Here is a 225,973-nt window from a genome sequence, read left to right on the forward strand (position 1 = left end):
CGATGATCCTCTGATTGCCGCAACCGCATGGGGACGGTTCCGCCGCATCATGTTGTGGATGGCGGTCGGCGGCGTGCTGTGCGTCGGCGTTGCGCTTGTCTGCTTGCGGATATGGGCTGGACCGATGCCTTTCCACATGATCCTTGCCACCATCATCGGGGTCTGGTTGACCTTCATGCTGGGGACCGGATTGATGGCGCTCGTGTTCCTGTCGAGCGGGACAGGACATGACGATCAGGTCATGGACCCGCTGAAGGACGAGGTATCGATCGATGACTGAAAAAAGGGGCGAACTGGTTCTGCGGGTGGTTCCCGGCATCACCCAGATCAATACCAACGGCCATATTTTTGGTGGGTGGATATTAAGCCAGATGGATATCGCGGGCGGCATCGTGGCGGGCCGACTGGCCGAAGGAGCGGTGGCGACCGTCGCGATCGATGGGATGAAATTCATATCGCCCATGCTGCTGGGCGATATTGTGACGGTCTATGCGCATGAGGAACGCCGCGGGCGGACCTCGATGGGCATTCGTGTCGATGTGGTGGCAACGCGCGGGGCGGATCAGCAGCAGATCGACCTTACCAGCGGCCTCTTCACCTTCGTCGCACTGGACGACCAGCATCGGCCCCGGGTTTTGCCCCCGCGCTGAATTGCCATTGGTCAAATATGAAAAGAGGGAGCGGCGCTAACGCCACTCCCTTTATTTCTGTTCTGCCGCCTGTCTCAAGCAGCAGCTTAGATCATTCCGCCGCTTCGGCAGCCGGGCGCGCACGGCGAGTGCGCTTGCGCGGCGCTTCCTCTGCGGCTGGCTCGCTGTCATTGTCGGCACGCGCGATCGATGGCGGCAGGACGGAAAGATCCAGCCCTTCGCTGCCCTCAGACTTCGCTGTATCGGCCTTGCGGGGGCGGCCCCGGCGGGCGCGGGGCGCTTCAGGCGCTGCCGCAGCTTCCGCTTCGGGCTGAGGCTCGGGCGAACGTTCCGCCACAGGCGCGGGGGCTTCCGGCGCTTCCATTTCCTGTCGCTCGGCTGCTTCGTAGGCAGGGCGGTCCCGGCGAGGCCGATCCCGACGATTCCGGTCGCGATTGTCCTGCTGGTCGCGCGGCTGATCCCGGCGACGATCGCCTTCATAGCCACGCTCGTAATGCTGCTGCTGCTGCGGCTCACCACGATTATCGTCGCCCGCATATTCCGGAGCGTCGAAATCATCGCCTTCATAATCGCCATTGTCTTCCGGACGGCGGTAGCGCTGCTGCTGCTCCTCCTGCCGGGCGCGATTGTCGGCCAGCACGCGGAAATAATGATCGGCAAACTGCAGATAATATTCCGCATTCACCCGGTCGCCCGCCATCTGGGCGTCACGAGCCATGTTCTTGTATTTTTCCAGAAGCTGCACCGCGTTGCCGCGTGCGCGGTTGTCAATCCGGTTGCCGTTGTCGCCACCGCCACGGTTACCGCCGCTGGGACGTCCATTATTGTTGTTCCGGCCGCGATTCCGGCGACCGGCCTGCCTGTTGTTGATCAAGACCTGGTCCTTGCGTTCACTTTGCCATCATTCACTGAAATCATCGGTCAGTCGCTATCCTAAAGCACGGCCTGCTTATCAGGCCGGGTAGGGCTCCGCCGGACAGGGGCTGCGCGACAGCCCTTGCCCTTACGCTGCCAGAGGCGCCTGCGCAGCAGCGCCGTCGTGACTTTGAAGGAGCGGGAAAACGGCCTTTTCTCGGCTAAGCCCCACAGAGCAGATCCTCAGGATAATGCCGTCCCTGCTCCTCATGTAGTGTCTTTGGCGGGATAAACCAAGCGAATTTCACTTGCGCCGGAGCAATTCCGGCGCGTTTGGTTCGTGGACTGATCAGCACGAGGATCAAGAGCGCTCAAAGCTGTGGAGAACGAGTAACGACCAGGCAACGGTCATGTCCCGCCATGTCCTTGCGCGGGGCCACGCCAAGCCCCTGTTGCTGAAGCAGGGCGGACACACTTTCTCTCTGATCATGACCGATCTCGATCGCTGCCATGCCGCCTTCGGTCAGCAGCCGGGCGATCATGGGCGCGATACGTCGATAGTCGTCCAGACCATCGACACCGGAGAAGAGGGCGCTTGCAGGTTCATGCAACCCATCGCCCGCAAGGTCGGCATCGCTTTCAATATAGGGCGGGTTAGCCAGAATGAGGTCGAACCGTTCAGCTATCCCCTCAGCCCAGTCCCCCAGTTGAAAGGATGCGCGCCCGGCAAGCCCGAGATGTTCGGCATTGGCCCGGGCAACGGCGAGCGCGGCGGCGGAGCTGTCCACACCGATGCCCGTCGCCTGCGGCCAATGATCCAAGGCCGCGAGCAGCAGCGCGCCCGATCCGGTGCCAAGGTCCAGGACTCGTACCGGTGCGCGCCCTTGGAAATGGTCAATCGCGGCCTCGATCAGCGTTTCGGTGTCCGGACGCGGGATCAGGACATCGGGCGTCACCCGCAGGCTGATCGTCCAGAAGTCACGCACGCCGGTGATGTAGGCGATGGGTTCGCCTTCGACCCGCCGGTCAACCAGCGCGCCAAAGCCGGAAGGCATCGTGAGATCTTGCTGGCGAAGCAACAACTCGTTGCGGCTGATGCCCAGCGCGTGGGCGAGAAGCAGTTCCGCGTCGAGACGCGCTGTACCGCTGACATTCTGGAGCCGGGCAGTCGCATTGCGGAGCGCCTGGGCGATGCTCACCCGATGCCATCCAGCTGCGCGAGGCGCGCGGCCTCATCCTCGGCGATCAGCGCGTCGATGATTTCGGCAAGTCCCGCGCCTTCCAATATTTCCGGCAGGCGGTGCAGGGTCAGGTTGATGCGATGATCGGTGACTCGGCCCTGCGGGAAATTATAGGTGCGGATGCGCTCCGATCGGTCGCCCGATCCCACCATCGCCTTGCGTGCGCCAGCCTGCTCGCTCTGCGTGCGCTCCCGTTCCGCCTCATAAAGGCGCGCGCGGAGCACCTGCATCGCCTTGGCCTTATTCTTGTGCTGAGACCGTTCGTCCTGCTGCGTCACCACGATGCCGCTGGGCAAATGGGTGATGCGCACGGCGCTGTCGGTCGTGTTCACATGCTGGCCGCCCGCGCCGGATGCCCGGTAGATGTCGATCTTGAGGTCGCCGTCGGCGATTTGCACATCCACCTCCTCCGGCTCGGGCAGCACCGCGACGGTCGCGGCCGAGGTATGGATGCGCCCGCCGCTTTCGGTAGCGGGGACCCGCTGGACGCGGTGAACGCCGCTTTCGAACTTGAGCTTGGCAAATACGCCGATGCCCGTGATGCTGGCGACGACTTCCTTGAAGCCGCCAACTTCAGACGCGTTGGCCGAGATCAGTTCCATCTTCCAGCCCTGCGCGTCGGCATAGCGTTGATACATGCGGAAGAGGTCGCCCGCGAAGAGCGCGGCTTCATCACCGCCCGTCCCTGCGCGGATTTCCAGCATGGCCGGGCGCGCGTCGGCAGCATCTTTGGGTAGCAGCTGAAGCGCCAGGGCGCGTTCGGCGTCCGGCAGCTGCCCTTTGATCAGCTGCATCTCCTCCTGCGCCATTTCGCGCATGGCGGCATCAGCGTCGGCGTCCACCCCGCCCGCCATATATTCGAGCGCCTGCAATTCCTGCCGGAGCCGTCGCACCTCATGCGCGGCCCGAGCCACCGGCTCGATCTCCGCATATTCCTTGGACAGCCGCACGAACTCCTCGGGCGCGAGGTCCGCGCGCGTCATCGACGCCTGCACCTCATCCCGGCGCGCCTCGATCTGCGCGATACGTTCGGCGGAGATTTGCATTAAGCCAGCAAATCTTTGAGCAGAACTGTTGCATGCAGAACAAGGCCATCAGCGAAGTCGATGGCGAATCTATTGGCGATTACGTCCTGCAACGTCGCGAGATTTAGCCCTATGACATGCTCATCATTTCCACGCGCCAGTTGGACCGATCCAATGCCTTCTGGAGCTGACACGGGAAGCCGCGTCTTTAAAATCCAATCGGGTTTCATATTCCGCGCTTTCCCGTACCTTTTTTTCAGGGAGCCGCTAGAAATGATCTCTGTACGAATGCCACTGCGGCGAAGAACTGTGCCGACTTTCAGCGCAAAGTGTTCTGAACCGAAATCTTCCACAACAACGACCACTTCGGGCCTTTCAATCTCCGGCATGTTCACCAACATCGCCAGCCGTTCGATCCCTGCCGCCCAGCCGACCGCCGGGGTCGAGGGACCGCCGAGATTCTCGATCAGCCCGTCATAGCGCCCGCCGCCCAGCACCGTGCCCTGCGCGCCGAGCCGGTCGGTGATGAACTCGAACGCGGTGTGACGATAATAGTCCAGACCCCGCACCAGCCGCGCATTGCGCTCCCACGCCACACCCGCCGCATCAAGGCCCGCCGTCACCTTGTCGAAGAAGCTGCGCGCTTCGTCGGTCAGATAGGCGTCGATATCCGGCGCGCTGTCCGCCACGGGGCGGTCGCGCGGGTCCTTGCTGTCGAGGATACGGAGCGGATTGCGGTTCAGCCGGTCGAGGCTGTCCTCGGACAGCTGATCGCGGTGCGCTTCGAAATGCGCGACCAGCGCCGCCCGCCAGGCATCACGGCTTTGCGCGTCGCCCAGCGTGTTGAGGTTCAGCGTCACGCCTTCCGATATGCCAAGCTCGCGCAGCAATTGATCGGCGAAGACAAGCAATTCGATATCCGCGCCCGGCTCCCCCGCGCCGATGATCTCGGCATCGAGCTGGTGAAACTGGCGGAAGCGGCCCTTTTGCGGGCGCTCGTACCGGAACAGCGGCCCATGGGTCGCCACCTTCAGCGGCGCATATTGCTGCCAGCCTTCGGTAACATAGGCGCGGGCGATACCTGCGGTGAATTCGGGACGCAGGGTGATGCTGTCGCCCCCGCGATCGTCGAACGTGTACATTTCCTTGGAAACGACATCGGTGCTTTCGCCCAGCGACCGGGCGAACACCGCCGTTGCTTCGAAGACCGGCACTTCAACGCGATGAAAGCCATAGAGCCTGCGGACCCGGTCAAAGGTCGCGGCCACATGGGCGAAACGTTCCTGGAACGCTTCCGCCGTACCCCCCAGCATGTCTTGCGTGCCGCGCACCGGGCGCGGCGTTTCAATTTTCGCCATGGGGATGCGCCTTTAGCGGTAAAGAAGGCGCAAGGAAACGCGCTTTTTTTGTCAGATAATTTCGTCGCTGTTCTTCGCGGTGGACGTGTAGATTTTGGTTCGTCATGCTGAGTTCATGAGGCAATTCCTGCCACGTCTTTCTCGGAGACAGCCATGATCCGCAGCCTTGCTGCCGCTTTCCTGCTTTCCACAGCCATCATCACCCCCCTCGCCGCTCAGGATGCCGTAAGGTCAAGGCCCGCCGCCCTGCCGGTGAATGACGCCAGCCCCGCGCCGCGCGACATCCCTTACCCCGGCGGCACCATCCGGCTGGAGGTGGACGCGACCGACACGACTCAGCGAATCCTGCGGGTGAAGGAGCATATCCCCGTCGCATCGAGCGGTCCCATGACCCTGCTGGTACCCGAGTGGCTGCCGGGCAATCATGCGCCGCGTGGGCAGATTGAGAAGATCAGTGGCATGACCTTCACCGCCGATGGCAAGCCGGTGGACTGGAAACGCGATCCGCTCAACGTCTATGGTTTCGTCATCGACGTTCCGGCGGGCGCGCGCGAAATCCTTGCCTCCTTTCAGTTCCTGTCGGCGACCCAGTCCAATCAGGGACGCGTGGTCGTCACGCCCAAGATGCTGAATATTCAGTGGGAGTCGGTCTCGCTCTACCCCGCAGGCTATTATACCCGGCAGATTCCGGTTCAGGCGACGGTGACCTATCCCGATGGCTGGCAGGCGGCGACCGCGCTGCGCGGGCGGAAAACCGGATCGACCGTCGCTTATGAGACGATCGATTATGAAGCGTTGCAGGATTCGCCGGTGTTCTCCGGGCGTTACTTTAAGCCGGTGGACCTGGGCCATAACGTCACGCTGAATATCGTCGCCGACGATGCCGACGAGCTGGAGGCCAAGCCCGACCAAATCGCCAAGCACAAGAAGCTGGTCGATGAAGCGGGCGCCCTGTTCGGCACCTATCATTTCGACCATTATGACTTTCTGTTCGCCATCACCGACGAAATGGGCGGCATCGGGCTGGAGCATCACCGGTCGTCGGAAAATCAGGTGGAGCCGGGCTATTTCAAGAAGTGGGGGGATGGCGAGGCCCTGCTGGACCGTAACCTTCTGCCCCATGAATTCACCCATAGCTGGGACGGAAAGTTCCGCCGCCCGGACCTGCTCTGGACGCCGGACTTCAACGTGCCGATGCAGGACAATCTGCTGTGGGTCTATGAAGGGCAGACGCAATTCTGGGGCTATGTCCTGGGCGCGCGGTCGGGGTTGTTCACGAAACAGGAGACGCTGGACGCCTACGCCCACATCGCCGCCAAGCTGGACACCACGCGCGGCCGGGAATGGCGGCCGATGGAGGATACGACCCACGACCCGATCATCTCGGCTCGCCGACCCAAGGGATGGACAAGCTGGCAGCGGTCGGAGGACTATTATAATGAAGGGCTGATGATCTGGCTGGAAGCGGACGCGATCATCCGCAAGCAGACGCGCGGTGCAAAGGGCCTCGATGATTTCGCCAAGGCCTTCTTCGGCATCAACCCCGGTGATTGGGGCCAGGTCGTCTATAATCGCGACGATGTCATAAAGACGCTCAACGGGGTTGCGCCCTACGACTGGGCCGGTTTCTTCGCCCGATATGTGGACGGCACGACGCGCGAGACGCCCAAGGGCGGCTTTGCCATGGGCGGCTACAAGCTGGTCTATGGCGACACGCCCAACGCCTTCACCAAGGCCGCCGAGGGCAAGAATATCGACCAAAGCTTCGGCATCGGCCTGATCGTGAAAGGCGATGGCGAAATCTCCAACGTCGTCTGGGACAGCGCGGCCTTCAAGGCGGGACTGGCGGTTGGCACGAAGATCGTCGCGATCAATGGCGATGAATATTCAGGAGAGGTGTTCAAGGCCGCGCTGAAGGCCGCCAAGCCGATGCAGATCATCGTCAAGCAGGACAGATATTACCGCACTTTGACGCTCGCTTATTCCGGCGGCCTGCGCTATCCGCGCCTCGAAAAATCAGGAGAGGGTGAAGGCAGCCTCGATCGGCTGCTCAAACCAAGGACATAATCACCCGCAACGCCAATTTGCATCAAAAGGCTTAGTCCCATGAATATCGAACTGATCCCGGTCGGCGACGATCCGCCCAACAGCCTGAACGTCATCATCGAAGTGCCGATTGGCGGCGAGCCTGTGAAATATGAATTCGACAAGGCGTCGGGCGCGCTGTTCGTCGATCGCATCCTGCATACCCCGATGCGTTATCCAGCCAACTATGGCTTCGTTCCGCACACCCTGTCGCCCGATGGCGATCCGCTGGACGCACTGGTGATCGCCCGCTCGCCCTTCGTGCCGGGATCGGTCGTGCGCGCTCGTCCGATCGCCGTGCTTAATCTGGAAGATGAAGCGGGTGGCGACGAAAAGCTGGTCTGCGTTCCCGACAACAAGACCTTCCCCTATTATAGCGACGTCGATGAAAAGGACGACCTGCCCGGCATCGTGATGGAGCAGATCGAACATTTCTTCACCCACTATAAGGATCTGGAAAAGCAGAAGTGGGTGCGCATCGGCACATGGGGCGGCGCGGAAGACGCCCGCCGCATCACGCTGGAAGCGATCGAGCGCTATCAGGCTGACAAGAAGGCCGCGTAAGCGCCTTCGCTTGAATGAGGGGCCGCGCGGGATATGTCCTGCGCGGCCCTTTTTTTGTTCATCCCTCAACAGCAAAGCCGTCATCCCAGCGAAAGCTGGCATGTAGATTCACGTTTGAAGTGCAACATTTGAGTTGAAGTGGGAGAATGCCTCGGCGGGAGTAAGGAAGTCGAGGCATTTTCTTGGGGTGTGGTTGTAGCGATCTGCGGCGTGTCGGATGAGGGCGTGATCGATGGCGTCGAGGTTGGTTTTGCGGGGCAGAGTGCGCCGCAAGCGTCCGATGGCATTTTCGACGCCGCCTTTTTGCCAGGTGACCGGACATCGCAGAAGTAAGGTCTGGATGCCGGTCTGCTTTGCGAGTTGATGATGTAGGGCGAACTCTGGCCCGTTGTCGAAGGCGATGGTCCGCCGCATGGGGCGCGGTAGTGTATCGAGGATGTCGGCGAGATGATTGGCGGTTCGCCTGGCCTTTCGATCCTGTGGTCTGTGGATGATGATGAAGCGGGAAGCGCGTTCATGAGCGACCAGGATGGAGTGGCCATATTGGGCGAAGAGCATGAAATCGGCTTCCCAATGACCGGGGCTGTGCCGGTCATCAGCCTCAAGGGGCCGTTCGCTCAAGGGGCGACGATGCTTGATGATGTCGATCATGCTGCCGCCGAAACGGACATGGCGACCGCGCCTGTGCTTGGCGCGAGGCAGCAGGCGATGCCAATAATCCTTCTGCGCCGAGCGGTGGTAGATGAAGCGGTAGATTGACTCATGGCTGATGAGGGTGCGACCATGCTCGCGCGTCAGTCGGCCGACGATCTGTTCGGGGGACCATCCCATCGCAAGGCGGGTCCTCACCAGATCGCGCAGGTCCGGTTGGCGTTCCAGCTTGAAGCGGCAGTCCCAGCGCCGCCGCCGCTCGGCAAGATGCTGGGCGCGAACAGGCTCGTAGCCACCAGGCCAGGCCTTTGTCCTGACGCTGTTGCGCCGCAGCTCGCGGCTGATCGTGGACGCCGCGCGCCCCAGATGCACCGCTATGGCTCTTCGAGATATACCGCCTGCATGCAGCCGGTAAATCTCGATCCGCTCCTCAAGGCTGAGCTGGCCGTAATCGTCTCCCATCGCAACACCATCCTAGCAGGTGTTGCACTTGTTCCGTGAACTTAGGGGATCTCAGGAGCGCGCGCGCGAGCAAGCCCGAAATCCCAGCTTCCGCTGGGATGACGTTTCGAGCAGAGGGAGTCTGCCCCCCCCCTAAATCAGCCTATCCGCCTCTAGCGCCGCCGCCAGCGAATCACGCCCGCGCGGCAGACGGGCGTGCAGCCGTGCATCCGCTTCCGCCAGCCGCTCCACCCCTACAGTCAGCTGCTCCTCAGGCAACGTAAAGGGCAGGCGCAGGAAGCGCTCGAACGCGCCGCTCACGCCAAAACGCGGACCCGGCGCAACCCGCACACCATGACTTTCGGCGATCGCGGCCAAGGCAGTCGCTTCGGCGCGCGGCAATTCGGCCCAGAGCGACAGACCTCCCGCAGGCGATTCGACACGCCAGTGCGGCAGATGCCTGTCGATCTCGCCGATCAGATGGTCCCGACGGGAACGCAGCAGGTCTCCGCGCGGACCAAGACCTTCATCGCTGTCGATCAACTGCGCGACGGCAAGCTGCTCCACCACCGGACTGGCCATATCCATTGTCGTGCGCAACCGTCCAAGCGCCGCGATCGTCTGCGGATCGGCGCGAATCCATCCGACACGCAATCCACCCCAGAAGATCTTGCTTGCCGATCCCAGGGTGATGACCTGACGCCCTGACGGATCATGAATCGCCACCGGTGGCGGGGCGGGAAAGTCGAGACCCATCGCCACCATGGTTTCATCAATAATCAATGGCGTGTGCGTACGCGTGGCCGCTGCGACCAAGGCGCGCCGCGTCGCCGGGTCCATGCTGCGCCCGGTCGGATTGTGAAAATCCGCGATGACATAGGCAAAGCGCGGACTTGTCTGGCGGAACGCCGCCTCCATGGCGTCAATGTCCCACCCTTGCGCGGGAAGCCCCACAGGCACGGGCACGACATGCGCGCGCTGCAACGCCTGAATGACATTATGATAGGTCGGATGGTCTATCACGGCCCGGTCGCCTGGCCCCGTCAGCCATTGCAGCAACAAGGCAAAGCCCTGCTGTGCGCCGTTGGTGACGATGATCTGGTCGGGGCTGGTGGGGCAGCCGCGCCGTTCGAACTGCGCGGCGATCGCGCGGCGCAGCGGCGGCAGGCCGAGCGGATCATAGCCAAGATCTCCCAGAAAGGCCGGCAGGGCTTCAACCGCCGCCTGGCAGGCGCGCCCCACCCCCGGCGCGGCAGGCAGTGCGGCATGAGTCCAGTTGAGGATATTCCCGCCAGTGGGCAGGTCCAATTCAGGCGGTTCGGGATGTATCCGACCGGGCGGCAGGCGTGTGACGCTGCCCGAACCCTGACGGCTTTCCAGATAGCCCTCATCGCGCAACCGGTCGAACGCAGCCGCGATCGTCGTGCGGCTGAGACCCAGCGCGGCGGCCAGTTCCCGTTCGCCCGGCAGGCGCACGTTCAGCCCAACCCGCCCGTCCAGCACCAACATGCGCAGTGCATCGGCCAGTTGGCGATAGGCGGGTTCGGCGCTCTCCGCGACCCGCCAAGCGCCCAGCAATCGAAGCAGCGAGGGTGGACGAAGAGCAGAATTGGACATGGAAGCGACTCTTTCTGATCACAAACACAATTCCACTTAGAAAACACAGGCTATTTTGTAAAAGGCCAATATATCTTCAGCGTCTCAACCGGCCACCAACCGGATCGACGCGCTCGACACCCAGCCGTTAAGGCACGGCCCGGCATAGGCTTGCTTCCGGTCAACTGGCTCAGACAGGCCGCAGTCGGTCGGTGGCTGCGGCACGACGACCACACCAAGCCACTTCTGGTCCAGACTGCGGGTGCATACCAGCGCTCTCGCTCCTTCCGCCAGACGTCCGACCTCCTGCGCCTCGGCAAAAGGCGCGGCACGGATAGCCAGACCCTGAGCGGCGACGCGAACCGCCTGCCCCATCGCGGCACAGGCATCCAGTCGCGGGCCATCCTCGCCAATGGTGACAGGGCGCGTAATTTTCGCTTCCAGCCGGGTTTCGGGCATGTCGTCGCGCGATGCTCCAGCGATGGAGCTGTTGGGCAACTGCTCCAGCACGTCGCTGCTGTCGGAACAGGCGCCAAGCATCAGAAACAGGGGGATGATAGCGCGCATGCGCCCCTGATAGACCGGCCCATCCTCAAGCGGAAGCAGGCATGTTTCGCTTTAGTTTCTTTGGGGCTTTCCCTATATGCTCGGGCATGAGCGAGGAAAGTCAAAACACCCCCAACGCCAACGCCTATGGCGCCGACAGCATCAAGGTCCTGAAAGGCCTGGACGCCGTGCGCAAACGGCCCGGCATGTATATCGGCGACACCGATGATGGTTCGGGTCTGCACCATATGGTGTTCGAGGTCAGCGACAATGCGATCGATGAGGCGCTGGCCGGACATTGCGATCGCATCCTGATCACGCTCAATCCCGATGGGTCAGTCAGTGTCGAGGACAATGGCCGCGGTATCCCTACCGATATCCACAAGGAAGAAGGCGTCTCTGCGGCGGAGGTCATCATGACCCAGCTGCACGCGGGCGGCAAGTTCGAGAACACATCGGACGACAATGCCTACAAAGTGTCGGGCGGCCTGCACGGCGTGGGCGTGTCTGTCGTCAACGCGCTCAGCGAATATCTGGACCTCAACATCTGGCGGGACGGCAAGGAGCATTATATGCGCTTTGCCTATGGCGATGCCGTCGCACCACTCAAGGTCATTGGGGACGCTCCCGCAGGTAAGAAGGGCACGAAGGTCACCTTCCTTCCCTCGACCGAAAAGGCCTCCGGCGACGGCGGCACCTTCAAGAACCATACCGAGTTCGACTTTGAAAAGCTGGAGCATCGCTACCGCGAACTGGCCTTCCTGAACTCCGGCGTACGGCTGTTTCTGGCCGATGCCCGGCATGAGGAGAAGAAGGAAGTCGAACTGTTCTATGAGGGCGGCATCGCGGCCTTCGTCAAATATCTTGATCGCAACAAGACGCCGCTGATGCCCGATCCGATCGCGATTTCGGGCAGTCGCGACGATGTGACCATCGACGTCGCGCTGGAGTGGAACGATTCTTATTATGAGAATGTGCTCTGCTTCACGAACAACATTCCGCAGCGCGACGGCGGCACGCACCTCGCCGCCTTCCGCGCGGCGCTGACCCGAACCCTTAATAATTATGCCGACAAGTCAGGCATGTTGAAGAAGGAAAAGGTGTCCCTGACCGGCGAGGACATGCGCGAAGGCCTGACCGCTATTGTGTCGGTCAAACTGCCTGATCCCAAATTCTCTTCACAGACCAAGGACAAGCTGGTTTCGTCCGAAGTCCGCCAGCCGCTGGAAAGCCTGATGGCCGACAAGATGGCGGAATGGCTGGAGGAAAATCCGGGCCATGGCAAGATGATCATCCAGAAGGTGATCGACGCCGCAGCCGCCCGTGAAGCCGCGAAGAAGGCGCGCGAACTGACCCGGCGCAAAGGCGTGATGGACATCGCCTCCCTGCCCGGCAAGCTCGCCGACTGTCAGGAACGCGACCCCGCCAAGTCGGAACTTTTCCTGGTCGAAGGCGACTCGGCAGGCGGTTCAGCCAAGCAGGGCCGCAACCGGCACAATCAGGCGATCCTGCCGCTCAAGGGCAAGATCCTGAACGTCGAGCGCGCACGCTTCGACCGGATGCTGTCATCGAAGGAAGTCGGCACGCTCATCCAGGCGATGGGCACCGGCATCCGCGACGATTTCAACCTCGAAAAGCTGCGCTACCACAAGATCGTCATCATGACCGACGCCGACGTCGATGGCGCGCATATCCGCACGCTGCTGCTGACCTTCTTCTACCGGCAAATGCCGCAGATCATCGAGGCGGGGCATCTCTATATTGCCCAGCCGCCGCTCTACAAGGCGACGCGGGGCCGGTCCGAGGTCTACCTCAAGAATGAAGCCGCGCTGGAGCAATATCTGGTCGACAATGGCGTCGATTCCATGGCGCTGGAAACGACCGGCGGCATGCGTTCGGGCGAAGACCTGCGCTCGCTGATCGAGCATGGCCGACGGATGCGCGCAGTGATGCGCTATGTGCCGCGCCGCTACAATCCGGCCATCATCGAGGCGCTGGCCATCAACGGCGCGCTTGACCCGGAACTGGGCCATGACGCGCAGGCGGAACGGCTGACGGCGACCGTCAAGTGGATGGACGCGCAGGATGACGAGGGCCGCTGGAGCGGCCGCATTGCCGAAGAGGGCGGCTTCCATTTCGAGCGGCTCTGGCGGGGCGTAACCGATCACCACATGATCGAACATGGCTTCATCGGTTCCGCCGAAGCGCGCAAGCTGCACTCCATCGCTGCCGAGGAAGCCGACAGCTATCGGACCACCAGCCGCCTGGTCACCGCAAAGGCTGCGGCCGCTGCCGAAGAGGCGGGGGAAGACGATCTGCCCGTGATATCCAAGGGCGCGGTCGTCGTCACCCGGCCCAGCGAATTGCTGGAAGCGGTGCTGACGGCAGGTCGCAAGGGCCTCGCCATTCAGCGTTACAAAGGTCTTGGCGAGATGAATGCCGAGCAGCTGTGGGAAACCACGCTGGACCCGGACAACCGCTCGATGCTGCGGGTCGAGGTTGAGCAGGCGGACGTCGCCGACGAGATCTTCACCCGTCTGATGGGCGATGTCGTCGAACCACGGCGCGAGTTCATTCAGGACAATGCGCTAAACGTCGCCAATCTGGACGTCTGATCCTGGTAGATTGAAGCGGCTCTCACAGCCGCTTCAACTTATCAGCCGGACAGCGGTCAACGACCATTTGGCCGCTCCACCCGGGGGGGCGCACGTGTTCGTGATCGTCGCGTTTCCGCTGAAGGACAGGCGTAGCGCGACCATCTGGAAGCAGGTGAGCGACATGCCCGATGTGCCGTTGAACGTCAGCGTATCGTTCGGGAAATAGAAGGCGCCACTGAGCGTCGAATTGGAATTGCCGTTGACCTTGCAACACTGATTGCTCGCCGCGGCCCTGCTGTCCCGATAGATGGTGATGCCGCTATAGGTGCCGCTGGTGGATTGAGAAAGATCGACCTCCGCCCCACCGTTGATGTCCATCGTCGCGAAACTGTTCGCGTTGTTGGGCGTGGTGCTGGTCAGCACGAAAGTACAGCCCATGCAGGTAAGATGGCCCTGAGCGCCAACTTGCAGGCCCGCATTATTCGCCCCATTGGCCAGGTAGTAGACGCCCGGCTTCAGCGTCAGGGTGCCTTGAACATTGATCGTTCCATAGCAACCCGGTGCATAAGGACTTCCGCTGCTGCTATCGACCGTCGCCCCCGAAGAGACATTGATTTCATTCCAATTGCTGCCGTTCTTGCACTTCCCATTGGAAACGTCGTTGGTGCTAGGATCCAAGCTCATATCGGCGAAGGGATCGGTCAGCGCTGCATGATTGGGCATGAGCGTGGTGCCAGCGGCGTAGGCGGTGGACGACGGGATGCCGCCCATCGCGACGATCGGCGAAACCTTCACGGTCGGCTGGCCGTTCACGTCGACCGCACTGTTGCTGATCGAGTTAGTGCCCGCACCACATCCCAGATCGAGTGTCGAGTTGCCTGCAAAGGTGATCCCGGTGTTGTTGCCACTCTCCTTGGCAAGGAAACAAACCTTGCCATCGGAGACGACCGCCGCCCGGGCCTCAGCGGCCACGGTGGACGTGGACATGCCAAACAGGGCCATCAAGGCCGTGGGCTGAGTGCTGGCCAAACGGACATACATTGCCGAGGTGTAAGTGGTGCCACCACTGGTAGTATAAGCCCCCGGCGTGATCGTAGACGTGGCTCCGGGGACAAGAGCATTCTGTGTCAGCGCCTTGTTCGCCTGAGCCGTGGCCGCGCTATTGCCCTGGCTCTGGTAAAGCGAATAGGCGCCTGCCATCGCCGCGGAGTCAGCCTCCCGCTGCAATTCCCGCTTCACATGCGAAAGCTGCATGGTGTGGACGCCAAGCCCCGCCGCGCCGATCATGACGGGAAGCGCCAGCGCCGTCAGCATGAGCGCATTGCCCCGCGCGTCGGACCAAAGCGTGCGAAGACGGGACAAGCAATTGAGCAATGGCATCGTCAGCTCCTCGGCTCTAGAGCATTTTCGAAGCAGATGGCATCATCTGCTGGCTCGGAAAATGCGGAAACAAAAGACAAATGGAGCAAGATCCGATTCAGTCTGATCGGATCATGCTCTAGCTCGTGACATAGGCTCTGCGCGTTTCGGACAGCGCGATCGTCTTGCTTCCAAGCAGGAAGTTGATGGTTACATTGTAGCCCATCGTTATGGTGACATAGTTGGGCTTCGAACTGGTCGTGAACGTGACGGTCGGCGCAACGATATTGGCCGAGTTCATCCCGAACTGCTTCGACGCTATTCTTGCCTGTATGTCGGCCTCACTCGGCTTGGGCCACGTCGTTGCATAACGCGCCGCATCCTCTACGGTGCTCCTGAGCCCCGCCTGCGCATAGAAAAGTATCCCCAGCGCCGGGATCCCGATCAGCATGCCCAGCAGGACAGGCGCTACCAGCGCGAATTCGAGCACACCGGCGCCACGGCAATCGCACGCAAGCTGATGGAGAAGGCGAAAAAACCGTGTCATTGGATTCTCAGAACCCCCGTCGCGGATATCGGCACGACGCCATTCGAGTTGGCCAGCATCTTCGCCAGCGACCCCAGCGCAAAGGATGGCGTGAAGGTCGTTGAAATCTGAATCTGCGTGTAGCGAGCGGTTTCGCCGGAAGCGCAGGGATTGGCATTGGTGGTCCAGGTTGTCGCCGTGCCCCCGCACTCAAGTGTCTGGGTGACTGTCACGGCACTGGTCGGCACATTCGCCTGCGCTGCCGCCTGCGCCTGAATGTCGGTTGCGACAACGTCCGTGCCGCCCATCCATGACATCTCCAGACCGCGATTGACGGCTTGTTGGATTTTCATCTTGGCCGCGCCGTAACGGGCCGCATCGACCGTGCCCATGAGGATGATCGCCAGGAATGGCGCAACCAGCGCCGTTTCAACAAGGGCGATGCCTGATGTGTCGACCCTGAATCTGGTCAAAAACGCCCGGAGGGACGCCCGATCGGCCGCAGACATGGGACAACACGGCGAATCAGCGCTCGCCTCGCTGCACGACAATCGGCCAAACATAGAAGGACGCATCGAAAATCCCCTTCGCTCGGGGATTTTCTACTCAACACATGCTGTTCATTTGCCTAAACAACATGGTCAATCATCTGCTAAGATGCTGTTTATACTTCGGTATATATCCGACGCTATATTAATTAACGGTAAAGAGGCGAGGGAAATATGAAGGCATGGCTGTTCGTTGCAGGCGCCCTTCTGCTCACGGGTTGCGGCCGGAAGGAAGACATGGGTGAACATCGGGCGAAAGACACGCCAGTCGCGGAGACGCCCATTTTGAATCAGCAGGCGAATCATGACGAACCAGCAAATGTCGCTGACTCGCCAGCCCCGCAACCTCCCCCGGAAAGAGTAAGCACCGCACCGCTCAGCAACGAAACGCGCTATCGCGCTCTGGGGACCGAACCCTTTTGGGCGGTAACGGTCAAAGGTTCGGTTGCCACGCTGGAGCGCCCGGACAAGGCTCCCGTTCATGTCTCCGTCAACCGGACAGATGACGGCCGGGCCGTGCGGTATCTGGCGGACGGATTTTCGATGACCGTGACGGACGGACCATGCAACGACGGCATGAGCGACGCACATTGGGCCGATCGCGTCGCGCTGTCTTTTGGCGAAGGGACGTTGAAGGGCTGCGGCGGAGTGCGCGAAGACTTTTAGGGCGTAAACTCATAAATTTCGCGTTCGAGGTTTGAGGCAAAAAGGCCCAGCACGAGGAGAGATGGTGCAGGAATATGTCGATATTTCAAGCCCTCTCGACGCGGTGATGGGCCTTTTTGGTCAAATCCGCAGGACGCGAAATTTATGAGTTTACGCCCTAATCCGTCCGCATCGCCTCTGCCACCAGCGCTTCGGCCTCCATCAGCAGGGCATCTTCGGCCGCCGCCTGCGCGACCTGTTCGCGGCCGATCAGGATCAGCACCGGCACCGCCAGCGGGCTTACCCTGTCCAGATCAATATGCAGCATCGTTTCCGAAGCGCGATCGATCAGGTCGCCCAGCCGCCCGACATCGGTCATGCGCGCGCGGGCATCGGCCCAGGCCGCCTTCAGCAGCAGATGATCCGGCTGATATTTGCGCAGCACGTCATAGATGAGGTCGGTCGAGAAAGTGACCTGTCGCCCGGTCTTTCGCTTGCCGGGATGCTGACGCTCGATCAGTCCAGCTATGACCGCAACGTCCCGGAAGGCGCGCTTCAACAAGCTCGATTGTTCGACCCACTCGACAAATTCATGATCCAGAATGTCGGCGGAAAACAGGCTCTGCGGGTCCGTCACAGGTTTGAGCCCATAGACGGCGAGCGCATAATCGTTGGACACGAAACCCAGCGGCATCAAACCCTGGGCATCCATGCGGCGGGTGAGCAGCATGCCAAGCGATTGATGCGCATTCCACCCCTCAAAACTGTAGCAGATCAGATAATACCGCCCCTCATGCGGGAAGGTCTCGATCAGCAGCTGCCCCGGCTCCGGCAGGGCTGAGCGATATTTCTGCACCTCCAGCCACTCCCGAACATCGTCGGGGAAGCGGTGCCATTCTTCCGGTTCGGCCAGGAAGTGCCGCACCCGGTCGGCTAGGCGGGTGGACATTGCCATCCGCGTGCCACCCCAGGCGGGGACCCGCGCCTGCTTCGACGTCGCGCGCACGACCAGGTCGGTGACGTCCATCCGCACCACCTCCAGCGCCAGGCCTGAAAAGAAGAAGCTGTCGCCGGGCCGCAGCGTCGCGGCGAAACCCTCCTCCACCGTCCCGAGCTTGCGGCCGTTGGCAAACCGAACATCCAGCACCGGCTGATCAACGATGATCCCGGCGTTCATGCGATGCTGCTGGATGAATCGGGGATGGGACACACGCCATATCCCGTCCGCATCACGGGTCAGCCGCTTGAACCGATCATAGGCGCGCAGGGCATAGCCGCCCCCCTCGATGAAGTGCAGGACGTTGGCAAAGCCCTCGTCGGTGAGCGCACTATAGGGCGTGGCCGATCGGATTTCCTCCAGCAACTCCTGTTCCGCAAACGGCGCGGCGCAGGCGAGCGCCATCACATGCTGCGCCAGAACGTCGAGGCTGCCGGTGCGAAAGTCGTCGGCGTCCCGCTCCCCTGCCTCCACCGCGTCGAGCGCGGCGCGCGCCTCAAGATATTCAAAACGATTGCCGGGAATGATGATGGCTTCGCTCGGCTGGTCCAGCCGGTGGTTGGCGCGGCCGATGCGCTGGAGCAGGCGGGACGATCCCTTGGGCGCGCCCATCTGGATCACGCAATCGACATTGCCCCAATCGACGCCCAGGTCGAGGCTCGCGGTCGCGACGAGCGCGCGCAGCCTGCCGTCGGCCATCGCATTTTCCACCTTGCGCCTGGCCTCCACCGACAGGCTGCCATGATGAATGCCGATCGGCAGGTTCGCCTCGTTCGCGGTCCAAAGCTCCTGGAAGATGAGTTCCGCAAGTCCACGCGTGTTGCAGAAGACCAGCGTCGTCTGCCGCCGCTCGATTTCGGCCATGACCTGCTTTGCGGCATATTTACCGGAATGGCCCGACCAGGGGATGCGCCCTTCCGGAATCAGGATCGCGACCTCGGGATCAGCGCCCTGCTCCCCCATGACCGGCGTCACGCTGTTGATGTCACCGTCAGGCGCTAGCCAAGCCCGATACGCATCGACATCGGCCACGGTCGCGGACAGCGCGACGCGGCGCAATTCGGGATTGATCCTCTGCAAACGCGCCAGAGACAGGCTGAGCAGATCGCCGCGCTTCTGGGTGGCGAAGGCATGAACCTCATCGATGATCACCGTCCTCAACTTCGCGAACATCAGGAAACTGTCGGGATAGCTGAGCAGCAGCGATAGCGATTCAGGCGTGGTCAGCAGTATCTGAGGCGGCCGAGCTCGCTGCCGCGCCTTGCGATCCGAAGGCGTGTCGCCGGTGCGCGTCTCGACCCGGATCGGCAAGTCCATCTCCTCGATCGGGGTGAGCAGATTGCGCCGCACATCGACTGCCAGCGCCTTCAGCGGCGACACATAGAGGGTATGGAGACCCTCGGCCGGTTCTTCGATCAGGTCGGAAAGCGTCGGCAGGAATCCCGCCAATGTCTTCCCCGCGCCCGTCGGCGCGACGAGCAGGGCATGATCCCCCGCTCTTGCGGCTGCCAGCATGTCGATCTGATGGCTGCGCGGCGACCACCCGCGCGCGGTGAACCATTGCTCCAGCGGTTCGGGAAGGCGTTGGTTCATATCAATAGATGTAGGAACGCGCGCGGCCCCTGTCACGATCCCGGCGCGATGTCATGGCGATAACATAATTGCCGGAATGGCTGGTCTCTTTCCCTTCGAAAGGCGTTACACTTCTGGCATCATAAGAGGCGGCAAAAGCCGCAAACGCAGGAGAAACAGCGATGACCGGCGAGACAGAGGCCGACCTTTCCGGGGCTGAGCCCACGCGCAAGCGCCGCCGTGCCAAGCCAGCCATCATGGAAATCGGCGGACGCAAGCTGAAGCCCGCGACGCTGATGATGGGCCATGGCTACGACCCGATGCTATCGGAAGGATCGCTGAAGCCGCCCATCTTCCTGACATCGACCTTCGCATTCGAAAGCGCCGCCGCAGGCAAACGGCACTTCGAAGGCGTCACCGGGATCAGACCCGGCGGCGCGGAAGGTTTGGTCTACTCCCGCTTCAACGGCCCCAATCAGGAAATCGCCGAAGACCGACTGGCCGTGTGGGAGGAGGCAGAGGATGCGCTGCTTTTTTCCAGCGGCATGTCCGCAATCGCGACCACGCTCCTCGCCCTCGTCCAGCCCGGCGATGTCATCGTCCATTCAGCGCCGCTTTATGCAGCAACCGAATCGCTGATCGGCCGCATTCTCGGCAAGTTCGGCGTGCAATGGCTCGATTTCCCCGCCGGTTCGACGGAGGAGGAAATCAGCGCCGTCATCGAACAGGCAAAGTCGCTCGGCCGCGTCGCCCTCATCTATCTGGAGAGCCCGGCCAACCCCACCAACGTGCTCGTGGATGTGGAGGCGGTCGTGGCCCGCCGTGACCATCTCTTCGCCGGAGAGGCGCATTTGCCCCCGGTCGCGATCGATAACACCTTCCTCGGCCCACTCTGGCATCACCCACTGGCCCATGGCGCGGACCTCGTCATCTACAGCCTCACCAAATATGCGGGCGGCCATAGCGACCTTGTCGCGGGCGGGGTTCTGGGGCCAAAGGACCTCATCAACACCATCCGGCTGATGCGCAATACGATCGGCACGATCCTCGACCCGCACAGTGCCTGGATGCTCCTGCGCAGTCTCGAAACGCTGGAGTTGCGGATGAGCCGGGCTGGCGAAAATGCGGCGAAGGTCTGCACCTGGCTGAAAGACCAGCCGCAAGTTGAGAAGGTCGTCTACCTTGGCTTCCCCGAAACGGAACGTCAGGCCGACATCTACAACCGCCACTGCACAGGCGCTGGATCGACCTTCTCGCTCTATCTAAAAGGTGGCGAGGCTGAGGCTTTCGCCTTCCTCGATGCGCTGAAGATCGCCAAGCTGGCCGTCAGCCTTGGCGGCACGGAGACGCTCGCCAGCCACCCGGCGGCTATGACGCACCTGTCCGTGCCCGCCGATCGCAAGAAGGCTCTGGCGATCACCGACAATATGGTGCGCATCTCGATCGGCTGCGAGGATGCCGACGACCTGATCGCAGACTTCGCACAGGCGCTGCAGGCCGTGGGATGAGCGGCAGTCGCCCTGTCGTCCTGGTGGGACAGCCACTGCTGACGCCGTTGCTGAAAATCCTTTCCCCCTTCTATGACGCGCGGCCGCTGTGGGAAGATGAAGGTGCCCAGCGGCGAGCCGATGCCAAGGCCATAGTCTGGGCTGGCGAATTTCCGCTTTCCGTTGCTTTGCTCGAGGCCATGCCACAGCTCGGCCTCATCGCCTGCTTCACCGTCGGCTATGACGGCATCGATCTGGAGGAAGCAGAGAGGCGTGGCATAGCGGTCACGCATGGCGCTGATGCCAATGCGGAGGACGTCGCTGACCATGCCATCGGCCTGATGCTAGCGCATCGCCGCGCGATCGTCGAAGGCGACCGACGACTGCGCGTGGGCCTTTGGACAGCCGAGTCAGACAGGCTTACCCGTTCCATGAATCAGGCCCGGCTCGGCATCGTCGGCATGGGCCATATCGGGCAGGCCGTCACCCGGCGGGCGGAAGCGATGCGGATGCAGATCGGCTGGTGGGGTCCGCGAGAGAAGCCCGGCTTGCCCTGGCCGCGATCCGAAAGCCTGAAGGCTCTGGCACAGGACAGCGACATATTGCTGGTCGCCGCCCGCGCCGACAACAGCAATCGCGGGATGATCAGTGCTGACGTCATGGATGCACTCGGCCCGGACGGCCTGCTCGTTAATGTCGGGCGCGGGCAACTGGTGGATGAGGAGGCTTTGAGGTCGGCTTTGCGTCAGGGAAGACTGGGCGGGGCCGCGCTGGACGTGTTTCAGCAGGAACCTACCCCCGCTGACCTCTGGAAGGATGTCCCCAACTGCGTCCTGACGCCACATATCGGCGGCGCCACGCAGGAAGCAGTCGCGCGCATGGCCGCGATGGTGTTGGCGAATCTGGAAGCCTTCTTTGCCGGAAAAGCTCTATCCAACCCGGTTCGCTTTCACTGAGCCTGTGCGTGGAGCATGATCCGAGCCAGCAGAGGATGCCATCTGCTTCGAAAATGCTCTAGACCCAGTCCACCCGCGTCCACCCGCGTTTCGCAGCCAGCCTGGCGAGCGGCTTATGCGGATTGGAGGCGAAAGGCATGTCGGCGAATTCCAGCATCGGCGCATCGGACACATGGTCGGAATAGGCGCGGATCTGCGCATGGTCGCGGTCAATCGCTTCCGCCGCCATCCATGCCTTGATCATCCTCAGCTTGCCGGTGTCGTAGCAATTCTCGCCCGCAATCTTGGCGCGCACATAGCGCAGGTCCTGGCTCAGATGGTCGGTCGCGATCACCGCGTCGAACCCCAGCCGGCGGGCGATCGGCTCCACATAAAGGCGGTAGGATGCGGTGGCGAGCACCAGCCGGTATCCATCAGCCCTGTCCCGTGCGATCTGGTCGAGAGCGCCCGCGCGGACATTGGTCGCGACGACTTTGGCCGCATAGCTTTCGACATGCGGCATAAGCCTGGCGCGCTCGACATTGAAACCGATCATCAGCGCCTGATTCAGCTCCTTCAGCCGCTGCCGACTGATGAGCCTCATCACATAGGCGAGCATCAACAGGATGACGCAGGGCAGCAGCACCAGCCGCCATGGCGCCAGACCTTTGGATACATGTATCAGGAAGCCAGTATAGGTGCCCGAAAAGGTCACCGTGCGGTCCATATCGTATATTGCCAGACGGTGCGTCATGCCGTTTCCGAAACTTTTGCGCCTTGCTATCGTTCTACCGTGCGGATGGGCCGTTTCGGCTTGCCGTGCAACCGATAATGGACCACTAAACCGCCTTGATGAACAAAGCCGCCGATCTTGCCGAAGAAACGCGCGATGGCGGTGCTGTCATTCGACTTCTCGGGCATTTTTCCATTGCCTGCCTGGGCGATCTGCCCGCCCGCCTCGACGCGGTGGCGGGGCCGGTCGCTGCCATCGACCTGTCCGGCATCGACCATATGGACACGATCGGCGCCTGGACCGTCCACCGTACCGCGAAAAGGCTGAGTTGCGAGCTTACCGGCAGCAATGAAGATGCGCGACGCCTGATCGAGGCCGTGGGCAAGCTGGACGAGCCGGTCAACATCAGGCCCGACTATGTTCCCCCGTTGCAGCGCGTGGTCGGCCAGATCGGCGAAGCGGTGGTCAACTCCTTCACCACGCTTCTCGGCCTCCTCGGCTTTTTCGGCGCGACCTTGGTGGCGAGCTGGAACGTTATCCGGCATCCCAGCAAATTCCGCGTCAACGCCGTCGTGCAGCGGTTCGAGGTTGTCGGCGTCTCCGCGCTCGGCATCATCGGCCTCATGAGCTTCCTGATCGGGATCGTCATCGCCCAACAGGGATCGGTGCAGTTGCGCCAGTTCGGCATGGAGATGTTGACGATCAACCTCGTCGGCCGCCTGACCTTCCGCGAACTGGGTGTGCTGATGACCGCAATCATGGTCGCGGGCCGATCCGGCTCGGCCTTCGCGGCGCAGCTCGGCACCATGAAGCTGACCGAAGAAGTGGACGCGATGCGCACCATCGGCGTGTCGCCCATGGAGGCACTGGTGCTGCCCCGGACGCTGGCGGTTGTCATCATGATGCCGCTGCTCGGCTTCTATTCCTCCATCGTCGCGGTGATCGGCGGCGGGTTCCTGTGCGCCGTCTCGCTCGACATCCCGCCGATCACCTTCATCCAACGGTTGCGAGAGGTGGTGCCGATCACAGACCTTTGGGTTGGCCTGCTGAAGGCCCCTGTCTTCGGTATCATCATCGCGCTGTCCGGCTGCTTCCAGGGAATGCAGGTGAAGGGTAATGCGGAGGAAGTCGGGCTGCGAACCACCGCTGCCGTTGTCCAGGCGATTTTCCTGGTGATCGTGATCGACGCCTTTTTCGCGGTCTTCTTCACTTGGCTAGGGTGGAACTGATGGCCGAGGAGGAAGAAGCCGCCGCCGAAGAGGCGCGCGTCGACAAGGCTGTTGAAAAAAGCGATGTCGCCATTTCCGTCCGGGGACTGAAAAACAGCTTCGGCGATCAGGTCGTGCATGAAAATCTCGACCTCGACGTGCGCAAGGGCGAGATATTGGGCGTCGTCGGCGGCTCGGGCACCGGCAAGTCGGTACTGATGCGCTCGATCATCGGCCTTCAAACACCCGATGAGGGCGAAATCCACGTCTTCGGCGAATCAATGATCGGCCGCCTGGACGACGAGGCCCTGGCCATTCGCAAGCGCTGGGGCGTTCTGTTTCAGGGCGGCGCCCTCTTCTCCACCCTTACCGTGGCCGAAAATGTCGAGGTGCCGATCCGCGAATATTATCCCAATATCGGGCCGCAACTGCGCGACGAGATTGCCGCCTACAAGATCCGGCTGACGGGCCTCCCCGCCGAAGCTGGTCCCAAATATCCCGCCGAGCTTTCTGGCGGCATGAAGAAGCGGGCGGGCCTCGCCCGCGCGCTGGCGCTCGACCCCGATCTGCTGTTTCTTGACGAACCGACTGCCGGGCTCGATCCCATCGGCGCAGCGGCTTTCGATGATCAGACGCGCAAGCTTCAACGGACACTTGGCCTCACCGTCTTCCTCATTACCCATGACCTCGACACGCTCTATTCCATCTGCGACCGCGTGGCGGTGCTGGCGGACAGAAAGGTCATCGCGGTCGGCACGATTGATGAGCTATTGGCGACCGATCACCCCTGGATTCAGGAATATTTCAACGGTCCTCGCGGCCGCGCCGCAACGGCGGCCGTGACCCGCGAACGGGAAAAGACGGCGGCACAGCCATCGGACGGAAGGCGATAATATAATGGAAACCCGCTCCAACCATGTGCTGGTGGGCACGGTCACATTGCTGCTGCTAGCGGCGATCATGGTCGCCGCCTTCTGGTTCTCGCGCCTCTCCGAAGGCGACAACATGGAATATGACATCTTCTTCAAACAGTCGGTGAATGGCCTCGCCAAAGGATCGAGCGTCAATTACTCCGGCGTTCCCTCCGGACAGGTCGAAAAGATCGAGCTGTGGAAACGCGACCCCAGCTTCGTAAAGGTGCGCATTTCGGTGAAGGAAGGCACACCCGTTCTTCAAGGCACCACCGCCACCATCGCAGGCGTGGGCTTTACCGGCGTCAGCGAGATCGTGCTGGACGGCGCCGTAAAGGGCGCACCGCCCATCGGCTGCCCCGAGGAAAATCCCCTGTCCGCCTGCCCCGACGGTATCCCGGTCATTCCGACCAAGCCAGGGGCGCTTGGCGAACTGTTGAACAACGCGCCGCAACTGCTGGAGCGTCTCTCGACCCTGACCGAGCGTCTGACCGAACTGTTGAACGACAAGAACCAGCAATCGATCGCGGGCATCCTCGCCAATGTCGAGCGCGTGTCGGGCGCCCTCGCCGATCGCAGCCCGGAGATTGCAGCCACGCTCGCCGAAGCGCGCATCGCGGTCCAGCGCACGGGCATAGCGGCGGAACAGATCGGCAAGCTTGCCGCCACCACGGACTCGATGCTGACCGACGAAGGCAAGCCGCTGATGGCCGACTTGCGCAAGAGCGTGCAGTCCGCGACCCGCAGCATCGAAACGCTCGACAAGACGATTGCCGAAGCGCAGCCGGGCGTGCGCGCGTTCAGCAACCAGACCATGCCGGAAGTCAATCAGCTGGTGCGCGACCTGCGCGAAATGTCGCGCGCCTTCCGCGGCGTTGCCGAAAAACTCGATCAACAGGGCGCGGGGTCGATCGTTGGATCGCCCAAACTGCCCGATTACAAGCGATGAGAGGGACCGCGATGACGTTCCACAAGAAACCTGCCGCCCTTCCCCTCATGTTGGCGCTCGCCGCGGCACTGTCAGGCTGCGTTTCCTTCGGCGGGAAGCCGCCCGAACGGCTGCTGTCACTCGACGCGGCCCAGAAGGTCGCTCCCGGTACGCTCCGCAGCGCCACCGCAGGGACCACCCTCACGGTCGCCGATCCCGAAGCGCCCAAGCTCCTCGACACGGTGCGCGTGCCGGTGCGCACGTCGCCCACATCGCTCGCCTATGTCACCAAGGTGCAGTGGGCCGACACGCCGCGTCATCTGTTTCAGAAGCTGTTGTCCGAAACCATCGCCGCCAGCAGCAACCGTATCGTGCTCGATCCCGGTCAATATTCCGCCGATGCGGGCCAGCGCCTGATGGGTGACTTGGTTGATTTCGGCCTGGATGAAGCAAGCAACAGCGCCGTGGTCACCTATGACGCTATCCTTGCCGGACCCGGCGGCACCGCGATCGCGCGCCAGCGGTTCACGGCAAGCGCCCCCATAGGCGGCAAGATCGATGCGACGACCATCGGCGCTCCGCTCAACAGCGCCGCGAACAAGGTCGCTGCCGACGTCGCGGCATGGGTGGCGGCCAGCGGGCGCTGAGGGACAGCACGCCATGCCGAACCTGTATCGGCATGGCGAATGCCGCCTTAATCCAGGCTTTTGCTCGCCTGCTCGGTAACGTCCTTCGACAGGCCCGGCTGACCCAAAATCCTCTGTAACTCGCTGCGCATCAGGCCAGCCCTTCCCTCATCGAAGCGCCGCCACCGCCCCAGTGGCGGAACCAGCCGCGCGGCGGTCTGCGGATTGAGCTTGTCGAGCGCGATGATGCAGTCGGCAACAAGCCGATAGCCCTTCCCCGACCTATGATGGAAAGCCCATTGGTTTCCGGCGAAGGCGCCAAAAAGGGAGCGGACCCGGTTTGGATTGGCCAGCGTGAAATCGGGGTGCCGCCCCAGTTCCTCCACCAGATCGACGGTATCAGGGTGGGAAGCAAAAGCCTGCGTCTGGAACCACTTGTCCAGCGTCAGTGGATCATCCCTGTAGCGGTTATAGAAGATGTCGAGCGCCGCCTCCCGCTCGTCACTGCGACCGTTGGCAAGGGTCGCAAGAGCCGATTGCCGCTCCGTCATGTTATCGGCTTCGTCAAATTGGGAAAAGGCCAACGCCGCCCCGTCCGCCGCGCCTGAAGCCGCCAGATAGACCAGGGCGCCGTTACGCAGCTTGCGCGCGCCCTTCGCGGCAGGAGAAAGCGAAAAGCCGTTCGCCCTATTTCGCGCGTGCACGTCGCGCCAGAGGGGCTCCAACTCGCGGCCGACCCGGCGTTGCAACGCATCGCGAGCCTCATGGATGGCATCCGGATCGACCTGCGCCATCTGATCGCCTAGATAGGCTTCGCTCGGCAGGCGAATGGCTTCCGCGATAAACGCCCCATCAAGATGCGGGTCAGTCACGGTATCCCGGATCGCCGTGATGATTGCGGCTGCGTCCAACGCCTGCCCGGCCACATGGCCGACCAAGGCATTCACCATCAACTGCTGCATCGCTTCATAGCGAGCGAAGGGATCATCATCATGCGCGGACAGGAAAGCCAGATCGGCTTGACTCCTGTCTGTTTCAACGATCACCGGCGCCGAAAAGCCACGATTGATCGACAGAATCGGCGCAGCTGCAAAGCCCTTGAAGGTGAAGCGCTGCTGCTTCTGTGTCAGCATTAACAGCGTCTCGCCCGCACTTCCGCCACTGCCGCGATCGAACAAGGCTGTACGAAGCGGCAGGGCGAACGGAAGCTTTTCCGGCTGGCCCGGTGTCGGCGGCGTGTTCTGCTCCAGCAACAGCTCAGCGATCTGGGTGACGGGATCATGCGTCAGGCTCGCCCGGACATGCGGCGTTCCGGCCTGCTCATACCAGCGGCGGAACTGGGTAAGGTCCACCCCGCCGCCCTCTTCCATCGCCCGGACGAAATCCTCGCAAGTCGCCGCCTCGCCATCATGCCGCTCGAAATAAAGGTCGGTCGCGGCGCGGAAGCGGTCCGGCCCCAGCATCAGCGCGATCATCCTGATCAGTTCAGCGCCCTTATTGTAGATGGTCGCCGTATAGAAGTTGCTGATTTCCATGTAGGATTCCGGCCTGACCGGATGGGCAAGCGGACCTGCATCTTCTTGAAATTGCGCCGCGCGCAGCACCCGCACATCCTCAATGCGCTTGACCGCCTCGCTACCCATATCCGCCGAGAAGTTCTGATCGCGAAAGACGGTGAACCCTTCCTTCAACGAGAGCTGGAACCAGTCCCGGCAAGTGACGCGATTTCCAGACCAATTGTGGAAATATTCATGCGCCACCACGCCTTCGACGCCGTCATAGTCGGCATCCGTCGCGGTCTCGGGATCGGCCAGAATGTAGCGCGAATTGAATATGTTAAGGCCCTTATTCTCCATCGCCCCGAAGTTGAAGTCCGCCACGGCGACGATATTGAAGACGTCCAGGTCATATTCGCGGCCATAGACGCGCTCATCCCACGCCATGCTGTTCTTCAACGCCTGCATGGCATGGCCCGTGCGCGGCAGATCGGCCTCCTTCACCCAGATGCCCAGCTTCACCTCGCGCCCGCTGATCGTCTCGAAGCTGTCGCTGTTGCAGGCAAGGTCACCCGCGACCAGCGCGAAGAGATAGCAGGGCTTGGGGTACGGATCGGTCCATCGTGCCCAATGCCGCCCGCCGGAAAGTTCCCCCTGCTCGACCGGATCGCCATTGGAAAGCAGGATTGGATAGCATCCCTTGTCCGCTTCCATACGGACGGAATAGCGTGACAGGATGTCCGGCCGATCCGGAAAGAAGGTGATCCGACGAAACCCTTCCGCTTCGCATTGGGTGCAAAGCAACCCGCCGCTGGCATAAAGGCCCATCAGCTTGCTGTTATGCTCAGGAGCAAGCTCCACCAGCGTTTCCACCTGATGAACACCGCCCGTAAGCGGGATAATCAACGCGCCGCCATCCATTTTCCACTCGTCCGAGCCGAGGGCGCGGCCGTCCACCTTCACCTCGACGGGCGTCAGTTCATCTCCGTCCAGCCTCAGCGCGTGATCATGCGCGCCATTGCGGCTGACGCTCAGCCTTGCCCTTACCGTCGTGCGTGCGGGGTCCAAAAGGAAGTCCAGCTCAATCTCGGGGATGAGCCAGTCGGGCGGCCTATAGTCCTGACGTCGAACGACAATGGGCGCGGAAGCGTTTGCGGATTGAATGTCAGCCATTGCGGCAATCTAGAGCATTTTCCAGGCAGGTGGTATCACCCGCTGGCCCGGAAAATGCGGAAAACAAGAGTTAAATCGACCATTTTCAAGGCAGGGCGGCGTCGTCCACTGGATTAGACAGCGCCGCAATAAAATAGAGCATGATCCCATGCAGTTTTATGAAATCTTGCTTCGGGAAGGGCTCCAGTCATGGCGGGGGCGCGGCGGATCATGCCGCGCTTACCTTTCAGATACGCTCGCCGGACAGGCGCTGACACAGCATGTCAAGCTGATCGAGCGTCGAATAGCGCAACGACAGCGTGCCGCCCGCACCCTCCCCATGTCCAATATCGACTTTGACGCCCAGAATATCCGCAAGATGCTGTTCGAGCGCTGCAATATCGGGGTCTTTGCTGACCATCCCCGACGGAGTCCGGCCTCGGGGCGCCGCCCCTTCCCCCTTTTTCGAGCGGCGCACCAGGTCTTCGGTATCGCGCACCGACAGGCCCTTGGCTTCAATGGTCTTCGCCAGCGTCTCACAATCCGGCGCGCCGATCAGCGCTCGGGCGTGGCCCATGGACAGCTTCTGCTCAACGACCTGTTGCTGCACAGAGGCCGGAAGATCGAGCAGCCGGATAAGATTGGCGATGTGGCTGCGCGATTTCCCAACGATCCGCCCCAGCGCTTCCTGGCTGTGATTGAAGTCCGCGATCAACTTGCGATAGGCTTCCGCTTCTTCGATCGGGTTCAGGTCTTCGCGCTGGATATTCTCAACCAGCGCGATTTCCAGCGTTTCGGCTTCGTCAAAATCGCGGACGATCGCCGGAATACGGTGCAATTGCGCGCGCTGCGCCGCCCGCCAGCGTCGCTCCCCCGCAACGATTTGAAAGCCGCCGCCATGAGGGCGCACGATGATGGGCTGAATCACGCCGCGCTTGCCAATGCTGTCCGCCAGCTCGGCCAAGGCACCTTCGTCAAAATGACGGCGCGGTTGCTCCGGATGCGGCTGAATCAGCGCGACTTCGATGCTCTGGATAGCCTTGGTTGAAGCGGAAACCGCCTGTGGTGCGACCGGCTCTTCTCTCGTTACGTCGCCCAGTAAAGCCGAAAGGCCCCGTCCCAGTCCATGAGGACGCTTGATGACCTTAAGCTTTTCATCATTCTCGTTGCTCAAGCTGCAACCTCCTGTGGGGGCAGACGCGAAATCAGTTCACGGGCGAGGCGCATATAGGCCTCCGAACCAGAACAGCGGAAGTCGTAGATGAGGGCCGGAACTCCATGGCTTGGTGCTTCCGAAAGCCGGACATTCCGCGGAATAACCGTTGAGAACACCAAATCGCCCAGACATGCCCGCACATCATCCGCGACTTGATCGGTAAGGCGATTACGCCGGTCATACATGGTGAGCGCCACTCCCATGATCGAAAGACCGGGATTGAAACGGCCGCGAATGCGCTCGACCGTCTGCAACAGCTGAGACAGGCCTTCCAACGCGAAGAATTCACATTGAAGCGGAACGAGCAGCGATTGGGCAGCGACCATCGCATTGATGGTCAGAAGGCCGAGCGAAGGTGGACAATCGATGAGGCAGATATCCCACCTACCCGCCTGCGCTTCACTCAGCACCCGCTCCAGGCGATGGGTCCGTTCCTCATATTCGATCAGCTCGATCTCGGCCCCCGACAAATCCTGCGTCGCCGCGATGATGTCGAGCTTAGGCACCCGGGTCGGCAGGATCGCATCTTCGATCCCGCAATTCCCGACGAGCAGATCGTAGCTTGACCAGGTGCGATCGGACTGATGAACCCCCAACCCTGTGGAAGCATTCCCCTGGGGATCGAGGTCGATCAACAACACTCTCAGGCCAGTAGCGGCAAGCCCGGTTGCCAAGTTGATCGCCGTTGTGGTCTTCCCCACCCCACCCTTTTGATTCGCAATGGCGATACGGATCATTTGCGACCTTTCTTGCCCCTCGGCGCTACCGACTGCGCTATAATGATTGCGCTTTCCGGGTCGATGATGCTGCGTTCCACGTGAAACACACCTTGCCACGAGGATCGCGCCGCCTCCAGTTCATTCTGCGCATTACGCCCCTTTGGCAACACCCAAAGGGTTCGTTTATCAGACAAGTGGAGCGCCGATGGGAAGAGGCGCTCCAATGGCGCATAGGCGCGCGCACTGATTACCGCCGCTACCTCTGAGGACGCACCTTCCACCCGTCCGCCGTGAACTTGGGCATTTTTGATGCCGATCCTGTCGATCACCTCATTCAGGAAATCTATTCTCTTACGCCGCGATTCTATCATCCGCACAGGTCGGTCGCTCAAGATGGCGATCACGATAGCGGGCAAACCTGCTCCCGATCCAAGGTCGATCCAAAGACCATCACTCGCACTATTGGCCAAGGTGAGAAGCTGAGCCGAGTCCGCAATATGCCTCGCCCAGACATGATCACGCGTGGACTCTGCAATCAAATTCTGCTGATCCATCTCGGACAGCAGCATTTCAACATAGCTGTCCAGCTTCTCCCATGTTCCACGTGAAACGGGGAAATGCTGCTCCAGCCATAGCTTCGCTTCATCCTCCGTCATGCGGCTTGACGCCGAACATGTACCAGCAACGCCGCCAAGGCTGCCGGAGTGATGCCCCGAATGCGGCCCGCAGCCGCCAGCGTATCGGGGCGAGCCTTATCAAGCCTTTCGATCATCTCGCTCGACAGTCCACCAATTGTCCCAAAATCAAAGTCAGCCGGGATCGACACCCGCTCGTCGCGGCGCAAGGCATCAATCTCTGTCGCCTGGCGTTCGAGATAAGGGGCGTAATGAGCGTCCTCCAGAATTTCGTCCCGCAGACTCTCGTCGACTGATGTGAGCAACGGCGCCAGAGCGAACAGCAATTCCCGCTGGAACTCCGGAAACCGCGCCCATTCAAACAGGGTTCGCCGCGAGCCATCCTGTCGAACATTCGCACCGGCGCGTGCAAGCTGGGTGGCGCTCAGCTGCTGCCCTAGTTCCTTATCCACGCTGGCGCGCTGCGAAGCCCGCCGATCATAATGAGCCAGCCGCTTCTCGCCCAATATAGCATGCACCCGGCCAACCTCTTCCAGCCTGCTTCCAGCATTGTCCGCCCGAAGCCGCAACCGATACTCCGCCCGCGCCGTCAGCATGCGGTACGGCTCAGTCACGCCTTGCAGCACCAGGTCATCGACCATGACACCGATATAGCTGCTCGCCCGATCGAGGATCATCGGCGCATCCCCCTTGGCACGCGCAGCCGCATTCACACCGGCAACCAGCCCTTGCGCCGCCGCCTCCTCATATCCCGTGGTGCCATTTATCTGACCCGCGCAAAATAGGCCCGGGACGTCTCGCATCTCCAGACTGTGGTCCAACGCGCGCGGATCGATGTGGTCATATTCCACTGCATAGCCGGGCACTACGATCTCAGCACGTTCCAGCCCCGCCATCGACCTGACCATCTGCTCCTGCACATCGGCAGGCAGGGACGTGCTGATCCCATTGGGATAAACCAGAGGGCTTCCCAACCCTTCCGGCTCCAGAAATATCTGATGCCCGTCACGATCACCGAAGCGGATCACCTTGTCCTCGATCGAAGGGCAGTATCGAGGACCGCGTCCCTCGATCGCTCCGCTGAACAACGGCGAGCGCCCCAGCCCTCCACGGATGATCGCGTGGGTCGCCTCATTGGTACGCGTGATCGCGCAGCTCAATTGCGGAAGCTGCCGCGCAACGGAGAGAGCAGACATGGTCCAATCACCACCGTCAGACGGCTGCTCCTCCAGCCCCGCCCAATTTATCGATCGCCCATCCAGCCTCGGCGGGGTTCCGGTCTTCAGCCGCGCGATTGGCAGGCCCAAACCACGAAGCTGGACACCCAGTACCGTTGCCGCCTGTTCCCCGGTTCGCCCACCTGTTAAGATTTCCTCGCCTCGGAACAATTTACCGCCCAGAAACGTGCCCGTTGCCAACACGATGGCTGGCGCGGACAAGCGGCGTCCGTCTGCCAGTTCCAGCCCTTCTACCGCGCCATTCTTCAGCAGCAGCGCCGCAGCCTCCCCCTCGATGATTTCGATCCCGCGCTGCGCGTCGATCATGCGGTGAATGGCGGCCCGATAATAGGATCGATCGGCCTGCACGCGAGGCCCCTGAACGGCCGCACCTTTGCTGCTGTTCAACATCCGATAATGTATCGCAGCAGCGTCCGCGGCACGCGCTATCAAGCCATCCAGCGCATCAACCTCGCGCACTAGATGCCCCTTGCCCAACCCGCCGATCGCCGGGTTGCATGACATTGCTCCCACCGTTGCCTTTTCGAAAGTGAGCAGCGCGACCCGCGTACCCTTGCGAGCAGCCGCTGCCGCTGCCTCACATCCGGCATGGCCGCCGCCAACCACGATCACGTCAAAAGCTGTCTGCATGTCGGCGCCCTTATCAGAATTGGGGCCTCGCGGTCAAAACTGTTCCACGTGGAACAGAGCTCATTTGCCGATGCAGAATCCTGCAAAGAGCCGGTCGAGCATATGCTCGGTACTTGCCCGCCCCGTCAGCGCATCGATCGCCGCACGTGCATTCCGAAGTTCTTCCGCGACAATGAGAAGGTCTGACTGGGGCAAAGCATTTTCCAAATGGGCGAGCAGCAGCGCAACGCCCTCCCGCTGCCTTTCATGCAATGCATAATCGCTCACTCCCGGCAGCAATGCAGCAGCTCGCTCCAGGAGCAAAGCGATGAGCGTCTCCATCCCCTCGCCTGTGACCGCCGATATGGGCAACCCTCTAGTCACCGCGTGCCGGTCACATTGGGCACCGACAATTATCGCGTCGGTGCGTGCCGCTTCATCCGGATCGCCAAGCCACAAAATGATGTCAGCACTGTTCATCGCCGCGCGAGCCCGGTCCATCCCGATCGCCTCGATGACGTCCGATGTCGCCTCTCTCAGACCGGCGGTATCGGTGAACAGGAAAGCAGTCCCGCCAAGCGCTGCGGGCACTTCGATGCGGTCGCGCGTCGTACCCGCGACATCAGACACGATCGCCGCCTCCCGCCCCACCAGCGCATTCAAAAGCGTGGACTTCCCCGCATTGGGTGGCCCGGCCAGCACCACCCGAATGCCATCCCGCAAACGCTCCGCAGAAGGCGCCTTCAGTGCAGACCCCACCTCCCCGATGAGCGTAGCTATGCCGGAGTCGATGCGTTCCTCGGCCCCATGCTCAGGCACATCATCCTCATCGGAAAAGTCGAGCGCTGCCTCCGCCATGGCCGAAAGGTCGAGCAAGCTCCTTTGCCACTGTTCCAGCCGACGAGAAAAATGCCCCTCGGACATGAGCAGAGCCGCGCGCCGTTGCTGCTGGGTTTCGGCGGCGAGAAGATCGGCCAGCCCCTCGACCTCGTTGAGATCCATCCGCCCATTCATGAAAGCCCGGCGCGTAAACTCTCCCGGCTGGGCCTGCCGCACGCCTTCAAAAGACCTGAGCGCATCCTCCAGCCCCGCAACCACGGCCCGTCCGCCATGGCAATGCAGCTCCGCCAGATCTTCGCCGGTCGCAGTGCCGGGGCCAGGAAACCATAGGATGAGCGCACGATCGAGGGGCACCCCGTTGCGGGGGTCCTTCAATAACGCCAGCCGCGCCCGCCGGGGTTCGGGAAGATGCCCCGCAAGGCCCTGCAAGGCGGCGGCGGCAGCAGGGCCACTTATCCGAATGACCCCAATCCCTGCCGGTGGCGCACCACTCGACAGGGCGAAAATCGTTTCTGCCATTAAGGGTTCAAGACTTATCGCCATTCTTCCCGGCAACGCCAGAAAGGCCGATGTCCATCATCTGCCGGAACAGGCGCATGCCCGCATCTCCCAAGGGAGAGAAGCTTTTGAACATCGTTTCCATCTGTTCGGCGCTCGCGATGCCATCAAAGCTGTCCAGCATCGTTTTCACATATTTGTCGTGAATCGGCGTCACATCAGGCAGGCCCAGAAAGGCCCGCGCCTCGGTTGGGGTGCAATCTACGTCGACGGTTACTTTCATCCTGCGCACCTTCAATTGCCAGCGATCGTCGTCATGCCGCAACATGGCCCCTGAACGCAAATAATTTGGCCATAGTAGCGTTGGCGGTTCTTCAAAAGCCGCTTATCCTCAAACACAATGCAGCGAACGAAAGGACATCTGCCATGGGATCATTTACGCCGATTTCGACCCTTGAGGGCGATGCGCAATTCGACACCTATGTCGCTCGGCCGGAAGGAACCCCGCGCGGGGCGATTATCGTCATTCAAGAAATCTTCGGCGTGAATGAAGGCATTCGCCGCAAATGCGACAATTGGGCCAACCAGGGATATCTGGCGGTTTCTCCTGACCTGTTCTGGCGTGACACGCCTCATGTCGAACTGGATGCGGATGTTCCAGAACAATTTCAGACGGCAATTGGCCACATGCAAAAGCTGGATCAGGACCTCGCCATCTATGACATTGAATCGGCGATCAAATTCGCTCGGGCGGAACTGGGCGGCACCGGCAAGGTCGGCGTGGTCGGCTATTGCCTTGGCGGGCGGCTGACCTTCATGGCCGCCTGCCGGACGGATGGCGACGCCTTTGTGGGCTATTATGGCGTGGGCATCGACAATCTTCTGGGCAAGCAGCATGCGATCGGTAAGCCCGTCCTGCTGCACATCCCCACCGCTGACGGCTTCGTGCCGCCGGAAGTCCAGAAGACGATGCATGACGGCCTGAAGGACAATCGCCACGTGACCCTTCATGATTATAAGGGGCTGGATCATGGCTTTGCCGCTGAAATGGGCGCGCGCCGGGTCGAGGATGCCGCTCAACTGGCCGATCAGCGCACAGCCGATTTTTTCGCCACGCATCTCTGACCGACGCACTACCCATGACACAAGCCTGGCGCATGATTGTCCGCGCGACTGGTGGTCCGGAGGTGATCGAGCGGGAGTATTTCGATCCCGCACCTCCGGCCGAGGGTGAGGTGCTGATCGTTCAGGATGCAATCGGCCTGAATTTCATCGACACCTATCATCGCTCGGGCCTCTACGAAGCCCCGCTCCCCCTCACACTCGGCGCCGAAGGAGCGGGCTATGTCGCTGCCTTGGGACCGGGTGTCAGTGGGCTGGCGATCGGCGATAAGGTTGGCTCGGCGGGCGGCCTGGGCGCTTATGCCACCCATCGCACGGTTGCCGCCGAGCGCGTCATAAGGATCCCAGACAAGATCGGCACGGATGAAGCTGCCGCCATGATGCTGAAGGGCATGACGGCCTGCTTCCTGGCGGAGGATATATTGCCCCTGCGGCCCGGTCAGGTCGCTCTGGTCCATGCGGCCGCCGGTGGCGTAGGTTCCGTGCTGGTGCCCTGGCTTCGGGACAAGGGCGTCGTGGTCATCGCTCATAGCGGATCGGCGGAAAAGGCCGCAACCGTGTCGGCCGACCACAGCCTGCACTGCCCGTTGCCGGACCTCGCCGACCGGGTGCGCGCGCTCACCGACGGACAGGGTGTAGACGTCGCCTATGATGGCGTGGGGAAGGACAGCTGGAGCGCGTCGCTTGGCTCACTCAAACGGCGCGGCATGATGGTGAGCTATGGCAATGCGTCTGGCCCAGTACCGCCGGTCAGCCTGTTAGACCTCAGTCGTGCGGGGTCCCTCTATGTGACCCGCCCCACCCTGTTCGACTATATAGTGACGCAGGAGGAACTGAAGCATGTCAGTGACCGCCTGTTCGATCGCATGCTGAGGGGCGTCGTTCGCGCCCATATCGGCCAGCGTGTCGCCCTTTCGGATGCTGCGGACGCCCACCGCGCGCTGGAAGGGCGACAGACCGTCGGCAGCACCATCCTGGTGCCCTAGAGCATCGTGCGCAAAAGTGGGAACCGGTTTTGCGCTTAAAAGGATGCGATAACAAAAACTAGATCGCGCGACCTGCGTCCGATTAACGCAGCGCGCTCTAGGCCCGCTGAAGAAGTCTGAAAACGGGTCGAGCAGGTGACGGGCATCAAGCCCGCCCCTGCTCGCCTCAATCACACAAAAAGGGTCAGGATGCCGACCTGATGATCGACAACGCCCTCATAGATCATCTTGACGGCGACATAGATGATGACGGCCAGACCCAGATAAGCGATCCACCGGAAACGCTCGATATATTTGGCAATGATGTTCGCCGCGATACCCATCAGGGCAACCGACAGGATAAGCCCGATGATCAGGATGCCAGGGTGATCACGCGCCGCGCCCGCGACGGCCAGCACATTGTCCAGGCTCATCGACACGTCGGCAACGGCGACAGCCCAAGCCGCAGCCGCGAAGCTCTTGGCGGGACGCAGCCCCGATATATCATCGTCGCTGGGATCGTCCGGCGTGTCCGCACCCCGCTTCGGGTGCAGTTCGCGCCACATCTTCCAGCTGACCCACAGCAGCAGCAGGCCACCGGCCAGGATCAGGCCGACGATCTGCATCAACTGCGTCACGACCAGCGCAAAGCCGATACGCAGCACCAAGGCGGCGATGATGCCGATCATGATGACGCGCTGGCGCTGCTGCACCGGCAGCCCCGCTGCCAGTGCGCCGACGACGATCGCATTGTCGCCCGCGAGCAGGATATCGATCATCAGCACCTGGCCAAAGGCCGCCAGAGCAGCCGGAGAACCGATATTGCTGAAATCGTTGACGATGTGCCCCCAAATGTCTGCGGGCGATCCCAAACCCTGCGCGGCGGCAGCGGCAGTCGTAAAAAGGTCGATCATAACGGCCTGATATAACCCCGCTTACTGGTTCATCGAATCGAAGAAATCTTCGTTGGTCTTGGAATCCTTCATCTTGTCGAGCAGGAACTCCATCGCATCGACCGTACCCATCTGCATCAGGATACGGCGCAGCACCCACATCTTGGAAAGCTTGGCCTTGTCGACCAGCAGTTCTTCCTTGCGGGTGCCCGACTTGCCGACGTCCAACGCCGGGAAGATGCGCTTGTCCGCGACCTTGCGGTCCAGCACGATTTCCGAGTTGCCGGTGCCCTTGAACTCTTCGAAGATGACTTCGTCCATGCGGCTGCCGGTGTCGATCAGCGCGGTGGCGATGATGGAGAGCGAACCGCCCTCTTCGATGTTACGCGCCGCACCGAAGAAGCGCTTGGGACGCTGGAGTGCATTGGCGTCAACGCCGCCCGTCAGCACCTTGCCCGACGAAGGCACGACAGTGTTGTAGGCACGACCGAGGCGGGTGATCGAATCGAGCAGGATCACCACGTCCTTCTTGTGTTCCACGAGGCGCTTGGCCTTTTCGATCACCATTTCGGCGACCTGCACGTGGCGCTGCGCGGGTTCATCGAAGGTTGAGGATACAACCTCGCCCTTCACGCTGCGCTGCATGTCGGTCACTTCTTCCGGGCGCTCGTCGATCAGAAGGACGATCAGGAAAACTTCGGGATGATTGTCGGTGATCGCCTTGGCGATGTTCTGGAGCAGCACAGTCTTACCGGTGCGCGGCGGCGCGACGATCAGTGCGCGCTGCCCCTTGCCCTGTGGCGAGACGATGTCGATGACGCGGGCCGACTTGTCCTTGACCGTGGGGTCCAGTGTATCGAGCACCAGCTTCTGGGTCGGATAAAGCGGCGTCAGGTTGTCGAAGTTGACGCGATGCCGGACGACATCCGGGTCATCGAAATTGACGGAGATTAGCTTGGTCAGCGCAAAATAGCGCTCGCCATCCTTGGGCGCGCGAATTTCGCCTTCCACCGTATCACCGGTGCGCAGGCCGAACTTGCGGACCTGATTGGGCGACACATAGATGTCGTCGGGACCGGCAAGGAAGTTCGCTTCGGGTGAGCGGAGGAAGCCAAAGCCATCGGCCAGCACTTCGATCGTGCCCTCACCCATGATCTGCTCGCCATTTTCCGCCTCAGCCTTGAGGATCGCGAACATCAGGTCCTGTTTGCGCAGGGTCGATGCGCCTTCGACGCCCAGTTCTTCCGCCGTGGTGACCAGATCGGCGGGTGATTTCTTCTTGAGGTCTTTAAGGTGCATTCGACTTGAGTCCGATGACGAGAGATGAAGATTGGAAATACGAAAAAGGAGAGTCGCCCGGTATGGAAAACACGGGACTCCGGCGCTGGACGGCCGGGATAGACCGTCCGCGTTTAGCGATCAGCCCCCCCCAAAGTCAAGGTGTCGCTTGGCTCTGCCTTGCTGGAAATGCTGGCTCCCGCCGCCTTCATCGGCAAATGGTGCAGCAGTTGCGGCAATGGACCGGCCTTGGCGATCCATGCTATGACTTGGCGCTCTAGCTGAAGAGGCGAAGGGCATGAGACGGCCTTATCTCGTCCCTGCAATGGCCATGCTGATGATCTGCCCGCCAGCCGCGGGTCAGTCGGTAACTGCGGCCGATCCGCCCGCCGTGGTCCGCACCCTCTCGACCAGCGACGACCGCGTCTCCATCCCCATCCACATCGATGGGCGCGGCCCCTGGAACTTCATTGTCGATACCGGATCGCAGCGCACGGTCATCTCCCGTGACCTTGCCGACCGGCTCGCCCTGCCCGCCCGCCGCCACGTCACTATCGTCAGCATGGCGGGTCGCCAGGAAACGCGCACCGTCGCCGTTCCGCGGCTCGGCTATGGCACGGAAACGGTCGATGACATCGAAGCGCCCGTGCTCGAGGGTGACCATCTCGGCGCGGCGGGGCTGCTCGGACTCGACAGCCTGCATGCCAAGCGCCTCCTCCTGAATTTCCGCACCGGCCGAATGGAAATAGGCGCCAGCCGTCCCTCATGGCGTGACCCCAACGCCATCATCGTCGAGGCACGGCGGCGCAAGGGGCAACTGATCCTGCTGCATTCCGACGCCAATGGGTTGAAGGTCAACATCATCCTCGACACCGGCACCCATCTGAGCGTCGGCAATCTCGCCCTGCGCGACAAGCTGATCCGCAAGAAACGCGCCCCGGCGATGAGCGAGATCAGCCTGATGAGCGTGACCGGCGAAACCCTGACGGGTCAGCTTGGACGCATAGGCAGAATCCGCATGGGACCCATCGCCTTGACCGACCTGCCAGTCATGTTCGCCGATGCCCAGCCATTCAGCGAACTTGGGCTGCAAGACAAGCCGACCCTGCTGCTTGGCATTCAGGCTCTCAGAATGTTTGATCGCGTTGCCATCGACTTCGGCCGGGGCAAGGTCGATTTCCTGATGCCGGATGCCAGCGCGTTTGATCCACGGCGCTTTGCCGCAGCGGCCCGTCAGGCCGGTTAGCGCGGCGCAGTCCGCTGCCTGTCGCGGCCGAGAACCTGATCAATCCATTGCTGGTCCAGCTTTGGCGGCGCCGTGCGGGCAGGAGGCGCCTGATCGACCGACTGATCGTCCTGCTGGGGCTCTTGATCCTGCTGCTGTTGCTGCTGCGAGTCCTGACCGATCGGCAATCCATTTTCATCGACCATCATGCCCCCGCCCGTTCCATTGTCAGGCTGGCCATAATAGGCCTCATCATCGGGCTCCAACTGCCATTCGGGTAGCGTCACCTGCGTCTCGAACTGCTCGACCGGGCGACGGGATACCGCCACCTTCATATAGTCCGCGAAAGCATGAGCAGGCGCGCGGCCACCCTGTAGCACGCCGACGGCGCGCGCATCATCGCGGCCCATCCAGACGCCCGTGGTGATGCCGCTGGAAAAGCCCAGGAACCAGCCATCCTTGTTGCTGCTGGTCGTGCCGGTCTTGCCCGCCACCGGTCGGCCGATCTGCGCCGCCTTGCCGGTGCCGGTGCTGACCGCCGTCTGCATCAGGTCGGTCATGCCCGCCGCCACCCAGGGCGCAACCAGCACGCGGCTGGTATCGTCCTGATGCTGATAGAGCAGCCGCCCGTCGGCCGTCGTCACCTTCGTGATGCCATAGGGCGTCACCGCAACGCCCTTGCGCGCGATCGAGGCGAAGGCGCGCGTCATGTCGATCAGCCGCACGTCCGACGTACCCAGCACCATGGACGGATGGGTATTGATAGGCGTCGTCACGCCAAAGCGCCGCGCCATGTCCGCCACGGTTGGAAAGCCCACCTCGACCCCCAACTGCGCCGCGACCGTGTTGATGGAATAGGCAAAGGCAGTGCGAACATCGATGTCGCCCGAAAAACGCCCGGAACTGTTGCGCGGGCTCCAGCCATTGATCGTCACCGGCTTGTCCGTGACGCCCGTGTCAGGCGTATATCCCGCCTCCAGCGCCGCCATATAGACGAAGATCTTCCAGGCCGAACCCGGCTGCCGCGTGGCCGTCGTCGCGCGATTATAGTTGGACGTCACATAGTCCAGACCCCCAACCATCGCCCGCACCGCCCCGTCGCGGTCGAGCGAGACCAGCGCACCCTGCGCGCCAGACGGCACGTTGGCCTGGATCGCCGCCGTCGCCGCCTTCTGCATCCCAAGATCAATGGTGGTATAGACCTCCAGCGGCTCATTGGGCTCATCCACCAGCAGATCGAGCTGCGGCAGCGCCCAGTCGGTGAAATAGCGCACGCTGTTTTGCGGCGGCTCGGGCGCCATCTTGACGTCATTCAGATCGACGCTCGCCCGCTCCGCCGCGCTGATCGCGCCATTTTCCTGCATCAGTTCCAGCACGACGCCCGCGCGGCCGATCGCCGCTTCGGCATCTGCTGTGGGCGAATAGCTGGACGGCGCCTTCACCAGGCCAGCGACGATGGCGGCTTCGGGTAGGCTCAGCCCGGTAGCGGGATGGCCGAAGAATTTCCGGCTGGCGGCATCGATGCCATAGGCGCCGCCGCCGAAATATACCTTGTTGAGGTACAGCTCCAATATCTGCCGCTTGGAAAATTTCCGTTCCAGCGCCAGCGCCAGAACCATTTCCCGCACCTTGCGGCCCCAGCTATAGCTGTTGTTGAGGAAGATGTTCCGCGTGACCTGCTGGGTAATGGTCGACGCGCCCTGCCAGCGGCGGCCCTTGCCCCGGTTCTCCAGCGCCACCCAGGTCGCGCGCGCCATGCCGATCGGATCGACGCCGGGATGCAGGTAAAAACGCTTGTCCTCGGTGGAGACCATCGCATCCACCATGACCGTGGGGATCTGGTCATAGGCCAGCCATCGGCCAAAGCTCGGCCCCAGCGACACGATGACGCTGCCGTCGGCGGCATGCACGCGGATCATCTGCCCATTGGGCGATGATTTCAGCGATTCATAACTGGGCAGCGACTGGTAGGCGATCACCACCGCCACGACGATCGCGAACAATGCGCCAAGCGTTGCGACCAGCCCGAACTTGATGCCCCGCATCAGCCACCGCTTCACGCCCCCGGGCGTATCCTTGCTCTTGCCTGATCGTGCCATCTATGTCGCCCGGATACGCGCTAAGGGATCGGGCCGCCAGCGCAAATCAGGCGCGAACGACCCTGTGAGCTTGGTTCTCAAGAGAAGCGACGCTTTACCCGCGATGAATGATTATTCAACCTCGTCCCGCGGCTTGAAATCCAGCGATGCACTGTTCATGCAATAGCGCAGGCCGTTGACGCCAGGACCATCGGGGAAGACATGGCCCAGATGCCCTTCACACTTGGCGCAGCGCACTTCGGTGCGCATCATGCCGTGGCTGCTATCGCGAATCTCCTCCACCGCGTCGATATCGACCGGCGTAGTGAAGCTCGGCCAGCCTGAGCCGCTGTCATATTTCTCTTCCGCGTCGAACAACTCTGCGCCGCAACCGGCGCAATAATAGACGCCATCGGCCTTGTTGCCATTATATTTGCCGGTAAAGGCCCGCTCGGTCCCGGCTTCCCGCAGGACATGAAATTGTTCGGGGGAAAGGCGCTCGCGCCATTCGGCGTCGGTCAGATTGAGCTTGTCCATGGCCGCAATATGGCGACAGCACTGCAAGTGATCAAGGCAAACCAGCCACCTTGAGAACAAAACATGTAACCACAACATCTAGACCCATATTGGCCAGAAAAACATCAATAGATTGAATCATATTGACTCAACGGCTGGCCTAATTCACTTTTTGGCAGGACACCGGATTCGCAAAAAGGCCGCCGAGGGCTGGCACCCTCGACGGCCTGTAAATCCGGTTCCGCGATCGTTCGGCTGAACTGCGGAAACAGGGTCTAACGACAGAGGGACAATGAGTCCCTTCAGTCCCTATGTCAAGTTCAGCCATCAACTCGCCAATAGGGAGCGAGACTATGGCCACTTACAAATATGGAAGTTACCTGACTCAGGTGAATCATGACGCATTTGACACGGAATATGGACCGGGAAAATCGGTGCCATGGTCCGGCATATATCGCTGCATGGGATGCAGTTCAGAAATAGCGGCTAACAAAGCCGATCCTTTTCCGCCGCAAAACGATCATCAGCACTCGGCTGGGCAGGGTTCGATCCGCTGGAAGCTCATTGTGTACGCTGATCGTAAATCGTGAAGTGAGCGGGCGGACGCGATAATGCTGCGATCCGCCCCTACCTCTCCCGCGCCGCCTGCCGCGCAATGGCGAGCAGTTCATGGCGCACCATCAGGTCGCCAAGGCCCCTCCCCGACCGGCTCGCCCGCTCTGCCTGCGCCAGCCGCTGGATGACGCGCGCGATACCATGCGCATCCCACAGCCGCACCTGCCGGGTGACGACGCCCTTTTCCTTCCAGAACACCTGCTTGCCCGCCGCTTCGACGGCTGCCTCCAACCGACCGCTGTCATCGAAGGACGAACGGATATTGGCGAGCAGCATCGCACGCGTCAGTAGCGGCCGCAGCACCGCCGCCATCGCCGTCCCAGTCTCGGCCAGACGCCCCAGTTCCCGATGCATGGCGCGCAGGTCGCCCCCCAGCACGGCATTGACCAGCGGCGCCGCGTCCGAATCGGGATTGTCGGCGGACAGGGCGTCCAGCGCTTCCGCCGTCGCCTCGGCTGGCCGATCCGGCGCGGCGTCGAGATATAGGATCAACTTCTCGATCTCCCCGCCCATCAATGCGCGGTCGCCATTGGCCAGGTCTACGATCCGCTTCGCCAGCTCGGCGGGCAGGCGTAGTCCCCCGTCCCGCGCGATCGCGACGGCAATCTGCTCTGCCTCCCGCGCATCCGGTTGATAGGAGGCGAACGCCATGGCATGCGGACTGTCGAGCGCCAGTTTCAACAGCTTGGACGTAGCCTTCAGCGCCCCTGCGGTAGCGATCACCGGGTTGCCTGCCGCCAGCGCTTCGAACAACGCCGTCACCGCGGGCAGCGATTCCTCGCCCATGCCGTTGACGCGTATCCAGCGCCGGTCACCGAACATGGAAAAAGACGCCGCCTCGTCCGCCAGTCGGGCGGGATCGTCCCGCAAAGTCGGCCCGTCCAGATCGACGCGCTCCGCCTCCGGCCCCATCGCCCGCTCAAGCCGCTTGCCCAGCGCCGCGCTGCCCGCCTCATCGGGCCCGTAGAGCAGGAAGAAACGGATATCGGCCGGGGGTGCGTCCAGCGCCTTTTCAATCTGGCCACGATTGGCCTTCAACGCTGCTGGTCCCTCGCCGCGAACAGCGCGAGCCGGGAGACGATCTGGTCCGCAATCGTCTGCGACAGCCGTTCCAGCGCGGTATCTTCCGCCGCGATGGTCGCATATTCGCTGGAGGTCACGTCGATGCCCGCGTCCGATCCCGCCGTATCGTCGATCACCTGTGCGCCGGTGGCCGCATCGATCAGCTGATAGCGCGCCCGCAACGTCCGCCGTTCGCGTGTAATCGCCTGGTCGGCGCGCAAGCCAAAGCCGCTGATCTGGTCGTCCAGCTTCACCACCAGCTTATAGCTCGGCCCCGCGCCGCTCATCGCGGACAGGCGATCGTTGAGCGCATTGCGCACCAGCCAGCCGCCCTTGCCCTCGATCGGCGCAATCTCGACATTGCCCAGCTTCTGCGCGACCGCGCCATGACTGCCCCCACTATAGACGGGACGCAGGCCACAAGCGGAGAGGATGACGGTGGCAGCAAGCAGGGGCAAAATGCGCATCATGAGACACTCTCTATCCGTTCGGGCTGAGCCTGTCGAAGCCCTGTTCTTCTTTTGAAGAAAAGAAGAGCCCTCCGACAAGCTCAGGGCGAACGGTTCGTTGTTAAATGACCAGGTTGACCAGCCTGTCGGGCACCACGATCACCTTCTTCGGGGTCGCACCGTCCAGCGTCCGCGCCACATTGGGCGCTGCCAGGGCGAGCCGTTCCAGCTCTTCCTTGCTCGTCCCCTTGGGAACCGTGATGGTGTCCCGCAGCTTGCCCATGACCTGGCAGGCAATCGTCACCTCATCCTCGACCAGCAGCGCCGGATCGACTTGCGGCCAGGCTGCCTCGGCGATCAAGCCTTCCTCACCCATGTCGGCCCAGGCTTCCTCCGCCAGATGGGGAGTCATCGGCGCGACCAGCAGAGCCAGCGCCCGGATCGCCGCGCTGCGGCTCGCCGAAGGCTTCGCCTTCTCCACCGCATTGGTCAGTTCGTAGATCTTCGCCACCGCCTTGTTGAAGGACAGCGCCTCGATATCCTTGGCGATGCCGTCGATCGTCTGGTGCAGCTTGCGGTCCAGCGCCTTGTCTTCACCCTCGGCCGCCTTGTCCGCCTCTCCAAACAGCCTCCAAAGCCGGTTGATAAAGCGCCAGCTGCCCTCAATGCCGCTTTCGGTCCAGGGCAAGTCGCGCTCCGGCGGGCTGTCGGACAGCATGAACCAGCGCACCGCGTCCGCGCCATATTGAGCGATGATGTCATCGGGATCGACGACATTCTTCTTGGATTTGGACATCTTTTCGACGCGGCCGAGAATGGCTTCACGGCCGGTAGCAATTTCGAAGACCCTATCGCCTTGTTTTTCCACCTCGGAGGGCGCGAGCCACGATCCAATTTCTGTCATTTCTGTTTTGGGATCGTACTGATGATCTGGCCAAAAGGCCTTAAACTCGTCCTCAGTCATCTGCCTGACGACATTCGGTAGCTTGTATGTCTCATGCGTCACCATGCCCTGCGTGAACAGGCCAGTGAACGGCTCGGCAAAGCCCAACTGCCCCATATACTGGAGCGCCCGCGTCCAGAACCGAGCATAGAGCAGATGCAGGATCGCATGCTCCACGCCGCCAATATATTGGCCGACCGGCAGCCACTTCTCGACCGTCTCACGGTCGAACGGCTTGTCCTTGGGCTGGCTGGCGAAACGTATGAAATACCAGCTGGAGTCCGCGAAAGTATCCAGCGTGTCCGTCTCGCGCCGCGCCGCCTTGCCGCATTTGGGGCAATCGACATGCTTCCATGTCGGGTGCCGATCGAGCGGATTGCCGGGAATGTCGAAGCTGACATCTTCGGGCAGCACCACCGGCAGCTGATCCTTGGGCACGCCCACGACCCCGCAATCCTCGCAATGGATGACCGGGATCGGCGTCCCCCAGTAGCGCTGGCGCGACACGCCCCAGTCGCGCAGGCGGAACACGGTCGTGCCGGTCCCCCAGCCGCCCTCCTCTGCACGGCGGATGATTTCGGCCTTGGCGTCCTCTACGCTCATGCCATTGAGGAAATCGGAATTCACCAGGCGGCCCGGCCCGGCATAGGCCTCCTCGCCAATGCCCTTGTCCTCATCACCCTCGGCCGCGACCACGCGCTCGACGGGCAGCATATATTTGCGCGCGAAATCCAGGTCACGCTGGTCATGCCCCGGCACTGCCATGACCGCGCCCGTGCCATATTCCATCAACACGAAGTTCGCGACGAACAACGGCAGTTTACGGCCGGTAAAGGGATGGATCACCGATCGCCCGGTGTCATACCCCTTCTTCTCCTGCGTCTCTATCTCCGCAGCGGCAGTGCCGCTATGACGGCATTCCTCAGCGAACGCAGCCAGACCCGCATCCTTCGCCTCCAGCGCCAAAGCGATCGGATGGTCCGCCGCAATCGCCGCAAAGCTGGCACCGAAGATGGTGTCGGGCCGGGTCGAAAAGACCTCCAGTTCCCCGATGCCGTCCACAGCCTCGTCCAGCTTGAATTGGAACTGCAGACCGACCGACTTGCCGATCCAATTTTCCTGCATCAGCCGGACCTTTTCGGGCCACTGATCGAGCGTCTTCAGACCGCTGAGCAAATCGTCGGCAAACTGCGTGATCTTCAGGAACCATTGGCTCAGCTTGCGCTTCTCAACCAGCGCGCCCGAACGCCAGCCCTTGCCGTCGATCACCTGCTCATTGGCCAGCACGGTCATATCGACCGGGTCCCAATTGACCGCGCTTTCCTTCCGATAAACCAGCCCCGCTTCCAGCATGTCGAGGAACAGGGCCTGTTCCTGCCCATAATAATCTGGCTCGCAGGTGGCGAGTTCACGGCTCCAGTCCAGCGCAAAGCCCAGTTTCTTCAGCTGCGCCCGCATCGTCGCGATGTTGGATCTGGTCCAGTCGCCCGGATGCACCTTCTTTTCCATGGCGGCATTTTCCGCCGGCATGCCGAACGCGTCCCAGCCCATCGGATGCAGCACCTCATGCCCCGTCATCCGCCGGAAGCGCGCGAGAACGTCGCCCATCGAATAGTTGCGGACATGGCCGATATGGATGCGCCCGGACGGATAGGGGAACATTTCCAGCACGTAGGAACGTGGGCGGTCGCTCGTGTCCGACGCCTTGAACGTCTGCTTCTCGTCCCATACGGCCTGCCAGCGGGCATCGGCCTCAAGTGGGTTGAAGCGCCTTTGCATCTGTATCACGTCCTCAAAATGCATGCGGGCTGAGCTCTTCCAAGCCCAGCCCCCGGTTGTTCAAGAAATTGGAAGAAAAGGAAGAGCTTATCCCGCGATCGCCATGCGGCGCAGGTCGCGCGCTTTGGTCAGGATGATCTCTTCCAGCTTCTGGACAGTGGCCGCCTGAACCGGCGCATCGACCCACTGGCCGCCCTGATTGACCTGACGGCTGGCGGCCACGCGCAGCGCATCGGCGCGCAGGTCCTGGTCCAGGATCGATACGGTCAGCTTCATGCGCTCATTGGGCGTATTGGGATTGGCGTACCAGTCCGTGACGATCACGCCGCCGTTCGAATCCGTCTGCACCATCGGCATGAAGGACAGCGTGTCCAGCGTCGCACGCCACAGATAACTGTTGACGCCGATCGTCGTCACCTTGGACGCGGCCAGATCGGCCTTGGGACGTTCCTTGGCCCCGCCACCGCAGGCGGCAAGCGGCAAAAGTGCGGCCAGCAGCAGACCGGCGGAAACAGAAGCGGGTAGGCGGCGGACCATCAGGGCATGTCCCATATTGAAGAAAAACGCCCCGCTTCTATAGAGAAGCCGTCGCAATGGGCAAGGGGGCCGTGGCAGCAGTTGAAACGCTTGGCCGCCAGCCGCGTTATTGGACTCTGTGTGTTCCGTGCAACAGCGCGGACAAAAAGGTCATGACGTACTACCCATCGCGGCCCGACGGGTGTACAAGTTTTGAAAATAAGTCGGTGGGGAAGAGATTCGCGTTATGCGCATGAATAGGGGATATTTGGCATTGGCAAGCGCGGCAGTTGCCGTCGCTGGCTTTATGCTGTCTCCCGCTATTGGCGCCGCAACCGATCTTGTCCGGCTTCGCGCCGATGTTCCAGTGTCGCTCGGCGCTCTGGGCAGCATTTCCTCCTTCACGCCCACGACCAAGGATCCGCGTCTGGCTGCTGCCTATGCCCGGATCGCTGCTTCGGCGGGGCGTCAGAATTTCCGCTTCACGCCCACCAGCGGCTCGCTCAGCGGGCAGCGTTCGGTGACGGTGATGGTCCGTGCCGCCGATCTCAACGATCGCGTCACCGTCAGCCGCACGATCGACCCGGTCGGCATCGCGCCCGTCGCCTTCAGCCTGAACAATGCGCATAACTGGCGCAAGTTCGCCCTGCCCGAGGCCGTCGGCCGCAAGGAACTGGATCCGGTTTCGATCGAAGAGATGGCTGGCGCAAAGAATTTCTCGCTGGATCAGGGCAGCAAGAACCGCTTCAGCACCAAGGTGATGATCGAAAGCCGCCGCGATCCGGCCGCTGCGGTCAAGAGCCCCAATGCGGACAAGGATTATTCACTGGATGTCGCCAGCTCCTATTCGCTGACGCGCAACCTGAACGTCACCGCCGGCCTGCGCTACAACAACAGCGTGATCGGCCGCCTGACCCCGATGACCGACGATCGCCAGGATAACCAGGCCGTCTATCTGGGTACGGTGTTCAAGTTCTGATCTTGGTGAGCTGAGACCCGGCTTCAGTAATGTTGGTGTACGGGATCAGGCCATTCGGCCGCACGGCTGTAATTGCTTTCCATCTATAGCTAACGCCACTCCCTCGTCATCTCAGCGGACGCTGGGATCTCGTGAGGCCGGGTCGAACGCTTGACAGAAGCGCAGCGCTCACGACGGATCGCAGCTGACGACCATATGTCGCCATGGAACTTAGCCAATCGTTCACCCAAAGCAGTCGTTGTCTCGCCGTCGGCTGACAAGTAGGCTCGCTCAATGACGTACGATCTAAGCCCAAGGTTGCGAACGGTCAGCGGCAAATTTTTCCGGTCTGTTCTCGCCAATCGGGTAGATGACGTCCTTACGCCCCCCAGGCCCGAGAGCGCAGGACGCTACCATCGTCCGGGCCAAGCCGTGCTCTACATGAGTCCGCAACTGGAATGGGCAATGATCGCGGTTTCGGGCTACATCCGAGAAGATGGTCGGCCCCGCGTCGTAGTCCCATTGATCGTAGGCGAGGCTCATGTGCTAGATCAGCACGATGAACATGCGTGTCGCCTCCTCGGCATTGATCGCGATTTATCGAATGCGCAGTGGCGACAGGCCTTGGAGGCCGGACAGGAGCCTCCATCGTGGCGTAACGCGGATAAAGCGCGTGCGGCAGGCGCAGATGGCATAATTGATCGTTCGCGCATGATCTCGGGCGGATGGCACGTGAACCTATTTCGCTGGAATGAGCTTGGCGGCCCATCGGTGTCAGTGACCGGAGAGCCAATTTCCATTCACCTATCAGGCGACGGGCCGAAATGGGGCTTGTAGACGGCGGCGAGCGACCAAATCTTTAAAATCCTCCCTGCGCGCAGCGTGGGGAGGAGGACCAGCTATGACCGCTTCCGCGCCCAGATTAGCCACTAACACCCCACCACCGGTCCCCCCGTCAGACCATCAATCGCCGCCCACCCCGAAGCACCCAACCCATGCAACATCCGCCGATGCCCCGCGTGGACGCCCCCCAAGGCAACCACCGGCACCCTCGCCCTATGCGCCAACGCCGCGAATCCCACCCGTCCCAGCACTCTTCCCCCCGGATGCGACCGCGTGGCAAAGAGTGGCGACACGAAGATAAGGTCCGCCCCCGCACGCTCGGCCCCTCGCAACTCCCGAGCATCATGAACGGCCATGCTGCGCAACAAAGGCCGTGCAACCCGCCCGACCCCTCGCCCATGCCAGCCATCAGCACCCCAGGCCGCCGCCTCCCGCGCCGATCCCGCCATCAACAGCATGAGCCGCCGTCGCCGTGCGATCTCCGCCACCCGTTCAAATAGCGCCCGCCGTTCACGCGACCCCGTGCGATAGTGCCGGAACAGGATTCCCCCCCGACCCTTCGGCAACCGCGCGGCACTTGCCAGCAGCACTGCGGACGGAACGCGCTCGTCCGTGACCAACCAGATGGAGGGCATATTTTTAGCGTAGCGGGCTCTCATCGCCCTCGCCTATAGCAGCCCCCATGACGACCGACAGCATCGATGCCGCGAACCGGCTGAACGCCGTGCGCGAAACCATGGGCCGCGCCGCCCGCCTCACTGACCGTACCGCTGATGACATCACTCTCATCGCTGTATCCAAAACACAGGACGCCGTCGCCATCCAGCCGCTGATCGCCGCCGGGCAGCGCGTCTTTGGCGAGAACCGGGTTCAGGAAGCGCAAACCAAATGGCCTGCCCTCCGCGAGCAAACGCCGGACATCACCCTGCACCTCGTCGGCCAGCTTCAATCCAACAAGGCCGCCGACGCCGTCGCCCTGTTCGATGTCATCCATTCGCTTGATCGCCCTTCCCTGCTGACCGCGCTCGCCAAGGCGATGGACGCAGCGGGCAAGCAAGTCCCCTGCTTTATTCAGGTCAATATCGGCGCGGAAGACCAGAAAGGCGGCTGCCCGATCGCGGAAACCCCGTCCCTGATCCGCGCCGCACGCGACGCCGACATCCCCTTGGCAGGCCTGATGTGCGTGCCGCCCGCCGACGTTGAGCCCGCGCCCTACTTCGCGTTATTGGCAAAGATAGCCCGCGATGAAGGCCTAGATCAGCTTTCCATGGGCATGTCGGGCGACTTCGAAACCGCCATCATGCTGGGCGCGACCCACATTCGCGTGGGCACGGCCTTGTTCGGCGAAAGACCCTCTCCCGCCCGCCCTGTTCCGGCGAGCGGGAGAGGTATGATCAGAAACTCCCGCGAAGCGTGATGCCATAGGTGCGGGGTTCGGCCAGATAGGCCGAGATCAGCTGGTTTGCCATCGGCGCGCCCAGCGCGAACTGGCCGGTCGTCGACGTGGACGGGCTGCTCGATTGCAGCGGACTGCTGAAGGCCACCTGGGTATAATCCTGGTTGAAGATATTCTGACCCCAGAATTCCACCGCCCAGCGCTGCTGCGGCCCGCGGATGCCGACACGCGCGTTGAACACCGCATAACCATCCTGAACCTTCTCCGGGAACAGGTCGGACCCGCTGTTGAAATCGCTGCTCATGCGGCCATCCACGTAGAAAAGCGCCGACAGCCCGCTGGACCCGATTGCAGGCGTCCAGGAAGCGCTGACCGTCGTCACCAGTTGGGGCGCCTGCGAGTTGATCTGACCCGGCAGCAGAATCAGGCCTGACCGGCCATCGGCTCCGTGATCCAATGGCACACTGCCGTCAGCGCTACCGACCAACCGGTTGGCGAACTTCGCCCGCGCATAAGTCAGCCCCCCCGCAAAGCGGACATTCCGCACGGGCGAGGCGGTCAGCTCCAACTCCACGCCCTGGCTGATCAGACCGGGACCCACATCATCACTGGCGCAAGTCCGCGCCACCGTCAGCGCGCTGTCGCACCCATTTATATTCTGGACGACAAAGCTTGTGCCATTGAACGTGTTCAGCTGGAAATTCTTGAACTCCTGCCGGAATGCAGCAATGTTTGCGCTCCATTTAGGCTGGCTGTATTTCAAGCCGATCTCAAAGGCATCGACCTTCTCGGCGGCAAAGCGAAGGCTGGTCACGTCTGATGGCTGACGCGGTGAAAAGACCGCGGGAACCGGGTTGAGGCCCGTCGATCCCAGCTGGAAGCGGTCCAGATTATAACCTCCCGCCTTATAGCCCTTCGAATAGCTACCATAGACCAACAACTCATCCACCGGTTTCCATGACAGCACCGCCGTCCCGGAAAACTCCCCATTGCTGATCTTGTCGTTCAGGTTCAGCGCGTTGAGCCCCGTCGAACCGTTGCCCAGGCAACCCAGCGTCAGGATGCCGCCCGCCAAATTCGCGCCGTTTGATCCAAGGGGAACTCCCGGTATCTGCCCCGTCGCCACCTCATAAAGGTCGGGACCGGCCGAACGTGCCTGCAATGCTGAACAGACTGCATTATCGTTATCGAAATCAGCAGAAAATCGCTTGCTCTCATGCGTGTAGCGAAGGCCCAGAGTCAGATCGAGTTGTTTGGTGAGGTGAACAATATTGTGGGTGAAAAGAGCCCAATTCTGGCTTTTCTGATGATAACGTGAACTGACGTCACCGACCTCACCGATATTGTACAACGCATCCAGCGCTGGATTGAGAAGCGGAGCAAGCGCCCCGAACGAACCCGCCGCGGCGGCGCGACCGGTCGGCGTCAGACAACGCTGTTGGGACGGGTCGATGAAGGGAGCCAGCGCGCTCGGGGTCGCGCCAGCTCCCAGCAGCAACCGGCACGTGGCGAATGCACCATAGTCCGCGCCAAACCGGATATTATCCTCCAGCGTCAGCTTTTCATGCGCGTAATAGCCGCCGACCAGCCAGTCGAGCACCTCGCCAAAGGCGGAACCCTGCGCGCGCAATTCCTGCGTGAAGGTGCGGAACTGGCGATAGGTATTGGGATCGCGATAGAGCAGATCGGCGCCGCTATAGTCGTAATCACCATAATCCTGGCTCTTATAATCGCGGTAGGCAGTGATGCTGGTCAGCTTCGCACCACCTAGGTCGTAATTCACTTCACCCGAAACACCCCAATCCTTGACCTTGCTTACATAGTTGCGGCCCTCGGTGATGGTAAGGTTGCGATCATAGGGATCGGCAGGGAAGACGCTTCCCAGCGCCGACAGGATCGTCGCGATACGGTTGGTCGGGTTGGTCGTGTAACCGCCGCCCGGTAAGGGCACACGCTCGCGCGTTTCGATATAAGCCGCGCCGCAGCAGCTTTCGTCACGATTGGTGTAATCGCCGATCAACCGGATCGACAGCGCGTCATTGGGCTCGAACAGCGCCTGTCCGCGCACGAAATAGCGATCGCGATCGTTGGTTTCGCCGACCTTGTTGCCGCTCGTGTCCACCAGGTCGTAAAAGCCGTCCCGCTTCGACCACACGCCATCCAGGCTCAACGCCAGCTGGTCGCTCACCGGGCCGGTGATACGCCCCGCTAGCCGCCAATAATCATAATTGCCGTAAGTGACCTCGGCCTTGCCACCCAGTTTGAATTCGGGTGCCTTGCTGATGACGTTGATCATACCCGCCGAAGCGTTGCGCCCAAACAGCGTCCCCTGCGGCCCGCGCAGCACTTCGACGCGCTCGATCTCACCCAGTTCATTAAGCCCCGCACCTGTGCGAGAGCGGTAGACGCCATCGATGAACAGCGCGACCGAGCTTTCAAGGCCCGGATTGTCACCCACCGTGCCGATGCCCCGGATTCGGGCGGACGCATTGGCTTCCGACCCGGTCGATGACACGAGCAGCGATGGCGCCAGCTGATTAAGCGCGCGGATATCGCTCGCGCCGCTATTCTGCATCGCCTGGGCGGTGACGGCCGACACGGCGATCGGCACGTCCGACAAAGGGCTGGCGCGGCGCGTCGCGGTAACGATGATGACGCCGCCATCCTCTTCGGCGGCGCCCTGGGGAGGCGCTTCCTGCGCCCCAGCATGAGAAACCGATCCAGCCAGCGCGATCATGCCAGCGGACAACAGCCATAGATTCTTCTTGTTCATGGGACCCTTCCTCTCCTGCAGCGCATGGTTTTCCCATGTCGACTTTAGGAGTGCGATTATGCGGACACAGCAGGTCAAAGGCAAGACAAGCGAGCCTTTCCAACCCTTTGTATCCGGGCGTTGATCTTATTACAGACCCCTGTGGTATAGCAGCAACAGCTTAACACTACGTTTCCGTAGCGTTGCTAGCCTAGCGGAAAGCGCAACATCCTGTTCGCGACCGGCACCATCGCCATCGCGCCCGGCCCAACCGCGCGGCGGATTTCACCATGGCTTGCATCCAGTCCCCCGGTCAGCGCGCCCAGCGCTGGCAGGATCAGCTTTGACGATGATCCCACGAAACAACGCCGCGACACGCGCCGCCCGCGCAGGGAAAGGCGCAATTTCGGATGAAAATGCCCCGAAATCTCGGGACGCGGGTCAACCGGATCAGCCTCATGACGCAGCCAGACGCCATCGACCTCAGCTTCCGCCATGCGCCGTCCGCCCGGCGTCGCATCCATGCCCGCATCATGATTCCCGGTGATCCACAGCCAGTCGAGCCGCGCCGTCAGCGCCTCCAGCCGATCACGCACACGCGCTGGCAGCCTCGCAGCGCCGTCCGCATCATGGAAGCTGTCACCTAATGACCAGACGGCACGCGCCCCCGTCCGCGCCACCAGCGCCTCGATCACGTCCAGCGTCGCCTGGCTGTCATGGGGCGGCAGGAACTGACCAAAACGGCTGAACCAGCTCGCTTTCTCGAAATGCAGGTCCGCCACCAGCAACGCCGATCGCGCGGGCCAGAAGAGCGCCGCTTCAGGCAGTGCCAGAAACTCGTGACCCGCGAACGAAAAGGGAACCATGCCCCGCCTATGCGCGCTCGCGCCCGGCCTTTCAAGAGGGGCCTGAAGCGGCTATGGGCGCGGCATGGCTCCGCCCTTCACCATCGCCGCGCTCTATCGCTTCGCCACCTTTCCCGATCCGGAAGGACTGGCGGCGGAATTGCGGACGCTGTGCGCGCAGCTCGGGACCTGCGGCACGCTGATCCTCGCGCGGGAAGGGATCAACGGCACGGTCGCGGGCAGCGAAGAGGGGATCGGCGCGCTCATATCCCATATCCGCACGCTGCCCGGCTGCGCGGACCTCGACGTCAAATATGCGTCCACCGATGAACAGCCCTTCGCCCGCATGAAGGTAAAGGTGAAGGCAGAGATCGTCACGCTGGGCGCGGGCGATCTTGACCCCGCATCGCAGGCGGGGCGCTATCTCGATCCGGCGGAATGGAATGATCTGATTGCCGATCCCGCCACGATCGTCATCGACACCCGCAACGCCTATGAAATCGCGGTCGGCAGCTTCGAGCGCGCGATCGATCCCGGCACCCGCTCCTTCCGCGACTTCCCGGCCTGGTTCGACAACTTCGTGGAGCAGCTGCGCGATCAGGGGCAAACCCCTCGCATCGCCATGTTCTGCACCGGCGGCATCCGATGTGAAAAATCGACCGCTCTAGTGCGTTCCCGCGGATTTGAGGATGTTTATCATCTGCGCGGCGGCATCCTGCGCTATCTGGAGGAAATGCCGGAGGAACAGAGCCGTTGGCAGGGCGACTGCTACGTGTTCGACGAGCGGGTCTCGGTCGGCCACGGCCTCGCCCCCGGCCAGCATGTCATCTGCCGCGACTGTGGCCTCGCTCATCAACAGGACGCCGCGCATGATTGCCCGGCCGATGATCAGCCCGCCGCAGCCTAACTCACATAGCGGTGCAGCCCCGCGCCATGTTGCCTGAGCCAGGCACGCGCTGGCTTGGGGTCCTCACCCAATATCCGCGCATGGGCCGCATGGAAGGCCGGACTATGATCCATGTGCAGCAAATGAGCGAGCTCATGCGCCACCGTCGCCCGCCTGACATGCGGCGGGCACAGGATCAGGCGCCAGCTGTAGCGGATCGCCCCACTCGACGCGCAACTCGCCCAACGACTCCGCGGGTCGCCAATGCCGACCGATGCAACGATCAGCCCATGATCGCGCGCCATCGCGTGGCTCTCCATTTCCAGCACCGCCCGCGCCCGCGTCTTCAGCCAGCGCAGCACACGCGGACCAACCGACTCGCGCATCCCGCCCAGCAGCAGGCGATCACCCTCCACCCGGACGGTGCGGGACGCGTCAGCGACCCAACAGACACGCACATCCCGCCCCTCCAGCGGAAACAGCGCGCCATCGTCCAGCATGACCAGCGCAGGCCGCGCCGCCATCTGCGTCCGGACCCACCCCTCATGCCCCTGCGCCCAACCCAGCGCGCGGTTCAGATTGGCTCGCATCGGCAGCGACAGCCGCAACTCGCCACGCGCATGGTCCAGCGACAGCCGATAGGCCTTCGCCCTCGCCGAACGCCGGATGCGCACTGGAACGGCAATGCCGTCGATAACGATGCTGCTCTCAGATTTCCCGGTCGACAAGATGATTTTCCCAGTCGCCCGCGTCCGCCTCGGCAATCGTCCAGCCGCGCACGGACTCTTGCGCACGATGCACCGCCTCCCGATCGCCGCTGATCAGATAGTGCCAAGACGGCAGCGGCTTGCCCTCGCCGCGCAGCCGATAGGCGCAGGTCCGCGGAAGCCAGCTGATCGTCTTCACCTTCTGCGGCGTCAGGCGCACGCAATCGGGCACGAACCGCCGCCGTTCACTGTAATTGCTGCACTGTCCGCTATGCCGGTCGAGCAGGCGGCAGGCCACGTTGGTCGGATAGACGCGCCCCGTATCCTCATCCTCCGCCTTGTGCAGGCAGCATTTGCCGCAACCGTCGCACAGCGCTTCCCACTCCGCGCGGTCCAGCTTGTCGAGGGGCTTTTCCCAGAAGTTCAAACCGTCACTTGACCCATTTTTCCAGGAAGGCGCGCACATTGTCTCGCCCTCCCTCATCTTGGTCCGGGGTCCCCGGATCGTCCACCGGAACCAGAGCCACGGGCTGGCCGTCCGGCCCAAACAAATAGGGCGTGCGAGTGTGACTGACCAGATAGCCGCTGGCCCCTTGCGCCTTTTCCTTGCTGGCGATGACGACGAAATCCTTCGCCACCTTCGCGATCTCGTCAGGCGTGCCGGTCAGGCCGATCAACTTCGGGTGAAATGCCGCCACATAAGTCTTCAGAACCGCAGGCGTGTCACGCTCCGGATCGACGCTGATGAAGATCGGCTGCACCTTCGCCGCCCGCGCCGCATCCGCCTTCTCGAACTGCGAAAAGCCCTGCATGATATGTTGCAAATCCAGCGGACAGACGTCGGGGCAATAGCTGTAGCCGAAATAGACCAGCCGGTACTTGCCCTTGAAATCGTCCCACCGCACCTTCTTCCCGTCCTGGTCGGTCAGGGTAAACGGCGCCCCAATCCGCGCTCCGGCGAGATCGCCGCGCGTCCCTTCCATCTCGCTTGATGCATTGCCGCCAGCGCCCATATTGCAGGCGGCCAGCAGGACGGTGAGTGGCAGGACGAAGGAACGGATCGCTTTGTTCATGGCGCCGCCAGCCATGCCCTGCTATGGGCGCTATTGCAAATGCCAACGGGGCTTAAGGACGATGATGAAGGCTTTTACGGCTTGGATGGGCGCAGGCCGCGCGGCTGCTCTGGCACTCGCGCTGCTGTCGCCGATTGCGGCTCAGGCGCAATTTTCGGACAGCTATAATTTCCTGAAGGCGGTCAAGGACGCCGACGGGCAGAAGGTGACCGACCTCATCCAGAAGCCCGGATCGACCGTCATCAACAGCCGCGACGTCACCAGCGGCGAAACCGCACTGCACCTCGTCATCGCCCGTCGCGACAATACATGGCTGTCCTTCCTGCTGGCCAAGGGCGCCAATCCCAATCTTGCCGACAACCGGGGCAATACACCGCTCATGAACGCGGTGCAGGCCCGCTTCGAAGACGGGGTGCGCACCCTGCTGGCTGGCGGCGCGCAGATCGACAAGACGAATGGCAGCGGCGAAACCCCGCTGATCCGCGCGGTGCAGATACGGGACATCGGACTCGTCCGCCTGCTCGTCGCGCAGGGGGCGAATGCTGACAAGCGTGACACGATCGCAGGCATGTCCGCGCGCGACTATGCGGAACGGGACGCGCGCACCTCCGGAATTGTCGAGGTGTTGGCGGCATCGAAGCCAAAGGCCGCACCTTCGGGGCCGGTGCAGGGTCCGACTTTTTAGAGCTGGTCACAGGCTCACCCTTCGGAACCGCGCAGGTTAGCTACCGTTCGCCGCGAGCCTGTCGAGCCGAAGGCCGGCGAAGCCAACGGCTTCACTTCTTTTTAGAAAGCAAGGGCTTCGACAAGCTCAGCTCAAACGGCATTTTTAACGATTTCGGCAAGATAGATCTGGACGCCATACGCCTTGTCTCACGCCCTCCGCCTTCCCATCTCCTCTCTATCATCCCAAGCCCGGAGAGGCAGGTTATGGAGCGCAAGAACGACATCGAGAAAGCCTGGGAGCAGGCGCTCGGCAATATCTTCCAGCCCTATACGCATGCGCCGCATGAAACGAAAAAGGCGCTGGATTCATTCCATACCGGACTGAACAACAGCAGCTACGACATCCGCCGCCACATGGCGCGGACAGCAGCGCGGCAGGGATCGACGGCGCTCCACCGATTCCTGGCCGATGAATATTGGGGTACGCGCTCCAGCTGACGCCTATGGTGGATGACCTTGCGTCACCATCCCAGTTCAGCGGCATGATCGGGATCGGCCAGCGCGGTCAGCCGCCGCGCCGCCCGCCGTGCAAAGCGCAGCGTCTCCGCTTTCCGCCGTGCCGCCGCCAGCGGTTCCACCGGCGCAGGCCGCAGCAATTCGGCATCATATTGATCGGCAACGATCAGGCCGGTGCGCGCGGGCCATAACGCCTCGCTGTCAAACAGCGACAGGTCAAAACCCGAAGGCACCGCCCAGAAGAAGCGATCACAATAGTCCAGATAATCCGGCCATTTCATGTCACCCAGCAAGTCGGCGCGGCTGCATTTGATCTCGACGATGGTGATCCGCCCTGCACTATCCAACGCCATGATGTCGGCACGGCGGCCATTGGGCAACGGCACCTCCAATATCCCGCTCATGTCATGGCGGAAAAACAGCCGCAGCGTGCCGCGCGCGACGGCCAGCGCCGTGCCATCGGTCAGCGGGGAGCAGCCCCCTTGGGGAACTGGCATGGAAGAAACCGGACTCATCGCGCCATATTAGAACAAGAAGGGAACAAAAGAAAAGGCCGATTCAGTTTCCTGAACCGGCCCGCTGTCCTTGTGATGTGCGACCCGAGGATCAGCGATAGAAAATATGATTGTCGATCGAGGCCAGCTGGCGCTTGCCCCAGCTCGGCGACACGCGACGAGCATGGAAGAACAGCGCGCCTTCGGCCTTGCTGTTCCAGCTGTCCTGCATCGCGATCTGCGCGATCGCGACAGCCTCGCGCCAGCTTTCGCTCGCCATCGGGATGGTCGGCATGCCACGGCCACGCACGAAGCTGAACTGGCCCGGCTGATAGACGACGCCACACATGCTGCTGGCGAAACGGCCCGACTTCACGCGATTGATGATGACGCGGGCAACGGCCAGCTGGCCTTCCAGGCTCTCGCCCTTCGATTCGAAATAGACCGCGCCAGCCAGGCACTTCATGTCGCCTTCGACGGCTTCGGCTGCGCCCTGTGCATCGACCAGAGCGGACAGATTGTCGGCGCGGACGTCGGGCGTTTCAGAAAGATTGGCCAGCGACTGGGCGACTTCGCGCGGCGCGGCGAAAATAACAGCGGGCTTGGAAGCCGCCGGAGCCGCATTCAGCTCTGGATTTCCCGGAAGGGAGACGACCGATGGAGCGACTTCGCTAGCGCTCGACATGTCGGCCGCAGTAACCGCTACGGTCGCGGTCAATGCAAATGCCGCGGCAGTCGCGGCCTTCAAACGAAAACTCATTATAACTCAGAAACATGCGGTTCTTGGCCAGAGACGTCGGGAAAAACCCCATCACATAATCGACGTCAGGCCGCCCCCCGTCTGCGTGTTTACCTCGCCCGCCCCCCACGGGCGAATTTGGCAACCTGCGCGTTAAGCGTTGGGTGGGGCCAGTGCCTTTCCATCTGTTCAGAGTCAACGATCAACAGATCGTTTCAGCGGCGAACCGTTCCGCATCCGCGATATCGAGTTCCACGACCCACAGATCGGGGTCTGATCTCCGACGCCTCGCTATATATTGATTGAGGGAATCGCTTCCCTCCTCCGGCGCGGGTCCGCAACGCTCCAACCTATATCCACCGGCAAAGTCGGAAACCCGCTCGAACAGGCCCATAGCCTGCCCTCTTTCGGCGGTTTCGATAAGGATTGCGCCGCTGATCTCATCGCCCTTCACCAGTACCGTGGCGAATCCGCCGACCCCGGCCGCGCGCCTTACCAGCACGCCGACCAGCATCGCGCTGGTCAGCCGGTCAGCCTGCATAGCCCGGCAGCGACGACAGCGGAAATTGCGACCGCATGAAGGTGCCCGTTCCCCGGCCTACCTCTTCGCCGTCCATGTCGATCAGGCTCGCTTCGGCGACGAACACCCGCCGCTTGCCGCTGATCCACCGCCCTTCGGCACGGATGCGGCCCGGCCCGATCGGGCGGGTGAACAACAGGTTGAAGGCGGTCGTCAGCAGGAATCGATCGCTGACAAGGCTGTTCGCCGCATAAAAGGCGGCATCATCCATCATCTTGAAATAGACAGTCCCGTGGACGGCGCCCGCCGCGTGAAACTGTTCTTCATCAACATCGAACTCGATGATTGAGCGGCCTGCTTCGGGAATCGTCAGCTCCGACCGGAACATCCGGTTGATCGGCGCGGAACGGTAGAGTTTCTCCAGCGCGCGGAAATGCGCCGCCTCGCCGCTCGGCGCGCCGTCCATTTCAGGCGGCGTCACGCGCTTCGCCACCGGCCAGCAGCGCGTGCAGCGCCTCGGCCGACTTCGCTCCGCGCAGCCGGGCGACATGCCCCTCATCACGCAGATAGCGCGACACGCGGGCCAGCGTCTTCAGATGTTCCGCGCCGCTATCGACCGGCGACAGCAGGGCGAAGGCGATGTCGACGGGCGCTTCATCGACCGCGTCGAAGGCAAGCGGGGGATTGAGCAGGACGACAACGCCCCTCACCCGGTCCAGACCGGGAATCTTTGCATGCGGGATGGCGACTCCGCCGCCGAAGCCGGTCGATCCCAGTCGCTCGCGCTCAAACAGCGCTTCCGATACAGCGTTCGCGTCCAGACCATAGGCGGACGCAGCCAGTAGCGCGATTTTCTGGAACAGCGGCTTCTTGCCATTCGCCGAAATGTCTGTTGCAAGTGCATGCGGCGCGACGATGTCGTTGAAATGAACCATGACCAACCTGGAACAACCGGCATGCGCGCTGCCCCTTAAAAACCGCGCTTGTCCGGGGATATAAAGCCCGGCCCCATAGGCTGCCTGCCGCTCTGGGTCAATGGCAGCCCGGGGCCGGACCCCAGTGTCAGGCACCTGTCAGGCGCGCGCTTCCAACCGCGGTTCCACCCATCCGATCGTCCCGTCATGGCGGCGATAGACCATGTTATAGGCGGCCGTTCCGGCATTCAGGAACAGCAGCGCATTGGTGTTGCGCAGGTCCAGCATCATCACGGCGTCAGACACGCTGGCTTCAGGAATATCGACCCGCGTCTCCGCCACGATCAACGGCGCGTCGGCCGGTTCCTCCTCCTCCGGCGACGAAGCAAAGATGGTATAACCCGCGCCATCCATGCCGTTCAGCTCATATCCATTGGCCCGCTGAGCCTCTGCCGCAATGGCTTGGGGGTGGCGGTCCTTCAGGCGGCGCATGTACCGCCGCAGCTGCCGTTCGATCTTTTCCGCGGCCTGGTCGAACGCCGGATGCGCTTCCTGCGCTTCACCGGACCCTTTCAGGATAAGGCCGGTCATCACATGGCAGACGATATCGCAATGGAAGGCGCCGTGCGGCGCGGGCCGGAACGTGACATGAGCGGAAATCGTGCGCGAAAAATATTTCTCGGCCATGGCCTCCAGCCGGGTCGCAACATGCTCCTTGAGAGCGTCGCCCGTATCGACCTGATGCCCGGAAACACGAATATCCATATGCCTTCTCCTTGTTCTTGCCGGGCTGCAGGAGGCAGTCCGGGTGGGCGAAGCGTGAAGGGCAGTATGTCAGCCAGCCTTCAAGCCTCCTCCAGCCAGAGCGGCTTTTCCAGCGTCGCGACAAACGCTGCATGCCTCTCCAGCTCCATCGCGCTGGCCATGAAAACCCGCGCGGGACGAACAGGGCGAACCGCGATACCGCTCGCAAGTTCCACCCGAATGGCGTCTTTATCCTCCTCCTGTGCAAGACCGAGGCCGATCTGACGGCCTCCCTTCAGCTCGATATACAGTTGCGCCAGAAGTTCGGCGTCCAGCAAAGCACCATGCTTGATGCGATGGCTGCGATCGATGCCATAGCGTGTGCAGAGCGCATCCAGGCTGTGCTTCGCCCCCGGATGCATCTGCCGCGCGATCGCAACCGTATCGATCATCCGGTGCATGCCGACTTCCGGCAGGCCGCACAGTTTCAGCTCATGGTTGAGGAAGCCAAAGTCGAACCGCGCATTGTGCGCCACCAGAGGGCTGTCCTCCAGAAACGCCAGCAGGTCCTCGACTCCATGAGCGAAGAGCGGCTTGTCCTTCAGGAATATATCCGACAGCCCATGAATCGCCTCGGCGGCGGCGGGCATCGCCCGCTGGGGATTATAATAAGCATGGAAGGTGCGGCCGGAAGGCACCCGGTTCACGAGTTCGATGCAACCGATTTCCACGAGCCGGTCGCCCGATACAGGGTCAAATCCAGTCGTTTCGGTGTCGAAAATAATCTCGCGCATGGACCTCTTCACACCGACTCTGCCGGGTTTTTCCTTATCGACCTGTCTTTGATCCAAGGCAAGCCGCCAAGCGCCTCACCTGTGCCTGTGTGGCGGCAAATGTGGTGCCTGTATGGATGATATAGTCCGCCCGCCGCCGTTTTTCAGCATCAGGCGTCTGCAAGTGCAGGATTCGGCGAAATTTGGCCGCCGTCATGCCCTTGCGCGCCAGCACGCGCTTGCGCTGCTTCCATGCGGGCGCCGTCACCACAATGACGCCGGCCAGCGTCCGCTCCATATGACCTTCGAACAGCAAGGGGATATCCAGTACGACAAAGGCGCGCGACCGGTGACGGCGCAGAAAAGCCATCCGCTCTTCCTTGACCGCCGGATGGACGATCGCCTCCAGCGCCTTGAGTTCCTGCGGATGCCCAAACACCGCCGCGCCAAGCTTTCCGCGATCCACGCCCGCAGGCCCCGTCGTTCCGGGAAAGCGCGCCTCGATGGCGGGCAGCAACCTGCCGCCAGGTCCCTGCAACCGATGCACCTCGGCATCCGCATCGAACAGTGGCACGCCTTCTTGGCCCAACATGGCGGCCACGGCCGACTTCCCCATGCCGATAGATCCGGTCAGCCCATAGATCTTCATGGCCTTCAGGCCGCCAGCAGCAACGCGCGCAATTCATCATCCCGGTCGCGCGGCGCCTGCGCGTCAAAGAAAATATCGAACGCCAGCGCCGCCTGCCCGATCAGCATCTCCAGCCCGTCCAGCGCCTTCAACCCACGCGCTCTGGCGGCCTTCAGCAGCGGAGTCTCCAAAGGCGCATAGACGATGTCATAGACCGTCGCGCCACTGGCCAGCGGCGACAGATCAAGATCAAGCGCCGGCTGCCCCACCATGCCGAGCGAACTGGTATTGACCAGCAGATCGGCCGCCAGAAGCGGATCACCCATGCCGATCACCCGCCCCTTCACCTTCGCCCGGTCCAGCAACGCTTGCCCCTTGGCCGCATCGCGCACCATGACGGTGATGTCCTCCACCCCCAGACTCGTCAGCGCGAACAGGATCGCCCGCGCCGCACCGCCCGCGCCGACCAGTACGGCGCTTGTCCCCGTCCACTTGTCGCGCAACAGCGGCTGGAGAAATCCCCCCGCATCGGTATTGGTGCCGATCAACGGCCCGCCGGTCTCGCTGGCGATTGTGTTCATCGCCCCGATCCGTTCCCGTACGCCACCCGGATCATCGGTATAATCCATCACCGCGATCTTGTGCGGAATGGTGACATTGCATCCCAGCCAGTCGGGATCGGCCCGCCGCTCCAGAAAATAGGCGGAAAGCCCCTCCGCCGTCACATGCGTCTTGCGATATTCCGCCTCGATCCCCAGGCAATCGAGCCAGAAATTGTGAATGAGCGGCGATTTGCTGTGCGCGATCGGATCGCCGATCACTTCGGCATAGGGGAGCTTGTCGGTCATGCTGGCAAAACGCCCCGGACGCGGAGAAAGTCAAGCAGCGGCAGCAGCGGCAATCCCTGAATCGTAAACTGGCTGCCTTCAACCTTGCTGAACAGTTGCACGCCCGGCCCTTCGATCCGGTAATTGCCGACGCACCAGCGGCAATGCTCCCATTCCTCGTCCAGATACTTAGCTATGAAACTATCCGACAACGTCCGCACCGTCATCCGCACCCGCTCGACATGCCGCCAGATCGGCTCGCCGTTCAGCGCGATCACCGCCGCGCTGTGCAAATGATGCACCCGCCCCGACAACGACCGCAAGATTTGCTCGGCATCGGCGCGGTCCACCGCCTTGTCGATCATACTGCCGTCATCCAGGCTCAACGTCTGGTCGCAACCCAATATCAACCCGCCGGGCACCCGGCGCGACACCCGCAACGCCTTCAATTCCGCCAGCGCATCGGCCAAAGCGCGCGCATCCAGCCCGTCGCCCCGCAGCGCTTCCTTCGCCGCCTCTTCATCGACACCGGGCGACAGGGCTTCGAACGGGACCCCCGCCGCCTGCAACAGCGCCCTGCGGCTCGCGCTTTGCGACGCCAGCACGATCATAGGTCACTCCCCTCCCCCAATACGCGGTCGTTGAACAGATTGATGATCGCGGCGGCCGCTTCCTCGATCGATCGCCGCGTCATGTCGATCACCGGCCAGCCATTGTCGGCGAACATCCGCCGGGCAAAGGCCAATTCCTCCTGCACCTTATCCAGATCGACATAGCTCGTCTCCGGCGCCTGATTCAGAGACAGCAGCCGGTTACGACGTATCTGCACCAGCCGCTCGGGACTGACGGTCAGCCCAACGACCATCGGATGCTTCAACCCATATAGGCTGCGCGGCGGCGGCGACTGCACCACCAGGGGGATGTTCGCCGTCTTGTACCCGCGATTGGCCAGATAGATGGAGGTCGGCGTCTTGGACGCGCGCGACACGCCCGCCAATACGATATCGGCCTCCTCCCAATTTTCATGCCCCACGCCATCATCATGGGCGATGGTGAACTGGATCGCCTCGATCCGCGCAAAATAGGCTTCGTCTAGGATATGCTTGCGCCCCGGCCGGTTGCGCGTTTCCTGCCCCAATATGTTGGACAGCGCGTCCGTCACGCTGTCCAGCGCCGCGACATGGGGCAGGCCGAGCGCCCGGCAACGCGTCTCCAGCCGCCGACGCAGCTGATGATTGGACAAAGTGAACAGCACCAACCCCGGATTGGCGGAAATCTCCTCCATGATCCGGTCAAGATGGACATCCGACCGCACCATCGGCCAGAAATGGCGCACCGCTTCCACATTTTCGAACGCGCCGATCGCGGCCTTGGCGATATTTTCCAGCGTCTCGCCGGTGGAGTCAGACAGCAAATGCAGATGGATACGCGACATGACGCATATCTCTGTGGGGAGCCTGTGGATAAAGCAAGGGATAGGTTGCGGGCAAAATTACCCCTTTTGGGTAGTGCCCATAGCCCGGAATCTTATCCACATGCCCCCAACAGGCCGTCATTTTCATCCACAGCCTGTGGATAGCGTGGATGACCCGCACTGACTCGGTCCCGAATCCGTAGGCCTGGAGAGTCAAGCTGTTGGCAAATCCGGGCGCTGCGCATAAACCCCGCTACCAACTGACCTACTATCTCCATCATCCTTTTAAGAATCTAAATAAGAGAGTTTATGACGGGACCAGATATCGGCCTTTCCGCCGGGCCTTCCAAGCCGCTGCTTTCCGTCCTGCAGGGGGAATGCCTTAGCCCACCGCCCATGTGGTTGATGCGCCAGGCGGGCCGCTACCTACCTGAATATCGGGCCTTGCGGGCTGAAAAGGGCGGATTCCTCGAACTCGTCTATGACAGCCCCGCCGCCGCCGAAGTCACGCTTCAGCCGCTGCGCCGCTTCGGCTTTGACGGCGCGATCCTCTTTTCCGACATTCTGATCGTGCCCTATGCGATGGGCCAGGACCTTTGGTTCGAGACGGGGGAGGGGCCACGCCTCGCCCCGATCCTCAGCGAAACGGACCTGTCGGCGCTCAAGCCTGATCTCAGCCGCTACGAGGCCGTCTATGAGACCGTTCGGCAGGTGAAGGCAGCGCTCGACCCGTCCGTCACTTTCCTGGGCTTTGCAGGCAGTCCCTGGACCATTTCCACCTATATGGTGGCCGGGCAGGGCAGCAAGGATCAGGGCGCGGCTCGTCGTCTTGCCTATCAGGACCCTGAACGCTTCGGCGCGATCATCGACGCAATCATTGAGTCTACCGTCATCTATCTTTCGGGCCAGATCGAGGCAGGGGTAGAGGCGGTGCAACTGTTCGACAGCTGGGCAGGCAGCCTCGCGCCGCTTCAGTTCGAACGCTGGGTGATCGAACCCAACCGGCGCATCGTGGAAAAGCTCAAAAGCCTTCATCCCGATATCCCCGTCATCGGATTTCCCAAGGGCGCGGGCGCCAAACTCGCCGATTATGCGGCGGGCACGGGCGTCGATGCGATCGGCGTGGATGAAACCATCGATCCGCACTGGGCCAACCGCGTCCTGCCGCAGGGCTTGCCGGTACAGGGCAATCTCGATCCGCTCGCGCTGATCGCCGGGGGCAGGGCGGTCGAACAATCGGTCGACAATATCCGCGCCGCTTTCGCAGGTCGTCCGCATATCCTGAACCTCGGCCATGGCATTCTTCCCGACACGTCTATCGCCCATGTCGAAGCGTTGATCGCCTATGTCCGGCAAGGAAAGCAGAGCTGATGCCTTATCTCGGTGCCGCTTATCTGTGGGTGAAGGCTGCCCATGTCATCTTCGTCATCTTCCTGATGGCGGGGTTGTTCATGATGCCGCGCTTTTTCGTCTATCACCACCAATGTGCCGTGGGATCGGATGAGGACCGCAAATGGATCGATCGCGAGCGGCGCCTGCTCAAGATCATCCTCAACCCCTCGCTGATCCTCGTCTGGGTCTTTGGCCTCATGCTGATGGTCGAAATCGGCGCCTGGCATTTCGGCTGGTTCCACCTGAAACTGCTCTTCGTCCTCGGCCTCTCCGCCTATCATGGTTGGATCGCAGGCTATGCGAAGAAGCTAGCCCGGGGTGAGCGCCCCTTGCCGGAGGGAAAGCTCCGTCTCATCAACGAAGTCCCGGGCATTGCCGCCGCGGTGATCGTCGTCGCGGTGATCGTCAAACCCTTCTGAAGAAAGCCGTCACCCAAAAAAGTCCGTCATCCCAGCGAAGGCTGGGATCTCGTGAGGCCGGATCGCACATCAAGAAGGTTCCAGATTCCGCCTAAATGGCGGCGGTCTGCTGACCTGAACCAGCCGCGCCTGCCACCACCCCTAACTTAATTCGCATGTCGATCGACATATTGCGGCAATCAAAGCCGCCGCTAATTTCCTCGCCAAATAATAAGGGGAGAAGGGTCGTGAGCAGCTTTGTCCTGCGCGCATTGCGTGCATTCAGTCACCGTCGCCATGTTCGTCAGCGTCTTGAACAGATCAGGCGTGAAAATGCAGGCTCAGGCGCCAGGAGGTTCGATCTGATTATGTAGTCAGGGCAAGTTCAGGCCGGATCAACCGCGATATTGTCGATCAGCCGCGTCCGCCCCAATTTCGCCGCGCCCAGCAACCGGGCCGGACGATCGAGCATATTCATCGGCTCCAGCGTCACCGCATCGCACAGCGTCACATAATCAATGGGGTCAAAGCCATGCGCGGCCAGCATTGTGATCGCCTTGGCAATCGCAGCCTCCACGCTCGCGCCCTTTTCCATCTGCCGCGCCGCTTCACCCAGCGCGCGGGGCAGAGCGAGCGCATCCTTGCGCTCATCCTCGGTCAGATAGGCGTTGCGCGATGACAAAGCGAGGCCATCCTCGGCCCGCTGCGTCGGTACGCCGATGATCTCGACCCGCATATCAAGGTCGCGCACCATCTGCCGGATCGTCGCGAGCTGCTGATAATCCTTCTCGCCGAACAACGCGACATCGGGCTGCACCTGGTTGAACAGCTTGGTAACGACCGTCGCCACCCCATCGAAATGCCCCGGCCGCGCCGCGCCATCTAGGCCCTCGGTCACGCCCGAAACCGAGATGTTGGTGGCATAACCCGCCGGATACATGACCTCGGCCGTCGGCGCCCACAGTGCATCGACTCCCGCCGCCTGGCACATCTGCGCATCGTTGGCCTCCCGCCGAGGATAGGCATCAAGATCTTCATTGGCGCCAAACTGTCGCGGATTGACGAAGATCGACACCACGACATGCCCGGCATGCCGCCGCGCTTCCTCGACCAGCGCCATATGCCCCTCATGCAGCGCGCCCATCGTCGGCACCAGCGCGACAGGTCGCCCATCGCTTTTCATCGCATCGATGGCGGATCGCAGGGAAGGAAGGTCACGCAGGGTTTGCACGGGACGAGGGGCTCCGATATGGCGGGGTCACGGGGACTATCCTGCTAAAGACACAGGCCCACAATAGGGTCAAGAATCGCTGCGGCAATAAACGGGGTTATCATGGGTCCGAACACCCAAACGCATCATATCGTCTTCGCCAATGAAAAGGGCGGGACCGGCAAATCAACCACCGCCGTGCACACCGCGATCGCCTTGACCGCGCTCGGTTACAAGGTCGGCATGATCGACCTCGATCCGCGCCAGCGTACCGTCACGCGCTACATGGAAAATCGCGCGGAGACGGCGCGCCGCCGCAACATCGACCTGCCCGCGCCTGACTTCGCGGTACTGAAGGGCGACACGATTGAAGCGCTGGAGGAAGAATCCGCCGCCGTGGCCGAGGGTAAGGATTTCCTGGTCGTCGACACCCCCGGCCGCGATGACCTTTTCGCCCGCCACATGGCCGCCCGCGCCAACACGCTGGTGACGCCGATGAACGACAGCTTCGTCGATTTCGACCTCATCGGCCAGGTGGACGCCGAAACCTTCAAGGTCCGCCGCCTGTCCTTCTATTCCGAACTCATCTTCGAAGCGCGCAAGACCCGCGCAAAGGCCGATGGCGTGTCGATCGACTGGGTCGTCCTGCGCAACCGCGTTCAGCATCATGACGCCCGCAACAAGAAGCGCGTCGGCGATGCCCTCATGGAACTGTCCCGCCGCGTCGGCTTCCGGGTGATTCCGGGCCTGTCCGAACGCGTCATCTTCCGCGAGCTTTTCCCCTCGGGCCTCACCCTGCTCGACAAGGGTCATCTGGGCGACCTTGGCGTCAGCCACATCGCCGCGCGCCAGGAACTGCGTGAGATGGTGTCCGGCCTCGCCCTCCCCGCCCGTGAGGAAAATTCGCCGGTCGATCTTCTCGGCGCGGCCTGATGGGCCTTTTCGCCTTTCTTCTTCTCGGGCTGGCCGCCTGGCTCATCTGGACGGGACGACTACAGCGCATGAGTATGAAGGATGGCATGGTGCTGGGCGGAGCGCTGGTAGGTGCCGTCATGGCGGCCAAGGGCAAACCCCTGGCCGGAGCGCCCCTGCTCCTCGGTGCGGCGCTCTTCTTCCTGTCCCAATCGCAGCAGAAGAAAAGGCGATCCGCCGCTCCCAAAACAACCCCCGAAGCCCCCAGCATAGCAAGAGCGCGCGCCCTGCTCGGCGTACCCGAAGATGCCGATGAGACCATGATCCGCTCAGCCCACCGGCGACTCATCGCCTCGGTCCATCCCGATCGCGGCGGCACCGAAGCGCTGGCGGCGGAAATCAACGCAGCCCGCGACCTGCTACTCGCCGAGCCCGAGAAAAAAGAGACCGCACGCCGCCGCTAAGGCTGTAGAACAGAGCCCATGTCCCACCGCTTCCACCCCTCGCTGCTGCGCGAATATGACATGCGCGGCATCGTCAGAAAAACCCTGGGAGAGGAAGACGCCTACGCGCTGGGCCGCAGTTTCGGCACGATCGTCAGGCGCAAAGGCGGATCATCGATCGCGGTCGGCTATGATGGCCGCCTCAGCTCACCGATGCTGGAATCGGCCGTGGTCGATGGCCTTGCCGACAGCGGCATCAACGCGCTGCGCATCGGCATCGGCCCCACGCCAATGCTCTATTATGCCGAAGCGACGTTCGATGTTGATGGCGGCATCCAGATAACCGGCAGCCATAATCCCGCCGATCACAATGGCTTCAAGCTGGTACTTGCGCATGAAGCCTTTTTTGGCGCCGACATCGCCGGTCTGGGCGCCATCGCCACTGCGGGCGATTGGGAACAGGGCAGGGGCAGCCGCTCCACCATCGACATCATGGACCGCTATGTCGCCCGCCTGATGGAAGGGTTCGACGGCGGCGGGCTGCGCATCGGCTGGGACGCGGGCAATGGCGCCGCAGGCCCCGTCGTGGACAAGCTCGTCCAGCTGCTCCCGGGTGAGCATCACACGCTTTTCACCGAAATAGACGGCAATTTTCCCCATCATCACCCCGACCCGACAATCGAGGCAAATCTGCATGACCTGCGCGCCCTTGTCCTTGCCAACAACCTCCATTTCGGACTGGCTTTCGACGGGGACGGTGACCGGATCGGCGTGATCGACGGGCAGGGGCGCACCATCTGGGGCGATCAGCTGCTTTCCCTGTTCGTGGAACCGGTGCTGATCGACAGGCCCGGCGCCACCATCGTCGCCGATGTGAAATCCAGCCAGGCCCTGTTCGATCGCGTGACGGCACTGGGCGGCACGCCGCTGATGTGGAAAACCGGCCACAGCCTCATCAAATCGAAGATGAAGGAAATCGGCAGCCCATTAGGCGGCGAAATGACCGGCCATATCTTCTTCGCCGATGATTATTACGGCTTTGACGATGGGCTTTACGCCGCCGTGCGCCTGATCCGGCTGGTGAGCCGCCTCGGCAAGAGCGTGACCGCCCTTTATGAAGCGCTGCCGCCGTTGGTAAACACGCCTGAATTGCGGTTTCCGGTCGATGAAGACCAAAAATTCGCGATCGTCGCGGAGATAGTTTCGCACTTGCGGGCAGAAGGTGCGAACGTCAACGCGATCGATGGCGCCCGGGTCACGACCGAAGATGGCTGGTGGCTATTGCGCGCATCCAATACGCAAGCGGAGTTGGTGGCCAGAATCGAATCGACGAATCAGCAGGGGCTCGATCGCCTGCGGGCCGATCTTTTCCGCCACTTGTCCGAAGCGGTGCCCAATTTCGACGCTTGAGCCACAGCGCCACAGCTGATCCTTCCCAAATCTTCACCGAACGCCGTCCTCATTTCCGCTACGGAAATCTCCCAATTGTTGACAGTTGCAATAAACGCAACCGTATACTTGTCTTTCGCAGTTGCGAAAGGAAGCGCCGCCCCGCAAAAGGAACGGGCCTTTCAGGCATCCTCTCCTAAAACTTTCCAAGCCGTCCTTCGGGGCGGCTTTTTTTTCGCCGGGCGCACATGCTGCCCGAACCGGAAATTAACCATATTGCTGCCATATCGCGGGATGATATTGCGTGCCTTGACGCCGCAACGGGATTTCAAAGGGGAATTGCATGTTTTCAAGCCGCCGCATTGCCACCAGCTTCTTGTCTGTTGGCCTTCTGGCACTTCCCCTGCCCGCGCTCGCCGGCGGCTTCTATCTTCAGGAACAATCGCCCAAGGAAACGGGCAGGGCGCTTTCGGGTGCCGGTGCGGCGGCAGATGACCCGTCGGCCATCTATTTCAATCCTGCCGCGATCACCGAACTTCCCGGCGTGCAATTGTCCGCTGGCGCCGTGGCGCTTTTCGCGACCGCTCAGCAATCGAACCAGGGCAGCAATCGCACCGTACCGGGCTTTCCGGGCGTCACTGTGCCGATCACCGGCAATTCGGGCGGCAATCCGTTCGACAAGGTCATTCCCGTGCCCAGCTTCTATGTCACGGGTCAGGTCACCGACCGGCTGTGGCTCGGCGCGGGCGTCAATGCGCCCTTCGGCCTGAAGCTGGATTATGACCCAGGCTTCTTTGGCCGCTATGAATCGCTCCACACCGACCTTAAGGCTTATAATGTTCAGGCGTCTGCCGCGTATAAGCTCGACGATCATTTCTCCATCGGCGGCGGCGTGGACGTCCAATATGTGAAGGTCACGTTGACCAACGCCCTGCCGCAACTGTCGCCCCTGATCACGACCGATGGCCTTGTCCGGGTGACGGGCAAGGATTGGACGCTGGGCTGGAATGCGGGCCTCTTCTATACCGATGGCGACACGAATGTCGGCATCTCCTATCGCTCCGGCATGGGCCATCATCTGACCGGCACGCAGACGATTTCGGGCCTCCAAAGCCTGCTTGCGCCGCAAAATGGCAGCAGCGACGCCACCGCGCCGCTCGAACTGCCCGACATCGTGACCGTCGGCTTCATGCATCGGCTGACGCCCAGCCTGCGCGCCATGATCAGTGCGCGCTGGTATAACTGGTCGGTCTTCAAATCGATCGCGATCACGGCGGCTGGCCGCACCTCGGTCAAGGAACTGGATTACAAGGATAGCTACAGCGTCAGCCTGGGCGGCGAATATGACGTCAGCCCCGCGCTCACCCTGCGGGCGGGCACGATGTTCGATCGCTCGCCCACCAATCCTCAACATCTGACGACGCGGGTGCCCGACGGCGATCGCGCCTGGCTGTCGGCCGGGGCGACCTACAATGTCTCGCCCTCCATCGGCCTAAACCTCAGCTACGCGCATAATTTCGTGGAAAAGGCGAATATCATCCGCCCCGAAACCTATTATGCCGGGACGCCTGCGGCGACCACCGTCACCACCCTGTCTCGGACCAGCGGCAATGCGGACCAGATCGCCGCATCGGTGACGGCGCGCTTCTAACTTGGCTCGTGAATCACTATAGGGGCTCCATCAGCACGGAGCCCCCAGTTCATGTCCGACCATAATCCCGGCCTGCGTCCCTGGCGCGACATCGCCCGTCGCCCATGCCGACAGATCATGGTGGGCAATGTGCCCGTCGGCGGCGGCGCGCCCGTCACCGTGCAGACGATGACCAACACGCCGACCTTTGATGTCAAGGCGACGATCGACCAGATTCGCCGTTGCGAGGAAGTGGGCGTGGACATCATCCGCGTGTCCTGCCCTGACGAGGAATCGACCGCCGCATTGAAGCAGATCGTCCGCGCCGCCCGCGTGCCGATCGTCGCCGACATCCATTTCCACTATAAGCGCGCACTCGAAGCCGCCGATGCGGGCGCCGCTTGCCTGCGCATCAATCCCGGCAACATCGGCTCGGAAGCGCGCGTCAAGGAAGTGGTCGATGCGGCCAAATCCAATGGCTGTGCCATCCGCATCGGCGTCAATGCAGGCTCCCTTGAAAAGGACCTGCTCGAAAAATATGGCGAACCCTGCCCCGAAGCGCTGGTCGAAAGCGCCCTTGATCATATCAAGCTGCTACAGGATCAGGACTTCCACGAATATAAGGTCGCGGTGAAGGCCAGCGACGTCTTCCTTGCCGTCGCCGCCTATATGCAGCTGGCCGAAGCCGTCGATTGCCCGCTCCACCTTGGCATCACCGAAGCGGGCGGCCTGATCGGCGGCACGGTCAAAAGCGCGATCGGCATCGGCAACCTGCTCTGGGCCGGGGTCGGTGACACTATCCGCGTCTCCCTCTCCGCCGAACCGGAAGAGGAAGTGCGCGTCGGCTATGAGATCCTCAAATCCCTCGGCATCCGCACGCGTGGGGTAAAGGTCATCTCCTGTCCCAGCTGCGCGCGGCAAGGCTTCGACGTCATCCGTACCGTGCAGGCACTGGAGGAACGGCTCCAGCATATCCACACGCCCTTGTCGCTCTCGGTCTTGGGCTGCGTGGTCAACGGCCCCGGCGAAGCACGCGAAACCGACATCGGCCTCACCGGCGGCGGCGCGGGCAAGCATATGGTCTATCTCTCCGGCCTTACTGACCACACGATCCAGGACGAAGGCATGGTCGACCATATCGTGCAACTGGTCGAAGCCAAGGCGGCGGAGATCGAAGCGGCCAAGCTCGAAGCGGAAACGACGGACGCAGGCCGGGCCGAAGCGGCGGAGTAGGGCATCCAATGAGCCGTGCTCCTGCGAATGCAGGAGCCTAGTCCCACGGTCTGAACTACAGCGCGCTGCGTTTATCGGACGCAGGTCGCGCGCTCTAATTTTTTGTTATCGCATCGTTTTAAGCGCAAAACCGGTTCCCACTTTTGCGCACGATGCTCTAGGCTCCTGCCTTCGCAGGAGCACTGTGATCCAATCATCCGGGTAAAAGCCTGCAAGATGCCTCAACCCCGCTCCCTCGCCATCCCCTTCGCGGTCTGCTGCGCCGCCGTCCTGCTCTTCGCCATCATGGACGCGGCGATGAAGGGGTTGAGCCTCTCCATCGGCCTCTTCAACGCCCTCTTCTGGCGCGCCCTCGCGGGAACGCTGCTCGGCCTTGCGATCATGCTGCCGGGCCGCCATCGCTGGCCGGGCAGGGCGGCTCTGCGCCTGCATGTCCTGCGCGGCTGTGTCGTGACCCTGATGGGCAGCCTTTTCTTCTTCGCGCTGATGCGCATGCCGCTCGCCGAAGCCATAGCCCTGTCCTTCATCGCGCCGCTCATCGCCCTTTATCTTGCCGCGCTGCTGCTGGGCGAACGGATCGGCAAGTGCGCTATCAGCGCCTCGCTCCTCGGACTCGTCGGCGTCGCGGTGATCCTGTCGGGCCGAATGCAGGACAGCTATAATTGGGACGCCCTGCTTGGCGCCGCCGCCGTGCTGATTTCGGCGGTCCTCTTCGCCTGGAACCTCATCATCCAGCGCCAGCAGGCGCAGCTTGCCTCTCCCGTCGAGGTTGCCTTCTTCCAGCACTGCGTCATGCTCATCCTCTTTGGCCTGTGCGCGGCCGCCGCATGGGCAGCGCCGACCCTGGTGCCGCTGCGCCTCGGTCTCCCCAGACCCGAATCCGCGCTTCTGATCGTCGCCTGCGCGGCCTTCGCCTTCACCTCGCTCGCCGCCTTCGCCTGGGCCTATGCGCGGGCGGAGGCGCAGCATCTAATCCCGGTCGAATATACCGCCTTCATCTGGGCAGCGATCATCGGCTGGCTCGCCTTCGGGGAACGGCTGACCCTCACCACCCTCGCGGGCGCGGCGCTGATCGTCGCCGGATGCCTCGTCGCCATGCGCGCATCTCCGCCAGCGCAAATGCATGAAGGAATCACATGATTCGTGTTTCGGCGGGAATCGCGTTTTTCTCGCCATTTCATTCATGACTTTCCCACGACCAGCCGAAACGCCGGACTCTTGACGCGGACTCCCCGCTCGGCGCATTGTGCCGGAACGGAACATTTGGGGGACATTCAAAAGCCATGGCTGTCAGCCGCGGAGCCAAGCGCACGCCGGAATGGCGCGAAATGCTGAAACGCAGCCTCATCCGCAGCGGCGCGCTGATCAGCGCGATCGCGCTGATGCTGGCGACCCTGTTCCTGGCGCTCGCGCTGCTCAGCTTCCGGCTTAGCGACCCATCCATGATGACGGTCGCCGACAATCAGGTTCAGAACATCATGGGCTGGCCCGGCGCCTGGATCTCCGCCTTCCTCTTCACCCTGCTCGGCGTTCCTGTGGCGCTCGTCCTGCCGCTGCTTGCGATCACCGCCCGCCGCCTTTGGGGTGATCAGGACATGACCGGCTGGAAAGGGCAGTTCGGCAAATGCTTTCTCGGCATTATCCTCATCGGCATCGCGCTGGCGATGTTCCAACCTGACTCGCTCATCGATCTCCCTTCGGGCTGGGGCGGGCTCATCGGCCTCGCGACCGCCAACGGCGTACGCAGCCTGACGTCCGCCGCGCCAGCTGCCCAAGGCTGGATCACCGGCATTCTCGTGGTGCTGATGCTGCTGGCCGGATTCTTCACCTGGTATCGCAGCCTTGCGCTGGAAAAGCCGATACTGGCGCTACGCCGTCCCACTCTGCCGCGTCTCAGCCTTCCCAAACCGGCTCTCGCTTTCGCGGGTGGCGGGAGCGCCTCTGCCGATGCGGACGAAGATGAGGATGATATCGGGAATCGCGTCATCGCTCCCCGCCGCGCGGTGTCGAATGAGCCGAAGCCGCCGATCACCATCCAGACTCCGAAACCCGCGCCCGCCCAGCGGCAAATGGCGCCAGTGTCGCAGGATGACCTGTTCGGCCACAGCTCGCTGCCCTCGCCCGACCTGCTCAATCCGATCCCGGCCAGCCAGGCGCAGAAGATCGACAAGGCCGCGCTCGAACGCAATGCCCGCCTGCTCGAATCCGTGCTCGACGACTTCCATGTGAAGGGTAACATCGTCGAAGTGCGCCCCGGCCCGGTCGTGACGATGTACGAACTGGAGCCCGCGCCCGGCATCAAGGCGAGCCGCGTCATCGCGCTCGCTGACGATATTGCCCGTAACATGTCGGCGCTGTCCGCCCGCGTCGCGACCATTCCCGGTCGGACGGTCATCGGCATCGAGCTTCCCAACGCCAACCGCGAGGGCGTGTCGTTCCGCGAACTGATCACCTCCGAACAGTTCGGCCAAGAAGCGACGCTGCCAATCATCCTGGGCAAGAATATCTCCGGCGAACCGATCATCGCCGATTTGGCCCCCATGCCGCATCTGCTGATCGCGGGCACCACCGGCTCGGGTAAGTCGGTTGGCCTTAACGCCATGATCCTGTCGCTGCTCTACCGCATGACGCCCGATCAGCTGCGCCTCATCATGATCGACCCCAAGATGCTGGAACTGTCGACCTATGATGACATCCCGCATCTGCTGTCCCCGGTCGTCACCGAGCCTGCGAAGGCGATCCGCGCCCTCAAATGGGCGGTGGAGCAGATGGAGGACCGCTATCGCATGATGGCTTCCATCTCCGTCCGGAACCTCGCCAATTATAATGAGAAGGTTCGGGCAGCGAAAGCCAAGGGCAAGCCGCTCGGCCGCCGGGTGCAGACGGGCTATGACCCGGAAACCGGCAAGCCGATTTATGAGGAAGAACAGCTCGACTTCCAGCCGCTGCCCCAGATCGTGGTGGTGGTCGACGAACTCGCCGACCTCATGATGACGGCAGGCAAGGAAGTCGAATTTCTGATCCAGCGCCTGGCGCAAAAGGCCCGCGCGGCGGGTATCCACCTGATCCTCGCGACCCAGCGTCCCTCCGTTGATGTGATAACCGGCGTCATCAAGGCGAACCTTCCGACCCGGATCAGCTTCTTCGTCACTTCGAAGATCGACAGCCGAACGATCCTTGGCGAACAAGGCGCCGAACAGCTGCTGGGCAAGGGCGACATGCTCTATATGCATGGCGGCAAGGGACTGATGCGCGTCCATGGCCCCTTCGTGTCCGACGACGAGGTGCGCGTGGTCGCCGACCATTGGCGCGCGCAAGGGCAGCCGGACTATATCTCGGCCGTGACCGAAGAACCGGAAGAAGGCAGCTTCGCGCTAGACGGCGTGGATCTGGGCGATGACAGCCCCGACGCGCAGCTGTTCCGCAAGGCATGTCAGCTGGTGTTTGAAAATCAGAAGGCTTCGACCAGCTGGCTGCAGCGTCAGCTCCGCGTCGGCTATAATTCGGCAGCGCGCCTCATTGAGCGGATGGAAGAAGAAGGGCTGGTCGGCCCTCCGAACCATGTCGGCCGACGTGAGGTATTGCGCGATGAAAATGGCAATCCGCTATGACGGTTGCGTCAAACGCAATCGAGCCGGACCTCTATGCATTTGCGAAAAGGATCAGCGCCGTTCAATAAGAGCGGACCTTTCAGGCATCCTCTCCTAAAACTTTTCGGCTGGTCTTCGGACCAGCCTTTTTTTTGTTTGTTGGACGAGCTACGCCACGGCTGCAAAGCGGCCCATGCAGGGCTCGGAGATCAGGAACGCATCAGTTCACGATGGGTTCAACGCCTGATCGCTACTTCTTGACCTCTCAACAAAGCGGAGAAGAATGCATGAAGCGCTTGTTTGCGCCACTCGCCCTGGTCCTGGCCGCCGCACCGTTGTTCGTTCCAGCCGCGCCCGTTGCCGCGGAGCAGTCGCCGGGCGGCATGGACCGGGTAAATGCCTATATTCGCGGCGTTACCACGATGACCGCCGATTTCGTGCAGACCGACCGGGCCGGTCAAACCCTGACGGGCAAACTTACGATCAAGCAGCCCGGCAAGGTGCGGTTCCAGTATCAAAAGGGTGTACCGCTGCTGATCGTGGGCGACGGCAAGGCCCTGACCATGATCGACTATGAAGTCCGTCAGGTACAGCGCTGGCCCATCGGCAGCTCGCCTTTGGGCGCCTTGCTCGATCCAAAAAAGGACCTGTCCCGCTTTGGCAAGTTGATCCAGACCGGGGATCCGAAGGTGATTAGCGTTCAGGCGCGCGATCCCAAGCGGCCCGAATTCGGCACTATCACGATGATCTTTGAACGGGATTCCGCCGGGCCGGCAGGTCTTCAGCTTTACGGATGGGTAGCGCTCGATTCTCAGAATAACCGCACTAGCGTGCGCTTGTCGAACCAGCGTTATGGCGTCCCGGTTGCGAATTCCGCCTTTCGTTGGACAGACCCGCGCCCTAAGGGTCGCGTAGCCGGGGGATGAAGCGGGCCTGGCATGAGATGGATGGCGGACTGCGGAATCCTGTTCATCTTCGGCTCATATCCGGGACCCTAATAAGAACTCCACGGCGCGAGACGAAGTCCGGGATTTCCCCCCTGTTACTCGGAACGCAGCTCCCGCCGCAAAGCGCTTCAAGGGCGCGATCGAGACCCCCGTTCCATGCCCCCGGAGCGGGGGTCTTACTTTGCCAGTGGCAGGTCGGTGCAGAGCCAAGCTTGCGAAGCCGTTCGCAGGCCCTTAGGGGATCAGCATGCCGAAAACACTGAGCATCGCATCCTGGAACATCAACAGCGTCCGCGCCCGGATCGACATCGTCGAACGTTTCCTGACCGAAGAAGCACCTGATCTTCTTTGCCTTCAGGAAACGAAGGTGGTGAATGACATATTCCCCACCGACATGTTCAGGCGTCTGGGCTATGTTCATCAGGTGCTGAATGGCCAGCGCATGCATCATGGCGTGGCGATCATGAGTAAAGTGCCCATTCATGAGGATGACCGGCTCGATTGGCAGGCCAATGGCGAAGCGCGTCATGTCGGCGTCCGCCTGGACAATGGCGTGCGGATAGAAAATGTCTATGTCCCTGCCGGAGGCGATATTCCCGACCGGACGGTCAATCCGAAGTTCGGTCAGAAGCTCGATTTCATTGAGCGCATGATCCAATGGTCGTCTCAGCTTGAGGACCAGCCGACAATCCTCACTGGCGATTTCAACATTGCGCCCATGGAATGCGATGTGTGGAGCCATAAGCAGCTGCTCAATGTCGTCAGCCATACGGCGATCGAATGCGAACTGCTGGCCCGGTTGCAGGAATCGAACAATTGGATCGATATCGGCCGCCAATTCTTTCCGGCTCCGGAGCGGCTTTATACCTGGTGGAGCTATCGCGCGCGGGATTGGGCGGAATCGGATCGTGGGCGGCGGCTGGATCATATGTGGATGACGCAGGATGTAGCGGCAAAGGCGATCGGGCATCGTGTTGTCGAACCGGCGCGCAGCTGGACCAAGCCATCGGATCATGTCCCGATCATCACGGAGTTCGCCTTCTGATGGACTGTCTGCCATGAACGGGCGCGCCGCCGCGCGCGCGATTGACGCTCTGCGCCGTGGTTGGGCGGTTACCGTTCGTGCGACCGACGGCGCCATACGCGTCATGGCGGTCGAGGGCGCGGATGCGGTGACGCTGAAGACTTTCGATCCTGCGGGTAAAGCCGACATACTGATCGCCGCTGCCCGGGGTGAGACATTGAAGCTCGCCAACCAACTGGCAGCGGCTGATCCCGACATGCCCGTGCTGATCGCCCGCGCGCCGTGGATCGATGGCGATGTTGCTACCGCGATCGCTGACCCGGTACTCGACCTCTCATCACCTTTGAAGGGACCGTTTGCGGCCAAACGCCTTGCCGCGCCGCTGGCGGCTAAGGCGACGCTCAAGCTCGCCCGGCTGGCGGGTATCCTGCCTGCCTTCTTTTTGGGACTGGAAGGAGAGACGGAGGCCGAAGTCAGTGCCGATGACATCGACGCTTATGATGACGCCGCTCATCTTGCCATAGCGACGCGCGCGCGGCTGCCGGTGTCAGCCTGCGAGACCGCCGAGATCATTGCCTTTCGCAGTCCGGACGAGCCACGAGAGCATGTCGCCCTGATCGTCGGGACGCGGGACTCCTCGCCGCCGGTCATCAGGTTGCACAGCGAATGCCTGACCGGGGATGTGCTGGGCAGCCTTAAATGCGATTGCGGGCCTCAATTGCATGAGGCGCTGCATCGGATCGCCGATTCCCGCTGGGGCGTGTTGCTTTATCTTCGGCAGGAAGGCCGGGGTATTGGGCTTATCAACAAATTGCGGGCCTATGCCTTGCAGGATCAGGGTTTCGATACCGTCGATGCCAATGTCCGCTTGGGTTTCGCCATCGACGCGCGTGATTTTTCGGTCGCGGCGCGTATGCTGAAGCTGCTGGGCATTGAAGAGGTGCGTCTGCTCACCAACAATCCCAAGAAGGTGGAGGGGCTGGAAGGCGCGGGTATCAAGGTGGCAGAACGCCTGCCCATCATTTTGCCCGCCAACCCGCACAATGAGCAGTATCTGGCGACCAAACGCGATCGTACCGGGCATCAACTGTGACCCTCATCCGTGTGGACAGCGCCGCCGGGCGGTTGCGGTTCGGCACACTGGACATCCCATGCACGCTCGGCCGTGGCGGCGTGTGCGCGGCGACCGATAAGCGGGAGGGGGACGGCTGCACGCCGCTAGGCGCCTGGCCGCTGCGGGGCGTTCTGCTGCGGCCCGGAAAAGCGGAACCTAGCGCGATCCGGCTCCCATGGCGCTGGGTGAGAGAGGGTGATGGCTGGTCCGACGATCCTGCCGACCCCGCCTACAACCGGCCGGTGCATCTTCCATGCCGCTTTTCGGCGGAATCGCTCCTGCGCGGCGATGATGCCTATGATGTGATCGTCGTGCTGGGACATAATGATGCGCCGCCGGTGCCGGGGCAGGGCAGTGCGATCTTTCTTCACCTGTCCGAAGGTCGTCCTACGGCGGGCTGTATTGCTATCGACCGTGGCGACATGTTGAAACTGCTGCCGCTGCTGGCTCCCGGCGACGTTGTGGAGATAGTTTAGGTTCAGGCCTGCTCCAGAGCCTCGCCAACCTCACCGCCAGCCGATTCGAGCAACCGCCGCTCCAATGTCTGGATACGTGCCTTGCTCTCAATCTTGCCGCCCAAAAGGTCGGTCACATAAAATGTATCGACCGCGCGTTCGCCATAGGTGGCGACATGGGCGCTATGCACAGTGACCTTCGACTGGAACAATGCGTTGGCAAGGCTAAAGAGCAGGGCCGGGCGATCGCGTGCATTGACCTCGATCACCGTGAACCGATTGGAAGCCTTGTTGTCGATCAGCACATTGGGTTCGATCCGGAACGCTTCGGCGCGGGTGCGGGGCAGGGGGCGCGCTTCCAGCTTCGTGATCATGCGATGGCGATTCGCCAGCGAATCCTCGATCGCATTGCGGATACGGGTCAGCTGTTCCGGGCTGTGGAACGCGCCGCCCAACGGGTCCTGCACAAGGAAGTTGTCGATGGCGACGCCGTCGCGCGTGGTATGGATGCGCGCGTCGATGATATTGCCGCCCGCCAGATGGATCGCTCCGGCGATCCGGTAGAACAGGCCCGGATGGTCAGCAGCATAGACGGTGACCAGCGTGGCGCCGCGCTGCGGATAATATTGCGCGGCAATCGATAAGGGCGAATCGCCCGACGCCAGGATATGCTGCGCATTATGGATCAGGATGTCCTCAGGCTCGGCGATCCAGTAGGATTCGGGCAGGCGCTTGCTGAGCTTCTGGAAGTCGGCCTTCGACATGCCAAGCCCCTGGCGCAGGGATTCCTGTTTGGCGGTGACGCGCTCACCGCGACCCTTTTGCTTGTGGCCAAGCCGCAGCACTTCCTCGGCAGCCTCATAAAGGTCGCCCAGCAGTTGTCGCTTCCAGCTGTTCCACACGCCGGGACCCACGGCGCGGATGTCCACGACGGTAAGGCAAAGCAGCAGGCGAAGGCGCTCGGGACTCTGCACCACCTCGACGAAATCGAGGATCGTCTTGTAGTCGGCCAGATCACGCTTGAACGCCGTGGCCGACATCAGCAGGTGATGGCGCACCAGCCAGGCGACGGTTTCCGTTTCGGCCGGCGTCAGGCCAAGGCGCGGGCAGAGATGGTCGGCTACCTCGGCGCCAAGCACGCTATGGTCGCCGCCACGGCCCTTCGCGATGTCGTGCAGCAGAGCCGCGACATAGAGCACACGGCGCGACAGCAATTTGCCCATGATCTCGGTGGACAGCGGATGGTCTTCCACCAGATCGCCCTTCTCCACGCGGGCCAGAAGCCCGACTGCGCGGATGGTATGCTCGTCCACCGTATAATGGTGATACATATCGAACTGCATCTGCGCCACGACGCGGCGGAAATCGGGAATGAACCGGCCGAACACCGTCGATTCATTCATCCAGCGCAGCACCGTTTCCGGATCACGGGGCGATGTCAGCACATCCATGAATGCGGCGTTGGCGCGAGCGTCGCGGCGGATTTTTGCCGTGATCAGACCCGCGTCCCGGCTGGCGGCGCGCATGGCGCTTGGATGGATGCCCAATTCATGGCGATCGGCCACCGCGAATATTTCGAGTAACCGCACCGGGTCCTGTTGGAAAAAGTCGTCGCTTGGCAGCGCGAGCCGACCGCGGTCCAGCACGAACCCGTCCAGTTTCTTGGGACGACGGAATATGGATGGAATATAGCGGCGCCCTTTCGCCGCCATCTGGTCGTCCAGATGCGCAAGGAACACGGCGGTCAGGTCGCCCACGATTTTTGCGTTCAGGAAATAATAGCGCATGAAGCGCTCCACGCCGGAGCGGCCCTGCCGCCCCGTAAAGTGCATCCGCGTGGCAGTCTCCAGCTGCAGATCGAACGTCAGGCGATCTTCCGCCCGCCCTGTGATCATGTGCAGATGGCATCGGACGGCCCAAAGAAAATCCTCTGCCTTCTGGAATTGCCGCAGTTCCAGATCAGTCAGCAAGCCCACATCGACCAGTTCGGCGACGGACTTCACCCGATTCACATATTTGCCGATCCAGAACAGCGTGTGGAGGTCGCGCAGCCCTCCTTTGCCTTCCTTGACATTGGGTTCAACGACATACCGGCTATCGCCCATGCGCTTGTGCCGATCGTCCCGCTCCTCCAGCTTTTCGGTGACGAAAGCGCGCGCCGTCCCCTGCATCACCTCAGCATCGAACCGCTTGGCGGTGTCCTCGTACAGCGCTCGGTCGCCCCAGACATAACGCGCTTCGAGCAGTGCCGTGCGCACGGTCAAATCCGCTTTGGCCATGCGCATGGTTTCATCGATCGACCGGCTCGAATGCCCGACCTTTAGGCCCAAGTCCCAGAGCGAATAGAGCATGGATTCGATGACCTGCTCGGTCCACCCGGTGGGCTTCCATGGCGTGATGAAAGCGATATCGACGTCGCTATGCGGCGCCATCTCGCCACGGCCATAGCCGCCGACGGCCATCAGGGTGATGCGCTCGCCCGTGCTGCGATTGCTGGCAGGATAAAGATGATGCGTCGTCGCATCGTAGAGCAGGCGCAGAATCTGGTCGATCAGGAACGCAAAGGCGGTAACGGCCTCGCGTCCGCGCGTGGGCTTTGCCTCCAACCGCTTCGCGACATCGACGCGTCCGGCATCCAGCGCAGTCTTCAGTTCGCGAACCACCAACCCCCGCAGTTTCGCTGGGTCGCCCCTATGCTCCTGTGCCAGCGCGTTGATGCTGTCGGAAATCTCGCGCCGGTCGATGATGGAACGGCGAGAGCCAAGGGAGGGGAACTGCATGACCATAGGCTCAATCTAGTGTCAGCTGCTGGCGGCGGCCAGTTGTTTCAAGCGATAAAGCTGCTCCAGCGCCTCACGGGGAGAAAGAGCATCGGCATCGATGATGTCGAGCGCGGCGCGCAGGGCATCGACCGCTTCCTCCTCCTGCGCTGCGGCGGCGGCAAAGAGGGGAAGGTCATCCAGGCCCGCTGCGATGCCGCCAGTCTTTGCCCGGCCAGCCTCCAGTCGGGTCAGCACATCCTTGGCACGCTTCAGAACGGCGGGCGGCAGCCCGGCAAGCCGCGCGACGGCGAGGCCATAGCTGCGGTCTGCTGGCCCCTCCGCCACCTCATGAAGCAGGATAAGATCGCCTTTCCACTCGCGGGCACGCACATGATGTAGCGATAGCGACGAGAGAGTCTCCGCCAACCGTGTCAGTTCATGATAGTGCGTCGCGAACAGGCACCGGCAGCGGTTGACCTCATGCACCGCTTCGACGACTGCCCAGGCGAGGGCCAGCCCGTCATAGGTGGATGTGCCGCGCCCGACTTCATCCAGGATGACGAAACTGCGTTCGGTTGCTTGCGAAAGGATTGCGGCGGTTTCCACCATTTCGACCATGAAGGTCGATCGCCCGCGTGCGAGATTGTCCGATGCCCCCACGCGACTGAACAACCGATCGACCAATGTCAGCGTCGCCGATTGAGCAGGGACATAGCTGCCCGCCTGCGCAAGAATCACGATCAGCGCATTCTGCCGCAGGAAGGTGGATTTGCCGCCCATATTTGGGCCGGTGACCAGCCAGAGCCGGTCCTCGGCACCCAGACAGCAATCGTTGGCGACGAAAGGCTGTCCTTCTTTCCGCAGCGCGTCCTCGACAACAGGATGTCGGCCGCCCATAATCTCAAGGCATGGTTCGCCGCCCTCCTGAGGTAGGAAATGCGGGCGCTGCCAGCCCCCTTCGGCCGCGCGTTCCGCCAGCGCTGCTGCAACATCCAGCCGGGCCAGCGCATCAGCGGCCAGCGCGATCTCTGCCTTGCGAGCCAAGGCGGCTTCGACAAGATCCTCCAGATGCGCGGCCTCGGCCACCAGCGCATGGGCACCCGCCTGCGCGACCCGTCCGGCCTGTTCATGTAGATCGACCGAATTGAATCGCACCACGCCCGCCAGCGTTTGGCGGTGCGTGAAGCCGCTGTCCGGCTGCATCAACGGATCGGCGGCGCGTGCGGGCACTTCGACATGATAGCCAAGCACGCCATTGTGCCGGATCTTCAGCGATGCGATGCCGGTGCGCTCGCGATAGCTTGCCTCCAGAGCAGCGATCGCCCGCCGTCCGTCGCCTGCCATCCGCCGCAGCTCGTCCAGAGCCGGATCGTAACCGTCGGCAATATATCCGCCATTGGCCGTCTCGGTCGGCGGACTGGGGACCAGCGCCCGCGAAAGGCTGTCCACCAACGCTCCGTGGCCATCGAGGGCTGGCAGCAGTTGCTGGAGCAGCGGCGGTTGATCCGGCAACCGTCCCAGCCTTTCGCGCAGCATGCGTGCTTCATTAAGCCCGTCGCGCAGCTGTCCCAGATCGCGCGGACTGCCCCGGCCCACGGCGATACGCCCAAGCGCTCGCCCGACGTCGGGCAATGCCCTTAACGCAGCACGCAACTGGTCGCGCAACAGCGGGTCGTCATGGAGGAGTTGCACCAGACCCAGCCGCGCCTCGATCAGCCCTTGATCCATCAACGGCGCCGACAGGTCCTGCGCCAGCAGTCGGGCGCCCGCGCCAGTGACCGTCCGATCCACCGCCCCCAACAGGCTCCCCGCGCGCGCGCCGCTCATCGTGGCGCTGATCTCCAGGCTCTCCCGGGTAGCCGCGTCGATCGCCACATGGGCGCCACTCGCCTTGCGGACGGGGGGCGCCAGAAAGGGCAGGGTGCCCTTACCGGCATGATCGAGATAGGAGACCAGTCCGCCCATCGCGGCCAGCTCCGCCCGGCTGAATTGGCCGAACCCGTCGAGGGTAGCTACGCCGAACAGCCGCTTGAGCGCTGACTCCGCCCGGTTGCTGGAAAATGCCGCACGATCGAACGGATGCGCCTCGGGCAGATCGAGGGCGAGGCCATCGGGCACGACGATCTCGCTCGGCCGCAGCCGCGCCAGTTCGGCGGGCAGGTCGCTGGTCCGCAGCGTCAGCGTTTCGAACCGTCCGGTGGAAATGTCGGCCGCAGCTATCCCGATCTCAGCTGCGCCATCGCCGCCCGTCTGGGCCAGCGCCACCAGCATGTTGTCGCGCCTGGAATCGAGCAGCGTCTCCTCGGTCAGCGTGCCCGCCGTGACGTAGCGCACGATGGCGCGGGCCACGAGCGCCTTGCTGCCGCGCGCCTTGGCCTCTGCGGGCGTTTCGGTCTGTTCGGCGATGGCGACCCGGTGTCCGGCCTTGATCAGCCTGGCCAGATAATTTTCGGCGCTGTGCACGGGCACGCCGCACATGGGGATTGGCGCGCCGCCATGTTCGCCCCGGCTGGTGAGCGCGATGTCCAGCGTCGCTGCCGCGGCCTTTGCGTCGTCGAAGAACAGTTCGAAGAAGTCGCCCATGCGGTAGAATAGCAGGCAATCCTGCGCCTCAGCCTTCAACGCCAGATATTGCGCCATCATCGGCGTCGGCTGGGTTGCGGCGTTTTCCTTGGGGCTGTGCATGACCGTCAGGCGATAGCCGCAAGCGGCAGTTCAGGAAAGGGCGTGAAAAAACGTGCCGGTCGCGCTTGCCGACAGGTCGGGCTTGCCGCTAGGGCCTGTTCACTAGGTAAAGAGGGGCGGATGCGTCATGGCTGATAAGTCGAGTGTGGAATTTTCCGAGCGCGAGGCGCTGTTCTTCCATTCGACTGGCAGGCCGGGCAAGATCGAAATCATCGCGTCCAAGCCAATGGCGACGCAGCGCGACCTCAGCCTTGCCTATTCTCCCGGCGTCGCCGTCCCGGTGCGCGCCATCGCCGCCGATCCGCAGACCGCCTATGACTATACGGCCAAGGGCAATCTGGTCGCGGTCATTTCCAACGGTACGGCGATCCTTGGCCTTGGCAATCTGGGCGCGCTCGCGTCCAAGCCGGTGATGGAAGGCAAGGCCGTGCTCTTCAAGCGCTTCGCCGACGTGGACTCGATCGATATCGAGCTCAAGACCGAGGACGTCGACAAGTTCATTGATGCGGTGGAGCTGATGGAGCCGAGCTTTGGCGGCATCAACCTTGAAGATATCAAGGCGCCGGAATGCTTCATCATCGAACAGACGCTGAAAGAGCGGATGAACATCCCGGTCTTTCACGATGACCAGCATGGTACGGCCATCATCGCCGCCGCTGGCGTCATCAATGCGGCGATGCTGACCGGGCGCGACCTTAAGGACATGAAGGTCGTGGTGAATGGCGCAGGCGCGGCCTCCATTTCCTGCACCGAACTGATCAAGGCGATCGGCGTCTCGCACGAAAATGTCATCATGTGCGACAGCAAGGGCGTCATCTATCAGGGCCGCACCGAGGGCATGAACCAGTGGAAGTCGGCGCATGCGGTGAAGACCAACGCCCGCACGCTAGGCGAAGCGATCAAGGGCGCTGACGTGTTCCTCGGCTTGTCGGTTGCCGGAGCGGTATCGCAGGACATGGTGAAGGCGATGGCGGAAAAGCCGATCATCTTCGCCATGGCCAATCCCGACCCGGAAATCGCGCCTCCCGAAGTTCTGGAAGTTCGCCCGGACGCAATTGTCGCCACCGGCCGGTCGGATTATCCGAACCAGGTCAACAATGTGCTTGGCTTCCCGTTCATTTTCCGGGGCGCCCTGGACGTGCGCGCAACGGGCATCAACGAACCGATGAAGGTGGCGGCGGCACATGCGATCGCCGAACTGGCGCGCGAACAGGTGCCGGAGGAAGTTGCCAAGGCTTACGGCCGTTCACACAGCTTCGGCCCCGATTATATCATCCCGGCGCCCTTTGACCCGCGTCTGATGGAGGTTGTTCCGGTAGCGGTCGCGCAGGCGGCTATGGAAAGCGGAGTCGCGCAAAAACCGATTGCCGACATGGCGGCCTATCGCCAGTCGCTCAAAGGCCGGTTGAACCCGACGACTTCGGTCCTCACCATGGCCTATGAGGTCGCCAAGGCCAATCCCAAGCGCGTTGTGTTCGCCGAAGCGGAAGAGGAAGTGGTGCTGCGCGCCGCCATCCAGTTCCGTGACCTTGGCTATGGCATCCCCGTCCTCGTCGGCCGGAACGAGGTCTATGACAAGCTGAAGGCGCTGGGCGTCCGCGATCCTGAAAGTTTTGAACTGCACAACAGCGTCAATTCGCCTCTGGTGCCCGAGATGGTGGATACGCTCTACAGCCGGTTGCAGCGGCGCGGTCATCTGCGGCGCGACTGCGAACGCATGGTCAACCGCGATCGGAACATCTTCGGTACACTGCTCGTCAGCATGGGCCATGCCGATGCGATGATCACAGGCGTGACGCGGCCCTTCGCCCAGACCCTGCGCGAGGTGAAGCGCGTCATGGACCCGGTGGTGGGGCGCACAGCCTTCGGCATCCATATCATGGTGTCTAAGGACAAGACGGTGTTCCTGGCCGACACCACGGTCAATGAGCGGCCATCGGCCAACGAACTGGCCGACATCGCCGAGGGCACCGTGGCGGTCGCACGGCGCATGGGTCATGACCCGCGCGTCGCCTTCCTGTCCTATTCCAACTTCGGCAACCCGCCGGGCGGCCATCTGGAAAATGTCCGCGATGCGCTGAAGGTTCTCGATGGCCGGGACGTTGATTTCGAATATGAAGGCGAAATGACCGCGGATGCGGCGCTTAATCCCGCCGTCATGAAAAATTATCCCTTCAGTCGCCTGTCCGGCCCGGCCAACATACTCGTCATGCCCGGCTTGCAGTCAGCCAACATCTCGGCGAAATTGTTGCGCGAACTGGGCGGCACGACGATGATCGGCCCGATGCTCGTGGGCATGGAGAAGTCCGTGCAGATCGCGACCATGGCATCCAACGCGTCCGAACTGCTGACGCTGGCGGTACTGGCTTCGGCAGGGGTGGCTCTCTAAGGGCGGTCAGGGCTTGCCCCGCCGCCAGAGCGCGAGTTCTTCCGGGCGATCGATATCGAGTTCCAGTCCGGGCCGTTGCACGCTGCGAAAAGGCAGGCCGAGCCGGCCTGTTTCGGCCTCATGCGCGGCAAAACTGCCCTCTCCATAATGGAAGCGGAACTCGGCCGCGCCCGGGAGGGGGAGTGACAGAGCGTTGGTGCCCGTGCCCGCATGATCGGGCGCGACTGCGATGCCATCCCTCGGCAGGTTCAGCAGTGCCGTCACATCGTCAGGCTCGATCAAAGGAAGATCAGCCGACAATATCAACAGCCGATCGACCCCTTCCCCGATCGCTGCGTCCCGTGCGCTAGTCAGGGCTACGTTCAGGCCTTGCCCCGGATCGTTGAGCAGTGGAATATCCTCTGCCAGACCATGGCGCGACGGCCCCAGCAATAAAACCTGCTCCCGCCCTGTAACCGCTTGAGCAGCAGAAACGGTTCGGCGCAGCATCGTCGCCACCAGCCTTCGCCTCTCATTCTCGCCAAGCACAGGGGATAGCCGTGTCTTGCACAATTGCGGCGCCTTGACCGGGATGACGATCCAGCAGCGCACAGCTCAGCTGGCGATCCGGTCCGCCAGCGTCAGAGCGGCACGTGCAACCCTTTCCCGGTCCTCCAGCGTCTTCATCAGCGTGTCGCAAACGTCATGCGGGATCGAAATGTCAGAGGCGTCGTCGCGTTCATCGACCAGCAGCCCGTCGATCACATCCGCATAATGCGCGGCGATGCTTTTATTGGTCACGGTCAGGCCCAGCTCCTGCATCAGCTTGGCGGTGGGTCCCTTGACCGCCTGGCCCCCGACGATCGGCGACACCGCAACAACCGGCGCGCGAGCGGAGACCAATGCTTCCCGGATGCCAGGCACTGCCAGGATCGGATCGATGCTCAGCCAGGGATTGGACGGTGCTATCACAATGGCCTGTGTGTCAGGGGCGGTGATCGCCTCGATCACGCCTGCCGCCGGTTTAGCGCGCTCTGCCCCTTCGAAACGAATGGCCCGCACTTCTGGCGCGCAGCGGCGTTCGACGAAATAGCGCTGGAACGGCATGTCGCCTTCGCTGGTGTTGAGATGCGTCGCAACCGGGTCATCGCTCATCGGCAGGATGGTAAGGTCCAGCCCCCATGCAGCAGCGAAGCGGGCCGTAATCGCGCTCAGCGTCTCTCCGCGCGCCAGCAGATGAGATCGCAGCACATGCAGAGCCAGATCGCCATCGCCCAGCAGGAACCAATCTTCGCCGCCCAAGGATTTGAGGGCGTCCATGAAGCTCCAGCTCTCGCCTTCCCGGCCCCAGCCCTGGGCCGCATTGGCCTTACCGGACAGGGTGTAGAGAAGGGTGTCGATGTCAGGAGAGATGGCGAGCCCGAAGTGCCGGAAGTCGTCGCCCGTGTTCACAACGGCTGTAATCTGTTCCGGCGGGCAAATGCGCATGAGCCCTAGCACCAGCTTGGCACCGCCCACGCCGCCAGTCAGCGTCACGATACGGCTCATCGAAACAGATCCTCCTCCAGCGGCCGGACAAGCGTAGTCGCAGGCGCATCACCCATGGGCAAGCGCAATCCCCGCATAAGCACGGCTGGAATGCTTTCAGCCCCTTCTCCCGTGACCAATGCGGCGGCGGTCGCAATCTGGTCCGCCAAGGCGATCTGCGTCACTTCCAGGCGGCGGCCATCCCTGTCCCTGTCTCCCCTTCGATCGATCAGCGCAGGCAAGCGTGCCGCGCCTATGGCAACGCCGACCACCCCGTAGCGCCATGGCCGCCCAAAGCTGTCGGATATCACCACCCCAGGCGCGATCCCGCCGTCGGTAAGGGCATGGCTGATCGCGGCAGCTGAGCGATCAGGATCGAGGGGCAACAGCAACGCCCGTTCCGGGCCGCCCGGGCCGATATTTGACCGGTCTATGCCGCTATTGGCCATGACATGGCCCAGCCTGTGACGAGTGATCAATATATGGGGCACGGCACGGACGACGGCGACGCTTTCCCGCAGCACAAGTTCGACAAGGCGCGGGTCCTTTTTGGTGATTGTCGCCAGTTCCAGAGCCTCCGGCGTCGGCTCGACCTGGGCAAGATCGACCATGCGACCTTCCGCCTTGGACAATATCTTCTGCGTGACGACCAGTACGTCGCCGTCCAGCAACGGCAATAGCCCTGCCACTTTCAGAGTGTCTTGCAGCAGGACGGCCAAATCGTCACCGGCACAAATTTCAGCCATGCCGGTCAGCGGGTGAATTGAAATCATAAGGCGATGTAGCGCGCGACTGGTCCAGTGGGTAGCCGCTCTGTCGTCATAATCAGGGCGGCGTTACTGCTCCTTAACATGGATGAGATAGGGCCTTGGCATGACTGCCCTACTGATCACCGTGGACACAGAATTATCGTCACTGCTTCACGAGCGGGGAATGAACCTGGAGGATAATATCCGCCTGTCCATCTGGGCAGAGTCTCAGGGGCAAGCCTATGGCATCGGCTGGCAGATGGCGGAGCTGGAAAGACATGGCCTCAAAGGGGTGTTCTTCGTCGATCCGATGCCCGCGCTGGTTTATGGAACCGAGTTTTTGAAGCCCATCGTCAGCTCGATCGTGGACCGGGGGCACGAGGTGCAACTGCACGTTCACAGCGAATGGCTTCGCTGGGCGCGCCACTCCCCTGTCCAAGGGAGGCTGGGCCGCAATATCGGTGACTTTTCGATGGATGATCAGATCACCCTGCTGCGTTTGGGCAGGCAATGGCTGGAGAAGGCGGGTGCGCCTGCGCCCATGGCCTTTCGAGCAGGCAATTTCGGCGCCAATGACGATACACTGCGCGCCCTCGCTCATGTCGGCATGACGTGGGACAGCAGCGTAAACCCCGCCTACCATCGCTATAGCTGCCGCATCAGCGGTGCGCGCGATCAGGTCGCTCCCACGAGCAGCTTCGATGTCTGTGAGCTTCCCGTTTCGGGCATCACCGACCGACCCGGCAGCTTTCGCCCTGCGCAAATCTGCGCGATGTCGGCGAAAGAGATGCGCACCGGGCTGCGCCACGCGGCGCGCGAGCGGCATGCCGCGTTCGTCGTCGTCACGCACAGTTTCGAAATGCTGACCCGCGACCGCCAACGTCCCAATCATGCCGTGATGCGCCGGTTCACCGCTCTCTGCCAGGAGGCCGCGAAGCTGACGGGCCTTCGTATTTGCGGCTTCCATGACCTGCTGCCCAGCGTGGCGACAGAAGCGAACTCCTCGCATAGCCGCGTCCCGCCCGACCGTCTTCGCACCACGAGCCGGATGGTTCAGCAGCTATGGGCCAGCTGGCGCTATGAACGCCGCTTCATCCCGGCCTGATCCCGGCCGCGATTAATCAAATTTATGGATAATGTGGCGGACGCAAAGTCTGCCGTAAGGGCCATGAAACGGCCGACAGGGGCTATAGGCTGATCGCGATCCAGAAAAGCGGCGCATATCGTTATATGCAATCGGCGTGTTCAGTTTCGCAGTGCCCACCAGATGATGCGGACGAACATTGGCCAGCAGCGGCAACTGAACTGTCGTTGAAATCCATGGCTTTCGGACGTGATGACCTTGCGCGGACCTTTGCTGGTCCGTGCCTTCGCAAGTGGCTTTGCAATGACCGGGCCGGAGGGCAGTGCCGTTGTCGGCTGCTCGAGAGGAGGTTCAAGCCGCATGACGCTTTATCCCATCCAACTGGGCATAGGCGCTGAAAAGTCGATCGAAATGGTCATCCATCGTGGTGATGCCCGCCGCGTTCTGCATGGCGCGCTGTCGATAGGCCGCCGGGTTGTCATCGAGAAATTTCAAGATCACCTGCGCCAGGTCGGCTGACTGCCCCGCGCGATAGGACAAGCCCGCTCCAGGCACGGCCTGATCTGCCGCTCCGCCGCGGTCTGGCACGATGATCGGAAGCCCGCTGGCGCGCGCTTCGGCGGCGACCATGCAGAATGTCTCCGCCTCGCACCCATGGACCAGCGCATCGGCGCTCGCCAGCATTTCGGCCAGCGAAGACCGGTTGCCCATGGGCGCGATCAGACAGATGTGAGGATTGTTGGCCGCAGCCGCGCGGACGTTACGCTGTCCGCGCCCATCGCCCACGATCACCAGCCCAATGGATTGCCGGTATCCCGCCGATGTCACGGCCTCGATGACTTGCGGCCATCGCTTTTCAGGGGCGTGCCTGCCGACGCCGATCAGCAACGTGGCGTCAGCGTCCAGTTCGCAGCGGGCAAGGAGACGGGCGCGCAACCTTTCATTCCGCAGTGACGGAGCAAACAAGCCTGGTTCAACGCCCATAGCAATGGTTTGAACCCGCGACAGCCCACCGTCTCGCAGTCGGGCGGACAGGCCCTCGCTTGCGCTGATGATCATGTCATATGCCTGATCGAGCCGACGCAAGTGGCGCCAATACCAGTCGAAGCCGCGATCGATAGTCTTCTGCTGCGCCACGGGTCCGAACCAGCGATAGGCGTAAGCTGACAAGGGGTCAGCATGCATGATGAGGATGCGCGGCGCGCTGCTTTGCCACCGTCCGACCATGGCCGCGCTCGACCAGGGCGAGGAGACTTCGACAAGACCCGGCGCAAGATGCGTGAGCATGGCGTGTAACGCGGCCTCGTTGTCGAAATAATGATAGCGCCGATCCAGCGGAAACCGGCGAGCCGCCAGCGTCACGATATGTCCTCCGCCGACCGCTACGCTCTCATTGCTTGGACCGGGAGCCAATATAATGATCTCATGCCCCGCAGCAGCCCCCGCGCGCAGCTTGCGCTCGACATAGGTTTTGACCCCGCCACCCTGCGGCGCGTAAAAGGCGCAGACATCGACAATACGCATGGCTATCGCTCCAGCGGGCCGAAGGAAAATATCCCCTTCCAGTAATTCAGTCTGATCGGCAGGCGGGCCGGACGGTCGCCCACATGCGCGCTGGCGGCGGCCGCAGGCGGTTTGGACAGACCAAGCCTGGGATTGCCCGGAAAGCCGACGCCATCGGCCGACATGGAAAAACGGTGGTTTGAGTTGCGATCGTGCATCAGGCTGAGCGCGTAAGTGCCGGGACCCGGCGTCCGGATACACATCGATACCGGTCCGGATGGCGGTATCCCGATCTCGACGCGCGCGAACGCCTTTCCTGCCGCGATGAGCACATTGTCATCGGCCAGGAAGTCCTTGTCGTCGGAAGGGTAGAGCTCCAGCTTCAGCAGGCCCTTGCGGTCCTTCAAACCCTCTACATCCACCAGGAAGGCTGATCCATTTTCGCCGGGACGACATTGGCCCGCGGCCTTGCCCAGTTCCGGTGAGGAGTGGAGGGCCACCGCCGCCAGCATCGCTGGTATCAGCATCACGACCGCCCTTCCTTCAACAGTTCGGCAGTTCCCAACACCATGCCGACGAGAAGATGCGCGGCCAGAATGAGCGTCGCCATCAACGCCATGGCCGAAGCGATTTCATTGCCCGCCCCGACGAAAAAGGCTGCAATGCCGGCGAAAACGATATCCTTGTTTGGCAGGAAAGGCAGGCGCGAAACCAGTTGGCGCAAGGTCCCCAGCAATATCCACCAGCCGAGCGCGACGGCGGGAAGCAGCATATGCCACATTGCAGCCGCAAGCAGGGTTGTGGCGACGATCCGCAACAGATGGATGAAGGCGACCCGCCACAATTCCTGTCGGGGCAGGGTAAAAAGGCGGTTGCGCGCGATCATGACGGCCAAGGACGACCCGAGCATGAACAGGATCGAGCCGATTATGTCCCACCGCCGCGCACCTGTGTCGATCGCGTTGAACAGCGGAATGGCGAACAGAACCATCACCAGCGTCACGGCGTTGCCCACCAGCGCGGACAGGATGGTGACATCCTTGATGGCGCCAAAGGGGGCAGCGGTAATCCGCGCATTGCGGCGCGCCCAGGCGTAGAAATAGACTTCGCCCAGATAACCCAGCAGAATTTCGTTGCTGACCAGTTTGCGCATCAGCGCGCCAAAACCTTCCAGCGGAATTTTCCAGAGCCGTCGGAAGATGATCCATTCTGAGAGCGGACCTGCCGTGTAATAGAACAGGAAGGTCAGCCAAAAAATCGGCCTGACGGGCAGCAACGCCCAGAGCGCGGCCCGATCAAGCCCCCTGAACTGGTCGAGGGCGACGATCAGGATAAGGATGGAGACGAGCGGTCCCGCCCAGCGTGTCCAGTTGCGGCTTGATCTGATCAGCGGTTCAGGATCGATGATCGATCCGGGAAGATGATGCCTTTCTTCGGCATCCAGGGACGTGGGAACGATCATGCCCGAAGCGCTCAAGCCGGTCATATGCTGCTCTTTGTCGTTGGCTTACCTGCACGACGGCACCTGTCACTCGGCACCTCAGTCGAGGCCGCGAATATTTTCAGTGCCCCGCGCGTCCTTCCCACAGAGCGGTCAGGACGAGCAGATAATCGCCCGCGGCATCCTCGATGGTGAAGCGCGATGCCTGAGTGAGGCTGGTTGCGGCATCCTGTCGCATGTCGGCTGCACTGCCGATGGCGTGGCCCAGCGCTGGACAATCGCCGACCGGCACGATTTTCGCCAGCCGCCCGTCCATCATCATTGCCGAAATGCTCCGGCTGGATCGGGTTGTAATTATCGGCAAGCTCGCTGCCAGGGCTTCAAGCAGCACGGCCGGGACGCCTTCATAGTCCGATGACAACAGAAACACATCGAAGTGGACAAGCCGACTGGCGGGATCAGCCACATGGCCGCCCAGCGTGGCGCGCCCAGCAAGGCCCAGTCGATCGATCAATCGTGCCAGCTTTGAGCGTTCCGGTCCTTCGCCATATATGATGAGCGTATCAGCCGGGCCAGCGGCGGCGGCAAAGGCGCGCAGCATGAGGGCGAAATTTTTCTGCGGTGCCAGACGTCCCACCGACACGAACCTGACACCAGCCTCTCCGTTCATGCGGTTGCTTCGCGCATTCCTGAGGCGTTCGATCTGCCCGCGGGAGAGCGCGGGGTCCGGAATGATTGCAATGCGATGCGGTGCGATGCCCATCGCCGCGCCGATCTCCTGCGCCATCGGCTGTTCCATGCCGACGAAATGATCGATGAAGCGTCCCTGTACCCACAGCCAGCCGCGATATAGCAGGCGAACCGGCGGTATCATGTCGCGACGATCCAGGTCGTTACTGATCTTGGCCAGGATCGGCGGGCAGCGACGACCCAGGATCAGCTTCATCGCAACCGCTACAATGGCGTAGCTGTTGCCCGCGCAAAAAAGGATGTCCGGCGCGCTGCGACGGACGAAGGCTGGTAGCGTCGCGATCATCCATAATGTTTCGAACCAACAGGTGCCGAATGCTGGTTGGGAAGGCGAGTCATAGTACAGGCCGTCGCTCAGTTCGGCCCACATCGCTCCGCTGGAGCGTCCCATGAACAGCGGGGCGTCGACGCCTTCAAGCCTCCATTGCCGCACGAGGCGCAACGCGACGCGCTCGACACCGCCTGGCTCAAAGCTGTGCAGGAATGTCAGGATGCGAATGCGCGACAACATGATCGTTCAATAATTCTTCATATCCCATAGGCGTCCGCATCGCGCACAACCGACGCAGCACATTGTCGATGCTGGTGAGCAGCGCGGGCACGCGCACGTCGCCCGGATGCACCGCGACGCGGATTGCCGGGGTGAAATGGAGGATGTGGGGCAGCAACCTAGCTATGACCAGCGAGGAAGCGATGCGGCTCCTGCTGCGGCTGGCCCAGGTGATGACGGGTCCGCGCACGATGGTCCTGCCAGAGCGTGGACTCCACACCTTCATATGGTCCTCTGCCAGGGCAAAGCCGGATGCCACGAGGGCTGCCTTGGCGCCTTTGCCATACAGCCAGGCCGGAGCGACGAAGCCCGCGACGGGACGTCCAGTAATGTCTTCGATCAGGGCTTGGCCCGCACGCATAAGGGCAGCGGCCGTTTCTGGCTCCAATCCCAGAAACTCGCCTTCGCCCGCCGTCATATGGCGGGCTTTGAAGGCGGCGAGCCTCCCCCTGTGCATGGAAGAATCGCTGTGAAACCAGCCATGCACGAACATGCTGATCCCCATATCCGACCAGCAACGCACACGGTCTGCAAAGGGCGACCCGGCAATGATTGGGTGTTGGCCCCAATGATTTGGCACGACCAGCATGGCTAGATGCTGTGGTGAGACAAACCGCGTCACCCAGTCGAGCAGAATGTCGATTTCGGCCTCGAACCCTGGACCGACATCATGAATGGACACCAGCAATCGCCGCATATTTTTGACTGTTCCGCTGGGCGCGCTTTTCGGCCCGGTCGTACGACGGCGCTGGAACGCAATTGCCGCAGTTGTGCTATAAAAAAAGCGGTATCATACCGCGATCAGGCTGCCTTCTGCACGGCATCAACCGACATGATGAATGACTGACAGGCCATGAGGCATAGGGCCACGCTGATCCTGTTGGCTTATCGCGATATATTGGCTGCCACAGTCACAGATGCCGCGCGATTGAAGCCGTAATCATTCTCGGTCTGAGCGGGGTGAACTGCGGCGCTTCGCGAATGGAGAAGGGGTTGCCGAATGCGAAGCTATCACCCTTCACATCAAAAATATTGTCGATCCGCAGGCCGATCGTCCAGAAAGATCGCGACAGGTCGGCATAGGTCGACAGCGTTGCATAACGCCCCATTTCCCTGTCCAGATCGCTATCGAAGGTCAAGCGCGCGCTGCCGATATAGTTGGCCTGTAGCACGGCCTGTCCTTGCCAGCCGCCTAACGTCACATGCTGGTTGATAGCTAGTCGGCCAGTCAGGTCGGGCGTCACCGGAAGACGGGTGTCGTCCAGTTTGAGACCGTCTGCGGCATGGGTAAGACGCGCGCTTTGAAAACTTCCGCCTGCCGACACACCAAAGCCGCGACCAAGTGACCAGTCGATCGTGCCTTCGATCCCGATGATGTCGCCCCGCCCCGCATTGCGCGTGGAAATCAGGCCGTTGGGCAACAGGAAGTCCGATTGGATATCGCTCCAGCGCGTGAAATAGCTGCTGGCGCTGAGAGAGAGTCGGCCGTTTTCGGACGACTGTCGAAATCCGAGGTCAACCGTATCAAGTTCATCCGCGCTAAATCGGCCGCCATTAGATTGTCCCACAGATGCAAGACCGCCAGGCCGCATGGCGCGCGCATATCGCAGATATAGCACGCCCCTTTCCGCGAATGGTCGTGACAGCGTCAGGCTGGGTGACAATATCGTCTTGGCTATGCTTTGCGATCTTGTCCTTGCCATTTCGGTTGTCTCATCCTCCGCTGTCGAATGAAACAGCCTCGCCCCGACGGTTGCGTCGAGGCCCGGCAGGACCGAGAATCTATTTTCGCCAAACAGGGCATATTCGGTCACGATTCGGTCGAGCGACTGGACAGTCGTCGGTGAAAGCGGTTGCGATACCGCCGCGATCGTCGAATGCACTCCGGTCGTGGCACGCAGATAGGACAGGCCAATGAGCCAGGAACCGCCGTTCGAAGGCGTCAGCCGCAGTTCCTGGTTGAACAGAGTGTAGGCGCGCCGTTCCGTGAAGCGCGCGGCTTCCAGGATGGCGAACTGTGCGGCGGCGTCCGTCGCATCGATGACATAGTTGAATCGATGATCGACATAGCTGGTCGCGGAACGGAGTTTGACGCTTCCCAGTTCGCCTTCGACACTGGCATGAAACAGCTTGAAATCATTATAGCTAGGTTCGGCAAACAAGGTCGATCGGCTCAGCGTCTTGCGATCCGCGACGACGTATTGGCTATCGCGTGCATCAAGATCCTGCATCGCAACGCCGACGTCCACCGTCCAGCGGTTCGTCGGCCGCCAGCGTACACCAAGACGCCAGCCACTGGTTTTGACCGCATTGCTGTCCTTGCGTCCGGCGCCGCTGTCGATCCATCCCGCATCGACAAATCTGTAGCCCACGCCCCGCACGGCCAAGGTGCCCTTGACGATCGGAATATTGACGATCGCTTCGCCCCCCGTTCCCGTGCCACCATGAGTGACGCTCTGGCCCGAAAGGCGGATGGCGCCGCCGACGCGGTCCAATTCCGGCGGGCGCGTGACGATATGATAAATGCCGCCGAGCGCTCCTGACCCATAAAGCGGCCCCTGCGGCCCTTTGAGGATTTCGACCCGATCTATGTCGATCAGGCGAAGGTCGGGATCGGGGGCATCGAACGTCACGCGCGCATCATCGACCTGAACTGCCACGGTTGACTGGCTTTGCCCGTTGAATGGACTGTCCGCCACGTTGCGGATGAACTGCCGATTGCGACCCGGCCCCAGGTTCGTCATCGACAGCCCTTCCATGTTCAGGCTGATGTCCCGACTGGTCGGCGACCCGGACCCTGCGGCAAGGCTATCAAGTGACACCACGGAGACCGATAGCGGTAGGGTGGCAAGGGGTTGGAGACGCTTCTGTGCGGTGACGACGATATCAGGCCAGGGAAGATCTGTTGAGGGCAAGGCTGGAGCGAGGCTGCGCAAGGGCGGTGGGGTGGCTACAGCCTGCCGCTCAATTCGATACAGGGCAGGTCCTAATCTAACCGCACGATAACCGCTGCCCTTCAGCAGCCGACCCAGAGCGGTTTCAACGGACATCGTGCCCTTCACCGGCCCACTGAAAACATGCGGCATATCGCCCGGCAAACCGATCGAAATACCCGCGATCGCGGATATGCGCGACAATGAGACGCTCAATGGCTCCGATGGAATATCCAGGCGATAAAGGCGTTCTTTCGCGTCCGCTGGTGCGGGATGAAAACCTGCATCAGCGATTAGCAGGAGCGCGAAGGCGAAAACCGCTACCTTGCTTCTGTACATCCACTTCCAGAAGGGTGGTGAGGTCGGTGAGGAGTTTAGATCCGTCGCCAATGACCAATGTGCCAGAAAAATGACGTTGCTCCAGCGAAGGATCGAGCGAGACGGGCTTGCCCGTGTAACGTACGATATCGCCAACCACCAACGCAAGCGGGGTGTCGGTATAGGATAATCGACCCGAACGCCAACTCGCCACATCATCCTTCGGCGCAGGCGACAATGTGACGGCGGCCGCATTTCCCGTCAGCTGTTGACCGGCGGCAACCTTGATGGGCTGCTCCCTGCTGGCCGAAGCCACCGTTACCGACCCTTCTGCCACCGCCACCCGAAGGGCATGACTGGCGATATTCACGGAAAAACGAGTGCCGATATCGGCGATCTGATAATCCCCGGCCGACACCGCGAGTGTGCGGCCCGGATCATGCTTCACATCGAAATAGGCCTCGCCACTCGCCAGTTCGATCCGATTTGCATCCCTGCCCCGCACTACGATGCGGCTGGCAGGCGACAGTGTGACGCTGACGCCATCGGCCAGTGTGACGATACGGCTGCTGCCGCTATTGGCGCTATACTGCTCAACCGGCTCTGATGTCCGGTAAAGGGGAAACGCGATGATCAGGGCCACGGCTGCTGCCAGGCCTCCCGCCAGATACGGCAGGCGCCAGCCGCGGCGCACGGGCCGAACATCGACCGGGATTTGCGCTGCCAGCAACTTTGCGATCTCAGGCCGGTGGTCGTTGATTGCGGCGGACAAAAGAACGACCGAATCGAATGCCTCGCGATGACACGGATCGGCTTCCAGCCAAGCGACATAGCCGCCCCAGTCGGCATCGTCGCTTTCCAGCGCCGCCTGCCAGGCCAACGCCTCTTCCAGCGTCGCTTCATCGATGTCCGACCGCGCCGTCATGGCGAGAGCCCTTCCAATATCCTGATAGTCCCTAGACGTCGCAAATCTGTCATACCTCAGTTCATCAGGGCGCGGCGCAGATATTTCATCGCCACCGCCATATGCTTTTCCACGCCGCTCTTGCTGATACCAAGCCGGATGGCGACCTCCCCGTGATTGAGGCCTTGCAGCTTGTGCAGTTCGAAAGCCCGGCGAGCGCCCTCCGGCAGCGTAGCCAACGCAGAGACGAGCGCCGCGACCTCCTCCCGATCCAACATCGTTTCTTCCGGGGTGCGGCGTTGGTCGGCTGGTTCGGCCCCACCGGTCACGAAGCCCGTTTCCTCGTCTGACCATCGGCGGTCGCGTGCCATGCGCCGCTGACGCTCGCGCAAACGGTCGACGATCAGATTCTGGGCCATACGGAACAAATAGGCGCGACCGTTAACAACGGGTCCCGATGGCTGGGTCCGCGCACGAATCCATAGTTCCTGAAGAAGGTCTTCCGCTTCGGCCGAGTCACCGGTACGGGCGGTTAGAAACCGCAGCAGTTCGGTGCGATGGATACCATAGGCCGATTGGAGCTCATTCTTGTGATCGGCACTCATCGATCCTGTTTGTCGGATATCCATCGGCTCCGAAAGCAGAATCTTGGCGCCGCACGACGCCAGCGCGGTGGGCGCACGTTAGTGCCGACCAGAGGCGCAGGCGAAATATCGGGCATCACTCCCGCCGAGGGATCAATCATTGCCGCGCATGACGACGCACAATCTCCTGATCGTTCCCCAGTTATCCTCTCCATAATTGGATTTACCATTAATCCCCTTGAAACGTCGGCGTCAAAGAACTTCCGTTGCGGCAGATATCACGCGAAATTTAAGTGACACGCGCCACAGAGCCAGCGCGGTGGCGATCACGACGGAATTCATCATAAGCAAGCTGGCGAATATGTGTGCTGCCAGGAATGATAAGTCGCTGATCAGGCCGCTGGGCTCAGGCACAACCAAGCTGCCGGTAATATGGAGGACAACTATCAGTATTGCGACGGCCTTTGTACGCTGCGATGGCGACGGCCGATTTTTGGCCGACTCCTAATGACGCGACCTCCTCCAAAAGCAGCGCTGCGATCGAAACAGACGCCGCTGCGATCGAATACTCGCGCGAAGACGCTGCGACCTGTCATGTCTGGTGGGGCTGTGGAGCGCTTAGCATGCCGCCGGGAATTAGCCGTGATTATTGGCCTAGCATTCAGGCCTGTGGATCGATGTTGGCGGAGACGGAGGGATTCGAACCCTCGGTGCCGAATTCTCAGCACGACGGTTTAGCAAACCGTTGGTTTCAGCCACTCACCCACGTCTCCAAACATGGCCTGAACACCCGCTTGAAGCGGGATAGCGGCTAGGCGAGGAGCGCTATAACGGCCGCTTTCGCGCAAGGCAACGGGTGTGTGCCAGGAAATTCTTACAAACTTGTCCGCAGGATTCGTTCCAGCCCGGAATCGACTCGGGTCGCCGTTCGTTCATTGTCGTTTCAGCTTGCTTTCCGATAATCTGATAGTTGGTCGAAGAGCGGAAAATTCGGGGAGTAGCGGGCATGATCGGGATTTTAAGGCGTGCGACGGCTCGCAATGTGCGGCGGGGTGCGTTGGCATTCGCCGCCGCTGGCATGGCGTTCAGTCCAATTGTTGCGACGGCGCAGGTGCGCACGGTCGATCCCAACACCGCGATCGACGCGGACCTAGCGCCCGTTCCGCCCGCGAACAGCACCCCGACCGACCCCGGCATCGACCGCAGCGTGCCGCCTCCCAGCAACACGGCGCCGGATTATGCCCCGCCTGCGGCGAACAGCACCGCAACGGGCGCGCCGGTGACGTCCAACTCGCCCCCCGCCGCCTTGAGCCCGAGCGAATCCTATCAGGAAGATGACCTGATCGGAGCGGCCGAGGGCGTCTTTGGCAAGGGGGCCGAGGGTCTTGCCGGCATGATCGAGAAGATCCTGAAGGATCAGGGCCGTCCCAACGCCTATATTGCCGGTCGGGAAGCATCCGGCGCCTTTGTCGTTGGCCTGCGCTATGGGTCCGGTACGCTCAATCACAAGGTGGAAGGCAAGCGGGAGGTCTATTGGACCGGGCCGTCGATCGGCTTCGACGTGGGCGGTAACGCGGCCAACACCTTCGTCTTGGTCTATAATCTCTATGACACGCAGGACCTTTACCACCGTTTCCCCGCTGCCGAAGGCACAGCCTATCTCGTTGGTGGCTTCACGGCCAGCTACCTGCGTTGGGGAAGCGTCGTGCTGATCCCGATCCGCCTGGGCGTGGGTTATCGGCTGGGCATCAATGCTGGCTACATGAAGTTCACGGAAAAGCGGAACTGGCTGCCCTTCTGATCCGGTTCAAAGGACAAAGCTGAGCTGCTGGCCTCCCTCGACCGGCTCTTCGGCGTCGAGATTATGCACCCCAAGACCGAGCAGCCGAGCCCCCATGGGTAGGGGCAGCTGGGCGAGCAGCAGGGCGCGCGCTGTTGTCGCCAGCAGATCGGGCGACCGAACCGTGGCGCCCATGCTTTTTGATCGTGTGATGATCCGGAAATCGGCGAATTTGATTTTCAGGACGATGGTGCGACCATAGGCGCCACTCTTCTCGATCCTTCCCCAGAGGCTTTGCGAGATCCGGTCTATTTCGGCGACCAGCGCATCCTGTGTTATCAGGTCGTCGAAAAATGTGTCCTCGACACTGACGGATTTCCTTTCCTGCCGTTCATGGACCGGCCGGTGGTCCTCCCCGCGCGCGGCACGATAATAGAAGGGAGCCGCGCTGCCGAAATGCTGCTGAAGGAAAGGCAGGTCCCGTCCGCGAAGGTCGGCGCCGGTTTCAATCCCTAACGCCTGCATCCGCCGCGCCGTCACCGGCCCTACGCCATGGATGCGCCGAACAGGCATCTCCGCCATGAAGCCTGCTCCTTCGCCGGGCCGCACGACGCAAATGCCGTCCGGCTTGTTCTGATCCGAAGCGAGTTTGGCGATCAGCTTGTTGTAGGAAACGCCCGCCGAGGCGGTGAGACCCGTTTCTTCGTGGATCATGCGCCGGATTTGCTGGGCGATGACCGTTGCGGAGGCCAGGCCCGGCTTGTTCACCGTGACGTCCAGATAAGCCTCATCAAGCGAAAGCGGCTGAATAATGTCGGTGAAGCGGGCGAAAATCTCCCGCACATGAGCCGAAACGGCGCGATACACTTCGAACCGGGGCTTCACGAACAGAAGGTCCGGACAGAGCCGCCGCGCCCGCGCGCCGGGCATGGCCGATTTCACGCCAAATGTGCGAGCCTCATAGCTGGCGGTGGCCACGACCCCTCGCGGGCCGCCGCCGCCCACGGCGATCGGCTTGCCCCGCAACGCCGGGTCGTCGCGCTGTTCGACCGACGCATAAAAGGCATCCATGTCGATATGGATGATCTTGCGCGGCCCGGAATCCATGGCAGAGGTTTATGCCACAGCAGGAACGAAAGCAAAACGCGGAAGGCGTCGTCAGGTCAGGACTTCTTGTCCTTCAAGGACTGGAGGACAGCAAAAGGACTGGCTTGTTCTTCCAACAGGACGCCTGCTTCCCGCAGATAGGAGTCCGCGTCGGCAGAACGGGGATAGGGCGTCATGGCCAAGGCCATGGTTTCGGCGACCGCTTCCCCCATGTCGATCGTCTGCCCATCAAAGCCGATGACGTCGCAATCGTCCGAATCGATCTCCAGTTCCTCGTCATCGCCTTCATCGTCGCGCTCCGCGACGAAGCGCAGCAGGAATTCGCTGTCGATCTTCTCGGGCACGGCGACACCGGTAGCGACGCAGGGCTGGGCCAGTTCAGCCCGCACGCGCCCGCGTGCCTCGATGCCGCTATCATTTTCGCTCAGCGTATAATCGGCATCAAGGCGGCTGAGCGAAAGCAGATGGAACCGCCTCGCCAACGCTTCCCGCTCGCTGGCGTTGGCGGTGATCGTCACTCCTTGCGCATGCCGCGCGATCTGATCAGCGCGCACCGGGCGAGAAAATTCGGGGGCCGGGTTGCTCATCCAAGATCTCCGGTCAGCAAAGCGCCGAGCGACAATCCGGAAAGCCGAACCCAGCGCGATCGCAAGCGAGATTCGACATGATTGATCGCATCATCCCCCGGCGTCGCGCCACGATACAGGTTGCGCTCCAGCGCTTCCCGCAGTTCCGCCTCGCCCAGCAATGCTGCCTTATAGGCTGACAGCCTGCCGCCCAGCGCGCTCACCATCCGGCCGATATGCTTGCCCACCACGACGTCGCCCACGCCTTCCTGACGCAGCTGGCCGTCCATGTCATCTACGAACAATTCCGTCAGCCACACGCTTTCCTGCGCAGCGCCGATCGCTTCCATCCGCATCAGCACCTGGGCGAGGATGGCGACGATCATGTCGAACCGGCCGTCCATGGTGTCGGGGACCTGGCCTTCCATATACCAATGCGGCTGACGTCCTTCATGGACGATGGCCTGATAGAGCGGCTGCATCGCGTCCTTGGGATCGGTTCGCGCGAACAGGCGCTGGAATAGGTTTGGCATGTCGAAGCAGTTTCCTGGCTGAGCTGAGCGGAGGCCCCCTTGCCGGGGGTCGCGCATTTCCATATTGATCGGCAGGCCGCGCGATGCAATGGCGGCTTTGGTTTTCGCGTTTTCCCGGGGCCTGTCCCGGCAGGAGAAGTTCATGCGTCAGTTCAGCCGACATCTGTTGCTCGCCGTCGGCCTTGGCGCGCTGGTCCTTGGTACATCCGCTTGCACCCGCATCCGGACACATCAGGGCTATCAGGTGGATAAGCTGCTGGTCGATTCGATCCAGCCGGGTATCGACAACCGTGCCTCCGTTGAAGGAACGCTGGGCCGACCCAGCTTCACCGCGCAATTCGGGGATCAGGACTGGTATTATGTGTCGCGCGACATGCGGGCGCTTGCCTTCTCCAATCCCAAGCCGGTGGCTCAGACGGTGTTGCATGTCCGTTTCGACCCGGCGGGCAATGTGACTGCAGTGGATCGCATGGGGCTTGAGCAGGTCGCCAAGATATCGCCCGCGGGCGACAAGACGCCGACTCTTGGCCGCCATCGCAGTCTGTTCGACGAGATTTTCGGGAACATCGGCGCGGTGGGCGCCGGTGGCATGGGCGGCGGAGGCGGCGGTAGCAATACCGGCGGTGGCGGTCCTAACGGTTCCTAAGGACAGGATAGCAAGGCTGGCCGGGGTCAACGCTCCCTTTTCGCAGCAGTCTTATTACCGGATTCCCCCTGGCGGCTGTGGCAAGAAAGCATCGCCTTCGCGAGTCTCGAGCAGGCTTGCGTGCCAGTATCGGTGACATCAAAAAATTCCGGCGATCCAAGTCATTGGACTTGTTTGGAAACATGGTTAATTTTTCGCGTTAACAAATAGAGACTCGCAACGGCGACGGCTCAGGAATATGCTTGACCAGTGCCGTCGGCAGTAAGACTAAAGTAGTATATCTCGCGCTGCACGTTTGGCATACTACATAAGGTTAAAGTCAGAATATAACGCATTAACAGTTCGTTAGCGAATTCTGGCACTAACCCTAAATTTCCGCGAGCAGTTCAGGACTCTTGTCGCGCAAATATGCTAGTCATAACTCGTTGAAACGAAAAGAAAGGGTCGCACTGCAGGCATTTGGAAACTGGTCTTTCACGCTTCGTTTGGGGCCTGCTAACGAAGGTGGAAGGGATCATGAGGGGAATACCCAATGGCTTACCCAGTCAATGTGCGTCTGTTGTGCGGTAATGCAATTGTTAGAGAAGGGCTGAGCCGGATTCTCACTGAACGAGATTTCCGGGTTAACCAATATCCCAATATTGCCGCTGCACTCCAGAAGGCGGAGGTGCCGGAAGAAGATACCGGGCCGTCGCTGCTTCTGGTCGATAATGGAACCGAAGAACTTGATGCGGACAGCGTTGCCGTCCTTCAACGGCGATTTCCCTGTTCCTATCTGGTGGTTCTGTCCGACCGGTTCGATTTCCAGACGATGCTGAAGGCCTTCCGGCTTGGTGCAATGGGCTATATCATCAAGGAAATCAGCTGCGACCGCCTGGTCGCGACGCTGCACCTGGTGGCGATGGGCGAACGGGTGCTCCCGCCGCAACTCGCCGATGAATTGCAGTCGCGGCCGACACTCACGGACGCGCTGGAGGTTGAACGGCCAGTCGATGCTGCCAGCCTGTCGGATCGCGAGCTGGAAATCCTGCGCTGGCTGATCATGGGATGCCCCAACAAGGTGATCTCCAAGAGAATGGATATCAGCGAGGCGACGGTGAAGGTCCATGTGAAGGCGGTGCTGCGCAAGCTGCGCGTCAAGAACCGCACGCAGGCTGCGATCTGGGCAGCCAATCATGGAATGCGTGGACGGGTGCCGGAGGTAGAGCCGGTAGTGCCAGTGGAGGTGACGATCCCTCATCCCGCGCAGCTGCCGCAGCTTGAATTGGCTGCCATGCCGCTCAGCCGTGCCTGAACTTGACCGTGGCCTGAAAAAGGGCTGCGGTCACCCCCTCATAAATTCTGACTGATGCTCCTGCGCGCAAACGCAGGAGTCTTCAGTAGCCGGGGCGGGGCTTCGGCCTGTTGAACAATAGCAAAAGCTGCTATGCTGACCCCGTCCAAGACTCAAGGCGGGAGAGGTCCCATGGCCACGCGCTGGACCATCAAGGGCAAGGAATTTGTCCACTGCAATTGCGCCTATGGTTGTCCCTGCCAATTCAATGCGTTGCCCACGCATGGACATTGTCAGGCCGTTGCCGCGATCGACATCGAACAGGGTCATCATGATGGCACCGACCTTTCGGGCTTGCGCATCGGCCTGATCGTCGCCTGGCCGGGGCCGATTCATGAAGGCAGGGGCGAAGCCGTTCCGATCGTCGATCAACGGGCAGACGCGACGCAGAGAGAAGCGTTGCTGCGCATCATGAGCGGGCTGGACACTGTACCCGGCGCCACCTTCTTCCAGGTTTTTGCCACGACCTACACCAGGGTGCACGATCCCGTATTCGCGCCCATCGACCTGCGGGTGGACATTGACGGCCGATCCGCCCGGCTGGCGGTTCCCGGCTGGATCGATGCGCGTGGCGAGCCGATCGTCAACCCGGTCACGGGAGACGCCCATCGTGCGCGCATCAACCTGCCGCAGGGCTTTGAATATGATGTGTGTGAGGTCGGTCGCGGCTGGGCGAAAACCCAGGGGCCGGTCGATGTGCAGCTCAGCGATTCCCACGCGCAGTTCGCCGAGCTTCACCTGACCGAGAGTGGCGTTGTCCATTAGGCCGGTGCCACCACCAGACGGCACGACATTTGTTGTCCATCAGCTATTGTCGCGAAACAGCCTGATCGTCGGAGCGGCGCTGCTGCTGCTGGTGATGATGGCCTGGATGTGGCTCTTTTCAACGCCGGACGCCTCCATGGCGAACATGGCGGGGGCAGGGATGGCGGACATCCCGATGGACGGGATGCCCATGGCCGTCCAGCCCTTGTCGCCCAGCTATTTTCTCGCCGCCTTCGCCATGTGGTCGATCATGATGGTCGCCATGATGCTTCCTTCCGCTGCGCCCATGATATTGCTACATGCGCGGATCGATCGCGCGACCAGTCACCATGCGCGTTTGCTGCACAGCCTTATGGTCATGGGCTCTTATCTGCTCATATGGACAAGTTTTTCAGCGATCGCGGCGGGCGCACAGGCCCTGCTGCTGCATGGTGGCTATTTGTCCGCTGCGACCTTGTCTCTGGGTGGCCGCATGGGCGCTGTCGGCCTGTTGCTGATGGCGGCTCTCTATGAATTGACGCCTGCCAAGCATCGCTGCCTGGAAAACTGCCAGTCGCCGCTCATCTTCATTCATCGCTACTGGCGCCCCGGTGCAGGTGGCGCGTTCCAGATCGGCATGCGGCATGGACTTTATTGCCTGGGCTGCTGCTGGGCGCTGATGCTACTGCTGTTTGTGGGCGGCGTCATGAATCTCGCCTGGATAGCATTTTTCACATGCCTGGTCGCAGCCCAGAAGATGGCGCCGCCGCGTCGGCGGTTGGACCGGTGGACCGCTGCATTCCTGTTGCTCGCGGCATTGTTTGTCGCGCTTCGCTGACGCTGTGTGAGCCGCGCGGCAACGGGGGCCGTATCGGAGCAACCGCCGCATCGCGCGGCAGTTGCTCCGATGCCGGACCGTCAGCCGATGGTTTCTTCGAAGATAGCCATCGTGCGTTCGAACCGGGCGAACAGATCATCAAGCTCTTCGGCGGTGATGATCAGCGGCGGGCAGAAGACGATCGTATCGCCCAGCGCCCGCACGATAAGGCCCTGCGTCAGCCCGATTTCGACCAATCGCGCCCCGGCCTTTGCTGCGGGGTCGAAGCTGGTCCGGCTTTCAGGATCGGCATAAAGTTCGATGGCGCCGACCAGGCCGACCCCACGCACTTCGCCGACATATTTGCGGCCTTCATAGCTGCGCAGCGCCTTCCAGAATTGCGGCATCAACGACTGCACGTGGCCGACGACATTATCTTCTTCGTAGATTTTGAGCGTTTCCAGCGCGATGGCGCAGCTGACCGGATGGCCCGAATAGGTGAAGCCGTGGCCGAAGGTGCCGATGGTGCCGCTGTTCCGGGCGATCGGCGCATAGACCTTCTCATTCACCATTACGGCGGAGATCGGTGCATAGCCGGATGACAGCCCCTTTGCCGTGGTGAGGATATCGGGCTTCATGCCGAAAGTGGTCGAACCGAACATCTCCCCCGTCCGGCCATAGCCGCACACCACTTCGTCCGCGACGAGAAGCACGTCATATTTCGCCAGTACCTTCTGGACCTTTTCGAAATAGGTCGGCGGCGGCGTAAGCACCCCGCCCGCACCCATGACTGGTTCGGCGAAGAAGGCGGCGACCGTCTCCGGACCTTCTTCTAGGATAAGCTTTTCAAGATTGTCGGCGAGGCGGGTCGCGAAATCCTCTTCGCTTTCGCCCGGTTCGGCGTAGCGGAAGTAATGCGGGCAATCGGTATGCAGAATATTATGGATGGGCAGGTCGAAATCGCGATGATTGGTGACAAGCCCGCTCAGGCTGGCCGAGGCCACGGTAACGCCGTGATAGGCGTTGCGCCGGGCGATGATCTTCTTCTTCTCCGGCTTGCCGATGGCGTTATGATAATACCAGATCAGCTTCACAGCAGAGTCGTTTGCTTCAGATCCGCTGTTCGCAAAGAACACCTTCGACATCGGCACAGGCGCAATCGACAGCAGCTTGTTGGCCAGCGCGATCACGGCTGGATTGGAACGGCCGGTGAAGGTGTGATAATAGGGCAATCCACGCAGCGCTTCGCTGCCCGCCTGGGCCAGACGCTCATTGCTGAAGCCCAGCGAGGCGCACCACAGCGCTGATACAGCTTCAAGATAGCGGTTCCCCCGATCGTCTTCCACGAAGACGCCTTCGCCCTTGGTTATGACAAGGGGGCCGACCTCAGGATGGGTCGCCAAGTTCGTGAAGGAATGGAAGTGAGCTGCAATATCAGCTGCAGCATTTTCACTGGGATCGTACATTATCTTCGTGCTTCCGATCTTTTAGAAACTGACATTTCGGCCGTCTCCGAGATGGATATGCGCACGACGACCATTACGCGCAGAATGTGGGGATCGACTTACCCTCATCCATGCAGGGAAGTAGCGTGCCCGTCGGATGCATAGAAATTTTGTGGACACTTATCAACACATGATCATTGGACGGGGCAGTTTGTCTGCGATTCCCGTCGAGCGAAGGCGGCGAACAAGTCCCGATAGCGCGATTTTCCAGCTTTTCCCCGACCGGGATGCTGAATTGGGTCAATCCATCCATATATGCGATTCTCAGGCCCAATGATGGAGGGTAGTTGGAGCTGCCATGACCCGACGCGTGCCCTTCCAGGACTTTGCGCCGCCCATACGCCCCCAGTCACCTCTTCGGCGAGCGATCACGGCCGCCTACCGGCGGGAAGAACCCGCGTGCATCGCGCCGCTGCTGGAAGCCGCGACTCTTGAGCCATCGGATCGCGAAGCGATCAGGAAAGTCGCCCGCCTGCTCGTGACCACGCTCCGCGCCAACAACAGGGGCAACGGCGTGGAACGGCTGATACAGGAATATTCACTTTCCAGTGAAGAGGGCGTGGCGCTGATGTGCCTCGCCGAAGCATTACTGCGTATCCCCGATCAGACGACACGCGACGCATTGATCCGCGACAAGCTTTCTGATGGCGATTGGGGATCGCATCTGGGCGGCGGCAAATCACTGTTCGTCAACGCCGCGACATGGGGCCTGGTCGTGACGGGCAAGCTGGTCGGCAGCGTCGATGATGATGGGCTGGGCGCCGCGCTGGCCCGGCTGGTGGCGCGCGCGGGGGAGCCGGTGATCCGTCGCGGCGTCGATCTCGCCATGCGGATGACGGGCGAACAGTTCGTCACGGGCGAGACGATCGGGCAGGCGCTTAAGCGCGCTCGCAGGCTGGAAGCGAAGGGCTTCCGCTACAGCTACGACATGCTGGGTGAAGCAGCGACGACCGGGGCCGACGCCGACCGCTATTATGCCGATTATGAGCGTGCCATCCACGCGATCGGCAAGGCGGCGCTCGGACGCGGCGTGTATGAAGGCCCCGGCATCTCGATCAAGCTTTCGGCGCTGCATCCCCGCTATACCCGCGCTCAGGCGGATCGGGTGATGGGGGAATTGCTGCCCCGCGTCCGGCAACTGGCCCTGCTCGCCAAAAGCTATGATATCGGCCTCAACATTGATGCCGAGGAGATGGACCGGCTCGAACTCTCCCTCGACCTTCTCGAAAGCCTGGCGACAGACGCGGAACTGACCGGATGGGACGGTCTGGGTTTCGTCATTCAAGCCTATGGCAAGCGCTGCCCATTCGTCATCGACTGGATCATCGATCTTGCCCGGCGTGCAGGACGCCGCATGATGGTCCGTCTGGTAAAAGGCGCCTATTGGGACGCGGAGATCAAGCGTGCCCAGGTTGACGGCCTTGCCGATTTCCCGGTCTACACGCGTAAGGTGCATACCGATGTCGCCTATATCGCCTGCGCAAAAAAACTGCTTGCCGCGCCCGATGCGATCTTCCCGCAATTTGCGACCCATAATGCGCAGACCCTCGCGACCATTTACCGCATTGCCGGGCCTGATTTCAGCGTCGGCCAATATGAGTTTCAGTGCCTGCACGGCATGGGAGAGCCGCTGTACGAACAGGTCGTGGGGAAGGAAAATCTCGACCGCCCGTGCCGCATTTATGCGCCAGTTGGCACGCATGAGACGCTGCTCGCCTATCTGGTCCGCCGCTTGCTTGAGAATGGCGCCAACTCTTCCTTCGTCCATCGTATCGCGGACCCGGCGGTTTCGGTCGAGGATCTGATCGCTGATCCGGCCGAGGTCGTCCGCGCCATGCCCCATCCCGGCGCGAAGCATGACAAGATCGTCCTGCCTGCCGATCTGTATCCCGACCGCCGCAATTCAACGGGCTTCGACCTTAGCGATGAAAACGCGCTCGCCGCTCTGTCGCAGGCCCTTCGCTATAGCGCCGCGATCGAGTGGAGGGCGGCCCCGACCTTCGGTTCAGGGGAGGCGCGCGCCATACGCAATCCAGCCGATCATCGGGACAGGGTCGGCACGGTGGTGGAACTGGCGGCCGTGGATGCCGCTGACCTCGTGTCCCGTGCCTCGACATCCGATTGGGGCGACAGGCCAGTGGAGGAGCGCGCAGCCATTCTGGAACGCGCCGCCGACGCGATGCAGGCGCGCATGCCGTTCCTGCTCGGCCTGTTGATCCGCGAAGCCGGAAAATCTCTTGCCAACGCGATCGCGGAGGTTCGCGAGGCGGTCGATTTCCTTCGCTATTATGCTGCGCAGGCACGGGTCAATATCGGCGCCGGGCAGGATCCTCTGGGGCCGATCCTGTGCATCAGCCCGTGGAACTTTCCCCTCGCTATCTTCACCGGTCAGGTTGCTGCCGCTCTGGTTGCAGGCAATCCGGTGCTGGCAAAACCCGCAGTTCAAACGCCACTGATCGCGGCGGAGGCCGTGCGCTTGCTGCATGAGGCGGGCGTGCCCCGGCATGCTCTGCAACTGGCGCCGGGCGATGGCGCGTTGGGCAGCGCTCTGGTAGCGGCGCCGGAAACCGCAGGCGTCATGTTCACGGGATCGACCGCCGTTGCGCGACTGATCCAGGGCCAGCTTGCCAATAGGCTTTCACCCGCAGGCCACCCTATCCCGTTTATCGCCGAAACGGGCGGGCAGAACGCGATGATCGTCGACTCGTCTGCTCTGGCCGAACAGGTGGTGGCGGACGTGCTGGTCTCCGCATTCGACAGTGCTGGTCAGCGCTGTTCCGCGCTGCGCATACTCTGCCTACAAGAAGAGGTGGCGGATCGCATTCTGCTGATGCTCAAGGGCGCGTTGCGGGAAACGCGCGTTGGCAGCACCGATGCGCTGAGGACGGACATCGGGCCTGTGATCACGCAGGCAGCAAAGATGGCGATCGATCAGCACATCGCCAGAATGCGCGAGCACGGAAAACGGGTTGATCAACTCGCCCTGCCTGCCGAGGCGGCGCACGGCACCTTCGTTGCGCCAACGATTATCGAGATCGACGATATAGCCGAGTTGGAGCGGGAGGTTTTCGGCCCGGTTCTGCATGTTGTGCGTTTCCGCCGGGAACGGTTGGGCGCGCTGATCGATTCGATCAACGCCACTGGCTATGGGCTGACCTTCGGCCTTCACACCCGGCTCGATGAGACCATCTCTTATGTCACATCGCGGGTGAGAGCGGGCAATCTCTATGTGAACCGCAACATCATCGGCGCGGTTGTCGGCGTCCAGCCGTTCGGGGGCTGTGGGCTTTCTGGAACGGGACCTAAGGCTGGCGGGCCGCTTTATCTTAACCGGCTGGTGACGCGGCCATTCGCATGTGGATGGAAGTCGCGGTATCCGGCTTCACCCATCCATGACTTCGCGGATTGGCTGGAAACAAAGGGCGAAATCGGCAGCGCGGCGAAAGCGCGCAACTACGCCGACGCCTCTGCTTTGGGAGCGGAACGCGCGCTCGCCGGACCAGTCGGGGAACGCAATCTTTATAGCCTGCATCCCCGTGGTCAGGTGCTGATGAAGCCGCAGAGCCGGGATGGCTTGTTCGAACAGATGGCCGTCATCCTTGCGACCGGGAACCGGGGCGTGGTTGCGGAAGCGCTTCCCGACGATTTGCCCCCAAATGTCGCCGCTGCATTTGCGGCCCTGCCTGACGGGCCTTATGCAGTGGCCCTGGTGGAAGGAGACGGGTCAGTGGTGGCCCGAGCCGTGGCGGAAGTCGCGGCGATGCCGGGGCCTATCATTTCCGTTCATGCAGCCGAGCCGGACCAGCTCCTTGCCTATCATTGCGATTGGTTGCTTGAAGAAGTGTCGATCTCCATCAATACGACCGCTGCCGGAGGTAATGCCAGCCTGATGATGATCGGATAAGCGCCAGCGCCAACGCTTCCATAGCCGCTCCCTTCACGGATTGCGCTACAGCAGCTTGAGCCGGATGTTGCGGAATTCGACCTTCATCGGCGGACCTACGTGCGCCTGCATCCCGATCTCGCCCTTGCGCTGACGATCCGCCGATTCATCGATCGCCGCTGCCATCAATTGGCCGTTCAACAAATGATAGATTGCCGGACCCTTGGCGATGATATGGGCTTCGTTCCATTCAGCTTTGATCGCTGCTTTCATAGGGCCGGGCTCACCAATGGAACCGATTATTTGCGACGGCGGTGACGTTGTTCGCGTAAACTGACCACGGCGGGCGATAAAGCCGCGCCCCCTCTCCTCATAGACCATGGCCGTGAAGAGATTCCGGCCGTCGATATCAAACTGTAGTCCTGACATGGCGAATCGGTTGGTGGGCGTGATCTCGTCTTTGACAACAGTGCTGCGGTAGTTGACGCCGCTGTTGCCTTCAGGGGTGATCCGATACTCCGCCTTCAATTCGAAATCCTCGGGCTTCCCGCCTTCCCAGATCAGGAAAGTGTTGCTCCGAAGCAGTGTGTCCGGCGTCACCTCGCCAACTATGGTTCCATTTTCTACGCGCCAATAGCGTGGATCACCGCGCCAGCCCGCCAGGGTGTGACCGTCAAACAAGGATTTGAACCCCGGCCCGTCGCCGTCAACGGGCCGGGGCATCAGGGGCATGGCTTTTGGCGCGGGTTCCTCTGGCCGTTGCGCCGCCACGGCCAAGCGAGGGAACAACGTCAACGTGGTCGCTGCGGCGATGAATGTCCGACGTCCGGTCCTCTGATCCATGCTGCTCTCCAATGTCGACACGCTGGTTCGACGGTTATCAGCATGGTCGCGAAAAGTCCTGCTCGGTCAAGCCGGGTGCCGCCCGTACCGCCGGAAGGATCATCAAAAGCGATATATTGCTGGAGACGGTAATTGGATTTCGCGGGACAGCGTCCGGCGATTTTTTGTCGAAAGCGCTGTAAATCAGTCGCTCGCTTGGCGCGCTCAGCGTCCAAAAATGGTGCCCAGAAGAGGAGCGTAGCAGGGCTGGCTGTCGAGATCGGCGGGATGGCTCAGATTTTGTCCTGCCTTTTCAATATCGAGCGATGTTGACGATGTGAGTTCCAGAAGAGCTTGATCGCTGAGCGCCTAAGCGATTGATTTCGCAGTCAAATCATAAACTTGCGAAGTCGCCGAGGGCAACATTAGCATGCTTTCAGTTCATGGAAAAGGCTGGACGGTAATGGACGACGATTTCGCATGAACCCGTCCGCTATGCGGGTCTCGCGGACAAGGTCGATTTCCATAGCTGGGCACTGCTCAAGGGCGTTGCCATGGCCACCTTGCTAGGCGTGGGTTCGGAACTGTCCATCAAGGGCGAGAGCGACCTCGTCCAGGCTATGCCGCCATCTATGCGGCGGCCTATGCCCGCGACCGATCCTTCGGGCTATGCAAAAGTTCTTGGCGCTCGCACTAGGTTACATACCCATAAACGGGATTTCCAACGGGCGTGATTTCTGATTCAGTTTCCCGATGAAGGGAGACTGGCTTTGGCGCGTTTTGATCTGACGGATTTCGAGTGGTCGGTGATCGAGCCGCTGCTTCCGACCAAGGTTCGCGGAGTGGCGCGGGTCGATGATCGGCGGGTACTGAACGGGATATTCTGGCGGTTGCGCACGGGTGCGCCCTGGGCGGACATTCCGGCACGCTATGGTCCGCACACGACCTGCGTGAACCGCTTCAACCGCTGGCGCAAGGCAGGTCATTGGGCGCGCATATTGCAAGCGGTGTCAGCAGCTTACGAAGGGGATATCCAGATGATCGACTCCTCGTCGATCCGTGTCCACCAGCACGCTGCCAACGCCCAAAAAAAGATGGCCGATCCCGTTGCATGGGTCGCTCGCGCGGCGGCCTGACCACCAAAATCCATGCACTGGTCGATGCGCTTGGCCTCCCCATCGGGCTAAAGCTGACCGAAGGACAGGCCCATGACGGACGATCGGCCGACGATATGCTTGATGGTCTTGGCAAAGGCTGCGTCCTGCTGGCCGACCGTGCCTACGATAGCGACGCCATGCGCAATGCCTTGGCGGCGCGCGGTGCATGGGCCTGCGTCAAGCCAATGCCAAACCGAAAACGCATCCCGGCTTTCAGCCCGTTCCTCTATCGCTACCGCAATCTCGTCGAACGCTTCTTCAACAAACTCAAGCATTTCCGAGCCATCGCCACCCGATACGACAAGCGAGACGATAATTTCCTCGCCTCCGTCCAACTCGCCTCAATCAGGATTTGGTTGCGGCATAATGAGTCGGTGGCCTAAAGCCAGAGAGGCGGGAGATTACTCCTTGGGCCATGGACAGATGCGCGATGCGCATTTGGACCAGGGATTCGTCGGCCAGTGGCAGGGACGAGCTCACATATCCTCCTTTGGTCAGATGTAGTGTCGGAAAGGAAGAGGCGGTGGGTCCAGCTCTGGCGGGATCGCCGTAAGAACTCTCCCAACTCGATCGGCAAAGCGTAACGTCACCGGAATACCGTCACCGTAGATGGCAGTGCTCCCGCCCGGACTGGCACTGACACCGCCGAGGCGGAGAGGATGGCGCGCCTCGCAGAGCTCAAGGCGGCGCGCCAGTCGGGGCTCATGGCCCAGACGAAGCCCGGCGATCCCGCGCCATCGGCAACCGAAGCCACTCCGGCAGGCCAACAGTTCGTCCCGACAGCTGCGCCGGCCTCGCAGGATCGCAAAACGGCATTCGCCGAGCGGACCGACCCGGGCGGCGATGCCAATCCGCACGCCCTGATGGCACCGGCCTCTCCCTACATGCTGTCCGCGGGAAGCGTCATCGCGGCCAGCCTCATCACGGGTATCAATTCGGACCTGCCAGGCCTGGTCACTGCCCAGGTCACACAGAACGTGTTCGATAGCGCAACCGGTCGTTTCCTGCTGGTGCCGCAAGGGACCCGGCTGGTCGGCAAGTATGACAGCGTCGTCGCCTTCCGGCAGCGCCGCGCGCTGGTAATCTGGCAAAGGATCATCCTGCCCGACGGTAGCTCGCTGCGCCTCGACAATATGGCTGCGAAGAGCCCATCGCTGAACTGATTCCGGCGATGTTGACAGCCTTCCTCGAGAGCGACCGGGCCTTTGTCCGGACTCGCGAGGCAGCGCAGCGGGGGCGGGCATGATCGACCACATGGCCGAGCAGGCATTGCAGCCATTGACGGTCCGGGTCGCCACCGCCGTGCGCATCACGGGCCTTAGTCGCTCGCGGATCTACGAGCTGATCCAGTCCGGGGACCTCGAGACCATCAAGGTCGGGCGGGCGACGCTGATCCAGTTCCGGAGCCTGAGGAACCTGACCCAGACCTAGTCGACGGCCCAGATGGCCGCATCAAGCAAGGTGTGGCGGCAATCGCTCGCTATTCCGCACTATCCACCGGAAGCGGGGCCCAGTCCTCGAACCGGGCGGCCAGGTCATCCGGAGGGACGGTGCGGCCCTTGTCATCGACAAAGGCGACGTGGATTTCCGAACCGTCGGACTGGTGCACCAGTCTCATGGGCGGTGTCCGGCCTTGGCCGACCCAGCGATCGGACCACTCGCGCATTGCCAGGAACGGGAGGCGCAGCGCCTCGCCCATCTCTGTAAGGCAGTATTCCTTCCGGGGGCGGCTGCCGTCTGCCTTGTAGTCCTGCTGGGCCATCAGCCCCGAAGCGACGAGGCGCTTGAGCCGGTCGGCCAGGACAGTCCGCGGAATTCCGATCTCGGTGTGGAAATCGTCATATCGCCTCACCCCGAACAGGGCGCTGCGCAGGATCAGCAGGGACCAGCGATCCCCCAGGAAATCGAAGCTCGCCGCCAGCGTGCAATGGCTGATGTGGATCGGGGACTGTCGACGAAACGGAGGTGTGGCCATGCGGCCCAGAATATCTGGGTTGCAAAAACAAATCCAGCTTCTATGCCTAGGTATCAAATATGGACTCAGTTCGATGTGAGGAGGCACCGTCGTGAGCGCAATGAACCTGGCCATTCTCTGGCCAACCGTGGCCCTGGCAGGCCTGATATTCGTCGTCTGGTCCATTCTCCTGAGGAAGCGCTTCGCCCATATCGCGGCCAACCGGCCCACGGCTGCTGACTTCGCCAATGCGGAAGCCGTCGGCCGTTACTTTCGTCCGGTCGAGCGGCCCGCGCAGAACCTCGCGAACCTGTTCGAGATGCCGGTGCTCTATTTCGCGCTGGTCCCGTTGCTTGTCCTGACGGGCAGCGCCACGCCTGCGCAGGTAGTGCTGGCGTGGATCTTCGTCGCGCTCCGGGTGGTGCATTCCGCCATCCACATTGGCCCCAATACGGTTCGGACCCGCGCCCGCGTCTATATCGCCTCGAGCATCGTGCTGTTCGCGATGTGGTTGGGCTTCGTCATCGATCTCTTGGCAATCACCGGAGTTGGCGCATGAGCTTTTCCAAGGGCGACGCCCAGCAGCCCCATGTCCTCATCATCCATGAAGTGGAGGACTACGAGAAGTGGAAGGCGGTGTTCGACGATGCAGCTGCGATCCGGCGCGAGGCCGGAGAGATCGCCTATCAACTGCTGGCCTACGACACGGATGCCCGCCAGGTCGTCCACTTCTCGCAATGGACTTCGCTCGATGCGGCTCGCGCCTTCTTCGAATCCCCACAGCTCGTCGAAATCCGGCGTATCGCTGGCGTTCGGGCGCCGGAGTTCCGCTACCTCAACCAGATCGAGGCGAGGACGCTTTGATGGTTGCATCTGCTTGTCCTGCAGGAGTGAAGCCCCGTGTCCGTCCCCGTTAGGCTGAATCGTATCACCGCTCCTGACGTCCTCGGCAGGAAGGCTGGCGAGAAACTTGTCGTCCTCACCGCATACCATGCCCAGTCGGCCCGGATGGCTGATCCGCATTGCGACGTCCTGCTTGTCGGCGATTCCCTTGGCAATGTTCTCTATGGCTTCGACACGACCCTGCCGGTGACGCTCGACATGATGATTATGCACGGGCGGGCCGTGGTGGCTGCATCACGCCGGGCGCTGGTCGTGGTGGACATGCCCTTCGCATCGTATGAAGTCTCGAAAGAGCAGGCGTTCGCGTCGGCGGCACGCGTCATGCGGGAGACTGGCTGCGGAGCCGTCAAGCTCGAGGGCGGGGTCCATTTTGCCGAGACCATCGCCTTCCTCGTTGCCCGGGGCATACCGGTCATGGGGCATGTCGGCCTGACTCTACAGTCGATCCACACGATCGGATCGTTTAGATCCCAAGGAAAGGCCGAGGCCGCCGCCTTGGGAAGCTCCAATCAGCGGGGACCGATCGAGGCTAATGCCATCGCTGTCGCGGAGGCCGGTGCATTCTCGATGGTGATAGAAGCTGTGGTCGAGCCTTTGGCGCGCCATATCACCCAGACGGTCGCCATACCCACGATCGGCATCGGCGCGAGCCAGGTTTGCGATGGCAGGTTCTGGTCCTTGAGGACATGCTCGGGATGACGGAGCGTACGGCGCGCTTTGTTCGTCGGTTCGCGGATCTCGGATCAGAGGCCGATGCTGCGATCGGAGCCTTTGCCGATGCAGTCAGACAGGGAGCATTCCCCGCCCGCGAACATCTGTATGGGCTGCCCGCAGCATGACCGCTGGGTCGCGTGGGGCTGGGCGTTGTGATCAGATGTCGGGTTGACCGACATTTTGCCGACGCCGAGTTTGGTCTATCCTAGATGTATCAAATCTGAGTTTGTCGAAATCGGATTTGCACGCATTTTGAAAATTCACTATTTAGGCCGCTATGGCCGAACCAAATCGTAGTCGACTAAAATATGTCCTTGATCGGGTTCCTGCTGGCTTCCTGGTCGACTCGCAATGGTTGAGTGCCCATGACGTCACCAAGAGTTCCGCATCAAGCTACGATCGAGAAGGCTGGCTCGAGCGTGTCGCACGCGGCGTCTATCGCCGACCCTACCCGGGCAAACCACCGGGAAACGTTGTCGAATGGAAGATGGCGGTGCTCTCGGCCCAGTGGATCATGGATTATGATTTCCACGTCGGCGGCATGAGTGCGCTAAGCCTTGAAGGGCACAGCCACTATCTCGGCCTCGGCCGCAGCGCGGACGTCTATCTCTACGGCGACGTCCCGTCCTGGCTGTCTAGGCTAACTCTCGATACCCACGTGCTGATGCGGCGACGGCAGTTGTTCGGTTCGGAGTCTCTTGGAATCGAGAACAATGATTTCGACCCCGCGGCAGGCACTGGACCCAACCCCTGGGACTGGCCGTTGCGGCGCTCAACCCCAGAGCGCGCGGTGCTCGAAGCCTTGAACGAACTTCCCGACCAGGAGAGCTTCCACAACGTCGACATGCTTTTCCAGGGACTGGCGACGCTGCGCCCCGGTCGGCTGAGTGCCTTGCTGGGCGCCTGCAAGAGCATCAAGGTGAAGCGGCTGTTCTTCCTGTTTGCCGATCGCCATCGGCATCGGTGGCTGCCGCATATCGATCGTGCTGGGATCGATATGGGCAAGGGCCCGCGCATGCTGGTTGAAGGCGGTCGCTATGCGGCAGCCTATCAACTCGTCGTGCCAGAGGAGTTTGCGGCGCCCGAGCCAGCCAATGAGGTCGGCGATGGCGCGTGAACGCTATGCGGCCCAAGTCAGCCTTCTGGTGAGCGCAATCCCCATCGTGGCCGACGAGCCGGATTTCGCACTCAAGGGCGGCACGGCGATCAATCTCTTTTACCGGGATATGCCGCGGCTCTCAGTCGATATCGACCTGACCTACGTGCCGCTCCACGATCGCGAAACTGCCCTTGCCGACATCGATGTCGCCTTCGATCGCATTGTCGAGCGTGCACGGAAGAGTCTCCGCGGTGTCGATGCGCAACGGATCAGCGGCGGCGGCGATGGTGACACCCGGGTCCTCCTGCGTTCCGCCGATGCCGAAGTGAAGATCGAAGTCTCGCCCGTTCTTCGAGGCACCGTGAAGGCGCCGCACACCATGCGGGTCACGAATCCGGTGGAGGAGGCATTCGGCTTTGCAGAAATGTCGGTGCTTGCCTTCGAGGACATCTATGCCGGCAAGATCTGCGCGGCGCTTGATCGCCAGCATCCACGGGACCTCTACGACATCCATCTGCTCTACCAACACGAAGGCATCAACGACGACCTGTTCCGCACCTTCCTGGTCTATGCCGCCTGCTCGGGCCGTCCGATCCACGAACTGATCGATCCCAACGGCATCGATATCGACCGTGCCTTCGCGCAGGAATTCGACGGCATGACGATCGAGCATGTCCCGCTCGAAACGCTCCTCGCCGCCCGTGAGCGGCTGATCGAGGATATTCGGGCACGGACCAATGGCGCCGCCGCCGAATTTCTCCTTTCCCTCCACGATGCGCAGCCTGACTTCAGCCTAATTGGTTTACCGGAAGCAGCCGACCTCCCCGCAGTTCGATGGAAACTGATCAATCTCAGGAAGCTCATGGCGCAAAATCCTGAGAAGCATGCCGATCTGCGTGGCAGGTTGAATGCTGCAATCGGCAGATAATGCTGGCCTCGTAGGACTGGCAGCTATCGACCAGCTTAAGTCGTTCATGGTTGGCGTCTTAACGTCCACTTACGGCAGAACCTGCCATTCGCACGCTAACGTGGTCGGACAGCACTATGCCTTTTGCTCGCTCATCTGTCCGCCATGAAGGAGTGGTGGAACGAAGGCATGACCGTTATGCCTTACTAATGTCTTGGAACAGCGTCAGTCGCGCGACCGCTGATGCCAGGCCTTCTGACCTGACTTCGATCGTAGCGCTGGGTCCAGATCCGGTCGGCCGCAGGATCGCCAGCGCATGTCCATGCCAAGTCTTCGCCACAGGTTGCCGCAGGCTGGCGACACCGCGGGGGTTGGCGTTGCCGAACCCGGCCAATTCGACAGGTCCGCTCAGCGCAGCCTGAAGCACGCGCACTTCGTCGGGCAGGACCAACCCCTGCGCATCGACCACGCTGACCGTCACATAAGCCAGATCGTTCCGGCTGGCACGGATGCGTGGCCGATCGACGTCCAGCCGAAGCGCGGCGGCTGGCCCAGCGGTCTGTAGAACGCGCCGCCCAATGAGTTTCCTGCCTCGATAGGCGGACGCTATGAGCTTTCCGGGGGCATAGGGCAGCGTGAAACGAGCCTCCAGATTATCGGCATCGGTCAGCGACTGCTGCGCCACGATTCTCCCGTTCAGTGTCAGTTCGACCCGGTCGCCGCTGCTGAACACTCTGACGTCGATCGGCTTTCCGTCCTGCGCGGGCCATGTCCAGCTTTGGAGTTCATCGCCCCAACCCCATTTCGAATGAAACGGCGTCTTGCCCTCTGGCAAGGGACGAACCACGCTTATTTCGACCGGGCTAAGACCCCATAGAACGTCCCTCAGCAGGGATTGCGGCTTTTGCTGGCCGATAAGGTCGATGTCGCCGCAAAAGGCGTTAACCCAGGGATAGGCTGACTGGAAAGGGTCGGTTTCCTCCAGGGCGGACAAGCCAATGCCGGACTCGCCATAATAGTCCATCGCAGTCCAGACGAAGTCACCCAAGGCGTAAGGGGCGCGATTGACCGTGCGCCATATCGACGCCGCATCCTTCGGGAAGCTTTCGGTGCCCATGAAGATGCGCCGGGGATATTTGGGATGCTCCTTTTCATAGGCGGCATGATTGTAATTATACCCGGCGATGTCGAGGAACTGGGTAGCCGCCTGGTCGGGCGTTCCGTCGTTCCGCGTTGCAGCAGGGCCATTCCACCCGTTGATGCCAGCGGTTATTGGGCGGGTGGGGTCGATCTGGCGGATCTGATCGACTAGCTGGCGCGCGGTATCGACACCCAGCGGTCGATATTTCTCCGGTATCTCGTTCCCTATGCTCCAGATGATGACGCTGGGGTGATTGGCGTCGCGCTCGATGGCCGCGCTCAGGTCGCGCCGCCAATGGTCCTGAAAATAGATATGATAATCATCCGGGATCTTGGGAATATTCCAACTGTCGAAAGCTTCCTCGATCACGAACATGCCGAGGCGGTCGCATGCATCGAGGAAGCTCGTCGACGGAAAGTTGTGCGACGTCCTTACGGCATTGAACCCGCGCGCCTTGAGCAGTTCGATCTTGCGTTCTTCTGCCCTGTCGATGGCCACCGCGCCGATCAGGCCATTGTCATGATGGATGCAGCCACCGCGCAATTTGGTGGGCTTGCCATTGACCAGAAGCCCACGTTCGACGCTGATTTCGATATGGCGCACCCCAAAGGGAGTGACCATCCGGTCCACCACGCCGCCTGCGTCGTGAAGGGTGCATCCCGCTTCATATAGCGCCGGGCTGTCGGGAGACCATGTTGCGGGTTTGGCGATCTCCAGCGGCAGCATGGTTTCGGCCGATGCCGGTGCTTCGGCTCGCGCCACCACATGGCCATCCCCGTCTCGCAACGCCACCGCGACCGTCATTCCGGGCTTTATGCCTTCGACACGCGCCCGGACATGCACCAATGCGCGGGCGGGGCTCACTTCAGGCGTTGTCACCCGCACGCCCCAGCGGCTGAAGCGCGTGGCGCGCGTGACGTTCAGCCGGACGGCGCGATAGATGCCCGATCCAGAGTACCAGCGACTGTTGCTGCCCAAATTGGCCACCCGCACTGCCAGCACATTTTCCCCTGCCGAACGGATATAGGGCGTCAAATCCAGTACGATGGGTGAATAGCCATGAACGCCGGAGCCGATTTGCTCACCATTCAGCCAGAACTCCGATGTTCCATAAACACCGTCGAACACCAGTTCGACATGCGCATCTGCGGGCAGCCCGGCGAGAGAGAAACGCTTCCTGTACCAACCCACGCCACCGACCATATGGCCCGTATGCCGCCCACCCGCGCTGCGCGTGGACGCAATCAGCAGCGGTGGCGGCGCGCCTTCAAAGGGGCCAATCATGCCCGGCACGCTCTTGACCGGTGCCCATATGGGCGCCGTATCCACATCACGGATCACGGCATTTACGGAAGGCTCCTGCCTTTCCAGATCCTCGATGCTCCAGTCATGCGGCAGATCAAGCCGACGCCAGCGGGTATCGTTGAAGAGAGGCACCGAGGCATCGACCGCATCGCCCCGGAAGAAGGTCCATCCCGCGTCGAAGGATTGCCCCCGACGTCCCGCGGCCAACCGCTCCACTGCTGGCGAAGCCAAACCCACGCCCGCGACGCACAAAGCTGTTGACGCAGCCGCAAGTTGTAGCGTCGAGCGCCGGGAAATATGAAACTGGCTATACCGCACCTGATTGCTTCCCCCGTCTTTGGACCGCCTAAATTTATGCCATTATTTTCCAGGGGCGAGAAGCGTGCGCCTGGAAAAGGTAACGCTATACCGGAATCGTCGGCCTCGCTTTGCGATCCGGTTTGACATTTCGCGAAAACGGACCGGCACTTGAACAACGCCAGCGGCAGACGCATTGCCAGCGTGGAATCCCACGCGCCGCCGACGAGGTGCAGGAAAGCGCGGTGCCCTGACGGTCGGAACCGCCTGATATGATCGCGTCGTAAACGGCGGGCCTGAGATGCTGCCCGATCAACCATTGCCGAGCCATGCGTGGGGTCGCATGTGACGCTATTCAGCAACAGATCGCCGTTGCAACCATCTTGATATTTCAGTAACTCCGCCATAGTAAACTATTAGTTTAATAAAAGTGGGGAGGATTGATCTGATGAAACGCTGCGTTGTTTTTCTGTGCGGCTGCGCCAGCGCGCTCGGGGTCATGCCATTTTCATCCGCGATGGCTCAGAGTGGAAGCCAGCAGTCTGAGCCCGAAGAAATCATCGTTACCGCGCAGCGCCGCTCCGAATCGCTCAAGGACGTGCCGATGAGCGTCAATGTCGCAACGGGTACGCAAATTCAGAAGCTGAACATCTTCGACGTCAAGGACATCTCTCAGCTTGCGCCGGGCCTTGAACTGACCAACACCTTCGGTCGCAACAATACCGCTACCCTGCGCGGCATCACCTACGAACCCGATTCCGGCACGCTGCCGGCCGTCGACACCTATATCAATGACGTTCCCGTCGATGCGCAAACCGCGTTTACCGCGATCTATGATATCGACCAGATCGAAGTGCTGCGCGGACCGCAGGGTGCATTGCGTGGTCGCACGGCGCCCGCTGGCGCCATCACGATCCGCACGCGGCGCGCCGACCTCGACGCTGTCGAAGGCTATATGCAGGCCACCGGCACCGATCGGGCAGCCTATAATGTTCAGGGCGGCGTATCTTTACCGATCGTGCCGGGCCAACTCGCCATTCGCGTGGCGGCGCTGGTAGACGGGAACCGTGTCAACAATGTGCGGAACATCACCCGCGGCGACCGCTCCTATGCAACCACGGAGAGCGCTCGTGTCTCGCTCGCCTGGCGCCCTGCGGACAATCTGCGCGCGGACCTGAACTATCAGTATCTGACGTCGGACAGCCGCCAGTATCAGCAGGTCTCCGGCACCGGCAACCAGCCGACCTTGGCGTTCGGCGGCCTGGAGCGCAGCGGTCCGGCGGCATCGCCAAGGGATTATATCGGTGTTGCCGATGGAAACGCCCGGTTCCAGAACCGGACCCACATGATCAATCTCAACGCCAAATGGGACCTCGACAGAATCATGGTCGAGTTTAATGGCGCGCATCAATATACTAAACTGAATCAGTTGACGGATAGTGACAGCGCGAACGCCGTTCCCGGCCTTGCGCTCCCTCAGCAGGTGCAGATTCCTTATAATCAGAACACCGCAGAGTTGCGTGTCATGTCGCAGAATGACGGCTTTTGGAACTGGTCGATCGGCGGTTACTACAGCCATCTGAAAGGCGACATCTATGCCCAGCAATATTCGCCCACATTCTTCGTGAATGCGCCGGTCAACCTGGGCTTGTTCCAGCCGGTGTCCGTGCTCTCGCTGCTGCCGACCCAGCCGGGTCGTACCCTGGCGATCGCGGCATCGAGCCGCTTCGACTTCACCGACCGTCTGACTCTGGAAGTCGCCGCGCGCTATACGGACGACAAGTTCGGTCAATTTATTACCACCAATATTGCCCTGGTCCAGACGAGCAGCACCAATCCTGCTGATTATCCGATCGGTCCGATCCCGGTGATCGACCGCAAGGATCATGTCAAGCCGCTGACGGGCGGCGCGACGCTGCGCTACAAGATCAGCCCCGACTTGTCGGCCTATGCAGCCTATGGGCGGTCGTATCGCAGGCCGACAGCTTTGGTCGGCGCGCCTCAGGCGTTCACACCGGACCTGCTGGTGACCAGAGACGAACGATCGGACTCGGTCGAGGTCGGCCTCAAGGGATCGCTCTTCGACCGCCGATTGAACTTCGAACTGGCAGGCTTCTACCAGAAGTTCGATGGCTATATCGTTCGGTTGAACAACATCGCCTATGACAACGGCACTACGGTCAACGGGGTGGCCAATGGCATTCCCGATGGCATCGTGGATGGTGCCACGTCGATCAACTATAACGGCAAGGCGACGGTGAAGGGAATCGAAGCCACCCTTAGCGGTCGTCCCTCGGACAATTGGGACTTCTCGGTCAGCGCTTCCTATTCGCGAGCGCGCTTCGACAATGCCCGCCTGCCCTGCAATGACTTCAACGGCGACGGACGTCCTGATCCCGTGGCGACCACGCCCCAATCCATTACGGGCGGTGGCGTGGTGAGCTATTGCACGGTCAGTGGGCGGCTGGGAGATACGCCCGATTTCGGCCTTTCCGCCAACAGCGAACTGCGCTTTGGGACAGGCACGGTCCAGCCCTTCATCCGCGGGCTGTTCACCTATCGTCCGTCGTTGGCCTCAACCTTCTCCGCCTATAATTTCCAGAGCCGCGAAACGCTCAATCTCTTCGCGGGCGTGCGCGGACTGGACGCGCATTGGGAATTGACGGCCTTTGCGAAAAATCTGCTCAACCAGCAGCGGATCACCGCGATTTCGTCCACCATTGGACAAGTCGCGACGGCATCGGGTCTCGTCTATGATTCTGGCTATCGGACGATCGTCACGCAGTTCCCGCGAGAGTTCGGGCTGACCGCCTCCTACCGGTTCTGACCCATCCGGCGGCCGGCGCGCGGATACGGGCCGCCGTTCTTTTTCGAATGACTGGAAATTTGCATGAAACTTCGCGCACTGGCCATGACGCTTCTAGCCACGGGCAGCATCGTTGGATCGTCAGCGCCGGTCGATGCCCGGCCAGTGTCCGCCGTGCGACCGGACGCCGCCATGCCGGAGGCGGAGGTTGAAAGGCGCGTGGAAGCGCTGCTGGCACAAATGACCCCTGCCGAAAAAGCAGGGCAGCTTTTCATGTTCACCAGCTTCGCCCCGCCACCCGGCATCGATCCCGAAGTCGAAAAGGCGGTGACCGCCGGTCAGGTCGGCGGCTTTTTCCTGGCCAACGATCCCGAACGGGTCAATGCCTTGCAAAGGCTTGCTGTGGAGAAGAGCAGGCTCGGCATTCCGCTGCTTTTCGGCCTGGACGTGATACATGGGATGCGCACCATCTTCCCCGTGCCCATCGGTCTCGCTGCCAGTTGGGACATGCCTCTGGTCGAGCAGGTGCAGGCGCATATCGCAGCGGAGGCTCGTTCAGGCGGCATCGGCTGGATATTCGGTCCGAATGTCGATATCGCGCGTGACCCGCGCTGGGGCCGCATGGTCGAGGGACCAGGCGAAGACCCCTGGCTGGCCTCTGCGCTGGCAAGGGCGCAGGTGCGCGGTATGCAGGGTCCCTATCTCGGCGCGCCAGGGCATGTCATCAGTTCCCCGAAGCATTTTGCCGGCTATGGCGCGGCGATCGGCGGACGTGATTATGACGAGGTGGACCTGTCCGACAATCTGCTCTGGAACGTCTATCTGCCGCCTTTCAAGGCAGCGGTGGATGTCGGCGCTGGCGGGATCATGTCCGCCTATATGCCGCTCAATGGCGTGCCCGCCGCCGCCAACCGCTGGCTGCTGACCGAGGTGTTGCGCAAGCAATGGGGATTCAAGGGCTTCGTGGTCAGCGATGCTGTCTCGGTGACGAGTCTCGTGACGCAGGGTGTCGCTGCCGACAAGGCGACCGCCGCGTTGCGCGCCTTCGACGCTGGAATGACGATGGAGCTTGGCCTGCCAAATGGCGCGCTCGGTATGACAGGGCCTGCCGCGCCGGGCGGTTCGGCCTTCGCCAGCCTGCCCGCAGCCGTAGCCGACGGCAGGCTGGATTCAACAAGTCTGGACGACGCCGTTCGCAGGATATTGGCGGTAAAGGTCCGGCTGGGCCTTTTTGAAAAGCCTTATGCCGATCCTGCCGCGTTCGCCAAACAGAGCAGCGATCCGGCCGGGCGAATCCTGGCGGCAAAAGCCGCGGTAAAGTCCGCCGTGCTGCTGCGCAACGAAGGCAATATCCTGCCTCTCGATCCCGCGAAACTGACATCGCTCGCCGTGATCGGGCCTCTGGCGGATTCAGCCGTGGATACGGAAGGACCGTGGGTGTTCAAGCCCCGTGCCGAGGGCGTGACGATATTGGAAGGCTTGCGCGCCAAGCTGGGCAAGCGCGTCCGGATCGATTATGTCGAGGGCGCAAGAATGCCGCCGCGCCTGAACGCGCGGCTGATCGATCCACCGGCCAAAGCGGAAGCGCCCATCGATGAGAATGCCGAAATTGCGCGGGCTGTCGCTGCGGCGAACGCGTCGGATGCTGCTGTCATCGTGGTCGGTGAAAAGCTGGAGATGAGCGGTGAAAATGCGTCGCGCGCGACGCTGGACCTGCCCGGCCGCCAGCAAGATCTGGTGGACGCGGTGGTCGCCACCGGAAAACCCGTAATCCTGTTGCTGATGAGTGGCCGCCCGCTTGATCTCAAACAAAGCAAGGCGGCTGCCATCATGATGATCTGGTATCCCGGCACACAGGGCGGCACTGCCGTGGCGGACCTGCTGACCGGCGACGCCGCCCCCGGCGGCAAACTGCCGTTCAGCTGGCCGCGCAGCGTCGGTCAGGTGCCGGTGATCGCCAGCGCATTGCCGTCGCACGATCCCAGCGGCGCGGCCAAGCGCTACTGGGACGCTGTGGGCGGCGCATTATGGCCTTTGGGTTATGGCCTTGGCTACACGCAGTTCACCTATTCCGCACCCAGGGTCGATCTGACGTCCCTGCGACAGGGGCAGGCGATGAATATAGGCGCGACCGTACGCAACACTGGCGCACGTACAGGAGATGAGGTGGTTCAGCTTTACCTCCATCAACATGCAACCGTGTCCCGCCCCGTGCGTGAACTGAAGGGCTTTCAGCGCATCACGCTCAAACCGGGCGAAGCACGCGAAGTGAACTTCACCCTTACCCCTCAGGATCTGAGCTTCTGGAATCCGGAAACCAGGCAATGGACCGAAGGCGACGGATCGTTCGATATCTGGGTCGGCGGAGATTCTACCGCAGGTCAGGCGGGATCGTTCACAGTGGCGCCCCGCCCAATGCCGTGACCGGGCCGACGGTGGCGGGGGCGCGGTCGGCGATCTGATCGGTTACGCCATGCAGGAACAGCCCGACAACATCCTCGATCTCCAGGTGCATCTCCTGAATGGTGAGCGGCGCTGCTCCGACCATGATGCGTCGCTGCGTCTCCGTCAGCAGCATGGCAGTGAACAAGGTCGTCATGCGCGCTATTCGGTTCGACAAAACTCCAAAATGCGACAATATATTCTGAAGCGGCTGGGCGACGGCATCGAAAGCCTCGTCGTTGATGCGCATAATATCGGGAAACTGCCAGCCTTCACGCCCGAAAAGAGCGCCCAGCTTGAAGGATTGCTCGCGTGAGACACCTTTCAGAAGACTGAGCGCAAATTGTTGAAGATTTGTCCTGAAATCCTGGTCGGGATCAAGCGGCGCGATGTCCAGGCTGGGCATGTCGTCGGCAATAACAGCACTGAACAGCGCGGCCTTGTCCGCGTGCCACAAATACAGGGAACGTTTCGAAACCCCGGCGCGCCGTGCGACAGTGTCCATATGCGTAGCGCCATAGCCGTTCGCCAGAAACTCATGTCTGGCGGCGGCAATGACGGCAGCCATCTTTTCTAATGTTTCGTCGGCAGTCGGCCGGCCTCGACGCGAAGGCTTCACAGTCATATTTTTCCGATAAGTAACAAGCTTGTCCGCTCCCGCTCCATGATGAGGGCAGACTATGCGATTACGGGTCAGAATTAAACACCCTGCTGGAAGATGGCGGCACTGGTGCAAGGGATTTTCGGTTCCACATCGTTATACCGTTCTGCATATCTGCCAAAGCCCCATGCCTCATTGATGCGCCGTAACTGCAAACGCAAGACCAGTCCAAAGACCATAATTTCCAACTTAATTTCCGCCCGCACGAATTTTTATCGCGGTGGCATCCATCCGTTCGTCGATTAGCCTCCCAATCCACCCGACCGCTTCGGGCAAAAACCGTCGTCCAAGTAACAAGTCGTAGACGGCGGTTCTGTCCCACAATCAGCCGTGAGATGTAATGCTGGCCAAAGAACCCGCTGGCGGTCAACGACCGCCAGCTGGTGGGCGTGTGTGATCAGGATGCGCGTCGTGCCGCCGGGAAGCTGGGCCGGAGAATTTTGCCGCCATCGCGCAGTTCGTCGAGATAGTCCGACCAGCGCTGCATCATCTGCACACGCTCGTCCCAATATTCGCCGCGGGCGTAGGCCCGCCGAACCTGGTTGGTATCGACATGCGCGAGTTGCCGCTCGATCGCGTCGGGATTCCATTCGCCCATCTCATTGAGAAGGGTGGCGGCCATTGCCCGGAAGCCATGCGCCGTCATCTCGTTCGTGGTGTAGCCGAGCCGACGCAGACCTTGGTTCACAGCATTCTCGGACATCGCCTTTCTTGGCCTGCCCAGGCAGGGGAATAGATATCTCCACCAATGCGTGTGCTCGTGCAGTTCCTTCAGCATCGCGATCACCTGCCGCGACAGCGGCACGCGGTGGGGCCTGCGCATCTTCATCCGTTCGGCGGGGATAAACCAGATGGCTTCCTCGAAATCGATGTCGGACCATTCGGCCTGCCTGAGCTCGCCAGGGCGCAGTAGGACGTGCGGAGACAGGCGCATGGCCATTACCGTCACCTTGTGCCCGGTATATCCGTCGATGGCCCGCAGTAGGGCGCCCACTTCTGAGGGCTTGGTGATGGCGGCGAAGTGCTTGACCTTCGGCGCGGCGATTGCCCCTCGCAAATCGGCCGCGACATCCTTGTCGCATCGAACGGTCGCGACGCCATAGCGAAAGACCCGGCTCAGGACGCTGCGCATGCGCCGAGCGCTTTCATAAGCTCCTGTTGCCTCTACCTTGCGTAGGACGGCAAGCGCCTCATGGGGCGTGATTTGCGAGATGGGGATGGTTCCGATCACCGGATAGGCCTTGGCGAGCAGCCAGCGGATTTTGTCGACCGTCACCGGCGCGAGGCCATCCCGCTCGCACTTGACGAGCCATTCCTTGGCGACCGCCTCAAAGGTGTTGGCAGCAGCGTACTTGGCGGCGATCCTGGCGCGCTTTTTCTCCAGCGCTGGATCGATCCCTTCCGCGATCTTCCTTTTCGCCTCGTCACGCCGCACACGGGCGTCGGCCAAGCTCACCTGCGGCCATCCGCCAAGGTGGAGCGTCTTTTGCTTGTCGAGGAACCGATACTTGAAGCGCCAGAGCTTCGAGCCGTTGGGTTGGATCTGGAGATGGAGGCCTTGTGAATCGCTCAGGGTCCAAGCCTTCGCTCTCGGCTTGGCGGCATTGATCTGGATGTAGGTCAGCATAGTCGTTTTCCCAGCAAAGCCGGGTCGATCCGAGAGCACCAAAAAGAGCAACATTTTGTGGCTGCTGCTGGTGCTCTTAGCCGGATTTCGCCGGACGGTGTCTGGCGATTTTCGGTGAAGAAATGCTGTGAAACCAGCCGCTTACTGGACTTACCTGGACGTCGCCAGAGCCAGTAGTGGTGCCCAGAAGAGGACTCGAACCTCCACGACCTTGCGATCGCCAGCACCTGAAGCTGGTGCGTCTACCAATTCCGCCATCTGGGCACGGGGTAGGACGGCGCGATTAGCCGTTGGTCCTCACACTGTCAATTCCGCGACGGGCATTATTTTCTTCCTTTCTGGTTTTCTGCGCGTCAGCGTCTATTGCATCAGGCAGGACGCATTGATTGCCAGTGGAGACAGCCGATAGCCCCCTTCCAAGCCGCGCCGCTCGCGCTGTTCGCCCGTCCCGATGGGGTCCGGCTCGCCTACCGGCATCGGGCGGGTGCCGGGCCGACGATCGTCTTCCTGCCTGGCTACATGTCCGACATGGAAGGCGGCAAGGCGGTGGCGGTCGATGTCTGGGCGGCGGAGACGGGACGGCCCATGCTGCGGCTGGACTATGGTGGCAATGGCGCCAGTGAAGGCCGCTTTGAGGATGGCACGCTCGCCAGCTGGCGCGACGATGCGTTGCTGTTGATCGACGCGCTGACGGAAGGCCCGTTGCTGCTGGTGGGATCGTCCATGGGGGGCTGGATTGCCTTGCTGATCGCGCTGGCTCGCCCTGGCCGCGTTGCCGGGCTGGTCGGCATCGCGGCCGCGCCGGATTTCACCGAATGGGGTTTCAGCGATGAAGACAAGGCTCTGCTGGCCGAGCAAGGGCGACTGACGGAGCCCACTCCCTATGGCGATCAGCCGCTGGTGACGACACTGGCCTTCTGGCAGTCGGGCCAGGCTTCGCGTCTGCTGAATGGGCCGATCGCCATCGAATGTCCGGTGCGGCTTCTCCAGGGGCAGGAGGACAGGGACGTGCCTTGGCAGACAGCCCTGCGGCTGGCGCAGCGCCTGCATTCATATGACGTGCAGACGCTGCTGATTAAGGATGGCGATCACCGCCTGTCGCGCGACGGCGACATCGCGCTGCTGATCCGCATGATCGACAGTCTTTTGGACATTCTCTGATGACCTTTTTGCTTCCGCTGCTGCTTTTGACGCCGCAGGCCTATGATCCGGAAATCGAGGCGGTGATGAACCGGCCGAAGAAGGAGGAGGGCAGGGCGGTCGCACCTGCCCCTGCTGCTGCCGATGGGCGCATTCCTGTCCCCGAAAAATACGCTAAGCCGTTCCAGGCCTGCCTTGATGAAGCGCTTAAATCGTTAGACCAGGGTGTCGCCTTCGCGCAAAAATGGCGTTTGGAGGGCGGCAGCTTCTACGCGCGCCACTGCATGGGTTTCGCTTATGCGCGTGCGGAGCGGTGGGGGCCTGCAATCGTATCGTTCGAACAGGCCGCAGACGAGGCCGAGAGAACCGGCGAGATGGCGCAGAGCGCGCGCCTATGGGCGCAGGCGGGTAATGCGGCGCTGGCGGGCGGTGATGCTGCGAAGGCGCGCACCAGCTTCGATGCGGCACTGGCGCGCGGCCTGCCTGATGGCATGGAAAAGGGTGAGACCTATCTGGACCGCGCGCGCGCCCTGGTCACGCTCGGCGATGTCAAGGAAGCGCGCGATTCGCTTGATACGGCACTGCTTCAGGTGCCGAAGGATCCGCTCGCCTGGCTGCTTTCTGCAACCCTTGCCCGCCGATCGGGAGAGTTGAAGCTGGCGCAGGCGCATATCGCACGGGCGGTTCAGCTTTCTCCCGATGACGCGTCGGTGGCGTTGGAAGAGGGCAATATCGCTGTCCTGACCGACCATGCCGACATCGCCCGCTCGGCCTGGCAAAGGGCGGTCAAGCTGGCGCCACAATCACCCGCGGGCAAGGCGGCTACGGATAATCTCACCCGGCTGCCGCCCGCCTGAACCCGCCTATTTGAGGTAGAAGTCGACGGTCGTGACGACGCGGACCTTCTTGTAGGGCGTGTCGCTCGATCCGTCCGCCTCTCCATCGCGTGGATCGATGGAAAAATAGCCCTGGGTGGCGCTCTTGATGGCCCCGACGCTGGCGCCGCTGTCGCGTGCGAATTGCTCGGCTGCGGCGCGTGCATCGCGGGTCGCGGCGGCCACCATGGGCGGCTTGACGTCGTTGAGCTTTGTGAAGCTGTAACGCATCCCGGAACCTTCCTGCAGCGTGACGCCCCGGCGGACCAGGTCAAACTGCTGCGCTACGGCTCGCTGCGCGCGTGCGATGTCGGTGGTGCGCAACAACATGCGTTGAGTGATCGTAATCGTGTTGGCGCCATTATTGATATATTGATTCACGCCCGCGCCCGTGGGGGTCAGCGCCTCCGGCTTGAAGCCGAGGCTCGTGAAATAGGCTTTCAGCTCTCGTGTGTTGTTGTCGATCTCGGCGCGCACGGCGGGCAGGTCGAAACCGGTCGCGGCGTAGCTGATCGACCAGGTTGCAAGGTCGGCCGTGACATTGCGTTCCGCCAGGCCCCTCACTGTGACCGACCGGTCCGCAGCCTTCGCGCGCTTCAGCCCGTCACCCAGCAGATAGCCGCCGCTGACCAGCCCCAGCGCCAGCAACCCGGCACAGCCCAGCAGCACCTTGTCGCGATACTCGATTGCCATTCGCGTCTCCTCTTCCATCCACGCCTGCGCTGCCCTATCTTGGGATCATTCCTGCCACTGCCGAGATGAACCGTTGCTTGACAGCGACGAACGGAGCGACCGCTTGACCAAATATCTGCATACGATGATCCGCGTGACTGACGTTGACCGCACTGTCGCTTTCTTCAAGCTGTTGGGGCTGGAGGAGCAGAAACGCTTCGACAATGAAAATGGGCGCTACACGCTCGTTTTCCTGGCCGCGCCGGGGGATGAGGATGCTCAGGTGGAGCTGACCTACAATTGGCCACCGGAAGATGGCAGGCCAGCGGAAAGCTACGGCGAGGGTCGGAATTTCGGCCATCTCGCCTATCGCGTCGATAATATCTACGAGGTGTGCCAGCGACTGATGGATGCGGGCATCACCATCAACCGCCCCCCGCGCGACGGCCACATGGCCTTTGTCCGCACGCCCGACAATATTTCGATAGAGCTATTGCAGGACGGTCATCTCGATCCGGCCGAACCCTGGGCGTCCATGCCCAATACCGGCGTCTGGTAAGCCCATGCTGAGCGTTGTCCGCATACCGGTGCTGTCCGACAATTATGTCTGGCTGCTGCATGATGATGCCAGTGGCGAGACCGTGGTGATCGACCCGGCGGTGGCGGGCCCTGTGCTGGCAGAGGCGGCCAATCGGGGCTGGACCATCAGCCAGATCTGGAACACGCACTGGCATGGCGATCATGTGGGCGGCAACGCGGCGATCAAGGCGGCGACTGGCTGCCTGATCACCGGGCCGACCGCAGAGGCGGCCAAGATCGGCTCGCTTGACCGGCAAGTTGGGGAGGGCGATGAGGTCCGCATCGGCGACCATGCCGCCGCCGTGATGGAGGTGCCCGCCCACACGGCAGGTCACATCGCCTATCATCTGGCTGGCGATCACATCATTTTTGTGGGCGACACGTTGTTCGCCATGGGCTGCGGGCGGCTGTTCGAAGGGACGGCGGATCAGATGTTCGCCAACATGGCCCGGCTTGCGGCGTTGCCGGACGACACCATGGTTTATTGCGCCCATGAATATACACAGAGCAATGGCCGTTTCGCCCTGACGATAGAACCGGACAATGAAGCGCTCGCCGATCGCATGGCGCAGGTCGACGCCGCCCGCGCACGCGGCGAGGCCACCGTGCCCACCACCATAGGGCTGGAGCGCGCGACCAACATCTTCATGCGCGCGAACGACGCGGATGAGCTGGCTCGCCGCCGCACGGCCAAGGATACCGCCTGACGGTTCGGGCGTTACGCCAACGTCTCCTTTTATGGAGAGATGTGCAGGAGGATTGCCATGCGTGCATCCATATGTCTGATGCCACTGATGCTGGCAGCGTGCGCAGGCGGCAGCGAGCCCCCGCGCCTTACGGAGAAACAAGCGGCCCGGCTTGAGGCTGCATTGGAGGGCAAAGTCGCGGGCGAGCCAGTCAACTGCGTGAGCCGCTATCCGGGCTCCAGCCTCACCGCTGTCAGTGAAAGCGTGTTGCTGTACCGGGTGAGCGGCCGCCTCATCTATCGCAACGACCTGATCGGCAGTTGCACCGGGTTGGGCAGGGGCGATACGTTGATCATCAAGCCGACAGGCTCGCAATATTGTCGCGGCGACATTGCGCGGAGCGCCGATCTGGTCACCGGGTCGATCACCGGCGGTTGCGCGCTGGGGTCCTTCACGCCCTACCGCACCCCCGGCCGCTGACCGTCAGCCCTTGTAGAGCGCGTCCAGCCGCTCTTGATAGCGCGCCTTGATCACGTGGCGGCGGATCTTCATGGATGGCGTCATCTCGCCATTTTCGATGGTGAAGGGTTCGTCCGCCAGGATGATGCGCCGGACCCGCTCTGTCACGGACAGGTCTTCATTCACCCGATCGACCGCCGCCCTTAACGCTGCCTGATAGGCGGCGTTGGATGCGGCGTCGTCCGCGTCAAGGCCGTGCGCCCCCGCCCATTCGCGCGTCCACTCGGCGTCGGGCACCAGCAGCCCCACCAGATGCGGCCGCCGGTCGCCATAGACCATGGACTGGCCGATCTCAGGTTGTAGCGTCAGCATGCCTTCGACCTTTTGCGGCGACACATTGTCGCCCTTGTCATTGACGATCAGGTCCTTCTTGCGGTCGGTGATGCGGATGCGCCCCTTGCCATCGATCTCGCCAATGTCGCCGGTATGCAGCCAGCCGTCCTTCAGCGCCTTTTCGGTCTCGGCGGCATTACGCCAATAGCCCTGCATCACCAGTTCGCCGCGCACCAATATCTCGCCATCATCGGCGATCCTGACCTCCACCCCATCCAGCGGCGGCCCAACCGTGTCCATGGCGATGCCCGCGCGGGGTCGGTTGCAGCTGACCACCGGTCCCGCCTCGGTCTGGCCATAGCCCTGCAACAGCGTCAGCCCCATCGCATCGAAGAACAGGCCGACATCGGGATTGAGCGGCGCGCCGCCCGACACCAGCGCCTTCATCCGCCCGCCAAAGCGCTTGGCGATCTTCGGCTTCAGCGTCCGGTTCAGCAGCAGCTTCACCGGCAGGTCGGCGATCGATCCATCGCCCCTCTGCTCCTTCGCGGCGATCCGCAAAGCTTGCGTCAGCAGCCAAGCGGGGAATTTGCCCTGCTTCTCGATCGACTTGATGATCCGGGCGCGCAGCACCTCGAACAGGCGGGGCACGACGACCATGATCGTCGGCCGCGCTTCCTCTATGTTGCTGGCGAGCTTCTCCAGCCCTTCCGCATAATAGATCTGCCCCGCGAGCATGATCGGCAGGAACTGGCCGCCGCTATGTTCATAAGCGTGGCTGAGCGGCAGGAAAGACAGGAATACTTCATCTCCCCAGCCGAAATCCTCCGCCACCAGCCTGCCTGCGCCTTCGATATTGCACAAGATCGCGCCATGATGCTGCATGACGCCGCGTGGCGCACCACCCGTGCCGCTGGTGTAGATGATGCAGGCGAGGTCATTCCGCTTGGCGGTCTGTTCGGCGGCGCAGGCGTCGGGATCGGCGATGCGGGACGCGACCATGTCGGCCCACAGATGGCAGGACAGATCGCCCTGCGCGCCCCGGAGCGGTTCCATGCCGATGATGAAGCTCGCTTGCGATCGCAATACGGCGGGCATCAGCGTCTGGGCCAGCTTGGCCGTCGACACGATCACCGCGCGGGCGCCGCTGTCTGTCAGGATGTGCTGATGATCGCGCGTCGTATTGGTGGTGTAGGTCGGCACCGTCACGCATCCCGCCGCCATGATGGCAAGGTCGGCGATGCAAAATTCGGGGCGGTTCTCGCTTACCAGCATGACCGGGTCGCCTGGCTTCAGCCCTTGCGCCTTGAGCGCGGTGGCGAGCCCTGCCACCTGCAACGCCACCTCGGTCCAGCTGAGCGATTGCCACCCGCCAGCCGTCTTGCGCCACAGGAAGGGGAGGTCGCCCATTTCCTTTGCGCGGGCAAAGAACATGGTCACCAGATTGGGATACTGTTCGATCGCCCGCAAAGCAGCGCAACTCCTTGATTCAAGAGCGCGTCCGATGCGCGCATCCGCTCCTTGTCGACGCTATAGCCGCGCCTTGCCGTAGCGGTCACGCATTTTTCAGTCGAACAGCCCGTCCTGTAATCCGGCGGGCGGATTGAGTCCCAGATGCTTCCAGCCCGCCCCATTCAGGCAGCGGCCCCGCGCCGTGCGGGCGATAAGGCCAAGCTGGATCAGATAGGGTTCGATCACCTCTTCGATCGTATCGCGCGGCTCTGATAATCCGGCCGCTAGCGTCTCGACCCCGACCGGCCCCCCGCGATAGATGTCGGCGATCATCATCAAATAGCGCCGGTCCATCAGGTCCAAGCCCAGCTGGTCGACCTCCAACCGCCTCAGCGCCGCGTCCGCCGCCTTGGCGTCCACTGCTTCGACCCCCGCGACATTGGCAAAGTCGCGTACCCGCCGCAGCAACCGCCCGGCAATGCGGGGCGTCCCGCGCGATCGCCGGGCAATCTCGATCGCCCCATCAGAGGTGATGCCCAGGTCCAGCAACCGCGCCGCGCGCCGCACCACCAGCTCCAGTTCCTCGACCGTGTAGAATTGCAGCCGCACCGGAATGCCGAAGCGGTCACGCAGCGGCGTCGTCAGCAGTCCTTGCCGTGTTGTTGCGCCTACCAGGGTAAAGCGGGGCAGGTCTATCCGCACCGACCGCGCCGAAGGACCCTCGCCGATCATCAGGTCAAGCGCGCGGTCCTCCATTGCGGGATAGAGAACCTCCTCGACTGCGGGATTCAGCCGGTGGATCTCGTCCACGAACAGGACGTCGCCCTCATCCAGATTGGTGAGCAGCGCCGCCAGATCCCCGGATTTGGCGATCACAGGCCCTGACGTTGCGCGGAAGCCGACGCCCATTTCCTTGGCAACGATCTGCGCCAGCGTCGTCTTGCCGAGGCCCGGGGGGCCGAAAAACAGCACATGATCCAGCGCATCGCCACGCTGCTTTGCTGCCTCGATAAAGACCCGCAAATTGCCGCGCGCAGCCTCTTGCCCGATGAACTCGGTCAGGGATTTGGGCCGCAGGGCAGCATCCACATCCTCCGCCCGGCGCGTGGAGGCGATCAGCCGTTCCTCGCTCACTTGGCCGCCTTCCGCAGCGCCAGCCGCACCAGCGCGTCCAGGGTTGCGCTATCGCCCAGCTCTTCTTCCGCAGCGGCAACCGCGCTGCTCGCCTCGGCAGGCTTGAAGCCGAGATTCTGCAGGGCGGAAATCGCATCTGCTCCCAGCCCCCCGGCCATGACAGGCGCAATGCCCGCGCCCAACACGCCGCCAGCGCCCGGCGCCGCGCCGATCTTGTCCTTCAGTTCATTGACGATCCGCAGCGCCAGCTTCGGCCCTACGCCATTGGCGCGCGCGACCATTGCCTTGTCCCCGGTCGCCACCGCGCGATGCAGTTCGGCCGGTTCAAGCGCCGACAATATCGCCAGCGCCACCCGCGATCCCACGCCTTGCACGCCAATCAGCAAGCGGAACCAGTCGCGTTCTTCGCCGCGTGCAAAGCCGACCAGCCGGATCGAATCCTCCGACACCAGCATTTCGGTATGCACCGTCACCGCTTCGCCTACCGGTCCCAGCGCCGACAAGGTTCGCGAGGATGCGCCGACGAGATAGCCCACGCCCCCCACGTCGATGATCGCATGGTCGGTGCCCGTGCTATCCAGCCGCCCTTTGAGTTTCGCGATCATGCCCCGCACCCTTTGGTCATGATCTGTTCTTTACAGCCTCTCAAGGATAGCGCCAGTCAAAAGCGCGCCTGCCTTGGCACCAATTCCCGCGCCGGACGTAGTGCAGCCCGATGCCTAGTCTAACAGGAACCCATTGATGCCGACGCAAGCGCCTTTGCTTTCACCTCAGGACTTCGCCTGTCCCGCCATCCGCCTCTCCGGTCCCGTCGACCAGTCCATGTATCTGTACTTCAAGGGCGCGCTGGCGGCGGCGCCTTCCGAGGGGCTGGTGGTGACAGAAGTTTCGACACTTGGCGGGGACCCGGAAATCGCGCGGATGATGGGAGAGGATATCCGCTTTCATTCGGAACTCGGCGCCGCGCGGCGGCTGGTGTTTCTGGGGAAGACCGCCGTCTATTCGGCGGGCGCGACCTTCATGGGCTTTTTCGCCAAGGAAAACCGCTACCTCACGCGTGGCACGCGGGTGATGATCCATGAACGGCTCATCACCAAGGACATCCACCTTCAAGGCCCGCTGTCCACCTGCATCGCACCGCTAAGGGCCGCGTTGAACGAGATAGAGGCGTCCATCGCCATCCAGAATGAAGGCTTTTCCAACCTGATCCTGGGCTCCAGCATCTCGCTTGACGAAGTGCTGAAACGGGCACCGGAAAACTGGTATCTCGAAGCGAATGAAGCTGCGACGCTTGGTCTGGTGGTGGCGGTGCTCTGATCCGCTTGCCAGCTTCGTCATTTTGCGGCTTTCTGGGCGGATGAAGTCTTCCTCCACCCGCTCTCCAGTTTTTCCCTGGCGTTACGGCATGTTCCTGGTGCTGCTGGCGACCGCCCTGCCGTTCGGCTTGATGATGCCCTGGCATCAGGCGGTGATGGCAGGGTTCGACTGCGCCTCTCTCGCCTTCATCGCCGCAGCCGCGCCGCTTCTGAAAGCCGACCCCGATCGCATGCGCCGGACCGCGCAGGAAAATGATGCCAATCGCCGCCTGATGCTGCTCCTGACCGGCATTGTCTCGCTGGTGGTGCTGGTCGCGGTGGGAGCAGCCGTCAGCCAGCATGGCGGCCCCAACGCAGCGGCCGTCGCGCTGTTGCTGGTGACGCTGGCGCTTGCCTGGCTCTTTTCCAACCTCGTCTATGCGATGCATTATGCGCATCTCTTCTACCTGGCCGATCCGCGCGGGAAGGATCAGCAGGGCATCGACTTCCCGGGTACGAAGGAGCCCGGATACAGCGATTTTCTCTATTTCGCCTTCACGCTAGGCATGACCTTCCAGACGTCCGATGTCACGGTGACCGGCACATCCATGCGTCAGGTGGTCACCGCCCACTGCCTCGCGGCGTTCCTTTTCAACCTCGGCATTCTGGCCTTCACCATCAATGTGCTGGGTGGTGTCTGAGGCGGCTTCACGGCTTGCTTACCATTTCCCGGCATAAGCGGGGCATGTCTTCCGCTACCGATCCTTGTCCGCCCTCTGCCGTTAGCCATGGCGTAGGCTTCGCCGGACTGGCGGGGCTCGCACTTTGGGCAATGGTGGCGCGCCATTATGGGATGAACGGCCCCAATGCGGGTTTCGCGGCGGTGATCGCCTGCGGGCTGCCGATGATCTTGTGGTCGCTGCTGGTGGACAAGGTCCATCGCAACGCCTCGACCGGGATAGACTGGCAGACGCCGCCCCGGCCATGGCGCGCCGTTCTCGACATCAGCCTCGTCAAGATTGCTGGCCTCTGGGCGACATGGCTGGCGATCGCGATTTTCTACTGTCTCGCCCGCTGGTACTGGAGCGGGAATTATCATTATTCCATGAACCTGTTCATGGACGCGGCCCCTTGGCTTGTGTTGTTCTCCGTTCCCTATGTCGTCTGGCTGGACCGGCGACTGGTCGAACCCCGCGACGCCACCCATGCCTTCGGACAATGGGTCATTGGCGGAGCAGCGGGCGCGCACGACATGGCGCAGGTCGCCAATCATGCCCGTGCATGGGCGGTGAAGGGCTTTTTCCTTGCCTTCATGCTCTCCATCGTGCCGGGCAATTTTGCCAGCGTGGTGGACTGGCGGTTGGATCATGCCTTCTCCAATCCGGTGAACCTTGCCGCCTTCCTGATCGCGGTCATGTTCATGATCGATGTCTGCATGGCGACGGTCGGCTATTTGCTGACCTGCAAGCCGCTCGATTCCCACATACGTTCGGCCAATCCGTTGCTGACCGGTTGGGTGGCAGCGCTGATCTGCTACCCGCCCTTCGTGCTGATGGGATCAGGGGGACCGCTCGACTATCACGCAGGCGGTGCGGAATGGGACGTCTGGACGCAGGGGCATACAACCTTGCAATGGATAGTTGGCGGCTGGCTTGTCCTGCTAACCGCCATCTATGCCTGGGCGACGGTGGTGTTCGGCATCCGCTTTTCCAACCTCACCCATCGCGGCATCCTGACTCATGGGCCGTATCGCTGGACACGGCATCCCGCCTATCTGTCAAAGAACCTCTTCTGGTGGTTTTCGGCGCTGCCCTTTCTCACGATATCGGGCAGCCTCACCGACATGGTGCGCAACTGCGCGATGCTGGCGGCGACCAACGCCGTCTATTATTGGCGCGCCCGGACGGAAGAAGCCCACCTCTCGACTGATCCCGCCTATCGCGACTACAGCGAATGGATGGAGCGCAACGCGCCCGTCCCACGCTTCTTCGCCTGGGCAACGGGCCGTCGGCGCAAGGATCAACCGGCCCTGACGCCAGCGGAATAGGTTAGAAGCTTTCCTCAGCGTAGACGCGGGAAAGGTCGCCTGCCCATTCGCCATGATAGCGCGCGAGCAGATCTTCAGCATGCGTCCGCCCGGCCGCCACGATCTCGTCCAGCGGTGCCAGATAGCCCGTTTCATTGTTGCCAATATCGTTCAGCCGTGCCCGCGCCCTCAGCCCGCTGCGGCTGATATCCAGCACTTCCGCCGCGATGTCGCGCAGCTTGCGCCCGCCCGGCAATGGCGCATTCAGCGCCAGCTTCGGCGCGGCGTCGCGCAGCGTTTGGCGGTCCTCCATGGTCCAGTCCTTCACCAAATCCCAAGCGGCATCTAGCGCGCCCTGATCATAGAGCAGGCCAACCCAGAAAGCGGGGAGGGCGGTGATGCGATCCGCGCGTCCGCCATCGGCCCCGCGCATTTCAAGGAAGCTCTTCAATCGCACTTCCGGGAAGGCGGTCGAAAGATGATCTTCCCAATCCTTCTCGGTCGGCTTCTCGCCGGGCAGAATGGAAAGCTTGCCGTCCAGAAAGTCGCGGAAGCTGAGACCCGCCGCGTCGATATAGCGGCCGTCGCGATAGACGAAGTACATCGGCACATCGAGCGCATAGTCGGCGTACCGCTCATAGCCAAAGCCATCCTCGAACACGAAGGGCAGCATGCCCGTGCGGTGCGGGTCGGTGTCCGACCAGATATGGCTGCGATAGGACAGGAAGCCGTTGGGCTTGCCTTCGGTGAAGGGCGAATTGGCGAACAGCGCGGTTGCAAGAGGTTGCAGGGCCAGGCCGACGCGGAACTTCTGCACCATGTCCGCCTCGCTGCCATAGTCGAGGTTCGTCTGGATAGTGCAGGTTCGCAGCATCATGTCGAGGCCCATCGTGCCTACGCGCGGCATGTGCCGCAGCATGATATCGTAGCGCCCCTTGGGCATCACGGGCAATTCGTCGCGTGTCTTGTCCGGCCACATGCCCAGACTCAGGAAGCCGAGGCCGAGCATATCGCCGACATATTTGACCTGTTCCAGGTGCCGGTGCGTTTCCGCGCAAGTCTGGTGAAGATTTTCCAGCGGCGCCCCGGACAGTTCCAGCTGTCCCGCCGGTTCCAGGCTGACCGTTCCATCGGCTCCGGAGAGGGCGATGATGTTATCGCCCTCGAACACCGGGCTCCAGCCATAGCGGGTGAGGCCGATCAGCAGCGTGTGGATGCCGCCCTGCTCGCTGTAGGACGGCGCATGATGGTCGGCCCTCGAATAGACGAACTTCTCATGCTCGGTGCCGATGCGCCAGCGATCCTTGGGCTTGGCGCCCTTGGAAAAGGCCACGATCAGCTGGTCGCGGCTTTCGATGACGGGATCGATTCCCCCTGAGTCGGTTCTCGTGCTCATGCCCCGCCTTAGCCTGTCCCCCTTGCGCGTCAATCGACAGCGCGCGGGGGACAAATAGGTTGCGTCCATCGGGGCTGCAATCCCATTTCGGATTGCAACTGGAACAGCTATCCTATCGCCAGTCGCCGTTCAGCGTCATCCACGCCGACGTTGCGGCGATCGCCGCCGTTTCCGCCCGCAATATGCGTGGCCCCAAAGACACCGGCACCGCCTTCGTCACGGCCCGGATCGCCTCCCGCTCTGCCGGGTCAAAGCCGCCCTCCGGCCCGATCATGAATGCCGCCGCACCCTGATGCGCACGCAGCGTCTCGCTCAAAGGTTCACCACCGCTTTCATCGGCGAAAAACAGCCAGCGATCGTCCGGCCAGTCGCGCAACAGCGCGTCCAGTTTCACCATAGCGCCGAGGTCGGGCAGCGCGGTGCGGCCGCACTGTTCCGCCGCCTCGACCAGATGCGCGTGCAGTCGGTCCAGGTTGAGCTTGTCCACCACCGCCCGGCGGGTCAGCACCGGTTGCAGCTTCGCGACGCCCAGTTCGCAGGCTTTTTCCGCGATCAGGTCGATGCGGCCTTTCTTGATCGGCGCGCAACATAGCCAGAAATCCGGCACATCCTCCAAAGGCTTGGTCTGTTGGACACATTCCAGCACCAGGTCACGCTTGCGTATGTCCCGCACCCGCGCGGCCCACTCGCCCGACCTGCCGTCGAACAGCAGCACGATGTCGTCCGGCTTCACCCGCATGACGCTGATCAGATAATGGGCCGGATTGCCATCGACCGGCACGGCCACGCCGTCGCCTAACTGCGTTTCGACATGCAGGCGCGGCGCGCTCTGCGGCGGCCAGGCAGGGGTTGCGGTCATTTCGTCTCTTCCGTTCGCCCTGTTTGACTGAGCCACTTGTCTCAGCCAAATGTCGAAGGGCTTTCTTTGCTCTTTAGAGAAGAAAGGGGCTTCGACAAGCTCAGCCCGAACGGAGAAAAGGTGAGTCAGACCATAGTCCCCGATACCGAGGCCCGCGGCTTGCTCGCACGCTTGCCCGCGACGCCCCGCGCGCTCGCGTTGCTGGCCCGGCTCGATCGTCCGATCGGCTGGTGGCTGCTCTTCTGGCCCGGCGCCTGGGCCGTGGTCCTGGCAGGCGGGGCAGGGAAGCGCTGGCCGCTCATCCTCTGGCTCCTGCTCGGCAGCATCGCCATGCGCGGCGCGGGTTGCGTGTTCAACGACATCGTCGATCGCGATCTCGACCGGAAAGTCGCCCGCACCGCGGCCCGCCCGCTCGCGAGCGGGGCTCTCTCCGTGCGCACCGCCTGGGCCTGGCTCATCCTGCTTTGCCTCGTCGGCCTCATCGTCCTGCTGCAACTCCGCCCTTATGCGCAGATCGTCTCGCTGGGCAGTCTCGCGCTGGTCGCCGCCTACCCCTTCATGAAGCGGATCACCGGCTGGCCCCAACTCTGGCTCGGCCTCGTCTTCTCCTGGGCGGCGCTCGTCGGCTGGAGCGAGGTCATGGGCGCGCTCACCCCGGCCGGGTTGCTGCTCTATGCAGGCACAATCTTCTGGGTTGTTGGTTATGACACCATCTATGCATTGCAGGACCGGGAGGATGATGCGTTGATCGGTATCGGGTCGAGCGCCTTGTCGATGGGCCGCCATGTGCGCGGCGGCGTAATGCTCTGCTATCTGCTCGCCCTTTCCCTCTGGGCTGCCGCTCTTTGGCAGGTGCGGCCGCAATGGCTTGCTCTTGCCGCCTTGCTGCCGATGGCGGCTCATCTTTTCTGGCAGGTCGGGACGCTCAAGGAGGATGGCGCCGATCCGCTCACGAAGTTCCGCTCGAACCGGTTCGCCGGGCTTTTGATGTTCCTTGGCTGCCTCGTCGTGGGCAGCGCATGAGCATGCCACAAGAGGGTGAGGATTGCTGGCGCATCGCCCGCGCCGCCAAGGCCAGCGTCATCATCGACGCCGACTGTTATTTCCGCCACGCCCGTGCCGCCATGCTCAAGGCGAAGCGCCGGATCATGCTCATCGGTTGGGATTTCGACGCCGCCATCAGCCTGATCCGCGAGGATGAGGTCAAGGACGGAGCCCCGGTCATCATCGGCGACTTCATCAGCTGGCTCGTTGCGCAAAAACCAGACCTCGAAATCTTCCTTCTGCGCTGGGATGTCGGCGCGATGAAGTCGATGGTGCAGCCTGCCAACCTCTTCACCACCGTCAAATGGATGGCTCACAAACGCATACAGGTGAAGCTGGACAGCCATCACCCTCCAGCGGCCTCGCATCATCAGAAGATTGTGGTGATCGACGACTGTTTCGCCTTCTGCGGCGGCATCGACATGACCGGTGACCGATGGGACACACGCCATCATCGTGATGAGGACCCAGGCCGCCGCCATCCGGACGGTTCCGCCTATGGGCCATGGCATGACGCGACCACTGCCTTGCAGGGCGATGTCGCGATGGTGCTGGGTGACCATGCCCGCGCCCGATGGAAGGGGGCTGGCGGCGGCGATCTGGATCCGATCTTCGGCGAACATGATTGCTGGCCGGACGCGCTGCCGGTTCAGTTCGAAAATGTCGATATAGCCATTTCTCGCTCCGCGCCGGAAATGGATGACCAGCAGCCGTTGCGAGAGATTGAGCGACTCTATCTCAACCAGATCGCATCGGCAAAGCGGACCATCTACGCCGAAAGCCAGTATTTCGCCTCCCGCCGCATTGCGGAGGCAATCGCCGCGCGGCTGGGCGATCCCGGTGGGCCGGACATCGTCATCATCAATCCGGAACAGGCCGATGGCTGGCTCGAACAGCAGGCGATGGATACCGCCCGCGCGCGCCTGTTCGAAGCCCTGCGCGCCCGCGACACCCATGGCAAGCTGCGCATCTACCATCCTTTCACCATGCGCGGTGAGTCCATCTACGTCCATGCCAAGATCATGATCGTGGATGACCGAACCGTTCGCGTGGGCTCGTCCAACATGAACAACCGCTCGATGCGGCTCGATACCGAATGCGACGTGACGATCGACCTGGCCTTGCCCGCAAATGCCGGGCGGGAAGCGATGATCCTGGGCATCCGGGACGATCTGATCGCCGAACATCTGGACCTGCCGGTCGAACGGGTATCCGCCGTGATCGCCGAGCGCGGGTTGATCGCCGCGATCGAGCAACTGCGCGACAAGCCCGGCCGAACCCTGCGGCCCTATGTTACGCCCAATCTCAACGACGTGCAGGCCTGGCTGGCCGACAATGAAGTGCTGGACCCCGAAGGGCCTGAGGAGATGTTCGAGCCGGTTGCCGACCGCAGCCTGTTCCGCCGCATGCGCAAGAAGCGCTGAAGCGCCGCCACGTACCTATTCGGCCGCCAGCAACGCTTCCGCACCGCCGAGATTGACGGAAACCAAGCGGCTCACCCCGCGCTCCACCATGGTCACGCCGAACAGCCGGTGCATCCGCGCCATCGTCACCGCATTATGGCTGACGATCAGGTAACGCGTGTCCGTCTGCCCCACCATCACGTCCAGCAGATCGCAGAAACGCTCCACATTGGCATCGTCCAGCGGCGCATCGACCTCGTCCAGCACGCAGATCGGTGCCGGGTTGGTCAGGAACAGGCCAAAGATCAGCGCCACCGCCGTCAGCGCCTGCTCACCGCCGGAAAGCAACGTCAGCGCGGCGAGCTTTTTCCCCGGCGGCTGCGCCATGATCTCCAGCCCCGCCTCCAGCGGATCGTCGCTGTCGATCAACTCTAGATGCGCCTGCCCGCCGTTGAACAGCGTGGTGAACAGCCGCCGGAAATGCCCGTCCACCGCCTCGAACGCCGCGAGCAGCCGCTGCCGCCCTTCGCGATTGAGGCTGCCGATCGATCCGCGCAGCCGGTTGATCGCTTGGCTTAGCTCCTCGCTTTCGGCCCGGCTCGTTGCCTGGGTCGCTTCCAGCTCCTCCAACTCCTGCGCCGCCACCAGATTGACCGGCCCGATCCGCTCCCGCTCGGCGGAAAGGCGGTCATGTTCGCCCTGCTCACTCTGCGCGATCCGGATTTCCGCGCTGGCAAAGCCCAGCTTCTCGGGCAGCACGGGAGGCGGGCATTCAAAGCGTTCGCCCGACAGACGGTTGGTCTCGGCGCGCTTCTCGTCCGCCGCTTCGGCCCGTGCCGCAGCAGTCGCTCGCCGTTCGCGCGCCTGTGCCAGCACCTCGCCGGTCTGCGCAGCCTGTTCCTCGGCGATCCGCAGCGCGGCCTCAGCTTCGCTCTCCGCCCGCCGCGCCGCTTCGGCCGCTTCCGCGAGTCCGGCGCCCTGCTCGGACAGGGTGGCGATCGTCGCGGCCAGCATCTCGGGCTGATCCGCCAGTCCATCGCGCTCGGATGCAATCGCCTCGCCCCGTTCCACCATGGCCGCAATCCGCTTCGCCGCCTCGCCCGCCCGCGCGCGCCAGCCTTTGGCTTCCGCGTCAGCCGCCGCCATGCGTTCCCGGTCGCTTCCCAAAGCCCGATCGGCCAGCGCCTGATCCGCCTGCAACTGGCTGACCGCCATGCGCGCCTTCTCGCTCGCTTGGCTCAGCGATGCCACCAGCGTCCGCGTCCCAGTGCTATCGGGCACAGCCATGCGCGCCGCATCCGCCTTGTCATGCTCGGCCCCCGCCGTGCCCAGATCCGCGCGCGCCTCAGCCAACCGCTCCTCGATAGCCTCCCGCCGCCCGGAAAGCCGCTCCAGCGCCGTCGCCGCCTCATCCGCCGCGCGCAGCGCCGCGCGCAGCCGTTGGTCGGCCGCGCCAAGCTGCGTCCGCGCAGCCCCCAGCGCCTCGGCCGCCGCCCGTTCCCCGCTCGCGGCTTCATCCTGTGCCGCGCGTGCCGCCTCGACCTCTGCCTCCGCCGTCGGCCGCGCCGCCGCAATCGCCTCCAGCCGATTGAGCCGGATCAGCCGCTCGGCCGCCGCCGCCCCGCCTTCGGCCGCCACATAGCCGTCCCAGCGCCGCAGCTGCCCGTCCTTGGTCACCAGCCGCTGCCCGACCGTCAGCGCCTGCCCCTCATCCGTGTCGGCAACCGCCACCTGTGCCAGTCGCCGCGCCAGTTCCGAAGGCGCACGCACATGATCTGCCAGAGAGGCGCATCCGGCGGGCAGGGCCGGATCGCTCTCCAGCGCCGCCGCGCCCGCCCAGCGCCGCATGCCCTGCGCGCCGACCGGCGCTTCCAGGTCGTCCCCCAGCGCCGCCGCCAAAGCCCGCTCAAATCCTGGCGCGGCCTTCAACCGGTCCAGCGCCCGCTCGCGCCCGCTCCCGCTCTCGACCGCCCGCTTGAGCGCCGCGGTCTCGCTATCAAGTGCCGCCAGCCCCGCCCGTGCCGATGAGACCGCGGTTTCCGCCGCAGCCCGCGCCTCGGCAGCCGCCTGCCGCGCCGTTTCGGCCTGCCCGATCGCTGCCTCGGCGGCATCGCGGTCCAACCCGGCCTGCGCCTGTGCCGCCAGCGCCTCGCTTCGCTTCGCCTCCAGCGGTGCCGCATCGGGCAGGGCGCCCGCCTCCGCTTCCAGCCGCGCCGCCTCTCGTTCCGCCCGCTCCAACTGGCTCCGCGCCGCCGCCAGCGCTGCCTCGGCCACGCGCAGCTCGGCCTGCTCGCCAGCCTGCCGCGCCATCGCCTTGGCCAACTCCAGCTCGGCGTCGCGCGCCGCATCTTCCGCCCGCGCGATCCGCCCGGCAAAGTCCGGCCGCATCGCTTCGGTCTCGGCAATCCGGTTCTTCAGCGCAGAAATCTCGGCCGTAAGCCGCGCAATCGCCTCGGCCGCGTCATTGGCCAGCGTGCCTTCGCGCGCCCGGTCCTCCTCCAGCCGCTCGGCCTGCTGCGCCAGATCATGCAGCCGCCGCACCACGCCATCGCGTTCGGCCTTCAGCGCGGCGAGCCGGTGCCCGGTCTCATTCGCCTCATCCCGCGCCGCCTGCGCTGCCGCCCGCCGGGATGCCAGCGCGTCCACTGCCGCATTGGCATGCGCCGCCGCAGCTGCCTGCACCTCTTGCGCCACGCCAACCGCGCTGCCTGCCTCGACCGCTTCCTTGCGCGCCGCATCCGCACTGGCCGCCGCCTCACGCCAGCGGGCGAAAATCACGCGCCCTTCGGCCACCCTGATCTGTTCAGACAATCTGATGTAGCGCTCGGCCGCCTTGGCCTGCCGCCGCAGGCTGCTCGCCCGCGCCTCCATGTCGGTCAGGATCTCGTCCAGCCGCATCAGATTAGCCTCAGCCGCGCGCAGCTTCTGTTCGGCATCCTTGCGCCGGACATGCAGGCCAGAAATGCCCGCCGCTTCCTCCAGCATCGCGCGCCGTTCCTGTGGGCGGGCCGCGATAACGGCGGCGATCCGCCCCTGGCTCACCAGCGCCGGGCTGTGCGGCCCGGTGGCTGCATCGGCGAAGATCAGCGCGACGTCCTTCGCCCGCACATCGCGGCCGTTCGCGCGATAGGCGCTGCCCGCCCCGCGTTCGATCCGGCGGGTGACTTCCAACTCGCCATCCGCGCCCACCTCGACCGCGTTGAACAGCTCGCCCTGTTCCTGCACGGTCTGCAACGACACTTCGGCAAAGTCGCGTTGCGGCCGGGTAGACGTACCCGCGAAGATCACATCTTCCATGCCTGCGCCGCGCATGGATTTGGCGCTGGATTCGCCCATCACCCATCGGATCGCTTCCAGCAGGTTGGACTTGCCGCAGCCGTTCGGCCCGACAATCCCGGTCAGGCCGGGTTCGATGCGCAGCTCCGTCGGATCGACGAAACTTTTGAAACCGGAAAGCTTGAGGCGCTTTATCTGCATGGCCAGCCACCGGGCCAATTGCCGGGGCAGCGCCATGCCGCCCCGCCTTCAGCGGGCAAACTCATCGAAAATGTCCGCCCCCCTTGAGCCAATCAGATACCCGCTTCCTTGAGCTTGGGCTGCAAAGTCGCCCAGGTTGCGACATTGTCGATCTTCACATCATTCAGGATGAAGGTCGGCGTACCCTCGATCTTATATTGATTGTTCGCCGCCTCGACGCCCTTGGCCAGCTTTTCGGCGGCGGCGGTGTCGGCCAGGCACTGCTTGGCCTTATCCTCGGCAATCCCACGCTGCTTGGCGAAATCGATCAGCCCGACAGCGGCGGCCAGATTGCCGAAACGCTGCGCAGGCGGCGCGCTCATCAACGCCTGATATTTGGCGTCGCCCAGCGACTGCGCCTTTTCGAACATGGCATTCTGGTTGGCGAAGAACTGCTCGCTGAGCGGATAGAAGACGTCCTTGCCGCCGCAACGAGCGAGCAGCGACGTGGAAATATCGATCGGATCACGCACGAAGTTGCGGAACTCGAAACTCATCTTGCCGGTGTCGACGATCTTGCGGATCTCCTCTGAAGCCTCCGCCGAAAAATCGCGGCAATGGCTGCAGGTATAGGACCCATATTCGATCAGCTTAACCTTCGCCTGCGGGTTGCCCATGACGAACCCGCCTTCGGGGGTCTGAGTCACTGTGCCGGACCAGCTGGTTCCGGCAGGGGCAGCAACAGCAGCGACCGGTTCTGCGGACGCGTTGCTGGCCGCGTCCTTTTTCCCGCAGGCGGAAAGGGACAGCGAGAGGGCGATAAAGGCAAGTCCGGTAATGGCTTTCACGGTGTGCAGGCTCCGTTGCTCGGGCATCAGGATCAAGGGTTTAGTTTACTGTGCGGCGGCGGGCAATGCGTCGCGCAAGCTGGCCCAGCTCGATCCGTCCACGCGCGTCCCGTTGATGGTGAAGGCAGGCGTGCCGCCAATCTTCACCTTGTTCCACGCCTCGTCGGTCATCGCCAATATCTGCTTCATCCCCGCTGGATTGGCGATGCAGGCGTCAAGCTGCGCAGGCGTGAAGCCTCGCTTGCCCATCAATGTGTAAAGGCCCGTATTGCGCCCGATGTCGCGCAACAGGGCGATCTGCTCGGACGGCTTGGCCGCGCCCCGGTCATAGGCCTGCAACTGCTCCATCCAGGCATCCTGATTGGCGAACAGCGCCTCATGATTGCCAAAAAAGCGCTTCGGCCCGCCGCACCGTGCCAGCAGCGCGGCCGTCAGGTCATATTTGTCGCGCACCGCATTGCGCGCTTCCACGCTCACCTTGCCGCCCTTCACATAGTCGGCTTTCAGCGGCGCGCTCGCCTCGCCAATAAAATGAGCGCAATGCGAACAGGTATAGCTCACATATTCGACCAGCTTGGTCGGCGCGGCCGGGTTGCCCAGCACATGTCCCCCAATGGGCGACAGCGCGACCCGTGTCGTCCAGTTGACGGCGGGCGCGGCGATCAGCGTACGGGGTAGGGCGATCAATGTGAGGAGGCCAAGGATTAGCAAGCGCGATTTCGTCATGCGTTCTCCAATGAAGCGCCGCCCCTGTACGGCAATTGAACGGTTCAGCTGATCTTCGGCAAACCATTGGAATTGACAAGCCCCTGCGCGAGAGACTCCAGCACGGCCCGCAATTCCGGGTCGCCAATGTCACGCAGCGAATCGCCAAGCTCTACCGGCACCGGCCTTAAATTACGGGGCGGCGGGCGGCGTTCGGGCGTGGAACCGCGCACTTCGCCCTGCTTCATCGCGACCTTCGCCACGGCGGCATAGCCAAAGAAGCGGTTCACCCGATCGATGATGTCGGGGAGCACATGCTGGATCATCGGCGCATGGCCGCTCATCACCGTCAGTTGCAGCGTCCCGCCTGCTTTCTTGCCCACTGGAAAGCGGATCGATTCGGGCGCGGAAATCTCCGCATAATGCTGCCCCACAATCTCGGCCCAGCGCGTGACGATGCTCGACTGGACAAAGCCGAACTTGCGGAAAGCGGCAGCGCCGATCTGCGGCATCAGATCGGCAATCTGGCGCGGGCCGCCGACGCGGGGCCGCTCCGTCGCCGCTTGCGCGCGGCTTTTCAATTTGGGTGTCGCGGGCCGTTCCGTCATGCGCTGCTTAATGGCATAGGGCGACCATGGACGTCGAGCGGAACCTCATGAAAATCGCAGCAGATCTGCTCGGACATTATGACGTCCATGCCCGTCGCCTGCCCTGGCGTGCCCCACCGGGGGCCAATGCGGCCGACCCCTATCGCGTCTGGCTGTCGGAGGTCATGCTTCAGCAAACCACCGTCGCCGCCGTCGGCCCCTATTTCGCGAAGTTCACCGATCGCTGGCCGTCGGTAGAGGCACTTGCCGGGGCGGAGGATGTCGACGTCATGGCGGCGTGGGCGGGCCTTGGCTATTATGCCCGCGCCCGCAACCTGCTCGCTTGCGCCCGCGCCGTGGCGAACCAGCATGGTGGCATTTTCCCGGATAATGAGGAAGGACTGCGCGCTCTCCCCGGCGTTGGCGCCTATACCGCTGCTGCCGTCGCCTCCATCGCCTTCGGCCGCCGCGCCGTAGTGGTGGACGCCAATGTGGAGCGCGTTGTCGCCCGCCTGTTCGCCATCGACACGCCGTTGCCCGCCGCCCGTCCCGCCATCCGCGCCGCTGCGGACAGCATCACGCCCGATGCCCGCGCTGGCGATTTCGCGCAGGCGATGATGGATCTTGGCGCGACCATCTGCACATCTCGCAACCCCGCCTGCGGCATCTGCCCGTTGCGGCAGGATTGCGCCGCTTTTCGCACGGCCGATCCCGCCGCCTTCCCGGTCAAGGCCGCGAGGAAGGCGAAACCGCATCGCCTCGGCCATAGCTGGTGGATCGAGCGGGCGGACGGCCATGTCTGGTTGATCCGCCGCCCGGCCAAGGGCCTGCTCGGCGGCATGCGCGCTCTTCCTTCCTCACATTGGAGCGCGACGCCCGATGCCACCCCGCCGCTCGCCGCGACCTGGAAGGCGCTGCCGGAGCCGGTCGCCCATGTCTTCACCCATTTCTCGCTGGCCTTGACGGTTCACGTCGCCCATGTGGCAAAGGAAAGCATGCCGCCGGGTGAGGGCGAATGGTGGCCACTCCCTCGCATAGGGGAGGCGGGTCTACCCACCCTGTTCCGCCGCGCAGCTGAGGCAGCAATGAAGGCCAAGCAGCAATGAAGGAGAGCGAAACCCATGTCCCCTGACCAGCTTGGCTATGCTGGCGGCCGCCTCGATCGCGCCGATCATATCCGGATGAAGCCAGACCTTGTGACGCAGGCGCTTGCCTCGCCCGATGCCAGCTGTCTTGTCCTCGATGGCCTCGATCCGGTCACGCAGGACGGCCATCTGCTCATGGAGCCGCTGCCTGCCGATGCTAAGGTGGAGGAGTATCTGCTGCTCGGCATCGACGAAGCGCAGCGCCCGATCTTCGCCCGCCTTACCGAGGAAAGCGGCACGAACTTCGTCCCCAGCACCCGCAGCCGCGCCATCGTTACCGAAGTGTCCGCCGACGAAGTCGCGCTCTATGGCGCGGCGCGCAGCCTGGTCCACTGGCATGGCCGCCATCCCTTTTGCTCCGTCTGCGGATCGCGCACCTGTCCGGAAAAGGCGGGCTGGGCGCGCCGCTGCGGCTCTTGCGATGCCGAACATTTTCCCCGCGTCGATCCGGTCGTCATCATGCTCGCCGAACATGACGGCCGGGTGCTGGTCGGACGACAGCATAGCTGGCCGCAGGGCTTCTACTCCGCGCTCGCCGGTTTCGTGGAGCCGGGCGAAACCATCGAAGAAGCCGTGGCGCGGGAAATCAAGGAGGAGGCGGGCGTCGCCGTTCACTCCGTCCGCTACGTGATGAGCCAGCCCTGGCCCTTCCCTTCCTCGCTGATGATCGCCTGCATCGCGCAGGCTGACGACGATGCGCTGACGCTGGATGCAACAGAGATTCAGCATGCCCTCTGGTGCGACGCAGCCGAAGTGCGCGCGGCGCTGGCAGGGGATGCAGACGCGCCCTTCACGACGCCTCCGCCGATGGCCGTCGCCCACCATCTCCTCAAGCATTGGGCCGATGCGCAGGTTGCCCAGCCGGGTTCAAGCGCGTAAGGCCATGGCCTTACGCCTCACCCCCTCAGCAGGAACGCCCCGCACCCATGCTCAGCCTTGAAGAAGCCCAGTCCCGCGCGCAGGATCTGGTGACGGCGGCACGCAGGGCCGGGGCTGACGCGGCCGACGCCGTCTATGCCTGCAACGCCTCGACCACGGTCGCGGTGCGCCTTGGCGCGCTGGAGGATGTGGAGCGATCGGAAGGCGAGGAAATCGGCCTGCGTGTCTTTGTCGGCCAGCGCTCGGCCAGCATCGCCGCGTCCGACATGAATCCCGCGACCTTAAGCACGCTGGTCGATCGCTCCATCGCCATGGCGCGGGAGGCGCCGGAAGATCCCTATGCGGGCCTCGCGCCCGAAGAGCGGCTGCTACGCGGCGCTTTGCCTGCACTCGACCTCGCCGATCCGAGCGAGCCCGAACCCGCGAAACTGCGGGAGCGCGCCCTGGCTGTCGAGGAAGCCGCCCGCGCCGTCAGCGGCGTCACCAATAGCGAAGGTGGCGGCGCGTCCAACGGCCGCAGCCAGGTCGCGCTCGCCACCAGCCACGGCTTTGCCGGTGCCTATGCGGGCACCAGCCATTCGACTTGGGCCAGCGTCCTCGCAGGCACTGGGGCGGACATGCAGCGGGACCATGCCAGCCACAGCGTCCGCCATCTGGTTGATCTCGATGATGCCGCGACGATTGGCGCCCGCGCGGGGGAGCGCGCCGTTGCCCGCCTCAACCCTGCCAAACTCGAAAGCGGCGTCCTTCCCATCCTATTCGACCCGCGCATTGGCTCCAGCCTGTTCGGCCATCTGATCGGAGGCATCGTCGGCCCCGCCATCGCCCGCCGCTCCAGCTTCCTGCTCGATTCCCTTGGGGAGAAGCTGTTCGACAGCGCGATCACTATCATCGACGATCCGCTTCGTCCGCGCGGAATGCGCTCGCGCCCCTTCGACGGAGAGGGGCTGCCGGTCGCCCGCCGTGCCTTGATCGATGCGGGCGTGCTGACCGGCTGGCTGATGGAAAGCGCTTCCGCCCGCCAGCTTGGCCTCCAGCCCACCGGCCATGCCAGCCGGGGCGGCAGCGGCGCGCCTGGCGCAGGCGTGACCAATGTGCATATGGAACCGGGTGACGTCTCTCCCGCCGCCTTGATGGCGGACATAAAGCGTGGCCTCTATGTCACCGAACTGATCGGCATGGGCGTGAACGGCGTCACCGGCGATTATAGCCGCGGCGCCGCTGGCTTCCTGATCGAGGATGGCGTGATCACCCGCCCGGTATTTGAAATCACCATCGCCAGCCATTTGAAGGACATGTTCCGCGCCCTCGTCCCGGCGAACGACCTTGTATTCCGCTATGGCATGAACGTGCCCACCATCCGCATCGACGGGATGACCGTTGCCGGGGGCTGAGATCGATCTGCGCGCGCTCGTCGGCGCGGTATCGGACGCGGCCGACCGGGCGCTTACCCTCTGGGCGGGCGGCCAGACGCAGGTGCGCCAATGGGAAAAGGTCCCCGGCCACCCTGTCTGCGAGGCCGATCTCGAAATCGACGATATGCTGCGCCAGAGCCTCAGCATCATCGATCCCACGGCGGGCTGGCTGTCGGAAGAAACCGCCGACACCGTCCACCGCCTCGACCTTGCCCGCGTGTGGGTGGTCGATCCGATCGACGGCACCCGCGACTATCTGCGCGGTCGTCCGGGCTGGTCCGTGTCGGTCGCGCTGGTCGAACATGGCGCGGTAAGCATCGGCATTTTGGCCGCGCCTGCCCGCAACGAATTGTGGATCGCGCGGGCTGGCGAGGGCGCCACCCGCAACGGCCGCGTGCTTTCCGCAGGGTCCCGTATGATCCTGCCCGGCGCCCGCGTCCCCGCCGATCAACTCCCCCGCTACGACCGCGACCTCGTCACCGTTCACAAACCCAATAGCATCGCGCTGCGTATGGCGATGGTCGCCGCCGATGAGGCCGACCTTGTCGCCACCGTCCGCTGGGGCAATGAATGGGATGTCGCCGCCGCCGCCCTGATCGCGCAGGAAGCGGGGGCAACCGTCACCGACGCGCTCGGCGTCCCCCTGTCCTTCAACCGCCCGGATCCCACCGCCTTCGGCCTGCTATGCACAGCCCCCGGCATCCACGAAGCAGCGACGCAGCGCCTCGCCCCCCGCGCCCGCGAACTGCTGCGCGATCCGAGCATCGTCCGTTAAACTGCCTCCGTCCGGTCTCAGGGAGAACGGGTGTTGATAGGACCAGCTTAAAGCGGCGTTCCCGGATCGCAGCGTTTCACCACCCCTGCGGGCAACGTCTCACGCAGCCGCTGGCGCACAACCCGTGCCCAGATATGATAGCCCGCCGGGTTCATATGGACGCCATCGGGCCGGTAATTATCGCCCGTCCTGCCATTGGTCAGCAAGGGTGAGGTAATATCGACATAATAGGCTTGCTGCATCCTGGGCAGCAGCCGTTGGGCCGCTACATTATACAGTTGCTGCGCCGGGAAGTGAGTCCAGCGGCCAGGACTCGGCTTCATCGACAGCACCAGCACCGGCACATCGCCCATCATCTGGCGGCGCAGTTCCAGAAAGGCGGCCAGATTGCGCACCACTTTCCGCACTGGCACGTCGCGCGCAATGTCATTTTCGCCAGCGTAGAGGATGATAGCGGCGGGCCTTGCCTCGCCCCGTACATTGGCGAAGCGCGGTACGATTTCGCCAAAGCCCGTATCGTCAATGCCGCGATTATAGGCCACCCACGGCGCCATGTCCCGTTCCAGGCTGGTCCAGCGATGGATTGAGGAACTACCGATGAACCAGAGCGCGCAGCCTTCCGCCCGGGGTGGCGCGTCGGGCAGACCGGCGCTCGCATCGCGATAATGCTGAAAAACAGTCCAGCCACCGAAGATCAGGCAGAAGACGGCCACCGCCATCACCGCCTTTGCAGCCCGCGACTTTTCCAGCCGCTCAAGAGCGCCCATCCCCATCGAAAGTTATAGGTAGAGCATTTTTCGTCCATGAAAAGCAGGAAAACAATCGGTGTTAACTAAGCGGCAAGGCTCGTGACGGCATCGTTCCGATTGGGGCGTACGGGAAATAGCGTGACGAAGAATCCATCGATCGACCTGGCCAAGGGCGTGCTTATGTTGCTCGTCATGGCTGGTCACGCCATGGAACTGGTCGGCGCTCATGGCCTTTTTCTGTGGGTAGGGTCGGGCTTTCGTATGCCGTTGATGCTTGGCATTTCCGGCTATCTCCTGAATGTCGCCCGCATTCGCGGCGGTGGTTTTACCGAACTCCTATCCCGTTATGGACGGCGCATGCTGCTGCCCTGGCTTGTCGCGACCATTATCTATCTGATTTCCAGCCAATGGCTCATGTCATGGACCACGCCTTTCGACGTGCTGCTCCGTCCGCCTTTCCATCTTTGGTACGTCCCTGTTCTCTTCTTCCTCATCCTTATGACCTGGATGTTGCCCTTCTCGCCACTGATACTGCTCGCCCTTAGCGCGCCTTGCAGTCTGACCATCATGTATGCGTTCGGGCTGGGTCATGGTCCGATCTTCGACGGTCTCTTCGCGCCCGATAGCCGCTTTCTGCGCTACCCAGTCTATTTCTTCTTCGGGATGACGCTTGCGCAGACTGCTTTGCCGCGCCGTTTCCTGGCTCCCACCCTGCTGCTCTGCGGTCTGGGCCTCGCCTGGTGGTCCGGGCTTTATCGCAGCGGTTGGGAATTGGCCTATGTTCCCGCACGCCTGCTGATGTGCCTTGGTCTCATCGCGCTGCTGCCGCTCACGACGGCAGTCAGGCTTGAAGTGCTTCCTTTAAACGCGATTGGCCGCAACAGCCTCTTTTTCTACCTTTGGCACCCGCTGCTGATGGGATCGACGATCCTTACCGGTATCGGTCCCTTCGCAACGTTGGCGCTTTCCATCCTGCTGCTGGCGATCGGCAGCCGCTTTGCCGCGCGCAACAGGCTGACCGCGCTGTTGTTGGGAGCGAGCCCAGTGAAGCAGAGCACCTCACAAACTGCTCCCACACCGGCACTCGCAACGCCCTAAAGCTTGCCGTATTTCGCCTCGAACCCAGCAATATCGTCGGCGGCGAGATATTTCGCCTGATCAACCCACTGGTCGCGCACCGGCCGACCCTTGAAAGTACCGAGCTTCGTATCGATCGCCGCGATGTCGGCTTCGCTCCAATTGGCGATTTGCGCATAGCGGGTTACGCCAAGTTCGATCAGCAACTGGTTGAGCTTGGGGCCGACCCCCTTCAACCTCAGCAGATCGTCATGCGCATCCGATGCGGGCGCTACTGCCGGAGCAGCCGCAACTGGCGGCGCAGGCCCAATTACAGGCTGAGGCTCAGCCGCGATTGTGGTGGGTGCAACGGTCACCGGTTCCGAGGCGGCGCGCGCGACCGGAGAGTCTTGCCGTTCCACCACGGGGGCACGCTCGGCCGGGGCGTTGTCGATGGGCGTCTTGCGCCCCGCCAGCAGGAATACGACGCCGATCAGGACCAACAACCCGATCAACAGCCACAGGCCATAGTCCATGAAAAATTCCTGCATCACGCTCCCTCCCGTTTTTCAGGCTCTTATCTAAGGGCGCTGGCGCACAATGGGCAAGAGCCTGCGTCGGACGGTCTCAGCGCCCCTCACGCTCAACTTCTCGCCAGCCAATATCGCGGCGGCAAAATCCGGTCGGAAAGTCGATGGCGTCCACCGCGCGATAGGCCGCTGCCTGCGCCTCGCCCACGCTGCTGCCGCTGGCCGTGACGTTCAGCACCCGGCCGCCATTGGCGACCAGCACGCCATCCTTGTCCGCCGTTCCTGCGTGGAACACCCGCGCGCCGCCAGATTCCGCGGCTTCGATACCGCCGATCGCGCCGCCCTTTTCCGGCGTACCCGGATAGCCATTCGCCGCCATCACAACGGTCAACGCGGTGCGGTCAGCCAGCTTTACAGGCCCCTGCTCCGCCAGCCGTTCTTCCGCCACCGCCAGCAGCAGCTCGACTAGATCGCCGTCGAACCGCATCATCAGCACCTGGCATTCCGGGTCGCCGAAACGCGCATTATATTCGATTAGCTTTGGCCCCTCATCGGTCAGCATCAGTCCCGCATAAAGAACGCCGGAATAAGGCGTCCCCTCGGCAGCCAGCGTCTCGACGGTCGGTCGGATGATCTTCTCGATGACTTCCGCTTCCAGCTCGGACGTCAGCACCCGCGCGGGGCTATAAGCGCCCATGCCGCCGGTATTGGGTCCGGTATCGCCGTCACCCACCCGCTTATGGTCCTGCGCGGAGCCAAAGGGCAGGATGGCGCTCCCATCGGTGAGTGCGAAGAAGCTCGCCTCCTCGCCAGTCATAAACTCTTCCAAGACTACTTCCGCGCCTGCCGCGCCGAAAGCGCCGGAGAACATGTCCTCGATCGCTTCGACGGCCTCATCGCGCGTCTCCGCAATAATCACGCCCTTGCCAGCCGCCAGACCGTCTGCCTTGATCACCACCGGCAGGCCAAAGTCGCCAAGCGCCGCGATCGCGCCATCCTTGCTGTGGGTGCGCTCATAGGCCGCGGTCGGAATGTTCGCGCGCTTGCACAAATCCTTGGTGAAGCCCTTGGACCCTTCCAGTTGCGCCGCCTTCTTGCCCGGCCCGAACACCGGATAGCCTTTGACCCGCAGATTGTCGGCAAGCCCGTCGACCAGCGGCGCTTCCGGCCCGATCACCACCAGCCCGATCGAATGGCGCAGGCAGAAATCCACTACCGCGCGATGATCCGTGGCATCCAGGTCGACCAACGTCGCATGCTGGGCTATGCCGGGATTGCCGGGCGCTGCATAAAGGGTCGTGAGGCTGGGCGATTGCGCCAGCTTCCAGGCCAAAGCATGTTCGCGGCCACCGCTGCCCAACAGAAGGATGTTCATTTCGCCCATGTCCCCGGAATATGAAGCTGGTTTGGATGCATCGGGCCGCCTGTTAGCCGAGGAACGGGCGGGGGACAACGCGCCGCCGCTGTCGGTGAGCGAATTGTCGGCCATATTGAAGCGCACGGTCGAGGATCGCTTCGGCCATGTCCGCCTGCGCGGCGAGATTTCCGGGTTCAAGCGGGCCGCTTCGGGCCACCTCTATCTTTGCCTCAAGGATGACAATGCCGTCATCGACGGGGTGATGTGGAAGGGCGGGGCGCAGCGTCTGCCCTTCGCGCCGCAGGACGGGGTAGAGGTGATCGCCACCGGCAAGCTCACCACCTATCCCGGCCGCTCCAAATATCAGATCGTCATAGAACGGATGGAGCTTGCGGGCGAGGGCGCGCTGATGGCGCTGCTCGAAAAGCTCAAGGCAAAGCTGGCGGGCGAGGGCCTGTTCGACCGTGATCGCAAACGCCCGCTCCCCTTCATGCCGCGCACCATCGGCGTCGTCACCTCGCCGACCGGGGCCGTGATCCGCGACATCCTCCACCGCCTCGAGGATCGCTGCCCCACCAACGTCCTGCTCTGGCCGGTGCTGGTGCAGGGGCAGGGCGCCGCCGAACAGGTGGCCCGCGCGGTGCGCGGCTTTTCGGCCATGCAGGCCGGTGGCCCGCTGGCCCGTCCCGACCTCGTCATCGTCGCGCGCGGCGGCGGATCGATCGAGGATCTGTGGAGCTTCAACGAGGAAATCGTCGTTCGCGCCGTGGCGGAATCTTCGATCCCCATCATCTCCGCCGTGGGGCATGAAACCGACACCACCCTTTGCGACTATGCCGCCGACATGCGCGCGCCTACGCCGACCGCCGCTGCGGAAATGGCGGTGCCGGTGCGGGCGGACCTGATTGCGATGCTGACCGAACAGGGCTTGCGCATGAACCGTGCCGTGCGTCGCGGCGCCGCGCAGGCGCGGGAGCGGCTGGAGATGCAGGCGCGGCTCATGCCGTCGCCCGACATGCTGCTGGCCCCCCAGCGGCAGCGGCTCGACCAGTTGTCCGGCGATCTTGGCAACGGCCTGCGCCACCGGGTTGCCGATGCGCGCGCGCATCTGGGGCAAGCCGGCGGCGCCCTCCGTCCCGCGCTCCTGCACCAGCATCTGAGCCGCGCGAAGGAACGGCTCGACCGTCAGCGCCTGCGTCCCGATTATCTGACCCGTGTTTTTCACGATCGCGCCACCGCCTTCGACCGCCTGTCGCGCCTGTTCGTCTCGGTCAATCCCGACCTGCCGCTCAAGCGCGGCTTCGCCCGCGTCATGGCGGGGGACCGCCTCGTCAAGACGGTCGACGAAGCCCGTGCGGCAGGCACGGTGTCGCTCCATTTCGACGATGGCGCGGTCGCGGCGACGGTGGAAGGCGGGCCGCCATCGCCAGCCCTTGAGAAGGCGCCGTCGCAAGCTATATCCCCTACATCCCGCCCTTCCCGCAAATCGCAGGAAGGCGGAGAAATCCGCCAGCAGGACCTGTTCTCCTGATGGGCATGAATGTGAAAAAGGCCGCCTGATCCGATGCTGATGTCCAACCGCGATCGCCCGGCCCGCCTCCACTATATGGCCTACAGCTTCCGCGTCCTTCAGGCAGGCGACCATGTCGTTTGCGCCGTCACGGGCCAGCAGATTCCGCTCGACGACCTGCGTTATTGGAGCATCGCCCGGCAGGAACCCTATGCCAGCGCCGAAGCCTCGGCCCAGGCGGAGTTGAAGGCGCGCGGCCTGCGATGAAGTGCTGGGCAGCCGCGCTTCTGCTGATGACAGGCAGTGTGGGCGCGGCGAGTAACCCTGCTCCCGTCCCCGTCGCGAGCATCACCCTTCAAGGCACCGCGCAGCAGGGCGGCACGCTCACCGGCACTACGCCGCCCGCTACGGCGGAATTGCGCCTCGACAATCAACTCGTCCGCGTCGATCCCGATGGACGCTTTCTCATCGCCTTCGACCGTGACGCCGGGCCGCAAGCGCAGCTCGCCGCCCGCCTCTCCGACGGTCGCACGATCAACCAGATGATCAGCGTTGCCCCACGCGCCTGGCGGATCGAGCGTGTCAATACGCCGCTTCGCCCGGTGCGCGACAATGAAGCCTTCCTGGCCTTGCGCCGCCCGGAACTGGCGCAGATCACTGCCGCCCGCGCGCAGGAAACTGGCGCTCAAGGCTGGCGCCAGCGCTTTGTCTGGCCGCGTGTCGGCCGCATCTCCGGCTTGTTCGGATCGCAGCGCGTCTATCAGGGTGTGCCCGGCGCCTATCATGGCGGCATCGATATCGCCGGGGCGACCGGCGATCCCGTTCTGGCGCCTGCGGACGGCGTAGTGACGCTGGCGGCCGATCACCCGTTCACGCTGGAGGGCAATCTGCTGATGATCGACCACGGTCACGGCCTCAGCAGCGCTTTCCTCCATCTGTCGCGCATTGAAGTGCAGCTTGGCCAAGCCGTCCGCCAAGGTCAGCGCATCGGCGCGATCGGCGCCACCGGCCGCGCTACTGGCCCGCACCTTCACTGGGGCTTGCGCTGGAACGACGCGCGGATCGACCCGCTTCTGCTCACCGGACCAATGCCAGCAAACTGACTGAGATGCATTTGCGCAACTTAGTGTAACCCGCGGCAATGACAGAGCATCAAAGTTCCGCCTGCCATAAATGACGCCAAATAAAGTTGTTAAACGAACGTAAAACCGCACTTATCGCCTATGTGGCAAATTTACGACAGTGAAACAGCAAAGTGCGCTCCGCTCCCCAGCATTGCTTTACACGCATAAAACGACTGCGCAGACTACCCCGCAGTACGGATGAAGAGGGGTTTGCTGTCGGGCTCCAAGGCCCCCCTTCATGCGTCAAAAATCAGGGCGCAGGCTCGCTTGCGTCGCTCCAGAGCAAGGGACTGGATTGTGAAGAAAATCTCGAACAATGCGTGGCTGCGCAATAGCGCGGCGCTGCAGGCACTTGCATGCGCGGCGCGGGCTTTGCGGCGCTCGCCGCCCCTGCCTTTGCGCAGGACACTCCGGCTGGCACCGTGGCCGAAGAACCGCAGGCGACCATCGTTGTCACCGGCTCCATTTTGCGGCAGGACGTGAACAATACGCCTTCGCCGATCTCGGTCCTCACGTCCGAGTCGCTTGAACAGCGCGGCATCCAGACCACGCAGGAAGCGCTTCAGCGCATATCGTCCAACAATGGCGCGGCGCTCACCAACAGCTTCTCCGCCAATGGCGCCTTCGCGGCGGGTGCATCGGCCGTGTCGCTGCGTGGCCTCACTACCAGTTCAACCCTGGTCCTGTTCGATGGCCAGCGCGCGGCCTATTATCCGCTGGCGGATGACGCGACCCGCAACTTCGTCGATCTGAACACCATTCCGGACGATATTGTCGACCGCGTCGAAGTGCTGCGCGACGGTGCGTCGTCCACCTATGGCGCAGACGCCATCGCGGGCGTCATCAACGTCATCACCAAAAAGCAGTTCAAAGGCATCAGCGGCCGCATAGAAGGCGGCCTCACCGAACGCGGCGATGGCGAGAATTATCGCGCAACGCTGACCGTCGGCACCGGCGACCTTGGCCGCGACGGCTATAATATCTACGCCAGCGGCTTCTGGTATCGCCAGAACGCCCTCTATAATCGCGACCGCCCCTATCCCTATAATTCGCAGGACCAGTCCGGCATCTGCCGCGACGGCGTTTGCGGGCCGCAGGTCGGCCCTAATGGCGGCTCGATCAACCCATCCAGCACCGGCTATGTGGGCTGGGCTGACGCCACGGGAACGAGCGACCGTCGCTCCTTCGCGACCACCTTCTTCGTGGCTCCCACAGATTCGCTGAGCGCGCTCGATGATCCGCTCGGCCGTTATCAGATCCTCAACCCCGCCGCAGGCTGTATCGCGGGCGAGACGCCCTATACGCTGACCGCAGCTGAACTGGCGGATACGGATCAGAATGCCTTCGCGCCGAACACGGTTTGCCAAGGCGATCTGGTGCGCCAATATGGCGTCATCTCCCCTCGTATCGAGCGTTTCGGCGGCGCGCTGAAGGCAACAGTGGCCGTCACTGACGACATCGAAGCCTCCTTCACCGCCAATTATCTGCAGAGCAAGGTCAGTTACAGCGGCGAGCCCGCGACCATCCGCGCCAACGGCCCGGCTGGCATCAGCTTCCCGCGCTTCAGCACCTATAATAACGGCTTGCCGAATGCGCCCGGCTCCTTCGCTTTGGCGCTTCCGGTCTATGTCTGCCCGCTGGTCAACGGCCTGCCGCAGCCCAATTGCGATGTGACCAACGGCACGCTCAACCCCAATAACCCGTTCGCGGCGCAAGGGCTGCAGGCGCGCATCATGGGCCGCATCCCCAATCTCAACGAATATAATGAGACGCTTAGCCGCACCTATCGCGGCGCTTTCTCCATCGCCGGGCCGATCACCGACAACTGGAACTTCGCGGCGGACATCGTCGGCATGGTGACGGACCTCACCCGCACGTCGAAGGGCTATGTTTATATCCAGAACCTGCTGAACGTGGTCGCGGACGGCAGCTATAATTTTGTCAATCCGCTGTCGAACAGCCCGTCGGTTCTCGATTATCTGTCCCCGGACAATATCACCAAGTCCAAGTCCGAACTCTATGCCGCTCAGCTCAGCTTCAACGGCACGCTGTTCGAACTGCCTGCTGGCCCCGTCCAGCTCGGTTTCGGTGGCCAGATCCGTCTGGAATCGATCAACGCGCCGAGCGCCAATGACGACTTTGCAGGGCCGACACAGCGCTATTTCGTCCTGAACGCCTTCGGCACGAAGGGCGAGCGCGTCGTTCGGTCGGGTTTCTTCGAATTGAACGTCCCGGCGTTCGAAGGCTTCGAGGTCAACGGCTCAGGCCGCTACGACAGCTATAATAGTGGCCAGAGCGCCTTCTCGCCGAAGGTCGGGTTCCGCTACAAGCCGATCGACGCGCTGACGTTGCGCGGCACCTGGTCGCGCGGCTTCCGCATCCCCAGCTTTGCGGAATCCAATGCCTTGCCGACCACAGGCTTCGTCAACAACACGGCGTCGACCTTCCCGGAATCCTATCTCGCGCAATTTGGTTGCACGAAGGACACGTTCACAAGCTGTCCGACCTATCTCAGCTCCAGCAGCTACGGCCAGACTCAGTTGGCCAGCCCTGACCTGAAGCCTGAGAAGTCGACCAGCTGGACGGCGGGCGTCATCTTCGAACCGACCCGCAACATTCGCCTCAGCGTCGATTATTACAACATCAAGAAGAAGGGCGCGATCATCCCGGCTCCGTTCGGGCCGGCGCTGGCGGCCTATTATTCGGGCCAGGCGATTCCGGCGGGCTACAACATCATCCAGGATTCGCCCGATCCGCAACGTCCCGGTGTCCTGCCGCGCGTCGCCTATGTCCAGGCGCCGCTCATCAACGCCAACACGATCCGGTCTGAAGGTCTGGATTTCGCGGCAACTGGCCGGTTCAACTTTGGCGATGTCCGCTTCACCAGTTCGGTGGAGGCCACCTACATCATCAATCTGGACACTACCTTCGCAGACGGCAGCCGAGAAAGCTATGAAGGTACGATCGGAAATTACAGCCTGACGGCGGGTTCGGGCACGCCCGAATGGCACGGCAGCTGGACCAACACGCTGGAATGGAAAAAGTGGACGCTCTCGGCCACGGCTGAGTTCTTCGGCGGCTACAATCTGTCGGCTGAAGATGTTGAAGGTCCCGGCACGTCGGGCGACTGCGGAATGCTCTCTCCGCAGTTCGTGAAGTGCAACGTCGCTGATTATATCACCGTCGATCTCACCACCAGCTACAAGCTCAACGACAATTTCACGGTCTATCTGAACGTGTTGAATGTCTTTGACGACCTGCCGCCGATCGATCCGGTCACCTATGGCGCAAACAACTATAACCCCGTCCAGGGCGGCACCGGCATCTACGGTCGCGCCTATCGGCTGGGTGTGAAGGCCGACTTCTGATCTGAAGTCGTAACGTTAGGAAAAGGAAAGGGGCGCGTCCGAAAGGATGCGCCCCCTTTTTCGATATAAGCCTCTCCCCTGAAAGGGAGGCCGATGAACATCACCCCACATCCAACTGCAAAGCCCCATCGCCCTCATCCACACGCACCGTCGCGCCGTCCGGCACCTCGCCGCGCAGGATCAGATCCGCGAGCGGATCCTGCAAATACCGCTGCACCGCCCGCTTCAACGGCCGCGCGCCATAGACTGGGTCATAGCCTACCCGTCCCAGCCACGCCCGCGCGCCATCTGTCAGGTCCAGCTTCACCTTGCGGTCCTTCAGCAGCTTGCCGATCCGCGCCACCTGAATGTCAACGATCGGCGCCATGTGGCTCGCACCCAGCCGGTGGAACAGGATCACCTCATCCAGCCGATTCAGGAACTCCGGCCGGAAATGCCCCCGGACGATGTCCATCACCTGATCCTCGACCTTCTCCACCGGTTCGTCGTCGGCAAGGCTTGCGATGAACTGGCTGCCCAGGTTTGACGTCAGCACGATGATCGTATTGGTGAAGTCCACCGTCCGCCCCTGCCCATCGGTCAGGCGGCCGTCGTCCAGAACTTGCAACAGCACATTGAACACATCACTGTGCGCCTTCTCGACCTCATCGAACAGCACGACCTGATAGGGCCGCCGCCGCACTGCTTCGGTCAGCACGCCGCCTTCCTCATAACCGACATAGCCCGGAGGCGCGCCGATCAGCCTCGCAACGCTGTGCTTCTCCATGAACTCGCTCATGTCGATCCGCACCATCGCGCTGTCATCGTCGAACAGGAAGCCCGCGAGCGCCTTGGTTAGTTCCGTTTTGCCGACGCCCGTGGGTCCAAGGAACAGGAATGACCCAAGCGGTCGGTTCGGGTCCTGCAATCCAGCGCGGGAGCGCCGCACGGCGGTTGACACGGCCTTCACCGCGTCGGCCTGTCCGATCACCCGCTTGCCAAGCTCTTCCTCCATGGCGAGCAGCTTTTCACGCTCGCCTTCCATCATCTTGTCGACGGGGATGCCGGTCCAGCGCGACACGACCGAGGCAATGTCCTCCGGCGTCACTTCCTCGCGCAGCATCGCGCCTTCGGTCGCGCCTTCCGCCTCGGCGATCTTGCGCTCCAGATCGGGAATGCGCCCGTAAGCCAGCTCGCCCGCCTTGGCGAGGTCGCCCGCCCGTTGCGCCTGTTCCAGCTCGACCCGCGCGGCCTCCAGCTGTTCCTTCAGCTTGCTGTCGCCCGCAATCTTGTCCTTCTCGGCCTGCCAGCGCTGCGTCAGCGCCGCCGATTGCTCCTCAAGGTTCGCGAGGTCCTCCTCCAGCGCGTCCAGGCGATCCTTTGACGCCTTGTCGGTCTCCTTCTTCAGCGCCTCGCGTTCGATCTTCAACTGGATGATCCGCCGGTCGAGATTTTCAATCTCCTCGGGCTTGCTCTCCACCTCCATACGCAGGCGGCTTGCCGCCTCGTCCATCAGGTCGATGGCCTTGTCCGGCAGGAAGCGGTCGGTAATGTAGCGATTGGAAAGCATCGCCGCCGACACCAACGCGCCATCGGTGATCCGCACTCCATGATGCAGCTCATATTTCTCCTTGAGCCCCCGCAGGATGGAGATGGTGTCCTCCACCGTCGGTTCGCCTACGAAGACCGGCTGGAAGCGCCGCTGGAGCGCGGGGTCCTTCTCGACATATTTGCGATATTCGTCGAGCGTCGTCGCCCCGATGCAATGCAGTTCGCCGCGCGCCAGAGCAGGCTTCAACAGATTGCCCGCATCCATCGCGCCTTCCGACTTGCCCGCACCGATCAGCGTGTGCATCTCGTCGATGAACAGGACGACCTGCCCTTCCGCGCCCTTCACTTCGTCCAGAACGCCCTTCAGTCGCTCCTCGAACTCGCCACGATATTTCGCGCCGGCAATCAGCGATCCCATATCGAGCGCCATCAGCGTGCGGTCCTTGAGCGTATCGGGGACGTCGCCATTGGCAATGCGCAGCGCCAGGCCCTCGGCGATCGCGGTCTTGCCCACGCCCGGGTCGCCGATCAGCACGGGATTATTCTTGGTCCGCCGCGCCAGAATCTGGATCGTCCGCCGGATTTCCTCGTCCCGGCCGATCACCGGGTCCAGCTTGCCCTCGCGCGCCGCTTCGGTGAGGTCGCGGGCGAACTTCTTCAGCGCATCATAGCGATCCTCCGCGCCTGCCGTGTCGGCCGTGCGCCCGCCGCGCAGATCGTTGATCGCGCTATTCAGTGCCTCCGGCTTCAGTCCCGCCACCGCCAGAGCTTTGCCCGCCGCGCTCGTGGTTGCGAGCGTCAGGGCCAGCAGCAGCCGCTCCACCGTGACAAAGCTGTCCCCGGCCTTGGCCGCCACCTGTTCGGCACTGTCCAGCACCCGCACCGCGTCATTGTCGAGGCCCGGCGTCTGCTGCGCCCCGCTGCCCGATACCGCAGGCACCTTGGCCAGCGCCGCATCGGTTTCCCGCAGCGCGACAGCGGGATCGCCGCCCGCCGCCTTGATCAGGCCGGAAGCCATGCCCTGATTATCTTCCAGCAGCGCCTTCAGCAAATGCTCCGGACTGATCCGCTGATGGCTCATGCGGATCGCCACGGTCTGCGCCGATTGCAGGAAGCCTTTGGCGCGGTCAGTGAATTTTTCGAGGTTCATAGGAAGCCCTTCGTGAAACTAGCCACGATGTAATGTTGCATAAATGACACACAAGAGGCGCTACGCAATTATCCTTAGCATCGCTCGCCCACCCGGCGCAAACCTGCCCATATTAGAGGAAGATAAGCCTCCGATCCCGACGCGCCGTCCATCCAATGCATATTGCGCCGTCCCCATGCGCCGCTATGCTGCGGCCACCCATTGCCGCTTCCCCGGCCATGATCTCCAGCTTCGATGAGGGCGCCCATGATTTTTTCCTCCACCTCGCGTCGCCTGGCTCTGTCGCTTGGCCTGTCTTCATTAACCCTGTCGATCATCGCCTTTCCAGTCCCCGTCGCACGCGCTGCCCCAGCGATTCAGACGGCTCCAGCCCCCCTCTCCCGCCTCGTTTCCGCTGTCGATATTCCCTATGAGCAGTTCACGCTGAAAAACGGGCTGCGCGTCATCGTTCATACCGATCGCAAGGCTCCCGTGGTCGCCGTATCGGTCTGGTATCATGTGGGCTCGCGCTTCGAGCCTGCGGGCAAGACCGGCTTTGCTCATCTGTTCGAACATCTGATGTTCTATGGTTCGGAAAATGCCGATGGGCCTTTCTTCGGACGGCTGGAGGATATCGGCGCGACCGACTGGAACGGCACGACCTGGTTCGATCGCACCAATTATTTCGAAACGGTGCCGACCGGCGCGCTCGACCGGGCATTGTTTCTCGAATCCGACCGCATGGGCCATCTGCTCGGCGCGGTAACGCAGGCCAAGCTCGATGCGCAGCGCAGCGTCGTGCAGAATGAAAAGCGGATGGGCGAGAATGAGCCCTATGGTCTGGTCGAATATGCCCAGCTCGCCGCCATGCTGCCCGAAGGCCATCCCTATCGCCATTCGACCATCGGATCGATGGCGGACCTGAATGCCGCCAGCCTTGCCGACGTGCAGAACTGGTTCAAGACGCATTATGGCCCGAACAATGCCGTGCTGGTGCTGGCGGGCGATATCGATGTGCCGACCGCCAGGGCGAAGGCCGAAAAATGGTTCGGCAATATCCCGACCGGTCCCGCGCCCAAGGATGTGGACGCCACCGTGCCAACGCTCGACAGGCCAGTCGACAAGCTGATGCACGACAATGTCGCGGCGACCCGGCTCTACCGCAACTGGATCGTGCCGGGCGTCAATTCGGCCGACCTGCCTCAACTCGATCTGGCGATGTCGGTGTTCGGCGGGCTCAAATCCTCCCGCCTCGACAATATATTGGTGCGCGACGAGAAAGTGGCCGTCGGCGTCAAGGCCAGCATCCAGCCATTCGAAAAGCTGTCCATCGCGGAAATCACCGTTGACGTGAAGCCGGGGCAGGACGCCGCCGCCGTTGGCAGGCGGCTCGACCAATTGCTGGCCGACTATCTCGCCAAGGGGCCTACCGCCGACGAAGTTCAACGCGCCGCGACCCAGCAGCTGTCGGGCACTATCGGCGGTCTGGAAAAGGTCGGCGGCTTCAGCGGTAAGGCGGTGACCCTGGCGGAAGGTGCAGTTTATTCGGACGATCCGGGCAAATATAAGAAGGACCTCGCCCTCTACGCCGCCGCCACGCCGCAGTCGGTGGGCGACACTGCCCGCAAATGGCTTGGGCGTCCGGTATTCCGGCTGACCGTGGCCCCCGGAGAACGGACGGCGGAGGATAATGCGCTCGCGGGCAACGCCACGCACCACCCCGCCTATTTCCGCGATCCCAAAAAGCCCGCGCCGGTAGCCGCCACGCCACCGCCACCGACCCGCATTGCCGAACCGTCGATCGAGCCGGTCAAGGATCTGGATTTCCCCGCTGTCGAGGAAGCGCGGCTGAAGAACGGCATTCCGGTCGTATTCGCTCGGCGCGCGACCGTTCCGGTGGTGCGGGTGTCGGTATCCTTCGACGCGGGCAATGCTGCCGATGACAAGGCGAAACTCGGCACGGCCGCGCTGACGACGGCGCTGCTGGATGAAGGTACGAAAACGCGCAGTTCGGTGCAGATTGCGGAAGAACAGGAACGGCTGGGCGCCTCGATCGGCGCGAGCAACGGCATGGATGCCACCACCGTCGGCCTCTATGCGCTCAAGCCCAATCTTGATGCGTCGCTCGGCCTGCTCGCCGACGTCATTCGCAACCCGGCCTTCGCTCTGGCAGAGGTGGAGCGCATCCGAGGTCAGCTACTGACTCGCATCGCCGCCGAGAAAACGGAGCCGATGCCGATCGCGCAGCGTCTGCTGCCGCCTTTGCTTTATGGCACCGCGCATCCCTACGGCATCCCCTTCACCGGATCGGGCACGGCCAGCGGCGTCAAGGCGGCGACCCGTGCCGATCTGGCCGCCTTCCATGACAAATGGATGCGGCCTGACAATGCCACCATCTTCGTGACTGGCGATACTAGCCTGGCCGAAATCATGCCGATGCTCGAAAAGCGCTTCGGCGACTGGAAAGCGACTGCCGTGGCCAAGGGCAAGAAGCTCTTCCGCATGGACCGGATGGCGCGCCCGGCGCGGATCATCTTGGTCGACAAGCCGCAAAGCCCGCAATCGATGATCCTCGCGGGCCTGCTGACGGGCAAGCAGGGTACCGACAACCCATTGACGCTGCAGACCGCCAACGAAGTGCTGGGCGGCAGCTCTACCTCGCGGCTGATCATGGACCTGCGTGAAACGAAAGGCTGGGCCTATTCCGCTGGCACCGCGTTGCCCGGCGTCAAGGAAACCATCCCCCTGCTGGTCTATGCCCCTGTCCAGACCGACAAGACCGGCGCATCCATCGCCGCCGCGCGTCAGGACGTTGCCGATTTCCTGACCGCCAAGGGCACGACAGAGGCCGAACGCAACCAGACCATCAACAGCCAGATCCTGTCTCTGCCGGGCAGCTTTGAAACGTCGTCGGACCTGATGGGGGCGATGATGCGCAACCGCCTGCTCGGCCGCCCGGACGATTTCTACGAAACGCTGCCGGGCCTCTACCGTGCCATGACCGCCGCTGACCTCGACAAGGCCGCGCGCGAGGCGATCGATCCCACGCGACTGATCTGGGTCGTCGTGGGCGATGCAAAACTCGTCCGGCCGCAGCTTGACGCGCTTGGCCTGCCCGTCGAAATGGGAACCCTTGCCGATTGAGGCTGCTTTGAGGAGATGAAGTGATGGCGAATGTCGATGGCGCTTATGATTGCGTGGCAAAGACGCCGCTGGGCGATCAGAAGGGCGTGTTCACCGTCATCAGCAACGGCGCCAGCTTCCATGGCACCTTCGCGGGCATGATGGGGTCGCTGGATGTCGCCGAGGGTAAGGTCGATGGCGACAAGCTCAACTGGAAAATGAACATGACGATGCCGATGCCCATCACGATGGAATGCGAAGCGGTCGTGGAAGGTGATGCGATCAACGGCACCATGCAGCTGGGCGCGTTCGGGGCGGCGGGCTTTTCCGGCACGCGGCGCGTTTAAGTCGGCTTTTCCGCCAATGACCGGCCGCGCCATCCTGGGATTCACCTGATGTCTCGCTCCGCCCTGACGCAGGGGCTGGTGCAGCAGTTCCCGCTGGTCGCGCGCGGCTGGCGGCAACTGGCCGATGACGCGCTGGCGGAATTGCGGGTGTCCTCCAGCGCGGGCTGGTGCCTGGTGCATCTGGCCCGGCTGGGACCCGACGTGCGGCAGGCCGACCTTGCCGATCAGCTGGGCATTACCCAGCCCTCACTGGTGCGGACGCTGGACGGGCTGGCGGCGATGGGATTGATCGAGCGCCTGCCGCATCCGGAAGACAAGCGATCGAACCGGGTGGAGTTCACCGATGCGGGTCGCGACCTTGCCGCACGGATCGAAGCTCGACTGGATGACCTTTCGCAGCAGCTGTTCGACGGCGTCCCCGAAGCTGCCGTCGAGATCACCGTCAACATGATGCAACTCCTTACTCGCCGCATCGCTGAACGGCGCAAACAGGCTTAGGGCCGATCGACATTCGTGGGCGCTCCCAAAGCGGAGACGCTCACCCTAAGCGCCTGCCGCAAGCAGGGAGAGGAGCGGAACGCCCGTTGCCAACATCCTCACATAGAAAAACCCGCCGGTCGGAAAACCGGCGGGCTTCCTAAAAAGCCCGGTGCGACCCGAAGGCTTTATTAATATTGAACAGTCACCGTCACCGCGCGGCGGTTCTGTGCCCAGGCGGCCTCATCCGAGCCCAGCGCTGCGGGACGTTCCTTGCCGTAGCTCACCGTGTTGATGCGGCTGGGGTCGATGCCGAGCGAGGCGAGATAGTTTTTCGCGGCGTTGGCGCGGCGTTCGCCGAGCGCGATATTATAGTCGCGGGTGCCGCGTTCGTCGGCATGGCCTTCGATCGTGACGCGGACATTGGGGTTCTGCTGCAACCAGGCGGCCTGGCTTTGCAGGGTCTGCTGGTCCTGCGCATCGACGTCATATTGGTCAGTGTCGAAGAAGATGCGATCGGACGAGACAGAGGCGACGAAATCCTCCTGGCTGCCCTTCACCGCGCCGCCGGTCGTGCCTGTTCCAGTGCCGGGCTGGGCGCTGTTGTCGGTCGCGGGCGGCGGCGGCAGGTCCTTGGGCGCCTTCTTGCCACAGGCGGCGAGCGCCAGGACGGAGACGGCGATCAATAAGGGGCGGTTGAGTTTCATCAGAGGTCTCCTTGGAAGACGATATGGTCGTTACGTCTGCGCGACGATGTTGTTCCGGATCAGGGGAGCAGCGGACCCCAGGCGGGGTCAGAACCGCTGAGCGGCGTGGGGATGCGGCGTTCGTTGACGCCGGTCAGATCGACTTGCCAAACTTGGCTCGCCCCGTCACGGCCGGGCGAGGTGCGGAAATATTGCAGCACGCGGCCGTTGGGCGACCAGGTCGGCTGCTCATCCTGCCAGCCATTGGTCAGGATGCGCTCATTGCCGCCGTCGGGCGTCATGACGGCGATCTTGAAGTCGCCGCTGATCTTGGTGAAGGCGATAAGGTCGCCGCGCGGGCTCCATTCGGGCGTGGCATAGCGGCCGCCGCCATGGCTGATGCGGCGCTGGGCTGAACCATCGGCGTTCATGACATAGACCTGCTGGCTGCCGGAGCGGTCGCTTTCGAAGACGATCTTGGTGCCGTCGGGCGAATAGCTGCCGCCCACATCGATGCCCGGCGCGGTGGTCAGGCGGACGGGCTGGCCGCCTTGCGCCGACACGCGGTAGATGTCGGTATTGCCCGCGACCGCCATCGAAAAGAGGATGTTGCGGCCATCGGGCGACCAGCGCGGAGCAAAAGTGGCATTGTTGCTTTCGGTGACGAGGTGCTGACGGCCGGTGCCGATGTCATAGACATAGATGCGCACCCGGCTGCCGAGATAGCTCACATAGACGATCGACTTATAGTCGGGCGAGAAGCGCGGGGTCAGCGCGATCGACTGGCCGTTGGTGATGAAGCGGTGGTTCGCGCCATCGCTATCCATGATGGCAAGGCGTTTCGTGCGGTTCCCCTTGGGTCCGCTCTCCGCGATATAGGCGATGCGGCTGTCGAAGAAGGGACTTTCGCCCGACAGGCGCGCATAGATGGCGTCGGCGCATTTATGCGCTGCGCGGCGCCAGTCGCGCGGGGCGACGACATAGCCCTGGCGCGTCAGTTCCTGCTTGAGCGCCACGTCATAGAGATAGCAGCCAACCGTAAGGTCCGCCTCTCCGCCCGTGGTGCGTACGAAGCCCTGCACCAGTGCCTGATAGGCGCCCCATTTGTCATAGGCGGGGTTGGTGACTTCCGGGAAGGCGATCGCGGGGATGCCGCCCGGGCCGGAAGGATCGAACAGGCCCGATCCCTTGAGGTCCGATGCGATCACGTCCGCGATCTTGCGTCCGAGTTCGGAGGAGGAGCCTGCGGGTGTTGAGACTTCGGCCTGCGGGGGCAAAGCGGGGACGACGATCTTGAGATTACTGTCGATGTCGCCGGTTACGTCAACCGACAGCTGCGCCATCGCCGGGGTTGCAAAGGCTGCGCAGAGGGCAAGCAGTGCGGTTATTCCGAAGCGTTTCATCGCGCTTTCCTTGCATAGACTCTGAGGGGTTTGAGCCAGTTCCACTGGTCATAATATTCGGCCGGGAGCCCCTGGAAAGGGGAGGCCTGAAGAACAGCCTGGACGGCGCGTTCCTTGTAGATGGAAACCTGCGGCCGGTTGCTTGCGGTCTGACCCTGCACATCGAGGACTTCAGGCCTGCCGATCACGCGGCCGTTGCGGTCGAGCTTCACCTCAAGGAAGGCCACCAGCAGTTCCACGTCCGCGCCGGAGGGCAGTTTGAGGTAGCGGTAGATCTGATCGCCGATCAAGCGGTCGAGCGCCGCCTTTTGCGCGGGACCCATGGTTGCGGCCGGGGGCGGCGCTCCCTTGCGCGGGGCGTCGGCTTCGGTGTCGATGCCCTTCAGGAAATCCTTGCCGAGCAGGGAGCCTTTGGGCTTTTCCGCCTTACCCTGGCCGGAAGCGCGGGCGGGGGTGTTCGGCTTGGGCTTGGCCGCGGGCTTTTGCACGCTCTTGGTGGGGGCAGGGGCCGCGGCGGGCTTCGCCTTTGACGGTGTCGGCTTTGCGGCAGGTTTTTCGGGCGCGGGTTTAGGCTTGGGCTGGACCTTGGCCACTTCCTTCTTCGCCGGCGCGGGCTTTGGCGGCGGTGGCGCCGGGACGGGTTCCGGTTCGGGAACGGGCGCCGGTTCCGGGACAGGCGCGGGCGCGGCGTCCTCGGTCGGGCCTTGATCCGGCGCGACACTGGGCGGGGGCGGCTGGGTCGAGATTTGTGGCGCTGCGGACTGGAGCGCGGCTTCGTCCACCAGGCTGACGTCCATCGGCGGCGAGTTCAGCTTCAGCGGATTGGGCGTGGCGAGAAAGCCGACCGACAACAGGCCGAACAGCAGGACATGTCCCGCCGTCGCTACGCCAAGGCCGATCTTCTCCCCACGTTCCATCCCCGAGTCCTATGGTCCCTATTCTGAACGGCCGCTGACAGCATCAGAGACGGATGCCTCTGCGCTGCCGGTGCTCACCAGCGCAACCTTGTTGAGCCCGGCGCGATTAAGTTCACCCATGACGCGCATCACCCGGCCATAGTCGAGCCCGGTGTCGGCGCGCAGGAAAATCTGCGGCGGTTCAGCCTTGCCCGCATTGGCGGAGACGATCTCGGCAAGGCGGCCGGGCAGGTCGGCATCGCTGACCTCTGCCTCATCGATATAGAGGCCGCCGTCGCGGTCGATGGAGACCACGGTCGGCTTCTGGTCCTGATCGAGACCCTTTGCGCGGGTTTCGGGGAGGTTTACCGGCACGCCGGTGACGAGCAGGGGCGCGGTCACCATGAAGATGATGAGCAGCACCAGCATGACATCGACCAAAGGGGTGACGTTGATGTCCGCCATGGGCGCGCGATGACGGCCCCGGCGCCCGGAGGGTGGGGTGGACATGGCCATTTTACCTGCCTCCCGCCTTTTTCGTCATGCCAGCGAAAGCTGGCATCTCGTGCCTTTGGGGTCGCCCGTAGCCGACTGAGATCCCAGCTTTCGCTGGGATGACGGGGGAGGTGGGGGAAAGGGCCATCCTCACCGCTGCGCCTCCAGCTCCCGGCTGAGCGTCGAATAGAAACCGTCCGCGAAGCGTGTGAGCTTCGATTCCATGCGGTTTATGCCGTGGCTGAAGCGGTTGTAGGCGATGACGGCCGGAATCGCTGCGAACAGGCCGATTGCCGTGGCGAAGAGCGCTTCGGCGATGCCGGGTGCGACGACTGCGAGCGAGCTGTTTTGCTCTTTCGCGATCGCCGTGAAGGCGCGCATGATGCCCCAGACGGTGCCGAACAGGCCGACAAAAGGCGCGACCGAACCGATGGTGGCGAGGATGTTCAGACGGTCGGACAGGCGATCGACTTCGGCCGCGATCATGCTGGACATGGCGGTGGAAAGCCGGTCGCGGGTGCCGTCGCGATCGATAACCTTCTGCGCGGTCGACCGGCGCCATTCGGTGACGCCAGCGGCCATGACCTTGGCAGCGGGGAAATCCGATGATTTGCCGCGCGCCTCATAGAAGCGGTCGATATCTTCCGCTTTCCAGAAATCATCCTCGAACGCGCTGCTGTGGCGGCTGGCCTTGCGCAGGGTGAAGGTGAAGCCGATGATCATCGCCCAGGTCCAGATGCTGGCGAGCACGAGGCCCAGCATCACCACCTTCACGACGATGTCGGCCTGCAGGAACAGGGCGAGCGGCGAAATGGTCGCAGCTTGGGTGGCGGCGCCGACAGCGGCGCCAACGTCGGGCATCGAAAGGCTCATGGGTTGATGTCTTCCCCTCTCATCAAACGGCTGAAAATATCGATCCAGGATTTGGGTTGCCGCGTGGGACGGCCCTGGCCGGTCAGGAAGGCGACAGAGACTTCGCCGTCCGTGAGTATGTCATCGCCGCGCCTGACTGTCTGATGAATGGTGCAGGCAACCGGGCGAACGGCGGTCACGCGGCTTTCGACCAGCAGGTCGTCATCGAGCCGCGCCGGGCGCTTGTAGGCGATATTAAGGTTGGTAACAGCATAAACGCCCGTACCATCATCCTGCGCGGCGCGCTGATCGATCCCGGCGACGCGCAGCATGTCGGATCGCGCGCGCTCCATATAGCGCAGGTAATTGGCGTGGTAGACGAGCCCGGACAGGTCCGTATCCTCAAAATAGACGCGCAGGGGAAAGTGATGCACGGCGGCAATGAACCTTCCGGTTGCCGGCTCGGGCATGGACACTGAAACGGACATGCGCGGCCTTTTAACCATCAAGCAGGCGGCAGGCAAAGGCGGAAATGAACAGGGTCAATGCAGCCTGCCGGGCGACCGGGGCTATCCGTCCCATAAACGCGACGCCCAGCTCTGATTAACACAGCAGCCGTTGTGATTGATGTTCGAAAGCGCTGGCCCCCCGCTTCCCATAGCGCTAGTGGGCGGAAAATTGATTTTGCAAGGACATTAGCATGACCGACATTCAGACCGTGGGCGTCATCGGCGCTGGTCAGATGGGCGCGGGGATTGCGCAGGTCAGCGCGCAGGCTGGCTATGATGTGATCCTGTGCGACGTCGATCTGGCGCGCGCGCAAAAGGGGCTCCAGGGCATTTCAAAGCAGCTTGCCCGTGCGGTCGAAAAGGGCAAGTTGAGCCAGGAAGATTCCGAAGCTGCCTTTGCCCGCATCCAGCCGAGCGGCGACCTTGCCCCGCTGGCGGACGCGCAACTGGTGATCGAAGCCGCGACCGAGCGGGAGGAGATCAAGCGCAGCATCTTCACCAATGTCAGCGCGGCGATCACGCCCGGTACGATTCTGGCGACCAACACATCGTCCATCCCGATCACCCGGCTGGCACAGGTGGTTCCCGATCCGACGCTATTCGTAGGCATTCACTTCTTCAACCCCGTACAGGTCATGGCGCTGATCGAATTGATCCGCGGGCTGGCAACATCGGACGAAACGGTCGCGACGATCGAAGCCTATACCAAGCGACTGGGCAAGCACGTCGTGCAGGCGTTCGATTCACCCGGTTTCGTGGTCAATCGCATCCTGCTGCCGATGATCAACGAATCCATTTTCGCGCTGGGCGAAGGCGTTTCCAACATTCGCGACATCGACACGGGCGTGCGGCTGGGACTGAACCATCCCATGGGTCCGCTGACGCTGGCGGATTTCGTGGGGCTCGACACCTGCCTTGAGATTCTGAACGTGCTGCGATCGACGACAGGGGATTCCAAATATCGCCCCGCGCCGCTGCTGGTGAAATATGTCGAGGCTGGCTGGCTGGGACGCAAGACCGGCAGGGGCTTTTATGATTATTCGGGGCCGGAGCCTGTTCCAACCCGCTAAGTGAGGCGCTTCGACATGTGAACGAGACGATCGGCTCGTTCAAACAGCCCGAACGGTGGTAGCTAGAGCGGGCGATCAGCACCCAAGCCATGTTTCCTCAAACAATGGCGAAGCTGATCATAGCTTAGGCCAAGAGCCTTGGCGGTCGCGCGCTGGTTGTAGCGGTGGCGCTCCAGCACTGCCTGCACGATCGCGGCTTCATGCGCGTCCACGGCTGCGCGCAGGTCGCTGACGTGGGCGAATTCGGTTGCAGGGGCGGGCTTGGGTTCCTCTGCACTGGCGTTGGGCGTCGGAGCCTGCGGCTTCCAGGGCGAGGCGAAGGGATCGAAGATGATCCCGCCGATGGGCCCTGAGGGCTCTTCCCAGCGATAGACGGCCCGTTCCACGACATTGCGCAGCTCGCGCACATTGCCGGGCCAGGGGTGAGCTTCCAGTGCGGCGAGGCAATCGGGCGTGAAGCCACGCCATTCGGATCGTCCCAGCTCAGCGGCCATGCGGCGGCCGAAATGATAGGCAAGCACCGCCACATCGCCTTCGCGCGCGCGCAGCGGTGGCAGGGTGATGACTTCAAAACTCAGCCGATCGAGCAGATCCGCGCGAAAGCGGCCGGTTTCGGCCAGCAGGGGCAGGTCCTCATTGGTGGCAGCGACGATGCGGACATCGACGGTCATGGGACGCGAGGCGCCGATGCGGGTGACTTCGCCATATTCGATGACGCGCAGCAGCCTTTCCTGCGCGGCCATGGACAGTGTCGCCAGCTCATCAAGGAACAGCGTGCCGCCATGGGCTTCCTCGAACCGGCCGGCGCGGGCGTGGGTGGCGCCAGTGAAGGCGCCCTGCTCATGGCCGAACAGTTCGGCTTCGATCAGCGTTTCGGGCAGCGCGGCGCAGTTCATGACGATGAGCGGTTCGCCCCAGCGCGGCGAGAGGCGATGGAGGCGTTCGGCGACCAGTTCCTTGCCGGTGCCACGCTCCCCAACGACCAGGATCGGGCGGTCGAGTTCGGCTGCGCGTCCCGCCTGCTCGACCGCGTCGAGGAAGGGGAGCGACTGGCCGATGAAGTGGCTGTTTCGTTCCATTCCCAATTTATGGTGAAAATCACCACTTATTGGCAAGATTAATCGGCGTCCAAGACTGTGGAACGGCCGAAATCGGGCATTCCAGCAAGTTGGCACGGCTTCTGCAAAGAGGGGCACAGCCGATGAACGGAAGGATTGCAGTTCCGATGGGTATTTTTTCTCGCACGCGCGACATCATTGCCGCCAATGTCACCGACCTGCTCGACCGGGCGGAAGACCCGGCAAAGATGATCCGCATGATCATCCTGGAGATGGAGGAAACGCTGGTCGAGGTGCGCGCGTCCGCCGCCCGCACCATCGCCGACCAGAAGGAGATGCGCCGCCATATCGGCAAGCTGCAGGGCTTGCAGGAAAGCTGGACGGAAAAAGCGCAACTGGCGCTCAGCAAGGACCGCGAGGACCTGGCCAAGGCGGCGCTGGTGGAAAAGCAGAAGGCGTCCGACATGGCAGAGCAGCTGTCCCACGAGATCGAGGTGCTGGACGAGGCGCTGAAGGCTTCTGAGGAAGACATCGCCAAGCTGCAAGGGAAGCTGCGCGAGGCGCGGACGCGGCAGAACAGTCTGGTCACGCGGATGGAAAGCGCGCAAAATCGTATGCGCATGCGCGAAGCCTATGCTGGGGAGAAGGTGAATGAGGCCTTTGCCCGCTTCGACATATTGGAGCGCCGGGTCGACATGGCCGAGGGGCGTGCGGATGCGCTGAAGCTCGGTCAGGGTCAGAAGACTCTGGAGGAGGAAATTGCCGAGTTGCAATCGACCGAGAAGGTCGATGCCGAACTCGCCGCGATGAAAGCCAGCATGAACAGGACAGCTTGAACAGGACAGCTTGAACAGGCCAGTTTGAACAGGGAGCGTGACGCATGGAGGATGTGTTTTTACCGATCATGATCTGCGGCATGCTGTTCATCGGCATGCCCTGGCTGATCCTGCACTATACGACCAAGTGGAAGCAGGCGCCCAAGATCACCGACGAGGATGAGCGGCTGCTAGACGAACTGCACCTGCTCGCGCGACGGCTGGAGGACCGGTTGCAGACGGTCGAGCGGATCGTCGCTGCCGACAATCCCGATTTTCGCCCGGCGCGACCGGCGCCCGACGACGCCTATGATTTCGACCGCCAGAATCTTGACCGCCAAAATCTCGATCGGAGGAACTGACATGGCTGCGCGCCGCACCAAATTCTACCTCGACAAGCAGAATGGCAAATGGATGGGCGTATGCGCTGGCATCGCCGATTATACCGGCATCGACGTAACCTGGGTTCGCGTCGGCGCGGTGCTCGTGACGCTGATGGGGGCCTTTCCCTGGTCGCTGATCGCCTATTTCGCTGTTGCCTATTTTGGCGAGAATAAGCCGCTTGGCCTTTATGCCGATCGGGATGACGAGAAATTCTGGCAGGGCGTTCGGACCAATCCGGCGCGATCCGCGCGGGACGTGCGGTCGAAGTTCCGGGACATCGACCGGCGGCTGGCGGACATCGAGACATTCTACACCAGCCGCAACACCAGGCTGGCGGAAGAGATCGACAGCCTGCGCTGAGGCGTGGAGAGGGAGGCCAAGTCCATGAATCCTTTTGAAATGGTGGTGGCGATCGTTGCAATCGCCGCCGTGGCAAGCATCGTACGCGCCAAATATGGCATCGTGCGCCGCCATCGGGGCGAAGAGTTTGTCCAGCGCGGACCCGATCCCGAAGCCGAACGGCTACGGGCGGAGGTGAAGGCGCTGAAGGACCGGGTCGCGGTGCTCGAACGGCTGGCGACCGACAGCACGAGCGCGCTGGAGCGCGAGTTCGACAAGTTGCGGGAGCGCGACTGAGGAGGGACGATATGCACGAGCCCCTTTCGATTTTCATCGTCGCGTCGAGCGGTCTGCTGGGGCTGGCGATCGTCGCGGCGGCAGGACTGCGCGGGTGGAGCGGCTGGCTGGAGCTGAAGCGCGCGGAACTGGCACGGCCGGGCATCGACGCGGCGCCGCCTTTCGCCAGCGCGCGAATCGAGGTCGCGGATCTGAAAGAGCGTATCCGCAAGCTGGAGGCCATTGCGGCAGGCGTGGATCTTTAAGGAAAAGCGGCTTTCGCGCGCCGCTTTTCCCCCTATATGCGGGATATGACCGATGTGCCCGCCCTTGCCGATCTTCAGGAAGAATATGAGTTTCTGGACGCCGATGACCGCTACCGGCTGCTGATCGACCTTGGGCGCGCGCTGGAGCCGATGCCTGATGCGCTGAAGACCGATGCGACGCTGGTGCGCGGCTGTTCGGCGGCGGTTTGGGTTTATCCGACCGTGCGCGATGATGGGCGGCTGCATTTTCTGGCGGACAGCAATGCGGCGATCACCAAGGGGATCATCGCGCTGGTCCTGCTGACCGTGCAGGACCAGATGCCAGCCGGAATCGGTGCGGCTGATATCGAGGGCGCGCTGGCGCCCTTCGATCTCAAGAACCAGCTCAGCTCCAACCGGACACAGGGCATCCCCAATATGATCGCGCTCATCCGGCAGACTGCTGAGCGCTACAGCTAAGCCGGAAACCTGCGGGCGTCCGGGCGTTCTCCTTGCGTAATCGAAACGGAAGTTGAGGAGATGCGCGATGCGGAGCCTATTGGCGCTCGCGGCGATCAGCCTGCTGGCGGGCTGTTCGGGCAGTGAAAAGGAAGGACCGACCCAGCGCGAGCAGATCGGTCAGACGTGGAAATATGAGGGCGGCGAGGGCGGCAAGCCCAAGGTCGCCTATATCGGCAGCGCGAACAGCGTGCAGACCATGACGGCCGAGGACACATTTTCGGTGCTGCTGGTGCAGCCGATGCCGAAAGGCGGCGTGGATGTGACCGTGAAGCTGGTCGGCGCGCCCTTCAGCTGCGACCTGTCCGATTGCCGCGTCACGGCTGTGACCGATGATGGCAAGAGCCATGACTGGCGCGGGCGGATGACGGAGAATAAGGACGGGATAGAGGTGCTGCCCGCCGCAAAGGCCGATGAAGCAATCAAGCGGAGCAAGGTGGTGAAGGTCAATCTGGTGGTTGGCCCGAAGGAGAAGACGTTTCCGTTCACGTTCAATGTTGCTGGATTGAACCTTGGAAACTGACGTCATCCCAGCGGAAGCTGGGATCTCGGGAGGGGGCACGCGACATGGCCGGAGACCCCAGCGTTCGCTGGGGTGACGGTATTTTGGGGGCGGTTACTCCTGTAATGACACGCCGGGGCTTCGCGGATCCGCCGCGCCGCGCCAATGGCCGTCGGGGGTGCGTTCGGCGGCGTTGGCTTTGAGGCCCATGGGGGTGATCGTGACCTTGTGGCCCCAGGATTCGAGCGGGGCTTTCATCGCTTCAAGCGTCGTGCCCTTTTCGAGGATCAGGCCACTGGCGTCGAAAAATTCGAGGCCCAGCGCGATTGAGTCCTGCGCGGAGAGGCCCCAGTCGAAATGGGCGATCAGGGCCTTGGCAACCTGCATGATAATCGTCCGCCCGCCCGCCGCGCCAACGGTGAAGACCGGCGTTCCCTTGCCGTCATAGACGATCGTCGGTGCCATGGAAGACAGAGGCCGCTTGCCCGGTTCCACCCGGTTGGCCACAGGCGCGCCGTTCTTTTCCGGCGTGAAGCTGAAGTCGGTAAGCTCATTGTTGAGGATCACGCCATTGGCGATCAGCTGGCTACCGAAAAAGCTTTCGATGGTGGAGGTCCAGGCCGCTATGTCGCCGTTGCGGTCGATCGCCACAAAATGACTGGTGCCGCTTTCCGGCTGGGGCAGCGCCGTAGTCCGGGCCTCGGCACCCGGCGGGCTGCCCGAACGATAGTCGTTGAGCGTGCGGCCAAGGGCTATGAGCGCCGAACGCTTCTTGAGATAGGCCGGGTCGATCAGGCCCGCGATCGGCACGGACACGAACTCGGGATCGCCCAGCCATGTGTCGCGATCGGCATAGGCAAGACGCATGGCTTCACCGATGACATGCCAGGAACGGGGATCATCCTTCCCCCATTGGGCCAGTGGGAAGCGTTCGACCATGCCCAGGATTTGCAGGACGGTGATGCCGCCTGCCGAAACCGGACCCATGCCGCAGATGCTGTAGCCGCGATACGGGCCGCAGACCGGCTTGCGCGCCTTCACCTGATAGGAGGCGATATCGGCCTCCGTCATCGGCACGGGATTTTTGGGCGCATTGGTGACTGTGCCGGCGATCGCCCGTGCGGTCTCGCCCTTGTAGAAGGCGTCTGGCCCTTCCGCCGCAATTTGCCGAAACAGGGCAGCAAGCGGAGGGTTTTTAAGGGTCGTGCCGATGGGCGCAGGGGCGCCATCTATCCAGAAGAACTTCTGTATCTCGGGAAAGTCGGCCCATATGGGGGCGACCGCCTTCATCGCGGTATCGAGCCGCTGACGGACCTCAAAGCCATCGTCGGCTAGGCGGATCGCGGGCGCAAATAGTGCCGCCCACGGAAGCTTTCCCCATTTGCGATGGGCTTCCCAGGCGAGTCGAAGGTTGCCAGGCACGCCTACGGAATAGCCGCCGGGCCAGGCCGATCGGAAGGCGAGAGGCTGACCGTCCGCACCGATGAAACGGTCGGGCCGGGCCGCCGCAGGCGCGGTTTCGCGACCGTCGATCGACTCGAGCACCCCCGTCTCGCCATCATGATGCATCAGGAAGCCGCCGCCGCCGATGCCGCTATTATGCGGTTCGACCACGTTGAGGGCGAGCATCATGGCGATCGCGGCGTCGGTCGCGCTGCCGCCCTGTCGAAGCATCTCCTGCCCCGCCGCCGCCGCGCGCGGATCGGCTGCGGAAACCGTGGCATTGAGTGAAACAGGCTCGCGCGCCGCGACGGGGGCGGCATATAGGAACGCCAGGGTTATAGGGGCCAGCAGGCAGGTGAGGCGGGGCGTCATGCCCCGCACCCTATCGTCCGGCCGGGCCACCGCAAGTCCCTGAGATCAACCATCGAGATCAGCTGTCGATGCCGATGACCTCACCGATATGGGTGAAGCCATCCCGCGCCATCAGCTTTTTCAGCCCCGCATTGATGCGACGGGCGAGATACGGCCCTTCATAGACAAGCGCGCTGTACAGCTGAATAAGGCTCGCCCCCGCGCGGAGCCGGGCATAGGCCTGTTCCGCATCGCTGATGCCGCCAACGCCGATCAAGGGCAGGCGCGCGCCCAGTATCCGGCGGAAGTCACGCAGCCGCTGAAGCGACAGATCGGTGAGCGGCGCGCCTGACAATCCCCCGCTTTCATTGGCATGAACCGATCGGAGCGGGGGCCGCGAAATGGTGGTGTTGGACACGATCAAGGCGTCCACCCGATGGTCCAGGCAAGCGGCGGCGATGTCCTCCACATCGGCGGGCTCCAGATCGGGCGCGACCTTCAGGAAGACGGGCGGCAGATGACCCCCGTCCCGGCCTCCGTTAACGCGGCGCGCGGTCATGACGGCGCCCAGCAACTGGTCCAGCGCTGTCCTGTCCTGCAAGGCGCGCAGTCCCGGCGTGTTGGGCGATGAGATGTTGACCGTCAGATAATCGGCAAGCGGCGCCATGCAGGTCACGCCCGTCACATAGTCCGCGATGCGGTCGGCCGCGTCCTTGTTCGCGCCGATATTGATGCCGACGATCGGCGCAGCCCCATCGCCAGCAGGACGGCGGCGCTTGGCAACCCGCTCTGCCGCCGCAGCTAGCCCGCCATTGTTGAAGCCCATGCGGTTTATGACGGCGCGATCCTCGACCAGGCGGAACAGTCGAGGTTTGGCATTACCCGCCTGCGGCATCGGGGTGAGCGTTCCGAGTTCGGTGAACCCAAAGCCCAGCGCATGCATCTTGTGCGCGACCAGCCCTTCCTTGTCATAGCCGGCAGCCAGTCCGACAGGATTGGGAAAGCGGATCCCCGCCACCGTCTGTGCCAGCGCGGCATCCGGAGCGGGTGGGAGGGAAGCGGGCATCAAGCGGAGCAGCATGACCGAAAGATGATGCGCGCGCTCTGCATCGAGCGCGAAGAAAAGCGGGCGGACAAGGCGGTAAGACATGGAGCGCCTATGCCATTGCCGCACGCCGCCGTCGAGTCGCTGTGACAATAGCGCAACAGTTGATCGATAACGATAATTTCTGCTGCAAAATCATTCATATTAGTCCCGATTCAAGCCGCGACATGTCCGATTCATCCAATCAACCGAGTCCGATTCGGACTTATGAAAGTGCTGCGACCCGAAGGCTCTTGGCCATTATTGGCTGACGAGACCTTTTACTGACCCGGCGGGTAAAACCGTCGGGTCATTTTTTTCGAAGCCTTTCGGAAAAATCGTTTGTTTCCTCAGTATCGCTCTTGCGCGGGCGCGAAGAAGCATCATAGTGCGCTGGTGGGGTGAATATGGGGCCGCATCGCGACAGTGCACCCGGGGGGGTGCCAGATAAAAAGGAAAAGGACGCAGACCCGTCGCTTTCCTATATGGTGGAAGCGGCTCAGGGTCCGGTTCGTCTAAGCTATTTCGCGCCGCCTGAACATTTGCGCGCCTATTTCGGGTCAGTTTACCTCTTCACCCAAAGCGCTGACCGTTATCTGGACGTGACGCGTGCCGATGTTCCCCAGTTACGGTTCATGGCGCAAGGGACGGGCAGCTATCATTTCCATGATGGAACGGTGGAGGCCACGCCGGAAATATGCCTGCTAGGCCCGACCCTCGGCGCGACGCGGTTTGAACTGGATGGACCTGCCTGCGTCGTCGGCGTGTCGTTGCTCCCGGCCGGGTGGGTCAGTCTGGACGGTGGCGACGCCAGCGCGCTTGCCGATCGTGTACGGGACATGGCCCTTGAGAAAAAGGGAACGATGGCCGCGCTTCAGGCCAGCCTGGCGACCATGCATGACGCGGAGGCCATAGCTGCCCACTGCTGGTCGGTTCTGGGACAATTGGTCAAACCCTTGCCTATTTCGACCTGGCAATTGCTGGAATCCATAGACGCATGGCTGATGGGGGAAGGATCGCCCCGGATCGAAGCGCTGGTGGAGCGAACCGGATTGTCAGCGCGCCAGCTCGCCCGGCTCACCAACCGCTATTATGGCTGCCCGCCCAAGCTGCTGGCGCGGAAATATCGGGCGCTGCGATGCAGTGCGCGGATCGCGCTGGACCAGCATAGCTGGCAGGAATTGTGCGAGGATGGCCGCTTCTACGACCAGTCGCACTTCATTCGTGAGATCAAGCATTTCATCGGATTGACCCCGCACCAGTTGCAGACGGAACCGACGGCCGTGGCACAGCTTACCCTGCTGCGGCGCTCGCTGGGTGGGGACGTGGCGGTGCTGAACCGTTTCAGCTGAGACGAGCCGACTCATAGAAATGGCTTGATTCCAGGCGCCCGCGCGACCACATGCGCAATCGGATTGATTCGATCCGATTTGAGAATGGTTCGCAACCGGGACGCTTGGCCAGAATGAGGCTTTCTAGTTTCGCAGATTATGCCGTGGTGCTGATGTCGGCCGCTGCGCGTCATTGCGGAGCGGCAAAGATGAATGCGACCACGCTTGCCAGCGAAACCGGTATCCCGCTGCCCACCGCACAAAAGCTGGTGAGCCGTCTCTCGGCTGCGGGGCTACTGGAATCGAGCCGCGGAACGGGCGGCGGCGTGCGGCTCGCGCGACCTGCGGCGGCCATCACCTTGGTGGATGTCGTGGAAGCGGTGGAAGGGCCGATAGCCATGACCGCCTGTGCCGAACAGGGTGCCCATGATTGCACGCTGGAACATGGCTGCCGCGTGCGCCCGCACATGAATGTCGCGAACAATGCGATCCGGTCGGCCTTGGCCGGGGTGACGATCGCCAGTTTGACCCGAGAATTGGCCTGACACGAGAAATGGCATGACCGAAGAAGCTACCACCGTCCGCAATCAGGAAGCGCATGAGGCCGCCGAGCGCGCCTCTGCCTATGAGCATGGCTGGTCTTCCGCCATCGAACAGGATTTTGCGCCTAAGGGCCTGAACGAAGATACGGTCCGCTTCATTTCGGCCAAGAAGAAGGAGCCGGAATGGCTGCTGGAGTGGCGGCTGAAGGCCTTTGCCATGTGGCAGAAGATGGAATCGCCGGATTGGGCCAAGCTCAACATACCGCCGATCGACTATCAGGACGCCTATTATTACGCCGAGCCCAAGAAGAAGGCGGAGTTGGAGTCGCTGGACGAGGTCGATCCGGAGATATTGGCAACCTATCAGAAGCTGGGCATTCCCATCGCCGAGCAGGAAATGCTGGCGGGGGTGAAGGGTAGCCGCAAGATCGCGGTTGATGCCGTGTTTGATAGCGTCTCGGTCGCCACCACCTTCCGCAAGGAGCTGGAGGAAGCGGGCGTCATCTTCCGCTCGATCAGCGAGGCGGTGCGCGAATATCCGGAGCTGGTGAAGAAGTGGCTGGGCAAGGTCGTGCCGATGCACGACAATTATTTCGCCACGCTTAATTGCGCAGTCTTTTCCGACGGCACCTTCGTCTACATTCCCAAGGGCGTGCGCTGCCCGATGGAGCTTTCCACCTATTTCCGTATCAATGCGGAGAATACGGGGCAGTTCGAGCGCACGCTGATCGTGGCGGATGAGGGGAGCTATGTCTCCTATCTCGAAGGCTGCACGGCTCCGATGCGCGACGAGAATCAGCTGCACGCCGCCGTGGTCGAGCTGGTTGCGCTGGATGATGCGGAGATCAAATATTCGACCGTCCAGAACTGGTATCCCGGCGACGAGAACGGCAAGGGCGGTATCTATAATTTCGTGACCAAGCGGGCGCTCTGTCAGGGGCGGAACAGCAAGGTCAGCTGGACCCAGGTGGAAACCGGCTCCGCGATTACGTGGAAATATCCCAGCTGCGTGCTGAACGGCGAGAATAGCGTGGGTGAGTTCTACTCGGTGGCGCTGACCAACAATTTGCAGCAGGCCGACACTGGCACCAAGATGATCCACAATGGCAAGGGGTCGCGTTCGACCATCGTGTCCAAGGGGATTTCGGCCGGGCGCTCGAACAACACTTATCGCGGGCTGGTGCGTGTGGCGCCGGGCGCGGAGGGCGTGCGCAACTTCACCCAGTGCGACAGCCTGCTGCTGGGCGACCAGTGCGGCGCGCATACCGTGCCCTATATCGAGGTGCGCAACCCCAGCGCGCAGATCGAGCATGAGGCGACGACGAGCAAGATCAGCGACGACCAGCTGTTCTACGCAATGCAGCGCGGGCTGGATCAGGAAAGCGCCGTGTCGTTGATCGTGAACGGGTTCGCCAAGGAAGTGCTGCAACAACTGCCGATGGAGTTCGCCGTCGAGGCGCAGAAGTTGTTGGGGATCTCGCTGGAGGGCAGCGTCGGTTGAGGAATTTGACGCCTCTCGACCAAGCCGCACGCCTCAACTCCCCTCCCCTTCAGGGGAGGGGCCGGGGGTGGGGGCTATCGGCTGGGCGCCTTGATCAGTTGGCGGGGTTCGCGCGTGAGATGCGCCGTGAGCCGACCGAGCCGGAGAAGCGCCTGTGGGGAAAGCTCTCGCGCTCGAAACTCGGCGGATATAAATTCCGTCGCCAGTCCGTGATTGGGCCGTTCATTGTTGATTTTCTCTGCCCGCAAAAGGCGCTGGTTGTTGAGGTTGATGGCGATACCCATGTCGCAAATTCCGACGATCGGCGCGACGCAGCGCTGAGCGAGATGGGCTATCAGATCATCCACATCACCAATCAAAACGTAATGCAGAATATCGACGGGGTTTGCGAAACCATCCTTGGCGCGCTCGAACAAGCGCCGGTTCGTTGGGCCAGCCCCCACCCCAACCCAGCTCGGGGGCAGTTCTGTCCCCCGGACAGAACCAATAGCCTCCGAGCTCCTGAAGGGGAGGGGCTTTTCCACTTTCAAGGACAAACAAGTTGAGCGACGAAGACGATATCCAGGATGCCCTCGCCGATTTCGCGGAGGACGTAACCAACGGCCAGTCATGGACCGCTGCGATCCGCATCCTGACCGAGGATTATGAGCTGGAAGAGGGCGAGCTTCAGGTCCGCGCCGCCAAAGATTTCGGCGACCTTGACGCCTATCAGGCCGAATGCCGCGCCGCGCTGGAGAAGGGCGACGTTGCCTTCACCGAGAAGCTGAGGACCGACAAGGCATTCCACAAGGCGAAAGCGCCCAACCTCACCCGCATGGGACCGGTGACGGAGTTCGTGACTGGCCTGCTGGAAAAGGGTTCGCCCGAGCCTGGCGCCGACTGGTGGCCTTATATGCCGATCAAGCGCCATATCGACACGCTGTTCCCCGCGCCGGGGGACGTGCGCGACATGGCCTTCTGGACCGCGCGGACGCTTCAGCGCGCGCATAAGGGATAACCAATGCTGACGATTGAGAACCTGACCAACGAAATCGACGGCAAGGCGATCCTGAAAGGCCTCTCGCTTTCCATCAAGGCGGCGGAAATCCATGCGATCATGGGGCCGAATGGCGCGGGCAAATCCACGCTGGCCTATACGCTCGGAGGCCGTCCGAACTATGAAGTCACCGGCGGCACGGCCTCTCTGGACGGTGTGAACTTGTTCAGCATGGACCCGCATGAGCGCGCCGCGGCCGGCCTGTTCCTGGGCTTCCAGTATCCGGTCGAAATCCCCGGCGTGTCCAATCTGCAATTCCTGCGCGAAAGCCTCAATTCGCAGCGCCGCGCGCGCGGAGAGAAGGAACTGAACGGCGGCGAGTTCATCAAGCTCGCCAAAGAAAAGGCGGCGCTGCTCGGCCTCGATATGGAGATGCTGAAGCGTCCAGTGAATGTCGGCTTTTCGGGCGGCGAGAAGAAGCGTGCGGAAATGGTGCAGATGGGCATCCTCGATCCCAAGCTGGCGATCTTGGACGAGACCGACTCCGGCCTTGATATCGACGCGCTCAAGATCGTTGGCGCGGGTATCAACGCCATCATGCGCAAGCCTGACAAGGCGGTGCTGCTGATCACCCATTATCAGCGCCTGCTCGACTATGTGAAGCCGGACTATGTCCATGTGTTGGCTGGCGGCCGGATCGTGAAGTCGGGCGGCCCCGAACTCGCGCTGGAACTGGAGCGCGAAGGCTATGCGGAGGTGGTTGCGGCGTGACGACGCTCACCCTTCCCACGCGCAAGGCGGAAGAATGGCGTTACAGCGACCTTGAGGCGCTCGCGACCGTCTGGCCGACGCCCGCGCCGACGCGGATCGATGTCGCGGCCGGACAAACGTCGCGCCACCATCTGTTGCAGGATGCGGGCGAGGGCGCGGCGGCGGTGCATGATTATGTCATCACCATCGCGGACGGCGCGCGCTGCGACTTCCATGTGCTGAACATCGGCGGCAAGCTGGGCCGCGTGACCTTCGCGGTGACGCTGGGCAAGGGGAGCCATTTTGAACTCAACGGCGCGATCATCGGCAGCGGGGATCAGGTGCTGGAGATCATCACCAATGTCACCCATGCCGAGCCGGACGCGACCAGTGGGCAGACGATCCGCTCGATCCTTGGCCAGCGCGCAACGGGCAGCTATCTCGGCTCCATCAATGTCGCGCGTGATGCGCAGCGGACGGACGCTTTCCAGTCGATTAAGGCGATGCTGCTGGACCGCACCGCCACGGCCAATGCCAAGCCGGAACTCGAAATCTACGCCGACGACGTGAAATGCGCTCATGGCGCGACCGTGGGTGAACTGGACCGCCAAGCACTGTTCTACATGGCGAGCCGGGGCATGGACCCGGCGACCGCCAAGACGCTGCTGCTGAAAGCCTTCGTCGCTGGCGTGTTCGACGACGTAGCCGATGAGGCAGTTAAGGACAGCCTCGAAGCCGCTGCGCTCGCCAAGCTGGAGACGCTGGTATGACCGACCAGACCCAACAGCCGATCGAAGCGAACGGAGGTTTGCAGTTGCGGGACGACTTCCCCGGTGTCGGCAGCTGGCACTATCTCGACAGCGCCGCCACCGCGCAGAAGCCCAACGCTGTCATCGACGCCATCGCGCGCGCCTATGGCCCCGATTATGCGACCGTCCATCGCGGTGTCTATGAACGCTCCGCCAACATGACGCTTGCCTATGAAGCTGCCCGCCGCAAGGTCGCGCAGTTCATCGGCGCGGCTTCGGATAGCGAAATCGTCTACGTCCGTGGCGCGACGGAGGGGATCAACCTCGTCGCGCACAGCTGGGCCGGAACGCAGCTGAAGGCGGGCGACCGTATCCTGCTGTCGATGCTGGAGCATCATAGCAACATCGTCCCCTGGCAGATCGTGGCCGAAGGCGTGGGTGCGCAGATTGACGTCGTGCCGCTTACCGCCGACGGCCAGATCGACCTGGACGCCATGCAGGCGATGCTCACGCCCGCGCACAAGATGGTCGCGCTGGCCCATGTGTCGAACGTCCTGGGCAGCGTCCTCGACGTCCGCCGTGCGGTTGACATCGCGCACAGCGTTGGCGCCAAAATCCTGATCGACGGCTGCCAGGCCGTACCCCGCCTTGCCGTGGACGTGCAGGCGCTCGGTTGTGATTTCTACGTCTTTTCCGCGCATAAGCTCTACGGCCCAACTGGTATCGGCGTGCTGTGGGGCCGCAAGGAGTTGCTCGACGCCATGCCGCCCTATCAGGGTGGCGGATCGATGATCGACAAGGTGACGTTCGAAAAGACCACCTACGCTCCTGCACCCACCCGGTTCGAGGCGGGGACGCCGCACATCACCGGCGTTGTCGGCCTGTCCGCCGCGATCGACTATGTGCAGGCGATCGGGCTGGACGCGATCCACGCCCATGAATGCATGCTGGTGGCCAAGGCGCGCGCGGCGCTGGAGAGCCTGAACAGCGTGCGCGTCTTTGGGCCGGAAGACAGCGCGGGCATCCTCTCCTTCGAAGTCGAGGGGGTGCATCCGCACGACGTCGGCACCATATTGGACGAAACCGGTGTTGCGATCCGCGCCGGGCATCATTGTGCCCAGCCGCTGATGCGCCATCTGGGCGTCGAAGCGACGGCGCGGGCCAGTTTTGGCATTTATAGCGACGAGGGCGATGTCGACGCCCTTGTCAAAGGCTTGGAGCGAGTGAGGAAGATCTTCGCCAATGACTGAGGCAAATTCCGGGGAACGGCAGATTCTGGTGGAAGAGGTGGACGCTGTGGACGCACCGCCCAAGGCGCGCGTGGAGGAGGCAGCGGCGGATGCCGCCCCGCGCCAGCGCGACTATCTGGACGGCTTCCTTGCACAGAAGCCTGCGCAAACGCCTGTCGGCGAGCCGGGCGGCAGCCTTTATGACGGCGTCATCGACGCGCTGAAGGAAATTTACGACCCGGAAATCCCGGTGAACATCTATGACCTCGGCCTGATCTACGGCGTTGACGTTACCGAGGACGGCCATGTCGTCGTCACGATGACGCTCACCACGCCGCATTGCCCGGTGGCCGAATCCATGCCGGGTGAAGTCGAACTGCGCGTCGGTGCTGTGCCGGGCGTCGGTGATGCGCAGGTCAATCTGGTCTGGGACCCGCCATGGGACCCGCAGAAGATGAGCGACGAGGCCAAGCTCGAACTAGGGATGCTCTAACCATCTCGCCTCCCGCAGGCGGGAGGGGACCAAGGGGTGGGCGCGAGCGCAGCGAGCTTCGCGCGGAACCCTGACCCTCCCGCCAGCGGGAGGGGAGGAGAACGAAGAATGACCGAGACGACCACCAAGACCCGTGCCCGGCCCGCCGCCGTCATCCTGACGCCGAATGCGGAAGCGCGCATCGCCGACCTGATGCGCCAGGCGCCCGAGGGAGCGATCGGCGTCAAGCTGTCCACACCTCGCCGGGGCTGCTCGGGCCTCGCCTATTCGGTCGATTACGTGACTGAGGAAGCGAAGTTCGACGAAAAGATCGAAACGCCCGGCGGCACCTTCTACATTGACGGCGCGTCGGTTCTGTATCTCGTCGGATCGACGATGGACTGGGTGGAGGATGACTTCACGGCCGGGTTTGTCTTCAACAATCCCAATGCCAAGGGCAGCTGCGGCTGTGGCGAAAGCTTCACGGTCTAGTTCGGGAGGGACCCCGCCATCCCCCACATGCTGATCCTTGGCATGGGCTACACCGCCTCCCGCCTCGCCGCCCGACTGCGCGGGGAGGGATGGGAGGTGACAGGCGTTCGCCGGGTTTCCGATGGCGAGGCAATAGCCTTCGATGACGACGATGCCGTGCGCGCCAGCCTCGCCAAAGCGACTCACATCCTCTCCTCTGTTCCTCCGGAAGGGGAGGGCGACCCTGTGCTCACCCGCTATGGCATGGCCATCGCCGCCGCCCCGGCCCTCTGGAGCGGTTACCTATCCTCGACCGGCGTTTACGGTGATGCTGCGGGCGCCTGGGTGGACGAAGCGAGCCCCATCGGCTCGGGTCGCCGCGCCGCGCGGGTTCAGGCGGACAGCGACTGGCGCGCGCTTCGCGAGGACATGCGCTGTTTCCGGCTGCCCGGCATCTACGGCCCCGGCCGTTCCGCGATAGAGCGTGTGCGCGAAGGCAAGGCGCATCGGATCGACCTCCCCGATCAGATTTTCAGCCGCGCCCATGTCAATGACATCGTAAGCGGTATCATCGCCTCCTTCGACGGGCCACCGGGCACCTATAATCTGGCCGACGATCTGCCCTGCGCGCAGAATCGCTTGATCGAGGCGGCCTGCGCCATGCTGGGCGCACCGCTGCCGCCGCTGTTGACGCTGGACGAGGCCCATCTGTCGCCCATGGCGCTGTCCTTCTATGCGGAAAATCGGCGGGTTGCGAACGGCCGAGCCAAGCGCCTGCTGGGATGGGCGCCACGCTATCCCACCTATCGCGAGGGCCTGGCCGTCTGCCTCACCGGGGCGGAATGACTCAGGTCGCCGCATCGCTTACGCGGCGTTAACCAAAGCGCCCCATGGATGGTCCCACAGCTTACGCCAAGGACTTCTCGCCATGGAACGGATCGACCGCAACTTCGCCGCGCTCAGCCAGCGCATGAGCCGCCTGGCGATGCCCGAAACCGCCAATCCCGCGCCTCAATCGCTCGCCAGCCTGATCGACCGGGTAAATGCAGCGAAGCGTCATTATGAGCCGGGGGTTCGCCGGTAAGGCGTCGATCGGGAAGCAAGTCGCTTCCCTCCCATTCCCCCTGAGCCTGTCGAAAGGTTCCACTTGTTCTTGGAGAAGGGAGGGGCTTCTACAGGCTCAGCCCGAACGGCTGGGATGATAAAACGGCCCTACGCCGTCTTCGCCCGCAGCGCGATCACCATGCCAGCCACCGCCAGCAGCGCGCCCACCGCGCTCAGCGTGGACCAGCGATAATCCTCGAACAGCGTGGAAATCAGCATGGCGATAACGGGAATAAGTACGCTGCTATAGGCTGCCCGCCCCGGCCCGACCCGCTGGATCAGCTGGAAATAGAGCGGGAAGGTCACAACCGACCCCGCAATGCCCAGCCAGGCTATGCCGAACAGATAACCGGCGCGCCATTCGATCACCGGCGGACCTACGGTCGCCCAGGCATAGGCCCCATCAACTGCGCTGCCGATCAACATCCCCCAGGTGAGCACCGCCGCCATTGGCAGGCGTCGGGCGATTTGCATACCCTGCATGACATTCGCCGTGGACGCGCTAAGCAATCCCGCGACGCTGAGCGCGATGCCGACCAGCACGGCCTCGGCAGATACCGGCGCCGCGCGATATTCGCGCAGTAGCAATAGCATGATCCCCGCAATCGCCACCAGCGACCCCAGGACGAAGGCGCGGCTGACCGGCTGGCGAAAGGCGAACCAGGCAAGGATGCTGTTAGGAATCAGCAGAAGCGCATAGACCGTCGCGACCACGCCGGAGGTCAGATAATGTTCTGCCCGATAGACGAAATTGAAGTTGAGCACGAACTGCGCCACGCCCAATGCGCCCGCAAAAGCGATCCCCGCCGGTGGCAAACGCAGGGGCACTCGGCGGATCATTGCGAACAGCGCCATGCCCGCCGCGCCCAGCAGAAAGCGGTAGCAGACCGACCAGCTCGGCGGCACCGCGCCCAGCTGATCGCGAATGACGATCCAGGTCGAACTCCAGATCAGCGTGACCAGCAGGAATGGCAGGATGACGCCGCCCCGCGCCTCGGACGATCCGCTCACTCCAGAGCCTTAAGAGCGTCGGCGAGTGGCTGGACCGCTGCGGCATCCTGCGCCCAGTTGGTAACGAGACGCGCAGCCCCTTCGCCCCAGTCGTAAAAATCGAAGCCTTGCGCGCGTAAGCCTTTGGCCTCGGCAGGAGAGAGGCGGATGAACAACTCATTGGCCTCTACGGCGTGGAGCAGCCGATCCGGGACCGCCCCGGCCAGAGTGGCAGCGGCGGCATTGGCGGCGCGGGCGTTGGTCAGCCACAGGTCATCCTCCAGCATCGCCAATATTTGCGCGGCAAGATAGCGGCCTTTGGACAGCAAATGCCCGCCGCGCTTGCGCCATCGTGTCGCTTCGGCCGCACGCGCATCCGCCTGTGGCCCGAAGAAGAGCAGCGCTTCGCCCACCATACCGCCATTCTTGACGCAGCCGAAGGTCAGCACATCGACGCCAGCCCGCCAAGACACATCACCCGGATGGCAGCCCAGATGCGCCACGGCATTGGCAAAGCGGGCGCCGTCCATGTGCAGGCCAAGATCATGGCCCCGTGCCACATCCCCGATCGCGGCGACCTCTTCCGGCATATAGACGCGGCCATATTCGCTCGCCTGAGTGATGCTGATCGCACGCGCCGGAATCTGGTGCACGTCCGGGCGGATCGCCTGTAATCGTTCGATCAGCGTGTCAGGCGAAAGCTTTGCGCCATCTCCCGGCAAACTCATCAGGCTGGCGCCGTGGGTGTAGAAGCCCGGCGCCCCGCATTCATCGACCATGATGTGCGATTCTTCATGGCAGAGGATGCCGCCATAGGGTGGGCATAGGCAGGCAAGCGCGATGCTGTTCGCCGCCGTGCCGGTCGCCACCCACAGCGCCCGAACCGGGGTGCCGAACAGGTCCGAAAAGGCGCCATCCATCCGCGCGCTCCACGCGTCGCCATCATAGCCGTGGTCAGCCAGATCAGCCGCCGCCATCGCAGCCATCACCTGCGGGCAGACCGGGGTCGCATTGTCCGAAAAGAAGTGCATGGTTGAGGGCATAAGCGCGCCGCAGCCCGCCGCCAAGATGCCAGCAGATGGCGAGCGGCCCTTTCGAAACCGGAACAAATTGGTCAGTAATCATGACCCATTGTTTCGGCCAGCCGTTTGTGACATAGGCGGCCGGTCCTACTAGAGGAGCATTGATCATGGACGTCCAGCAGAAGTCGCGCTTTACCGTCAACCCGAGCAGCAAGGCTGTGGCGGCTGACCAGCGCGCGGTATTGCTGGAAGATCCCGGCTTTGGCCGCCTGTTCACCGATCATATGGTGACGATCCGCTATACCGAGGGGAAAGGATGGCACAGCCATGCCGTCGGCCCGCGCGAGCCGTTCCAGCTCGATCCTGCCTGCGCCGTTTTGCATTATGCGCAGGAAATCTTCGAAGGGATGAAGGCCTACCGGCTTGAGGATGGCAGCATCGCCATGTTCCGGCCGGAAGAAAATGCCCGCCGCTTCGCCAAATCGGCGGAACGCATGGCCATGCCCGTCCTGCCCGAAGATATCTTCATGGAAGCGGTCGAGGAATTGGTGAAGATCGACGCCGATTGGATCCCCAGCGGCGAAGGCAGCCTCTATCTGCGCCCCTTCATGTTCGCGAGCGAGAGCTTTCTGGGCGTCCGCCCAGCGGCGGAATATATCTTCTGCGTCATCGCCTCGCCCGCAGGCGCCTATTTCAAGGGCGGCAAGAAGGCCGTAACGCTCTGGGTGTCAGAACATTTTACCCGCGCGGCAAAGGGCGGCACGGGCGCTGCCAAGTGCGGCGGCAATTATGCCGCGAGCCTGGTAGCCCAGTCCGAAGCGACGAAGCATGGCTGCGATCAGGTCGTCTTCCTCGATGCTGCCGAACATAAGTGGGTCGAGGAACTGGGCGGCATGAACGTGTTCTTCGTCATGGATGACGGATCGATCGTCACCCCGCCGCTGTCGGGCACTATCCTGCCCGGCATCACCCGCAACAGCGTCATCACCCTCGCCCGCGCCAAAGGGCATGATGTGCGCGAGGAACCCTATAGCTTCGCGCAGTGGCGTGACGATGCGGCCAGCGGCAAGCTGCGCGAGGCGTTCGCCTGCGGCACGGCGGCGGTCGTGACGGCGATCGGCACGGTGAAAAGCGTCGATGGCGACTTCACCATCGGCAATGGCGACGGCGGCATCGTGACCGAAGCCCTGCGCGCCGAGCTGACCGGCATTCAGCGCGGAACGGTTGCAGACCCGGCAGGCTGGGTGCGCAAGCTTTAATTTTATGTGCTCCTGCGGAGGCAGGAGCACATCCTATAGGAGCTCCTGTGGCTTCCCAACTCCGCGCACAGCGCCTAGAAGAAGCCCATGCAACGTTTTGATGTCGTCATCTTGGGCGGGGGCCTTGTCGGGCTGACCCTGGGCATCGCACTTTCCGGTCATGGGGTCCGCTGCGCCGTCATCGATCCTGCTGATCCGGTCGAAACCAGTGCGGTGGGTTTCGACGGGCGCGTGTCGGCCATTTCCTCGACCAGCCATGCGATGCTCTCCGCGATCGGTGTGGCTGCATTGCTGGAAGGGAAGGGCTGCCCCATCGACCGCATCTGGGTCAGCGACGGGTTGGAACCCGGTGCGCTCGACTTCGCGCCCGATGCTGACGATGGGGTCATGGGGATCATGTTCCCCAATCGCGACCTGCGCGTCGCCTTGGCTCAGGCAGCGGAGAAAGCGGAAAATCTGACCCGCTTCCAGCCAGACCGCGCCATTCATGTCGATCGCAATGCCGATGGCGTCAGCCTGACGCTCGCCAGCGAGCAGGTTCTGCACGGCGCGCTTCTGGTGGCCGCCGAGGGCCGGAACAGCCCGACGCGCGAAGCTGCGGGCATCCGCACCACGCGCTGGCAGTATAAGCACACCGCCATGGTGACGGCGATCGATCATGAGGTGCCGCACGCCAACACCGCCTATGAGATTTTCTATCCCGGCGGCCCCTTTGCACTGCTGCCGATGCTGCCGGGCACGCGATCGGCAATCGTGTGGACCGTGCCGACCGATCAGGCGCCGGTGATGTTGAAATTGTCCGAGCGGGCATGGCTCGCCGAAGCGCAGAAGCGCATGGGCGGTTTTCTTGGCGAAATATCGCTCGCGGGGCCGCGCTCCAGCTATCCGCTGGGCTTCCACCATGCCGCGCGGATCACCGATACCCGGCTGGCGCTGGTCGGTGACAGTGCTCATGCGATCCATCCGATCGCCGGGCAGGGCCTCAACCTCGGCTTCCGCGACGTCGCGGCGCTGGTGGAAGTGCTGGTCGACGGCATGCGCCTTGGCCTTGATCCGGGCGACGCTCAGCTGATGGCACGCTACCAGCGTTGGCGCGGGCTGGACGCGATGTCCGTCAGTGTCGCCATGGACGGACTTGTCCGGCTGTTCGACGTTCCCGGCCGCATTCCCTCAGCCATCCGCCGCTTCGGCCTCGCCGCCGTACAGCGCACACCCATGCTCAAGAACCGCTTCATGGCGGAGGCACGCGGCGAATCCGGCGCGCTGCCAAAGTTGCTGATCGGGGAACTGGTCTAAGTTTTCCGTCATGCCAGCGAAAGCTGGCATCTCGCTTAGACCCCAGCTTTCGCTGGGGTGACGACGGAGTTTACCCCAACATCCGCCGCAGCACGTCATCCTTCAGGATGAAGTGATGGCGTAGCGCAGCCGCGACGTGCAGGACGAGGAGCGCGATCCAGGCAAAGGCGAATATCTCATGCGCCTCCGCGGAAAAGCCAACGATCGCGTCATCCTTCGTCACCGCGAACTTCGGCACATCGAACAGGAAGAACCAGTTGAGCGGCCATTTCCCCGCCGAACTCATGATCCAGCCGGTCAGCGGCACCAGCAGCATGAACGCATAGAAGGTATAATGCGTGACCTTCGCGGCCAGCCTTTCCCAGGCGGGCAAACCCTCGGGCAGGGGTGTTTGCCGGTGGGTCAGGCGCCAGCCGAGGCGAAGGATCGCCAGCGCCAGCACGGTGAGGCCAACCGACTTGTGCACCGGCATCACCTGCCAATCGCGGGGCAGGGAGTCATGCGCCAGTCCCAGCCACAGGTTGAATAGGATCAGGATCGCCATGACCCAATGCAACGTGCGGGCAACCAGGCTGTATCGTTCCACCGGGGTCTCCTGATCCTTGGGCGCTTTATCCGTGACGGTTGGCAACCAGATTATCGACGACGGAAGGATCGGCAAGGGTGCTTGTGTCGCCCAGAGCCTGCGCGGACACTTCGCCTTCCGCGATCTTGCGCAGGATGCGGCGCATGATCTTGCCGGAACGGGTCTTGGGCAGGCCGGGCGCGAACTGGATGACGTCGGGCGTGGCGATCGGGCCGATCTCGCTGCGGACCCAGGCGACCAGCGCCTTGCGCAACTCTTCGCTCGGCTCCTCGCCGCTGTTCAGCGTGACATAGGCGTAGATGCCCTGACCCTTGATGTCATGGGGCATGCCAACCACCGCCGCTTCAGCGACCGCTTCGTGCAGCACCAGCGCGCTCTCCACCTCGGCCGTGCCCATGCGGTGGCCGGACACGTTGATGACGTCATCGACGCGCCCGGTGATCCAGTAATAGCCGTCCGCATCACGGCGGGCGCCGTCGCCGGTCGTGTATTTGCCGGGGAAAGTCGTGAAATAGGTCTGGAAGAAGCGCTCATGATCGCCCCAAACGGTGCGCATCTGGCCCGGCCAGCTTCCGGCGATGACCAGATTGCCCTCCGCCGCGCCTTCCTGCACCTTGCCCTCGCTATCGACGATCTGCGGGATCACGCCCGGCATCGGCAGCGTCGCCGAACCCGGCTTCAGGTCCGTCGCACCCGGCATCGGCGCGATCATCGCCGCCCCTGTTTCGGTCTGCCACCAGGTGTCGATGATCGGGCAGCGATCCTCGCCTACGACATGATGATACCAGCGCCATGCCTCGGGATTGATCGGCTCGCCCACGGTGCCGAGCAGGCGCAGCGACTTGCGGCTGGTAGAGTGAACGAAGGCATCGCCCTCCTTCATCAGCGCGCGGAGCGCCGTGGGCGCGGTAAAGATCGTCTGAACCTGATGCCGGTCCACCACCTCCCAGATGCGGCTGGGCGTCGGATAGTTGGGAACGCCCTCATACATCAGCGTCGTCGCGCCGTTCGCCAGCGGGCCATAGACGATATAGCTGTGCCCCGTGACCCAGCCGATGTCGGCCGCGCACCAGTATATGTCACCGGGGCGATAATCGAAGCAAAGCTCATGGGTGAGGCTCGCCCACAGCAGATAGCCGCCGGTCGTGTGCAGCACGCCCTTGGGCTTGCCGGTCGAACCCGAGGTGTAGAGGATGAACAGCGGGTCTTCCGCGTTCATCGGTTCGGGCGCGCAGTCAGCGGCAACCTTGGCGGCTTCCTCATGCAGCCACAGGTCGCGGCCTTCCTGCATGGTGACGGCGCCGCCGGTCGCCTGCACCACCACGACCTTTTTGACGCTCGGGCAATCCTTGAGAGCGGCATCGACATTGGCCTTGAGCGGCACTTGTCTACCCGCGCGGCGGCCTTCGTCGGCGGTGATGACGATGTTGGAATCGCAATCGATGATCCGCCCCGCCAGCGCCTCGGGAGAGAAGCCGCCAAAGACGACCGAATGGATCGCCCCGATCCGCGCGCACGCGAGCAGGGCGAACGCCGCTTCCGGGATCATCGGCAGATAGACGGTGACGCGGTCGCCCTTCCTCGCGCCCGCGGCTTTAAGCACATTGGCGAAGCGGCAGACTTCCTCATGCACCTGTGCATAGGTGTAGCGACGCGGCTCGGCATCCGGCGAGTCCGGTTCCCAGATGATCGCGGTCTGGTCGCCACGCTCGGACAGATGCCGGTCGATGCAGTTGGCGCTGACGTTGAGCACGCCATCGGCAAACCATTTCACGCCGAAATCCGCTTCGTTGAAGCTGCTCTCGTCGGTTTTGCTGGGGAAGGTCAGCCAATCCAGGCGCTTTGCGCGCTCCAGCCAGTAGGATTCCGGCTCGTTGATCGACCGCTGATAATCTGCCTCACGCCCATCCCGGTCGAGCAGCGCCGAAGTGGCCCATTCCTTGGATACCGGGAAAAAATCGTCAGACATCGAGTATCCTTTCCTGTGCGTTGCCTGCCCCCCTAGAGGGTAGAGGCGATCATCGGAAGCCCGGATCGTTCCGGTGCCGCCAAAGTTTCCACCATTTTCGCCGCGCATTAAAGCAGGGGCCACCCAATTTGCTGCTTTTCGCAAGCGCCGCCTCCGCTTAACAGGAAGCCATGTGGCAGCTCTTCCAATTCCCGCTTTGTCCCTTCTCCCGCAAGGTGCGCCTGCTGCTCGGCGAAAAGGGAATAGGCTATGACCTTGTGCGCGAATCGCCTTGGGAAGCGCGCGACGAATTTCTGGATCTCAACCCCGCCGGGACCACGCCGGTCATGGTGGATCAGGAAAAGGGATCGACGCTGATCGACAGCCAGGCGATCTGCGAATATTTCGAGGAGACTGTGGAGAAGTTTCCGCTGATTTCCGGCACAGCTGCGGGCAGGGCGGAGGTTCGTCGGCTCGTCGCCTTTTTCGACCAGAATTTCTACGGCGATGTCGTCGGCCCACTACTGCACGAGCGGATGAAGAAGCGGCTGATCGAACGCGCGCCACCCGATGCGCGGGTGCTGCGCGAGGCGATGAAGCGGGCCAATGTCCATATGGATTATATGGACTATCTGCTCGATCACCGCAGCTGGATGGCGGGCGGCACGATGAGCCTTGCCGACATCGCGGCGGCGGCGCATCTGTCGGTGGCCGATTATCTAGGCGGCATCGATTGGGCCGGGCATGAGACGGTGAAGCGCTGGTATGCAGGCTTCAAATCGCGCCCGTCCTTTCGGCCTCTGCTGTCGGAGCGGATGGAGGTCATCACCCCGCCGCCCCATTATGAAAAGCCGGACTTCTAGGGAATCATTCGCCCTCAACCGCGAGATAGACGCGGTTCCGGCCATGCTCCTTGGCCAGATACAACGCCCGGTCGGCCGCCTTCAGCGCCGCGCGCGGATCATCATGGGCCAGCACATTGGCAACGCCCGCCGAAAAGCTCACCCGTTCCATGCGCTCGCCATTGGTGCGGTTGACCAGGCTGCGCGTGGCAAGGTCCCGCCGGACATCGTCCACCGCCTCGCACGCTTCTGCCGCCGTTTTGCCGCGAAACAGCATGACGAATTCCTCGCCGCCGTGACGCGCGACATGGCATTGGTCGTTGCTCGCCTTGGCCAGCAGCCCCGCGACGAACTTCAGCACCCGGTCGCCCGTGTCGTGGCCGTGCGTGTCGTTGATCACCTTGAAATGATCGATGTCGCAGAAGGCGACGGCCAGCGGCTGGCTTTCCTTTCGGGCCATCGCCACCTCTTCGCGCAATGTCCCTTCAAAAGCGCGCCGGTTGGGCAGGCCCGTCAGATGGTCATGCTCGGCGGCGCGCCGCGCATTGGCAAGGCTGGAGCGCAGCGCATGATTCTGCTTCTGGTTCTGGCGTAGCTGGCCTTCGACCTGACGAGTCTTTTCGACCATGGACCGCGTAAGGGCTACCAGCCGCGCAAGGACGGGTTCATTTTTCGCGCCAGCGGTAAGGCCCTTCACCTCTTCCTGTAGCGCCGCGCCATAATCCTTCGCGGAATTGCGCGATTCGGTCATCAGGCCGGTAAATTCGGAGAGATTTTCCTCGACCTTCGCTAGCATCGTGGACAGCGCCTCGGGCGTCACCTCATCCCCGCGCTGCTCCGCCACGATTTCTTCGACCCAGCTGTTGCTGATCTTGCCACGCTCCGCCAACACCGCCCTGATCGCCTTTTCCACGCCGATCTGCGACCCGGTCAGATAATCATGCGCAACGCCGAAATTCAGCGGCGTCAGGTCAAGATCATGCGCGAACAGGAAATTGCCGATCTCGTCATAGAGCTTGCGCCGCCGATTGACTTCACGATGCGCGGTGCTGCCAGAACGGGCGCGCTGGGGTTCAGCGTCGTCCGTCTCTTCCTCTGCGTCCGGTTTGCCCGACAGGCCGCGAGCCCATCGAGTCAGACGATCGGCCAGGCCGTGCTGCGGGTTTGCGGATGATGATGCCCCAGTCATGCCGGTAATAACGGATGGAACTGACTAAGGTTAAGAGCGCGGGAGTCAAAAAAAGCGCCGCCCCCGATCCACCGACAATATTGGCGTCGATCAGATGTCCGCCGCGATCAGCCAGTCGCGGAAAATGCGCACCGCGCGCGTCTGCAAGGCGCGGGGCCGACAGACGAAATAATAGCGATAGGGGCTTTCCACCCGCGTTTCGGGGAACAGGCGAACGAGCCGTGCGTCATCCGCTTCCTTGAAGTGGCTTGCATGCATCACTGCGACGCCCAGGCCCTGCGCCGCCGCCTCCAGCATCAACTGGCCCGAATCATAATTGTCGATCGCCAGCGGTTGCAGGTCCGGCAATCCGACCGCTTCCTTCCACGCCTCGAACGAAAGGTTCATGTCGCGATGAAGCAGGATGGTGTGTTCCGCCAGGTCCGCGGGAGTCGCGATCTTCTGCGGCGATTCCAGCAGCGCCTTGCGGCCGATCAGATAAACTTCGTCATGGTCCAGCTCATGGGCATAGAGCGCCGGATCGATATCCTTCGCAAGCACGATCGCGGCGTCCAGCCCTTCGCCCAGCCGTGCGACCGCATGTGGCGTCGTTTCGATATCGATGTGCAACTGCGGATGCTTCTGCCGCAACGCGCCCAGATGGGGGAACAGCCGCTGCGTCGCGAACAACGGCATCACCGCGAGGCGCAGGCGAAGCTGGTTGCCGCCGCTCTGGATATTCTCCAGCGCCTGACTCAGCGAATCAAGCGCGGGCGCGATGTCGTCGAGCAGCTTCTGCCCATCGGCATTGATTTCCAGCGCCTGATGCTTGCGGTCGAACAGCGGGCGACCGATGAATCGTTCCAGCGCCTGAACGCGGCGGCTGAGCGCGGGCGTGGACAGTGCCAGTTCTTCAGCCGCAGCCTTAACCGAGCCAAGACGGGCTACCTGAACAAAGGCCTCTAGGGCGGTAAGGGGCGGCAGTCTGCGCATAATTGATCTGTAGCTAAGCCATAACTGTTGCGACGCGTCATCGGTACGCTTCGAAGGTTGAGCGGCCTATCCCAAGTCATCCTCTTTTCACCAGCATGAAAAAGCGTCAACCGGTAAGATGCAAATTTTGCAACTGTCTCGTTCTTTTCGCAATTGCAAAATACCATGCTGCACCGCACATAGGAAAGGCCTTTCAGGCATCCTCTCCTAAAACTTTTCGGGCTGGCCTTCGGGTCGGCCCTTTTTTTGTCCCGGCCCGTCATGATCGATGGCCCCTTTCCTTAGCGACCGGCGTTTCCTATCTCGTTACGCAGTGACAAGAATGGGGATGGCAATGGCCGAACAGGAAAGCGCGGAACGCCGAATTCAGGTAGCGAATGCGCGACCCGAAGACGCAGGACGCGGGCTTGCGCGCATTCCGCTGGCGGTAATGGCGGAACTTCATCTGGCCGAGGGGGATGTGATCGAGATCGCGGGGAAGCGGTCGACGCCTGCTCGTGTGGTCCGCCCTTATAAGGAAGATGAAGGACTCGATGTCCTTCGTCTCGACGGGTTGCAGCGCGCCAATGCCGGGGTCGGATCGGGCGATTTCGTGCACATCAGCAAGATCGAACCACGCCCGGCCCAGCGGGTTGTGTTCGCGCCTGCACAAAATAATCTGCGACTTCAGGGCAATCCGGAAGCGCTGAAGCGTGTTTTCTTCCAGCGTCCGCTCGCGGCTGGCGACATTGTTGCAACGGCAGGCCAACAGCAGGTCCCGCCAAACGACATGCCCCCGCAATTGCGCCAGATGCTCGCCGCGCCCGCCTATGCGCTTCAGGAAATCAGGCTGGTGGTGGTGTCCACGACGCCCAAGGGGTACGTGCAGATCGATGCCGATACCGAGATCGATCTGCGCGCCGAATATGAGGAGCCCAAGGAGTCCCGGCGCGCCGATGTCACCTATGACGATGTCGGCGGCATGGCTGAAGCGATCGACCAACTGCGCGAAATGGTAGAGCTGCCGCTGCGCTACCCCGAATTGTTCGAACGGCTGGGCGTCGACCCGCCAAAGGGCGTGTTGCTCCATGGCCCGCCGGGTACGGGCAAGACGCGCCTCGCTCGCGCCGTCGCCAATGAATCGGAGGCTGAGTTCTTCCTGATCAATGGGCCGGAGATCATGGGATCGGCCTATGGCGAGTCGGAAAAGCAGCTGCGCGAGATATTCGAGGCAGCGGCCAAGTCCTCCCCCTCGATCCTGTTCATAGACGAGATCGATTCGATCGCGCCCAAGCGCGGCAGCGTGACCGGCGAGACGGAGAAGCGGCTCGTCGCGCAGTTGCTGACGTTGATGGACGGGCTGGAGCCGCGCACCAATCTGGTGGTGATCGCAGCCACCAACCGGCCAGAGGCGATCGACGAGGCGCTTCGGCGGCCGGGTCGCTTCGACCGTGAGATCATCGTCGGCGTTCCGGACGAACGGGGACGGCGGGAGATCATGGGCATCCATACCCGCGGCATGCCGCTGGCGGATGGCGTGGATCTGGGCGAACTGGCGCGGATGACCTATGGCTTTGTCGGCGCTGATCTGGCGGCGCTCACGCGGGAGGCGGCGATCGAGACGGTGCGCCGTTTCATGCCGCGCCTCAACCTTGAGGAAGGGACCATCCCGCAAGACGTGCTGGAGGAACTGTCCGTCACGCGCGACGACTTCATGGCCGCGATCAAGCGCGTCCAGCCTTCAGCCATGCGCGAGGTGATGGTGCAGGCGCCCAATATCGGCTGGTCCGATATTGGCGGCTTGGATGATGCGCAAATGAGGCTCAAGGAAGGGGTCGAGCTGCCGCTCAAGGACCCGGACGCCTTCCGCCGCATCGGCATCCGGCCTGCCAAGGGCTTCCTCCTCTATGGCCCGCCCGGCACCGGCAAGACGCTGTTGGCCAAGGCGGTCGCGCGAGAGGCGCAGGCGAACTTCATCGCGACCAAGTCCAGCGACCTGCTGTCCAAATGGTATGGCGAAAGCGAGCAGCAGATCGCACGCCTGTTCGCCCGCGCGCGGCAGGTGGCGCCCACGGTCATCTTCATCGATGAGCTGGACAGCCTCGTCCCCGCGCGTGGCGGCGGGCTGGGCGAACCGGCGGTGACGGAGCGGGTGGTGAACACCATCCTTGCCGAAATGGATGGGCTGGAGGAACTGCAATCGGTCGTCGTCATCGGCGCAACCAACCGGCCGACACTGATCGACCCGGCGCTGCTGCGGCCGGGCCGTTTCGACGAGCTCATCTACGTCCCAGTGCCCGACAAGGCAGGGCGCAGGCGCATCCTCACGATCCATACCGGCAAGATGCCGCTGGGTGAGAATGTCGATCTGGATGATTTGGCGGAACGGACAGAGCGGTTCACCGGTGCGGACCTGGAAGATCTGGTCCGCCGCGCCGGTCTGATCGCGCTGCGCCAATCCCTGTCGGTGGAGCGGGTCGAGCAGGCGCATTTCAACGAGGCGCTTGAGGAGACCCGCGCGTCGGTGACGCCGGAAATGGAGCATGAATATGAAAAGATTCAATCCCAGCTGAAGCAGAGCGCCATGCGGGTAGACCCCATCGGCTTTGTAACGCCGGGGATGCTCCGATCCCGTGAATCGCAATCTTAACAAGGGCTAGCGGATTGCGGATTGAACCCATCCGCAGTCCGCGCGTTCGCTTACCCATGGCCGGGCAATATGTCCGCCACCATGCAAAGCGGCTTGCCAGGCTTGCCGATATTTGCAAGGCCCAGACGTGAAGGCAGACAGGCGAGTATTGATGGCCTCCATTCCCTTGAAGAAAAAAGCAGATCCGGCGTCATTCCTGGGTCAGTGGAGCATGTTTTTCCGCCAGTTCGTGAAGCATCCCGGGATGATCGGTTCCGTGATCCCATCTTCGGCTGCGCTGGTGGACAGCATGCTGGACCGGGTGGATTGGCAGCGCACGCGCCTGTTCGTGGAATATGGGCCGGGCGTCGGCACCTTCACCCGCCCTATCCTGGAGCGCATGCACCCGGACGCGAAGCTGGTGGCGATCGATCTTAACCTCGACTTCGTCGCATGGCTTGAAGCGCAGATCGACGATCCCCGGCTGCGGGTCGTGCATGGATCGGCGGCAGACGTTCGCCGCTTCATTGTTGAAGCCGGGCATCGGCAGGCTGATTATATCCTCTCGGGCATTCCCTTCTCCACCCTGCCGGATGGGGTAGGCGAACTAATCTGCGCGGAAACGCAGCGCGCGCTGCGACCCGGCGGCGAATTTCTGGTCTATCAATATTCGGCATATGTCCGTCGGCTGCTAGCCGGGCAGTTCAACGAGATCGCCGAGCGGGTCGAATGGCGCAACATTCCGCCATGCCGTACCTTCCGCGCGCTGAAGGCGGAAAGTCTGGCGCAGGCCGCCTGAAATATCATCCCGTTGGTCGAAGGGCCTTATCTCTCTTTCAAGCGGGTGTCGGCTTCAACAAGCTCAACCGGCATATTGGTTGGATCGAGAAAGCTCCATAATGCTATAGCGGAGCCAAAGGCCACCCAGTGCATTTCGTCCTGCGACGCTTTCATGCTAAGGGCGCGGGCGAAAGGCTCGACCAGATGAATGACCTGACCCAGACTCCCGAAATGCTGATTGCGGCGATGGGCGCGCGCGCCCGTGCCGCTGCCGTGACGCTGGCCAGCGCAAGTGACGCGCAGAAGATCGACGCCCTGCGCCGCGCCGCGCAGGCGCTTCGGGATCAGGCGCCGCAAATCCTTGCCGCAAACGCGCAGGATGTGGAAAACGCCGCCGCCAATGGCCTCTCGCCAGCCATGCTCGATCGTCTGCGTCTCGATGAAAGCCGCGTGGCGGCAACGGCTGCTGGCGTCGATCAGGTCGCCAGCCTCGACAATCCGCTTGGGCGCATCATCGACAAACAGGTCCGGCCCAACGGCATGGAACTGTCCCGCGTCCGCGTGCCCTTGGGCGTGATCGGCATCATCTATGAAAGCCGCCCCAATGTGACCGCCGACGCCGCCGCCCTGTGCCTGCGCGCGGGCAACGCCGTCATCCTGCGCGGCGGCAGCGAGGCGAAGGAAAGCAACCGCGCCATCCACGCCGCCATGGCGGAAGGCATCGCCGCTGCGGGCCTGCCTGCCGACGCGGTGCAGTTGGTGCCGACGACGGATCGCGCCGCCGTGGGCGCATTGCTCAAGGCGTCGGACTTCATCGACCTCATCGTCCCGCGCGGAGGCAAGAGCCTCGTCGCCCGCGTGCAGGAAGAGGCGCGCGTGCCCGTGCTCGCGCATCTCGACGGCATCAACCACAGCTATGTCGATGGCGCGGCCGATCCGGACATGGCCGCTAAGCTGATCGTCAACGCCAAGATGCGCCGCACCGGCATTTGCGGCGCGACCGAGACGGTGCTGATCGACAAGGCTTTTCCCGCGGCCCCCGCCATCGTGGCAGCGCTGCTCGACGCCAAGTGCGAAGTGCGCGGCGATGAAGCGGTGCAGGCGATGGACAGCCGTGTGGTTGCTGCTTCGGACGAGGATTGGGATACAGAATATCTCGACGCGATCGTGTCGGTGCGCTTGGTCGATGGGCTTGACGAAGCGCTAGCCCATATCGCTACTCACGCGAGTCATCACACCGACGCGATCATCACCGAGGACGCGGAGAAAGCCGAGCGCTTTCTCAACGCCGTCGACAGCGCGATCGTCATGTGGAACGCCTCCACTCAATTCGCCGACGGCGGCGAGTTCGGGCTGGGCGCGGAGATCGGCATCTCAACCGGCCGCCTCCACGCGCGCGGCCCGGTGGCGCTGGAAGGCCTGACAACCTACAAATGGCTGGTACGCGGAACAGGCCAGACGCGGCCCTAAGAAGCCCGTGCTCCTGCGCAGGCAGGAGCCCAGCTCACACGTCTGGACTGGGCTCCTGCCTGCGCAGGAGCACGGTGGTTTGTTGGGTTAGCCCTTCACCGCCTCGTCTATAGCCTTCAACTTCTCCAGCAGCGGCCCCATCCATCCCAAGGGCAGCATGACCGGCCCATCCGAAGGCGCTCGATCCGGATCATCATGAGCCTCGGCAAACACCGCCGCAACGCCCGCCGCGACTGCACTGCGCGCCAGAACCGGCGCAAATTCCCGCTGGCCACCCGAAGCTGACCCCAGCCCACCCGGCTGCTGCACCGAATGGGTGGCGTCGAACACCACCGGATAACCAGTTGCCCCCATCACCGGCAGCGACCGCATGTCGCTGACCAGCGTGTTGTAGCCAAAACTCGCGCCCCGCTCGGTCAGCAATATCCGCTCATTGCCTGTCGAAGCGACCTTCTGCGCCACTGCAGCCATGTCCCAGGGAGCAAGGAACTGCCCCTTCTTCACATTCACCACAGCGCCTGTCCGCCCCGCCGCCAGCAAAAGGTCGGTCTGGCGACACATGAATGCCGGGATTTGCAAAATATCCACCGCCTGCGCCGCCGCGTCCACTTGCCCCGCCTCATGCACATCGGTCAGTATCGGACAGCCCAACTGCCTCTTCACCTCAGCCAGTATCGCCAGCCCCGCATCGATGCCCACGCCACGCTGGCCCGACACTGAAGTCCGGTTCGCCTTGTCGAACGAGGATTTGAAGATGAACGGCACGCCTGCCTTTTCCGCCACCTCCGCCAGCTTTTCCGCCATCATCATCGCATGATCGCGGCTCTCAATCTGGCAGGGGCCGGAAATCAGCACGAAGGGCAAATCGTTGCCGATCGTCACCGACCCGATCGAAACATGGCGTTGCTGTGTCATGCCGCTCACTTCGGCGCTTTCGCAAAACGGCGCAAGAGCTGTCCCCGCCACAGCCCCTTGCCCGGATGATAGTTCCAGCAGAACCAGCCGCACACCAGGCAGGCAAGCAGCGCAGGCAGCGCCATCGGATCGCCATTGTCGCGCATGTGCCGGTAAAAGGCAAAGTCCGCCCGCCACCGGTCCCGCTCGCTGCCGCCGCCATTGATGCCATAGGCATTGTCATGTTTCCGGCAGCCGATGTTTCGGTTGTATTTGCGGTGATCTATGAAATAGCAGTAATCGCGTTCGGGTGTCGTCATGGCCCGATGTGGAACAGGGCCGTGCAAAAGTTCAAGCGTAAAGTCTTCTACCTTGGCGGTTTCGATCCGCGCGGGGTGCGTTTTTATCACCAACTCTATCGTGAGCAGGCGGAGCGCTACGCGCGCCTCTCGGGCGAGCAGGTGGAGGTAAGCGCGCGCCGATCAGGCCCGGTATCCTCCGCAATCTGGACCGTCACCAACCACAGCGCCGGCGTCGAAACCGACTATGAATTTCTCCGCTGGGAGGATCTGGTCGGCAAGGTGTGGATCCGCAACCCGCTGCTGCTCGCCTGGCGCTCCATCGCCACCTACGCCGCTCACGCCCGCCACATGCAGTTCCTGCGTATGCGCAAGCTGCGCCCCGGCCCGGTCATCACCATCCTCTACCCGCCGCTGCTCGCGATCCTGATCCCGCTCGCGCTGGCACTGATCCCCGCTTCGCTGTTGTCGCTGCTGATGCCTTTCTGGGGCTCGGTGCTGATCGGCATCGGGATCAGCGCGCTGCTGTCCGGCCGGTTGCTTAACAAACTAATTGTGCCATGGCTGCTGCGCTTCATGTATTATAACCACACGGTCGCCACCGGAGGGCCGGGACAGGAGATGAACGCCCGCCTCGACCAGTTCGCCGCCCGCATCGCGCAGGAGATGGAGGGGCCGTGGGATGAGGTGATCTTCGCCTCGCACAGCAACGGCACCATCTATGCTATGAGCGTCCTTCGCCGTATTCTCGAGCTGCGCGAGGGCAGGTCGCTACCGGACAACTTCACCGCCCTGACGTTGGGCCAAGTCGTCCCGGTCATCGCCCTGCGCAAAGACGCGCGCTGGTATCATGCCGACCTGAAAGCGCTGGACGAGGGGCAGTTCCGCCTTGTCGATTTCTCCGCACCCCCCGATGGCGCGGCCTATCATGACGTCCACCCCATTCGCCTCGTATCGGATCGCTGCGCCGCCCGCGTCGATCTGCTCTCGCCGCGTTTCCACCTCTTCTACGACCCGGAAAATTATCACAGCGGCTGGTCGAACAAATATGAGGCGCATTTCGACTATCTGCGCGTCGGGGACCGCGTCTCGCCGGTCGATTATGTCAGCCTGACCGCAGGCCGCCGCACGATCGATCAAGCCATCGCCGCATTCAGGGCCATCCCGTGACCGAACCCTTCACACCTCCCTATCCACAGCCGCCCCGGACCAAGCGCGGCCTGATGAAGCGCTTCCTGCGCGGCTGGCACAGCTGGATTCATGTGCTGTTCGAAAAAAGCTATACGATGAAACTGGGCGAAATCCGCATGCCCGGCCAGACCATGTATATCGCCAACGAACTGCCGTTGGTGGACAAGATACTGCGCGGCGGCACCGCCTTTCCCAAGCACCGCGAACTGGTCCGCAACCTGTCGCCCCTGATCGGCAACAGCGTCTTTTCCGCCAATGGCGAGGATTGGGAAAGCCAGCGCGCCATGGTGAACCCGGCCTTTGCGCATACCGCGCTGCATCGCTCCATGCCCCTGATGGTCGCAGCCGCCGACGATCTGCTCGCCCGCATCGATGCTGCCGACCGCACAAAGCCCGTCGATATCGACCCGATGATGACCCATGTCGCGGCCGACATCATCTTCCGCACGCTCTTTTCAGAGGCGCTGGATGAGCATCGATCCAACATCATCCACAACGCCTTCGGCAAGTTCCAGCGCTACGCCCACAGCGCATCGATGCTGCGTCTCTACGGCTTCCCCGCGCGCTGGTTCGAAAAGCGATCGCTCAAGCCCGCCAAAGCGATCCACGATGTGTTCCGCCCGATTGTCGAAGCCCGCTATCAGGGCTTCCATGAACGCGGAGAGTCCCCGCACAAGGACATCCTCCAGTCGCTGATCGAAGCGAAGCATCCCGAAACCGGCGATCCCTTCACCCTGCAGCAGGTGATGGATCAGGTCTCCACCGTCTTCCTCGCGGGCCATGAAACATCGGCCAGCACCATGACATGGGCGCTCTACATGCTGGCCGAATGCGCCCATATCCAAGGTGCCGCACGGGCGGAGGTGTCGGCGCTGGCGGGCGAGGAGGCGCTCACCGCCGCAATGCTCAAGGACATGGGCCACGTCCGCAACATCTTCCGCGAAACGCTGCGCCTCTATCCGCCGGTGGCTTTCTTCCCGCGCGAGGTGCCCTGCCCGATGCCGATGCGCGACAAGCAATTGGAGGAAGGCGCGATGCTGGTCGTCGCGCCTTGGCTCACCCAGCGCAACAAGGATAATTGGGGCTGCCCGCACAGCTTCGATCCCGATCGCTTCGACGATCCCGCCAATGCCGAAATGGTGAAGCAGGCCTGGTTTCCCTTCGGTCGAGGCCCCCGCGTCTGCGTCGGCGCAGGCTTTGCCCAGCTGGAGGTGATGACCGTCATCGCCAGCGTCCTGCGCCGCTACCGCCTGTCCGTGCCGGAAGGGTTCAAGCCGGAGCCGATCAGCCGCCTGACGATCAGGCCCAGGACGGGCATGAAGTTGATGTTCAGGACCTGATTATTCCCCTCCCGCAGGCGGGAGGGGTTAGGGGTGGGCGCGAGCGAAGCGAGCTTCGTCGCCAGCGCCCTAAAGTAAGCGGATGTTGCGCAGGCCCACCCCCGGCCCCTCCCGCTTGCGGGAGGGGAGCAGAAACCAGCCTCAACCCCTAATCCGCCCCACCATCACCTGTCCCGCCGCACGCTCCCGCACATAGCGCCGCTTCAACACCACGCTCGCCACCAGCAACGGCACGCCGATCATCACGCAAATCGCCCCCAACATCGGCGGCCACAGCCCGAACAGGCTGTGCACATCCAGCGCGGACGGCGTCAGCACCAGCAGATACCCCGCCGTCAGCAGCCACAGCCCCCAACGCCTGGGCCGCACAGCCACCATGCGCATTTCATGCCGGTGCGCCTTGCGCCCTTCCTTGGTGGACAGATCATGATGCTTCATCGCTGCCATAAAAGCGGCAAAGCGCCCCTTATGTCCAGCGCAATGGGCTGGCGTCGCCTGCACATTTCGGCTATCGCCACCCAATCCCCGGGGGACCGCTCACAAGCGGTTGAGAGGCGGCTGATGTGGCTGCGACCCGTTGAACCTGATCCGGATGAGACCGGCGTAGGGAGGGAGGGCTTGTCACCGGCATGTCCGCATCCTCCTTCCGCCCAGCGAAGAAGAAGAGGAGGATGGAACTGCCATGGACACAATCTCCATCCTCACCCTGCGTCTTTCCGAAGTGATCGGCCTGTACATGATCGTCGTCGGTATCGGCGGCCTGATCGCACCGTCCCGCTGGCGCGCGATGATGGACGATCTGGAACGCTCGCCCGGCCTCGTCATGGCGCTCGGCTTCCCCGTCTTCGTCGTCGGCACGGCTCTCGTCCTCATCCACAGCATCTGGACCGATCCGCTGGCCGTCATCGTCAGCCTGATCGGCTATGTTGCACTGATAGAGGGCGCTCTGCTGCTCGCTATCCCCGCGCCGCTCATCAGGATCGGCCGCTGGTCACTAAACTTCACCCGCGCCTGGGCAGCCCTCAGCATCGTCCTGGGCATCCTCCTCTTCCTCGCGGGCCTCACCGGCCGCGCAACCGTCATCGCCTGAAAGGAACCACCACCATGGCCGACATCCCCGCCCGCACCGAAATGCGCGTCACCACCGGGCCTATTCGCGGCTCGCGTAAAATCCATGTCGGCCCGCTCAAGGTCGCCATGCGCGAGATTGACCTCGAACCCGGCAGCGGCGAGCCGCCCGTCCGCGTCTACGACACCTCTGGCCCCTATACCGATCCGAACGCGCGCATCGACATCATGGCGGGCCTGCCCACGCTGCGCCGCGACTGGATCATCGGCCGGGGCGATGTCGAAGAATATGATGCCCGCGCCATCCAGCCGGAAGACAACGGCCTCAAAGGCCCCGACCGCAGCGGCGGGGTCCAGCCTTTCCCCCATGTCGTGAAGCGCCCCCTGCGCGCCAAGCCTGGCATGAACGTCTCCCAGATGCACTATGCCCGTCGCGGCATCATTACGCCGGAGATGGAATATGTCGCCGAGCGGGAGAATCTGGGCCGTGCCCGCCTCGCCGAATATGTGCGCGACGGACAGGATTGGGGCGCGGAAATCCCCGATTATGTGACGCCGGAGTTCGTCCGTGACGAAGTCGCCCGTGGCCGCGCCATCATCCCCAACAACATCAACCACCCTGAAACCGAGCCGATGGCGATCGGCCGCAACTTCCTGGTGAAGATCAACGCCAATATCGGCAACTCGGCGGTCGCCTCCGACGTGGCGAGCGAAGTCGACAAGCTGGTCTGGTCGATCCGCTGGGGCGCCGACACGGTCATGGACCTGTCGACCGGCCGCAACATCCACGACACCCGCGAATGGATCATGCGCAACTCGCCGGTCCCGATCGGCACCGTTCCCATCTATCAGGCGCTGGAAAAGGTCGGGGGCATTGCCGAAGAACTGACCTGGGACATCTTCCGCGACACGCTGATCGAACAGGCCGAGCAGGGGGTCGACTATTTCACCATCCATGCCGGCGTCCGCCTGCCCTATATCCCCATGACCGCCAAGCGCGTCACCGGCATCGTCAGCCGCGGCGGGTCGATCATGGCGAAATGGTGCCTCGCCCATCACAAGGAAAGCTTCCTCTACGAGCATTTCGACGAGATTACCGAGATCATGAAGGCGTACGACATCGCCTATTCGCTGGGCGACGGCCTGCGCCCCGGTTCGATCGCCGACGCCAATGACGAAGCGCAGTTCGCCGAACTCTACACGCTGGGCGAACTCACCAAGCGCGCCTGGGAACAGGATGTGCAGGTGATGATCGAGGGGCCGGGCCATGTGCCCATGCACAAGATCAAGCAGAATATGGAAAAGCAGCTTGAGGCGTGCGGCGAAGCGCCCTTCTACACGCTTGGGCCGCTCACCACCGACATCGCGCCGGGGTACGACCATATCACCAGCGGCATCGGCGCGGCCATGATCGGCTGGTATGGCACGGCGATGCTCTGCTATGTCACGCCCAAGGAGCATCTGGGCCTGCCCGACCGCGATGACGTGAAGGTCGGCGTTGTCACCTACAAGCTCGCCGCCCATGCCGCCGACCTTGCCAAGGGCCACCCCGCCGCCAAGGTCCGCGACGACGCGCTCTCCCGCGCCCGCTTCGAATTCCGCTGGCGCGACCAGTTCAACCTGTCGCTCGACCCCGACACGGCGGAGAAATATCACGACCAGACCCTGCCCGCCGAGGGCGCGAAGACCGCGCATTTCTGCTCCATGTGTGGCCCCAAATTCTGTTCGATGAAGATCACGCAGGAGGTCCGGGACTTCGCAGCGAAGCAGAACCAACCCGCCGACTCATTCATCGCAGCCGAAGATGCGGAAAAAGGCATGGCCGAAATGAGCGAGACTTTTAAGAACAAGGGGGGCGAGATTTACCTGCCAGCTTCGGAATAATCCAACCAAGCCCATGAAATATCATAGGCTGTAGATGGCGGGCGGGGTTATACCTTCTGATATACCCCGCCATAGCAGTGCGGTCGGTTCGGCCTAGGTGGTAGCCTCCCTCAACCCTGAAAAAGAGGAGGCTAGCCTTGGCTGAGGAACCCACCATTTTGGCTGCGACCGAAGACCGGCGCCGCTTTCTGAAAACCTGCGGTCGCTTCGTTGCGACTGTTCCCCCGGCAATGACGATCATGTTGTCGACCTCCCTGTCGTCACAGGCAATCGCGGCATCGGGCGGCGGTGGCGGCGGCGGCCCCAAGGGCAATAATGGTGTCGGCAACGGCCCCGATCCCCAGCCTCCGGGCAACCCGCCGATCAATGACGGCCCCGGCACTGGCCCCGGCAATCCGGGCAACAAGGGCGGCAAACACTGAACGCCAAGGTTCAGCTGATTGATGGCGAATGGGCGGAGCGCCCTGACGGGGCGGAATTGATGCTGCGCCTTACACCCGGGACTTCGATGACCTTCATCGGCGATCAGCCGGTGATCGTTTCGCAGTCCCGGCACGCCATTTATGAACTGAACCAGATAGCAGGCTATATCGGATGCCGCCTTGAGGACGGCGTGTCCCTGTCGCAACTCGCGCAGGAAGTTGCCGACCGGGGCGTCGATCATGCCGCGTCCATGCTCGACACGGTACTGGCGGAATGGTCCCACTCCGGGCTGGTCCACGCCACTGTTAGACCGCCCGCATCCGCGCCCATCCTGACGCAATCCATTTCGCTCGGAGGTCGCGCGCTCACGCTGCGCTATCATGACGAGGCGCTGGTACGGCATGTGGCGCCGCTTTTCGTTCATCTCCAAACGGACGCGGCCCCACCGCCGCCCTGCACCCTCTATCATCTCTGGCAAAGCAATGGGCTTTGCCTCTTCAGCCGTGATGCGGGCGATGCCTCCGTCCTGCAACTCCATCAGGCCGCCACCCTGGTCAAGGCTCAGATCATCCAGGACATCATCGATGACCCCCACTGGAACCTGGCGCTGCATGCGGGCTGCGTCAGCCGCAATGGAAAGGCGCTCCTCCTGACCGGACCCCCGGGGGCGGGGAAGACGACCCTGACCTCGTGGCTTGTCGGCAGCGGCTTTGCCTATCACGGCGATGACATCAGCATGCTGGGACCAGACGGCCAAGTGCTCGGCCTTCCCTTTCTGCCAACCGTGAAATCGGGCGCCTGGCCGATGATGGCCGCACGTTACCCGGGGCAACTTCAGCCGCTGATCCATTGGCGGCCCGATGGGCGGCGGGTGCGTTACCTCGCCTTGTCGCGGCCTTCGGGGCAAGCCCCCCTGCCGGTTGGCTGGATATTGAAGCTGCGGCGGACGAAGGGCGCGCCCGCGCGCCTGATCCCGCAACATCCCACGACACTGGTCAAGCATCTGCTCTCCGAAGCCGCCTCATGCAGCGGAGAGGCCAGCCGTCCCGCGATCGACAGCCTGATCCGCGCCGTCGGCGGCGCCCGGACCTGCGAACTGGAATATGACGATCTGGATGAAGCGGCCGCGCTGCTGGGAGCATTTTGTGATCCGGCTTGATCATCTCCATGGCCTGTTGTCCTGCCTGCGCGGCCAAACACCCTCGCATGCCGATTGGCCCCGTATCATTGCCCTCGCCAACAAAACCTTGTGCAGCCCCGCCGTGGCCGCGCGGCTTAGAAAAGCCGGACGCTTTCCCACACTGCCATCGGACGTCGCGACATTTTTCGCCGAGATGGAAAGACGTAATGGCGACCGTAACGATCGCATCATGGCGCAACTGGACGAAGCCGCCGCGACCATGAACGCGGCCGGTGTGTCGCCGATCCTGCTGAAGGGCACGGCATGGCTGGCCCATGCGCCACCGGACGAACGTGCTGCCCGTATGCTGGCGGACATCGACCTAATGGTGCCCGCCGATCGTTTCCTGCCCATGATCGATCAGCTGCGCGGCATCGGCTACTGCCCTGACACGTCCGATCCCCAACCCGGAGTGCCCGCTGTCCTCTCGCGCCCGCAGGATACGGCGACGATCGACCTTCACTCCGATTATGGCAGCATCAACACGCTCTCCTATAGCTTTGACGATCTCGCGCAAAATGCCGCCCTGCTGGAACTGGCGGGCGGCATAGTCCTGCTGCCATCGCCGGTTGCATGCACCGCGATATTGTTGCTGCATGACCAGTTGAAGGGCAGAGACTATTTGCGCGGCCGGATCGACCTGCGCCACCTGCTGGACATGCAGTCCTTCGCCCGCCGTTTCCAGCAGGATGATTGGGATGAGCTGAACCGGCATTTCCCATCCGGCTATGCGCGCAACGCGATGCGCACCCAATTGCTCACGGCGCGCAAGTTGCTCGGCATGGAAGTGCCACGCGCCCTGACGCGGGGAATCCGCGCGCGGCTCCAATATATACGGCGCCTGGCCCAGTTGCGCTGGCCGGGTCTGGCGCCCTTTCTGACCTTCCTGTCCCTCCTCGATCCCAGCTATATATTCGCCCGCCGCGCCGCCCGAAGGACGCTGCTGGACGGCGAGCCGATCGCAGCCTCCGGACTGCCGCGGCGTGAAAGCCTGGAACGGCTGTTCATCCGCAACGAATTGGGGAAAATATAGGAAAGGCCCTGCCGTCCTTTCACCATTTGGACGTACTCCCTCCGCCACCGCCCCCAGGAACCGTCAATTGGACTAAGAGGGGGGCACCCTGATCAGAAGGGAGGAGGGCTGCCAATGGGACAAGCCATTTCACGCAGGACATTTTCCTTCGGATCGGCAGCAGCCCTGCTTTCGGCGCAAACCATGGGCCAAGGCCAGGCGGCATCCCCATCCAGCGTAGCCCTGATTGAGGGCGGCACCCCCCGCCCGCTGGTCATACCGGATCAGCCGCAAGATTGCGTCGTCTATGCCGCGCGGGAACTCGCCGCGCATCTCGCGAAGGCCACCGGCACGCTGCCCCAGATCATTCCGGAACACGTAGCGTCGGGGCAAAGCACGTCAGGAGGTTTCTTCTTTCTGGGTGATACCGCCATTGCACGCGCATCGATCGACCTGAGCAGCCTCGCCCCTGAAGCCTGCGTCCTTCGCACCATCGGAGGAAATTTCTGTATCGCGGGGCGCGATGGCCCCGGCGACCCCCTGGACCCCGATGTTACCGCAGGGACGCTGTTTGGCGTTTATCATTTTCTGCAAAGCTACATGAAGGTCCGCTGGCTTTGGCCCGGAGATCTGGGAACCATGGTGCCGAAAACGGCATCCCTCATCGTGCCGAGCCTGGACGAGGTCGTCGCTCCCCATTTGATGCAGCGGCATGTTCGCCTGTTCAAACCGGGCAGGATCGATCGTCCGGAACTCGGCTTTTCCACCACGGCGGCGGCGGACTACCGTGCGGAGGAGCGCATATTCCTCAGACGTCACCGAATGGGCCGCCGCCAGCACATCGGCTATGGCCATGCCTTTGGCGACTGGTGGGCCAGATATGGGGATCAGCATCCCGAATGGTTCCAGCTCGTCGATGGACGGCGCGGGCCGGTAAAGCCGGGCGCCCGCTTTTCGATGTCGATCGCCGACCCCGGTCTGCACCAACAGATCGTCACCCTCTGGCGCGAGAAGGGTGGCGCCAGACGAGGGGCAAGCTTCATCAATGCGGTCGAAAACGACATGCCCGGGCTCTGCGAATGCGCGCTTTGTCGCGCTCTCGATAGCCCTCCACCGTCCGACTATCTGACATTCATTCCGCCCCAATCGAAGATGGCCCGCCATCCTTTCGTGACGGATCGATATGCGCGCTCCTGGCTCGAAATCCAGCGCCTCGCAGCGCGGGATAATCCGGACGTCACGGTCGTGGGCTACGCCTATTTCAACTATTTCGCGCCGCCGACCTCTGGCGTGCGGCTCAACAAGAATATCCTCGTCGGCTTTTGTCCCTCGTCTTGGTTCTATCCTCGCACGGCCGCGGTGCAGGAGTGGGTGAAGAAGCAGTGGTGCGGCTGGGCAAACACCGGCGCGCGCATCTTCCTGCGCACGAACCATTTCCTCGATGGCTATTGCATGCCGTTCATCTTCGCCCACCAGTTTGCGGACGAGTTCCGGAACGCGGCCACGAACGGCTTGGTGGGCACCGATTTCGATTCCCTCACCGGGCAATGGGCGACCCAAGGCCCGACGCTCTACCTGCTGATGCGTCTTCAGTCTCAGCCGGACGCAGATGCCAATGCGTTGCTGGAGGAATATTATGCCTGCTTCGGCCCCGCCGCTGCGGAGGTGAGGACCTATTTCGAGCATTGGGAAAACTACACGATGAACCTCAGCGGAAGGCTGGAGCAGACCTTCGTCGAATTGAAGGCGTCGCGCTGGAAAAGTTGGGCCAGGGCGGCGGCCGTCGTCTATCCGGAAGGAAGCTTTGCAGCAGGTCAAAAACTTCTGTCCAGAGCCGCGCAATCTGCGGCGCAGGATCCGCAAGCGGCTGAGCGGGTGAACTTCCTGCAACTCGGGCTGGAACATGCGCGGCTCTGCTGCCGGGCGGCCAGTGAGCGCAGTGCGGGCGGGGTGCAGAAGTCCAAAGCGGCCGGGCAGGCGGCCGATGCCCTTATCCAGTTCCGGCGGGCGCACGAACGCACCTGGATCGCAAATTTCGATCATTGCGCCTGGGTCGAGGGTGAGAGCTGGAACTGACCTGCGCGAATGCGCGTGAAGGCGCTGCTTTACAATGGATGCGGCGGCAATTAGCGCAGAGCCGTGATGAAGCTCTTCGTGCCCGTCGCTGCCCTTTTCACGCTTTTGGCGAATGGGGCGGCGGCGCGGGACTATTGTCCCGATCGCCCCGGCTTGGACACGCCGCCCTGCACCCTTGAACCGGGGGCGTCATCGGTGGAAACATCGGCCGTCGACTGGACGCACGACACATCGCCGGACTCGGTAAGTGATACCATTTTGCTGGGCGATGTCGCACTGCGCTATGGCATCGCGGAGCATGCCGAGCTGCGCCTGGGCTGGACCGCTTCCGGCATCGTCCGTACCCGCGATCGCCGAACCGGCGACGTCCAACGGCAATCAGGCTCAGGCGACGTCAGCATCGGGATCAAGCGCAACCTGATCGACCCCGATGGACACGATCTGTCGGCCGCTCTTCTGCCCTGGATCAGCGTGCCGACGGGCGGCAGTGCCATTGGCGCCGGTGATTGGGGCGGCGGCGTACAGCTTCCCATCAACGTGCCCGTGGCGGAAAAGCTTTCCCTGCTGCTCACGCCGGAGATAGACGCAGCCGTGGACCGCGACCGCAAGGGGCGGCATCTGGCATATGGCTCGGCGGGCGGTATCAACTTCTCCGCAAGTCCGGTGTTCAACCTTGCTCTCGAAGGCGCCGTGATGCGCGACAATGATGCGGGCAGAGCGAGCACGCAGGCTGTTGCGGGCCTCTCCGCCGCACTGATGGTTGGCAAGGCCGCGCAGGTCGATATCGGCTCCGAATTCGGCCTCAACCACGACACGCCTGAAAGGCGCATCTATGTCGGTCTCGCCCGGCGCTTTTGATAGAGGACGCCATGGAAGTCGAACTGAATGCAGAGGCGAAGGACAAGCGGCTTAATCGCATGGTCGCGATCACGGTCGTCATCCTCTCCATCTTCACTGGCCTGTGCAACATCAAGGATGGCAACATAGTTCAGGCCATGCAGCAGGCACAGTCCAACGCGGTAGACAGCTGGAATGAATATCAGGCGGCCAAGACCAAGCTGCATATAAGCCAGACCAGCCGCAGTCAGATTGTCCTTCTGGCCGACACGCCTCATCGGCAGGCGCTGTCGAAACTCACCGTCGATGCGCTCGATGCCAGCATCGCGAAATATATCCGGGAAGTGCCTGCTCTGGCTCGGCAAGCAAGGGCCGATTCCGCCCTCTATGATGCCCTCAACGTCCATGACGACCAATTCGACGCGAGCGAGGCAATGATTTCCACCGCCATATCAATCGCCGCCGTCGCCGCGCTGGTGGAAAGCGCCTGGCTGCTCGGCGTCGGCTGGATGTTCGGTGCGTTCGGAATGTTCCTGGGCCTATGCGGCTTTGCCGGTTGGGCGTTCCACCCCGATATACTCAGCCATTTCCTTGGCTGATCCTGCGCCGATCCACGCCCTAGTTCATCAGGCTGGCATAGCGCGCGGGTGGGGTCGGCAAGGTGAAGCGGGCGACAGTGCCCGACAGAATCACCAGCGCAATCACCAGCGCGGCCAACCTTTTCCCGCGAACGGCTTCGTCGCGTTGCCACAGGATGATCCAGCCCAGCGCCGTCGCCAGCATCGCCCAGAGATGATAGCGAAGGTCGGACGATATGCTGAGCAGGATGAAGCTCGCTTCCTGAAAGAGCGTCGAAACGAACAGGGCCGTTGCGAGCTCGCGCTGCGCTCCCTCGGGCCGACACCAGCAGTTCCACAACCCCCACGACGCCGCGACGACCCAGAAGATCGGCCATGCCACGGGCGCTTCGGTCAGCAATCCAGCCATCCCCTGCCACCGCATCGCCATGAAGGAGGGATTGGGGAAACCCAGGTCATTGGGCTCTGATCGGGCGGGCGGTGCGGCCAGCGGCCAATGCGAGGGCACCAGCCAGCGCTCGGTCGAATTCAGATGGCCAAGCCGGTGCGCGAGATAGGCATAGGGATGCGCAATGACAGCCTTGGCAAACAGCCCATAAAGCTGACCGAGGGGCATCTTGTCCCATGGTCGGATTGCGGACGCGCAGAAGGCGTTTTCACCCAGCGGATCCCAGAACAGGGGCTTGACGCAATGATGCGCCGCGAGCGTCCGGCTCGCTTGAGCAGAGATGCCTGTTGCCGGGTCGCCCGTCCGAACGGCAATAGCTGCAAGATCATATATAGGTTGGCTGCTGCGCACTCCACTGTCCCGCGCACCCAGCAGGCTGTGGTTGATCGGTTGGGAAAGGAGCAGGACCACGGGGATGGCGGCGATCATCGCGGCGAGGCGGAGAATTTCGTTCCGGGGACGCGGCACCAGCAGAAACGCCAGCGGGACGGTCGAGAATGCTCCGTTCGCGCGAACCAGCGTGGCATAGATCAGGCACAGGATGACGATGACGAAGGCAAATGGCGGGATGGGCCGTTCGCGCAGGCGGAACGTGGCAATCAGGCCAATGGCAAGGGTGAGCGCGCCCAAGAGCTGACTGTCCTTGACCACGATGGCGAGCCAGCCGAGCAGAAGCGGTGTCGCGCCCAGGGCGAGCAGGACAACGGTCCTTCGCGGGCCAAGTGCCCGGCCGAGCAGCCCGATCCCGATCCAGTAACCGGCCATCTGAATCATGAACATCGGCGCGATGCTTGGCCGGGCGAAGGACAGTATGGCCCAGAGGCGAGCCATGATGGGAGGATGCCAGTCGTCGTAACTCTGGCTCAAAACCTGCCGATATTGAACGATCGAGTCATATTCGGCGATCCCTGGCCAGAAAAGCAGCAGGGACGCAAGCAGTAGGGCGCCGGCGGCGAGGATCGGCCAATGGGATGAGGCCGAAGTCGCCTGCTGCGACCCTGCGGTGGTGGGCATGTCCTGCGCTTCCATCATCTGGGCATGTGCCGGAGGATCTGCGCCACCAGAAATGGTGCGTTGCGTTCGAAATGATGCCCGCCCGGCACCGTGACGACCGTTGCTATGCCCCGGGGGATGTCAGGACAGGCGCTGTCGGTTTCCAGATTGCCCCGGATGCACAGCATAGGCACGCCGCGCAGCCGCGCTATGGCGGGAATGGTCGGGTAGGCGCCTGTCGAACTCATGTTCAGCCAGTTGCTTAGATGGAACTGGAAATCCGCCGTTCCGCTGAGGCCCAGCAGCGCCATGCCCCTCACTTGCGATCGCACGGGCCGGACCAGATGCCCCGCAATATAGGGCAATACATCCGCACCAAAGCTGTAGCCGACCAGCAAGACCTTGGGGCGACCCCAATGTTGCGAATAGCTCCGGATGATGGAGGCAAGATCGGCGGCGGCACCGGCCGGGGTGCGTTCGCTCCAGAAATAGGACAGGCTATCCACTCCCACGACCCGAATGCCTGCCTTTGCGAGTTCCGTGGCGACGCCTTTGTCCAGGCCGACCCATCCGCCATCCCCGGAATAGATCACCGCCATCCTGTCGGTGCGCCGCGCGGCCGGATCGTCAACGATGGTGATCGGCAGGTTCGCAGGCATTGGCACAAGATTTTGCGAAGATCCGGGCGCGGCATACCGGGCTGCAAGGAATGGCTTCACTTGCGCCGCGAGCTGAGCGTCGGGACTGAAATGCGGATCAAGCCCGACCGCCGTGGCGCCACGGTATCGCGCGAAGTCAGCGGCCTGCGTATCTGCACCTTCCCTATTCAAACTGATCCAGGGGGAAGCCAGACGGGCAGCGGGGGCGATCTTCCGGCCAGCATGAGGATATGGACGGGCCGTTAGCGAGAGCATGGCCGATTTGCACCAATGGGTCCGGCCCGGCAGAAATGGACGAAACCCAGCCGTGACCACCGCGCGATAGGCCCCATCCGGTCCCGTGACGA

At 62.6% G+C, this 225,973-nt stretch carries 212 protein-coding genes, 2 tRNA genes, 3 pseudogenes and 1 riboswitch (2 of these 218 cut by a window edge); of the genes and pseudogenes, 114 read left to right on the top strand and 103 right to left on the bottom strand.

From position 1 onward, the window contains the following. Positions 1-280 carry the 3' portion of a hypothetical protein gene (locus ACZ5YV_RS11415; RefSeq protein WP_464787716.1) on the top strand. It extends 20 nt beyond the left edge of the window, so the window shows 280 of its 300 coding nt (coding positions 21-300); its start codon lies beyond the left edge, outside the window; the stop codon is at positions 278-280. Then, positions 273-650: an acyl-CoA thioesterase gene (locus tag ACZ5YV_RS11420; RefSeq protein ID WP_464787717.1), complete on the top strand. Its 378-nt coding sequence runs from the start codon at positions 273-275 to the stop codon at positions 648-650. The genes ACZ5YV_RS11415 and ACZ5YV_RS11420 overlap by 8 nt, the downstream gene beginning before the upstream one ends. Positions 651-741: 91 nt before the next feature. On the opposite strand, the gene ACZ5YV_RS11425 is transcribed toward ACZ5YV_RS11420, so the two are convergent. The 4 genes from ACZ5YV_RS11425 to hisS all read right to left on the bottom strand — a co-directional run bounded on the left by ACZ5YV_RS11425 (position 742) and on the right by hisS (position 5,129). Then, complete coding sequence (locus ACZ5YV_RS11425; RefSeq protein WP_464787718.1) at positions 742-1,524, bottom strand: DUF4167 domain-containing protein; 783 nt, start codon at positions 1,522-1,524, stop codon at positions 742-744. A gap of 352 nt (positions 1,525-1,876) precedes the next feature. Continuing rightward, complete coding sequence (gene prmC / locus ACZ5YV_RS11430) at positions 1,877-2,704, bottom strand: peptide chain release factor N(5)-glutamine methyltransferase (protein WP_464787719.1); 828 nt, start codon at positions 2,702-2,704, stop codon at positions 1,877-1,879. Next, positions 2,701-3,792: a peptide chain release factor 1 gene (gene prfA, locus ACZ5YV_RS11435; RefSeq protein ID WP_464787720.1), complete on the bottom strand. Its 1,092-nt coding sequence runs from the start codon at positions 3,790-3,792 to the stop codon at positions 2,701-2,703. The genes prmC and prfA overlap by 4 nt, the downstream gene beginning before the upstream one ends. Then, positions 3,792-5,129, bottom strand: a complete 1,338-nt coding sequence (gene hisS, locus ACZ5YV_RS11440; protein WP_464787721.1) for a histidine--tRNA ligase — start codon at positions 5,127-5,129, stop codon at positions 3,792-3,794. Before hisS ends, prfA begins: the two co-directional genes overlap by 1 nt. A gap of 153 nt (positions 5,130-5,282) precedes the next feature. Between hisS and ACZ5YV_RS11445 the strand changes: the two genes are divergently transcribed. Continuing rightward, positions 5,283-7,196: a M61 family metallopeptidase gene (locus ACZ5YV_RS11445; RefSeq protein ID WP_464787722.1), complete on the top strand. Its 1,914-nt coding sequence runs from the start codon at positions 5,283-5,285 to the stop codon at positions 7,194-7,196. A 39-nt stretch (positions 7,197-7,235) separates the two neighbouring features. Further along, positions 7,236-7,778 carry an inorganic diphosphatase gene (ppa, locus tag ACZ5YV_RS11450; RefSeq protein ID WP_449474486.1) on the top strand — a complete coding sequence of 181 codons (543 nt, stop codon included), beginning with the start codon at positions 7,236-7,238 and terminating at the stop codon, positions 7,776-7,778. A 108-nt stretch (positions 7,779-7,886) separates the two neighbouring features. On the opposite strand, the gene ACZ5YV_RS11455 is transcribed toward ppa, so the two are convergent. The 3 genes from ACZ5YV_RS11455 to ACZ5YV_RS11465 all read right to left on the bottom strand — a co-directional run bounded on the left by ACZ5YV_RS11455 (position 7,887) and on the right by ACZ5YV_RS11465 (position 11,033). Continuing rightward, entirely contained in the window at positions 7,887-8,891 is a 1,005-nt protein-coding gene (locus tag ACZ5YV_RS11455) for an IS30 family transposase (RefSeq protein WP_464787723.1), read from the bottom strand. Between the two features lie 132 nt (positions 8,892-9,023). Continuing rightward, positions 9,024-10,487, bottom strand: coding sequence for a MocR-like transcription factor YczR (gene yczR, locus ACZ5YV_RS11460; RefSeq protein ID WP_464787724.1), 1,464 nt, complete (start codon positions 10,485-10,487; stop codon positions 9,024-9,026). 84 nt (positions 10,488-10,571) lie between these two features. Next, positions 10,572-11,033 carry a hypothetical protein gene (locus ACZ5YV_RS11465; protein ID WP_464787725.1) on the bottom strand — a complete coding sequence of 154 codons (462 nt, stop codon included), beginning with the start codon at positions 11,031-11,033 and terminating at the stop codon, positions 10,572-10,574. A gap of 86 nt (positions 11,034-11,119) precedes the next feature. Between ACZ5YV_RS11465 and gyrB the strand changes: the two genes are divergently transcribed. Then, positions 11,120-13,627, top strand: coding sequence for a DNA topoisomerase (ATP-hydrolyzing) subunit B (gene gyrB / locus ACZ5YV_RS11470; RefSeq protein ID WP_464787726.1), 2,508 nt, complete (start codon positions 11,120-11,122; stop codon positions 13,625-13,627). 33 nt (positions 13,628-13,660) lie between these two features. Here gyrB and ACZ5YV_RS11475 read toward each other — a convergent pair whose 3' ends face one another. From ACZ5YV_RS11475 to ACZ5YV_RS11485, 3 genes are all read right to left on the bottom strand, one after another. Continuing rightward, positions 13,661-14,989, bottom strand: coding sequence for a pilus assembly protein TadG-related protein (locus ACZ5YV_RS11475; RefSeq protein ID WP_464787727.1), 1,329 nt, complete (start codon positions 14,987-14,989; stop codon positions 13,661-13,663). A gap of 118 nt (positions 14,990-15,107) precedes the next feature. After that, positions 15,108-15,515 carry a TadE/TadG family type IV pilus assembly protein gene (locus ACZ5YV_RS11480; RefSeq protein WP_464771536.1) on the bottom strand — a complete coding sequence of 136 codons (408 nt, stop codon included), beginning with the start codon at positions 15,513-15,515 and terminating at the stop codon, positions 15,108-15,110. Next, positions 15,512-15,967 (bottom strand): TadE/TadG family type IV pilus assembly protein, encoded by a 456-nt coding sequence (locus ACZ5YV_RS11485; protein WP_464787728.1) that lies wholly within the window; start codon positions 15,965-15,967, stop codon positions 15,512-15,514. Before ACZ5YV_RS11485 ends, ACZ5YV_RS11480 begins: the two co-directional genes overlap by 4 nt. Positions 15,968-16,216: 249 nt before the next feature. Here ACZ5YV_RS11485 and ACZ5YV_RS11490 point away from each other — a divergent pair, with 249 nt between their 5' ends. Continuing rightward, positions 16,217-16,708, top strand: a complete 492-nt coding sequence (locus ACZ5YV_RS11490; protein ID WP_464787729.1) for a membrane-like protein — start codon at positions 16,217-16,219, stop codon at positions 16,706-16,708. Positions 16,709-16,865: 157 nt separating this feature from the next. Here the strand turns inward: ACZ5YV_RS11490 and ACZ5YV_RS11495 are convergent, their stop codons facing one another. Beyond that, positions 16,866-19,277 carry a ligase-associated DNA damage response DEXH box helicase gene (locus tag ACZ5YV_RS11495; RefSeq protein WP_464787730.1) on the bottom strand — a complete coding sequence of 804 codons (2,412 nt, stop codon included), beginning with the start codon at positions 19,275-19,277 and terminating at the stop codon, positions 16,866-16,868. A gap of 161 nt (positions 19,278-19,438) precedes the next feature. On the opposite strand from ACZ5YV_RS11495, the gene ACZ5YV_RS11500 reads away from it, so the two are divergent. Both ACZ5YV_RS11500 and ACZ5YV_RS11505 read left to right on the top strand, forming a co-directional pair. Further along, a complete protein-coding gene (locus ACZ5YV_RS11500) occupies positions 19,439-20,764 on the top strand; it encodes a cystathionine gamma-synthase family protein (protein WP_464787731.1) in 1,326 nt (441 codons plus the stop codon). Then, a complete protein-coding gene (locus tag ACZ5YV_RS11505) occupies positions 20,761-21,699 on the top strand; it encodes a 2-hydroxyacid dehydrogenase (RefSeq protein ID WP_464787732.1) in 939 nt (312 codons plus the stop codon). The genes ACZ5YV_RS11500 and ACZ5YV_RS11505 overlap by 4 nt, the downstream gene beginning before the upstream one ends. A gap of 58 nt (positions 21,700-21,757) precedes the next feature. Here ACZ5YV_RS11505 and ACZ5YV_RS11510 read toward each other — a convergent pair whose 3' ends face one another. Continuing rightward, positions 21,758-22,432: an HAD family hydrolase gene (locus ACZ5YV_RS11510; RefSeq protein ID WP_464787733.1), complete on the bottom strand. Its 675-nt coding sequence runs from the start codon at positions 22,430-22,432 to the stop codon at positions 21,758-21,760. A 98-nt stretch (positions 22,433-22,530) separates the two neighbouring features. Between ACZ5YV_RS11510 and ACZ5YV_RS11515 the strand changes: the two genes are divergently transcribed. The 4 genes from ACZ5YV_RS11515 to ACZ5YV_RS11530 are packed head-to-tail and all read left to right on the top strand — an operon-like array spanning position 22,531 to position 26,105. Continuing rightward, positions 22,531-23,640 carry an MlaE family lipid ABC transporter permease subunit gene (locus tag ACZ5YV_RS11515; RefSeq protein ID WP_460988132.1) on the top strand — a complete coding sequence of 370 codons (1,110 nt, stop codon included), beginning with the start codon at positions 22,531-22,533 and terminating at the stop codon, positions 23,638-23,640. Next, entirely contained in the window at positions 23,640-24,512 is an 873-nt protein-coding gene (locus ACZ5YV_RS11520) for an ABC transporter ATP-binding protein (RefSeq protein ID WP_464787734.1), read from the top strand. Before ACZ5YV_RS11515 ends, ACZ5YV_RS11520 begins: the two co-directional genes overlap by 1 nt. Positions 24,513-24,516: 4 nt before the next feature. Next, on the top strand, positions 24,517-25,479 hold the full coding sequence (locus tag ACZ5YV_RS11525; RefSeq protein ID WP_449474499.1) for an MlaD family protein: 963 nt from the start codon (positions 24,517-24,519) through the stop codon (positions 25,477-25,479). Positions 25,480-25,490: 11 nt separating this feature from the next. Further along, positions 25,491-26,105 carry an ABC-type transport auxiliary lipoprotein family protein gene (locus ACZ5YV_RS11530; RefSeq protein ID WP_464787735.1) on the top strand — a complete coding sequence of 205 codons (615 nt, stop codon included), beginning with the start codon at positions 25,491-25,493 and terminating at the stop codon, positions 26,103-26,105. 47 nt (positions 26,106-26,152) lie between these two features. On the opposite strand, the gene pepN is transcribed toward ACZ5YV_RS11530, so the two are convergent. The 7 genes from pepN to ACZ5YV_RS11565 form a co-directional block, all read right to left on the bottom strand. Further along, entirely contained in the window at positions 26,153-28,753 is a 2,601-nt protein-coding gene (gene pepN / locus ACZ5YV_RS11535) for an aminopeptidase N (RefSeq protein ID WP_464787736.1), read from the bottom strand. Between the two features lie 226 nt (positions 28,754-28,979). Then, entirely contained in the window at positions 28,980-29,906 is a 927-nt protein-coding gene (locus ACZ5YV_RS11540) for a ParB/RepB/Spo0J family partition protein (RefSeq protein WP_464787737.1), read from the bottom strand. Then, on the bottom strand, positions 29,903-30,685 hold the full coding sequence (locus ACZ5YV_RS11545; protein ID WP_464787738.1) for a ParA family protein: 783 nt from the start codon (positions 30,683-30,685) through the stop codon (positions 29,903-29,905). Before ACZ5YV_RS11545 ends, ACZ5YV_RS11540 begins: the two co-directional genes overlap by 4 nt. After that, positions 30,682-31,323 carry a 16S rRNA (guanine(527)-N(7))-methyltransferase RsmG gene (gene rsmG / locus ACZ5YV_RS11550; RefSeq protein ID WP_464787739.1) on the bottom strand — a complete coding sequence of 214 codons (642 nt, stop codon included), beginning with the start codon at positions 31,321-31,323 and terminating at the stop codon, positions 30,682-30,684. The genes ACZ5YV_RS11545 and rsmG overlap by 4 nt, the downstream gene beginning before the upstream one ends. Beyond that, a complete protein-coding gene (mnmG, locus tag ACZ5YV_RS11555; RefSeq protein ID WP_464787740.1) occupies positions 31,320-33,170 on the bottom strand; it encodes a tRNA uridine-5-carboxymethylaminomethyl(34) synthesis enzyme MnmG in 1,851 nt (616 codons plus the stop codon). Before mnmG ends, rsmG begins: the two co-directional genes overlap by 4 nt. 60 nt (positions 33,171-33,230) lie before the next feature. Further along, the gene (gene mnmE, locus ACZ5YV_RS11560; protein ID WP_464787741.1) at positions 33,231-34,508 is read right to left on the bottom strand and encodes a tRNA uridine-5-carboxymethylaminomethyl(34) synthesis GTPase MnmE; all 1,278 of its coding nucleotides are present in this window, start codon (positions 34,506-34,508) and stop codon (positions 33,231-33,233) included. 7 nt (positions 34,509-34,515) lie between these two features. After that, positions 34,516-34,770 carry a DUF6489 family protein gene (locus ACZ5YV_RS11565; protein ID WP_196226641.1) on the bottom strand — a complete coding sequence of 85 codons (255 nt, stop codon included), beginning with the start codon at positions 34,768-34,770 and terminating at the stop codon, positions 34,516-34,518. A gap of 143 nt (positions 34,771-34,913) precedes the next feature. On the opposite strand from ACZ5YV_RS11565, the gene ACZ5YV_RS11570 reads away from it, so the two are divergent. Together ACZ5YV_RS11570 and ACZ5YV_RS11575 are read left to right on the top strand one after the other, a co-directional pair. Further along, the gene (locus tag ACZ5YV_RS11570) at positions 34,914-35,612 is read left to right on the top strand and encodes a dienelactone hydrolase family protein (RefSeq protein WP_464787742.1); all 699 of its coding nucleotides are present in this window, start codon (positions 34,914-34,916) and stop codon (positions 35,610-35,612) included. A gap of 14 nt (positions 35,613-35,626) precedes the next feature. Continuing rightward, positions 35,627-36,595, top strand: a complete 969-nt coding sequence (locus ACZ5YV_RS11575) for a quinone oxidoreductase family protein (protein WP_464787743.1) — start codon at positions 35,627-35,629, stop codon at positions 36,593-36,595. A 170-nt stretch (positions 36,596-36,765) separates the two neighbouring features. Here the strand turns inward: ACZ5YV_RS11575 and ACZ5YV_RS11580 are convergent, their stop codons facing one another. Together ACZ5YV_RS11580 and rho are read right to left on the bottom strand one after the other, a co-directional pair. Then, positions 36,766-37,488, bottom strand: coding sequence for a YjbE family putative metal transport protein (locus ACZ5YV_RS11580; protein ID WP_464787744.1), 723 nt, complete (start codon positions 37,486-37,488; stop codon positions 36,766-36,768). Positions 37,489-37,509: 21 nt separating this feature from the next. Further along, positions 37,510-38,766, bottom strand: a complete 1,257-nt coding sequence (gene rho, locus ACZ5YV_RS11585) for a transcription termination factor Rho (protein WP_464787745.1) — start codon at positions 38,764-38,766, stop codon at positions 37,510-37,512. A gap of 304 nt (positions 38,767-39,070) precedes the next feature. Here rho and ACZ5YV_RS11590 point away from each other — a divergent pair, with 304 nt between their 5' ends. Continuing rightward, positions 39,071-39,991 (top strand): retroviral-like aspartic protease family protein, encoded by a 921-nt coding sequence (locus ACZ5YV_RS11590; RefSeq protein WP_464789210.1) that lies wholly within the window; start codon positions 39,071-39,073, stop codon positions 39,989-39,991. Here ACZ5YV_RS11590 and ACZ5YV_RS11595 read toward each other — a convergent pair. Both ACZ5YV_RS11595 and msrB read right to left on the bottom strand, forming a co-directional pair. Continuing rightward, positions 39,988-42,069 (bottom strand): transglycosylase domain-containing protein, encoded by a 2,082-nt coding sequence (locus ACZ5YV_RS11595; protein ID WP_464787746.1) that lies wholly within the window; start codon positions 42,067-42,069, stop codon positions 39,988-39,990. The two genes, ACZ5YV_RS11590 and ACZ5YV_RS11595, sit on opposite strands and share 4 nt — an antisense overlap. A 111-nt stretch (positions 42,070-42,180) precedes the next feature. After that, positions 42,181-42,585, bottom strand: a complete 405-nt coding sequence (gene msrB, locus ACZ5YV_RS11600; protein WP_464787747.1) for a peptide-methionine (R)-S-oxide reductase MsrB — start codon at positions 42,583-42,585, stop codon at positions 42,181-42,183. 332 nt (positions 42,586-42,917) lie between these two features. Between msrB and ACZ5YV_RS11605 the strand changes: the two genes are divergently transcribed. Beyond that, complete coding sequence (locus ACZ5YV_RS11605; protein ID WP_464787748.1) at positions 42,918-43,154, top strand: hypothetical protein; 237 nt, start codon at positions 42,918-42,920, stop codon at positions 43,152-43,154. Positions 43,155-43,191: 37 nt separating this feature from the next. Here ACZ5YV_RS11605 and holA read toward each other — a convergent pair whose 3' ends face one another. From holA to ACZ5YV_RS11625, 4 genes are all read right to left on the bottom strand, one after another. After that, on the bottom strand, positions 43,192-44,217 hold the full coding sequence (holA, locus tag ACZ5YV_RS11610) for a DNA polymerase III subunit delta (protein WP_464787749.1): 1,026 nt from the start codon (positions 44,215-44,217) through the stop codon (positions 43,192-43,194). Then, a complete protein-coding gene (lptE, locus tag ACZ5YV_RS11615; protein WP_464787750.1) occupies positions 44,214-44,711 on the bottom strand; it encodes an LPS assembly lipoprotein LptE in 498 nt (165 codons plus the stop codon). Before lptE ends, holA begins: the two co-directional genes overlap by 4 nt. A 100-nt stretch (positions 44,712-44,811) precedes the next feature. Further along, the gene (gene leuS / locus ACZ5YV_RS11620) at positions 44,812-47,436 is read right to left on the bottom strand and encodes a leucine--tRNA ligase (RefSeq protein WP_464787751.1); all 2,625 of its coding nucleotides are present in this window, start codon (positions 47,434-47,436) and stop codon (positions 44,812-44,814) included. A 63-nt stretch (positions 47,437-47,499) separates the two neighbouring features. Continuing rightward, positions 47,500-47,949: a DUF3576 domain-containing protein gene (locus tag ACZ5YV_RS11625; RefSeq protein WP_449474517.1), complete on the bottom strand. Its 450-nt coding sequence runs from the start codon at positions 47,947-47,949 to the stop codon at positions 47,500-47,502. Between the two features lie 226 nt (positions 47,950-48,175). Here ACZ5YV_RS11625 and ACZ5YV_RS11630 point away from each other — a divergent pair, with 226 nt between their 5' ends. After that, positions 48,176-48,907, top strand: coding sequence for a hypothetical protein (locus ACZ5YV_RS11630; protein WP_464787752.1), 732 nt, complete (start codon positions 48,176-48,178; stop codon positions 48,905-48,907). Between the two features lie 273 nt (positions 48,908-49,180). Then, complete coding sequence (locus ACZ5YV_RS11635; protein ID WP_464787753.1) at positions 49,181-49,723, top strand: RES family NAD+ phosphorylase; 543 nt, start codon at positions 49,181-49,183, stop codon at positions 49,721-49,723. Between the two features lie 92 nt (positions 49,724-49,815). On the opposite strand, the gene ACZ5YV_RS11640 is transcribed toward ACZ5YV_RS11635, so the two are convergent. Continuing rightward, entirely contained in the window at positions 49,816-50,364 is a 549-nt protein-coding gene (locus ACZ5YV_RS11640) for a thiamine phosphate synthase (RefSeq protein WP_464787754.1), read from the bottom strand. Between the two features lie 47 nt (positions 50,365-50,411). Between ACZ5YV_RS11640 and ACZ5YV_RS11645 the strand changes: the two genes are divergently transcribed. After that, on the top strand, positions 50,412-51,146 hold the full coding sequence (locus tag ACZ5YV_RS11645) for a YggS family pyridoxal phosphate-dependent enzyme (protein WP_464787755.1): 735 nt from the start codon (positions 50,412-50,414) through the stop codon (positions 51,144-51,146). Here ACZ5YV_RS11645 and ACZ5YV_RS11650 read toward each other — a convergent pair. Both ACZ5YV_RS11650 and pdeM read right to left on the bottom strand, forming a co-directional pair. After that, entirely contained in the window at positions 51,124-53,898 is a 2,775-nt protein-coding gene (locus ACZ5YV_RS11650) for a TonB-dependent receptor (protein WP_464787756.1), read from the bottom strand. The two genes, ACZ5YV_RS11645 and ACZ5YV_RS11650, sit on opposite strands and share 23 nt — an antisense overlap. Positions 53,899-54,083: 185 nt before the next feature. Then, a complete protein-coding gene (pdeM, locus tag ACZ5YV_RS11655; RefSeq protein WP_464787757.1) occupies positions 54,084-54,743 on the bottom strand; it encodes a ligase-associated DNA damage response endonuclease PdeM in 660 nt (219 codons plus the stop codon). Positions 54,744-54,807: 64 nt separating this feature from the next. Between pdeM and trhO the strand changes: the two genes are divergently transcribed. Then, on the top strand, positions 54,808-55,629 hold the full coding sequence (gene trhO / locus ACZ5YV_RS11660) for an oxygen-dependent tRNA uridine(34) hydroxylase TrhO (protein WP_464787758.1): 822 nt from the start codon (positions 54,808-54,810) through the stop codon (positions 55,627-55,629). On the opposite strand, the gene ACZ5YV_RS11665 is transcribed toward trhO, so the two are convergent. The 3 genes from ACZ5YV_RS11665 to ACZ5YV_RS11675 are packed head-to-tail and all read right to left on the bottom strand — an operon-like array spanning position 55,626 to position 57,403. Further along, on the bottom strand, positions 55,626-56,336 hold the full coding sequence (locus ACZ5YV_RS11665) for a M48 family metallopeptidase (RefSeq protein ID WP_464787759.1): 711 nt from the start codon (positions 56,334-56,336) through the stop codon (positions 55,626-55,628). The genes trhO and ACZ5YV_RS11665 overlap by 4 nt on opposite strands. Further along, a complete protein-coding gene (locus ACZ5YV_RS11670) occupies positions 56,317-56,742 on the bottom strand; it encodes a YcgN family cysteine cluster protein (RefSeq protein WP_464787760.1) in 426 nt (141 codons plus the stop codon). Before ACZ5YV_RS11670 ends, ACZ5YV_RS11665 begins: the two co-directional genes overlap by 20 nt. A gap of 4 nt (positions 56,743-56,746) precedes the next feature. Beyond that, a complete protein-coding gene (locus ACZ5YV_RS11675; RefSeq protein WP_464787761.1) occupies positions 56,747-57,403 on the bottom strand; it encodes an SCO family protein in 657 nt (218 codons plus the stop codon). Positions 57,404-57,473: 70 nt separating this feature from the next. On the opposite strand from ACZ5YV_RS11675, the gene ACZ5YV_RS11680 reads away from it, so the two are divergent. Together ACZ5YV_RS11680 and ACZ5YV_RS11685 are read left to right on the top strand one after the other, a co-directional pair. Then, positions 57,474-58,073: an ankyrin repeat domain-containing protein gene (locus tag ACZ5YV_RS11680; protein WP_464789211.1), complete on the top strand. Its 600-nt coding sequence runs from the start codon at positions 57,474-57,476 to the stop codon at positions 58,071-58,073. A gap of 245 nt (positions 58,074-58,318) precedes the next feature. Next, on the top strand, positions 58,319-58,552 hold the full coding sequence (locus ACZ5YV_RS11685) for a hypothetical protein (protein WP_464787762.1): 234 nt from the start codon (positions 58,319-58,321) through the stop codon (positions 58,550-58,552). 23 nt (positions 58,553-58,575) lie between these two features. Here ACZ5YV_RS11685 and ACZ5YV_RS11690 read toward each other — a convergent pair whose 3' ends face one another. The 11 genes from ACZ5YV_RS11690 to ACZ5YV_RS11740 form a co-directional block, all read right to left on the bottom strand. Continuing rightward, on the bottom strand, positions 58,576-59,067 hold the full coding sequence (locus ACZ5YV_RS11690) for an MmcB family DNA repair protein (protein WP_464787763.1): 492 nt from the start codon (positions 59,065-59,067) through the stop codon (positions 58,576-58,578). A gap of 109 nt (positions 59,068-59,176) precedes the next feature. Beyond that, positions 59,177-59,824, bottom strand: coding sequence for a cell wall hydrolase (locus tag ACZ5YV_RS11695; protein ID WP_464787764.1), 648 nt, complete (start codon positions 59,822-59,824; stop codon positions 59,177-59,179). A gap of 181 nt (positions 59,825-60,005) precedes the next feature. Then, the gene (locus tag ACZ5YV_RS11700; RefSeq protein ID WP_464787765.1) at positions 60,006-60,344 is read right to left on the bottom strand and encodes a DUF1491 family protein; all 339 of its coding nucleotides are present in this window, start codon (positions 60,342-60,344) and stop codon (positions 60,006-60,008) included. Then, positions 60,334-60,789 (bottom strand): PaaI family thioesterase, encoded by a 456-nt coding sequence (locus ACZ5YV_RS11705; protein WP_464789212.1) that lies wholly within the window; start codon positions 60,787-60,789, stop codon positions 60,334-60,336. Before ACZ5YV_RS11705 ends, ACZ5YV_RS11700 begins: the two co-directional genes overlap by 11 nt. 1 nt (position 60,790) lies before the next feature. Further along, positions 60,791-61,258 (bottom strand): PTS sugar transporter subunit IIA, encoded by a 468-nt coding sequence (locus ACZ5YV_RS11710; RefSeq protein WP_464787766.1) that lies wholly within the window; start codon positions 61,256-61,258, stop codon positions 60,791-60,793. 138 nt (positions 61,259-61,396) lie between these two features. Beyond that, positions 61,397-62,002 (bottom strand): ribosome hibernation-promoting factor, HPF/YfiA family, encoded by a 606-nt coding sequence (gene hpf / locus ACZ5YV_RS11715; protein WP_449474533.1) that lies wholly within the window; start codon positions 62,000-62,002, stop codon positions 61,397-61,399. 80 nt (positions 62,003-62,082) lie between these two features. Beyond that, a complete protein-coding gene (dnaQ, locus tag ACZ5YV_RS11720; RefSeq protein ID WP_464787767.1) occupies positions 62,083-62,775 on the bottom strand; it encodes a DNA polymerase III subunit epsilon in 693 nt (230 codons plus the stop codon). A 34-nt stretch (positions 62,776-62,809) separates the two neighbouring features. Next, complete coding sequence (gene coaE, locus ACZ5YV_RS11725) at positions 62,810-63,403, bottom strand: dephospho-CoA kinase (protein ID WP_464787768.1); 594 nt, start codon at positions 63,401-63,403, stop codon at positions 62,810-62,812. Positions 63,404-63,408: 5 nt separating this feature from the next. Further along, the gene (gene aroE / locus ACZ5YV_RS11730; RefSeq protein ID WP_464787769.1) at positions 63,409-64,230 is read right to left on the bottom strand and encodes a shikimate dehydrogenase; all 822 of its coding nucleotides are present in this window, start codon (positions 64,228-64,230) and stop codon (positions 63,409-63,411) included. Next, positions 64,227-64,820, bottom strand: coding sequence for a Maf family protein (locus tag ACZ5YV_RS11735; protein ID WP_464787770.1), 594 nt, complete (start codon positions 64,818-64,820; stop codon positions 64,227-64,229). Before ACZ5YV_RS11735 ends, aroE begins: the two co-directional genes overlap by 4 nt. Beyond that, entirely contained in the window at positions 64,817-65,644 is an 828-nt protein-coding gene (locus tag ACZ5YV_RS11740) for a pyruvate, water dikinase regulatory protein (protein ID WP_464787771.1), read from the bottom strand. The genes ACZ5YV_RS11735 and ACZ5YV_RS11740 overlap by 4 nt, the downstream gene beginning before the upstream one ends. A gap of 288 nt (positions 65,645-65,932) precedes the next feature. Here ACZ5YV_RS11740 and hemE point away from each other — a divergent pair, with 288 nt between their 5' ends. Next, entirely contained in the window at positions 65,933-66,994 is a 1,062-nt protein-coding gene (gene hemE / locus ACZ5YV_RS11745) for a uroporphyrinogen decarboxylase (protein ID WP_464787772.1), read from the top strand. Then, positions 66,994-67,434, top strand: a complete 441-nt coding sequence (locus ACZ5YV_RS11750) for a CopD family protein (protein ID WP_460987066.1) — start codon at positions 66,994-66,996, stop codon at positions 67,432-67,434. The genes hemE and ACZ5YV_RS11750 overlap by 1 nt, the downstream gene beginning before the upstream one ends. Positions 67,435-67,798: 364 nt before the next feature. Here the strand turns inward: ACZ5YV_RS11750 and panC are convergent, their stop codons facing one another. Next, the gene (gene panC / locus ACZ5YV_RS11755; RefSeq protein WP_464787773.1) at positions 67,799-68,644 is read right to left on the bottom strand and encodes a pantoate--beta-alanine ligase; all 846 of its coding nucleotides are present in this window, start codon (positions 68,642-68,644) and stop codon (positions 67,799-67,801) included. Positions 68,645-68,746: 102 nt separating this feature from the next. Between panC and ACZ5YV_RS11760 the strand changes: the two genes are divergently transcribed. From ACZ5YV_RS11760 to ACZ5YV_RS11810, 11 genes are all read left to right on the top strand, one after another. Beyond that, positions 68,747-69,556 (top strand): division plane positioning ATPase MipZ, encoded by an 810-nt coding sequence (locus tag ACZ5YV_RS11760; RefSeq protein WP_464787774.1) that lies wholly within the window; start codon positions 68,747-68,749, stop codon positions 69,554-69,556. Further along, entirely contained in the window at positions 69,556-69,999 is a 444-nt protein-coding gene (locus tag ACZ5YV_RS11765; protein WP_464787775.1) for a J domain-containing protein, read from the top strand. Before ACZ5YV_RS11760 ends, ACZ5YV_RS11765 begins: the two co-directional genes overlap by 1 nt. A gap of 18 nt (positions 70,000-70,017) precedes the next feature. After that, positions 70,018-71,388 (top strand): phosphoglucomutase/phosphomannomutase PgmG, encoded by a 1,371-nt coding sequence (gene pgmG / locus ACZ5YV_RS11770; RefSeq protein ID WP_464787776.1) that lies wholly within the window; start codon positions 70,018-70,020, stop codon positions 71,386-71,388. A 322-nt stretch (positions 71,389-71,710) separates the two neighbouring features. Beyond that, positions 71,711-73,018: an OmpP1/FadL family transporter gene (locus ACZ5YV_RS11775; RefSeq protein ID WP_464787777.1), complete on the top strand. Its 1,308-nt coding sequence runs from the start codon at positions 71,711-71,713 to the stop codon at positions 73,016-73,018. Positions 73,019-73,069: 51 nt separating this feature from the next. After that, positions 73,070-74,230, top strand: a complete 1,161-nt coding sequence (ispG, locus tag ACZ5YV_RS11780; protein WP_464787778.1) for a flavodoxin-dependent (E)-4-hydroxy-3-methylbut-2-enyl-diphosphate synthase — start codon at positions 73,070-73,072, stop codon at positions 74,228-74,230. A gap of 216 nt (positions 74,231-74,446) precedes the next feature. Next, positions 74,447-75,370, top strand: a complete 924-nt coding sequence (locus tag ACZ5YV_RS11785; RefSeq protein ID WP_464787779.1) for a DMT family transporter — start codon at positions 74,447-74,449, stop codon at positions 75,368-75,370. 143 nt (positions 75,371-75,513) lie between these two features. Further along, the gene (locus ACZ5YV_RS11790) at positions 75,514-77,841 is read left to right on the top strand and encodes an FtsK/SpoIIIE family DNA translocase (RefSeq protein ID WP_464787780.1); all 2,328 of its coding nucleotides are present in this window, start codon (positions 75,514-75,516) and stop codon (positions 77,839-77,841) included. A gap of 266 nt (positions 77,842-78,107) precedes the next feature. Next, on the top strand, positions 78,108-78,746 hold the full coding sequence (locus tag ACZ5YV_RS11795; protein WP_464787781.1) for a LolA family protein: 639 nt from the start codon (positions 78,108-78,110) through the stop codon (positions 78,744-78,746). Positions 78,747-79,014: 268 nt separating this feature from the next. Beyond that, positions 79,015-79,812 (top strand): exodeoxyribonuclease III, encoded by a 798-nt coding sequence (locus ACZ5YV_RS11800; RefSeq protein WP_464787782.1) that lies wholly within the window; start codon positions 79,015-79,017, stop codon positions 79,810-79,812. Between the two features lie 13 nt (positions 79,813-79,825). Beyond that, positions 79,826-80,884, top strand: coding sequence for a GTP cyclohydrolase II (gene ribA, locus ACZ5YV_RS11805; protein ID WP_464787783.1), 1,059 nt, complete (start codon positions 79,826-79,828; stop codon positions 80,882-80,884). After that, positions 80,881-81,381, top strand: a complete 501-nt coding sequence (locus tag ACZ5YV_RS11810) for a L,D-transpeptidase family protein (RefSeq protein WP_464787784.1) — start codon at positions 80,881-80,883, stop codon at positions 81,379-81,381. The genes ribA and ACZ5YV_RS11810 overlap by 4 nt, the downstream gene beginning before the upstream one ends. 2 nt (positions 81,382-81,383) lie before the next feature. Here the strand turns inward: ACZ5YV_RS11810 and ACZ5YV_RS11815 are convergent, their stop codons facing one another. Next, on the bottom strand, positions 81,384-84,146 hold the full coding sequence (locus ACZ5YV_RS11815; RefSeq protein ID WP_464787785.1) for a [protein-PII] uridylyltransferase: 2,763 nt from the start codon (positions 84,144-84,146) through the stop codon (positions 81,384-81,386). 15 nt (positions 84,147-84,161) lie between these two features. Then, positions 84,162-86,807 carry a DNA mismatch repair protein MutS gene (gene mutS / locus ACZ5YV_RS11820; protein ID WP_464787786.1) on the bottom strand — a complete coding sequence of 882 codons (2,646 nt, stop codon included), beginning with the start codon at positions 86,805-86,807 and terminating at the stop codon, positions 84,162-84,164. A 127-nt stretch (positions 86,808-86,934) separates the two neighbouring features. On the opposite strand from mutS, the gene ACZ5YV_RS11825 reads away from it, so the two are divergent. After that, positions 86,935-89,196: an NADP-dependent malic enzyme gene (locus tag ACZ5YV_RS11825; RefSeq protein ID WP_464787787.1), complete on the top strand. Its 2,262-nt coding sequence runs from the start codon at positions 86,935-86,937 to the stop codon at positions 89,194-89,196. A 6-nt stretch (positions 89,197-89,202) separates the two neighbouring features. Here ACZ5YV_RS11825 and cofC read toward each other — a convergent pair whose 3' ends face one another. From cofC to cofE, 3 genes are read right to left on the bottom strand one after another with little or no spacing between them, the layout of a single operon-like run. Next, entirely contained in the window at positions 89,203-89,787 is a 585-nt protein-coding gene (gene cofC / locus ACZ5YV_RS11830) for a 2-phospho-L-lactate guanylyltransferase (protein WP_464787788.1), read from the bottom strand. Positions 89,788-89,790: 3 nt separating this feature from the next. Further along, positions 89,791-90,723: a 2-phospho-L-lactate transferase gene (gene cofD, locus ACZ5YV_RS11835; RefSeq protein ID WP_464787789.1), complete on the bottom strand. Its 933-nt coding sequence runs from the start codon at positions 90,721-90,723 to the stop codon at positions 89,791-89,793. Beyond that, complete coding sequence (gene cofE, locus ACZ5YV_RS11840; protein WP_464787790.1) at positions 90,720-91,475, bottom strand: coenzyme F420-0:L-glutamate ligase; 756 nt, start codon at positions 91,473-91,475, stop codon at positions 90,720-90,722. Before cofE ends, cofD begins: the two co-directional genes overlap by 4 nt. 100 nt (positions 91,476-91,575) lie before the next feature. Between cofE and ACZ5YV_RS11845 the strand changes: the two genes are divergently transcribed. Further along, the gene (locus tag ACZ5YV_RS11845; RefSeq protein WP_464787791.1) at positions 91,576-92,556 is read left to right on the top strand and encodes a polysaccharide deacetylase family protein; all 981 of its coding nucleotides are present in this window, start codon (positions 91,576-91,578) and stop codon (positions 92,554-92,556) included. A gap of 330 nt (positions 92,557-92,886) precedes the next feature. On the opposite strand, the gene ACZ5YV_RS11850 is transcribed toward ACZ5YV_RS11845, so the two are convergent. The 9 genes from ACZ5YV_RS11850 to ACZ5YV_RS11890 form a co-directional block, all read right to left on the bottom strand. Next, on the bottom strand, positions 92,887-94,059 hold the full coding sequence (locus tag ACZ5YV_RS11850; protein WP_464787792.1) for a glycosyltransferase: 1,173 nt from the start codon (positions 94,057-94,059) through the stop codon (positions 92,887-92,889). 2 nt (positions 94,060-94,061) lie between these two features. After that, positions 94,062-94,565, bottom strand: a complete 504-nt coding sequence (locus ACZ5YV_RS11855) for a DUF2141 domain-containing protein (RefSeq protein ID WP_464789213.1) — start codon at positions 94,563-94,565, stop codon at positions 94,062-94,064. After that, the gene (locus tag ACZ5YV_RS11860; protein WP_464787793.1) at positions 94,565-95,524 is read right to left on the bottom strand and encodes a hypothetical protein; all 960 of its coding nucleotides are present in this window, start codon (positions 95,522-95,524) and stop codon (positions 94,565-94,567) included. The genes ACZ5YV_RS11855 and ACZ5YV_RS11860 overlap by 1 nt, the downstream gene beginning before the upstream one ends. A gap of 76 nt (positions 95,525-95,600) precedes the next feature. Then, complete coding sequence (locus tag ACZ5YV_RS11865) at positions 95,601-96,740, bottom strand: glycosyltransferase (RefSeq protein ID WP_464787794.1); 1,140 nt, start codon at positions 96,738-96,740, stop codon at positions 95,601-95,603. After that, the gene (locus ACZ5YV_RS11870) at positions 96,697-97,476 is read right to left on the bottom strand and encodes a DUF2334 domain-containing protein (protein ID WP_464787795.1); all 780 of its coding nucleotides are present in this window, start codon (positions 97,474-97,476) and stop codon (positions 96,697-96,699) included. Before ACZ5YV_RS11870 ends, ACZ5YV_RS11865 begins: the two co-directional genes overlap by 44 nt. A gap of 214 nt (positions 97,477-97,690) precedes the next feature. Then, a complete protein-coding gene (locus tag ACZ5YV_RS11875; protein ID WP_464787796.1) occupies positions 97,691-99,916 on the bottom strand; it encodes a TonB-dependent receptor in 2,226 nt (741 codons plus the stop codon). A gap of 82 nt (positions 99,917-99,998) precedes the next feature. Next, complete coding sequence (locus ACZ5YV_RS11880) at positions 99,999-100,955, bottom strand: FecR family protein (protein WP_464787797.1); 957 nt, start codon at positions 100,953-100,955, stop codon at positions 99,999-100,001. 56 nt (positions 100,956-101,011) lie between these two features. Beyond that, positions 101,012-101,539: an RNA polymerase sigma factor gene (locus tag ACZ5YV_RS11885; RefSeq protein ID WP_464787798.1), complete on the bottom strand. Its 528-nt coding sequence runs from the start codon at positions 101,537-101,539 to the stop codon at positions 101,012-101,014. A gap of 660 nt (positions 101,540-102,199) precedes the next feature. Then, positions 102,200-102,291 (bottom strand) — tRNA-Ser (locus ACZ5YV_RS11890). Between the two features lie 233 nt (positions 102,292-102,524). On the opposite strand from ACZ5YV_RS11890, the gene ACZ5YV_RS11895 reads away from it, so the two are divergent. Continuing rightward, the gene (locus ACZ5YV_RS11895) at positions 102,525-103,319 is read left to right on the top strand and encodes a DUF1134 domain-containing protein (protein WP_464787799.1); all 795 of its coding nucleotides are present in this window, start codon (positions 102,525-102,527) and stop codon (positions 103,317-103,319) included. 6 nt (positions 103,320-103,325) lie between these two features. Here the strand turns inward: ACZ5YV_RS11895 and dinB are convergent, their stop codons facing one another. The 3 genes from dinB to ACZ5YV_RS11910 are packed head-to-tail and all read right to left on the bottom strand — an operon-like array spanning position 103,326 to position 105,504. Further along, a complete protein-coding gene (dinB, locus tag ACZ5YV_RS11900; RefSeq protein WP_464787800.1) occupies positions 103,326-104,405 on the bottom strand; it encodes a DNA polymerase IV in 1,080 nt (359 codons plus the stop codon). Between the two features lie 56 nt (positions 104,406-104,461). Beyond that, a complete protein-coding gene (locus ACZ5YV_RS11905) occupies positions 104,462-104,992 on the bottom strand; it encodes a YceD family protein (protein WP_464787801.1) in 531 nt (176 codons plus the stop codon). Beyond that, positions 104,989-105,504 (bottom strand): ubiquinol-cytochrome C chaperone family protein, encoded by a 516-nt coding sequence (locus ACZ5YV_RS11910; protein WP_464787802.1) that lies wholly within the window; start codon positions 105,502-105,504, stop codon positions 104,989-104,991. The genes ACZ5YV_RS11905 and ACZ5YV_RS11910 overlap by 4 nt, the downstream gene beginning before the upstream one ends. Positions 105,505-105,592: 88 nt before the next feature. Between ACZ5YV_RS11910 and ACZ5YV_RS11915 the strand changes: the two genes are divergently transcribed. From ACZ5YV_RS11915 to ACZ5YV_RS11930, 4 genes are all read left to right on the top strand, one after another. Next, the gene (locus ACZ5YV_RS11915) at positions 105,593-106,150 is read left to right on the top strand and encodes an outer membrane protein assembly factor BamE (protein ID WP_464787803.1); all 558 of its coding nucleotides are present in this window, start codon (positions 105,593-105,595) and stop codon (positions 106,148-106,150) included. Positions 106,151-106,682: 532 nt separating this feature from the next. Continuing rightward, positions 106,683-107,444, top strand: a complete 762-nt coding sequence (locus ACZ5YV_RS11920) for a LuxR C-terminal-related transcriptional regulator (RefSeq protein ID WP_464787804.1) — start codon at positions 106,683-106,685, stop codon at positions 107,442-107,444. 171 nt (positions 107,445-107,615) lie between these two features. Next, positions 107,616-108,248, top strand: a complete 633-nt coding sequence (locus ACZ5YV_RS11925) for a DUF1326 domain-containing protein (RefSeq protein WP_464787805.1) — start codon at positions 107,616-107,618, stop codon at positions 108,246-108,248. Further along, positions 108,238-109,065 carry a DUF2182 domain-containing protein gene (locus tag ACZ5YV_RS11930; RefSeq protein WP_464787806.1) on the top strand — a complete coding sequence of 276 codons (828 nt, stop codon included), beginning with the start codon at positions 108,238-108,240 and terminating at the stop codon, positions 109,063-109,065. Before ACZ5YV_RS11925 ends, ACZ5YV_RS11930 begins: the two co-directional genes overlap by 11 nt. Before the next feature lie 80 nt (positions 109,066-109,145). On the opposite strand, the gene ACZ5YV_RS11935 is transcribed toward ACZ5YV_RS11930, so the two are convergent. Next, positions 109,146-110,510 (bottom strand): aspartate aminotransferase family protein, encoded by a 1,365-nt coding sequence (locus ACZ5YV_RS11935; protein WP_464787807.1) that lies wholly within the window; start codon positions 110,508-110,510, stop codon positions 109,146-109,148. Between the two features lie 337 nt (positions 110,511-110,847). Here ACZ5YV_RS11935 and putA point away from each other — a divergent pair, with 337 nt between their 5' ends. Then, on the top strand, positions 110,848-114,453 hold the full coding sequence (gene putA, locus ACZ5YV_RS11940; protein WP_464787808.1) for a trifunctional transcriptional regulator/proline dehydrogenase/L-glutamate gamma-semialdehyde dehydrogenase: 3,606 nt from the start codon (positions 110,848-110,850) through the stop codon (positions 114,451-114,453). Positions 114,454-114,498: 45 nt separating this feature from the next. Here putA and ACZ5YV_RS11945 read toward each other — a convergent pair whose 3' ends face one another. Next, on the bottom strand, positions 114,499-115,275 hold the full coding sequence (locus tag ACZ5YV_RS11945) for a 3-keto-disaccharide hydrolase (RefSeq protein WP_464787809.1): 777 nt from the start codon (positions 115,273-115,275) through the stop codon (positions 114,499-114,501). A gap of 473 nt (positions 115,276-115,748) precedes the next feature. Here ACZ5YV_RS11945 and ACZ5YV_RS11950 point away from each other — a divergent pair. The 5 genes and pseudogenes from ACZ5YV_RS11950 to ACZ5YV_RS11970 all read left to right on the top strand — a co-directional run. Beyond that, positions 115,749-115,886, top strand: a pseudogene (locus tag ACZ5YV_RS11950) (TrbI/VirB10 family protein); the annotation flags it as partial. Between the two features lie 138 nt (positions 115,887-116,024). Further along, positions 116,025-116,794, top strand: a protein-coding gene (locus tag ACZ5YV_RS11955) for an IS5 family transposase (RefSeq protein ID WP_464787810.1) whose coding sequence is annotated in 2 segments (ribosomal slippage) — positions 116,025-116,339 and positions 116,342-116,794 — 768 coding nt in all. Because the reading frame shifts where the segments join, the coding sequence is not laid out codon by codon here. 501 nt (positions 116,795-117,295) lie between these two features. Then, the gene (locus tag ACZ5YV_RS11960; RefSeq protein ID WP_464789214.1) at positions 117,296-117,574 is read left to right on the top strand and encodes a TraB/TrbI/VirB10 family type IV secretion system protein; all 279 of its coding nucleotides are present in this window, start codon (positions 117,296-117,298) and stop codon (positions 117,572-117,574) included. Next, positions 117,544-117,657: pseudogene (locus ACZ5YV_RS11965) on the top strand (DUF2274 domain-containing protein); the annotation flags it as partial. The gene ACZ5YV_RS11960 and the pseudogene ACZ5YV_RS11965, both read left to right, overlap by 31 nt. Further along, positions 117,654-117,842, top strand: a complete 189-nt coding sequence (locus ACZ5YV_RS11970; protein WP_264593098.1) for a helix-turn-helix domain-containing protein — start codon at positions 117,654-117,656, stop codon at positions 117,840-117,842. The pseudogene ACZ5YV_RS11965 and the gene ACZ5YV_RS11970, both read left to right, overlap by 4 nt. A gap of 49 nt (positions 117,843-117,891) precedes the next feature. On the opposite strand, the gene ACZ5YV_RS11975 is transcribed toward ACZ5YV_RS11970, so the two are convergent. Further along, the gene (locus ACZ5YV_RS11975) at positions 117,892-118,386 is read right to left on the bottom strand and encodes a winged helix-turn-helix transcriptional regulator (protein WP_464787811.1); all 495 of its coding nucleotides are present in this window, start codon (positions 118,384-118,386) and stop codon (positions 117,892-117,894) included. A 100-nt stretch (positions 118,387-118,486) separates the two neighbouring features. On the opposite strand from ACZ5YV_RS11975, the gene ACZ5YV_RS11980 reads away from it, so the two are divergent. From ACZ5YV_RS11980 to ACZ5YV_RS12000, 5 genes and pseudogenes are all read left to right on the top strand, one after another. Continuing rightward, positions 118,487-118,924 carry an MAPEG family protein gene (locus ACZ5YV_RS11980; protein ID WP_464789215.1) on the top strand — a complete coding sequence of 146 codons (438 nt, stop codon included), beginning with the start codon at positions 118,487-118,489 and terminating at the stop codon, positions 118,922-118,924. Next, the gene (locus tag ACZ5YV_RS11985; protein WP_464787812.1) at positions 118,921-119,229 is read left to right on the top strand and encodes an antibiotic biosynthesis monooxygenase; all 309 of its coding nucleotides are present in this window, start codon (positions 118,921-118,923) and stop codon (positions 119,227-119,229) included. Before ACZ5YV_RS11980 ends, ACZ5YV_RS11985 begins: the two co-directional genes overlap by 4 nt. A gap of 36 nt (positions 119,230-119,265) precedes the next feature. Continuing rightward, positions 119,266-120,107 (top strand): annotated as a pseudogene (gene panB / locus ACZ5YV_RS11990) (3-methyl-2-oxobutanoate hydroxymethyltransferase). A 152-nt stretch (positions 120,108-120,259) separates the two neighbouring features. After that, positions 120,260-121,099: a type IV toxin-antitoxin system AbiEi family antitoxin domain-containing protein gene (locus ACZ5YV_RS11995; protein ID WP_464787813.1), complete on the top strand. Its 840-nt coding sequence runs from the start codon at positions 120,260-120,262 to the stop codon at positions 121,097-121,099. Beyond that, positions 121,089-122,009, top strand: coding sequence for a nucleotidyl transferase AbiEii/AbiGii toxin family protein (locus tag ACZ5YV_RS12000; protein WP_464789216.1), 921 nt, complete (start codon positions 121,089-121,091; stop codon positions 122,007-122,009). The genes ACZ5YV_RS11995 and ACZ5YV_RS12000 overlap by 11 nt, the downstream gene beginning before the upstream one ends. Positions 122,010-122,184: 175 nt before the next feature. On the opposite strand, the gene ACZ5YV_RS12005 is transcribed toward ACZ5YV_RS12000, so the two are convergent. Continuing rightward, a complete protein-coding gene (locus ACZ5YV_RS12005; protein WP_464787814.1) occupies positions 122,185-124,665 on the bottom strand; it encodes a glycoside hydrolase family 2 TIM barrel-domain containing protein in 2,481 nt (826 codons plus the stop codon). A gap of 514 nt (positions 124,666-125,179) precedes the next feature. Between ACZ5YV_RS12005 and ACZ5YV_RS12010 the strand changes: the two genes are divergently transcribed. Together ACZ5YV_RS12010 and ACZ5YV_RS12015 are read left to right on the top strand one after the other, a co-directional pair. Continuing rightward, positions 125,180-127,558: a TonB-dependent receptor gene (locus ACZ5YV_RS12010; protein WP_464787815.1), complete on the top strand. Its 2,379-nt coding sequence runs from the start codon at positions 125,180-125,182 to the stop codon at positions 127,556-127,558. A gap of 63 nt (positions 127,559-127,621) precedes the next feature. Beyond that, on the top strand, positions 127,622-129,961 hold the full coding sequence (locus ACZ5YV_RS12015) for a glycoside hydrolase family 3 N-terminal domain-containing protein (protein WP_464787816.1): 2,340 nt from the start codon (positions 127,622-127,624) through the stop codon (positions 129,959-129,961). Here the strand turns inward: ACZ5YV_RS12015 and ACZ5YV_RS12020 are convergent. The 3 genes from ACZ5YV_RS12020 to ACZ5YV_RS12030 form a co-directional block, all read right to left on the bottom strand. After that, entirely contained in the window at positions 129,933-130,547 is a 615-nt protein-coding gene (locus ACZ5YV_RS12020; RefSeq protein WP_464787817.1) for a TetR/AcrR family transcriptional regulator, read from the bottom strand. The two genes, ACZ5YV_RS12015 and ACZ5YV_RS12020, sit on opposite strands and share 29 nt — an antisense overlap. Positions 130,548-131,037: 490 nt before the next feature. Beyond that, positions 131,038-132,267: a tyrosine-type recombinase/integrase gene (locus ACZ5YV_RS12025; RefSeq protein WP_464787818.1), complete on the bottom strand. Its 1,230-nt coding sequence runs from the start codon at positions 132,265-132,267 to the stop codon at positions 131,038-131,040. Positions 132,268-132,444: 177 nt separating this feature from the next. Next, a tRNA-Leu gene (locus tag ACZ5YV_RS12030) sits at positions 132,445-132,531 on the bottom strand. Positions 132,532-132,672: 141 nt separating this feature from the next. Between ACZ5YV_RS12030 and ACZ5YV_RS12035 the strand changes: the two genes are divergently transcribed. Together ACZ5YV_RS12035 and ACZ5YV_RS12040 are read left to right on the top strand one after the other, a co-directional pair. Then, positions 132,673-133,428, top strand: a complete 756-nt coding sequence (locus ACZ5YV_RS12035) for an alpha/beta fold hydrolase (RefSeq protein WP_464789217.1) — start codon at positions 132,673-132,675, stop codon at positions 133,426-133,428. Next, a complete protein-coding gene (locus tag ACZ5YV_RS12040; RefSeq protein WP_464787819.1) occupies positions 133,428-134,264 on the top strand; it encodes a tetratricopeptide repeat protein in 837 nt (278 codons plus the stop codon). Before ACZ5YV_RS12035 ends, ACZ5YV_RS12040 begins: the two co-directional genes overlap by 1 nt. 6 nt (positions 134,265-134,270) lie before the next feature. On the opposite strand, the gene ACZ5YV_RS12045 is transcribed toward ACZ5YV_RS12040, so the two are convergent. Beyond that, a complete protein-coding gene (locus ACZ5YV_RS12045; protein WP_464787820.1) occupies positions 134,271-134,975 on the bottom strand; it encodes an SIMPL domain-containing protein in 705 nt (234 codons plus the stop codon). Positions 134,976-135,078: 103 nt separating this feature from the next. Between ACZ5YV_RS12045 and ACZ5YV_RS12050 the strand changes: the two genes are divergently transcribed. The 3 genes from ACZ5YV_RS12050 to ACZ5YV_RS12060 are packed head-to-tail and all read left to right on the top strand — an operon-like array spanning position 135,079 to position 136,699. After that, complete coding sequence (locus ACZ5YV_RS12050) at positions 135,079-135,513, top strand: VOC family protein (RefSeq protein ID WP_464787821.1); 435 nt, start codon at positions 135,079-135,081, stop codon at positions 135,511-135,513. Positions 135,514-135,517: 4 nt separating this feature from the next. Next, a complete protein-coding gene (gloB, locus tag ACZ5YV_RS12055; protein WP_464787822.1) occupies positions 135,518-136,240 on the top strand; it encodes a hydroxyacylglutathione hydrolase in 723 nt (240 codons plus the stop codon). 57 nt (positions 136,241-136,297) lie between these two features. Beyond that, on the top strand, positions 136,298-136,699 hold the full coding sequence (locus ACZ5YV_RS12060; protein ID WP_464787823.1) for a hypothetical protein: 402 nt from the start codon (positions 136,298-136,300) through the stop codon (positions 136,697-136,699). A 3-nt stretch (positions 136,700-136,702) separates the two neighbouring features. Here ACZ5YV_RS12060 and ACZ5YV_RS12065 read toward each other — a convergent pair whose 3' ends face one another. The 3 genes from ACZ5YV_RS12065 to ruvA form a co-directional block, all read right to left on the bottom strand. Continuing rightward, entirely contained in the window at positions 136,703-138,445 is a 1,743-nt protein-coding gene (locus ACZ5YV_RS12065; RefSeq protein WP_464789218.1) for an AMP-dependent synthetase/ligase, read from the bottom strand. 132 nt (positions 138,446-138,577) lie between these two features. Beyond that, positions 138,578-139,597: a Holliday junction branch migration DNA helicase RuvB gene (gene ruvB, locus ACZ5YV_RS12070; RefSeq protein WP_464787824.1), complete on the bottom strand. Its 1,020-nt coding sequence runs from the start codon at positions 139,595-139,597 to the stop codon at positions 138,578-138,580. Next, positions 139,594-140,202: a Holliday junction branch migration protein RuvA gene (gene ruvA / locus ACZ5YV_RS12075; protein ID WP_464778572.1), complete on the bottom strand. Its 609-nt coding sequence runs from the start codon at positions 140,200-140,202 to the stop codon at positions 139,594-139,596. Before ruvA ends, ruvB begins: the two co-directional genes overlap by 4 nt. A gap of 136 nt (positions 140,203-140,338) precedes the next feature. Between ruvA and ACZ5YV_RS12080 the strand changes: the two genes are divergently transcribed. Genes ACZ5YV_RS12080 through ACZ5YV_RS12090 form a run of 3 tightly spaced genes read left to right on the top strand, consistent with a single transcriptional unit; the run spans position 140,339 to position 142,939 of the window. Further along, positions 140,339-140,914 (top strand): peptidase S14, encoded by a 576-nt coding sequence (locus tag ACZ5YV_RS12080; protein ID WP_464787825.1) that lies wholly within the window; start codon positions 140,339-140,341, stop codon positions 140,912-140,914. 40 nt (positions 140,915-140,954) lie between these two features. Further along, on the top strand, positions 140,955-141,593 hold the full coding sequence (locus ACZ5YV_RS12085; RefSeq protein WP_464789219.1) for a DUF1345 domain-containing protein: 639 nt from the start codon (positions 140,955-140,957) through the stop codon (positions 141,591-141,593). A gap of 44 nt (positions 141,594-141,637) precedes the next feature. Beyond that, positions 141,638-142,939: a methyltransferase family protein gene (locus ACZ5YV_RS12090; RefSeq protein ID WP_464787826.1), complete on the top strand. Its 1,302-nt coding sequence runs from the start codon at positions 141,638-141,640 to the stop codon at positions 142,937-142,939. Between the two features lies 1 nt (position 142,940). Here ACZ5YV_RS12090 and ACZ5YV_RS12095 read toward each other — a convergent pair whose 3' ends face one another. Further along, on the bottom strand, positions 142,941-144,314 hold the full coding sequence (locus ACZ5YV_RS12095) for a glutamate--cysteine ligase (protein WP_464787827.1): 1,374 nt from the start codon (positions 144,312-144,314) through the stop codon (positions 142,941-142,943). 112 nt (positions 144,315-144,426) lie between these two features. After that, positions 144,427-145,173, bottom strand: a complete 747-nt coding sequence (locus ACZ5YV_RS12100; RefSeq protein ID WP_464787828.1) for a 16S rRNA (uracil(1498)-N(3))-methyltransferase — start codon at positions 145,171-145,173, stop codon at positions 144,427-144,429. Positions 145,174-145,293: 120 nt separating this feature from the next. Between ACZ5YV_RS12100 and ubiA the strand changes: the two genes are divergently transcribed. Together ubiA and ACZ5YV_RS12110 are read left to right on the top strand one after the other, a co-directional pair. Then, positions 145,294-146,196 (top strand): 4-hydroxybenzoate octaprenyltransferase, encoded by a 903-nt coding sequence (gene ubiA / locus ACZ5YV_RS12105; protein WP_464787829.1) that lies wholly within the window; start codon positions 145,294-145,296, stop codon positions 146,194-146,196. After that, positions 146,193-147,641: a phospholipase D-like domain-containing protein gene (locus ACZ5YV_RS12110; protein WP_464787830.1), complete on the top strand. Its 1,449-nt coding sequence runs from the start codon at positions 146,193-146,195 to the stop codon at positions 147,639-147,641. The genes ubiA and ACZ5YV_RS12110 overlap by 4 nt, the downstream gene beginning before the upstream one ends. A gap of 15 nt (positions 147,642-147,656) precedes the next feature. Here ACZ5YV_RS12110 and smc read toward each other — a convergent pair whose 3' ends face one another. The 4 genes from smc to ACZ5YV_RS12130 form a co-directional block, all read right to left on the bottom strand. Then, positions 147,657-151,097, bottom strand: a complete 3,441-nt coding sequence (gene smc, locus ACZ5YV_RS12115; RefSeq protein WP_464789220.1) for a chromosome segregation protein SMC — start codon at positions 151,095-151,097, stop codon at positions 147,657-147,659. A gap of 92 nt (positions 151,098-151,189) precedes the next feature. After that, complete coding sequence (locus ACZ5YV_RS12120; RefSeq protein WP_464787831.1) at positions 151,190-151,924, bottom strand: thioredoxin domain-containing protein; 735 nt, start codon at positions 151,922-151,924, stop codon at positions 151,190-151,192. A 45-nt stretch (positions 151,925-151,969) separates the two neighbouring features. Continuing rightward, positions 151,970-152,650 (bottom strand): thioredoxin domain-containing protein, encoded by a 681-nt coding sequence (locus ACZ5YV_RS12125; RefSeq protein ID WP_464787832.1) that lies wholly within the window; start codon positions 152,648-152,650, stop codon positions 151,970-151,972. A gap of 44 nt (positions 152,651-152,694) precedes the next feature. Continuing rightward, positions 152,695-153,237, bottom strand: a complete 543-nt coding sequence (locus ACZ5YV_RS12130; protein WP_464787833.1) for a DUF721 domain-containing protein — start codon at positions 153,235-153,237, stop codon at positions 152,695-152,697. A 26-nt stretch (positions 153,238-153,263) separates the two neighbouring features. Here ACZ5YV_RS12130 and mutY point away from each other — a divergent pair, with 26 nt between their 5' ends. The 4 genes from mutY to ACZ5YV_RS12150 are packed head-to-tail and all read left to right on the top strand — an operon-like array spanning position 153,264 to position 157,430. Beyond that, positions 153,264-154,322, top strand: a complete 1,059-nt coding sequence (gene mutY / locus ACZ5YV_RS12135) for an A/G-specific adenine glycosylase (RefSeq protein WP_464787834.1) — start codon at positions 153,264-153,266, stop codon at positions 154,320-154,322. A 15-nt stretch (positions 154,323-154,337) separates the two neighbouring features. Next, complete coding sequence (gene nudC, locus ACZ5YV_RS12140; RefSeq protein ID WP_464787835.1) at positions 154,338-155,240, top strand: NAD(+) diphosphatase; 903 nt, start codon at positions 154,338-154,340, stop codon at positions 155,238-155,240. A gap of 47 nt (positions 155,241-155,287) precedes the next feature. Then, positions 155,288-156,634, top strand: a complete 1,347-nt coding sequence (locus ACZ5YV_RS12145; protein WP_464787836.1) for a TldD/PmbA family protein — start codon at positions 155,288-155,290, stop codon at positions 156,632-156,634. Beyond that, positions 156,621-157,430, top strand: a complete 810-nt coding sequence (locus ACZ5YV_RS12150; RefSeq protein ID WP_464787837.1) for an inositol monophosphatase family protein — start codon at positions 156,621-156,623, stop codon at positions 157,428-157,430. The genes ACZ5YV_RS12145 and ACZ5YV_RS12150 overlap by 14 nt, the downstream gene beginning before the upstream one ends. A gap of 47 nt (positions 157,431-157,477) precedes the next feature. Here the strand turns inward: ACZ5YV_RS12150 and ACZ5YV_RS12155 are convergent, their stop codons facing one another. Further along, entirely contained in the window at positions 157,478-158,197 is a 720-nt protein-coding gene (locus ACZ5YV_RS12155) for a GDSL-type esterase/lipase family protein (RefSeq protein ID WP_464787838.1), read from the bottom strand. A 120-nt stretch (positions 158,198-158,317) separates the two neighbouring features. Here ACZ5YV_RS12155 and ACZ5YV_RS12160 point away from each other — a divergent pair, with 120 nt between their 5' ends. After that, on the top strand, positions 158,318-159,277 hold the full coding sequence (locus ACZ5YV_RS12160) for an acyltransferase family protein (RefSeq protein ID WP_464787839.1): 960 nt from the start codon (positions 158,318-158,320) through the stop codon (positions 159,275-159,277). Here ACZ5YV_RS12160 and ACZ5YV_RS12165 read toward each other — a convergent pair. Together ACZ5YV_RS12165 and purD are read right to left on the bottom strand one after the other, a co-directional pair. Continuing rightward, positions 159,274-159,786, bottom strand: coding sequence for a hypothetical protein (locus tag ACZ5YV_RS12165; RefSeq protein ID WP_464787840.1), 513 nt, complete (start codon positions 159,784-159,786; stop codon positions 159,274-159,276). The genes ACZ5YV_RS12160 and ACZ5YV_RS12165 overlap by 4 nt on opposite strands. A gap of 76 nt (positions 159,787-159,862) precedes the next feature. Continuing rightward, positions 159,863-161,140 (bottom strand): phosphoribosylamine--glycine ligase, encoded by a 1,278-nt coding sequence (gene purD, locus ACZ5YV_RS12170; protein WP_464787841.1) that lies wholly within the window; start codon positions 161,138-161,140, stop codon positions 159,863-159,865. A gap of 7 nt (positions 161,141-161,147) precedes the next feature. Between purD and xseA the strand changes: the two genes are divergently transcribed. The 4 genes from xseA (at position 161,148) to ACZ5YV_RS12190 (ending at position 167,124) form a co-directional block, all read left to right on the top strand. Then, positions 161,148-162,653 (top strand): exodeoxyribonuclease VII large subunit, encoded by a 1,506-nt coding sequence (gene xseA, locus ACZ5YV_RS12175; protein WP_464787842.1) that lies wholly within the window; start codon positions 161,148-161,150, stop codon positions 162,651-162,653. Positions 162,654-162,686: 33 nt separating this feature from the next. Continuing rightward, positions 162,687-162,899 carry a DUF2093 domain-containing protein gene (locus ACZ5YV_RS12180; RefSeq protein ID WP_449470660.1) on the top strand — a complete coding sequence of 71 codons (213 nt, stop codon included), beginning with the start codon at positions 162,687-162,689 and terminating at the stop codon, positions 162,897-162,899. Further along, positions 162,896-163,735 carry a M23 family metallopeptidase gene (locus ACZ5YV_RS12185; RefSeq protein ID WP_464787843.1) on the top strand — a complete coding sequence of 280 codons (840 nt, stop codon included), beginning with the start codon at positions 162,896-162,898 and terminating at the stop codon, positions 163,733-163,735. Before ACZ5YV_RS12180 ends, ACZ5YV_RS12185 begins: the two co-directional genes overlap by 4 nt. A gap of 377 nt (positions 163,736-164,112) precedes the next feature. Next, positions 164,113-167,124, top strand: coding sequence for a TonB-dependent receptor domain-containing protein (locus ACZ5YV_RS12190; protein ID WP_464787844.1), 3,012 nt, complete (start codon positions 164,113-164,115; stop codon positions 167,122-167,124). 100 nt (positions 167,125-167,224) lie between these two features. Here ACZ5YV_RS12190 and clpB read toward each other — a convergent pair whose 3' ends face one another. Continuing rightward, a complete protein-coding gene (gene clpB, locus ACZ5YV_RS12195; RefSeq protein ID WP_464787845.1) occupies positions 167,225-169,804 on the bottom strand; it encodes an ATP-dependent chaperone ClpB in 2,580 nt (859 codons plus the stop codon). A 246-nt stretch (positions 169,805-170,050) separates the two neighbouring features. On the opposite strand from clpB, the gene ACZ5YV_RS12200 reads away from it, so the two are divergent. The 3 genes from ACZ5YV_RS12200 to ACZ5YV_RS12210 are packed head-to-tail and all read left to right on the top strand — an operon-like array spanning position 170,051 to position 173,751. Continuing rightward, entirely contained in the window at positions 170,051-172,927 is a 2,877-nt protein-coding gene (locus tag ACZ5YV_RS12200) for a M16 family metallopeptidase (RefSeq protein WP_464787846.1), read from the top strand. Between the two features lie 23 nt (positions 172,928-172,950). Further along, complete coding sequence (locus ACZ5YV_RS12205; RefSeq protein ID WP_464787847.1) at positions 172,951-173,253, top strand: hypothetical protein; 303 nt, start codon at positions 172,951-172,953, stop codon at positions 173,251-173,253. Positions 173,254-173,301: 48 nt separating this feature from the next. Then, on the top strand, positions 173,302-173,751 hold the full coding sequence (locus ACZ5YV_RS12210; RefSeq protein WP_464787848.1) for a MarR family winged helix-turn-helix transcriptional regulator: 450 nt from the start codon (positions 173,302-173,304) through the stop codon (positions 173,749-173,751). Positions 173,752-173,921: 170 nt separating this feature from the next. Here ACZ5YV_RS12210 and pal read toward each other — a convergent pair whose 3' ends face one another. The 6 genes from pal to ACZ5YV_RS12240 all read right to left on the bottom strand — a co-directional run bounded on the left by pal (position 173,922) and on the right by ACZ5YV_RS12240 (position 178,550). Further along, positions 173,922-174,437 carry a peptidoglycan-associated lipoprotein Pal gene (gene pal, locus ACZ5YV_RS12215; RefSeq protein ID WP_464787849.1) on the bottom strand — a complete coding sequence of 172 codons (516 nt, stop codon included), beginning with the start codon at positions 174,435-174,437 and terminating at the stop codon, positions 173,922-173,924. A gap of 59 nt (positions 174,438-174,496) precedes the next feature. Continuing rightward, entirely contained in the window at positions 174,497-175,819 is a 1,323-nt protein-coding gene (gene tolB / locus ACZ5YV_RS12220) for a Tol-Pal system beta propeller repeat protein TolB (protein WP_464787850.1), read from the bottom strand. Continuing rightward, positions 175,816-176,736, bottom strand: coding sequence for a cell envelope biogenesis protein TolA (locus ACZ5YV_RS12225; RefSeq protein ID WP_464787851.1), 921 nt, complete (start codon positions 176,734-176,736; stop codon positions 175,816-175,818). The genes tolB and ACZ5YV_RS12225 overlap by 4 nt, the downstream gene beginning before the upstream one ends. An 18-nt stretch (positions 176,737-176,754) precedes the next feature. Beyond that, positions 176,755-177,231, bottom strand: coding sequence for a protein TolR (gene tolR / locus ACZ5YV_RS12230; RefSeq protein ID WP_464787852.1), 477 nt, complete (start codon positions 177,229-177,231; stop codon positions 176,755-176,757). 129 nt (positions 177,232-177,360) lie between these two features. After that, positions 177,361-178,083: a protein TolQ gene (gene tolQ / locus ACZ5YV_RS12235; protein WP_449470678.1), complete on the bottom strand. Its 723-nt coding sequence runs from the start codon at positions 178,081-178,083 to the stop codon at positions 177,361-177,363. Further along, a complete protein-coding gene (locus ACZ5YV_RS12240; RefSeq protein WP_464787853.1) occupies positions 178,080-178,550 on the bottom strand; it encodes a YbgC/FadM family acyl-CoA thioesterase in 471 nt (156 codons plus the stop codon). The genes tolQ and ACZ5YV_RS12240 overlap by 4 nt, the downstream gene beginning before the upstream one ends. Between ACZ5YV_RS12240 and ACZ5YV_RS12245 the strand changes: the two genes are divergently transcribed. Continuing rightward, entirely contained in the window at positions 178,504-178,665 is a 162-nt protein-coding gene (locus ACZ5YV_RS12245) for a hypothetical protein (protein ID WP_464789240.1), read from the top strand. The genes ACZ5YV_RS12240 and ACZ5YV_RS12245 overlap by 47 nt on opposite strands. A gap of 97 nt (positions 178,666-178,762) precedes the next feature. After that, positions 178,763-179,641 (top strand): 3-hydroxybutyryl-CoA dehydrogenase, encoded by an 879-nt coding sequence (locus tag ACZ5YV_RS12250; RefSeq protein ID WP_464787854.1) that lies wholly within the window; start codon positions 178,763-178,765, stop codon positions 179,639-179,641. Between the two features lie 62 nt (positions 179,642-179,703). On the opposite strand, the gene pspF is transcribed toward ACZ5YV_RS12250, so the two are convergent. Then, positions 179,704-180,720, bottom strand: a complete 1,017-nt coding sequence (pspF, locus tag ACZ5YV_RS12255) for a phage shock protein operon transcriptional activator (protein WP_464787855.1) — start codon at positions 180,718-180,720, stop codon at positions 179,704-179,706. A 146-nt stretch (positions 180,721-180,866) separates the two neighbouring features. Here pspF and pspA point away from each other — a divergent pair, with 146 nt between their 5' ends. From pspA to ACZ5YV_RS12290, 7 genes are all read left to right on the top strand, one after another. Continuing rightward, positions 180,867-181,535, top strand: a complete 669-nt coding sequence (gene pspA / locus ACZ5YV_RS12260) for a phage shock protein PspA (protein ID WP_464787856.1) — start codon at positions 180,867-180,869, stop codon at positions 181,533-181,535. Positions 181,536-181,579: 44 nt separating this feature from the next. Next, positions 181,580-181,876, top strand: a complete 297-nt coding sequence (gene pspB / locus ACZ5YV_RS12265; RefSeq protein WP_464787857.1) for an envelope stress response membrane protein PspB — start codon at positions 181,580-181,582, stop codon at positions 181,874-181,876. Position 181,877: 1 nt separating this feature from the next. After that, entirely contained in the window at positions 181,878-182,258 is a 381-nt protein-coding gene (pspC, locus tag ACZ5YV_RS12270) for an envelope stress response membrane protein PspC (RefSeq protein ID WP_464787858.1), read from the top strand. Positions 182,259-182,282: 24 nt separating this feature from the next. Then, positions 182,283-182,534, top strand: coding sequence for a hypothetical protein (locus ACZ5YV_RS12275; protein WP_464787859.1), 252 nt, complete (start codon positions 182,283-182,285; stop codon positions 182,532-182,534). An 11-nt stretch (positions 182,535-182,545) separates the two neighbouring features. Next, positions 182,546-182,779, top strand: coding sequence for a hypothetical protein (locus tag ACZ5YV_RS12280; RefSeq protein WP_464787860.1), 234 nt, complete (start codon positions 182,546-182,548; stop codon positions 182,777-182,779). A gap of 36 nt (positions 182,780-182,815) precedes the next feature. Beyond that, the gene (locus ACZ5YV_RS12285; protein ID WP_464787861.1) at positions 182,816-183,238 is read left to right on the top strand and encodes a SufE family protein; all 423 of its coding nucleotides are present in this window, start codon (positions 182,816-182,818) and stop codon (positions 183,236-183,238) included. A gap of 67 nt (positions 183,239-183,305) precedes the next feature. Further along, the gene (locus ACZ5YV_RS12290) at positions 183,306-183,800 is read left to right on the top strand and encodes a hypothetical protein (protein WP_464787862.1); all 495 of its coding nucleotides are present in this window, start codon (positions 183,306-183,308) and stop codon (positions 183,798-183,800) included. A gap of 93 nt (positions 183,801-183,893) precedes the next feature. Here ACZ5YV_RS12290 and ggt read toward each other — a convergent pair whose 3' ends face one another. Beyond that, the gene (gene ggt / locus ACZ5YV_RS12295) at positions 183,894-185,594 is read right to left on the bottom strand and encodes a gamma-glutamyltransferase (RefSeq protein ID WP_464787863.1); all 1,701 of its coding nucleotides are present in this window, start codon (positions 185,592-185,594) and stop codon (positions 183,894-183,896) included. 58 nt (positions 185,595-185,652) lie between these two features. After that, positions 185,653-186,723 (bottom strand): quinone-dependent dihydroorotate dehydrogenase, encoded by a 1,071-nt coding sequence (locus ACZ5YV_RS12300; protein WP_464787864.1) that lies wholly within the window; start codon positions 186,721-186,723, stop codon positions 185,653-185,655. A gap of 341 nt (positions 186,724-187,064) precedes the next feature. Between ACZ5YV_RS12300 and ACZ5YV_RS12305 the strand changes: the two genes are divergently transcribed. The 12 genes from ACZ5YV_RS12305 (at position 187,065) to ACZ5YV_RS12360 (ending at position 195,762) form a co-directional block, all read left to right on the top strand. Further along, a complete protein-coding gene (locus tag ACZ5YV_RS12305; RefSeq protein ID WP_464787865.1) occupies positions 187,065-188,009 on the top strand; it encodes a helix-turn-helix domain-containing protein in 945 nt (314 codons plus the stop codon). 113 nt (positions 188,010-188,122) lie between these two features. Then, positions 188,123-188,533, top strand: coding sequence for an RrF2 family transcriptional regulator (locus tag ACZ5YV_RS12310; protein ID WP_449470695.1), 411 nt, complete (start codon positions 188,123-188,125; stop codon positions 188,531-188,533). 13 nt (positions 188,534-188,546) lie between these two features. After that, positions 188,547-190,031: a Fe-S cluster assembly protein SufB gene (gene sufB / locus ACZ5YV_RS12315; protein ID WP_464787866.1), complete on the top strand. Its 1,485-nt coding sequence runs from the start codon at positions 188,547-188,549 to the stop codon at positions 190,029-190,031. A 98-nt stretch (positions 190,032-190,129) separates the two neighbouring features. Next, positions 190,130-190,576, top strand: coding sequence for an endonuclease domain-containing protein (locus ACZ5YV_RS12320; RefSeq protein ID WP_464787867.1), 447 nt, complete (start codon positions 190,130-190,132; stop codon positions 190,574-190,576). Further along, positions 190,573-191,028 (top strand): hypothetical protein, encoded by a 456-nt coding sequence (locus tag ACZ5YV_RS12325; protein WP_464787868.1) that lies wholly within the window; start codon positions 190,573-190,575, stop codon positions 191,026-191,028. Before ACZ5YV_RS12320 ends, ACZ5YV_RS12325 begins: the two co-directional genes overlap by 4 nt. Positions 191,029-191,031: 3 nt before the next feature. Continuing rightward, entirely contained in the window at positions 191,032-191,778 is a 747-nt protein-coding gene (gene sufC / locus ACZ5YV_RS12330) for a Fe-S cluster assembly ATPase SufC (RefSeq protein WP_464787869.1), read from the top strand. Beyond that, positions 191,775-192,527 (top strand): SufD family Fe-S cluster assembly protein, encoded by a 753-nt coding sequence (locus tag ACZ5YV_RS12335; protein ID WP_464787870.1) that lies wholly within the window; start codon positions 191,775-191,777, stop codon positions 192,525-192,527. Before sufC ends, ACZ5YV_RS12335 begins: the two co-directional genes overlap by 4 nt. Beyond that, positions 192,524-193,756 carry a cysteine desulfurase gene (locus tag ACZ5YV_RS12340; protein WP_464787871.1) on the top strand — a complete coding sequence of 411 codons (1,233 nt, stop codon included), beginning with the start codon at positions 192,524-192,526 and terminating at the stop codon, positions 193,754-193,756. The genes ACZ5YV_RS12335 and ACZ5YV_RS12340 overlap by 4 nt, the downstream gene beginning before the upstream one ends. Then, positions 193,749-194,228: an SUF system Fe-S cluster assembly protein gene (locus ACZ5YV_RS12345; RefSeq protein ID WP_464787872.1), complete on the top strand. Its 480-nt coding sequence runs from the start codon at positions 193,749-193,751 to the stop codon at positions 194,226-194,228. The genes ACZ5YV_RS12340 and ACZ5YV_RS12345 overlap by 8 nt, the downstream gene beginning before the upstream one ends. 108 nt (positions 194,229-194,336) lie before the next feature. Continuing rightward, on the top strand, positions 194,337-194,699 hold the full coding sequence (locus tag ACZ5YV_RS12350; RefSeq protein ID WP_196225027.1) for a HesB/IscA family protein: 363 nt from the start codon (positions 194,337-194,339) through the stop codon (positions 194,697-194,699). Between the two features lie 18 nt (positions 194,700-194,717). Further along, positions 194,718-195,524: a Rossmann-fold NAD(P)-binding domain-containing protein gene (locus tag ACZ5YV_RS12355; protein WP_464789221.1), complete on the top strand. Its 807-nt coding sequence runs from the start codon at positions 194,718-194,720 to the stop codon at positions 195,522-195,524. Between the two features lie 82 nt (positions 195,525-195,606). Continuing rightward, positions 195,607-195,762, top strand: a complete 156-nt coding sequence (locus ACZ5YV_RS12360; RefSeq protein WP_464771628.1) for a hypothetical protein — start codon at positions 195,607-195,609, stop codon at positions 195,760-195,762. 128 nt (positions 195,763-195,890) lie between these two features. Here the strand turns inward: ACZ5YV_RS12360 and ACZ5YV_RS12365 are convergent, their stop codons facing one another. After that, positions 195,891-196,793, bottom strand: coding sequence for a DMT family transporter (locus tag ACZ5YV_RS12365; protein ID WP_464787873.1), 903 nt, complete (start codon positions 196,791-196,793; stop codon positions 195,891-195,893). Continuing rightward, positions 196,790-197,803, bottom strand: a complete 1,014-nt coding sequence (locus tag ACZ5YV_RS12370) for a threonine aldolase family protein (protein WP_464787874.1) — start codon at positions 197,801-197,803, stop codon at positions 196,790-196,792. The genes ACZ5YV_RS12365 and ACZ5YV_RS12370 overlap by 4 nt, the downstream gene beginning before the upstream one ends. A gap of 158 nt (positions 197,804-197,961) precedes the next feature. Here ACZ5YV_RS12370 and ACZ5YV_RS12375 point away from each other — a divergent pair, with 158 nt between their 5' ends. Next, on the top strand, positions 197,962-199,053 hold the full coding sequence (locus ACZ5YV_RS12375) for a branched-chain amino acid aminotransferase (RefSeq protein WP_464787875.1): 1,092 nt from the start codon (positions 197,962-197,964) through the stop codon (positions 199,051-199,053). Positions 199,054-199,140: 87 nt separating this feature from the next. Continuing rightward, positions 199,141-200,349 (top strand): FAD-dependent monooxygenase, encoded by a 1,209-nt coding sequence (locus ACZ5YV_RS12380; protein WP_464787876.1) that lies wholly within the window; start codon positions 199,141-199,143, stop codon positions 200,347-200,349. Between the two features lie 70 nt (positions 200,350-200,419). Here ACZ5YV_RS12380 and ACZ5YV_RS12385 read toward each other — a convergent pair whose 3' ends face one another. Further along, positions 200,420-200,935, bottom strand: a complete 516-nt coding sequence (locus ACZ5YV_RS12385) for a cytochrome b (RefSeq protein WP_464787877.1) — start codon at positions 200,933-200,935, stop codon at positions 200,420-200,422. A gap of 25 nt (positions 200,936-200,960) precedes the next feature. Continuing rightward, positions 200,961-202,904, bottom strand: coding sequence for an acetate--CoA ligase (gene acs, locus ACZ5YV_RS12390; RefSeq protein WP_464787878.1), 1,944 nt, complete (start codon positions 202,902-202,904; stop codon positions 200,961-200,963). 170 nt (positions 202,905-203,074) lie between these two features. Between acs and ACZ5YV_RS12395 the strand changes: the two genes are divergently transcribed. Beyond that, the gene (locus ACZ5YV_RS12395; protein ID WP_196225035.1) at positions 203,075-203,746 is read left to right on the top strand and encodes a glutathione S-transferase family protein; all 672 of its coding nucleotides are present in this window, start codon (positions 203,075-203,077) and stop codon (positions 203,744-203,746) included. Positions 203,747-203,750: 4 nt separating this feature from the next. Here the strand turns inward: ACZ5YV_RS12395 and ACZ5YV_RS12400 are convergent, their stop codons facing one another. Together ACZ5YV_RS12400 and ACZ5YV_RS12405 are read right to left on the bottom strand one after the other, a co-directional pair. Further along, entirely contained in the window at positions 203,751-204,914 is a 1,164-nt protein-coding gene (locus tag ACZ5YV_RS12400; protein WP_464787879.1) for a GGDEF domain-containing protein, read from the bottom strand. A gap of 90 nt (positions 204,915-205,004) precedes the next feature. Next, the gene (locus ACZ5YV_RS12405) at positions 205,005-205,886 is read right to left on the bottom strand and encodes a LysR substrate-binding domain-containing protein (protein ID WP_449470721.1); all 882 of its coding nucleotides are present in this window, start codon (positions 205,884-205,886) and stop codon (positions 205,005-205,007) included. 334 nt (positions 205,887-206,220) lie between these two features. Between ACZ5YV_RS12405 and ACZ5YV_RS12410 the strand changes: the two genes are divergently transcribed. The 3 genes from ACZ5YV_RS12410 to ACZ5YV_RS12420 all read left to right on the top strand — a co-directional run bounded on the left by ACZ5YV_RS12410 (position 206,221) and on the right by ACZ5YV_RS12420 (position 210,744). Further along, positions 206,221-208,515, top strand: coding sequence for a CDC48 family AAA ATPase (locus tag ACZ5YV_RS12410; RefSeq protein ID WP_464789222.1), 2,295 nt, complete (start codon positions 206,221-206,223; stop codon positions 208,513-208,515). Between the two features lie 151 nt (positions 208,516-208,666). After that, the gene (locus ACZ5YV_RS12415) at positions 208,667-209,293 is read left to right on the top strand and encodes a class I SAM-dependent methyltransferase (protein ID WP_464787880.1); all 627 of its coding nucleotides are present in this window, start codon (positions 208,667-208,669) and stop codon (positions 209,291-209,293) included. 185 nt (positions 209,294-209,478) lie between these two features. Then, positions 209,479-210,744, top strand: a complete 1,266-nt coding sequence (locus ACZ5YV_RS12420; protein ID WP_464787881.1) for a glutamate-5-semialdehyde dehydrogenase — start codon at positions 209,479-209,481, stop codon at positions 210,742-210,744. Between the two features lie 87 nt (positions 210,745-210,831). Here ACZ5YV_RS12420 and kdsA read toward each other — a convergent pair whose 3' ends face one another. Beyond that, positions 210,832-211,659 (bottom strand): 3-deoxy-8-phosphooctulonate synthase, encoded by an 828-nt coding sequence (kdsA, locus tag ACZ5YV_RS12425; protein WP_464789223.1) that lies wholly within the window; start codon positions 211,657-211,659, stop codon positions 210,832-210,834. Positions 211,660-211,664: 5 nt separating this feature from the next. Further along, positions 211,665-211,958, bottom strand: a complete 294-nt coding sequence (locus ACZ5YV_RS12430) for a hypothetical protein (protein ID WP_464787882.1) — start codon at positions 211,956-211,958, stop codon at positions 211,665-211,667. A 21-nt stretch (positions 211,959-211,979) separates the two neighbouring features. Between ACZ5YV_RS12430 and ACZ5YV_RS12435 the strand changes: the two genes are divergently transcribed. Next, on the top strand, positions 211,980-213,107 hold the full coding sequence (locus ACZ5YV_RS12435) for a tudor domain-containing protein (protein WP_464787883.1): 1,128 nt from the start codon (positions 211,980-211,982) through the stop codon (positions 213,105-213,107). Beyond that, positions 213,104-214,468: a cytochrome P450 gene (locus ACZ5YV_RS12440; RefSeq protein WP_464787884.1), complete on the top strand. Its 1,365-nt coding sequence runs from the start codon at positions 213,104-213,106 to the stop codon at positions 214,466-214,468. The genes ACZ5YV_RS12435 and ACZ5YV_RS12440 overlap by 4 nt, the downstream gene beginning before the upstream one ends. Positions 214,469-214,609: 141 nt before the next feature. Here ACZ5YV_RS12440 and ACZ5YV_RS12445 read toward each other — a convergent pair whose 3' ends face one another. Then, entirely contained in the window at positions 214,610-214,906 is a 297-nt protein-coding gene (locus ACZ5YV_RS12445) for a hypothetical protein (protein WP_404957889.1), read from the bottom strand. Positions 214,907-214,984: 78 nt separating this feature from the next. Then, positions 214,985-215,095, top strand: a riboswitch (TPP riboswitch). A gap of 55 nt (positions 215,096-215,150) precedes the next feature. On the opposite strand from ACZ5YV_RS12445, the gene ACZ5YV_RS12450 reads away from it, so the two are divergent. From ACZ5YV_RS12450 to ACZ5YV_RS12485, 8 genes are all read left to right on the top strand, one after another. Beyond that, positions 215,151-215,558, top strand: coding sequence for a DUF2065 family protein (locus ACZ5YV_RS12450; RefSeq protein WP_464787885.1), 408 nt, complete (start codon positions 215,151-215,153; stop codon positions 215,556-215,558). A gap of 14 nt (positions 215,559-215,572) precedes the next feature. Next, entirely contained in the window at positions 215,573-217,420 is a 1,848-nt protein-coding gene (gene thiC, locus ACZ5YV_RS12455) for a phosphomethylpyrimidine synthase ThiC (RefSeq protein WP_464787886.1), read from the top strand. A 137-nt stretch (positions 217,421-217,557) separates the two neighbouring features. Beyond that, positions 217,558-217,842 (top strand): hypothetical protein, encoded by a 285-nt coding sequence (locus ACZ5YV_RS12460; RefSeq protein ID WP_464787887.1) that lies wholly within the window; start codon positions 217,558-217,560, stop codon positions 217,840-217,842. Positions 217,843-217,901: 59 nt separating this feature from the next. Then, positions 217,902-219,002 (top strand): hypothetical protein, encoded by a 1,101-nt coding sequence (locus tag ACZ5YV_RS12465; RefSeq protein WP_464787888.1) that lies wholly within the window; start codon positions 217,902-217,904, stop codon positions 219,000-219,002. Then, a complete protein-coding gene (locus tag ACZ5YV_RS12470; RefSeq protein WP_464787889.1) occupies positions 218,989-220,056 on the top strand; it encodes a nucleotidyltransferase family protein in 1,068 nt (355 codons plus the stop codon). The genes ACZ5YV_RS12465 and ACZ5YV_RS12470 overlap by 14 nt, the downstream gene beginning before the upstream one ends. A 114-nt stretch (positions 220,057-220,170) precedes the next feature. Then, positions 220,171-222,111, top strand: a complete 1,941-nt coding sequence (locus tag ACZ5YV_RS12475; RefSeq protein ID WP_464787890.1) for a DUF4838 domain-containing protein — start codon at positions 220,171-220,173, stop codon at positions 222,109-222,111. A 66-nt stretch (positions 222,112-222,177) separates the two neighbouring features. Next, entirely contained in the window at positions 222,178-222,969 is a 792-nt protein-coding gene (locus ACZ5YV_RS12480; protein ID WP_464789224.1) for a transporter, read from the top strand. A gap of 11 nt (positions 222,970-222,980) precedes the next feature. Further along, positions 222,981-223,547 carry a DUF4337 domain-containing protein gene (locus ACZ5YV_RS12485; RefSeq protein WP_464787891.1) on the top strand — a complete coding sequence of 189 codons (567 nt, stop codon included), beginning with the start codon at positions 222,981-222,983 and terminating at the stop codon, positions 223,545-223,547. A 19-nt stretch (positions 223,548-223,566) separates the two neighbouring features. On the opposite strand, the gene ACZ5YV_RS12490 is transcribed toward ACZ5YV_RS12485, so the two are convergent. After that, positions 223,567-224,988, bottom strand: a complete 1,422-nt coding sequence (locus ACZ5YV_RS12490) for a hypothetical protein (RefSeq protein WP_464787892.1) — start codon at positions 224,986-224,988, stop codon at positions 223,567-223,569. Positions 224,989-225,002: 14 nt separating this feature from the next. Next, positions 225,003-225,973 carry the 3' portion of an AcvB/VirJ family lysyl-phosphatidylglycerol hydrolase gene (locus ACZ5YV_RS12495; RefSeq protein WP_464787893.1) on the bottom strand. 478 nt of this gene lie beyond the right edge of the window, so the window shows 971 of its 1,449 coding nt (coding positions 479-1,449); the start codon falls outside the window, past its right edge; it ends in the stop codon at positions 225,003-225,005.

This window comes from Sphingobium sp. TomTYG46 (genome assembly GCF_055396345.1).

Excerpts from the sequence above, each read along its gene's own strand:
- ACZ5YV_RS11860 (WP_464787793.1), bottom strand. The coding sequence starts at position 95,524 with ATGACCGGCTTGAGCGCTTCGGGCATGATCGTTCCCACGTCCCTGGAT.
- ACZ5YV_RS12485 (WP_464787891.1), top strand. The coding sequence starts at position 222,981 with ATGGAAGTCGAACTGAATGCAGAGGCGAAGGACAAGCGGCTTAATCGC.
- ACZ5YV_RS11945 (WP_464787809.1), bottom strand. The coding sequence starts at position 115,275 with ATGGATCAGAGGACCGGACGTCGGACATTCATCGCCGCAGCGACCACG.
- smc (WP_464789220.1), bottom strand. The coding sequence starts at position 151,097 with ATGCAGATAAAGCGCCTCAAGCTTTCCGGTTTCAAAAGTTTCGTCGAT.
- ACZ5YV_RS11975 (WP_464787811.1), bottom strand. The coding sequence starts at position 118,386 with ATGGCCACACCTCCGTTTCGTCGACAGTCCCCGATCCACATCAGCCAT.
- ACZ5YV_RS12000 (WP_464789216.1), top strand. The coding sequence starts at position 121,089 with ATGGCGCGTGAACGCTATGCGGCCCAAGTCAGCCTTCTGGTGAGCGCA.
- pspC (WP_464787858.1), top strand. The coding sequence starts at position 181,878 with ATGGCTGCGCGCCGCACCAAATTCTACCTCGACAAGCAGAATGGCAAA.
- ACZ5YV_RS12395 (WP_196225035.1), top strand. The coding sequence starts at position 203,075 with ATGTGGCAGCTCTTCCAATTCCCGCTTTGTCCCTTCTCCCGCAAGGTG.
- kdsA (WP_464789223.1), bottom strand. The coding sequence starts at position 211,659 with ATGACACAGCAACGCCATGTTTCGATCGGGTCGGTGACGATCGGCAAC.
- ACZ5YV_RS11490 (WP_464787729.1), top strand. The coding sequence starts at position 16,217 with ATGAAGGCATGGCTGTTCGTTGCAGGCGCCCTTCTGCTCACGGGTTGC.
- ACZ5YV_RS12450 (WP_464787885.1), top strand. The coding sequence starts at position 215,151 with ATGGACACAATCTCCATCCTCACCCTGCGTCTTTCCGAAGTGATCGGC.
- ACZ5YV_RS12290 (WP_464787862.1), top strand. The coding sequence starts at position 183,306 with ATGCGGAGCCTATTGGCGCTCGCGGCGATCAGCCTGCTGGCGGGCTGT.
- ACZ5YV_RS12465 (WP_464787888.1), top strand. The coding sequence starts at position 217,902 with ATGCTGCGCCTTACACCCGGGACTTCGATGACCTTCATCGGCGATCAG.
- ACZ5YV_RS11765 (WP_464787775.1), top strand. The coding sequence starts at position 69,556 with ATGGGCCTTTTCGCCTTTCTTCTTCTCGGGCTGGCCGCCTGGCTCATC.
- ACZ5YV_RS11420 (WP_464787717.1), top strand. The coding sequence starts at position 273 with ATGACTGAAAAAAGGGGCGAACTGGTTCTGCGGGTGGTTCCCGGCATC.
- ACZ5YV_RS11970 (WP_264593098.1), top strand. The coding sequence starts at position 117,654 with ATGATCGACCACATGGCCGAGCAGGCATTGCAGCCATTGACGGTCCGG.
- ACZ5YV_RS12180 (WP_449470660.1), top strand. The coding sequence starts at position 162,687 with ATGCTGATGTCCAACCGCGATCGCCCGGCCCGCCTCCACTATATGGCC.
- ACZ5YV_RS12060 (WP_464787823.1), top strand. The coding sequence starts at position 136,298 with ATGCGTGCATCCATATGTCTGATGCCACTGATGCTGGCAGCGTGCGCA.
- ACZ5YV_RS11980 (WP_464789215.1), top strand. The coding sequence starts at position 118,487 with ATGAACCTGGCCATTCTCTGGCCAACCGTGGCCCTGGCAGGCCTGATA.
- clpB (WP_464787845.1), bottom strand. The coding sequence starts at position 169,804 with ATGAACCTCGAAAAATTCACTGACCGCGCCAAAGGCTTCCTGCAATCG.
- ACZ5YV_RS12300 (WP_464787864.1), bottom strand. The coding sequence starts at position 186,723 with ATGTCTTACCGCCTTGTCCGCCCGCTTTTCTTCGCGCTCGATGCAGAG.
- ACZ5YV_RS12245 (WP_464789240.1), top strand. The coding sequence starts at position 178,504 with ATGAACCTTCCGGTTGCCGGCTCGGGCATGGACACTGAAACGGACATG.
- ACZ5YV_RS11445 (WP_464787722.1), top strand. The coding sequence starts at position 5,283 with ATGATCCGCAGCCTTGCTGCCGCTTTCCTGCTTTCCACAGCCATCATC.
- cofE (WP_464787790.1), bottom strand. The coding sequence starts at position 91,475 with ATGATTTCAATTCACCCGCTGACCGGCATGGCTGAAATTTGTGCCGGT.
- tolQ (WP_449470678.1), bottom strand. The coding sequence starts at position 178,083 with ATGAGCCTTTCGATGCCCGACGTTGGCGCCGCTGTCGGCGCCGCCACC.
- ACZ5YV_RS11920 (WP_464787804.1), top strand. The coding sequence starts at position 106,683 with ATGGCTTACCCAGTCAATGTGCGTCTGTTGTGCGGTAATGCAATTGTT.
- ACZ5YV_RS11760 (WP_464787774.1), top strand. The coding sequence starts at position 68,747 with ATGGGTCCGAACACCCAAACGCATCATATCGTCTTCGCCAATGAAAAG.
- mutS (WP_464787786.1), bottom strand. The coding sequence starts at position 86,807 with ATGCACAGCCCCAAGGAAAACGCCGCAACCCAGCCGACGCCGATGATG.
- ACZ5YV_RS12475 (WP_464787890.1), top strand. The coding sequence starts at position 220,171 with ATGGGACAAGCCATTTCACGCAGGACATTTTCCTTCGGATCGGCAGCA.
- ACZ5YV_RS12305 (WP_464787865.1), top strand. The coding sequence starts at position 187,065 with ATGGGGCCGCATCGCGACAGTGCACCCGGGGGGGTGCCAGATAAAAAG.
- ACZ5YV_RS11735 (WP_464787770.1), bottom strand. The coding sequence starts at position 64,820 with ATGATCGTGCTGGCGTCGCAAAGCGCGAGCCGCAGGGCGCTGTTGCAG.
- xseA (WP_464787842.1), top strand. The coding sequence starts at position 161,148 with ATGTCCCCGGAATATGAAGCTGGTTTGGATGCATCGGGCCGCCTGTTA.
- ACZ5YV_RS12090 (WP_464787826.1), top strand. The coding sequence starts at position 141,638 with ATGTCTTCCGCTACCGATCCTTGTCCGCCCTCTGCCGTTAGCCATGGC.
- yczR (WP_464787724.1), bottom strand. The coding sequence starts at position 10,487 with ATGTCCAATTCTGCTCTTCGTCCACCCTCGCTGCTTCGATTGCTGGGC.
- ACZ5YV_RS11465 (WP_464787725.1), bottom strand. The coding sequence starts at position 11,033 with ATGCGCGCTATCATCCCCCTGTTTCTGATGCTTGGCGCCTGTTCCGAC.
- ACZ5YV_RS12400 (WP_464787879.1), bottom strand. The coding sequence starts at position 204,914 with ATGACTGGGGCATCATCATCCGCAAACCCGCAGCACGGCCTGGCCGAT.
- ACZ5YV_RS12240 (WP_464787853.1), bottom strand. The coding sequence starts at position 178,550 with ATGTCCGTTTCAGTGTCCATGCCCGAGCCGGCAACCGGAAGGTTCATT.
- rho (WP_464787745.1), bottom strand. The coding sequence starts at position 38,766 with ATGCACCTTAAAGACCTCAAGAAGAAATCACCCGCCGATCTGGTCACC.
- ACZ5YV_RS11570 (WP_464787742.1), top strand. The coding sequence starts at position 34,914 with ATGGGATCATTTACGCCGATTTCGACCCTTGAGGGCGATGCGCAATTC.
- ACZ5YV_RS12405 (WP_449470721.1), bottom strand. The coding sequence starts at position 205,886 with ATGCGCAGACTGCCGCCCCTTACCGCCCTAGAGGCCTTTGTTCAGGTA.
- ACZ5YV_RS12410 (WP_464789222.1), top strand. The coding sequence starts at position 206,221 with ATGGCCGAACAGGAAAGCGCGGAACGCCGAATTCAGGTAGCGAATGCG.
- pspF (WP_464787855.1), bottom strand. The coding sequence starts at position 180,720 with ATGGAACGAAACAGCCACTTCATCGGCCAGTCGCTCCCCTTCCTCGAC.
- ACZ5YV_RS12205 (WP_464787847.1), top strand. The coding sequence starts at position 172,951 with ATGGCGAATGTCGATGGCGCTTATGATTGCGTGGCAAAGACGCCGCTG.
- ACZ5YV_RS11700 (WP_464787765.1), bottom strand. The coding sequence starts at position 60,344 with ATGCAGGCTGACCGGCTGACCAGCGCGATGCTGGTCGGCGTGCTGGTA.
- ACZ5YV_RS11885 (WP_464787798.1), bottom strand. The coding sequence starts at position 101,539 with ATGAGTGCCGATCACAAGAATGAGCTCCAATCGGCCTATGGTATCCAT.
- ACZ5YV_RS11590 (WP_464789210.1), top strand. The coding sequence starts at position 39,071 with ATGGCCATGCTGATGATCTGCCCGCCAGCCGCGGGTCAGTCGGTAACT.
- ACZ5YV_RS12375 (WP_464787875.1), top strand. The coding sequence starts at position 197,962 with ATGGACGTCCAGCAGAAGTCGCGCTTTACCGTCAACCCGAGCAGCAAG.
- ACZ5YV_RS12415 (WP_464787880.1), top strand. The coding sequence starts at position 208,667 with ATGGCCTCCATTCCCTTGAAGAAAAAAGCAGATCCGGCGTCATTCCTG.
- ACZ5YV_RS11635 (WP_464787753.1), top strand. The coding sequence starts at position 49,181 with ATGACGTACGATCTAAGCCCAAGGTTGCGAACGGTCAGCGGCAAATTT.
- ACZ5YV_RS11995 (WP_464787813.1), top strand. The coding sequence starts at position 120,260 with ATGGCCGAACCAAATCGTAGTCGACTAAAATATGTCCTTGATCGGGTT.
- ACZ5YV_RS11690 (WP_464787763.1), bottom strand. The coding sequence starts at position 59,067 with ATGCCAGTTCCCCAAGGGGGCTGCTCCCCGCTGACCGATGGCACGGCG.
- ACZ5YV_RS12045 (WP_464787820.1), bottom strand. The coding sequence starts at position 134,975 with ATGGCAATCGAGTATCGCGACAAGGTGCTGCTGGGCTGTGCCGGGTTG.
- putA (WP_464787808.1), top strand. The coding sequence starts at position 110,848 with ATGACCCGACGCGTGCCCTTCCAGGACTTTGCGCCGCCCATACGCCCC.
- ACZ5YV_RS11520 (WP_464787734.1), top strand. The coding sequence starts at position 23,640 with ATGGCCGAGGAGGAAGAAGCCGCCGCCGAAGAGGCGCGCGTCGACAAG.
- ACZ5YV_RS12310 (WP_449470695.1), top strand. The coding sequence starts at position 188,123 with ATGAGGCTTTCTAGTTTCGCAGATTATGCCGTGGTGCTGATGTCGGCC.
- ACZ5YV_RS12085 (WP_464789219.1), top strand. The coding sequence starts at position 140,955 with ATGAAGTCTTCCTCCACCCGCTCTCCAGTTTTTCCCTGGCGTTACGGC.
- ACZ5YV_RS12130 (WP_464787833.1), bottom strand. The coding sequence starts at position 153,237 with ATGACGGAACGGCCCGCGACACCCAAATTGAAAAGCCGCGCGCAAGCG.
- hisS (WP_464787721.1), bottom strand. The coding sequence starts at position 5,129 with ATGGCGAAAATTGAAACGCCGCGCCCGGTGCGCGGCACGCAAGACATG.
- ACZ5YV_RS11625 (WP_449474517.1), bottom strand. The coding sequence starts at position 47,949 with ATGGTCCGCCGCCTACCCGCTTCTGTTTCCGCCGGTCTGCTGCTGGCC.
- ACZ5YV_RS11915 (WP_464787803.1), top strand. The coding sequence starts at position 105,593 with ATGGCGGCTTTGGTTTTCGCGTTTTCCCGGGGCCTGTCCCGGCAGGAG.
- mutY (WP_464787834.1), top strand. The coding sequence starts at position 153,264 with ATGGACGTCGAGCGGAACCTCATGAAAATCGCAGCAGATCTGCTCGGA.
- ACZ5YV_RS11855 (WP_464789213.1), bottom strand. The coding sequence starts at position 94,565 with ATGCTGATACCAGCGATGCTGGCGGCGGTGGCCCTCCACTCCTCACCG.
- pspB (WP_464787857.1), top strand. The coding sequence starts at position 181,580 with ATGGAGGATGTGTTTTTACCGATCATGATCTGCGGCATGCTGTTCATC.
- ACZ5YV_RS12285 (WP_464787861.1), top strand. The coding sequence starts at position 182,816 with ATGCGGGATATGACCGATGTGCCCGCCCTTGCCGATCTTCAGGAAGAA.
- thiC (WP_464787886.1), top strand. The coding sequence starts at position 215,573 with ATGGCCGACATCCCCGCCCGCACCGAAATGCGCGTCACCACCGGGCCT.
- ACZ5YV_RS11650 (WP_464787756.1), bottom strand. The coding sequence starts at position 53,898 with ATGAACAAGAAGAATCTATGGCTGTTGTCCGCTGGCATGATCGCGCTG.
- ACZ5YV_RS12165 (WP_464787840.1), bottom strand. The coding sequence starts at position 159,786 with ATGCAGGAATTTTTCATGGACTATGGCCTGTGGCTGTTGATCGGGTTG.
- ACZ5YV_RS11865 (WP_464787794.1), bottom strand. The coding sequence starts at position 96,740 with ATGTTGTCGCGCATTCGCATCCTGACATTCCTGCACAGCTTTGAGCCA.
- tolB (WP_464787850.1), bottom strand. The coding sequence starts at position 175,819 with ATGAAACGCTTCGGAATAACCGCACTGCTTGCCCTCTGCGCAGCCTTT.
- pspA (WP_464787856.1), top strand. The coding sequence starts at position 180,867 with ATGGGTATTTTTTCTCGCACGCGCGACATCATTGCCGCCAATGTCACC.
- ACZ5YV_RS11475 (WP_464787727.1), bottom strand. The coding sequence starts at position 14,989 with ATGCCATTGCTCAATTGCTTGTCCCGTCTTCGCACGCTTTGGTCCGAC.
- ACZ5YV_RS11775 (WP_464787777.1), top strand. The coding sequence starts at position 71,711 with ATGTTTTCAAGCCGCCGCATTGCCACCAGCTTCTTGTCTGTTGGCCTT.
- coaE (WP_464787768.1), bottom strand. The coding sequence starts at position 63,403 with ATGAAGATCTATGGGCTGACCGGATCTATCGGCATGGGGAAGTCGGCC.
- ACZ5YV_RS11680 (WP_464789211.1), top strand. The coding sequence starts at position 57,474 with ATGGGCGCAGGCCGCGCGGCTGCTCTGGCACTCGCGCTGCTGTCGCCG.
- ACZ5YV_RS11565 (WP_196226641.1), bottom strand. The coding sequence starts at position 34,770 with ATGAAAGTAACCGTCGACGTAGATTGCACCCCAACCGAGGCGCGGGCC.
- ACZ5YV_RS11505 (WP_464787732.1), top strand. The coding sequence starts at position 20,761 with ATGAGCGGCAGTCGCCCTGTCGTCCTGGTGGGACAGCCACTGCTGACG.
- ACZ5YV_RS12350 (WP_196225027.1), top strand. The coding sequence starts at position 194,337 with ATGACCGAGACGACCACCAAGACCCGTGCCCGGCCCGCCGCCGTCATC.
- ppa (WP_449474486.1), top strand. The coding sequence starts at position 7,236 with ATGAATATCGAACTGATCCCGGTCGGCGACGATCCGCCCAACAGCCTG.
- gloB (WP_464787822.1), top strand. The coding sequence starts at position 135,518 with ATGCTGAGCGTTGTCCGCATACCGGTGCTGTCCGACAATTATGTCTGG.
- pepN (WP_464787736.1), bottom strand. The coding sequence starts at position 28,753 with ATGGCTGACATTCAATCCGCAAACGCTTCCGCGCCCATTGTCGTTCGA.
- ACZ5YV_RS11845 (WP_464787791.1), top strand. The coding sequence starts at position 91,576 with ATGACTGCCCTACTGATCACCGTGGACACAGAATTATCGTCACTGCTT.
- pgmG (WP_464787776.1), top strand. The coding sequence starts at position 70,018 with ATGTCCCACCGCTTCCACCCCTCGCTGCTGCGCGAATATGACATGCGC.
- ACZ5YV_RS12185 (WP_464787843.1), top strand. The coding sequence starts at position 162,896 with ATGAAGTGCTGGGCAGCCGCGCTTCTGCTGATGACAGGCAGTGTGGGC.
- ACZ5YV_RS11685 (WP_464787762.1), top strand. The coding sequence starts at position 58,319 with ATGGAGCGCAAGAACGACATCGAGAAAGCCTGGGAGCAGGCGCTCGGC.
- dinB (WP_464787800.1), bottom strand. The coding sequence starts at position 104,405 with ATGGATTCCGGGCCGCGCAAGATCATCCATATCGACATGGATGCCTTT.
- acs (WP_464787878.1), bottom strand. The coding sequence starts at position 202,904 with ATGTCTGACGATTTTTTCCCGGTATCCAAGGAATGGGCCACTTCGGCG.
- ACZ5YV_RS11645 (WP_464787755.1), top strand. The coding sequence starts at position 50,412 with ATGACGACCGACAGCATCGATGCCGCGAACCGGCTGAACGCCGTGCGC.
- ACZ5YV_RS11785 (WP_464787779.1), top strand. The coding sequence starts at position 74,447 with ATGCCTCAACCCCGCTCCCTCGCCATCCCCTTCGCGGTCTGCTGCGCC.
- dnaQ (WP_464787767.1), bottom strand. The coding sequence starts at position 62,775 with ATGCGCGAGATTATTTTCGACACCGAAACGACTGGATTTGACCCTGTA.
- ACZ5YV_RS11795 (WP_464787781.1), top strand. The coding sequence starts at position 78,108 with ATGAAGCGCTTGTTTGCGCCACTCGCCCTGGTCCTGGCCGCCGCACCG.
- leuS (WP_464787751.1), bottom strand. The coding sequence starts at position 47,436 with ATGCATTTTGAGGACGTGATACAGATGCAAAGGCGCTTCAACCCACTT.
- ACZ5YV_RS11825 (WP_464787787.1), top strand. The coding sequence starts at position 86,935 with ATGGCTGATAAGTCGAGTGTGGAATTTTCCGAGCGCGAGGCGCTGTTC.
- rsmG (WP_464787739.1), bottom strand. The coding sequence starts at position 31,323 with ATGACGGAGGATGAAGCGAAGCTATGGCTGGAGCAGCATTTCCCCGTT.
- ACZ5YV_RS11630 (WP_464787752.1), top strand. The coding sequence starts at position 48,176 with ATGCGCATGAATAGGGGATATTTGGCATTGGCAAGCGCGGCAGTTGCC.
- tolR (WP_464787852.1), bottom strand. The coding sequence starts at position 177,231 with ATGGCCATGTCCACCCCACCCTCCGGGCGCCGGGGCCGTCATCGCGCG.
- prfA (WP_464787720.1), bottom strand. The coding sequence starts at position 3,792 with ATGCAAATCTCCGCCGAACGTATCGCGCAGATCGAGGCGCGCCGGGAT.
- lptE (WP_464787750.1), bottom strand. The coding sequence starts at position 44,711 with ATGATGCGCATTTTGCCCCTGCTTGCTGCCACCGTCATCCTCTCCGCT.
- ACZ5YV_RS11705 (WP_464789212.1), bottom strand. The coding sequence starts at position 60,789 with ATGGACGGCGCGCCGAGCGGCGAGGCGGCGCATTTCCGCGCGCTGGAG.
- ggt (WP_464787863.1), bottom strand. The coding sequence starts at position 185,594 with ATGACGCCCCGCCTCACCTGCCTGCTGGCCCCTATAACCCTGGCGTTC.
- ACZ5YV_RS12345 (WP_464787872.1), top strand. The coding sequence starts at position 193,749 with ATGACTGAGGCAAATTCCGGGGAACGGCAGATTCTGGTGGAAGAGGTG.
- ACZ5YV_RS12190 (WP_464787844.1), top strand. The coding sequence starts at position 164,113 with ATGCGCGGCGCGGGCTTTGCGGCGCTCGCCGCCCCTGCCTTTGCGCAG.
- ACZ5YV_RS11740 (WP_464787771.1), bottom strand. The coding sequence starts at position 65,644 with ATGTCGCGTATCCATCTGCATTTGCTGTCTGACTCCACCGGCGAGACG.
- cofD (WP_464787789.1), bottom strand. The coding sequence starts at position 90,723 with ATGAGCCGTATCGTGACGCTGACTGGCGGCGTGGGCGGTGCCAAGCTG.
- ACZ5YV_RS12225 (WP_464787851.1), bottom strand. The coding sequence starts at position 176,736 with ATGGAACGTGGGGAGAAGATCGGCCTTGGCGTAGCGACGGCGGGACAT.
- ACZ5YV_RS12430 (WP_464787882.1), bottom strand. The coding sequence starts at position 211,958 with ATGACGACACCCGAACGCGATTACTGCTATTTCATAGATCACCGCAAA.
- ACZ5YV_RS11985 (WP_464787812.1), top strand. The coding sequence starts at position 118,921 with ATGAGCTTTTCCAAGGGCGACGCCCAGCAGCCCCATGTCCTCATCATC.
- ACZ5YV_RS11815 (WP_464787785.1), bottom strand. The coding sequence starts at position 84,146 with ATGGTCATGCAGTTCCCCTCCCTTGGCTCTCGCCGTTCCATCATCGAC.
- ACZ5YV_RS12040 (WP_464787819.1), top strand. The coding sequence starts at position 133,428 with ATGACCTTTTTGCTTCCGCTGCTGCTTTTGACGCCGCAGGCCTATGAT.
- ACZ5YV_RS11595 (WP_464787746.1), bottom strand. The coding sequence starts at position 42,069 with ATGGCACGATCAGGCAAGAGCAAGGATACGCCCGGGGGCGTGAAGCGG.
- ACZ5YV_RS12025 (WP_464787818.1), bottom strand. The coding sequence starts at position 132,267 with ATGCTGACCTACATCCAGATCAATGCCGCCAAGCCGAGAGCGAAGGCT.
- sufC (WP_464787869.1), top strand. The coding sequence starts at position 191,032 with ATGCTGACGATTGAGAACCTGACCAACGAAATCGACGGCAAGGCGATC.
- trhO (WP_464787758.1), top strand. The coding sequence starts at position 54,808 with ATGGCTCCGCCCTTCACCATCGCCGCGCTCTATCGCTTCGCCACCTTT.
- ispG (WP_464787778.1), top strand. The coding sequence starts at position 73,070 with ATGTCCGACCATAATCCCGGCCTGCGTCCCTGGCGCGACATCGCCCGT.
- ACZ5YV_RS12010 (WP_464787815.1), top strand. The coding sequence starts at position 125,180 with ATGAAACGCTGCGTTGTTTTTCTGTGCGGCTGCGCCAGCGCGCTCGGG.
- pdeM (WP_464787757.1), bottom strand. The coding sequence starts at position 54,743 with ATGGTTCCCTTTTCGTTCGCGGGTCACGAGTTTCTGGCACTGCCTGAA.
- ACZ5YV_RS11580 (WP_464787744.1), bottom strand. The coding sequence starts at position 37,488 with ATGATCGACCTTTTTACGACTGCCGCTGCCGCCGCGCAGGGTTTGGGA.
- ACZ5YV_RS11500 (WP_464787731.1), top strand. The coding sequence starts at position 19,439 with ATGACCGGCGAGACAGAGGCCGACCTTTCCGGGGCTGAGCCCACGCGC.
- ACZ5YV_RS11480 (WP_464771536.1), bottom strand. The coding sequence starts at position 15,515 with ATGACACGGTTTTTTCGCCTTCTCCATCAGCTTGCGTGCGATTGCCGT.
- ACZ5YV_RS11895 (WP_464787799.1), top strand. The coding sequence starts at position 102,525 with ATGATCGGGATTTTAAGGCGTGCGACGGCTCGCAATGTGCGGCGGGGT.
- ACZ5YV_RS11850 (WP_464787792.1), bottom strand. The coding sequence starts at position 94,059 with ATGCGTATTGTCGATGTCTGCGCCTTTTACGCGCCGCAGGGTGGCGGG.
- aroE (WP_464787769.1), bottom strand. The coding sequence starts at position 64,230 with ATGACCGACAAGCTCCCCTATGCCGAAGTGATCGGCGATCCGATCGCG.
- ACZ5YV_RS12200 (WP_464787846.1), top strand. The coding sequence starts at position 170,051 with ATGATTTTTTCCTCCACCTCGCGTCGCCTGGCTCTGTCGCTTGGCCTG.
- gyrB (WP_464787726.1), top strand. The coding sequence starts at position 11,120 with ATGAGCGAGGAAAGTCAAAACACCCCCAACGCCAACGCCTATGGCGCC.
- ACZ5YV_RS12110 (WP_464787830.1), top strand. The coding sequence starts at position 146,193 with ATGAGCATGCCACAAGAGGGTGAGGATTGCTGGCGCATCGCCCGCGCC.
- ACZ5YV_RS12065 (WP_464789218.1), bottom strand. The coding sequence starts at position 138,445 with ATGTTCTTTGCCCGCGCAAAGGAAATGGGCGACCTCCCCTTCCTGTGG.
- ACZ5YV_RS11695 (WP_464787764.1), bottom strand. The coding sequence starts at position 59,824 with ATGAGTTTTCGTTTGAAGGCCGCGACTGCCGCGGCATTTGCATTGACC.
- ACZ5YV_RS12155 (WP_464787838.1), bottom strand. The coding sequence starts at position 158,197 with ATGGGCGCTCTTGAGCGGCTGGAAAAGTCGCGGGCTGCAAAGGCGGTG.
- ACZ5YV_RS11960 (WP_464789214.1), top strand. The coding sequence starts at position 117,296 with ATGCTGTCCGCGGGAAGCGTCATCGCGGCCAGCCTCATCACGGGTATC.
- mnmE (WP_464787741.1), bottom strand. The coding sequence starts at position 34,508 with ATGGCAGAAACGATTTTCGCCCTGTCGAGTGGTGCGCCACCGGCAGGG.
- ruvA (WP_464778572.1), bottom strand. The coding sequence starts at position 140,202 with ATGATCGCGAAACTCAAAGGGCGGCTGGATAGCACGGGCACCGACCAT.
- ACZ5YV_RS12275 (WP_464787859.1), top strand. The coding sequence starts at position 182,283 with ATGAATCCTTTTGAAATGGTGGTGGCGATCGTTGCAATCGCCGCCGTG.
- hpf (WP_449474533.1), bottom strand. The coding sequence starts at position 62,002 with ATGGATATTCGTGTTTCCGGGCATCAGGTCGATACGGGCGACGCTCTC.
- ACZ5YV_RS12380 (WP_464787876.1), top strand. The coding sequence starts at position 199,141 with ATGCAACGTTTTGATGTCGTCATCTTGGGCGGGGGCCTTGTCGGGCTG.
- ACZ5YV_RS11675 (WP_464787761.1), bottom strand. The coding sequence starts at position 57,403 with ATGGCTGGCGGCGCCATGAACAAAGCGATCCGTTCCTTCGTCCTGCCA.
- ACZ5YV_RS11750 (WP_460987066.1), top strand. The coding sequence starts at position 66,994 with ATGCCTTATCTCGGTGCCGCTTATCTGTGGGTGAAGGCTGCCCATGTC.
- ACZ5YV_RS11800 (WP_464787782.1), top strand. The coding sequence starts at position 79,015 with ATGCCGAAAACACTGAGCATCGCATCCTGGAACATCAACAGCGTCCGC.
- ACZ5YV_RS11515 (WP_460988132.1), top strand. The coding sequence starts at position 22,531 with ATGAACAAAGCCGCCGATCTTGCCGAAGAAACGCGCGATGGCGGTGCT.
- ACZ5YV_RS11870 (WP_464787795.1), bottom strand. The coding sequence starts at position 97,476 with ATGCGGCGATTGCTGGTGTCCATTCATGATGTCGGTCCAGGGTTCGAG.
- ACZ5YV_RS12100 (WP_464787828.1), bottom strand. The coding sequence starts at position 145,173 with ATGACCGCAACCCCTGCCTGGCCGCCGCAGAGCGCGCCGCGCCTGCAT.
- ACZ5YV_RS11530 (WP_464787735.1), top strand. The coding sequence starts at position 25,491 with ATGACGTTCCACAAGAAACCTGCCGCCCTTCCCCTCATGTTGGCGCTC.
- ACZ5YV_RS12370 (WP_464787874.1), bottom strand. The coding sequence starts at position 197,803 with ATGCACTTCTTTTCGGACAATGCGACCCCGGTCTGCCCGCAGGTGATG.
- ACZ5YV_RS12280 (WP_464787860.1), top strand. The coding sequence starts at position 182,546 with ATGCACGAGCCCCTTTCGATTTTCATCGTCGCGTCGAGCGGTCTGCTG.
- ACZ5YV_RS12125 (WP_464787832.1), bottom strand. The coding sequence starts at position 152,650 with ATGACGAAATCGCGCTTGCTAATCCTTGGCCTCCTCACATTGATCGCC.
- ACZ5YV_RS11575 (WP_464787743.1), top strand. The coding sequence starts at position 35,627 with ATGACACAAGCCTGGCGCATGATTGTCCGCGCGACTGGTGGTCCGGAG.
- ACZ5YV_RS11455 (WP_464787723.1), bottom strand. The coding sequence starts at position 8,891 with ATGGGAGACGATTACGGCCAGCTCAGCCTTGAGGAGCGGATCGAGATT.
- sufB (WP_464787866.1), top strand. The coding sequence starts at position 188,547 with ATGACCGAAGAAGCTACCACCGTCCGCAATCAGGAAGCGCATGAGGCC.
- ACZ5YV_RS11905 (WP_464787801.1), bottom strand. The coding sequence starts at position 104,992 with ATGAGCAACCCGGCCCCCGAATTTTCTCGCCCGGTGCGCGCTGATCAG.
- ACZ5YV_RS11605 (WP_464787748.1), top strand. The coding sequence starts at position 42,918 with ATGGCCACTTACAAATATGGAAGTTACCTGACTCAGGTGAATCATGAC.
- ACZ5YV_RS11495 (WP_464787730.1), bottom strand. The coding sequence starts at position 19,277 with ATGAACCAACGCCTTCCCGAACCGCTGGAGCAATGGTTCACCGCGCGC.
- msrB (WP_464787747.1), bottom strand. The coding sequence starts at position 42,585 with ATGGACAAGCTCAATCTGACCGACGCCGAATGGCGCGAGCGCCTTTCC.
- ACZ5YV_RS12095 (WP_464787827.1), bottom strand. The coding sequence starts at position 144,314 with ATGAGCACGAGAACCGACTCAGGGGGAATCGATCCCGTCATCGAAAGC.
- ACZ5YV_RS12340 (WP_464787871.1), top strand. The coding sequence starts at position 192,524 with ATGACCGACCAGACCCAACAGCCGATCGAAGCGAACGGAGGTTTGCAG.
- ACZ5YV_RS11545 (WP_464787738.1), bottom strand. The coding sequence starts at position 30,685 with ATGATCCGTATCGCCATTGCGAATCAAAAGGGTGGGGTGGGGAAGACC.
- ACZ5YV_RS11935 (WP_464787807.1), bottom strand. The coding sequence starts at position 110,510 with ATGTACGATCCCAGTGAAAATGCTGCAGCTGATATTGCAGCTCACTTC.
- ACZ5YV_RS12020 (WP_464787817.1), bottom strand. The coding sequence starts at position 130,547 with ATGGCTGCCGTCATTGCCGCCGCCAGACATGAGTTTCTGGCGAACGGC.
- ACZ5YV_RS12480 (WP_464789224.1), top strand. The coding sequence starts at position 222,178 with ATGAAGCTCTTCGTGCCCGTCGCTGCCCTTTTCACGCTTTTGGCGAAT.
- nudC (WP_464787835.1), top strand. The coding sequence starts at position 154,338 with ATGTCCCCTGACCAGCTTGGCTATGCTGGCGGCCGCCTCGATCGCGCC.
- ACZ5YV_RS11880 (WP_464787797.1), bottom strand. The coding sequence starts at position 100,955 with ATGACGGCGCGGTCGGACATCGATGAAGCGACGCTGGAAGAGGCGTTG.
- ACZ5YV_RS12420 (WP_464787881.1), top strand. The coding sequence starts at position 209,479 with ATGAATGACCTGACCCAGACTCCCGAAATGCTGATTGCGGCGATGGGC.
- ACZ5YV_RS12015 (WP_464787816.1), top strand. The coding sequence starts at position 127,622 with ATGAAACTTCGCGCACTGGCCATGACGCTTCTAGCCACGGGCAGCATC.
- ACZ5YV_RS11525 (WP_449474499.1), top strand. The coding sequence starts at position 24,517 with ATGGAAACCCGCTCCAACCATGTGCTGGTGGGCACGGTCACATTGCTG.
- ACZ5YV_RS12250 (WP_464787854.1), top strand. The coding sequence starts at position 178,763 with ATGACCGACATTCAGACCGTGGGCGTCATCGGCGCTGGTCAGATGGGC.
- ACZ5YV_RS11910 (WP_464787802.1), bottom strand. The coding sequence starts at position 105,504 with ATGCCAAACCTATTCCAGCGCCTGTTCGCGCGAACCGATCCCAAGGAC.
- ACZ5YV_RS11925 (WP_464787805.1), top strand. The coding sequence starts at position 107,616 with ATGGCCACGCGCTGGACCATCAAGGGCAAGGAATTTGTCCACTGCAAT.
- ACZ5YV_RS11640 (WP_464787754.1), bottom strand. The coding sequence starts at position 50,364 with ATGCCCTCCATCTGGTTGGTCACGGACGAGCGCGTTCCGTCCGCAGTG.
- ACZ5YV_RS12445 (WP_404957889.1), bottom strand. The coding sequence starts at position 214,906 with ATGAAGCATCATGATCTGTCCACCAAGGAAGGGCGCAAGGCGCACCGG.
- ACZ5YV_RS12490 (WP_464787892.1), bottom strand. The coding sequence starts at position 224,988 with ATGCCCACCACCGCAGGGTCGCAGCAGGCGACTTCGGCCTCATCCCAT.
- purD (WP_464787841.1), bottom strand. The coding sequence starts at position 161,140 with ATGAACATCCTTCTGTTGGGCAGCGGTGGCCGCGAACATGCTTTGGCC.
- ACZ5YV_RS12360 (WP_464771628.1), top strand. The coding sequence starts at position 195,607 with ATGGAACGGATCGACCGCAACTTCGCCGCGCTCAGCCAGCGCATGAGC.
- mnmG (WP_464787740.1), bottom strand. The coding sequence starts at position 33,170 with ATGCAGACAGCTTTTGACGTGATCGTGGTTGGCGGCGGCCATGCCGGA.
- ACZ5YV_RS11510 (WP_464787733.1), bottom strand. The coding sequence starts at position 22,432 with ATGACGCACCGTCTGGCAATATACGATATGGACCGCACGGTGACCTTT.
- ACZ5YV_RS12080 (WP_464787825.1), top strand. The coding sequence starts at position 140,339 with ATGCCGACGCAAGCGCCTTTGCTTTCACCTCAGGACTTCGCCTGTCCC.
- ACZ5YV_RS12210 (WP_464787848.1), top strand. The coding sequence starts at position 173,302 with ATGTCTCGCTCCGCCCTGACGCAGGGGCTGGTGCAGCAGTTCCCGCTG.
- ACZ5YV_RS11790 (WP_464787780.1), top strand. The coding sequence starts at position 75,514 with ATGGCTGTCAGCCGCGGAGCCAAGCGCACGCCGGAATGGCGCGAAATG.
- ACZ5YV_RS11710 (WP_464787766.1), bottom strand. The coding sequence starts at position 61,258 with ATGGTTCATTTCAACGACATCGTCGCGCCGCATGCACTTGCAACAGAC.
- pal (WP_464787849.1), bottom strand. The coding sequence starts at position 174,437 with ATGAAACTCAACCGCCCCTTATTGATCGCCGTCTCCGTCCTGGCGCTC.
- ribA (WP_464787783.1), top strand. The coding sequence starts at position 79,826 with ATGAACGGGCGCGCCGCCGCGCGCGCGATTGACGCTCTGCGCCGTGGT.
- ACZ5YV_RS12145 (WP_464787836.1), top strand. The coding sequence starts at position 155,288 with ATGCTCAGCCTTGAAGAAGCCCAGTCCCGCGCGCAGGATCTGGTGACG.
- hemE (WP_464787772.1), top strand. The coding sequence starts at position 65,933 with ATGACGGGACCAGATATCGGCCTTTCCGCCGGGCCTTCCAAGCCGCTG.